Annotated in this window: 239 protein-coding genes, 4 tRNA genes, 2 pseudogenes and 1 riboswitch (2 of these 246 running past the window's edge); of the genes and pseudogenes, 164 read left to right on the top strand and 81 right to left on the bottom strand. The window is 38.2% G+C overall.

Annotation, left to right across the window (positions count from 1 at the left end; translation table 11 throughout):
• The 5 genes in view from W908_RS05570 to W908_RS05550 are tightly spaced (at most 12 nt apart) and all read left to right on the top strand, a layout consistent with a single transcriptional unit that may run on beyond the window.
• Positions 1-539: the final stretch of an NAD(P)/FAD-dependent oxidoreductase gene (locus W908_RS05570; RefSeq protein WP_053820286.1), read on the top strand. It extends 808 nt beyond the left edge of the window; the window shows 539 of its 1,347 coding nt (coding positions 809-1,347); its start codon lies off the left edge, out of view; the stop codon is at positions 537-539.
• Between the two features lie 3 nt (positions 540-542).
• Positions 543-1,805 (top strand): sarcosine oxidase subunit beta family protein, encoded by a 1,263-nt coding sequence (locus tag W908_RS05565; RefSeq protein ID WP_053820285.1) that lies wholly within the window; start codon positions 543-545, stop codon positions 1,803-1,805.
• 12 nt (positions 1,806-1,817) lie between these two features.
• Positions 1,818-2,108: a sarcosine oxidase subunit delta gene (locus W908_RS05560; RefSeq protein ID WP_020025834.1), complete on the top strand. Its 291-nt coding sequence runs from the start codon at positions 1,818-1,820 to the stop codon at positions 2,106-2,108.
• Positions 2,105-5,068, top strand: a complete 2,964-nt coding sequence (locus W908_RS05555) for a sarcosine oxidase subunit alpha family protein (protein WP_053820284.1) — start codon at positions 2,105-2,107, stop codon at positions 5,066-5,068. The genes W908_RS05560 and W908_RS05555 overlap by 4 nt, the downstream gene beginning before the upstream one ends.
• Positions 5,061-5,630 (top strand): sarcosine oxidase subunit gamma, encoded by a 570-nt coding sequence (locus W908_RS05550; protein ID WP_053820283.1) that lies wholly within the window; start codon positions 5,061-5,063, stop codon positions 5,628-5,630. The genes W908_RS05555 and W908_RS05550 overlap by 8 nt, the downstream gene beginning before the upstream one ends.
• 196 nt (positions 5,631-5,826) lie before the next feature.
• On the opposite strand, the gene W908_RS05545 is transcribed toward W908_RS05550, so the two are convergent.
• From W908_RS05545 to W908_RS05525, 5 genes are all read right to left on the bottom strand, one after another.
• Positions 5,827-6,231 (bottom strand): hypothetical protein, encoded by a 405-nt coding sequence (locus tag W908_RS05545; protein WP_053820282.1) that lies wholly within the window; start codon positions 6,229-6,231, stop codon positions 5,827-5,829.
• A gap of 160 nt (positions 6,232-6,391) precedes the next feature.
• Positions 6,392-8,827, bottom strand: a complete 2,436-nt coding sequence (locus W908_RS05540; protein ID WP_053820281.1) for a GcvT family protein — start codon at positions 8,825-8,827, stop codon at positions 6,392-6,394.
• Positions 8,828-9,095: 268 nt separating this feature from the next.
• Positions 9,096-9,494, bottom strand: a complete 399-nt coding sequence (locus tag W908_RS05535) for a toxin-antitoxin system YwqK family antitoxin (protein ID WP_053820280.1) — start codon at positions 9,492-9,494, stop codon at positions 9,096-9,098.
• Positions 9,494-9,685, bottom strand: coding sequence for a hypothetical protein (locus W908_RS05530; protein WP_020026855.1), 192 nt, complete (start codon positions 9,683-9,685; stop codon positions 9,494-9,496). The genes W908_RS05535 and W908_RS05530 overlap by 1 nt, the downstream gene beginning before the upstream one ends.
• Positions 9,686-9,777: 92 nt before the next feature.
• Positions 9,778-10,161, bottom strand: coding sequence for a toxin-antitoxin system YwqK family antitoxin (locus tag W908_RS05525; RefSeq protein ID WP_053820279.1), 384 nt, complete (start codon positions 10,159-10,161; stop codon positions 9,778-9,780).
• 56 nt (positions 10,162-10,217) lie between these two features.
• On the opposite strand from W908_RS05525, the gene W908_RS05520 reads away from it, so the two are divergent.
• On the top strand, positions 10,218-11,849 hold the full coding sequence (locus W908_RS05520; RefSeq protein ID WP_053820278.1) for a GMC family oxidoreductase: 1,632 nt from the start codon (positions 10,218-10,220) through the stop codon (positions 11,847-11,849).
• A gap of 31 nt (positions 11,850-11,880) precedes the next feature.
• Here the strand turns inward: W908_RS05520 and W908_RS05515 are convergent, their stop codons facing one another.
• The 3 genes from W908_RS05515 to W908_RS05505 all read right to left on the bottom strand — a co-directional run bounded on the left by W908_RS05515 (position 11,881) and on the right by W908_RS05505 (position 14,680).
• Positions 11,881-13,416 carry an AMP-binding protein gene (locus tag W908_RS05515; RefSeq protein ID WP_053820277.1) on the bottom strand — a complete coding sequence of 512 codons (1,536 nt, stop codon included), beginning with the start codon at positions 13,414-13,416 and terminating at the stop codon, positions 11,881-11,883.
• Positions 13,417-13,529: 113 nt separating this feature from the next.
• Positions 13,530-14,234, bottom strand: a complete 705-nt coding sequence (ubiG, locus tag W908_RS05510) for a bifunctional 2-polyprenyl-6-hydroxyphenol methylase/3-demethylubiquinol 3-O-methyltransferase UbiG (protein WP_053820276.1) — start codon at positions 14,232-14,234, stop codon at positions 13,530-13,532.
• Positions 14,231-14,680, bottom strand: a complete 450-nt coding sequence (locus tag W908_RS05505; RefSeq protein ID WP_053820275.1) for a peroxiredoxin — start codon at positions 14,678-14,680, stop codon at positions 14,231-14,233. The genes ubiG and W908_RS05505 overlap by 4 nt, the downstream gene beginning before the upstream one ends.
• Positions 14,681-14,730: 50 nt before the next feature.
• Between W908_RS05505 and lepA the strand changes: the two genes are divergently transcribed.
• Positions 14,731-16,518, top strand: a complete 1,788-nt coding sequence (gene lepA, locus W908_RS05500) for a translation elongation factor 4 (RefSeq protein ID WP_053820274.1) — start codon at positions 14,731-14,733, stop codon at positions 16,516-16,518.
• On the opposite strand, the gene W908_RS05495 is transcribed toward lepA, so the two are convergent.
• Complete coding sequence (locus tag W908_RS05495) at positions 16,515-16,907, bottom strand: GFA family protein (RefSeq protein WP_053820273.1); 393 nt, start codon at positions 16,905-16,907, stop codon at positions 16,515-16,517. The two genes, lepA and W908_RS05495, sit on opposite strands and share 4 nt — an antisense overlap.
• A 10-nt stretch (positions 16,908-16,917) precedes the next feature.
• A complete protein-coding gene (locus W908_RS05490) occupies positions 16,918-17,706 on the bottom strand; it encodes a cytochrome C assembly family protein (RefSeq protein ID WP_053820272.1) in 789 nt (262 codons plus the stop codon).
• A 59-nt stretch (positions 17,707-17,765) separates the two neighbouring features.
• Between W908_RS05490 and ffh the strand changes: the two genes are divergently transcribed.
• From ffh to W908_RS05450, 8 genes are all read left to right on the top strand, one after another.
• Complete coding sequence (ffh, locus tag W908_RS05485; RefSeq protein WP_053820271.1) at positions 17,766-19,169, top strand: signal recognition particle protein; 1,404 nt, start codon at positions 17,766-17,768, stop codon at positions 19,167-19,169.
• A 42-nt stretch (positions 19,170-19,211) separates the two neighbouring features.
• Positions 19,212-19,580: a nuclear transport factor 2 family protein gene (locus W908_RS05480; RefSeq protein WP_053820270.1), complete on the top strand. Its 369-nt coding sequence runs from the start codon at positions 19,212-19,214 to the stop codon at positions 19,578-19,580.
• A gap of 119 nt (positions 19,581-19,699) precedes the next feature.
• Positions 19,700-20,074, top strand: coding sequence for a DUF4430 domain-containing protein (locus W908_RS05475; RefSeq protein WP_053820269.1), 375 nt, complete (start codon positions 19,700-19,702; stop codon positions 20,072-20,074).
• 34 nt (positions 20,075-20,108) lie between these two features.
• On the top strand, positions 20,109-20,696 hold the full coding sequence (locus tag W908_RS05470; RefSeq protein ID WP_053820268.1) for a DUF6580 family putative transport protein: 588 nt from the start codon (positions 20,109-20,111) through the stop codon (positions 20,694-20,696).
• Positions 20,697-20,744: 48 nt separating this feature from the next.
• Positions 20,745-21,626, top strand: coding sequence for a DMT family transporter (locus W908_RS05465; protein ID WP_053820267.1), 882 nt, complete (start codon positions 20,745-20,747; stop codon positions 21,624-21,626).
• Between the two features lie 10 nt (positions 21,627-21,636).
• Positions 21,637-22,491, top strand: a complete 855-nt coding sequence (locus W908_RS05460; RefSeq protein WP_053820266.1) for a DMT family transporter — start codon at positions 21,637-21,639, stop codon at positions 22,489-22,491.
• A 78-nt stretch (positions 22,492-22,569) separates the two neighbouring features.
• A complete protein-coding gene (locus W908_RS05455; RefSeq protein WP_082345017.1) occupies positions 22,570-23,469 on the top strand; it encodes a DMT family transporter in 900 nt (299 codons plus the stop codon).
• A 69-nt stretch (positions 23,470-23,538) separates the two neighbouring features.
• Positions 23,539-24,318: an ABC transporter ATP-binding protein gene (locus W908_RS05450; protein WP_053820265.1), complete on the top strand. Its 780-nt coding sequence runs from the start codon at positions 23,539-23,541 to the stop codon at positions 24,316-24,318.
• Here the strand turns inward: W908_RS05450 and hisD are convergent, their stop codons facing one another.
• From hisD to W908_RS05430, 4 genes are read right to left on the bottom strand one after another with little or no spacing between them, the layout of a single operon-like run.
• Entirely contained in the window at positions 24,319-25,644 is a 1,326-nt protein-coding gene (gene hisD / locus W908_RS05445; protein ID WP_053820264.1) for a histidinol dehydrogenase, read from the bottom strand.
• The gene (hisG, locus tag W908_RS05440; protein WP_053820263.1) at positions 25,614-26,231 is read right to left on the bottom strand and encodes an ATP phosphoribosyltransferase; all 618 of its coding nucleotides are present in this window, start codon (positions 26,229-26,231) and stop codon (positions 25,614-25,616) included. Before hisG ends, hisD begins: the two co-directional genes overlap by 31 nt.
• A gap of 26 nt (positions 26,232-26,257) precedes the next feature.
• Positions 26,258-27,517: a UDP-N-acetylglucosamine 1-carboxyvinyltransferase gene (gene murA / locus W908_RS05435; RefSeq protein WP_053820262.1), complete on the bottom strand. Its 1,260-nt coding sequence runs from the start codon at positions 27,515-27,517 to the stop codon at positions 26,258-26,260.
• Between the two features lie 4 nt (positions 27,518-27,521).
• Positions 27,522-28,160 carry an MlaC/ttg2D family ABC transporter substrate-binding protein gene (locus tag W908_RS05430; protein WP_053820261.1) on the bottom strand — a complete coding sequence of 213 codons (639 nt, stop codon included), beginning with the start codon at positions 28,158-28,160 and terminating at the stop codon, positions 27,522-27,524.
• A 38-nt stretch (positions 28,161-28,198) separates the two neighbouring features.
• Between W908_RS05430 and uvrC the strand changes: the two genes are divergently transcribed.
• Complete coding sequence (gene uvrC, locus W908_RS05425; protein WP_053820260.1) at positions 28,199-29,992, top strand: excinuclease ABC subunit UvrC; 1,794 nt, start codon at positions 28,199-28,201, stop codon at positions 29,990-29,992.
• A 9-nt stretch (positions 29,993-30,001) separates the two neighbouring features.
• The gene (locus W908_RS05420) at positions 30,002-30,181 is read left to right on the top strand and encodes a hypothetical protein (RefSeq protein ID WP_053820259.1); all 180 of its coding nucleotides are present in this window, start codon (positions 30,002-30,004) and stop codon (positions 30,179-30,181) included.
• Here the strand turns inward: W908_RS05420 and W908_RS05415 are convergent.
• On the bottom strand, positions 30,178-30,723 hold the full coding sequence (locus tag W908_RS05415) for a haloacid dehalogenase-like hydrolase (RefSeq protein ID WP_053820258.1): 546 nt from the start codon (positions 30,721-30,723) through the stop codon (positions 30,178-30,180). The two genes, W908_RS05420 and W908_RS05415, sit on opposite strands and share 4 nt — an antisense overlap.
• Positions 30,716-32,566 carry an ATP-binding cassette domain-containing protein gene (locus W908_RS05410; protein ID WP_053820257.1) on the bottom strand — a complete coding sequence of 617 codons (1,851 nt, stop codon included), beginning with the start codon at positions 32,564-32,566 and terminating at the stop codon, positions 30,716-30,718. The genes W908_RS05415 and W908_RS05410 overlap by 8 nt, the downstream gene beginning before the upstream one ends.
• Positions 32,567-32,602: 36 nt before the next feature.
• On the opposite strand from W908_RS05410, the gene W908_RS05405 reads away from it, so the two are divergent.
• The 12 genes from W908_RS05405 to oppF all read left to right on the top strand — a co-directional run bounded on the left by W908_RS05405 (position 32,603) and on the right by oppF (position 43,828).
• Positions 32,603-33,046 carry a cytochrome c-type biogenesis protein gene (locus tag W908_RS05405; RefSeq protein WP_053820256.1) on the top strand — a complete coding sequence of 148 codons (444 nt, stop codon included), beginning with the start codon at positions 32,603-32,605 and terminating at the stop codon, positions 33,044-33,046.
• A 19-nt stretch (positions 33,047-33,065) separates the two neighbouring features.
• Positions 33,066-33,728, top strand: coding sequence for a tetratricopeptide repeat protein (locus W908_RS05400; RefSeq protein WP_053820255.1), 663 nt, complete (start codon positions 33,066-33,068; stop codon positions 33,726-33,728).
• Between the two features lie 7 nt (positions 33,729-33,735).
• On the top strand, positions 33,736-35,229 hold the full coding sequence (gene lysS / locus W908_RS05395; RefSeq protein WP_053820790.1) for a lysine--tRNA ligase: 1,494 nt from the start codon (positions 33,736-33,738) through the stop codon (positions 35,227-35,229).
• Between the two features lie 27 nt (positions 35,230-35,256).
• Complete coding sequence (gene cmk, locus W908_RS05390; RefSeq protein ID WP_053820254.1) at positions 35,257-35,922, top strand: (d)CMP kinase; 666 nt, start codon at positions 35,257-35,259, stop codon at positions 35,920-35,922.
• A gap of 86 nt (positions 35,923-36,008) precedes the next feature.
• Positions 36,009-37,682: a 30S ribosomal protein S1 gene (rpsA, locus tag W908_RS05385; RefSeq protein ID WP_053820253.1), complete on the top strand. Its 1,674-nt coding sequence runs from the start codon at positions 36,009-36,011 to the stop codon at positions 37,680-37,682.
• Between the two features lie 28 nt (positions 37,683-37,710).
• Positions 37,711-38,007 carry an HU family DNA-binding protein gene (locus W908_RS05380; protein WP_053820252.1) on the top strand — a complete coding sequence of 99 codons (297 nt, stop codon included), beginning with the start codon at positions 37,711-37,713 and terminating at the stop codon, positions 38,005-38,007.
• A 51-nt stretch (positions 38,008-38,058) separates the two neighbouring features.
• Positions 38,059-38,134 (top strand) — tRNA-Lys (locus tag W908_RS05375).
• A gap of 148 nt (positions 38,135-38,282) precedes the next feature.
• Positions 38,283-39,908 (top strand): peptide ABC transporter substrate-binding protein, encoded by a 1,626-nt coding sequence (locus tag W908_RS05370; protein ID WP_020024136.1) that lies wholly within the window; start codon positions 38,283-38,285, stop codon positions 39,906-39,908.
• Between the two features lie 104 nt (positions 39,909-40,012).
• Positions 40,013-40,936 (top strand): oligopeptide ABC transporter permease OppB, encoded by a 924-nt coding sequence (gene oppB, locus W908_RS05365; RefSeq protein ID WP_053820251.1) that lies wholly within the window; start codon positions 40,013-40,015, stop codon positions 40,934-40,936.
• 4 nt (positions 40,937-40,940) lie between these two features.
• Positions 40,941-41,867 carry an ABC transporter permease subunit gene (locus W908_RS05360; RefSeq protein ID WP_053820250.1) on the top strand — a complete coding sequence of 309 codons (927 nt, stop codon included), beginning with the start codon at positions 40,941-40,943 and terminating at the stop codon, positions 41,865-41,867.
• A gap of 6 nt (positions 41,868-41,873) precedes the next feature.
• Entirely contained in the window at positions 41,874-42,845 is a 972-nt protein-coding gene (locus W908_RS05355) for an oligopeptide/dipeptide ABC transporter ATP-binding protein (RefSeq protein WP_053820249.1), read from the top strand.
• Positions 42,842-43,828 (top strand): murein tripeptide/oligopeptide ABC transporter ATP binding protein OppF, encoded by a 987-nt coding sequence (gene oppF / locus W908_RS05350; protein WP_053820248.1) that lies wholly within the window; start codon positions 42,842-42,844, stop codon positions 43,826-43,828. Before W908_RS05355 ends, oppF begins: the two co-directional genes overlap by 4 nt.
• Positions 43,829-43,968: 140 nt before the next feature.
• Here the strand turns inward: oppF and W908_RS05345 are convergent, their stop codons facing one another.
• The 12 genes from W908_RS05345 to W908_RS05290 form a co-directional block, all read right to left on the bottom strand.
• A complete protein-coding gene (locus W908_RS05345; RefSeq protein WP_053820247.1) occupies positions 43,969-44,532 on the bottom strand; it encodes a phosphoribosyltransferase in 564 nt (187 codons plus the stop codon).
• Positions 44,533-44,600: 68 nt separating this feature from the next.
• A complete protein-coding gene (add, locus tag W908_RS05340) occupies positions 44,601-45,593 on the bottom strand; it encodes an adenosine deaminase (protein ID WP_053820246.1) in 993 nt (330 codons plus the stop codon).
• Positions 45,594-46,808: a phosphopentomutase gene (locus tag W908_RS05335; protein WP_053820245.1), complete on the bottom strand. Its 1,215-nt coding sequence runs from the start codon at positions 46,806-46,808 to the stop codon at positions 45,594-45,596.
• A complete protein-coding gene (gene deoA / locus W908_RS05330; protein WP_053820244.1) occupies positions 46,801-48,156 on the bottom strand; it encodes a thymidine phosphorylase in 1,356 nt (451 codons plus the stop codon). The genes W908_RS05335 and deoA overlap by 8 nt, the downstream gene beginning before the upstream one ends.
• A gap of 10 nt (positions 48,157-48,166) precedes the next feature.
• Positions 48,167-50,530, bottom strand: a complete 2,364-nt coding sequence (locus W908_RS05325) for an aldehyde dehydrogenase family protein (protein ID WP_053820243.1) — start codon at positions 50,528-50,530, stop codon at positions 48,167-48,169.
• Positions 50,531-50,539: 9 nt separating this feature from the next.
• Positions 50,540-51,586, bottom strand: coding sequence for a deoxyribose-phosphate aldolase (gene deoC, locus W908_RS05320; protein WP_053820242.1), 1,047 nt, complete (start codon positions 51,584-51,586; stop codon positions 50,540-50,542).
• A 21-nt stretch (positions 51,587-51,607) separates the two neighbouring features.
• Positions 51,608-52,411 carry a purine-nucleoside phosphorylase gene (locus W908_RS05315; RefSeq protein ID WP_053820241.1) on the bottom strand — a complete coding sequence of 268 codons (804 nt, stop codon included), beginning with the start codon at positions 52,409-52,411 and terminating at the stop codon, positions 51,608-51,610.
• Entirely contained in the window at positions 52,411-52,803 is a 393-nt protein-coding gene (cdd, locus tag W908_RS05310) for a cytidine deaminase (protein WP_053820240.1), read from the bottom strand. Before cdd ends, W908_RS05315 begins: the two co-directional genes overlap by 1 nt.
• 2 nt (positions 52,804-52,805) lie before the next feature.
• A complete protein-coding gene (locus W908_RS05305; protein WP_020024123.1) occupies positions 52,806-53,780 on the bottom strand; it encodes an ABC transporter permease in 975 nt (324 codons plus the stop codon).
• The gene (locus W908_RS05300; RefSeq protein ID WP_020025781.1) at positions 53,777-54,877 is read right to left on the bottom strand and encodes an ABC transporter permease; all 1,101 of its coding nucleotides are present in this window, start codon (positions 54,875-54,877) and stop codon (positions 53,777-53,779) included. Before W908_RS05300 ends, W908_RS05305 begins: the two co-directional genes overlap by 4 nt.
• Complete coding sequence (locus W908_RS05295) at positions 54,874-56,430, bottom strand: ABC transporter ATP-binding protein (protein WP_053820239.1); 1,557 nt, start codon at positions 56,428-56,430, stop codon at positions 54,874-54,876. The genes W908_RS05300 and W908_RS05295 overlap by 4 nt, the downstream gene beginning before the upstream one ends.
• 146 nt (positions 56,431-56,576) lie before the next feature.
• Entirely contained in the window at positions 56,577-57,599 is a 1,023-nt protein-coding gene (locus W908_RS05290; RefSeq protein ID WP_053820238.1) for a BMP family lipoprotein, read from the bottom strand.
• A gap of 348 nt (positions 57,600-57,947) precedes the next feature.
• Here W908_RS05290 and puuE point away from each other — a divergent pair, with 348 nt between their 5' ends.
• The 16 genes from puuE to W908_RS05210 all read left to right on the top strand — a co-directional run bounded on the left by puuE (position 57,948) and on the right by W908_RS05210 (position 75,571).
• Positions 57,948-58,874: an allantoinase PuuE gene (gene puuE, locus W908_RS05285; RefSeq protein ID WP_053820237.1), complete on the top strand. Its 927-nt coding sequence runs from the start codon at positions 57,948-57,950 to the stop codon at positions 58,872-58,874.
• Positions 58,875-58,884: 10 nt separating this feature from the next.
• On the top strand, positions 58,885-59,406 hold the full coding sequence (gene uraD / locus W908_RS05280; protein ID WP_236849122.1) for a 2-oxo-4-hydroxy-4-carboxy-5-ureidoimidazoline decarboxylase: 522 nt from the start codon (positions 58,885-58,887) through the stop codon (positions 59,404-59,406).
• The gene (gene alc, locus W908_RS05275) at positions 59,396-60,394 is read left to right on the top strand and encodes an allantoicase (protein ID WP_053820235.1); all 999 of its coding nucleotides are present in this window, start codon (positions 59,396-59,398) and stop codon (positions 60,392-60,394) included. Before uraD ends, alc begins: the two co-directional genes overlap by 11 nt.
• Positions 60,395-60,396: 2 nt before the next feature.
• Positions 60,397-60,918 carry an ureidoglycolate lyase gene (locus tag W908_RS05270; protein WP_053820234.1) on the top strand — a complete coding sequence of 174 codons (522 nt, stop codon included), beginning with the start codon at positions 60,397-60,399 and terminating at the stop codon, positions 60,916-60,918.
• Positions 60,915-62,090, top strand: a complete 1,176-nt coding sequence (locus W908_RS05265) for a urate hydroxylase PuuD (protein WP_053820233.1) — start codon at positions 60,915-60,917, stop codon at positions 62,088-62,090. The genes W908_RS05270 and W908_RS05265 overlap by 4 nt, the downstream gene beginning before the upstream one ends.
• Positions 62,090-63,412, top strand: coding sequence for a guanine deaminase (guaD, locus tag W908_RS05260; protein WP_053820232.1), 1,323 nt, complete (start codon positions 62,090-62,092; stop codon positions 63,410-63,412). The genes W908_RS05265 and guaD overlap by 1 nt, the downstream gene beginning before the upstream one ends.
• Complete coding sequence (gene uraH / locus W908_RS05255) at positions 63,412-63,756, top strand: hydroxyisourate hydrolase (RefSeq protein ID WP_053820231.1); 345 nt, start codon at positions 63,412-63,414, stop codon at positions 63,754-63,756. The genes guaD and uraH overlap by 1 nt, the downstream gene beginning before the upstream one ends.
• Positions 63,756-65,234: a xanthine dehydrogenase small subunit gene (gene xdhA, locus W908_RS05250; RefSeq protein ID WP_053820230.1), complete on the top strand. Its 1,479-nt coding sequence runs from the start codon at positions 63,756-63,758 to the stop codon at positions 65,232-65,234. The genes uraH and xdhA overlap by 1 nt, the downstream gene beginning before the upstream one ends.
• Positions 65,235-65,252: 18 nt before the next feature.
• Positions 65,253-67,565 (top strand): xanthine dehydrogenase molybdopterin binding subunit, encoded by a 2,313-nt coding sequence (gene xdhB, locus W908_RS05245; protein ID WP_257720184.1) that lies wholly within the window; start codon positions 65,253-65,255, stop codon positions 67,563-67,565.
• Between the two features lie 10 nt (positions 67,566-67,575).
• Positions 67,576-68,670, top strand: a complete 1,095-nt coding sequence (locus W908_RS05240; protein ID WP_053820228.1) for an XdhC family protein — start codon at positions 67,576-67,578, stop codon at positions 68,668-68,670.
• Complete coding sequence (locus tag W908_RS05235; protein ID WP_053820227.1) at positions 68,667-70,166, top strand: ABC transporter ATP-binding protein; 1,500 nt, start codon at positions 68,667-68,669, stop codon at positions 70,164-70,166. Before W908_RS05240 ends, W908_RS05235 begins: the two co-directional genes overlap by 4 nt.
• Positions 70,163-71,233: an ABC transporter permease gene (locus W908_RS05230; RefSeq protein WP_053820226.1), complete on the top strand. Its 1,071-nt coding sequence runs from the start codon at positions 70,163-70,165 to the stop codon at positions 71,231-71,233. Before W908_RS05235 ends, W908_RS05230 begins: the two co-directional genes overlap by 4 nt.
• Before the next feature lie 5 nt (positions 71,234-71,238).
• Positions 71,239-72,168 carry an ABC transporter permease gene (locus W908_RS05225; RefSeq protein ID WP_020025794.1) on the top strand — a complete coding sequence of 310 codons (930 nt, stop codon included), beginning with the start codon at positions 71,239-71,241 and terminating at the stop codon, positions 72,166-72,168.
• A 72-nt stretch (positions 72,169-72,240) separates the two neighbouring features.
• Positions 72,241-73,323, top strand: a complete 1,083-nt coding sequence (locus W908_RS05220) for a BMP family ABC transporter substrate-binding protein (RefSeq protein ID WP_053820225.1) — start codon at positions 72,241-72,243, stop codon at positions 73,321-73,323.
• A 143-nt stretch (positions 73,324-73,466) separates the two neighbouring features.
• A complete protein-coding gene (locus tag W908_RS05215) occupies positions 73,467-74,492 on the top strand; it encodes a BMP family ABC transporter substrate-binding protein (protein WP_053820789.1) in 1,026 nt (341 codons plus the stop codon).
• Between the two features lie 65 nt (positions 74,493-74,557).
• Positions 74,558-75,571, top strand: coding sequence for an adenosine deaminase (locus W908_RS05210; protein WP_053820224.1), 1,014 nt, complete (start codon positions 74,558-74,560; stop codon positions 75,569-75,571).
• 16 nt (positions 75,572-75,587) lie between these two features.
• Here the strand turns inward: W908_RS05210 and tatC are convergent, their stop codons facing one another.
• From tatC to tatA, 3 genes are read right to left on the bottom strand one after another with little or no spacing between them, the layout of a single operon-like run.
• Positions 75,588-76,448 (bottom strand): twin-arginine translocase subunit TatC, encoded by an 861-nt coding sequence (gene tatC / locus W908_RS05205; protein WP_053820223.1) that lies wholly within the window; start codon positions 76,446-76,448, stop codon positions 75,588-75,590.
• Positions 76,449-76,748, bottom strand: a complete 300-nt coding sequence (gene tatB, locus W908_RS05200) for a Sec-independent protein translocase protein TatB (protein ID WP_053820222.1) — start codon at positions 76,746-76,748, stop codon at positions 76,449-76,451.
• Between the two features lie 24 nt (positions 76,749-76,772).
• Positions 76,773-76,982 carry a twin-arginine translocase TatA/TatE family subunit gene (gene tatA / locus W908_RS05195; RefSeq protein ID WP_053820221.1) on the bottom strand — a complete coding sequence of 70 codons (210 nt, stop codon included), beginning with the start codon at positions 76,980-76,982 and terminating at the stop codon, positions 76,773-76,775.
• 262 nt (positions 76,983-77,244) lie between these two features.
• Between tatA and W908_RS05190 the strand changes: the two genes are divergently transcribed.
• The 10 genes from W908_RS05190 (at position 77,245) to W908_RS05145 (ending at position 89,176) form a co-directional block, all read left to right on the top strand.
• Positions 77,245-78,483 carry an ABC transporter substrate-binding protein gene (locus W908_RS05190; RefSeq protein ID WP_053820220.1) on the top strand — a complete coding sequence of 413 codons (1,239 nt, stop codon included), beginning with the start codon at positions 77,245-77,247 and terminating at the stop codon, positions 78,481-78,483.
• 81 nt (positions 78,484-78,564) lie between these two features.
• Positions 78,565-79,452 carry a carbohydrate ABC transporter permease gene (locus tag W908_RS05185; RefSeq protein ID WP_020028265.1) on the top strand — a complete coding sequence of 296 codons (888 nt, stop codon included), beginning with the start codon at positions 78,565-78,567 and terminating at the stop codon, positions 79,450-79,452.
• Positions 79,453-79,454: 2 nt separating this feature from the next.
• Entirely contained in the window at positions 79,455-80,303 is an 849-nt protein-coding gene (locus tag W908_RS05180; protein WP_020028264.1) for a carbohydrate ABC transporter permease, read from the top strand.
• Positions 80,303-82,384 carry an alpha-galactosidase gene (locus W908_RS05175; RefSeq protein WP_053820218.1) on the top strand — a complete coding sequence of 694 codons (2,082 nt, stop codon included), beginning with the start codon at positions 80,303-80,305 and terminating at the stop codon, positions 82,382-82,384. Before W908_RS05180 ends, W908_RS05175 begins: the two co-directional genes overlap by 1 nt.
• A complete protein-coding gene (locus tag W908_RS05170) occupies positions 82,381-84,096 on the top strand; it encodes an IlvD/Edd family dehydratase (RefSeq protein ID WP_053820217.1) in 1,716 nt (571 codons plus the stop codon). Before W908_RS05175 ends, W908_RS05170 begins: the two co-directional genes overlap by 4 nt.
• Positions 84,096-84,866 (top strand): SDR family NAD(P)-dependent oxidoreductase, encoded by a 771-nt coding sequence (locus W908_RS05165; RefSeq protein WP_053820216.1) that lies wholly within the window; start codon positions 84,096-84,098, stop codon positions 84,864-84,866. Before W908_RS05170 ends, W908_RS05165 begins: the two co-directional genes overlap by 1 nt.
• A gap of 6 nt (positions 84,867-84,872) precedes the next feature.
• Positions 84,873-85,793 (top strand): 2-dehydro-3-deoxygalactonokinase, encoded by a 921-nt coding sequence (locus W908_RS05160; RefSeq protein WP_053820215.1) that lies wholly within the window; start codon positions 84,873-84,875, stop codon positions 85,791-85,793.
• Positions 85,793-86,398, top strand: a complete 606-nt coding sequence (locus W908_RS05155) for a 2-dehydro-3-deoxy-6-phosphogalactonate aldolase (protein ID WP_053820214.1) — start codon at positions 85,793-85,795, stop codon at positions 86,396-86,398. Before W908_RS05160 ends, W908_RS05155 begins: the two co-directional genes overlap by 1 nt.
• Positions 86,398-87,261, top strand: coding sequence for an SMP-30/gluconolactonase/LRE family protein (locus W908_RS05150; protein WP_020024093.1), 864 nt, complete (start codon positions 86,398-86,400; stop codon positions 87,259-87,261). The genes W908_RS05155 and W908_RS05150 overlap by 1 nt, the downstream gene beginning before the upstream one ends.
• Positions 87,262-87,268: 7 nt before the next feature.
• Positions 87,269-89,176: a beta-galactosidase gene (locus W908_RS05145; protein WP_053820213.1), complete on the top strand. Its 1,908-nt coding sequence runs from the start codon at positions 87,269-87,271 to the stop codon at positions 89,174-89,176.
• 2 nt (positions 89,177-89,178) lie between these two features.
• On the opposite strand, the gene W908_RS05140 is transcribed toward W908_RS05145, so the two are convergent.
• Together W908_RS05140 and W908_RS05135 are read right to left on the bottom strand one after the other, a co-directional pair.
• Positions 89,179-90,237 carry an ABC transporter ATP-binding protein gene (locus tag W908_RS05140; RefSeq protein WP_053820212.1) on the bottom strand — a complete coding sequence of 353 codons (1,059 nt, stop codon included), beginning with the start codon at positions 90,235-90,237 and terminating at the stop codon, positions 89,179-89,181.
• Positions 90,238-90,248: 11 nt separating this feature from the next.
• The gene (locus W908_RS05135; protein WP_053820211.1) at positions 90,249-91,040 is read right to left on the bottom strand and encodes an IclR family transcriptional regulator; all 792 of its coding nucleotides are present in this window, start codon (positions 91,038-91,040) and stop codon (positions 90,249-90,251) included.
• A 122-nt stretch (positions 91,041-91,162) separates the two neighbouring features.
• Here W908_RS05135 and glpK point away from each other — a divergent pair, with 122 nt between their 5' ends.
• Positions 91,163-92,662, top strand: coding sequence for a glycerol kinase GlpK (gene glpK, locus W908_RS05130; protein WP_053820210.1), 1,500 nt, complete (start codon positions 91,163-91,165; stop codon positions 92,660-92,662).
• Here the strand turns inward: glpK and W908_RS05125 are convergent.
• The 5 genes from W908_RS05125 to W908_RS05105 are packed head-to-tail and all read right to left on the bottom strand — an operon-like array spanning position 92,659 to position 98,009.
• On the bottom strand, positions 92,659-93,585 hold the full coding sequence (locus tag W908_RS05125) for an NAD(P)-dependent oxidoreductase (RefSeq protein ID WP_082345016.1): 927 nt from the start codon (positions 93,583-93,585) through the stop codon (positions 92,659-92,661). The two genes, glpK and W908_RS05125, sit on opposite strands and share 4 nt — an antisense overlap.
• Before the next feature lies 1 nt (position 93,586).
• Positions 93,587-94,492 carry a carbohydrate kinase family protein gene (locus W908_RS05120; RefSeq protein WP_053820209.1) on the bottom strand — a complete coding sequence of 302 codons (906 nt, stop codon included), beginning with the start codon at positions 94,490-94,492 and terminating at the stop codon, positions 93,587-93,589.
• Positions 94,493-94,528: 36 nt separating this feature from the next.
• Complete coding sequence (locus W908_RS05115) at positions 94,529-95,617, bottom strand: Gfo/Idh/MocA family protein (RefSeq protein WP_053820208.1); 1,089 nt, start codon at positions 95,615-95,617, stop codon at positions 94,529-94,531.
• Positions 95,614-96,990 carry a hypothetical protein gene (locus W908_RS05110; protein ID WP_053820207.1) on the bottom strand — a complete coding sequence of 459 codons (1,377 nt, stop codon included), beginning with the start codon at positions 96,988-96,990 and terminating at the stop codon, positions 95,614-95,616. The genes W908_RS05115 and W908_RS05110 overlap by 4 nt, the downstream gene beginning before the upstream one ends.
• Entirely contained in the window at positions 96,987-98,009 is a 1,023-nt protein-coding gene (locus W908_RS05105; RefSeq protein ID WP_053820206.1) for a tagatose 1,6-diphosphate aldolase, read from the bottom strand. Before W908_RS05105 ends, W908_RS05110 begins: the two co-directional genes overlap by 4 nt.
• 229 nt (positions 98,010-98,238) lie before the next feature.
• Here W908_RS05105 and W908_RS05100 point away from each other — a divergent pair, with 229 nt between their 5' ends.
• The 12 genes and pseudogenes from W908_RS05100 to W908_RS05045 all read left to right on the top strand — a co-directional run bounded on the left by W908_RS05100 (position 98,239) and on the right by W908_RS05045 (position 110,696).
• The gene (locus W908_RS05100) at positions 98,239-99,489 is read left to right on the top strand and encodes an ABC transporter substrate-binding protein (RefSeq protein ID WP_053820205.1); all 1,251 of its coding nucleotides are present in this window, start codon (positions 98,239-98,241) and stop codon (positions 99,487-99,489) included.
• An 84-nt stretch (positions 99,490-99,573) separates the two neighbouring features.
• On the top strand, positions 99,574-100,629 hold the full coding sequence (locus W908_RS05095) for a carbohydrate ABC transporter permease (protein ID WP_053820204.1): 1,056 nt from the start codon (positions 99,574-99,576) through the stop codon (positions 100,627-100,629).
• A 755-nt stretch (positions 100,630-101,384) separates the two neighbouring features.
• Positions 101,385-102,059: pseudogene (locus tag W908_RS08960) on the top strand (carbohydrate ABC transporter permease); the annotation flags it as partial.
• 3 nt (positions 102,060-102,062) lie between these two features.
• Positions 102,063-103,079 (top strand): ABC transporter ATP-binding protein, encoded by a 1,017-nt coding sequence (locus W908_RS05085; protein WP_053820203.1) that lies wholly within the window; start codon positions 102,063-102,065, stop codon positions 103,077-103,079.
• A 45-nt stretch (positions 103,080-103,124) separates the two neighbouring features.
• Entirely contained in the window at positions 103,125-104,489 is a 1,365-nt protein-coding gene (locus W908_RS05080) for an 8-oxoguanine deaminase (protein WP_053820202.1), read from the top strand.
• Between the two features lie 82 nt (positions 104,490-104,571).
• Positions 104,572-105,153 (top strand): LexA family protein, encoded by a 582-nt coding sequence (locus W908_RS05075; RefSeq protein ID WP_053820201.1) that lies wholly within the window; start codon positions 104,572-104,574, stop codon positions 105,151-105,153.
• Positions 105,146-106,426 (top strand): Y-family DNA polymerase, encoded by a 1,281-nt coding sequence (locus W908_RS05070; protein WP_053820200.1) that lies wholly within the window; start codon positions 105,146-105,148, stop codon positions 106,424-106,426. The genes W908_RS05075 and W908_RS05070 overlap by 8 nt, the downstream gene beginning before the upstream one ends.
• A gap of 74 nt (positions 106,427-106,500) precedes the next feature.
• On the top strand, positions 106,501-106,785 hold the full coding sequence (locus W908_RS05065; RefSeq protein ID WP_236849121.1) for a hypothetical protein: 285 nt from the start codon (positions 106,501-106,503) through the stop codon (positions 106,783-106,785).
• Positions 106,786-106,900: 115 nt separating this feature from the next.
• Positions 106,901-107,566 carry a response regulator transcription factor gene (locus W908_RS05060; protein ID WP_053820198.1) on the top strand — a complete coding sequence of 222 codons (666 nt, stop codon included), beginning with the start codon at positions 106,901-106,903 and terminating at the stop codon, positions 107,564-107,566.
• A 53-nt stretch (positions 107,567-107,619) separates the two neighbouring features.
• Positions 107,620-109,062 (top strand): ATP-binding protein, encoded by a 1,443-nt coding sequence (locus tag W908_RS05055; protein WP_236849120.1) that lies wholly within the window; start codon positions 107,620-107,622, stop codon positions 109,060-109,062.
• Positions 109,062-110,252: an AGE family epimerase/isomerase gene (locus W908_RS05050; protein ID WP_053820196.1), complete on the top strand. Its 1,191-nt coding sequence runs from the start codon at positions 109,062-109,064 to the stop codon at positions 110,250-110,252. Before W908_RS05055 ends, W908_RS05050 begins: the two co-directional genes overlap by 1 nt.
• Positions 110,253-110,309: 57 nt before the next feature.
• Positions 110,310-110,696, top strand: a complete 387-nt coding sequence (locus W908_RS05045) for a hypothetical protein (protein WP_020027508.1) — start codon at positions 110,310-110,312, stop codon at positions 110,694-110,696.
• Here the strand turns inward: W908_RS05045 and W908_RS05040 are convergent.
• Positions 110,662-111,897 carry a YbiU family protein gene (locus tag W908_RS05040; RefSeq protein ID WP_053820195.1) on the bottom strand — a complete coding sequence of 412 codons (1,236 nt, stop codon included), beginning with the start codon at positions 111,895-111,897 and terminating at the stop codon, positions 110,662-110,664. The two genes, W908_RS05045 and W908_RS05040, sit on opposite strands and share 35 nt — an antisense overlap.
• A gap of 205 nt (positions 111,898-112,102) precedes the next feature.
• Between W908_RS05040 and W908_RS05035 the strand changes: the two genes are divergently transcribed.
• The 10 genes from W908_RS05035 to glk all read left to right on the top strand — a co-directional run bounded on the left by W908_RS05035 (position 112,103) and on the right by glk (position 122,231).
• Positions 112,103-113,350 carry an ABC transporter substrate-binding protein gene (locus tag W908_RS05035; protein WP_053820194.1) on the top strand — a complete coding sequence of 416 codons (1,248 nt, stop codon included), beginning with the start codon at positions 112,103-112,105 and terminating at the stop codon, positions 113,348-113,350.
• Positions 113,351-113,453: 103 nt separating this feature from the next.
• A complete protein-coding gene (locus tag W908_RS05030) occupies positions 113,454-114,329 on the top strand; it encodes a carbohydrate ABC transporter permease (RefSeq protein ID WP_053820193.1) in 876 nt (291 codons plus the stop codon).
• The gene (locus W908_RS05025; RefSeq protein ID WP_053820192.1) at positions 114,326-115,198 is read left to right on the top strand and encodes a carbohydrate ABC transporter permease; all 873 of its coding nucleotides are present in this window, start codon (positions 114,326-114,328) and stop codon (positions 115,196-115,198) included. Before W908_RS05030 ends, W908_RS05025 begins: the two co-directional genes overlap by 4 nt.
• 33 nt (positions 115,199-115,231) lie before the next feature.
• Positions 115,232-116,347, top strand: a complete 1,116-nt coding sequence (locus W908_RS05020) for an ABC transporter ATP-binding protein (protein ID WP_053820191.1) — start codon at positions 115,232-115,234, stop codon at positions 116,345-116,347.
• 4 nt (positions 116,348-116,351) lie between these two features.
• The gene (locus tag W908_RS05015) at positions 116,352-117,212 is read left to right on the top strand and encodes an aldo/keto reductase (RefSeq protein ID WP_053820190.1); all 861 of its coding nucleotides are present in this window, start codon (positions 116,352-116,354) and stop codon (positions 117,210-117,212) included.
• A gap of 31 nt (positions 117,213-117,243) precedes the next feature.
• Positions 117,244-118,674: a decarboxylating NADP(+)-dependent phosphogluconate dehydrogenase gene (gene gnd, locus W908_RS05010; RefSeq protein ID WP_053820189.1), complete on the top strand. Its 1,431-nt coding sequence runs from the start codon at positions 117,244-117,246 to the stop codon at positions 118,672-118,674.
• A 14-nt stretch (positions 118,675-118,688) separates the two neighbouring features.
• A complete protein-coding gene (gene zwf, locus W908_RS05005; protein ID WP_053820188.1) occupies positions 118,689-120,161 on the top strand; it encodes a glucose-6-phosphate dehydrogenase in 1,473 nt (490 codons plus the stop codon).
• The gene (gene pgl / locus W908_RS05000; RefSeq protein ID WP_053820187.1) at positions 120,151-120,870 is read left to right on the top strand and encodes a 6-phosphogluconolactonase; all 720 of its coding nucleotides are present in this window, start codon (positions 120,151-120,153) and stop codon (positions 120,868-120,870) included. The genes zwf and pgl overlap by 11 nt, the downstream gene beginning before the upstream one ends.
• A 79-nt stretch (positions 120,871-120,949) precedes the next feature.
• Positions 120,950-121,273 carry a cupin domain-containing protein gene (locus W908_RS04995; RefSeq protein WP_053820186.1) on the top strand — a complete coding sequence of 108 codons (324 nt, stop codon included), beginning with the start codon at positions 120,950-120,952 and terminating at the stop codon, positions 121,271-121,273.
• A gap of 16 nt (positions 121,274-121,289) precedes the next feature.
• Positions 121,290-122,231 carry a glucokinase gene (glk, locus tag W908_RS04990; protein WP_236849119.1) on the top strand — a complete coding sequence of 314 codons (942 nt, stop codon included), beginning with the start codon at positions 121,290-121,292 and terminating at the stop codon, positions 122,229-122,231.
• A gap of 5 nt (positions 122,232-122,236) precedes the next feature.
• Here the strand turns inward: glk and W908_RS04985 are convergent, their stop codons facing one another.
• Positions 122,237-122,605 (bottom strand): sirohydrochlorin chelatase, encoded by a 369-nt coding sequence (locus tag W908_RS04985; protein WP_053820184.1) that lies wholly within the window; start codon positions 122,603-122,605, stop codon positions 122,237-122,239.
• A gap of 78 nt (positions 122,606-122,683) precedes the next feature.
• Here W908_RS04985 and hemH point away from each other — a divergent pair, with 78 nt between their 5' ends.
• From hemH to W908_RS04965, 4 genes are all read left to right on the top strand, one after another.
• Entirely contained in the window at positions 122,684-123,724 is a 1,041-nt protein-coding gene (hemH, locus tag W908_RS04980; protein ID WP_053820183.1) for a ferrochelatase, read from the top strand.
• 1 nt (position 123,725) lies between these two features.
• A complete protein-coding gene (locus W908_RS04975) occupies positions 123,726-124,571 on the top strand; it encodes a TIGR01777 family oxidoreductase (RefSeq protein WP_053820182.1) in 846 nt (281 codons plus the stop codon).
• Between the two features lie 129 nt (positions 124,572-124,700).
• Entirely contained in the window at positions 124,701-125,186 is a 486-nt protein-coding gene (locus W908_RS04970) for an FKBP-type peptidyl-prolyl cis-trans isomerase (RefSeq protein ID WP_053820181.1), read from the top strand.
• A gap of 23 nt (positions 125,187-125,209) precedes the next feature.
• A complete protein-coding gene (locus tag W908_RS04965; RefSeq protein WP_053820180.1) occupies positions 125,210-125,857 on the top strand; it encodes a class I SAM-dependent methyltransferase in 648 nt (215 codons plus the stop codon).
• Here W908_RS04965 and rsgA read toward each other — a convergent pair.
• Together rsgA and W908_RS04955 are read right to left on the bottom strand one after the other, a co-directional pair.
• Complete coding sequence (gene rsgA, locus W908_RS04960) at positions 125,849-126,811, bottom strand: ribosome small subunit-dependent GTPase A (RefSeq protein WP_053820179.1); 963 nt, start codon at positions 126,809-126,811, stop codon at positions 125,849-125,851. The genes W908_RS04965 and rsgA overlap by 9 nt on opposite strands.
• Before the next feature lie 12 nt (positions 126,812-126,823).
• Positions 126,824-128,068, bottom strand: coding sequence for a M48 family metallopeptidase (locus W908_RS04955; RefSeq protein WP_053820178.1), 1,245 nt, complete (start codon positions 128,066-128,068; stop codon positions 126,824-126,826).
• Between the two features lie 220 nt (positions 128,069-128,288).
• On the opposite strand from W908_RS04955, the gene W908_RS04950 reads away from it, so the two are divergent.
• The 13 genes from W908_RS04950 (at position 128,289) to fdx (ending at position 138,283) form a co-directional block, all read left to right on the top strand.
• The gene (locus W908_RS04950; protein WP_053820177.1) at positions 128,289-129,218 is read left to right on the top strand and encodes a branched-chain amino acid transaminase; all 930 of its coding nucleotides are present in this window, start codon (positions 128,289-128,291) and stop codon (positions 129,216-129,218) included.
• A complete protein-coding gene (locus tag W908_RS04945; protein ID WP_417903550.1) occupies positions 129,209-129,397 on the top strand; it encodes a zinc-finger domain-containing protein in 189 nt (62 codons plus the stop codon). Before W908_RS04950 ends, W908_RS04945 begins: the two co-directional genes overlap by 10 nt.
• A 16-nt stretch (positions 129,398-129,413) precedes the next feature.
• Entirely contained in the window at positions 129,414-129,935 is a 522-nt protein-coding gene (gene aroK, locus W908_RS04940; RefSeq protein WP_053820175.1) for a shikimate kinase AroK, read from the top strand.
• Between the two features lie 108 nt (positions 129,936-130,043).
• Positions 130,044-131,420, top strand: coding sequence for a TolC family protein (locus W908_RS04935; RefSeq protein ID WP_053820174.1), 1,377 nt, complete (start codon positions 130,044-130,046; stop codon positions 131,418-131,420).
• A 2-nt stretch (positions 131,421-131,422) separates the two neighbouring features.
• Positions 131,423-132,265 carry a lysophospholipid acyltransferase family protein gene (locus W908_RS04930; protein WP_053820173.1) on the top strand — a complete coding sequence of 281 codons (843 nt, stop codon included), beginning with the start codon at positions 131,423-131,425 and terminating at the stop codon, positions 132,263-132,265.
• 65 nt (positions 132,266-132,330) lie between these two features.
• On the top strand, positions 132,331-133,005 hold the full coding sequence (gene cysE / locus W908_RS04925; RefSeq protein ID WP_053820172.1) for a serine O-acetyltransferase: 675 nt from the start codon (positions 132,331-132,333) through the stop codon (positions 133,003-133,005).
• A gap of 77 nt (positions 133,006-133,082) precedes the next feature.
• Positions 133,083-133,511, top strand: coding sequence for an Rrf2 family transcriptional regulator (locus tag W908_RS04920; protein WP_053820171.1), 429 nt, complete (start codon positions 133,083-133,085; stop codon positions 133,509-133,511).
• A gap of 19 nt (positions 133,512-133,530) precedes the next feature.
• Positions 133,531-134,745 (top strand): IscS subfamily cysteine desulfurase, encoded by a 1,215-nt coding sequence (locus tag W908_RS04915; protein ID WP_053820170.1) that lies wholly within the window; start codon positions 133,531-133,533, stop codon positions 134,743-134,745.
• A 68-nt stretch (positions 134,746-134,813) separates the two neighbouring features.
• Entirely contained in the window at positions 134,814-135,194 is a 381-nt protein-coding gene (gene iscU / locus W908_RS04910; RefSeq protein WP_020024863.1) for a Fe-S cluster assembly scaffold IscU, read from the top strand.
• 3 nt (positions 135,195-135,197) lie between these two features.
• Complete coding sequence (gene iscA / locus W908_RS04905) at positions 135,198-135,521, top strand: iron-sulfur cluster assembly protein IscA (RefSeq protein ID WP_020028205.1); 324 nt, start codon at positions 135,198-135,200, stop codon at positions 135,519-135,521.
• Between the two features lie 33 nt (positions 135,522-135,554).
• The gene (gene hscB / locus W908_RS04900) at positions 135,555-136,070 is read left to right on the top strand and encodes a Fe-S protein assembly co-chaperone HscB (protein WP_053820169.1); all 516 of its coding nucleotides are present in this window, start codon (positions 135,555-135,557) and stop codon (positions 136,068-136,070) included.
• Between the two features lie 11 nt (positions 136,071-136,081).
• Positions 136,082-137,935, top strand: coding sequence for a Fe-S protein assembly chaperone HscA (hscA, locus tag W908_RS04895; RefSeq protein ID WP_053820168.1), 1,854 nt, complete (start codon positions 136,082-136,084; stop codon positions 137,933-137,935).
• Positions 137,936-137,944: 9 nt separating this feature from the next.
• A complete protein-coding gene (gene fdx, locus W908_RS04890) occupies positions 137,945-138,283 on the top strand; it encodes an ISC system 2Fe-2S type ferredoxin (protein ID WP_020024859.1) in 339 nt (112 codons plus the stop codon).
• A gap of 4 nt (positions 138,284-138,287) precedes the next feature.
• Here fdx and apbC read toward each other — a convergent pair whose 3' ends face one another.
• The gene (gene apbC, locus W908_RS04885) at positions 138,288-139,367 is read right to left on the bottom strand and encodes an iron-sulfur cluster carrier protein ApbC (protein WP_053820167.1); all 1,080 of its coding nucleotides are present in this window, start codon (positions 139,365-139,367) and stop codon (positions 138,288-138,290) included.
• Between the two features lie 90 nt (positions 139,368-139,457).
• Between apbC and metG the strand changes: the two are divergent.
• Both metG and W908_RS04875 read left to right on the top strand, forming a co-directional pair.
• Positions 139,458-141,099 (top strand): annotated as a pseudogene (gene metG / locus W908_RS04880) (methionine--tRNA ligase).
• Positions 141,100-141,114: 15 nt separating this feature from the next.
• A tRNA-Ser gene (locus tag W908_RS04875) sits at positions 141,115-141,202 on the top strand.
• Between the two features lie 125 nt (positions 141,203-141,327).
• On the opposite strand, the gene W908_RS04870 is transcribed toward W908_RS04875, so the two are convergent.
• Complete coding sequence (locus tag W908_RS04870; RefSeq protein ID WP_053820166.1) at positions 141,328-142,059, bottom strand: phytanoyl-CoA dioxygenase family protein; 732 nt, start codon at positions 142,057-142,059, stop codon at positions 141,328-141,330.
• Between the two features lie 120 nt (positions 142,060-142,179).
• Between W908_RS04870 and W908_RS04865 the strand changes: the two genes are divergently transcribed.
• The gene (locus tag W908_RS04865) at positions 142,180-145,356 is read left to right on the top strand and encodes an autotransporter family protein (protein WP_053820165.1); all 3,177 of its coding nucleotides are present in this window, start codon (positions 142,180-142,182) and stop codon (positions 145,354-145,356) included.
• 29 nt (positions 145,357-145,385) lie between these two features.
• On the opposite strand, the gene W908_RS04860 is transcribed toward W908_RS04865, so the two are convergent.
• From W908_RS04860 to W908_RS04835, 6 genes are all read right to left on the bottom strand, one after another.
• Positions 145,386-145,601, bottom strand: a complete 216-nt coding sequence (locus W908_RS04860) for a DUF6552 family protein (protein ID WP_053820164.1) — start codon at positions 145,599-145,601, stop codon at positions 145,386-145,388.
• A 202-nt stretch (positions 145,602-145,803) separates the two neighbouring features.
• Positions 145,804-147,237 carry an NAD(P)(+) transhydrogenase (Re/Si-specific) subunit beta gene (locus tag W908_RS04855; protein ID WP_053820163.1) on the bottom strand — a complete coding sequence of 478 codons (1,434 nt, stop codon included), beginning with the start codon at positions 147,235-147,237 and terminating at the stop codon, positions 145,804-145,806.
• Between the two features lie 9 nt (positions 147,238-147,246).
• The gene (locus W908_RS04850) at positions 147,247-148,818 is read right to left on the bottom strand and encodes a Re/Si-specific NAD(P)(+) transhydrogenase subunit alpha (protein ID WP_053820162.1); all 1,572 of its coding nucleotides are present in this window, start codon (positions 148,816-148,818) and stop codon (positions 147,247-147,249) included.
• A gap of 199 nt (positions 148,819-149,017) precedes the next feature.
• A complete protein-coding gene (locus W908_RS04845) occupies positions 149,018-149,206 on the bottom strand; it encodes a hypothetical protein (protein WP_053820161.1) in 189 nt (62 codons plus the stop codon).
• 327 nt (positions 149,207-149,533) lie between these two features.
• Entirely contained in the window at positions 149,534-150,310 is a 777-nt protein-coding gene (gene djlA, locus W908_RS04840) for a co-chaperone DjlA (RefSeq protein WP_053820160.1), read from the bottom strand.
• 127 nt (positions 150,311-150,437) lie between these two features.
• Complete coding sequence (locus W908_RS04835) at positions 150,438-150,632, bottom strand: hypothetical protein (protein ID WP_053820159.1); 195 nt, start codon at positions 150,630-150,632, stop codon at positions 150,438-150,440.
• A gap of 106 nt (positions 150,633-150,738) precedes the next feature.
• On the opposite strand from W908_RS04835, the gene W908_RS04830 reads away from it, so the two are divergent.
• Positions 150,739-151,362, top strand: a complete 624-nt coding sequence (locus W908_RS04830) for an aspartyl/asparaginyl beta-hydroxylase domain-containing protein (RefSeq protein WP_053820158.1) — start codon at positions 150,739-150,741, stop codon at positions 151,360-151,362.
• On the opposite strand, the gene W908_RS04825 is transcribed toward W908_RS04830, so the two are convergent.
• The 4 genes from W908_RS04825 to W908_RS04815 are packed head-to-tail and all read right to left on the bottom strand — an operon-like array spanning position 151,359 to position 152,615.
• Positions 151,359-151,799, bottom strand: coding sequence for a gamma-glutamylcyclotransferase family protein (locus W908_RS04825; protein ID WP_053820157.1), 441 nt, complete (start codon positions 151,797-151,799; stop codon positions 151,359-151,361). The two genes, W908_RS04830 and W908_RS04825, sit on opposite strands and share 4 nt — an antisense overlap.
• 8 nt (positions 151,800-151,807) lie before the next feature.
• Positions 151,808-151,975, bottom strand: a complete 168-nt coding sequence (locus W908_RS08820) for a hypothetical protein (RefSeq protein WP_197503556.1) — start codon at positions 151,973-151,975, stop codon at positions 151,808-151,810.
• Complete coding sequence (locus W908_RS04820) at positions 151,968-152,357, bottom strand: toxin-antitoxin system YwqK family antitoxin (protein ID WP_053820156.1); 390 nt, start codon at positions 152,355-152,357, stop codon at positions 151,968-151,970. The genes W908_RS08820 and W908_RS04820 overlap by 8 nt, the downstream gene beginning before the upstream one ends.
• 42 nt (positions 152,358-152,399) lie before the next feature.
• Complete coding sequence (locus W908_RS04815; protein WP_053820155.1) at positions 152,400-152,615, bottom strand: TIGR02450 family Trp-rich protein; 216 nt, start codon at positions 152,613-152,615, stop codon at positions 152,400-152,402.
• A gap of 168 nt (positions 152,616-152,783) precedes the next feature.
• Between W908_RS04815 and W908_RS04810 the strand changes: the two genes are divergently transcribed.
• Both W908_RS04810 and W908_RS08815 read left to right on the top strand, forming a co-directional pair.
• Positions 152,784-152,972, top strand: coding sequence for a hypothetical protein (locus tag W908_RS04810; protein ID WP_020025535.1), 189 nt, complete (start codon positions 152,784-152,786; stop codon positions 152,970-152,972).
• Between the two features lie 20 nt (positions 152,973-152,992).
• Positions 152,993-153,169, top strand: a complete 177-nt coding sequence (locus tag W908_RS08815) for a hypothetical protein (RefSeq protein WP_200908873.1) — start codon at positions 152,993-152,995, stop codon at positions 153,167-153,169.
• Positions 153,170-153,360: 191 nt separating this feature from the next.
• On the opposite strand, the gene W908_RS04805 is transcribed toward W908_RS08815, so the two are convergent.
• Both W908_RS04805 and W908_RS04800 read right to left on the bottom strand, forming a co-directional pair.
• On the bottom strand, positions 153,361-153,789 hold the full coding sequence (locus W908_RS04805) for a hypothetical protein (RefSeq protein ID WP_053820154.1): 429 nt from the start codon (positions 153,787-153,789) through the stop codon (positions 153,361-153,363).
• Complete coding sequence (locus W908_RS04800) at positions 153,776-154,702, bottom strand: nucleoside phosphorylase (protein ID WP_053820153.1); 927 nt, start codon at positions 154,700-154,702, stop codon at positions 153,776-153,778. Before W908_RS04800 ends, W908_RS04805 begins: the two co-directional genes overlap by 14 nt.
• Positions 154,703-154,861: 159 nt before the next feature.
• On the opposite strand from W908_RS04800, the gene W908_RS04795 reads away from it, so the two are divergent.
• Positions 154,862-157,906, top strand: coding sequence for an efflux RND transporter permease subunit (locus tag W908_RS04795; RefSeq protein ID WP_053820152.1), 3,045 nt, complete (start codon positions 154,862-154,864; stop codon positions 157,904-157,906).
• 2 nt (positions 157,907-157,908) lie between these two features.
• Here the strand turns inward: W908_RS04795 and W908_RS04790 are convergent, their stop codons facing one another.
• Complete coding sequence (locus W908_RS04790) at positions 157,909-158,094, bottom strand: hypothetical protein (protein WP_020024818.1); 186 nt, start codon at positions 158,092-158,094, stop codon at positions 157,909-157,911.
• Between the two features lie 188 nt (positions 158,095-158,282).
• Between W908_RS04790 and W908_RS04785 the strand changes: the two genes are divergently transcribed.
• Positions 158,283-159,920, top strand: a complete 1,638-nt coding sequence (locus W908_RS04785) for a bifunctional metallophosphatase/5'-nucleotidase (RefSeq protein ID WP_053820151.1) — start codon at positions 158,283-158,285, stop codon at positions 159,918-159,920.
• Positions 159,921-159,971: 51 nt separating this feature from the next.
• On the opposite strand, the gene W908_RS04780 is transcribed toward W908_RS04785, so the two are convergent.
• Complete coding sequence (locus W908_RS04780; RefSeq protein ID WP_053820150.1) at positions 159,972-161,462, bottom strand: cryptochrome/photolyase family protein; 1,491 nt, start codon at positions 161,460-161,462, stop codon at positions 159,972-159,974.
• A 141-nt stretch (positions 161,463-161,603) separates the two neighbouring features.
• Here W908_RS04780 and W908_RS04775 point away from each other — a divergent pair, with 141 nt between their 5' ends.
• The gene (locus W908_RS04775) at positions 161,604-162,542 is read left to right on the top strand and encodes a carbohydrate kinase family protein (protein ID WP_053820149.1); all 939 of its coding nucleotides are present in this window, start codon (positions 161,604-161,606) and stop codon (positions 162,540-162,542) included.
• A complete protein-coding gene (locus tag W908_RS04770; protein WP_053820148.1) occupies positions 162,542-163,462 on the top strand; it encodes a pseudouridine-5'-phosphate glycosidase in 921 nt (306 codons plus the stop codon). Before W908_RS04775 ends, W908_RS04770 begins: the two co-directional genes overlap by 1 nt.
• Here the strand turns inward: W908_RS04770 and W908_RS04765 are convergent, their stop codons facing one another.
• Positions 163,463-163,873, bottom strand: a complete 411-nt coding sequence (locus W908_RS04765; protein ID WP_053820147.1) for a hypothetical protein — start codon at positions 163,871-163,873, stop codon at positions 163,463-163,465.
• 114 nt (positions 163,874-163,987) lie between these two features.
• Between W908_RS04765 and W908_RS04760 the strand changes: the two genes are divergently transcribed.
• The gene (locus W908_RS04760; protein WP_020024812.1) at positions 163,988-164,179 is read left to right on the top strand and encodes a hypothetical protein; all 192 of its coding nucleotides are present in this window, start codon (positions 163,988-163,990) and stop codon (positions 164,177-164,179) included.
• 12 nt (positions 164,180-164,191) lie between these two features.
• On the top strand, positions 164,192-165,025 hold the full coding sequence (locus tag W908_RS04755) for a phytanoyl-CoA dioxygenase family protein (RefSeq protein WP_053820146.1): 834 nt from the start codon (positions 164,192-164,194) through the stop codon (positions 165,023-165,025).
• 13 nt (positions 165,026-165,038) lie between these two features.
• Here the strand turns inward: W908_RS04755 and W908_RS04750 are convergent, their stop codons facing one another.
• A complete protein-coding gene (locus W908_RS04750) occupies positions 165,039-165,914 on the bottom strand; it encodes a LysR family transcriptional regulator (RefSeq protein ID WP_020024810.1) in 876 nt (291 codons plus the stop codon).
• Between the two features lie 163 nt (positions 165,915-166,077).
• On the opposite strand from W908_RS04750, the gene W908_RS08795 reads away from it, so the two are divergent.
• The 3 genes from W908_RS08795 (at position 166,078) to W908_RS04740 (ending at position 166,985) form a co-directional block, all read left to right on the top strand.
• A complete protein-coding gene (locus W908_RS08795) occupies positions 166,078-166,230 on the top strand; it encodes a hypothetical protein (protein ID WP_020026592.1) in 153 nt (50 codons plus the stop codon).
• A gap of 57 nt (positions 166,231-166,287) precedes the next feature.
• A complete protein-coding gene (locus tag W908_RS04745; protein WP_053820145.1) occupies positions 166,288-166,551 on the top strand; it encodes a hypothetical protein in 264 nt (87 codons plus the stop codon).
• A 68-nt stretch (positions 166,552-166,619) separates the two neighbouring features.
• Positions 166,620-166,985, top strand: coding sequence for a DoxX family protein (locus W908_RS04740; RefSeq protein ID WP_020024807.1), 366 nt, complete (start codon positions 166,620-166,622; stop codon positions 166,983-166,985).
• A gap of 49 nt (positions 166,986-167,034) precedes the next feature.
• Here the strand turns inward: W908_RS04740 and W908_RS04735 are convergent, their stop codons facing one another.
• From W908_RS04735 to W908_RS04725, 3 genes are read right to left on the bottom strand one after another with little or no spacing between them, the layout of a single operon-like run.
• Positions 167,035-168,270 (bottom strand): aminotransferase class V-fold PLP-dependent enzyme, encoded by a 1,236-nt coding sequence (locus W908_RS04735; protein WP_020024806.1) that lies wholly within the window; start codon positions 168,268-168,270, stop codon positions 167,035-167,037.
• A gap of 22 nt (positions 168,271-168,292) precedes the next feature.
• Complete coding sequence (locus tag W908_RS04730; RefSeq protein ID WP_053820144.1) at positions 168,293-169,018, bottom strand: class II aldolase and adducin N-terminal domain-containing protein; 726 nt, start codon at positions 169,016-169,018, stop codon at positions 168,293-168,295.
• Between the two features lie 49 nt (positions 169,019-169,067).
• Positions 169,068-169,790 (bottom strand): GntR family transcriptional regulator, encoded by a 723-nt coding sequence (locus W908_RS04725; protein ID WP_053820143.1) that lies wholly within the window; start codon positions 169,788-169,790, stop codon positions 169,068-169,070.
• 219 nt (positions 169,791-170,009) lie between these two features.
• Here W908_RS04725 and W908_RS04720 point away from each other — a divergent pair, with 219 nt between their 5' ends.
• The 5 genes from W908_RS04720 to pta all read left to right on the top strand — a co-directional run bounded on the left by W908_RS04720 (position 170,010) and on the right by pta (position 176,941).
• Positions 170,010-171,497 carry a tripartite tricarboxylate transporter permease gene (locus W908_RS04720; RefSeq protein ID WP_020024803.1) on the top strand — a complete coding sequence of 496 codons (1,488 nt, stop codon included), beginning with the start codon at positions 170,010-170,012 and terminating at the stop codon, positions 171,495-171,497.
• 3 nt (positions 171,498-171,500) lie between these two features.
• On the top strand, positions 171,501-171,932 hold the full coding sequence (locus tag W908_RS04715) for a tripartite tricarboxylate transporter TctB family protein (protein ID WP_053820142.1): 432 nt from the start codon (positions 171,501-171,503) through the stop codon (positions 171,930-171,932).
• A gap of 21 nt (positions 171,933-171,953) precedes the next feature.
• Positions 171,954-172,913: a tripartite tricarboxylate transporter substrate binding protein gene (locus W908_RS04710; protein WP_053820141.1), complete on the top strand. Its 960-nt coding sequence runs from the start codon at positions 171,954-171,956 to the stop codon at positions 172,911-172,913.
• A gap of 73 nt (positions 172,914-172,986) precedes the next feature.
• Positions 172,987-175,896: an acylating sulfoacetaldehyde dehydrogenase gene (gene sauS / locus W908_RS04705; RefSeq protein ID WP_053820140.1), complete on the top strand. Its 2,910-nt coding sequence runs from the start codon at positions 172,987-172,989 to the stop codon at positions 175,894-175,896.
• Between the two features lie 82 nt (positions 175,897-175,978).
• Entirely contained in the window at positions 175,979-176,941 is a 963-nt protein-coding gene (pta, locus tag W908_RS04700) for a phosphate acetyltransferase (protein ID WP_053820139.1), read from the top strand.
• Between the two features lie 2 nt (positions 176,942-176,943).
• On the opposite strand, the gene W908_RS04695 is transcribed toward pta, so the two are convergent.
• The 5 genes from W908_RS04695 to W908_RS04675 form a co-directional block, all read right to left on the bottom strand.
• Entirely contained in the window at positions 176,944-178,563 is a 1,620-nt protein-coding gene (locus tag W908_RS04695; RefSeq protein ID WP_053820138.1) for an electron transfer flavoprotein-ubiquinone oxidoreductase, read from the bottom strand.
• Between the two features lie 11 nt (positions 178,564-178,574).
• Positions 178,575-179,501 carry an electron transfer flavoprotein subunit alpha/FixB family protein gene (locus W908_RS04690; RefSeq protein WP_053820137.1) on the bottom strand — a complete coding sequence of 309 codons (927 nt, stop codon included), beginning with the start codon at positions 179,499-179,501 and terminating at the stop codon, positions 178,575-178,577.
• Positions 179,502-180,263: an electron transfer flavoprotein subunit beta/FixA family protein gene (locus W908_RS04685; RefSeq protein WP_053820136.1), complete on the bottom strand. Its 762-nt coding sequence runs from the start codon at positions 180,261-180,263 to the stop codon at positions 179,502-179,504.
• A 123-nt stretch (positions 180,264-180,386) separates the two neighbouring features.
• Positions 180,387-181,847, bottom strand: coding sequence for an ATP-binding protein (locus tag W908_RS04680; protein ID WP_053820135.1), 1,461 nt, complete (start codon positions 181,845-181,847; stop codon positions 180,387-180,389).
• Positions 181,844-182,512, bottom strand: coding sequence for a response regulator (locus W908_RS04675; RefSeq protein WP_053820134.1), 669 nt, complete (start codon positions 182,510-182,512; stop codon positions 181,844-181,846). The genes W908_RS04680 and W908_RS04675 overlap by 4 nt, the downstream gene beginning before the upstream one ends.
• Positions 182,513-182,943: 431 nt before the next feature.
• On the opposite strand from W908_RS04675, the gene W908_RS08805 reads away from it, so the two are divergent.
• Both W908_RS08805 and W908_RS04670 read left to right on the top strand, forming a co-directional pair.
• Positions 182,944-183,096 (top strand): hypothetical protein, encoded by a 153-nt coding sequence (locus W908_RS08805; protein WP_162490001.1) that lies wholly within the window; start codon positions 182,944-182,946, stop codon positions 183,094-183,096.
• A 23-nt stretch (positions 183,097-183,119) separates the two neighbouring features.
• Entirely contained in the window at positions 183,120-183,644 is a 525-nt protein-coding gene (locus tag W908_RS04670; protein ID WP_053820133.1) for a peroxiredoxin, read from the top strand.
• Here W908_RS04670 and W908_RS04665 read toward each other — a convergent pair.
• A complete protein-coding gene (locus tag W908_RS04665) occupies positions 183,641-183,919 on the bottom strand; it encodes a GIY-YIG nuclease family protein (protein ID WP_053820132.1) in 279 nt (92 codons plus the stop codon). The two genes, W908_RS04670 and W908_RS04665, sit on opposite strands and share 4 nt — an antisense overlap.
• 89 nt (positions 183,920-184,008) lie before the next feature.
• On the opposite strand from W908_RS04665, the gene W908_RS04660 reads away from it, so the two are divergent.
• Positions 184,009-185,259, top strand: a complete 1,251-nt coding sequence (locus W908_RS04660) for an MFS transporter (RefSeq protein WP_053820131.1) — start codon at positions 184,009-184,011, stop codon at positions 185,257-185,259.
• Here the strand turns inward: W908_RS04660 and W908_RS04655 are convergent.
• Genes W908_RS04655 through W908_RS04635 form a run of 5 tightly spaced genes read right to left on the bottom strand, consistent with a single transcriptional unit; the run spans position 185,256 to position 189,488 of the window.
• Complete coding sequence (locus W908_RS04655) at positions 185,256-185,870, bottom strand: amino acid synthesis family protein (RefSeq protein WP_053820130.1); 615 nt, start codon at positions 185,868-185,870, stop codon at positions 185,256-185,258. The genes W908_RS04660 and W908_RS04655 overlap by 4 nt on opposite strands.
• A gap of 15 nt (positions 185,871-185,885) precedes the next feature.
• A complete protein-coding gene (locus W908_RS04650) occupies positions 185,886-186,239 on the bottom strand; it encodes a cupin domain-containing protein (RefSeq protein ID WP_026364839.1) in 354 nt (117 codons plus the stop codon).
• 24 nt (positions 186,240-186,263) lie between these two features.
• On the bottom strand, positions 186,264-187,079 hold the full coding sequence (locus W908_RS04645) for a phytanoyl-CoA dioxygenase family protein (protein ID WP_053820129.1): 816 nt from the start codon (positions 187,077-187,079) through the stop codon (positions 186,264-186,266).
• 50 nt (positions 187,080-187,129) lie between these two features.
• The gene (gene alr / locus W908_RS04640) at positions 187,130-188,209 is read right to left on the bottom strand and encodes an alanine racemase (RefSeq protein WP_053820128.1); all 1,080 of its coding nucleotides are present in this window, start codon (positions 188,207-188,209) and stop codon (positions 187,130-187,132) included.
• Positions 188,202-189,488: a D-amino acid dehydrogenase gene (locus W908_RS04635; protein ID WP_053820127.1), complete on the bottom strand. Its 1,287-nt coding sequence runs from the start codon at positions 189,486-189,488 to the stop codon at positions 188,202-188,204. The genes alr and W908_RS04635 overlap by 8 nt, the downstream gene beginning before the upstream one ends.
• Before the next feature lie 223 nt (positions 189,489-189,711).
• On the opposite strand from W908_RS04635, the gene glyA reads away from it, so the two are divergent.
• Genes glyA through radA form a run of 3 tightly spaced genes read left to right on the top strand, consistent with a single transcriptional unit; the run spans position 189,712 to position 192,789 of the window.
• The gene (gene glyA, locus W908_RS04630; protein WP_053820126.1) at positions 189,712-190,965 is read left to right on the top strand and encodes a serine hydroxymethyltransferase; all 1,254 of its coding nucleotides are present in this window, start codon (positions 189,712-189,714) and stop codon (positions 190,963-190,965) included.
• A 5-nt stretch (positions 190,966-190,970) separates the two neighbouring features.
• Positions 190,971-191,423: a transcriptional regulator NrdR gene (gene nrdR, locus W908_RS04625; protein ID WP_053820125.1), complete on the top strand. Its 453-nt coding sequence runs from the start codon at positions 190,971-190,973 to the stop codon at positions 191,421-191,423.
• A 4-nt stretch (positions 191,424-191,427) separates the two neighbouring features.
• Positions 191,428-192,789 carry a DNA repair protein RadA gene (gene radA / locus W908_RS04620; RefSeq protein WP_053820124.1) on the top strand — a complete coding sequence of 454 codons (1,362 nt, stop codon included), beginning with the start codon at positions 191,428-191,430 and terminating at the stop codon, positions 192,787-192,789.
• 4 nt (positions 192,790-192,793) lie between these two features.
• Here the strand turns inward: radA and cobO are convergent, their stop codons facing one another.
• Together cobO and W908_RS04610 are read right to left on the bottom strand one after the other, a co-directional pair.
• A complete protein-coding gene (gene cobO, locus W908_RS04615) occupies positions 192,794-193,387 on the bottom strand; it encodes a cob(I)yrinic acid a,c-diamide adenosyltransferase (RefSeq protein WP_144417909.1) in 594 nt (197 codons plus the stop codon).
• A gap of 25 nt (positions 193,388-193,412) precedes the next feature.
• Positions 193,413-195,182 carry a TonB-dependent receptor domain-containing protein gene (locus W908_RS04610; RefSeq protein ID WP_053820122.1) on the bottom strand — a complete coding sequence of 590 codons (1,770 nt, stop codon included), beginning with the start codon at positions 195,180-195,182 and terminating at the stop codon, positions 193,413-193,415.
• Positions 195,183-195,272: 90 nt separating this feature from the next.
• Positions 195,273-195,394: riboswitch (cobalamin riboswitch) on the bottom strand.
• 108 nt (positions 195,395-195,502) lie between these two features.
• Between W908_RS04610 and pheA the strand changes: the two genes are divergently transcribed.
• The 5 genes from pheA (at position 195,503) to lepB (ending at position 200,783) form a co-directional block, all read left to right on the top strand.
• The gene (gene pheA, locus W908_RS04605; protein ID WP_053820121.1) at positions 195,503-196,582 is read left to right on the top strand and encodes a prephenate dehydratase; all 1,080 of its coding nucleotides are present in this window, start codon (positions 195,503-195,505) and stop codon (positions 196,580-196,582) included.
• Positions 196,579-197,646, top strand: a complete 1,068-nt coding sequence (gene hisC, locus W908_RS04600; protein WP_053820120.1) for a histidinol-phosphate transaminase — start codon at positions 196,579-196,581, stop codon at positions 197,644-197,646. Before pheA ends, hisC begins: the two co-directional genes overlap by 4 nt.
• Complete coding sequence (locus tag W908_RS04595; RefSeq protein WP_053820119.1) at positions 197,640-198,491, top strand: prephenate dehydrogenase; 852 nt, start codon at positions 197,640-197,642, stop codon at positions 198,489-198,491. Before hisC ends, W908_RS04595 begins: the two co-directional genes overlap by 7 nt.
• Before the next feature lie 8 nt (positions 198,492-198,499).
• Entirely contained in the window at positions 198,500-199,804 is a 1,305-nt protein-coding gene (aroA, locus tag W908_RS04590) for a 3-phosphoshikimate 1-carboxyvinyltransferase (protein ID WP_053820118.1), read from the top strand.
• A gap of 64 nt (positions 199,805-199,868) precedes the next feature.
• On the top strand, positions 199,869-200,783 hold the full coding sequence (lepB, locus tag W908_RS04585; protein ID WP_053820117.1) for a signal peptidase I: 915 nt from the start codon (positions 199,869-199,871) through the stop codon (positions 200,781-200,783).
• 44 nt (positions 200,784-200,827) lie between these two features.
• Here the strand turns inward: lepB and W908_RS04580 are convergent, their stop codons facing one another.
• Positions 200,828-202,249, bottom strand: coding sequence for a S41 family peptidase (locus W908_RS04580; RefSeq protein WP_053820116.1), 1,422 nt, complete (start codon positions 202,247-202,249; stop codon positions 200,828-200,830).
• A 176-nt stretch (positions 202,250-202,425) separates the two neighbouring features.
• On the opposite strand from W908_RS04580, the gene W908_RS04575 reads away from it, so the two are divergent.
• The 4 genes from W908_RS04575 (at position 202,426) to W908_RS04560 (ending at position 205,323) form a co-directional block, all read left to right on the top strand.
• Positions 202,426-202,884 carry an acyl-CoA thioesterase gene (locus W908_RS04575; RefSeq protein WP_053820115.1) on the top strand — a complete coding sequence of 153 codons (459 nt, stop codon included), beginning with the start codon at positions 202,426-202,428 and terminating at the stop codon, positions 202,882-202,884.
• A 16-nt stretch (positions 202,885-202,900) separates the two neighbouring features.
• Positions 202,901-204,118, top strand: coding sequence for an MFS transporter (locus W908_RS04570; protein WP_053820787.1), 1,218 nt, complete (start codon positions 202,901-202,903; stop codon positions 204,116-204,118).
• A gap of 135 nt (positions 204,119-204,253) precedes the next feature.
• Positions 204,254-204,496 carry a hypothetical protein gene (locus W908_RS04565; protein ID WP_053820114.1) on the top strand — a complete coding sequence of 81 codons (243 nt, stop codon included), beginning with the start codon at positions 204,254-204,256 and terminating at the stop codon, positions 204,494-204,496.
• Between the two features lie 2 nt (positions 204,497-204,498).
• The gene (locus W908_RS04560) at positions 204,499-205,323 is read left to right on the top strand and encodes an XAC2610-related protein (protein WP_053820113.1); all 825 of its coding nucleotides are present in this window, start codon (positions 204,499-204,501) and stop codon (positions 205,321-205,323) included.
• Positions 205,324-205,355: 32 nt separating this feature from the next.
• Here the strand turns inward: W908_RS04560 and W908_RS04555 are convergent, their stop codons facing one another.
• On the bottom strand, positions 205,356-205,547 hold the full coding sequence (locus tag W908_RS04555; protein ID WP_020024312.1) for a zinc ribbon domain-containing protein: 192 nt from the start codon (positions 205,545-205,547) through the stop codon (positions 205,356-205,358).
• A 236-nt stretch (positions 205,548-205,783) separates the two neighbouring features.
• On the opposite strand from W908_RS04555, the gene W908_RS04550 reads away from it, so the two are divergent.
• The 20 genes from W908_RS04550 to W908_RS04470 all read left to right on the top strand — a co-directional run bounded on the left by W908_RS04550 (position 205,784) and on the right by W908_RS04470 (position 218,235).
• A tRNA-Arg gene (locus tag W908_RS04550) sits at positions 205,784-205,860 on the top strand.
• Positions 205,861-205,967: 107 nt separating this feature from the next.
• Positions 205,968-206,969 (top strand): tyrosine-type recombinase/integrase, encoded by a 1,002-nt coding sequence (locus W908_RS04545; protein WP_053820112.1) that lies wholly within the window; start codon positions 205,968-205,970, stop codon positions 206,967-206,969.
• A gap of 45 nt (positions 206,970-207,014) precedes the next feature.
• The gene (locus W908_RS04540) at positions 207,015-207,506 is read left to right on the top strand and encodes a type IV pilin protein (protein ID WP_053820111.1); all 492 of its coding nucleotides are present in this window, start codon (positions 207,015-207,017) and stop codon (positions 207,504-207,506) included.
• Positions 207,507-207,752: 246 nt separating this feature from the next.
• Positions 207,753-208,247, top strand: coding sequence for a hypothetical protein (locus tag W908_RS04535; RefSeq protein ID WP_144417908.1), 495 nt, complete (start codon positions 207,753-207,755; stop codon positions 208,245-208,247).
• A gap of 1 nt (position 208,248) precedes the next feature.
• Positions 208,249-209,910 (top strand): TonB C-terminal domain-containing protein, encoded by a 1,662-nt coding sequence (locus W908_RS04530; RefSeq protein WP_053820109.1) that lies wholly within the window; start codon positions 208,249-208,251, stop codon positions 209,908-209,910.
• Positions 209,911-210,138: 228 nt separating this feature from the next.
• Positions 210,139-211,044 carry an endonuclease NucS domain-containing protein gene (locus tag W908_RS04525; protein WP_082345015.1) on the top strand — a complete coding sequence of 302 codons (906 nt, stop codon included), beginning with the start codon at positions 210,139-210,141 and terminating at the stop codon, positions 211,042-211,044.
• Between the two features lie 189 nt (positions 211,045-211,233).
• Positions 211,234-211,503 (top strand): hypothetical protein, encoded by a 270-nt coding sequence (locus W908_RS04520; protein ID WP_144417907.1) that lies wholly within the window; start codon positions 211,234-211,236, stop codon positions 211,501-211,503.
• 12 nt (positions 211,504-211,515) lie between these two features.
• The gene (locus W908_RS04515) at positions 211,516-212,121 is read left to right on the top strand and encodes a macro domain-containing protein (protein WP_053820107.1); all 606 of its coding nucleotides are present in this window, start codon (positions 211,516-211,518) and stop codon (positions 212,119-212,121) included.
• Positions 212,122-212,184: 63 nt separating this feature from the next.
• Entirely contained in the window at positions 212,185-212,403 is a 219-nt protein-coding gene (locus tag W908_RS04510; RefSeq protein WP_053820106.1) for a hypothetical protein, read from the top strand.
• 2 nt (positions 212,404-212,405) lie between these two features.
• The gene (locus W908_RS04505; RefSeq protein WP_053820105.1) at positions 212,406-212,705 is read left to right on the top strand and encodes a hypothetical protein; all 300 of its coding nucleotides are present in this window, start codon (positions 212,406-212,408) and stop codon (positions 212,703-212,705) included.
• A complete protein-coding gene (locus tag W908_RS04500) occupies positions 212,702-213,328 on the top strand; it encodes a hypothetical protein (RefSeq protein ID WP_053820104.1) in 627 nt (208 codons plus the stop codon). Before W908_RS04505 ends, W908_RS04500 begins: the two co-directional genes overlap by 4 nt.
• Positions 213,329-213,357: 29 nt before the next feature.
• Positions 213,358-214,041 (top strand): toxin-antitoxin system YwqK family antitoxin, encoded by a 684-nt coding sequence (locus W908_RS04495; RefSeq protein ID WP_144417906.1) that lies wholly within the window; start codon positions 213,358-213,360, stop codon positions 214,039-214,041.
• Between the two features lie 2 nt (positions 214,042-214,043).
• The gene (locus tag W908_RS04490; RefSeq protein ID WP_053820102.1) at positions 214,044-214,523 is read left to right on the top strand and encodes a GIY-YIG nuclease family protein; all 480 of its coding nucleotides are present in this window, start codon (positions 214,044-214,046) and stop codon (positions 214,521-214,523) included.
• 141 nt (positions 214,524-214,664) lie between these two features.
• Positions 214,665-214,814: a hypothetical protein gene (locus W908_RS08790; RefSeq protein WP_158404002.1), complete on the top strand. Its 150-nt coding sequence runs from the start codon at positions 214,665-214,667 to the stop codon at positions 214,812-214,814.
• A complete protein-coding gene (locus W908_RS04485) occupies positions 214,811-215,389 on the top strand; it encodes a tetratricopeptide repeat protein (protein WP_053820101.1) in 579 nt (192 codons plus the stop codon). Before W908_RS08790 ends, W908_RS04485 begins: the two co-directional genes overlap by 4 nt.
• Before the next feature lie 194 nt (positions 215,390-215,583).
• Positions 215,584-215,775 (top strand): hypothetical protein, encoded by a 192-nt coding sequence (locus tag W908_RS08775; RefSeq protein ID WP_144417905.1) that lies wholly within the window; start codon positions 215,584-215,586, stop codon positions 215,773-215,775.
• Between the two features lie 71 nt (positions 215,776-215,846).
• Entirely contained in the window at positions 215,847-216,377 is a 531-nt protein-coding gene (locus tag W908_RS04480; RefSeq protein ID WP_236849117.1) for a tetratricopeptide repeat protein, read from the top strand.
• A gap of 44 nt (positions 216,378-216,421) precedes the next feature.
• The gene (locus W908_RS08770) at positions 216,422-216,646 is read left to right on the top strand and encodes a hypothetical protein (protein ID WP_144417904.1); all 225 of its coding nucleotides are present in this window, start codon (positions 216,422-216,424) and stop codon (positions 216,644-216,646) included.
• Complete coding sequence (locus W908_RS04475) at positions 216,643-216,879, top strand: hypothetical protein (RefSeq protein WP_053820099.1); 237 nt, start codon at positions 216,643-216,645, stop codon at positions 216,877-216,879. The genes W908_RS08770 and W908_RS04475 overlap by 4 nt, the downstream gene beginning before the upstream one ends.
• A 60-nt stretch (positions 216,880-216,939) precedes the next feature.
• On the top strand, positions 216,940-218,235 hold the full coding sequence (locus W908_RS04470; protein ID WP_144417903.1) for a hypothetical protein: 1,296 nt from the start codon (positions 216,940-216,942) through the stop codon (positions 218,233-218,235).
• Positions 218,236-218,399: 164 nt separating this feature from the next.
• Here W908_RS04470 and W908_RS04465 read toward each other — a convergent pair whose 3' ends face one another.
• Together W908_RS04465 and W908_RS04460 are read right to left on the bottom strand one after the other, a co-directional pair.
• Complete coding sequence (locus W908_RS04465; protein WP_053820097.1) at positions 218,400-218,795, bottom strand: hypothetical protein; 396 nt, start codon at positions 218,793-218,795, stop codon at positions 218,400-218,402.
• Positions 218,796-218,804: 9 nt separating this feature from the next.
• Positions 218,805-219,179: a hypothetical protein gene (locus tag W908_RS04460; RefSeq protein ID WP_053820096.1), complete on the bottom strand. Its 375-nt coding sequence runs from the start codon at positions 219,177-219,179 to the stop codon at positions 218,805-218,807.
• A gap of 240 nt (positions 219,180-219,419) precedes the next feature.
• On the opposite strand from W908_RS04460, the gene W908_RS04455 reads away from it, so the two are divergent.
• The 8 genes from W908_RS04455 (at position 219,420) to W908_RS04425 (ending at position 225,736) form a co-directional block, all read left to right on the top strand.
• Positions 219,420-219,496 (top strand) — tRNA-Arg (locus W908_RS04455).
• 13 nt (positions 219,497-219,509) lie between these two features.
• Complete coding sequence (locus W908_RS08700; protein WP_144417902.1) at positions 219,510-219,938, top strand: thermonuclease family protein; 429 nt, start codon at positions 219,510-219,512, stop codon at positions 219,936-219,938.
• A 92-nt stretch (positions 219,939-220,030) separates the two neighbouring features.
• Positions 220,031-220,804, top strand: a complete 774-nt coding sequence (locus tag W908_RS04450) for a surface-adhesin E family protein (protein WP_053820095.1) — start codon at positions 220,031-220,033, stop codon at positions 220,802-220,804.
• Between the two features lie 37 nt (positions 220,805-220,841).
• Positions 220,842-221,219, top strand: coding sequence for a (deoxy)nucleoside triphosphate pyrophosphohydrolase (locus W908_RS04445; protein WP_053820094.1), 378 nt, complete (start codon positions 220,842-220,844; stop codon positions 221,217-221,219).
• Between the two features lie 34 nt (positions 221,220-221,253).
• A complete protein-coding gene (locus W908_RS04440) occupies positions 221,254-222,003 on the top strand; it encodes an alpha/beta fold hydrolase (RefSeq protein WP_053820093.1) in 750 nt (249 codons plus the stop codon).
• A gap of 151 nt (positions 222,004-222,154) precedes the next feature.
• The gene (locus W908_RS04435) at positions 222,155-223,117 is read left to right on the top strand and encodes an ABC transporter substrate-binding protein (protein ID WP_020024322.1); all 963 of its coding nucleotides are present in this window, start codon (positions 222,155-222,157) and stop codon (positions 223,115-223,117) included.
• 65 nt (positions 223,118-223,182) lie between these two features.
• On the top strand, positions 223,183-224,247 hold the full coding sequence (locus W908_RS04430) for a quaternary amine ABC transporter ATP-binding protein (RefSeq protein WP_053820092.1): 1,065 nt from the start codon (positions 223,183-223,185) through the stop codon (positions 224,245-224,247).
• Complete coding sequence (locus W908_RS04425) at positions 224,240-225,736, top strand: ABC transporter permease (RefSeq protein WP_053820091.1); 1,497 nt, start codon at positions 224,240-224,242, stop codon at positions 225,734-225,736. The genes W908_RS04430 and W908_RS04425 overlap by 8 nt, the downstream gene beginning before the upstream one ends.
• Positions 225,737-225,745: 9 nt before the next feature.
• Here the strand turns inward: W908_RS04425 and W908_RS04420 are convergent, their stop codons facing one another.
• Entirely contained in the window at positions 225,746-226,729 is a 984-nt protein-coding gene (locus W908_RS04420; RefSeq protein ID WP_053820090.1) for a D-cysteine desulfhydrase family protein, read from the bottom strand.
• A gap of 77 nt (positions 226,730-226,806) precedes the next feature.
• On the opposite strand from W908_RS04420, the gene W908_RS04415 reads away from it, so the two are divergent.
• The 6 genes from W908_RS04415 to recO all read left to right on the top strand — a co-directional run.
• Positions 226,807-227,283 carry a DUF1643 domain-containing protein gene (locus tag W908_RS04415; protein ID WP_053820089.1) on the top strand — a complete coding sequence of 159 codons (477 nt, stop codon included), beginning with the start codon at positions 226,807-226,809 and terminating at the stop codon, positions 227,281-227,283.
• A gap of 131 nt (positions 227,284-227,414) precedes the next feature.
• The gene (gene lgt, locus W908_RS04410; RefSeq protein WP_053820088.1) at positions 227,415-228,203 is read left to right on the top strand and encodes a prolipoprotein diacylglyceryl transferase; all 789 of its coding nucleotides are present in this window, start codon (positions 227,415-227,417) and stop codon (positions 228,201-228,203) included.
• A complete protein-coding gene (locus W908_RS04405; RefSeq protein WP_053820087.1) occupies positions 228,200-228,994 on the top strand; it encodes a thymidylate synthase in 795 nt (264 codons plus the stop codon). Before lgt ends, W908_RS04405 begins: the two co-directional genes overlap by 4 nt.
• Positions 228,995-228,997: 3 nt before the next feature.
• Entirely contained in the window at positions 228,998-229,660 is a 663-nt protein-coding gene (rnc, locus tag W908_RS04400; protein WP_053820086.1) for a ribonuclease III, read from the top strand.
• On the top strand, positions 229,660-230,544 hold the full coding sequence (era, locus tag W908_RS04395) for a GTPase Era (RefSeq protein WP_053820085.1): 885 nt from the start codon (positions 229,660-229,662) through the stop codon (positions 230,542-230,544). The genes rnc and era overlap by 1 nt, the downstream gene beginning before the upstream one ends.
• Positions 230,537-230,686, top strand: partial view of a DNA repair protein RecO gene (gene recO, locus W908_RS04390; protein ID WP_053820084.1) — the beginning only. The gene runs 537 nt beyond the window's last position; the window shows 150 of its 687 coding nt (coding positions 1-150); the start codon lies at positions 230,537-230,539; the stop codon falls past the right edge of the window. The genes era and recO overlap by 8 nt, the downstream gene beginning before the upstream one ends.

Here is a 230,686-nt window from a genome sequence, read left to right as displayed (position 1 = left end):
GAAAGATTCCACCCGTTCTTCACGTTGATACAGATGCGCCTTTATATTCAACGGTAGATGGTTCACTCATCACCGATCAAATGTGGGGTATTTATTATAAACCTGACTGGGGTTTTGGTGGTATCCAGGGCGGAGCTTCACCTTACACTGTTGATACGCCAGTAAATGAAGTGGCTATTGACCCTTATGGACCAGAAAGCAAAGAGTTCACTGCCAGTAAAGATTTCCCTGAAATGTGGGTCTCAGCTCTTGCACACTGTCACAAAAGATTTGAAGGCATGATGCCTCACTATCACAAGGAGCCTTCAGGCGGCATTGGATGCTTTACGCCAGACAGTTTCCCAGTTATTGATACCTTTAATAATAACGTCACGATCATTGCGGACAGTAACCACGGTTACAAGATGTTGGGCGTTGGATGCCTAGTTGCTGAAGAGCTATTAGGAGAAAAGCAAGAGCTTCTAGAGCCATTTAGATTTAGCCGCTTCAAAGAAGGTAAACTTCACCCAGTATCGAATAGTCCTTATCCTTGGAGTTAAACTGTGAGCAAGACAAAATATTCTGCCTTCAAAGTATTAAAAGAAGCATTAACGGGCCATAAAGGCTGGGAGCCGACCTGGCGAGATGCTGAACCAAAGGCTGAAGGCTATGACGTTGTTATTGTTGGCGGAGGTGGCCATGGATTGGCGACTGCCTATTATCTTGCAAAAAATCACGGAATAACTAACGTAGCTGTCATTGAGAAGGGCTGGATTGGTGGCGGTAATGTTGGAAGAAATACAACCATTATTCGCTCAAATTATTTGCTTCCAGGTAACGAACCCTTTTATGAATTGTCTATGCAGCTCTGGGAAAACCTAGAACAAGACTTGAACTACAACGCGATGGTCTCTCAGCGTGGCATCATGAACCTTATTCACTCTGACGCTCAGAGAGACGCTTTCATTAGGAGGGGTAACGCGATGCTTTTTGCAGATGCGGGCTGTGAATTTATTGAAGCGAAAGAAGTTAAAGAGAGATACCCATTCTTAGATATGGATAACCCTAGATTCCCAATTAAAGCAGCACTTGCTCAGCCTCGCGGCGGAACAGTAAGGCATGATGCGGTTGCATGGGGATACGCGAGAGGGGCGAGCGACCTTGGTGTTGATATTATTCAAAACTGTGAGGTCACAGGCTTTAATATTGAGAATGGAAAGTGTTTAGGTGTTAAGACGACTAAAGGTGACATTAAAGCTGGCAGAGTTGGCGTTTGTGTTGCAGGCTCATCTGGAAGAGTGATGGCAAAAGCAGGTATTAAATTGCCGATTGAAAGTCACGTACTTCAGGCATTTGTAACAGAGGGCTTAAAGCCAGTTATGGATAACGTCATCACTTTTGGTGCAGGTCACTTCTACTGCTCACAGTCTGACAAGGGAGGTCTTGTATTCGGCGGCGATATAGATGGCTACAACACCTATGCGCAGAGAGGAAATTTACCGGTTGTTGAGGATGTCTGTTCTGGCGGTATGGCGATTATGCCATCGATTGGTCGAGCCAGGCTTCTTAGAATGTGGGGCGGAATCATGGACATGTCTATGGATGGATCTCCATTCATTGATAACACAGAGGTTGAAGAGTTGTTTTTTAATGGCGGCTGGTGTTATGGCGGCTTTAAGGCGACACCTGCGAGCGGATTCTGTTATGCCCACTTATTGGCAACGAACGAGTCACACGAGGTTGCTACAGCTTACAAACTGGATCGATTTAGGCGCGGCGCTATTATCGATGAGAAGGGTGTTGGCGCTCAACCAAACTTACACTAAGGGGGACGTAACATGATCATTAATCATCCATTACTAGGTCCTCGAGATTCAGAAGAATTTGTCTACCTGGGGTCGACTGACCTTATTAATAGGCCCACTAATTGGGAAGACGAAGCCTCAGCTGAGGACTTCTATCAGTATCAGTACATCAGAGAAAATATCGCTGGTGATCATCAAGAGCTTTGGTATCACGAGCAGGGCGATCAGTCTTGGCTGGTTGTAACTAGGAACACTTTATCACATGAGATCACAAAGGTTGAGCTTGCTCAAGATGTCTCAAGATCAATGGGACGCGGAAAATGAGTCAAACACATAGACAAGACGGCGGTCTCATAGACCAAAAGAAAACGCTAACCTTTACCTTTAACGGTCAAATCTTAAGAGGCTACGAGGGAGACACTCTAGCATCCGCACTGCTTGCTAATAACAAGCACTTGGTTGGAAGGTCCTTTAAGTATCACCGTCCACGCGGAATCGTGACGGTTGGCTCTGAAGAGCCGAATGCTATCATGGAGATCGGAAGCGGTGCTCACAAGGAGCCCAACACGCGCGCAACTGTGACTCAGCTTTATAACGGTTTAGAGGCGAATAGCCAAAATCATAGAGGACCTCTCGGTTTCGATTTAATGGCGATCACCGACTTTTTATCGCCGCTGCTTGGAGCTGGCTTCTACTACAAAACATTTATGTGGCCTAAGGCTTTTTGGGAAAAGATCTATGAGCCAGCTATTCGTAATTCAGCCGGTCTCGGAACGCTTTCTAAAGAGCCAGATCCTGACACCTATGACAAAGGGTTTCGTTACTGCGATATATTAATTATTGGAGCCGGTGCAACTGGCCTGTCTGCTGCTCTGACAGCTGCAAGCTCAGGCGCTAAAGTAATACTGGCTGATGAGGACTTCCTGATGGGAGGCCGCTTAAATACTGAAACAGCTAAGATTGATAATATCAAAGGTAGCGAGTGGGCAAAAAGCGCCGTTGAAAAACTCAGCGCGATGGAGAACGTCACCTTGATGTCAGATACGACCATCTTTGGTGTCTACGACCACGGAATATACGGTGCACTAGAAAACAGATCGTCAGAGTCTAGAGCGGATAGCAATAAACCGAGACAGGTCAACTGGCGAATTTATGCGAAAAAATCAATTCTATGTGCGGGCGCCATTGAGCGCTCAATCGCCTTTGGAAACAATGATCGCCCAGGCATTATGCTTGCAGGTGCGGTGAGGGCTTATATGAATCGATTTGCGGTTGCAACGGGGAATAAAGTCACGGTCTACACAAACAATGATGACGGCTGGCAAACAGCTAAAGATTTAAGGTCTAAGGGTGTTAATATTGTTGCGGTCATTGATTCGCGCTCTATCAGCCCAGTGATGCCGATTCAAGGCGCTGAAATCTTTATGGGTACGGATGTTGTCGATACTAAAGGCAGAAGGGCACTGAAGTCCATTACGCTTTCAAATGGCAAGACTCTTGACACCGACTCACTAGCTGTTTCGGGTGGCTGGAATCCCAACCTACATTTAACCTGTCACCACAGAGGGATTCCGAAATGGAATGAAGAGATTGCCTCTTTTATTCCAGATGAGGCGACGCCTCCTGGGATGAGCGTTGCGGGTAGAGCAAAAGGAACCATGGTTCTCTCTGATGCAATGAAAGAGGGTCACGATTTAGGTTCTAGTGTTGCCTTAGAATTAGGCTACAAATCTGCAGACCTTAAGGCTGCATCAACGCCAGCGGTTGCCTACAATGTGGTCGCTAACTGGGGCGTTGAAAGTGGCAAAAATCGCGCTTGGGTTGACTTCCAGAATGATGTCACCGCGAAAGATGTTCGCTTAGCGAACCAAGAAGGATTTAAGTCGGTTGAGCACGTCAAGCGCTACACAACGCTAGGCATGGCAACGGACCAAGGCAAAACCGCTAACGTTTTAGGTATCGGCATCATGGCTGAGAACATGGGTCAGACTATGGAGGAGACTGGAACAACCATTTTCAGGCCGCCATACTCTCCTGTTGCAGTTGGTGCATTTGCTGGAAGAAGAAGAGGGATGGAGTTCTATCCAACAAGGTACACGCCGAGCCACAAGTGGTCTGAAGAGCAGGGCGCTGTGTTCGTTGAGGTTGGGATGTGGTATCGCTCGCAGTGGTTCCCTCAGCCGGGTGAGACGCACTGGCGTCAGTCCGTTGATCGTGAGGTCATTAAGACGCGCGCTTCTGTCGGCATCTGTGATGTCACAACACTTGGAAAAATTGATATTAAAGGATCAGACGTCTCTGAATTCTTGAACAAGGTTTACGTCAACGCTTTTGCGAAGCTGCCGGTCGGAAAGACACGGTACGGCCTGATGCTTAGAGAAGACAGCATGGCGATGGATGATGGTACAACGGCAAGACTCGCTGAAGATCACTTCGTGATGACAACGACGACTGCTAACGCGGTCAGCGTTTATCGTCACCTTCAGTTCTGTCACCAGGTGCTATGGCCTGATCTCGATGTCCACATGATTTCAGTGACCGAGCAGTACGCTCAGTACGCAGTCGCAGGACCTAACTCTCGTAACCTATTGCAAAAGATTGTTGATCCTGAACACGACATTTCAAATGAAGCGTTCCCTTTCATGGGGGCAGGCGCAATCACAGTTTGTGGCGGCATCCCTGCAAGACTTTTTAGGATCTCTTTCTCGGGCGAACTGGCCTACGAAATTGCGGTTCCAACGCGTTACGGTGATGCTCTCATGAGAGCAATGATGCATGCAGGTGAAGAGTTCGATGTCGTTCCTTATGGAACTGAGGCGCTTGGCGTTATGAGAATTGAAAAGGGGCACGCAGCGGGACCAGAACTCAACGGTCAGACGAGTGCTTATGATCTTGGAATGGGCGGTATGGTCTCAGGCAAAAAAGACTTTATCGGTTACAAGTTAGGTCAAAGAGAAGAGCTACTCAGGAATGATCGTATGCAGATGGTTGGTTTCAAGCCGGTGAACAAAAATGCTTTAGTTGATAAAGGCCACTCAATGGCTGGTGCGCATCTCCTCGGACTCAGAGAAGAGGCGACAACGCATAATGACCAGGGCTGGATTTCTTCGTCGATCTACTCCCCGATGCTGGGCTGTTATATTGGCCTCGGATTTATTAAAGATGGACTGAATAGAAAGGGTGAGTTCGTTCGTGCCGTTGATTTAGTTAGAAATAGTGATATAGAGGTTGAGATTTGTAGTCCACACTTCTATGATCCTGAAGGAGGGCGTCTACGTGTCTGATTACGAATTATTGCCAGAGTCACCGCTAGGTGGCGTCGAGATAGAGATGGATGGCTTCAATATTACTGAGGTGACTGACAAGTCTCTCGTGATGGTTGCACTTCCAAGAGAAAATTTTAGTGAGGTTGAGTCTTCAATCGATAAGTCTTGCGGTCTTAAGCTCCCAGAAATGGAGCGATCAACCCTTTCAAAGGATTCTTCGATTATGCTCTGGCGTCTGCAAAAGAACCAAGTTTTAGCGTACTTTACTTATGAGGGTAATGACGCAGAAGCTCACTTATCTAGACGGTTATCTGCGCCAGCATACTATACGGATCAGTCCGATACCTGGGCTATGATTAGGGTTAGTGGTCAGAGAAGTAGGGATGTGCTCGAGAGAATCTGCCCAGTCGATATAAGTGTAGAAGCGTTTCCTGTAGGCAGCGTATCTAGGACAATCATGGAGCATATAGGAACCATCATCTTTAGGGATGGCGATGACTCCTATGTTCTTTTAACAATGCGTTCATTTGGCCGCTCTATGCTTCACGCGATTGAAGTGTCTGCAGAGAACGTTCTTTAAATAAAAGTCTGTATAACCTCTTTATTATGGTAGATTTTTCATAATATCGATTGTATATCAACTTGAGCTAAAGTCCAAATTTCCTTTGATGTGTAAGCGAGGGTTAAAAAAAATAAAACCCTGTATAAGGGCTTTATTTTTTAGATTCTTTATGAATATTATATTTCTATCTAACAATTAAAAAGATTACCTTAAACTAGTTCCACTCCCAAATGTCCCAAGTAGCGTTTCCTTCTGCATCAACATCAAAATGGTAAACACAACAAACACCATTAAGACTCGAAAGTGATGGTGCAGTTGCTTGAAAATAACACGCCCCTCTAAAGTTTGACCCTCCATCAGCTGTAAAAGTACCCATTCCTGTTGCCCTGAATGTGGCTACTCCATCCTGTGTCATTATTACACCTTGATTAGGGCACTCGCCATAAAGTGTGCCATCTGCTCTCATACTGGAACTATAAGTTGCCATACTTTGGACTTCTGCTCCAGCAAGTGTTCCAACACCTTCTGTAGAGGTGCTGAACTTAGGTAAAGAACCTTCAGCTGACAACACTTTATTTGTTGCAGGTCCAGAAATTGAACCAATCTTTTCTCCCAACATATCATTTTCTCCTTTGATTTTGATAATATTTATTAATGCCTTAGATTAAACTTTGGCAGATTTTATATACAGTCATAAGCTATAAGACTGTAAATTAATTATATGTCAATTAGAACTAAAGTTTAAATTTCTTTTGATGTATGAGGGAGGACCTCCTTCTTTATGCTAATAATCTACTATAGCTTCTATCATAGGCTCCAAATGGAATCACTTGTACTGAAATCATTTCTCCCAGTAAATCCATCATCAACTTAGTTCCTTCTTTAGATTTGTCTGGATTTACGAATGCATATGCTAAGTTTTGATTCACTCTATGTCCCCATTCACCAGAAGTTATTGTCCCTACAACTTTACCATTTTCAATTAAAGAGGCTCCACTATGAGAAGGCGCATGTTTACAATCAACATCAAGGCAAACAAGCCTCTGTTTTGGGCCATCTTTAACGCGTTTTTGTAACGCAGTTTTACCAATAAAGTTATCTTTTTTTAGATTTACAAAACGATCAAGACCAGTTTCAAAAGGATCAAATTCAGTTAATAAATCAGACTTCCATGACAAAAATCCTTTCTCCATTCTCATGGATTCGACAGCCCTGGATCCGAAGAGCTTCATTCCAAATTCTTTACCAGCTTCTGAGAGGGTAAGGTAGGCTGCATAGAGTGAAGAGTTTGGAACATGAACTTCATAGGCAAGTTCTCCTGAAAAACTGACTGACATTACAGTAGCAGCTGTGAATCCAATAAAGCACTCTCTTACGCTCAGCCATGGAAATACCTCTTTACTCCAGTCGTCACGACTACATGCTGACAAGACTTTTCGAGCTTTTGGACCAGCAATAATGAGAATAGTTTGATCATTCGTTAGGCTTTTAATGTGAACATCTTCATCAGCATTAATGTGTTGTGTTAGCCAATCCATATCATGGAACTCTGATGCCGCAGCTGAGCCATACCAAATTCTAGTAGAACCCCTATCTGAGGCTGGGATATTAGCAATAGTCGCTTCACTTTTTACCATTCCAAAATCATTAAGAAGATAACCTAATCCTACGCGACCAGGTTTATGTGTGATGTTCCCACAAAACATACGATCTATAAAATTCTCAGCGTCTAAGCCAGTTATTTCAAAGCGATTAAAGCCATTAACCTCACAAAGACCAACGTTATCACGAATATTTATAATTTCTTTAGCAACTATGTCAAATGTTTCATCAAAATGAAATGAAAGCGAAGGATAGAAGTCCTCAGAAGGCTTAATATATTCAACACGCTCCCACCCGTTAATAACTGTAAATGCCGCATTTTCTGCAGCCATGATAGGAGTAAGTGAAGTGGTTTTTGCTTTACGAGCAGCTGGGCGATGTTCATGGGGAAAATGAAATCGAAACTCGTTTTGATAGTCCTCAATAGCTTTTAAAGAGGTCATCTCAACATTAGCATGTGCGGTAAATCTTCGAGGGTCAAGACACCAAGTATCATAACATGCCTCGCCATTAACAATCTGTTGAGCAAGAAGCCAACCATGTCCTCCACCCTCACCTAATCCTGCGCGTAAACCGATAATACAAAAAGCGTTTTCCTTGCCTGGGATTTTTCCAACTAGTGGCGCCCCATCAATTGTGTATGTAATTGGGCCATTAACAATACTCCGAATTCCAGCATTCATGAGTGCTGGCATCCGCTCAAATGCTCCATCCAAAACATCAGCTACTCTCTCTAAATCATCAGGGCAGAGCGCGTTAACAAAGTTTGGATCAATCCCGTCCATCCCCCATGTCTTACAATTTTGCTCATAAAAACCAATCAAAAGCCCACCCTTATCTTGTCGGCAATAATAGTCAGATATTGGACAGCGAAGTAGAGGCATACGGTGACCTGCCTGTGCAATTTCAGGAATATCTTCAGTTAAAAAATATTGATGCTCCATTGACGCTACAGGGTGGTGAACACCCATCATTGCTCCAACTTCATTAACCCTGTAGCCACAAGCATTAACAATAATCTCACAGTCAATATCACCATGTTCAGTGGATACCTTCCAGGTGTTATCTTTATATTGCTCGAGAGCAGTTACAGGCGTATCTGTATAAACTTTCGCACCAGCTTCACGCGCTTTTCGAACCAAGGAATGACACAATTGATATGGGTCAATGTCTCCATCATGAGGGTCCCAGAGACCACCAATTAAATTTTTAGTTGATATTAATGGATGGCGTCGTTGGCACTCTTTAGCATCTATTACCTCAAAATCAACACCCATACCTTTAGCCATCGAGGCAAAGTGTCGATAACCCTGCATTTGTTCTTCAGTATTTGCTAGGCGTATTCCACCATCTGAATGGTTATAGTTGATTGGGTGATCAGGGTCATTAGCTAATTCTTTGTATAGGTTTATTGAATGAGTCTTTAGACCAACCATTGTTTGGTTCATACCAAAATTAGTTACCTGAGCCGCTGAGTGCCATGTTGTTCCGCTCGTAAGATCATTGCGCTCTAAAAGAACAACATCGGACCAGCCTTCTTGAGTTAGATGATACAAGGTAGAACACCCGGCAATGCCTCCACCTATAACTACAACACGTGCATTTTTTTTCATTTTAATATTATAAGTTAATCAAAACCTAGTCAAAGTCCAAACTTCGTTTGATGTGTGAGGGAAGGTGTATATATCTATCTATGATGTCGAGAGGGGCTCCCCCTGTACCTTCAAAGTCAAAATAAATATGCGAGGGATAGTTATTTATTTCCTATTAAATAACTACTTATTTGTGAGTAGAAATATGAGTAGAATTTTAATGATAATTTATTAAATCCTATGATATATGGGGTTACAGAGCTTTATGCGAATCCCATTCTCGTATTCGTTAATTAACAGTTTCGTTATCAAAGTTGTAGGGTGAGTCATCGTTACTGTAATCTGCAACTCCTTCTTTGACTTTAACACCATTCTCATAGAAGGTAAATTTTCCTGAAGGCTTTCCATGCTTGAACATAATTTCTGATTCAAGTTGTCCCTCCTCATTCCAAACTCTAGATAGCCCATGAAGTAGACCACTCTTGTAATTGTCCTGTTGAATCACGAGCCCAAACTCAGTCCAAGCAGTCAGTTCACCTTCAAGTTTGTTATCTATATAGAAGCATTCTGAGGCTTTCTGCCCTATCGGATACCAATACGTTTCCTTACCATGCTTTTTGCCGTCTCTATAGGTTGTCACCTGCTTCATGTCATTGAAGAGCTTCTGTGTGTGTTCTACGTCTTTCATCAGGTTACTATACTCCATTCTTTCTTTTGACAGAGCTCGACTCCAGCATCAGCATTGTCGCAATAAAGCTGCTGTCCATTTTCAGTTCCAAACATAGATGACATTGTGATTGTCCAGAGCATTACTATCCAAAGAAAGAAACTAAAAACAGTTGTGACAATAGAGTCCACTATTGATAAAAGCCAGACCATTAGTTATGCACAAAGGCTAGAAAGATCACACTTGCTAAGATATTAAAGAGTATCCAAATGACAAATTTTTTATTGATCTTCATTTTGTAAGTCTAGACTAGCTTTCCATCCTTGAAGTTTTCTTGAGCAATAATCTGACCATTTTCATCCCACTTCGTCCAGAGGCCTTCTTTCTTCTCTTTTCTATAGTTGCCTTCTTCCCATTTCTGACCATTTTCATGCCAAGTAACCCATAGGCCCTCATATAGGCCATTTATATCAATACTCTCTTTCATCTTCTGACCATTCTCGTACCAGTAATTATGTTTTCCGTGCCATATATTCTCTTTGTATGACTCCTGGCTTTTAATCTGACCGTTCTCATGCCACTCCGTCCAGACGCCTTCCTTCTTGCCATTCATCCAAAGGCCTTCAGATAGCTTCTGTCCGGACTCATAGCGGTGCGTTTCTATTTCATTTTTTATATCAATTTTCATAATCAAATTATATTTCAATATAAACTAATGCTTAATGAATATTGAGTGTTAGTTTTATGGACAGTTATGATTATGTCATCGTTGGCGCTGGCTCTGCAGGGTGCGTTCTTGCCAATAAGCTTGGCGAAGACAAGGGGCATCGAATCTTAGTCTTGGAAGCAGGACCAATGGACTCCAACCTAATGATCCATATACCCGCTGGCGTCTATAAGGCTTATCGAAACCCAAAGACCAACTGGAACTACTTAACGGAGAATGAGCCAGAGCTCTTTAATCGAAAGGTTCCAATGCCAAGAGGTAAGGTGGTTGGCGGGTCATCCTCAATCAACTCAATGGTTTACATGCGCGGTCACCCGCTCGATTATGACCGATGGCAATCGGAGTGCGGATTAAAAGAGTGGTCTTATGATCAGTGCCTTCCTTATTTCAAAGAGGGCGAGAGTTCGGATCGTGGTGAAGATCAGTGGCGAGGGGGTAGCGGTAATCTTGGCGTCTCGAAGGGCTCTTTTGAAAACCCACTATTTGAGGCGTTTGAGGAGGCTGGGCGTCAGTCTGGACAGGGCTACTCTGAGGACCTTAATGGTTATAACCCTGAGGGCATCGCAAGGCTTGACGCCACAAGAAAGCACGGAAGAAGATGCAGCGCTGCTGTGGCGCATCTCAGGCCTGCCCTTGCAAGGGGGAACGTAACGCTTCTTACCAAATCTCAGGTTCTCAAAATTAATATGACCAATAACTCAGTAAGCGGAGTGACCTTTAAGCACAGAGGAGAGACACGCTCAATTAAGGCCAATAAAGAGGTCATACTCTCGGGCGGCGCTATTAACTCACCTCACCTACTGATGCTCTCTGGTATTGGTCCAGAAAAACACCTCAAAGAGCACGGTATTGATGTCAATGTTGATCTGCCTGGTGTCGGTCAAAACCTCCAAGACCATTCTTGCGTCATACTTCAATACGCCTGTAAAAAAAGTTTTCCAATTCACAAGGTCAATCAGCCGCATCGAAAGTTAGCAACAGGAATTAAGTGGGTCTTTACGAAAAAGGGGATTGGAGCTTCAAATATATGGGAGGCTGGCGGACTTATCAGAAGTAGCTCAAAGGTGGCATACCCCGATATTCAGTATCACTTTGGCCCAGTAGGCTTTGAATATGAAGACAATAAAATCTCTTTATTACAAGCCTTTGCCATTCATGTTGATCAGCTCAGGCCGAGGAGTAGGGGAGAGGTCACTCTGAAATCGGCAGACCCGCTCGAAAAACCATTAATGACCTTTAATTACTTGCAACATCCAGAAGACTTGGCCGAAATGTTATGCGGCGTCAAAAAGGCGCGTGAGCTTATCTCGCAGCAGGCATTTGATGAGTATCGGGGAGAGGAGTTAATACCTGGCCCTGAGGTTGAATCAGATGATGACTTGGTGAAGTTTATTAGAGATGTTGCGGAGACAGACTATCACCCAAGCTGCTCATGTGTGATGGGAAATAGCAAGATGGCGGTGGTTGATGAGCAGATGAAGGTTCATGGAGTTAAGAATCTTCGTGTGGTTGATGCGTCAGTGATGCCTCAAATTATATCAGGCAATTTAAATGCACCTACCCAAATGATAGCTGCTCGCGCTGCAGATATGATTTTAGGGAAGGAGCAACTTAGTCCTATAAAAGCGTCTTTTGCTTTTAATGACTAGCCTGTTATTTTTCATACTAAGATTGAACTGTCTAAAAATTTAGCGTTGCTAGTTTGCCTTTTTCTGGTTTTCCAGTTGATGTTCTTGGTATTTCATCAAGGAAGACGATATGCTTTGGAACCATAAAGCGTGCCATACGCTCTTTGCAATGCATAATTAAATCTTCACTTGTAAGCTGGGCATTATCTTTTTTAATGACAAATAATTTAATATCTTCCTCAGTCATTTCACCTGCTACTCCAATAACAGCACAGTCCTTTACATCTGGGTGCAACAACACGCCTTCTTCGATCTCATAAGCTGAAACCATTTCACCTTTGACGCGTATACGCTCACTGATTCTATGCATGAAATAGAACCTACCCTCATCATCCATTCGTCCAATATCGCCTGTATGAAACCAAAGATTCCTCCAACTTTTAAGAGTTCTCTCTGGCATGCCAAAATACCCGCTACTCATGACTCCAGGCTCTAAAGGTCGAACTACCATTTCTCCTGGCGTATTGGGAGGTAATGGGTCATCATTTTCATCGTGAATGGCCACTTCAAAATGAGGTAAAACTATCCCACCAGGGTGATCCCATTGAGGTGCAACTACCCATCCAGCATCTGTAGATCCGTAACCACCACCAGGAACTAAATGCAAATTAAACCGCGCATCAAAATCTTTTTTTGGAACGGGTGCTGGAGTACCCCAGCACCGAGTTACTTTGTGATCTTTTTCCTCTGGGCAGCTTGGATGTGCCCATAAAAGCTGCTGAACAGAGCCTAGCATCATGAACCAAGTAGCTCCATATTTTTTGGCTTCTAACCAAAAATTTGAAACACTAAAACGCTGACGCAGTATTACTCGACCCCCCGTCATAATGGTTGGAAGAATGTCATAGTAGGCAGGACCAATATGAGACAAAGGATAAAATGTATATACAGAATCTTTTATTGTAATCTTATTGGGTTCAATTAAGTTTTCTGCAGTTCTAACAGCGTATCGATGAGATAACAGGCATCCTTTTGACACTCCAGTCGTGCCTGATGTAAAAAGAATTGTTGCAATGTCGGTATCTTTTGCAAGTGAATCAATATGGTCTTGGCAATTTGAAAGTAAATCTTCAAAAAAAATGATTTGAAGTTCTGGGAATAATTTTTGCGCCTGATCAACTGAATCCAACATAATTAAACTTTCAATGTTTGTTATTGAGTCTCGAATTTGATCTAAAGCTTCAAGTTGAATTCCTGAGGTAAATAATAATTTTGACCCTGTTTGATTAATCATTCTAGCAAGAGATTCACCACGCATAGCTGGGTTTATCGATACCTCTATCGCGTTCGCTTTTTTTAGAGCATAAGTTAATGCGAGATATTGAGAGCTATTTTCAAGAAAAATATTAACATATTTTATTTTTTCAGGGAATTGTTCCAACAAACCGTTAGTAATTCGATTGGTAAGAACTTCAAACTCATTGTAAGTCAATGACTCACCAGTTTCAGCAATGACTAAGAATTGTCGTTCGGCAAATTTTTCAGCACATTCATGTAAAAGGTTTCCTAGTGTAATTCTGAGTGGCATAGGTGAGCCTTTAGATAGCCAGTGTATTTTGATACACAATAAATGTAATTATAAGTCAACTTAGAGCAAAGTCAAAACTTCATTTGATCTGGGAGTGCACGACTGATTGATGACTATTTTTTTTCGTAGTGGACCATATAATTCACACTGACATCGTCACCCAACTTATACTTTTTTGTAATTGGGTTGTAGGTCATTCCAATCATCGAGCTGATGGATAACTCAGATGACCTAGCCCACTCATCAATCTCGCTTGGACGAATAAACTTCTCATAGTTGTGGGTCCCTTTCGGCAGGAGATTCAGGACATATTCAGCGCCAACAATGGCAAAGAAGTATGACTTGGGGTTCCTGTTAATCGTTGAGAAGAAGACTTGGCCTTGTGGCTTCACTAATTTTGAGCAGGCCTCGATCACCAGTGATGGGTCAGGAACATGCTCTAACATTTCAAGGCACGCGATGACATCAAAAGATTCAGTTTCTTTTTCAGTTAAATCCTCGGCTGATATGGACTGGTAATCAATATCCAGACCAGACTCGAGGAGGTGAAGTTTAGCCACTTCAAGTCCTGCTTCAGCGAGATCAATTCCAACAACAGTAGCGCCTTCGAGTGCTAGAGACTCACTGAGTATTCCGCCGCCGCAACCGACATCTAGAATGCGCTTACCTTCGAGAGTGCCCCCGCACTGCTCTTTAATATAGTTAAGTCGAAGCGGATTAATATCATGAAGCGGTTTAAACTCTGAATTTCTATCCCACCAGCGCGCTGCTAGGGCTGCAAATTTATTTACCTCTTCGTGGTCAACGTTTGAATTCATAGCGCCTTTATAAAGTCGAGTACTTCTTCAGCGTGGCCATCCACCTTGACTTTATCCCACTGCTTGAGAATGTCTCCATCTGGACTAATAACGAAAGTCGATCTGACAATACCGATGTGCTCTTTTCCGTACATTTTTTTAAGCTTTAAAACATCAAACTGCTTACACAAAGACTCATCCTCGTCTGAGATTAGGTCGATTGTGTAGTTGAACTTCTTGATGAATTTATCGTGCGATGCAATTGAGTCTCTAGAGACGCCATAGATCACTGAATTATTTGCAGCAAAGTCTTCATTCAGCCTTGTAAAGTCGTTGCCTTCAATGGTGCACCCAGGGGTGTCATCCTTCGGATAAAAGTAGAGAACAATATTTCTTCCTTGGTCATCAGGAATGTTTACATTTAGATCACTTGTTGCGACACATGTAGTAGGGTTTACTTTATTCATATACGATATAATCTCATGGTTTTAATAAAAGCAGTCATTTTATCATTGATATGCAAAAAATCCGAAATTTTTCTATCATTGCGCACATCGATCATGGCAAGTCAACCATTGCCGATCGCTTCATTCAATTTTGCGGCGGACTTAGTGATCGGGAGATGTCTTCTCAGGTTCTTGATTCTATGGATATTGAGAAAGAGAGAGGCATCACGATTAAGTCACAGAGTGTATCCCTTGACTTTAACTCAAAGGATGGAGAAACCTATCATCTTAACTTTATTGATACTCCGGGGCACGTTGATTTTTCTTACGAGGTTTCAAGGTCGTTATCTGCCTGTGAGGGTGCTTTACTCATCGTCGATGCCTCTCAGGGGGTAGAAGCGCAAACCGTTGCCAATTGTTATACGGCGATGGATCAGGGCTTAGAAGTATTGGCCGTTCTCAATAAGATTGATCTTCCTGCTGCTGAGCCAGAGAGAGTGGTTGATGAGATTGAAGATGTGGTCGGCGTTGAGGCGCACGACGCGGTTCACGCGAGCGCCAAATCTGGCATCGGTATAGAGGAAATCCTTGAGCAGATAGTAGAGAAAATTCCTGCGCCAGAGGGTGATCTAGATGCCCCAATTAAGGCGCTCATTATTGATTCATGGTTTGATAATTATCTTGGCGTTGTCTCCTTAGTAAGAGTCATTGACGGAGAGATAAAACCCAAAACAAAAATTAAAATCTTCTCAAACAAGAACGAGCATCTCGTAGACGAAGTTGGTATTTTTACCCCTAAGAGAACAAAAACGGAAAGCTTAAAGGCTGGTGAAGTTGGCTTCTTAATTGCGAGCATCAAAAACATTGATGGCGCTCCAGTAGGCGATACAATAACAGGAAGCAAGAATCCTGTTGATGTTCCTCTTGAGGGATTTAAACCGGTTCAACCAAGAGTCTTTGCCGGCTTATTTCCGACCTCGGGTGAGGACTATGAAAAATTCAGAGATGCGCTAGCAAAACTGCGATTGAATGACGCAGCACTTCAGTACGAGCCAGAAAACTCTGATGCCCTCGGATTTGGATTTAGAATTGGTTTCTTGGGCCTTCTTCATATGGAGATTGTTCAAGAGAGACTTGAACGTGAATATGACCTCGATCTAATTACGACTGCTCCGACTGTAATCTATGAGATTCTAGATACCAAGGGGAACGTTTCTAGAATTGATAGTCCTTCAAAGCTGCCACCACCGCAAACCATTGCTGAGTTCAGGGAGCCAATCATCACAGCAAATATACTGGTAACGAATGAGTATGTTGGGCCTGTCATCAGTCTCTGTGTAGAAAAAAGAGGCGTACAAAAGAGCATCAACTATATGGGAAGGCAAGTCTCGATTGTCTATGAGTTACCTCTGAATGAGGTCGTTCTAGATTTTTTTGATAAGCTGAAATCAGTCTCACGCGGATTTGCCTCGATGGACTACCAATTTGAGCGCTACCAAGCCTCTGACTTAATTCGCCTTGATATTCTTATTAATAATGAAGGCGTTGACGCCTTAGCGCTCATTATCCACAGAGACAACTCGGTCTATAAAGGCCGTGAGATTGCTGAAAAAATGAAAGAGCTTATTCCAAGACAGATGTTTGACGTCGCCATTCAGGCTTGTATTGGTGTTAAGATCATCTCTAGAACCAATGTCAAAGCGCTCAGAAAAAATGTGACTGCTAAGTGTTACGGCGGTGACATCACCCGAAAAAGAAAGCTACTTGAAAAGCAGAAGAAAGGTAAGAAGAGAATGCGCTCAATTGGAAGGGTAGATATTCCGCAAGAAGCGTTTCTTGCCGTCCTTCATATCGACTAAAGAATCTCCTCCAGCTTTTTGAACCAGTCAGTGTGATTTTTTGCGCAGACGAGTGTTGGCTCGATTTCAGGAGTTTCCATAGTGCTTCCAAGAGGCGCCATCATCCAGCCCCTTGCAGGAGAGAATCTTGGCGACCTTGAGCCACACTTTTTACAAAAGGCGTTTCCAAAAGTATTGGGCTTTTCCATCACATACTCATGCACCATCTCTTTGCCCGAAAGCCATTTAAACTGCTCAGCCTTCACAAACAAATTGGTCGCAAATGCTGCGCCAGTTGCCTTTCTGCAGCGTGAGCACTGACACATGCCAAAAAATTCGTAGGGACCTGATAGCTGCCAGGAGACCTCACCACATAGACACTCACCCTTTAATGTTTTGTGCGTTTTCATAAGGCTAACATTATGCTGCTAAAAACTCTATAAAGAACTTCGTACCAAAATAAGATAAGACGAGAACCGCGAAGGCAACCTGGGTCGATAAGACAATGAGCTTTCCTCTCCATCCAAAGATCATGTGGCCAAATAAAATGACAGCAAAACCGATCCAAGCCATGACTGATAAGATTGTTTTGTAGGTCAGCTGCTGGGTGAAGAAATCAGAAATATAAAGGTAACCCGATATTAATGAGAGTGTAAGCAGTAAAAAACCCATCTTTAGCGTCTGATAGAGAAAGTCTTCCATGGTTTGAAGTGCTGGAAGTTTGTCTACAAAGGTGTTGAAGTTATGTTCGTGCAGCAGGCGCTCCTGAATACTCAAAAGGATTGATTGACCAACCGCAAGAGCTAGAAGGGCATAGGCTCCGATTGATAAAAAAACATGCGCAGCAATCGAAATAGAAAGGAGCTTTCCTTCACTTCCAGGAAGCAAAAAGGAGACAATCACAGCTATAGCGCTGAGTGGGTATACCAGCATTCCCAAAGAGTGAATCGGTTTTGTGAAGGATGTTAGAAACAATAACGTTGCTACAACCCATGCTACAAAAGAAACACTCACAGTGAGCCCAAAAAAAACGCCGTTATGTTGCCACATTTCAAACAGTATGTATCCGTGCGAGGAGACAGCGACTAAGAGCATTAAATTGACGACTAATCGATGTTGGCTTGTCACTGTGTCTAGCAGAAAATAGCGAGTCAGAAGAAGCCCAGCGAGCAAATAAGCAATAAATGGTAGAGTGTGTAGTAAAGGCATCTCTAGCTTTGTCTTTGCAAAAGATTATATAATACGATATTTCAAAGAGCTAGAAAGCAATGTTTGATAATTTAACAGATCGTCTATCCAATAGTTTTAAGGCCCTTCAAGGCAAAAATAAATTATCTGAAGGCAACATTAAAGAGGCTATTCGTGAAGTCAGACGATCCCTTCTTGAGGCCGATGTAGCGCTTGATGTCATTAAGTATTTCATTGAACGTGTTCAAACCAAAGCGGTGGGTCTTAAGGTAGGTGAAGGACTCAGCCCATCCCAAGCCTTTGTCAAGCTAGTCGAGTCGGAGTTAACTGATGTTATTGGTGGTCAAACCGAATCCTTAAACCTCTCAACTCAGCCACCAGCCGTAGTCATGGTTGCGGGTCTTCAGGGTTCTGGTAAGACAACGTCCATTGCAAAGCTTGCTAGGTTCCTTAAAGAGGAGCAAAAAAAGAAAGTACTTGTTGTAAGTGCAGATGTCTACAGGCCTGCAGCGATAGAACAGTTGAAAGTTCTTGCAGAGCAGATCGATGTTGATTTTTTCCCATCAACGATTGATGACAAGCCTGAAAAAATAGTCAGTGATGCTAAAAAGCAAGCCCAATCTCAGTTTCACGATGTACTCTTAGTCGATACCGCAGGCAGACTTGCGATTGATGAGCAGATGATGTCAGAGATCCAATTACTTCAAAAGAAAGTCAATCCGATTGAAACACTATTCGTTGTTGATTCAATGACCGGTCAAGATGCTGCTCATACTGCAAAAGCATTCTCAGATAAACTCCCATTGACGGGCGTCATCCTCACGAAGACGGATGGTGATGCCAGAGGTGGTGCGGCGCTTTCAGTGAGACACATCACCGGCAAGCCTATTAAATTTATGGGTGTGGGTGAGAAAACGGATGCTCTAGAACCTTTTCATCCAGATAGGATTGTTTCTCGAATACTTGGAATGGGAGATGTCCTTTCTCTTGTTGATGAAATTTCTAAGAAGGTTGATCACAAGAAAGCCCAAAAAAATGTCCAAAAAATGGCAAAAGGCCGATTTGATCTTGATGATATGAGAGATCAGTTGATGCAGATGCAGGAGATGGGCGGAATGGGCGCTTTGATGGATAAACTTCCTGGAATGGGGCAAATTCCGCAAAGCGTTAAAAATCAGGTGATTGGTGACTCTGAGAGCTCCAGAATGATTGCTATTATTAATTCAATGACGCCTAAAGAAAGAAACCACGTCAATTTAATTAAAGGTTCCCGCAAAAAGAGAATTGCGAATGGCTCTGGGACCGATGTTCAGCATGTCAATAAATTATTGAAGCAGTTCGAAAAGATGCAAAAAACAATGAAAAAGATGAAGGGCGGTAAGATGAAAAAGATGATGCAGCAGATGGGCGATATGCAGGGGCAGGGCGGTATGCCTGATATGTCAAAGATGCCTGGCTTTGGTAATAAGAAATTTCCTTTCTAGCTCAAATTTATTCTGAAAATAAGAGCGCATAGAGAATAGAAAATGAAAGATTTATTAGAAGCAGTTCATTTGTATTTTGAAGGAATTCATGAGTGTGATGTATCTAAATTGAAAGAAGTTTTTCACCCTGAATCAAGTCTTTTTGATGCAGATAATGGAAATATTTTTGTAGAAACAATTGATAGTTTTTTAGAAGATCTTTCAATGAGAACTTCGCCGGCAAGTGTTGGACAAATCATGAAATCAGAAGTACTAATGATTGATTACTTATCTCCTATTAGTTCTTCAGTGAAAATTAGAATCCAAACACACAAGAATGTTTTTGTTGATCATTTAGCATTTGTTAAAGGTCAGAATGGCTGGAAGATTGTTTCAAAGGTTTGGCATTTAGAAAAAGAAGAAAAAGAATAGAAAACAAATACTGAACTATTAAGAAATCAAGGGTAAGGCTAGAATTATTTTTGTTGATGCATCTTGTAGTTTATCGTTTTTGATATAAAATTCGACAAATTGTTTAGCCTAGTGAATCGATGAAACTAAATCTCAGAATCTTAACATTTCTATTGATAGGCCTCTTTTCAATGTTCTCTTCGGTATCTTATGCCGACGAGTCGCCTGAATCGGTCCAGCTTACCTTGGCAGTTACTGCAGATGACAGGATCAATTTAACAGCTGTCAAGATGGTTGAAAAAGGTTTGAATGCTTATGAAGCTATTAAGCAGTTAGTTGTTGTAGGAGTGAAAGATACAAGCTATGGTCCACAAATCATGTCTATGGGCGGAGTTGAGGCTATTGAAAATACCTATTGGGCTTTATATGTGAACGGCTCGATGTCGATGGTTGGAGCGCAAGATGTGATTCTTTTAGACGACACATTTATTCGCTTGAATATGGAAGACTTTTAAGATATTATTGTTTCAAATTTAATGGAGAGAAATGATGGACAATCAAGATTATAAACTTAACTCAGGTTTTAGTTATTTAGTTATTTTGGCAGTCTTAATTGCCCTAGGTGTTGCAGGAAGACTGCTTCCGCATCCACCAAACTTTACGCCAATGGCGGCGATTGCACTTTTTGCAGGCTTCATTTTCGTTAAGAGATATATGGCCGTTGTTGCTGTAGTGGTAACAATGCTTCTATGTGATTACTTTGCCTTTGGAACATTGTCTGCAGAATGGTTTGGCTCTAAGTCCATGTTTGTTGTTTATTTGGCATTACTGTTTCCAATTGTATTTAAGAGCTTTCTTCAAAAAAAGCTAGGTGTCTTAAGAATAGCGGGTGCGGCTCTTGCGAGCTCAAGCGTGTTCTTTATAGCAACCAATTTTGCAGTTTGGGCGTTCTCTCCGATGTACGCAAAAACATTTGAAGGCTTAGTTCTTTGCTATACGATGGCGATTCCTTTTTTCCAAAACACAATTGCTGGAGATCTCATCTGGTCAGGCGCAATTTTTGGATCTTACTTGGCTTTGCGTAACTACTCAAATTTGCAAATTTTCAATCAGAAAGATTCTTTAATTTTTAATTAAAGTTTTTTGTTTTGATCAATTATTTTTTAAATTGATCAAATTGATGCTATGAGTAATCATTTAAAAGGACTCTTAATGACTATCTTTGCGGTAGTCATCCTCAGCCCTGATTCAGTTTTAATTAGATTAGTCGAGGATGCATCCCCTGATGTTGATAGTTGGACGGTGCTTTTTTGGAGAGGCGCTTTATATGCAGTTGGAGTCTCGACACTGGTCTTTTTAAAGTATCGCTCCAAGACCATATCAGAATTCAAAAATATTGGAAAGGGTGGCTTGTTAATTGGTTTCTTTTCAGGCATTAGTACAGGAACCTTTGTCTTTGCTATTGTCTACACATCGATTGCAAATGCTCTCGTTATTATCAGTACGGGCCCCATCATGATTGCAATTGTGGCGTGGGTCTTGCTTAGAGAGAAGTCAAGCCTGGTGACCTGGATTGCAATGGTTATTGTTTTTATTGGAATTTATATTGTGATGAGTGGCAGTGTTGGTGGTAAGAGCCTTGTGGGTGACTTTTTCGCTCTTATCACTGCTGTGATGATGGGCTTTACCTTTACGCTGACTAGAAAATATAAAGACATCAATATGGTTCCTGTGAATGCCATTGGCGGTCTCATTGCAGCAATAATAGCTGTTTTTATGGCCAATACAATAGCGATCCCCAAAGAAGTAGTTTCTTACATTATTGCAATGGGCGTAATACTTTCAATCTCCTTTAGTTTAATTACCATTGCGCCAAGGTATATGCCTGCTGCTGAAGTTGGAATGATTATGCCTTTAGAGACTGTTCTGGGTTCGTTGATTGCTTGGTATATCATTAAAGAGGAGCCAACAATGAATGCTCTCATTGGAGGCTCTATCGTTATTGTTACCTTATTCTTGCATTCCTGGTATAGCACTAAGCAAGCTCATAAACTTGAAAAAATCTAGGGACTGTTAGATGTCTGCTCACTTAAAAGGCATGTTGATGGCTTTTCTTGGTGTTTTTATATTAACACCTGATGGCGTCTTAATTCGTTTAGCTGATGCAGACAGCTGGTCAATTATTTTTTGGCGTGGCTTTTTTTTCGCAATTGGCGTTCTTATTATTCTTTTGATGACTTCAGGCTCCAAAGCTGTTGATGAATTTAAGCAAATAGGTAAAGACGGCATATTCATTGGCATCCTTACAGGCCTTGGAAGTGTGACATTTGTGTTTTCAATTCAACACACTACAATAGCCAGTACGCTCATTATTGTGAGCATCATGCCAATGATGATTGCGGTTATTTCATGGCTCATTCTAAGAGAAAAGTCAGGAATTTTTACTTGGATTTCAATGGTTATTGTTGTCATTGGAATTTATATTGTGATGAGCGGAGAGACTAAGGGTTCAAATCTCTATGGAAATCTACTGGCATTTCTTTCTGTAACTTTAGGTGCGACTGGTTTTACTCTTATAAGAAAAAATAAAAATATAAGTATGATTCCTGCTATGGGTATTAATGGGCTCGTTCAGTCGGTGGTTGCCTTGGTTTTTATTGAAGCAGTGATATTGAGCTTTGATGCTATGATCTATATTTTTGCAATGGGCGTAATGCAGGCTTTATCATTTAGTTTGATTACAAGTGCGGGCAGGTATATCCCGGCAACCGAAGTAGGAATGTTTATGCCGTTAGGGGCAATTTTTGGAATTGTAGCTGGATGGTTAATCATTAGTGAAGAGCCTTCAAGTAGTGCATTAATTGGTGGCTTTATAGTGCTATTAACATTATTTATACATTCTTGGTATTCCAATAATCTGGATAAAGGTTAGTAATAAATAGAATGATAGGTCATTTATTTTTGACTAAAATGCATGACTGCTTAACATTCAATTCTTTAACTAAGACTAATGATAAAAAATAAAGTAATTAGGGCCGATCTCATTATGCTTCTTGCAGCAGCAATATGGGGATTTGCATTTGTTGCGCAGCGAGAAGGCATGGAGACGATGGGTCCATTTCTTTTTAATGCTGCTAGATTCTTTATAGGCTCAGCTGTTTTATTTCCATTGGTCTGGTATCTGTCAAAGAAAAATAAGACTCCTACAAACAAGGAAACATCAACTAAGAAATTATTAATTGCAGGCACAATTGCTGGATTATTTTTATTTTTAGCTTCAAGTTTTCAGCAAGTTGGAATTCAGTATACAACTGCTGGAAAAGCCGGTTTTATAACTGGTTTGTACATTTTTTTTGTACCACTGATTGGCATCTTTTTTGGTCAAAGAACTGGCTCTGGAACTTGGTTGGGTGCATTTATAGCAGTCATAGGGCTCTATCTTCTAAGTATCAATGATGACTTTAGTATTGCACGCGGTGATTTGCTTCAGCTTATATGCGCTGTTTTCTTTGCTGCACATATTTTAGTCGTGGGCTATGTTGCTAAAAGAATGGATCCTTTAAAGCTTTCCCTGATTCAATATGTTGTTTCGGGCGTTTTGAGTTTCTTTATTGCAATTGCTATCGAAGTGATCACTTGGCAGATGATTGTCGATACTGCAATTCCACTGCTTTATGCTGGAGTTATGTCAATTGGGGTTGGATATACGCTTCAGGTTGTTGCTCAGCAGCACGCTAAATCATCTCACGCCGCTATCATATTGGGATTAGAGGGAGCTTTTGCAGTTCTTGGTGGCTGGCTCATATTAGATGAAAACCTATCAATGAAAGGTCTTATCGGTTGTGGATTAATGCTTTCTGGAATGTTCTTATCTCAGTTATTGCCTCGTTTAAGCCTTAAAAAAAGCTAATCTAAGAAAAACTATTTCTCATGGTATGATTAGCCAGCTTCTTTGTGTTTAATACAATAGTGGAAATTGATGAATATTATCGATCTTCAAAACATAACGGTATTTCAAGGAAGAAATAAGGTCCTTGATAATTTCTCTTTAACGATTGACGAAAGTCAAAGCACTGTCATTCTAGGTCCAAATGGCTCTGGCAAAACAACCCTCCTTAAGCTCTTAAATCGAGAACTTTACATCGTTGAAGATCCAAAGAGCAGTCTTAAGATTTTTGAAAAAGACAAGTGGAATGTTGACGACCTGAGATCAAACCTTGGCGTCGTCTCCCAGCACCTTCAGCATGGTTATTCTGAGTGTGCAATTGGTTTGTATGTTGTTCTCTCTGGTTTTTATTCGAGCGACGGGATATGGCAGCACCAAAAATTTGAAGATGAGAAATTAAATCGAGCCCAAGAGGTGATGGATCTATTGTCTATATTTGATTTGCAAGATAGAGCATTCTCTTCGATGTCTACAGGAGAGCAACGAAAATTCTTGCTTGCAAGATCTCTAGTCAATGATCCTGCCGTATTAGTGTTCGATGAGCCTACAAGTGGCCTAGATATGAGTACCTGTTTTCAGTATCTTGAAATCATAAGAGAGCTCATCAGTATGGGCAAAAAAGTGGTCTTGGTAACGCATCATGTTCATGAAATACCGCCCGAGGTAACCAGAGTCATTCTTTTAAAAGAGGGTGAAATTATCGACGATGGCAACAAGGATGAAATTTTAACGAATGCTAACCTGACCAACCTTTTTGACTGGCCAATCAAGGTCATTAAAGAAAACGGTTATTACCAAGCAATGCCTGGCTAGCTACTCTTTGTCTGTTCGATAAAGAGCCGATAGCGCATGCGCCTGAAGGCCTTCACCATAAGCCAGCGTTGAAGCAGTCTTACCAAGTTTATTAGCACCATCTTTTGAAACCATAATGATGCTAGACCTCTTTGTAAAGTCATAGACTCCAAGCGGCGATGAAAATCTTGCAGTACTTGATGTTGGAAGAACATGGTTTGTTCCGGCGCAATAATCTCCGAGTGCTTCAGAAGAGTACTGGCCCATAAAGATTGCACCAGCATGTTTGATTTGATCAACAATACCCTCAGGGTCCTCGACTGAAAGCTCAAGGTGCTCTGGCGCTATGCTATTGGAGATTTGTATCGCCTCAGCAATGTCTTTAGTAAGAATGAGAGCACCTCTATTCTTCAGTGAAGATCTAATGATTTCTGCTCGATCCATTGAAGGAAGAAGCTTTTTAATACTCTCTTCAACCTGACTTATAAAATCTTTGTCTGGACATAGAAGGATTGCCTGAGCATCCTCATCATGCTCAGCCTGCGAGAAAAGGTCCATTGCAATCCAGTCTGGGTTCGTTGAACCATCACAAATAATCAGTATTTCTGAAGGGCCCGCGATCATATCAATGCCGACCTGACCAAAAACGTGTCTCTTTGCTGAGGCCACATAGATATTTCCCGGGCCAACAATCTTATCTACTTTGGGTACTGTCTCAGTTCCATAAGCGAGTGCTGCGATGGCTTGAGCGCCTCCAATTGTAAATACAAGGTCAACCTCAGCGACATAAGCGGCAGCTAAAACAAGCTCATTAATAATCCCTTTGGGTGTTGGAACAACCATGACGAGCTCTTTAACGCCGGCTACTTTTGCCGGTATAGCGTTCATAAGGACAGAAGATGGATAGGCAGCTTTTCCTCCAGGAACGTAGAGACCAGCTCGCTCTAATGGAATAATTTTTTGACCTAAAACGGTTCCATCCTCTTCAGTATAGCTCCATGACTCTTGAATTTGCTTTTGGTGATAAGACCTGATGCGATCAGCTGCTAAAGAGAGTGCTGTTTTTTGCTCCTCATCTAAATTATCAAAGGACTCTTTAAGTCTCTCTTTTGAGATAACGAGCTCAGAAATAGATCCCGCATAGACAGAGTCAAACTTTTGAGTGTAATCTAAAACAGATTGGTCACCATTTTTGATAACGTCACCAATAATTGTTTTAACTGTGCTGTTTATCTCTTCATTGGAAGATTGATCCCAAGACGTTAATGCTTTGAGCTGAGCAGTGAAATTTTGATCCTTAGAGGACAACTTATTAATCATAAGTTTTGCTTTATTTTTTGGATCCATAGCTTAATTTCTTTGTGTTTTGTGTTGAAAGCAGCAGAGTTCACAATGAGTCTAGAGCTGATTTTTTGTATTAATGCAATCGGAACTAAATTATTTGCCTTTAAAGTGTTTCCAGTATCTACAAGATCAACGATGCAGTCTGATAGTCCAACAATAGGCGCAAGCTCCATAGCACCGTATAGCTTAATGACTTCAACCTGTTTGCCTTGCCTATAAAAATACTCTTTTGCTGATTTGACATACTTTGTCGCAACCTTCAGAGTGCTCTTATTTAAGTCTTGATCTTTTTTAGAGGCAACCATGAGTCTGCATTTAGAGATATTTAAATCTAGCAACTCAAAAATTCCATTTGCACCATGCTCTAACAAGACATCTTTTCCAGCAATACCAAAGTCAGCAGCCCCGTGCTGAACAAAAACAGGGACATCACTCGCCCTAATCACAATCACTTTAACGTCATTAAGATTAGTATCTAGAATTAATTTTCTACTCTCCAGCTCACTCTTTGAAATGCTGATTCCAGCCTTCTCAAGAAGAGGCAGAGTTTGGTCTAATATACGACCTTTCGATAGTGCAATCGTTAACATAGTTATTATCTAGTTGTTTTGTTATTCTAGTGCTGAACGCGTTCAATATCTGCACCTAGCATTTTAAATTTTTCTTCAATCATCTCATAGCCACGATCAAGATGATAGACGCGCTCGATTGTTGTAGACCCTTGAGCAGCTAGTCCAGCCAATACTAGACTGGCAGAAGCTCTAAGGTCTGTAGCCATCAAATTTGCGCCAGACAAAGATTTTACCCCTTTACAAACCACTGTGTTGCCTTCTAGTTTGAGGTTGGCTCCCATACGACTTAGCTCAGGAACGTGCATAAAGCGATTTTCAAAGATCGTTTCTGTAATGGTGCTGCTTCCCTCAGCAATTGAATTAAGCGCCATGAATTGGGCCTGCATATCGGTTGGAAAGTTGGGATACGCGCTCGTTCGAATATTGACAGGATAAGGCCTTTTTCCTTTCATATCAAGCTTAATAGAGTTTTGATTGGTTTGAATATCTGCACCAGTTTCAATCAGTTTACCTATAACAGCGCGCATGGCATCTGGTTCAATATTGTTGACCGTAATTTTACCGCCTGTTATAGCCGCTGCAACGAGGTAAGTGCCAGCTTCGATTCGATCTGGGCAAATAGCATATTCTACGCCGCTTAAAATATCAACACCTTCAATCACAAGAGTCGAGGTATTCTCACCTGAAATTTTTGCGCCCATTTTTTTAAGGCAGCGAATAAGATCGGTTACCTCAGGTTCTTGCGCAGCATTATTAATTGTAGTAATGCCTTTAGCAAGAGAGGCCGCCATAACTATATTTTCAGTAGCTGTTACAGATATTAGATCAAAATTTATTTGAGCGCCAACGAGACCTTTAGTAGAAGCATAAATATAGCCATTTTTAACCTCAATCGTTGCACCCATTTTTTCTAAAGCATCAAGGTGAAGGTTGACTGGACGCGTTCCAATAGCGCAGCCTCCAGGGAGAGATATCTTCGCTTTCTTGTATTTTGCAAGCATGGGTCCAAGAGTTAAAATTGATGCTCTCATGGTTTTAACGAGTGAGTATTCAGCGGTCAAATTAGTGAGTGCTGAAGAGTCAATAAATATCGATCCATCCTCTTCCAAAACAAAGTTTGACCCCATATCCATGAGCAGCCTCAGAGTAGTTGAAACATCACTAAGCTGAGGAGTGTTAGAAAGTTTTAGTGGTTCATCAGCAAGAATCGATGAAAAAAAGATAGGTAATGTTGCATTTTTTGAGCCAGAGGTTTTAATACTACCCTTTAAGGGAGTGCCTCCATTGATAACTAATTTATACATTTCTTTAGGAATTAGAGAGCATTTTATTAACTAGTCTTTCGATACCTTGACGTTTAATTTTGGAGTCATAACCAATCTTAAAAATGTCAATAAGACTGACTGATTGAATGTCTAAATCATAAATCTTCCATCTATTAGATTTCTTAAGTTTTAAAATAATAGTTAAAGGGTAGCTATTATCTTCAATAGATACTAGAAGTTTAACATTAGCAAAATTCTCTCTTTGACTAAAGTTTTCATTTACAACAATATTGATATTTTCCCAATCTGGGTAATCAACAAGATAGGGCACATAGTCTTGAATTAATGAGTTCTTAATATCCCTTTCAAATATTTTCTTTTGTTTTTTATCAAGCAGACTCCAGTGTTTGTCAAGAGCAAGTTCAGTACTATATTCAAGATCAATATATGGGATGATTTTCTTTTTAGTTAAATTTAAGGTTGATGTTAATGTCTCGTTGTCTTGATTGTGAAGTTCAATAAAAGAGCAGACAACATCATTCAGAATAGCCTCAACCTGTTCTGTTGGACCATCACCAGCTAATTTTGGAGAAATTGAGGGGCAGTTAGTTGCGGCATGTGTTACCCCGATAAAGAGAAAACTGATCAGGAATGCCTTTAAAATATTAAGGACAAATTTCATGTAGTTATTGTACTATAACTGTGAAATAAATTATTGAAATGAAAAACGAAAATTTAAAAATTAAATTAGAAAACCTTTCAAAAAAATCTGGCGTCTATAAGATGCTTGATAAATCAGGAAAAGTTATCTATGTTGGCAAAGCAAAAAACCTAAAAAATCGTGTTTCAAATTATTTTGCAAAGTCAAACCAAGACGAAAAAACACAGTTACTCCAAAAAAATATTGATGATTTTTCAATCATCATTACCAAAACTGAAACTCAAGCACTTCTTTTAGAGAATGATCTTATTAAACAGTTTAAGCCAAAGTACAACATTCTTCTTAAGGACTCAAAGAGCTACCCTTATATTTATATTAGTAACGACAAGCATCCCCGTTTAGGGATGTTTAGAGGCAAGAAAAATAAAGACTACCACTACTTTGGCCCTTATCCATCTAAATATGCAGCAAGAGATGCTCTAGTTCTTTTAAAAAAAATATTTAAGGTAAGGCAATGCAGTAACAGTTTTTACAGGGCAAGGTCGCGCCCCTGTCTCGAGTACCAAATTGGATTATGCAGCGCCCCATGTGTTGGAAAAATCTCTGACGAAAGGTATGACCAGGATGTTGAATTGGTCTCTTTATTTTTAAATGGCAAGTCAACAAAGCTTCTCAATCAGGTATCCAAAAAAATGAAGTCTGCCTCTACTGATCTTGATTTTGAAGCCGCTGCAAAATACAGAGATCAGCTTATCAGCCTCAGAACAATTCAAGAAAAGCACAGCTCACAATTTACATCCGATATGGACGTTGTCAGCATCTTAAAAGATGCTGAGGTGCACTGCATTGAGATTGTTTTTGTTCGTTCAGGAAAACAAATTGGTAACGAGACATTCTTTCCAAAAAATGCAAAAAAAGATTCTTGTGAAAGAGTCCTAAGCGCTTTTTTACCGCTCTATTATTTAGGTAAAAATACGCCAAAGGAGATTGTCATAAGCCACAAGCTGGGGGATAAAATTCTTTTAGAGTCTGGGCTATCGACAAAGCTTATCCATAAGCCAAAGATTGATAAAAAACTTTTTTTGGAAACGGCAACTCTAAACGCTAAAGAAAATTTAAAGCAGCGCCTTTTACTTAAGTATACAAAAAAGAAGCAGCTTGAGGGGATTCAAAAAACCTTAGCACTAGATTCACTACCTGAGGTGATGGAATGTTTTGACATCAGTCACACCATGGGAGAGGCGACGACTGCCTCCTGTGTTGTGTTTGAAAAAGGATTACCCAAGACTAGTGAGTACAGACAGTTCAACATCAAAGATATAACCCCTGGCGATGACTATGCAGCGATTAATCAGGCTGTCTTTAGAAGGTATTCTCGTCTACTAGATTCTAAAAAGGAGATGCCAGATATTGTTTTTATTGATGGCGGGCTGGGTCAGCTTAACCAAGCCATCATGGTTATGAATTCTATTGGAATTGACTCAGTTCTGCTGGTCGGTGTTGCTAAGGGCGAGGGCAGAAAAGCAGGGCTAGAGACTTTAATCACCGTTGAAAATGACAAAGTAAAAAGAATTTCTCTTCCGCCATTTGATCCCGCTCTCCTTTTAATCAACCATATCAGAGATGAGTCACATCGGTTTGCAATCAAAAATCATCGCAAGAAAAGAGCTAAAAAAAGAACTCAGTCTTCTTTGGAGTCCATCAAGGGGGTTGGTGTAAATAAAAGAAGTGCACTATTAAATCACTTTGGCGGTATTCAAGAAATAGAAAATGCAAGCTTAGATGAGCTTCAAAAAGTAGTTGGCATTAATTATAAATTAGCGACTAAAATACTAGAATCTTTAAAGAAATAAATTGAATTTATGTTTATACTCCGACTTTTAATCGCTGCTCTCGTTGTTAGTTATTTGATTTGGTTATTCAACACGCGCGTCATGGGAAAAAATGTTTCATTATCAAAAATTGCAACTTATGTTCTTGGCGCTACCTTTGTGATTTTTTTGGTTCTATCAGGACTATCTTATTTGGTAGAAGGGTCTTAAGCTTTACTGGATAACACAAAGGTTTTAAGATGCATTGTGCTTGTAATGATTCGGTTTGTCGCATTCACAATAATGGATAGTCTGGACACTTCCCATACTGGAAGGTCCCTCATATGATCTCCCATGTAGTCAAAGTTTTTCTCACCAAATCGATTAACTAACGTATCTGCCTTGTTTTGACTTGAGAGATTGAAGTCTTTGTTAGTAGCCATAACATCATCGAAAAATTTGAGATGTTTAGCAACAGCAAAGGCATAATTTTTGTGTGAGGCAGTTGCCAAAAAAATTTTAGAGCCCTCTTTTTTGCGTTCCATAATGTAGCTTATAACGCTCTCGTTATAAGGCAGTTCAGGAATGTTAATTTCAAATCGTCTAACAAGCTGATCTTTTAAGAAACCTTTCCCTTTAAATAACCAGAATAAGTAATGACCAATCAGCCAGGGCCTCTTTGATAGGACACCCAATGACGATAAAAACAATAAATCGGTGTCAATTAGTGTGTGATCAAGATCAACAATGAGTGGCACATTGCTATTATCCATTATCTAATTCACTCCATTTATCATAAAGCTGACCTATTTCTTTTTCCATACTGCTGAGTTTAATTGTCAAATTTTGAGCATCTGGGTTTTGATAAAAATCTGGATCTGACAACATTTTTTGCGCCATCGTGATCTCATTTTCCAAGTCTTCAATTTTCTCAGGTAAAGATTTTAATAGTTGCTGATCATTATAGGAGAGCTTTTGAGAAGATTTTTTGGATTTAGATTTGGTAATAGACTGTTTAGGAGCTTTATCATTTAATCTTTCATTTTTTTGAAGTATGTAGTCATCATAGCCCCCAGAATACTGCTCAATAACAGCGTTACCTTCCATCACGATGGTGGAGCTGACGATGTTATTTAAGAAGGTTCTGTCATGTGATATTAGGATCAGTGTGCCTGCATAATCAACCAGCATCTCCTCTAAAAGTTCAAGCGTTTCCACATCCAAGTCATTGGTAGGCTCATCAAGCACTAAAAGGTTGGCTGGTTGAGACAGAATTTTCGCGAGCATTAACCGATTTTTCTCACCACCAGAGAACATTTTGATAGGCGCCATTGCTTGTTTACCTGTAAATAGGAATTGTCTGAGATAGCCAATGACATGTTTACTTTTTCCGTTAATATCAATATAGTCTTTACCACCAGAGACAAAATCCATAGCCTTTATGTTAGGATCAAGCGACTCTCTCATTTGATCAAAGTAGGCAAGCTGAATCGTTTTTGAGCGCCTTATGCTTCCTTCACTAGGAAGAAGCTCTCCAAGAAGCAACTTTATTAAGGTCGATTTACCGGACCCATTGCCTCCAATAATTCCAATTTTTTCACCTTTTAAAACGAGAAGAGAAAAATGCTTTACAAGCTCAAGCTCTTCCATTGAGAAGTCAATATTTTTAACTTCAAAAACTATTTTAGAAACGCGCCTCTCATCTTCTAGCGCATGTATTTTGACGTTTCCTTGCTGTTTTCGTTTACTGAAAAATTGTTTACGCATAGCCTCAAGCGCCCTAACTCTTCCTTCATTACGAGTTCTTCGTGCTTTGATTCCTTGACGAATCCAAGCTTCTTCTTGAGCGAGCTTTTTATTAAACCTTGCATTTTCAAGCTCCTCACTATTAAGCAAATTTTCTTTGCGTTTAAGGTAATCTTGGTAGCCACAGTCAAATATAGATAGATTGCCACGATCTAAATCAAAGATCTTATTGACAATTCCCTTAACAAATGAGCGATCATGACTGATCAAAATTAAAGTTCCATGAAAATCTTTGAGCATTTTTTCCAAATCAAGAATCGCCGTTATGTCCATATGGTTAGTGGGCTCATCCAGCAAAAGAATATCTGGTTCCTGGACAATCGCTTTTGCAAGCATTACTCTTCTCTTCCATCCCCCTGAGAGAGTTGATAGGGATGAATCTGCACTAAGCTTAAATCGATTTAAGACAGTTTCAATTTTATGTAAATAAGGCCACAAATCTTGACTCTCAATTTGCTCTTGTAGTTGAGAACTTTCAGAAATATTTCCATCTTTTAAAGCATTATGATACTTTGAAATAATTTTTCCACTCTCTCCAAGCCCATGTGCAACAATATTGAAAAGTGTATTGTCGTTATCTTCAGGCGGCTGCTGCTCTAAATAGCTAATTCTTGTACTATTTTGAATCTTAAGATCGCCATCATCAGCTGCCACTATTCCAGCTAGGACTTTTAAAAAAGTAGACTTGCCTTCGCCATTACGACCAATGAGACCAATCTTGTCACCTTTATGAATGGTTGCATTGATTTCATCAAGGATCACTTTTTCAGAAAATCTAAGAGAAATATTGTCTAAGGTTATAAGTGGCATAAGTTAAAATTGAAACTTTAAATAACAGCTTTACTAATGCGTTATTTTATTCATTTTGTAATTGGACTTTTACTTATTCAAGCGCCTTTCGCTGAAAGTATTGAAGTCAGTGACTTTGAAACCACTAAACAGGAAAGTCGATACACTGAGTTGATTGAAAATATTCGCTGCCCAGTATGCCAAGGCCAGAGCATTGGGGGTTCAAACTCAGACCTTGCGAAAGATTTGAGGGGGAAGGTGCGTGAGATGATATTAGACAATCAATCTGATTCTGAAATCTATTCTTTCATGGTCGAGCGATACGGAGAGTTTGTTGTCTATAAACCTCCAGTCAGTCCAAAGACCTATCTATTATGGTTTGCACCTCTTATAGCTTTGCTTCTCTCTTTATTCTACTTGTTTCGATCAACTCGACAAAAGTCTAATAAAGAAGCCATCAGCGAGAGTGACATTGAAAAAGCTAAAAAATTATTAAAGTAGTTTAATAAGTGAATCTTATATGAGTGAAAATGAAATCAGTGATTTAATTATAAAGGCCTATTCAAATCAAAAGGATGGGCAACTCTCTCTTGCAATTCAATCTTGGAATGAGCTTTTAAATCATCCCTTAGTTACACAAGAGTTATCAGCCAATGCGCAACTCAATCTTGGTAATTTGCATCTTCAACAAGGTAATAATGATCTTGCCTATGAGAGTATGGCTAAAGCCATAAAGGCAAACCCTAATAGCTCTGAAGCATTCTTTTGTTTGGCTTATATGGAGCAAGAGAAGGAAAATTTTAATGAAGCGATTAGTTTTTTTGAATCTGCACTCAAAATTAAGCCTGAGGATGCAGGCGCCCTTAACAACTTAGGAAACTGTTATGATCGTCTCAATAAGAGTTTTGATTCAATTGAAATCTACTCTAAGGCAATTGCTTTGGATTCAGAATATATTGCAGCTTACTATAATAGGGGTAATGCTTACTCTAAAATAGCAAAAGATGAATTGGCACTTAAGGATTTAACGTTTGCAATTGATTTAGATAATAATTTTTATCAGGCATACTATAATCGTGGGTCAGTATATAAGCGACTAGGTAAAAGTAAATTATCTGAAAAAGATTTTGCTAAAGCAAAAAAACTGGCCCAAGAAGAAATTGAACAATCAAAAAAACAATAGGATAAATGTGAGCGATCTAGACGAAAACAAATTGATAGCTGAAAGAAAATCAAAATTAGCTTTGCTGAGAGAAGCTGGTAACCCCTATGTCAATGACTTCAAGCCGCTCAACTTAGCTTTAGATATTCACTCTAAGTTTGATGAAAATTCTAATGAAGAGCTTCAAGATATTAAAGAATCAGTGACAATTGCTGGACGCATCATGCTGAAGAGGATCATGGGCAAAGCAAGCTTTGTGCAGCTTCAAGATACCTCTGGTCAAATTCAACTCTTCGTTACACGAGATGAGCTTGAAGATGGTTTTTATAATGAACAGTTTAAGAAGTGGGATATTGGCGATATTGTTGGCGCCTCTGGTACTCTCTTTAAAACGCAGACAGGCGAACTCTCTGTCAGAGTCAACGACATAAGATTGCTAACGAAGTCTCTAAGGCCCTTACCAGAGAAATTTCATGGCTTATCTGACCAAGAAACAATTTACCGTCAGCGATACGTTGACTTAATTATGAATGAGGACTCAAGAAGGGTTTTTAAGCTTAGATCTCAAATCATCTCTTATATCAGGCAGTTCTTTATTGAGCATGATTATCTGGAGGTTGAGACGCCAATGATGCAGGTCATTCCTGGCGGCGCTGCGGCCAAACCATTTATCACACATCACAATGCTTTGGATATGGATTTATATCTAAGAATTGCGCCTGAGCTTTATCTTAAGAGACTCGTGGTAGGCGGTTTAGATCGAGTGTTTGAGATTAATCGTAACTTCAGGAATGAAGGGCTCTCACCAAGACATAATCCTGAATTTACAATGGCTGAATTCTATCAAGCTTACGCTACCTATCATGACTATATGGATTTGACTGAAAAGTTATTAAGGGGTATTGCTTCAGATGTTTGTAAGTCGAATATTATTAATTACCAAGGTTATGAGTTTGATTTCTCAAAGCCTTTTGATCGTCTTAGTGTGGTTGACTCAATACTGAAATATAATCCAACCATGTCAATCTCTGACTTATCAGAAGATAATGTTAAAATGACTGCAAAATCTCTCGGTATTCACATTAATGATAGTTGGGGTCTGGGTAAGATTCAAATAGAAATTTTTGAGGCCACAGTTGAAGAAAAATTGATTCAGCCTACCTTTGTTACTGAATACCCAACTGAAGTTTCCCCACTAGCTCGCCGGAACGATGACAACCCTTTTATAACGGATCGTTTTGAATTGTTTATTGGTGGTCGTGAAATTGCAAATGGGTTCTCAGAGCTCAACGATTCAGAGGATCAAGCCCAAAGGTTCAGAGACCAAGTGAGTGAGAAGGATGCGGGTGATGACGAAGCTATGCATTATGACGCTGACTATATTAGAGCGCTAGAGTATGGAATGCCTCCAACAGCGGGAGAGGGGATAGGCATTGATCGCCTTGTTATGTTGTTTACTAATTCAGCATCGATCAGAGATGTCTTGCTATTTCCTCATATGAGGCCTGAGTATGAAAAGTGATTTAGGCGCGAGTGTTAATTTGTAATTATGATTCCAGTCTTAACTATAGATGGACCGAGTGGCGTAGGAAAGGGGACAGTTGCAAACATTGTTGCCTCAACGTTGAACTGGAATCTTTTAGATTCAGGAGCAATCTATAGGGCATTCGCTTTAGCAGCCTCTAAAAGAAACATCACAATTAAGGATACTAAGGCGTTATTGAGTTTGGCATCTAATTTAAATCTTAAGTTTGTATCTGATCCAGAAAATAAGAAGCTCAGTGTTTATCTAGATAATGTCGAAGTTTCATCCGAACTGCGAACAGAGAAAACTGCTGAACTGGCCTCAAAATTTGCCTTGATTGGCTCTCTTAGAGAGTCACTTCTAATCAGACAACAAAGGTTCAAAGAACTGCCTGGGTTAGTTGCTGATGGAAGGGATATGGGCACCGTTGTATTTAAAGACGCACCCTTTAAGGTCTTTTTAACGGCAAATGTTGAGGAAAGAGCTAAAAGACGACTAAAACAGTTGCAAGACAAAGGCATTGCTGGTAACATTTCGCACACTTTAGATGAGGTTAAGAAAAGAGATGAAAGAGACGCAAGTCGCAAACACTCTCCTCTTAAGCCAGCTAAAGATGCATTAATCATAGATACATCAAATCTGACGATTAATGAAGTCGTTACAAAAGTAATGACACTAGTTAAGGTTTGAGCGGTCAAACCTTTTTTTAATTAACCCGATAAGAGTTAAGTTTAAACCGATATAACTTAATATTTACCGGTCAACATCGAGAACATATGTCAGAATCATTTTCAGAGCTATTTGAGAATAGCGAAATACAACAAAACGTAAAACCGGGCGCCCTATTAATGGGAACAGTCGTCAGCATGAATCGCGAAAAAGCGATTATCAATGTTGGTTTGAAGTCTGAAGGTTTTATTTCATTAAATGAATTTAAAGATGCCAAAGGCGAACTTGAAATCACTGAAGGTGATGTGGTTGAAGTTGCCCTTGACTCTATTGATGATGGTTTAGGCCATACGCTTCTATCACGCGAGAAAGCAAAACGCATTAAGATGTGGCAAGAGCTTGAAGCTGCAATGAACTCAAAAGAAGTCGTCAAAGGAATTGTTACAGGATCAGTAAAAGGTGGAATGACAGTAGATATTGGTGTCATCAAAGCTTTCTTACCTGGCTCACTCGTGGATGTGCGTCCTGTTAAAGATTTCGACTTCCTATTAGGGCAAGAAATTGAAGCTTTAGTTATTAAAATGGACGAAGTTAGAAATAATATCGTCATTTCTAGAAAAGCAGTTATGCAAGAAGTTAACTCTGCAGATAGGGAGGCTCTTATTGAGAATCTTGATACTGGTAAAGAGGTTGAGGGAATTGTTAAGAACCTTGCTGACTATGGTGCTTTTGTGGATCTAGGCGGTGTTGATGGCCTACTTCATATCACTGATATTTCTTGGCAGAGAGTTAACCATCCATCTGAAAAACTTTCCATCGGTGACAAGATTACTGTCAAAGTTCTAAGTTACGATAAAGAGAAAATGAGAGTATCGCTTGGACTCAAGCAGTTAACGCCAAGTCCTTGGGATAATATTTCTGAGCGTCTACCTATGGGTAAGAAAGTTTCAGGTGTTGTTTCTAATCTTACTGACTATGGTGCTTTCGTAAGAATCGAAGAGGGCGTTGAAGGATTGGTTCATGTGAGTGAGATGGATTGGACTAATGCAAATGCTAGACCTTCTAAGTTTGTGAAGCTTGGACAAGAGGTTGACGTTGTTGTTCTTGATGTTCAAGAGTCAAAGCATAGAATTTCATTAAGTATGAAACAAGCTAAAGAGAACCCTTGGGAGGCTTTTGAGTCTTCTCACAATAAGGGCGATATGATTAATGTTACTGTTAAATCTATTACTGACTTTGGTCTGTTTGTTGGACTTCCTGGTGGAATTGATGGACTTATCCATTTAGCTGATATCTCTTGGGAGAAGCAATCTGCTGACCAAGTCGTTTCAACATACTCAAAAGGTCAAGAACTTGATGTCGTTATTCTTAATATAGATGCTGAGAAAGAAAGAATCTCACTAGGAATTAAGCAATTAACGTCAGATAACTTTTCACAATATGCAACTGCAAATTCTAAGGGATCGATTGTAAAAGGAACGATTCAAGAAGTCGATGCAAGGGGCGCTGTTATTGTTTTAGCTGAGGGTATTACAGGCTATCTAAAGGCCTCTGAAATTTCACAAGACAGAGTTGAGGATGCTTCTACAGTTCTTAAGCAAGGAGAGGAAGTAGAAGTTGCTATTACTTTAATTGATAAGAGAACAAGAAAAGTAAACCTAAGTATGAAGGCTAAGGACTCCGTTGAAGAGAAAGCTGCTATGGAAGACTACAATAGTCAATCATCACAATCTTCTGGCTCAACACTTGGTGATTTATTAAAAGAAGCCAAAGATAAATAAAAAAACACGATAGCTGCTATGTTAAGGCATGGCAGCAACTTTTTATATGAAAAAAATCGATCTCATTGAAGCTATTTCAAAAGAAGTTAAAATTACTCGTTCTGAAGCTAAACAATCCGTTGAAATTATTTTAGAAGAAATAAGCTCTGCAATTGTCTCAGGTAAGGGTGTTGAAGTACGAGGATTTGGTGGTTTCCAAAAAAGACACAGAAAAGGTAGACTTGGTATTAATCCAAAGACTGGCCAAAAGACGGAAGTTGCTGAAAAATTTGTACCATTTTTTAAGCCTGGAAAGTTACTTAAAGAAGCAGTTAATAAAGGCTAATTTACGATTGATTAATGAACTTTAGTTCAGTATAATTTCTCGTTTTTATATGGGGCGTTAGCTCAGTTGGTAGAGCATCGGACTTTTAATCCGCTGGTCGAGCGTTCAAGTCGCTCACGCCCCACCATATTATTTAAAGGCCTGAACTAATTCAGGCTTTTTTGTCTCTGAAATTCTTCAAAAAATAACCTTAGTCTATAAAAAAAGTATAAACTTCTTTTATCCTCATTTAAATATGAAGGGTTTTTGTTTTTTTTAATATTAAGGAGAGAAATATGAACTATTTGCCAAAATCTTTGGCTACGGGTTTCGTATTGGCTTTGTTTGCTTCATCAGCAGTATTTGCAGCGACACATCCAGTAACAGGAGAAACTCTTGCCGAAGACCAGACATTTACTTATAGTTTGTTGGACGAATTTACTTCGGTAGACCCACAAATTGTTGAAGACGTGTCAGGTGCTGACATTGTTCGTGACCTTTTTGAAGGTCTAATGAATCAAGACGCTGATGGAAATCTTGTTCCGGGTGTTGCTACTGGTTATTCAACTAATGATGCAAAGGATGTTTATACATTTACACTTCGTGATAACGCGATGTGGTCAGATGGTAACCCTGTAACTGCACATGACTTTGTTTATGCTTGGAGACGTCTTGCTGATCCTGCTACCGCTTCACCATATTCATGGTTTGCAGAAATTATGGCACTTGAAAATGTTGGTGACGTAATGTCGGGCGATGCTGCACCTGAGACTCTAGGTGTTACTGCATTAGATAATCACACGCTTGAGGTAAGATTGACTTCATCATTGCCATATTTTGCAGCAATGACGACTCACTCTTCTACCTTTCCTTCACCTGAATGGATAGTTAGAACTTCAGGAAATGACTGGACTAAGCCAGAAAATATTGTGTCTAATGGTGCTTACGTTTTAACAGAGCATATTCCTAATGAACGTTCAGTTCGTGAGCGTAATCCAATGTATTGGAATAATGATGATACAATTCTAGAAAAGGTTGTCGCTCTTGTGATTAATGACGAAAATGTTGACTTTACTCGTTATTTAGCTAATGAACTTGACAAAGGTACAGTGCCTTCAGGTCAATACATTCGCTTGAAGCAGGACTATCCTGATGAAGCAACATCATTCCCAAGACTTTGTAACTACTACATGACTTTTAACTTGTCTGATAGTGGTCCAGAGGCTTTTAAAGATGTTAGAGTTCGTCAAGCTCTTGCACATGCAATTGATCGTTCAGTAATTACTGAAAAAATCTTGCAAGCAGGGCAAATTAATGCGTTCACATTCACACCTGGTGCAACTGCTGGTTTTGAAGTTCCTCCTGTAGCATTTGGCCAAATGTCTCAAGATGAGCGTGAAGCTAAAGCAAAAGAGCTTCTTGCCGAAGCAGGCTATGGTGCTGATAATCCACTGAGCTTTGAGTACATCTACAATACTTCTGAAGGACATAAGAAGATCGCAATTGCAGCTCAACAAATGTGGAAGGAAGTGCTTGGTGCTCAAGTTACTTTGGCGAATCAAGAATGGAAAACATTCTTGAAAACACGTGGTGCTCAAGGTTTTGAGTTAGCTCGTGGCGCATGGTGTGGTGACTATAACGAAGCTTCAACATTCCTAGATCTACTAACTTCACCATCTGGCTACAATGATGGTAAATTCAGTAATGCTGAAGTAGACGCTCTAATGTTAGATGCTAGAACTATGGATGATGCATCATCTAATTACACTCGTGTTGAAGAGATCTTGGCAAATGAAATGCCAGTGATTCCAATTTATCACTATGCAGGTGTATTTATGCTTAAGACTGATGTTAAAGGTTGGCCTTATAACAACGTAGAACAGAACGTATACTCTCGTAACCTTTATAAAGTTGCGAAGTAACCTTTAGTTCTAAAAAAATAAAGCACCACACAGTTATTGTGTGGTGCTTTTTTTTGTTTGTACGGTACAATAATTCTTTAAATATTTACTGGTCTATTTCTGAAATGATCAACTACATAATAAAGCGGATTGGAATTGCAATACCCACACTTCTAATCTTAATTGCAGTGAGTTTTTATCTGATGCACGCTGCACCAGGAGGCCCCTTTACATCCGAGAGGCCACTTCCCGCTCAAGTTCTTGCTAATATTGAAGCCAAGTATGGCCTAGACCAGCCCATCTGGCGTCAAATGATTAATTATTTGTGGGGTGTTGTCACTGAATTTGACTTCGGACCGTCCTACAAATACCATGACAGAACTGTTAATGAGATTATTGGACATGGTTTTCCAATTACTTTAAAGTACGGTTTTTGGTCATTTATTGCCGCTGTTGGTGTTGGAATCCCTTTGGGGGCTATCGCAGCTATTCGAAAAAATACTTGGATAGATTACCTGGCTGTAGGAGTCTCAATTGGAGCGCAAGTTTTACCAAATTTTGTAATGGCGCCTCTTTTGATTATTGTTTTTACACTCTGGTTAGATTGGCTTCCTGGGGGTGGCTGGAATGGAGGGTCATGGGAGTACCTGGTTATGCCAGTGATTGCACTCTCTACAAGCTATATGGCCTCAATAGCTCGTATAACAAGATCATCTATGCTCGAAGTATTACACACTAACTATATTAGAACAGCTAAATCTAAAGGTCTCCCAACTAAGGTGATTTTCTTTAGACATGTTCTCAAACCATCCCTTCTTCCAGTTATTTCTTATTTAGGTCCAGCATTCGTTGGACTGATTACGGGTTCAGTTATTATTGATATTTATTTTTCAACAGGGGGAATGGGTTACTTTTTTGTTAATGCTGCTTTTAATCGTGACTACTCAGTCATGATGGGAATTACTATTGTTGTGGGTGGACTTACTATTTTATTTAGCTTGATTGCAGATCTGCTATATGCCTGGATAGACCCAAAAATAAGGTATTAATTCAATGGTAGTAGCCAATAAAAATAAAATTAAAAATATGGCACAGAATCTTTCTGAGTCTGGAGCTGGTCGCTCTCTCTGGAAAGATGCCAGGTTGCGCTTTATTCAAAATAAGGCTGCAACTTTGAGTCTATTTGTATTAATCCTAATTGTTTCTTTTTCCTTTGTAGGTCCTTACTTTGCTGTCTGGAGCTATGAACAGATCGATTGGAATGCGATGGGCTCTGCTGCTAGAGTTGGAATGCCCTCTATTGAGAGTGGCCATTATTTTGGAACGGATGACTTAGGACGTGATCTCTATTCAAGAGTTATTCAGGGCACACAGATTTCATTAATGGTAGGAGTTTTAGGTGCAACAGTCGCAGTGATTGTTGGAACGTTATATGGCGCCACATCAGGATATTTAGGAGGCAAGACAGATCAAATCATGATGCGAATTGTCGATATATTAATGTCAATTCCCTATATGTTTGTTTTAATTCTTCTACTTGTGGTATTCGGCCGATCAATTGGGATGCTGTTTATTGGAATTGGACTTTTATCTTGGCTTGATATGAGCAGGATTGTTCGAGGTCAAACACTTAACCTAAAGAATAAAGAGTTTATTGAGGCAGCTAAGGTTACCGGAGTGAGTGATTTTAAGATTATAACGCGTCATATTGTTCCTAATCTTTTGGGTATTGTAGCAGTCTACGCAACCTTATTGGTCCCTGGAATTATTCTTGCGGAGAGTTTTATTTCGTTCCTAGGTTTGGGAGTTCAGGAGCCTTCAACCAGTTGGGGCGCTTTAATCAAGGAAGGGGCAGGAACGATCAGTTATGACACCGAGTGGCAACTACTCTTTCCACTAGCTTTTTTTGTTGTCAGTCTTTTTTGTTTTTATTTTATTGGGGATGGTCTTCGCGATGCGCTCGATCCAAAGGAAAGGTAGTTCTAAATGAGTTTATTAGAAGTCAGCAATCTAAAGGTCAGGTTTGAAACTGCTGATGGTGAAGTCAACGCTGTTAATAATGTCAACTTTTCATTAGATGAAGGGAAGATTTTAGCTATTGTTGGTGAGTCAGGTAGTGGCAAAAGTCAAACTGTATTTGCTATGACTGGTCTTTTGGATCACAATGGAAGCGCAACTGGAAGTGTTAAATTTCAAGGCGAAGAGATTCTTAATCTTTCTAACAGGCAACTAAACAAGATTCGAGCAGAAAAAATCGCCATGATTTTTCAAGACCCGATGACGAGCCTTAATCCCTATGTTAGAGTCTCTGACCAAATGACTGAAGTACTAGTTCACCATCAAGGACTCTCAAAATCAGACGCACTTAAACAGTCAATTAGCATGCTGGATGCTGTAAGGATTCCTGATCCAAGTAACCGGATCAGAATGTATCCGCATGAATTCTCAGGAGGGATGAGGCAGCGCGTAATGATTGCTATTTCTCTATTATGCCGACCAAAGCTACTGATCGCTGATGAGCCTACTACTGCGCTTGACGTTACAGTTCAGGCACAAATAATGCAGCTTCTGGCTGACCTTCAGAAAGACTTTGGGATGTCTATTATTTTAATTACTCATGATCTAGGCGTTGTTGCAGGTAACAGTGATGATATGCTGGTTATGTATGGCGGTGAAATCATGGAAATTGGGAAAACAGAAAGCCTATATTCAAAGCCAACACATCCATACACTCAGGGTTTAATGAGCGCTGTTCCTAGACTGAATGATTCAGAGGAGAGATTAATCACAATTCCGGGCAACCCTCCGAACATGATGAAGCCCCCTGAAGGCTGTCCATTTTCACCACGATGTAATTACTCTAATGATAAATGCACAAAGGTATCTCCAATTTTGTCTAGTGTAGACAAGAGTCGTCATTACAGGGCTTGTCACGTCGAGGTTGAGAGAATAGTATGAGTAAACAAACAATTCTTCAGGTAGAAAACTTAAAGGTAAACTTTGATGTTAGTTCTGAAGGTGATATGCCCTGGACGAAGCCAAAAAAACTTCAAGCAGTTAATGATATTTCGTTCACTTTAAATTCAGGAGAGACATTAGGCATTGTTGGGGAGTCAGGCTGCGGTAAATCTACCTTGGCAAGGGCCATTGTTAAAATGGTTCCAGCTGAAGCTGGCAAGGTTCTATGGCTTGGAAATGATCTTCTAAGCCTCAGTAATTCTGAAACAAGGCAATATCGCAAACAAATCCAAATGATTTTTCAAGACCCTTTGGCAAGCCTAAATCCAAGAATGAATATTGGAGAAATTATTGCTGAACCTTTAAGAACGCACTATCCCAAAACGGCTGAATCTGATGTGCAAGCAAGAGTGAGTGATGTAATGAATAAAGTAGGACTTCTTGATAATCTAGTTAATAGATATCCTCATGAATTCTCAGGGGGGCAATGCCAAAGAATCGGTATAGCTCGCGCTTTAATATTAAAACCAAAGCTGATTATTTGTGATGAGCCAGTTTCAGCTCTAGATGTTTCGATACAGGCGCAAGTTGTCAATTTGCTGATGGATTTACAGAAAGAGATGGATTTGGCGCTGATATTTATTGCCCACGATTTAAGTGTTGTGAAACATATCAGTACAAAAATTATGGTACTCTATTTGGGAAATATAGTGGAACTTGCAAACAGTAATGAGATTTATCAAAATCCAAGTCACCCCTATACTCAAGCGCTGATTTCTGCAGTCCCGATTCCTGACCCTAGTATTGAAAAAAACAAGAAATTAATTTTAATAGAGGGCGACTTACCCTCACCAATCAATCCACCTTCAGGCTGTGTATTTAGGACGAGATGCCATAAAGCGCAAGAGGTTTGTTCAATTGAAAAGCCAGAGTTTAGCGAATCCTCATCAAGCCATAGCGTAGCCTGCCACTTTAGTGATTAAATTCCTTAAAAAGCGCATTAAAAATAAATGGCTATTGATTGGCCTGCCTTTTCTTTTTTTTCTCATAAAAGGGCTGATTTGGCTCGCTATTTTTTATGGTCTTTGGGACGTAATTAAAGGTTCAGTGAGTTAGTGCCTTACTATTTAACCTGAGATAAAATTTCCTTCATTCCTTCTTTATTTTTGAAGATTTCTTTTTCAGAAAGTCCATCCATTTCGTGAGGAAAAACTAGCCAATCATCAGTCTCATGAACAAAATAATCAGGCTCTACATCTATAATATTTCTCTCAGGCTTATACCATGGCATTGCCATACGAATGTCATGTGGAATGTTTTTTCGTGATTTATCATGAAGAGTATCGAGTATTGCTTTTATGCTTCTGCCAGAGTCAAATACATCATCAACAATGAGTAATTTATCTTCAGCATTCATGTGGCTAATCAGATAATCTATACCGTGAACTCTAACCTCTTTAGATTGTTGATTAATGCCGAAGTAGGAAGAAGTTCTTATTGCGATGTGATCTGAATCATTTCCTAGGTAGGCAAGTATCTCTTGGATAGCTATTCCTACAGGGGTTCCACCTCTCCAGACACCGACAATAAAGTCAGGCTTGAAGCCACTATTATGAATTTGAACACCGAGCTTAAAAGAGTCATGAAGAAGCTCATCTGCTGTTATATATTTTTTTGCAATAGACATTTTAAGATTCCGAAAATTAATACATAAATTTTATAGGGTTTTTAACTTTTGATTTATAAAATTGCTATTTAGAATTCAATAATTTTGTTCATTAGGCGTGATTTTGTATCAGCGTCAGCAAATGAAGCATCCATCGCCATTAGAGAGATATTTTTTAGTTTTTCAAGACTAATGTTCATATGTTTGGCACTATTGATATACTCTAATCCTACAGAGGTATGAAAAAAGGGTGGATCGTCAGAATTAAGGCTAACACTGATTCCCTTAGAAATAAAAGATGGGAGAGGGTGACTATCCCAGTCTGCAAAAATGGACAAAGATAAATTACTTCCCGGACAAATCTCTAAATGAATATTGCGTTTGACAAGTTCATCAAGTAATTTTGCATCCAGAATACTATTGACGCCATGCCCTATGCGTCGAATAGGTAGGAAATTAATTGCATCCCAAACGCTCTCTGGGCCGCATAGCTCTCCAGCATGAACAGTGCAAGGATATCCAGCCTCTGCAGCAATATTAAATGCTGGGGCATAGTCTTCAAGAGTGAAGGCATTTTCATCACCACCCATTCCGAAGCCAACAATATATGGGTGAGGATTGTCTACCATCTGTTTGGCGACATTAACTCCTTGCTGAGGTCCTAGATGCCTAACGCAAGTAACAATAATGCGACCAATAATCCCAAAATCCCTCTTAGCATCGTCAATTCCTTGAACACATCCATAAATCATGTCATCGTAAGTAATTCCGCAATCAGCAGCGTGATCCGGAGAGATAAATGTTTCAGCATAGATGACGTTTTCTGAGGCACAAGACTTAAAGTATTCGTAAGTAATGTCCCTATAGTCATTACCATTTTTTAGACAAGAGCTTGCCGCATCATAGGCAGAAAGAAAGCTAGCAAAATCTGTCCAGGCATACTCACCTTGACTATTGAAAAGATTTTGGTCAACATGAATACCATTTCTTTTAGCAATGACATTAACAAGTTCTGGTTTGAGAGTACCTTCAAGATGACTATGAAGTTCGATTTTTGGAAGTTGTGATATCTGGCTTAACATTTACTGAAGATTGCAAGCTGTTCCATTTTTAAGTGACTTAATTTGAAGGTGATGAGCAATGGTCTGGCCCATGTCTGCAAAAGTATCTCTTTTGCCTAGGTTGTTATTTTTGATTGTCTTTCCATAGAATACTACTGGAACATGCTCACGTGTATGGTCACTCCCAGGCCATGATGGGTCACAGCCATGATCAGCAGTAATGAGAACAAGATCATTTTTTTGAAGATTGGACTCAATTTCAGGAATTCTATTGTCAAACTCTTCAAGCGCCGATGCATATCCTGAAAGATCTCTGCGGTGGCCAAAATTAGTATCAAAGTCTACAAGATTAACAAAGATTAAGCCTTCATTAACTTTTTTCATTTCTGAGAGGAGCTGATCTACTAGACCCATGTTATTAGGGGCTTTGACAGTATAGCTGACGCCTTGATTGGAGAAAATATCACCAATCTTGCCTACTGAGACAACCTGCCCTTTAGCCTCAATAATGTTATCAAGTAATGTCAAGTCACTTGGTGGTGTTGTTATATCTCTTCGATTAGAAGTTCTTTTAAATCCATCTTTTGAATTTCCAATAAAAGGTCTTGCAATAACTCGAGTAATGTTAAGAGGGTCGACGAGTCGTTTAGCAACTTCACATAATTCGTAAAGTCTCTCAAGACCAAAGTGCTCTTCGTGAGCTGCAATTTGAAATACTGAGTCTGCAGAGGTATAGCAGATTGGCAATCCAGAGCGGATATGCTCTTCACCAAATTCTTCGATAACTTTAGTGCCTGAGGCGTGCTTATTGGCTAAGGTGCCAAGAATATCACCTTCCTTCATAAGTTCATTAATCAGTGTTTCCGGGAAGCAGTTTTTGGTCTTTGGAAATACGCCCCATTCAAATGGAACGGGCAGTCCACAAATTTCCCAATGCCCACTAGGCGTATCTTTCCCTGCACTAACTTCTTTAGCATATCCAAAAGAACCTTCTGGGGTTACTCTATCAATTGGAAGGGTTGCTTTTCGGCTTGCTATAGCCGCTTCTCCAAGCCCCCATCTAATTAAATTTGGAATGACTAGGGGTCCAGTTCGTTTATCACTATTCGCATTTCCAGAAGCACATTCTTCGATAATATGTCCTAATGTATCAGATCCCTCATCACCATAAAGATGCGCGTCATCACTAGAGCCGAGTCCAAGCGAGTCCAATACTAGGATGATTGCTCTATTCATGAGAAGAGTCCGTTGTTGAGCTGAGCACTTCGTGGATTAAAACAAGACTTTCATTTTGATTCTCATTCAGAGTGATTAAGGATGGAAGCGTTTTTTCAAGATAGCTCAATTGATCTTTATCTCTACAATGCGCCATTGCAAGAGTGTCTCCCTTGTTAACCCATTGCCCGATACTGACAATTTCGCTCAGTCCAACACCATGGTCTATTGGATCAGTAGACTTCGTTCTTCCAGCTTTTAAATGAATCATACTAAGGCCAACCGCACGAACATCAATCTCTGAGATATAACCTGAAGATGGAGACTTTACTGAGCTAATCACTGGCATTGAGGGTAGGTGTTTTAATGGATTTTCTAATAAATCTATTGGCCCACCAAGTTCAAATATCATTTTTCCAAATACAGAGGCAGCCTTGCCAGAATTAAGCGCCTCTAGGGATTTCTGTCTGGCCGCAACTAAATCTTTTTCTAGACCACTTAATTGAAGCATATAGGCAGCCAATTCAATTGTTAGATTTAATAGCCTAGTATTTGCTTCATTAGGGTTAATTAAAAAATCAAGACACTCACTGACTTCGGTAGCATTTCCTACACTATGTCCAAGAACTTGATTCATATCTGTAATCAAACAACTAGTAGGAACCCCAGATTGACTTGATACATTCGCAATGCTTTGGGCTAGCTCTTGAGCCATCTTGAAGTCTGCTGCGAAAGCACCATTACCTGTCTTGATATCCATAACTAATGCATCGAGTCCAGAAGCAAGCTTCTTAGATAAAATTGATGCAGTAATTAAATCAATCGATTCAACAGTCGCCGTAACGTCTCTGGTTGCATAAAAGCGCTGATCCGCTGGCGCTAAATTGGCAGTTTGTCCAATAATAGCGCAACCCACCTCCTTAACAAGAGATTGAAACTTAGAATTATTAGGTGTTCCATCATAACCAGGAATGCTCTCGAGTTTATCTAATGTCCCACCTGTATGTCCCAGTCCACGACCTGAAATCATAGGAACATAACCTCCGCAAGAAGCAACAATTGGCGCAAGCATTAAGCTTATTTTGTCTCCAACACCTCCCGTTGAATGTTTGTCAACGACTGGACCATCCAGCTCAAGCTGACCCCATTGAAGTGTTTCGCCTGAGTTCATCATATGTCGAGTCAAATCAACACGCTCATCCAAAGACATGCCGCACTTAAATACAGCCATTGCAAATGCACCAAGCTGCGCATCAGTCAAACTTCCATCACTAATGCCCTGAACAAGAAAGCCGATTTCAGGATCAGTTAGAGTAATACCGTCACGTTTTTTTCTGATTAACTCTTGGGGTAGGAATAATTCGCTCATTGGTCTAGTCTTAGTCGCCGTATGGTGTCCAAATATTTTTCACTTCTGTTGCGTTTCTAAGAAATTCTGAGCTTTCACCTTGTTCTGGATCTAGCCAGTCTCTATCTCCATCATGATGGACCCATAGCCTTTTTAGGTCTGTTGCACTAATAGTCTCTATTGACGTGACTGTTTCTTGATTAGCCCAACACCACATAGCGTCGACTTCAGCATGACCTGCAAGCTGCTCTGCGAGTTCTCGTTTGTTGCCACTGACAATATTGATGACACCGCCAGGGACATCTGAGGTTTCAAACACTTGCACCAACTCTAGGGCAACGCTAGCAAACCTCTCACTAGGAATAAGTACAACTCTATTGCCCATGGCTATTGCGGGAGCAATCAATGAAATTGTTGAAAGAAGAGGTGTTTCCTCTGGAGCAATTTGAGAAAGAACTCCAATTGGCTCAGGAAGCGCCATAGTAACGCCTCGATATGGCGCACTATGGACAGCACCATCATATTTATCAGCCCAAGCTGCGTAGCTAAATAGTCTACTAATACTCTGATCAAATTCTGCTTTAGCTTGTTTTTTTGAAACGCCACACAAAGTCACCAATCGTTGAATCCATTCAGACTCTCTAACCGATAAGTTTTCTGCAATGAAATAAATGATTTGAGCTCTTGCATGGCCACTTTGGGAGCCCCAAGATGAAGCCTTGGAGGCGGCACTGACCGCATTCCGTATATCTTTTCTATTGCCAGATCCTACATAAACAGCATGAGTTCCATCTGCATTGAAATTAGCAAGGCTATGGCCACCATCAGGCCTAACTTGCTTGCCGCCAATGTAAAACTTCAGAGTGCGATCAATAACATTGTCTTTTGGTTTGAGTGATGCGGAGATTAGAGATGTTTTGTCTGGTAACTCCAGTCCAATGGGCTTAAGGTATTCATACAGACCCTCTTTTCCACCTTCTCTTCCAAATCCTGACTCTCTTACACCGCCAAAACCACATGATGCATCAAACTGGTTGTGACAATTAATCCAGATAACCCCAGCTTTGACTTTAGGGGCTACGTCCATAGCCCGGTTTATATTTTCGCTCCAGACACTGGCTGCTAGACCATACCGACTATTATTTGCTAGCTCTACTGCTTCAGATTGAGTTCTGAATGTCATAGAGACAAGTACAGGACCAAAAATTTCCTCCTGAACTAGAGGGTGACTTGAGTCTACGTCGGTAATGAGAGTGGGGGGATAATAATTTCCTTTTGCATCAATATCACAAGCTTGATAGATTTCACCACCATGATTCAAACCCTCTTGAACCATTTCACTAACTCTATTAAATTGAGTTTTACTTACAAGGCTTCCTAAATCTGTCGACTTATCTAAAGGTTTACCCAGCCTTAATTGTTTAATTCTTCTCTTAATTTTTAGGTGAAGCTCTTTAGCCACTTCAGCCTGAACGAGTAACCTTGAGCCAGCACAACAAACCTCACCCTGATTAAACCAAATGGAGTCAACTAAACCTTCAACTGCAGCATCAAGATCTGCATCTTCGAAGACAATGAAAGCTGACTTTCCACCCAGCTCCAGAGTAAGTTTTTTTCCTTGGCCAGCAGTGCTCTTTCTGATGGACTGACCCACAGCAGTTGAACCGGTAAATGCAACTTTATCTACACCCTTATGTGCAGCAAGTTCCGCGCCAATGACCCCATCTCCATTGATCATATTAATGACGCCAGGAGGAATCCCAGCCTCGTTGCATAGCTGTGCAAAGAACATCGCAGTAATCGGGGTTTGTTCTGCCGCCTTAAAGACAATTGTATTCCCCATGGCAAGGGCAGGCGCAATCTTCCAAGAGAGCATTAATAATGGAAAATTCCAGGGTACGATTTGTGCAACAACTCCAATCGACTGATAACTAGAAAAATCTTTTTCTTGAAGCTGGGCCCATCCGGCATGGTGATAAAAATGTCGAATAGCAAGAGGAATATCGATATCTCGACTTTCTCGAATGGGTTTACCATTATCGAGTGTTTCGAGAACAGATATGATTCTAGCATGTTTTTGCATTAACCTCGCTAGGGCGTAAAGAGCTTTTGCACGTCCATGTCCTCCAAGTTTTTCCCAAGAGGGCTGAGCTTTTCTAGCTGACTTTACTGCAGATTCTAGCTGCTCAGAGTTTGCAATTTCTATATGAGCCAATAATTCACTAGTGGATGGGTTTAGACTCTCAATTAACTTAGCATTTTTAACGGTGACAAATTTGCCATTAATTAGTTGACCAAATCTGCGATTATTACTTTCAAGCCAATCCTGTGCCTCCTTATTGCTTTCAAGCGCTTCACTATAATCAAGGTCTTCAAAAGATTTTAAAAGTGTCATATATAAGTCCTATGCGATTGGATGACGATAAGGGGCTGAATAGAATCCTGACGAAAAGTGATCTAACTGACGTTCAATATCTCCCAAAAGACTAGATGCACCAAATCTAAATAAATCAGGCTCCAACCAACGTCGACCTAATTCTTCTCTAATCATTGTCATATACAAAAGTGCAGTCTTGGTATCACTAATTCCACCAGCAGCTTTAAAGCCAATTTTAATGCCAGTCTCAGTATAAAAATCTCTAATCATTCTAGTCATTACAAGACTGACAGGAAGAGTTGCATTAGTAGGCTCTTTTCCAGTCGATGTTTTTATAAAGTCCGCACCAGCCATCATACAAATTTGCGAAGCTTTTGCAATGTTTGTAAGGTTTCCTAGCTCACCAGTAGCTATTATTGTTTTCATATGGGCATCACCACACTTTTCTCTAAAAAGCTTAACTTCTTCATATAATGCTTCCCAGTTTCCATCTAAGACATGTCTTCTGCTGATAACGATATCAATTTCATTAGCACCAGAATCTACCGAGTATTGAATTTCTTGAAGTCTGAGAGGAAGTGGAGAAAGGCCTGCAGGAAAGCCAGTAGAAACTGCAGCAAGATGAATATTGGTGTCCTTTATTATATTTTTAGCTGCACTAAGCATATCGTGATAAACGCAGACGGCAGCGACACTTAAGTTTAAGGATTGAACACCTAGCTGCTTTTCAAGATTCGAACTAATAGGCTGCTTTGCTTTGCGACAAAGGCGCTTAACACGGGCATCTGTATCGTCACCAGAAAGTGTAGTTAAGTCCATTAAACTGATCGCCTTAAGAAGCCAAGCAGCTTGCTTGTCTTTTTTAATACTTCGACGAGTCCCATAATTACTACAACGCCTCTCTACAGCACTTTTGTTAATTGATATGCTGGAGATTTCATCAAGTCTGAAATCTATACCAGGGTTTCTTATATTATCTTTATACTCTTCAATTGGGTGCGAATCGACCAAATTAATGATTTTGTTATCCTCTAAAGAATCAAGATTATTAGTTGAGTTTTTTTTAGTATTCATAGTCTTTATGCTCAATTCATATTACTGATTTTTTAGATAAGAAATTAATATTTTTTCAACTGTCTCTGCAGCTTTATTTGCAAAAGCAATTGTTTGTTCGTGGCTTATTTTAGTATCACCCATTCCTGCTGCATAATTTGTTATCACTGAGAGAGCACATAGCCGAATACCCTGATGGCGAGCTAAAATGACTTCTGGAACAGTTGACATCCCTACAGCATGGGCACCTAGCACTTTAACTGCATTAATTTCAGCAGGAGTTTCAAATTGAGGTCCACTAAACCAAGCATATACGCCTTCATGTAAACTTATGTTATTTTGAGCTGCTGATAAGCGCATATCATCATTTAATTTTGGATCATATGCGTTAACCATATCAACAAACCGCTCATTTCCTTCAGCTCCAAAAAGTGGGGAAACGCCTGTCATGTTAATATGGTCCGTTATTAGCATAACACTTCCAGGTGAGGCTTCCTTGACTGTGCTTCCTGCAGCATTAGTTAAAACTAAGCTTTCACAGCCGATTGCACATAAAGTTTGAATAGCTACTGCCATAATACTGGCCTGACCCTGTTCATAATAATGAGCGCGGCCCTGCATGATAACAACCTTAGTCTCTTTAATTTCACCAAACAAAAGCTTCCCAGCATGACCCCCAACACCAGCCATAGGAAAGCCTGGCAAGTCCTTAAAGTCAAGGCTAGACTCTGTTTTCATGTTGTCACAAAATTGCCCTAATCCTGAACCTAGGATAAGTCCAATTTGAGGCTTAAAGCCCTTAGTATGTTGATGAATAACATCAACACAATCTTGCACTTGACTCATTAGAGGTGCTCCGGTCCAAATGATTGAGGGAGAAGCTCAGATAGATTCATTCGATTTTGAATTCCGTCTGGCGAGCACATAATAATCTGCGTAGTCGAATCTGAGAACTCTCTAATTCTTTGTCTACAGCCACCACAAGGTATTCCACCTTCGTCATTTTTTGTCATTACATAAATTTGATTTATTTTTCTCTCTCCACCCATAACCATTGCTGCAATAGCAGACGCTTCTGCACAATTTCCAAGGGGATAGCTTGCATTTTCAACATTACATCCAGTGAACTTATTGCCTTTGTCTGTAATAATTAAGACACCAACTGGATAGTTTGAATAGGGAACGTATGCTTTGCTCATAGCTTCCTTAGTAGCTTTGATGTTGCTCTCTTCATTCATTTCTATAACTCCTTAATGTAAGGCTGTGCAGAAGCTTTAGGTGGGACAGCTTTTCCAATAAACCCAGCTAGCAGAATAATTGTTAGAATATAAGGTGTTGCTTCAATGAGTTGAACAGGAATTTCGCCAACACCAGGGATAGCTATACCCTGAAGCCTTATCGAGATAGCATCTAAAAAAGCAAATAGAAAGCACGCTGCGAGTACTTTATAGGGGTGCCATTTTCCAAAAATAAGGGCAGCAAGAGCAATAAACCCACTACCAGCAGTCATGTCTTTGACAAACTGTGCATTATAGGCTGTAGCAAGATATACACCCCCAATTCCACATAAAATTCCGCCTATTAAAAGTGCTTTATATCTAAGAGCTTCAACAGAAATTCCGGCAGTATCAACCGCCTTTGGGTTCTCTCCTACAGCTCGAAGTCGAAGACCAAATCGAGTGCGAAACACAACCCACCAAACCATAGGAACAATTGCAAAAGCAAGGTAAACCAAAATGTTATGTCCACTGATAAGCTCTCTATAAATAACTCCTAAAACGGGTATATGATCGACTAGTTCAAGACCTGGCAAGTCAATCGATAGAAACCTTTGGTCATTTTTAAGGGTTGGAGTAATTCCAGCTTTCTTAAACCATGCCAGGCTTAGGATCATTGTGAGTCCAGCCGCCAAGATATTAATTGCAACTCCACTCACAATCTGATTTCCTTTGTAGGTAATGGATGCGAAGCCATGAATCATTGCTAGAGCAGCGGATGCGAAAATACCAGCTAGCAACCCAATCCATGGAGAGCCAAAAATTGCAGCGGCACTTGCAGCAATAAAGGCAGACATTAAGAGCTTACCCTCAAGTCCAATATCAACGACACCTGATCGTTCAGCAAAAAGACCAGCCATGGATGCAAAAATTAGGGGAACACAAACTCGAACAGATGCATCTAATGTCAATACAGTGCTTAAGAAAAAATCACTCATTCTGTTACCTCAATAGGGGCTAAAAAGCGAATTAAAACAGGTCGATAAAGATATTCTAGGCCACCACAAAACAAAATAACAAGACCCTGCATGACCACAACAATATCCCTAGAAACGTTTTGAAGTTCAAAGTCAAGTTCCGCACCACCTTGATAAAGGATCCCAAACAAGAATGCAGCAATAAGTATTCCAATAGGATGGTTGCGACCCATAAGTGCAACTGCAATTCCACCAAAACCATAGCCATAATTAAAGTTCAAGAACAACCGATGCTGAACACCCATAAGTTCATTGATTCCAACTAAGCCAGCTAGGGCCCCGGAGATGCACATTGTTACAATAATTATTTTCTTTGGGTTTATACCGCCATAGATCGCCGCATCATTACTTTTGCCGACAGCACGAATTGCAAAACCCCAGCGAGTATGCCAAAGAAAAAACCAAACCAACCCTGAGAAAAATAAAGCAACAAGAATCGATAAATTAAGGGGGGATTTAGCAATCTTGTAACCAAAACTAGCAAAAATATCATGAACAAAAGGGAGCCATGAAGCTTTAATAAAGTCACCACTTTCAGGTGACATTTCTCCAACTTCTCTTAAAACATTGACAAGAACATAGACCATCAACGCTGAAGCTAAAAAGTTAAACATAATTGTTGTAATAACAATATGACTACCACGATACGCCTGCAAATAAGCTGGAATAATAGCCCATAGGGCGCCAAATAATAAGCCACCAGATATCGCTAAAGGGATGACAATCCAGGCACTTAAGGCTGGATTAAGATAAAGCGCTACTAAAGCAGTTCCAAGACCTCCAACATAGGCTTGGCCCTCACCACCAATATTAAACAATCCAGCATGAAAAGCAACAGCAACAGCTAAACCAGTAAAAACAAAATTGGTAGCATAATAAAGCGTATAACCTAAACCTTCATCGTAGCCAAGCGCTCCATAAATTAATATCTTAGTTGCCTCGATTGGATCAACTCCGATTAAAAGAAATACCACGGCAGTTGCTAAAAAGGCCGTCAAGACATTGAGTAGTGGCAGTAGGAGGCCATTAATCCATGACAGGCGTCTCTCACGATTCATAGCTGAGCTCCTTTCATTTCTTCTTCAGTTTCAAGGGCATTAGCCATCATCATGCCTAGCGTCGCTTCATCAGCATCTGCACCGTTAACTGTCCCAGTAATTTCTCCATCACACATCACAATAATTCGATCACTGAGCGACATGATTTCTTCTAACTCAACAGAGATTAAGATAATAGCTTTTCCAGCATCTCTCATTTCGATGATTCGTTTTCTAATAAATTCAATGGCACCAATGTCAACACCCCTCGTAGGTTGACCAATAATTAGAACTTCAGGGTCTCTCTCAAACTCTCTGGCTAAAATGAGTTTTTGCTGGTTTCCACCTGAGAAATTTGAAGACATAAGGTTTGGATTGCTCGGTCTCACATCAAAGGCCTTCATCAAGGATTCGCAGTTTGCTTTAACTGAGGCTCGTTTCAACCAAACTCCCTGGTTAATATTTTTGTCATTATGGTAGCCCAAAAGAGCAGTTTCACTTGCAGTGAATTCAGATATCATTCCCATTCTTTGACGATCTTCAGGAACATGCGCAACACCTAAATTTCGAAGTTGTTCAGGGTTTAGTTTATTACTAGAGGAGATCGTCTCCCCCATAATTTCAATTGAACCTTTAGAGATCGGAAGAATTCCCGCTAAAGCTTTTAAAAGTGTTCCCTGGCCGTTGCCAGTAACACCAGCAATGCCTAATATTTCACCGGAACGAGCTTCAAAGCTAATATTGGATACACGTTTTAAGCCTTGCTCATTTTTAATTTCAAGGTTCTTTGCTGTGAGGACAGGGCTGCCTATTTTGGCTTTAGATTTCTCAATATTAAGTAAAACTTTTCTGCCAATCATTAGCTCTGCAAGTTCTTCAGGGTTGGTTTTATTTGTTTCGCGATGTGCAACCATTTTTCCTGCACGCATGACTGAAACGTGATCAGTAATGCTCATTATTTCACGCAACTTATGAGTGATCAATATGATAGTGACGCCTTGATTTTTGAGTGCCTCAAATATTCGGAATAATTCATCAGACTCTTGAGGCGTTAAAACACCAGTCGGCTCATCCAAAATGAGTACTTTAGCACCCTTATAAAGCCCTTTAAGTATTTCAACTCGTTGCTGCATTCCAACTGAGAGCTCTTCTACAGCAATATCAAGTTCAACTTCCAATCCATATTCCTTAGCTAGCCTAGTCAACTCAATTCTAGCATTGGAGAGACTTTCAGTTATTAGGGCGCCACCTTCACTACCAAGAACTACATTCTCTAGTACCGTAAAGTTATCCACAAGCATAAAGTGCTGATGGACCATCCCAATTCCTGCTTCGATAGATTGCTTTGAGCTTGTAGCTCTAAAGTCTTTGTCAAAGACTTTAATTTGGCCAGAGTCTGCCTGATAGAAACCATATAGGATGCTCATCAGTGTAGATTTACCGGCACCGTTCTCTCCCACAATTCCATGAATTGAGCCAGATTCAACGCTCAAGTTAACCTTATCGTTAGCGTGAACAGCTCCGAAATGTTTATCTACATTTATAAGTTCAATAGCAATATTTGACTTAGCCATAGATATTTTTTAACCGATAAATAGATTCATTATAGTTGTAAGCGTTTAAAACTTTAATATATAGTCTTACAAAAATCACATATTAAAGTTAAAAAAAAACATCCGGCCTTTTGGGCCGGATGTTTATAGGATAAAAAAGCTACTCTTTATAGAGGGCAGCTATTATCACTCATGTAGTCATGAACTACGATGTCACCAGAAATAATTGCGGCTCTAGCAGCATCAACAGCAGCAAGCATATCAGCAGAAACTAGGTCTGCGTTATACTCGTCCATTGCAGCACCAACACCGTTTACACTAAAACCAGCTTCCCAGTTACCAGCAACAGCAGCTGCAAAACTGTTATAAGCAGCTAATCCTACCTTCTTATACATAGAAGTAAGCATAGTTCCTGGTTGCATATAGTTTTGGTTTGAGTCAACACCAATCGCTAAAACACCCATATCTGCAGCAGTTTGATATACACCAATACCAGTTCCACCAGCAGCAGCATAAACTACGTCAGCGCCATTTTCAACTTGGCTACGAGTAATTTCACCACCCTTAGTTGGGTTACCCCAAGCAGCAGGTGTAGAGCCAGTCATCTGAGCTAAAACATTCATTGAGCTGTCAGCATGTGCAACACCTTGCTTATAGCCACACTCAAAACGACTAATTAATGGAATGTCCATTCCACCAACAAATCCAACAGTTCCTGAGTTTGAAGCCATAGCAGCCATAACACCAACTAGGAAAGAGCCTTCGTGTTCTTTATAGATAACGTTTTGAACATTTGGAGCATCAACGACACCATCAATAATAGTGAACTGAGTATCCGGATATTCAGCAGCTGCAGCAGCAACCGCATTAGCCATAGTAAAACCTACAGCAACAACTGGTGAATAACCACGTTGAGCAAATTTCTTAAGACTTTGCTCCATCATGGCTTCGTTAGTTGGCTCAAGTTCAGTAACAGCAATACCAGTATCATTCATGAATCTAGTAATACCATTAAAAACAGCCTCGTTAAAAGACTTGTCATTCTTACCGGCAGTATCATAAACAACCGCTGGTTTAACATGTCCATCAGCTTGAGCTATCGGTGCTGCTAAAAGAAACGTAGAAGCAATGACCGCTAAGCCAGTTTTTTTGATCAATCCACTAAAATGTGAACGTTTCATGTTTTTCATTGTGTACTCTCCTTAGTTATTAATCTCATTTATAAATAGAAAGAAAAACCGTCATTAAAAAAAAGACAGCTAAGACATCTTTAATATTTAACTCAAGTTTAGTTTAAAGTATATAGAAAATAAATTCCCGAGTTGTCAATATTCTATTCTGGAAGGAGGTCTTTGTCAAAAAAAAATTGATATATTTTTTATTCTTTGATCTTTAGTATCTTTCAGCCATGTTTGTTAATTATTTTTTATCAATTATTTGAATTCTAATAAATGAATGTTTACAATAATCGATATCAAATTTAGGCATATAATTAATGCATTTTGAAGCTTATATAGTCATTTATAGTTAAAATTATTATGAATAAAAAGATCATTCAGAGTCTTAATAGTTATCCACGCGATATGACTGGATATGGGCAAAACTCTATCAACCCAAAGTGGCCTAATAATGCAAAAGTAGCCGTTCAGTTTGTTCTTAACTATGAGGAGGGTGGTGAAAATTGCATACTTCATGGTGATAATGCTTCCGAAGCCTTTCTCTCTGAAATCGTTGGCGCAAAGCCATATGAAGGTGTGAGACATATGAGTATGGAATCGATCTATGAATACGGATCAAGGGTGGGAGTTTGGAGGATACTTCGTCTTTTTAAAGAGTTTGATATCCCAATTACTGTTTTTGCTGTGGCTATTGCGATAGCTAGAAATAAAGAATTAGCTAATTATTTAGTTGAGCATAATTATGATATTTGTGCTCATGGTTTTCGCTGGATAGACTACCAGTATGTTGATGAAAATACTGAACGAGATCACATCAAAGATTGTATTTCAATGCTGACAGAGTTCTTAGGAAAGAGACCCGAAGGATGGTATACAGGAAGAAATAGCCCAAATACAAGGAGGCTAATTATTGAAGAGGGTGGATTTCTCTATGACAGCGACTCTTATGACGATGATTTACCTTATTGGGCAAATAGCTTTGACACTGAAAAGAAGCACTTAATCATTCCATATACCTTAGATGTAAATGATATGAGGTTTGCTTCGCCCCAAGGCTTTAATTCAGGTGATCAATTTTTTAATTATTTGAAAGATAGCTTTGATGCTTTATATAAAGAAGGAGAGACTAGCCCTAAAATGATGTCGGTTGGGATGCATGCAAGAATACTGGGAAGGCCTGGGAGGATTATGGCCATGAGAAGATTTTTAGAATATATTAAAACTTTTGATAATGTTTGGTTATGCTCTAGAAGAGATATTGCAGACCATTGGTATAACAATTTTTAGATTTAAGATTATGAAACTACCATCTGATTTAGCGTCATACTCCTCAGAAAAGTACCTAAAGACTTTTAAAAACCTTTACGAGCATTCGCCTTGGTTTGTAGAGCAGTCTTTAGAGCTCGTAGCTTTGAATGAGAAATATAACAACCTTGAAAAATTTCATGCTACATTGTCTGAAATTATGCTCTCATCGGATAACAATATGCAGGACGAACTTATTGCTGCACATCCACTATTGGCCGGTAAAAAAGCGCAAAACAATGAGCTGACAGATTTCTCTACAACTGAGCAAAAATCTGCAGGACTCAGTGACTGCACTGATGATGAAATTAAACTTTTTGAAAAGCTCAATGAGGAGTATTTTTCAAAGTTCGACTTTCCTTTTATTATGGCTGTTAAAGAAAAAAATAAATCCGAAATTATCTCGACCTTTTTGGGGCGCAAGAATAACTCTAGAGATGAAGAAAGGACAAATGCTTTAGTTGAAATTAATAAGATAGCTTGGCTTAGAATTAAGGAGATTTATGGAATATAAAGAACTCATCGATGTTGCTTGCTCAGATACTGGGGCTAAAGTCATTTATTGTAGTGATGAATTCTTTGCTGACTCTTCTCGCATGCTCCAACCGAGCGACCCAGTTTGGATTGATGATAAGTATGATGACAATGGCAAATGGATGGACGGATGGGAAAGTCGAAGAAGAAGGGATGGTAAGGATGACTTTTGCTTTATTCGTTTAGGTAAGAAAGCATCTGTCAAAGGTTTTAATGTTGATACAACCCACTTCACGGGAAATTTTGCTCCAGGAATTTCAATTCAGGGATGCTCTGTTCCTGGCGGTACAACCGATGATCTCGTTGTAGACAGTAGTGCAGTCACAGAATGGTTTGATCTTCTAGGCAAAAAAGAAATTAAGGGTGATTCTCATAACCGTTTTGAATGTGCAGCAAGTAATCCAATTACCCATTTAAAAATTACACTTCACCCTGATGGAGGTATTGCAAGACTCAGAGTTTATGGTGAGTTCTGGGAGGATGAGAGAGACTCAAATTTTGAGGGTATTAACGTTCTGTCTAAAGAGAGTGGTGCTAAAGCTTTATATGCAAACGATGAGCACTTTGGCTGCTTAAGCAATGTATTAGAAAAACATGAGCCATTAAGCATGGCTGATGGCTGGGAAACTAGAAGGAGAAGAAAGCCAGGTAACGACTGGGGTGTTCTCGCACTTTCAAAGCCTGCTCAGGTCGAGGAAATCATTGTAGACACTAAATTTTTTAAGGGTAACTTTCCACATACATTTTCTCTTTCCACAGCGAATATTTCTGATCAAGAAGACGCTAGCATTATAGAAAGTAGTAAGTCTTGGACCAAGCTACTTGAAAGAAAAAAACTAGGGATGAATCAAATCCATACTTTTGGTATGAAAGACATTTTGCACAACGAACCCTTTACACATGTCCGAGTTGATATCTATCCGGATGGTGGAATCGCTCGATTAAAATTTATTGGTAAATTTATTTAACTATGCAAAATATAAAACTTATTCCAGAAAAATTAACTTCTGAAAATTTTTCCGATTTTGGAGAGGTCGTTTCAATTGAAAGTAAAGAGTCCAGAACAATCAATGATGGCTTTGCTCAAAAATTTTCAGATATCGCAACTCTTGATACTTTAGAGGAAAAAGGTCAAACGAGTGTTCATATATTTGTCGCAAAGAGTAGGAGATTTCCGCTGCATATTTCAATGTTAGAAAAACATCCTTACTTTAGCCAAACTTTCATACCTAGGCACTCTTCTCCTTTTATAGTAGTTGTTGCGCCACCTTCGCAGAGCCCTATCATTGAAAACTTGAGGGCCTTTATTACGAATGGGCAGCAAGGAATAAATTATTCACGAGGTGTTTGGCATTTTCCACTCATAAGTATTAATGATAATTCACAATTTATTGTGATTGACAGAAAACATAATGAGGAATTTGATACTATTGAGCAGTGCGAAGAAGTCTCTATTGATGACATTAATGTGGTGTTGGAGTTTAACTTATGATGCAAATATATCTAATGGATTGGCTTAATTTAGCTTTAAAACTTCTCCATGTAATTGCTGGTATAGCTTGGATTGGGGCGTCATTCTATTTTAACTGGCTTGAAAATAAACTTGATCGATTAAATAATAGAGATGAAATAGCTGGAAATCTATGGGCAGTTCATGGTGGTGGCTTTTATCATCTAGAAAAATACAAGAAATATCCTCAAACCCTTCCAGAGCCATTGCATTGGTTTAAGTGGGAAGCGTACGTTACTTGGCTATCAGGAATTTCGCTTCTCTCAGTTATATATTATTTTAATGCTAGTACCTATTTATTAGCTACTGATAGCTCAATATCTGCAATAAATGGCATTGGGTTGAGCTTATTAGGCTTGTTACTTTTTTGGCTTATATATGACATCTTATGTAAGTCAAGATTGGTTAATAAGTCAGCAATTTTTATAGCAATCATATTTATAGTGATTTCATTTTTTTCATATTTCTACAGTAATATTTTTAATCCCAGAGCGGTTTACATGCAAATTGGCGCTATGGTTGGAACGGTTATGGTCGCAAATGTTTTTTTTGTGATTATTCCAGTTCAAAAAAAGCTGGTTGATGCTTGTGAAAACGCCACAGAAGTTAGTTTAGAGCTTGGAAAAACAGGATATCTTCGCTCTCGACATAATAACTATTTCACCTTGCCAGTTTTATTTATGATGATTAGTGGACATTATCCAACGATTTATAGTGGTGATTATGGTTGGTTGGTATTAATCGCTGTCATTGGGATTTTAGTGATGGTACGTCATTACTTTAATTTAAGGGGAGTTGGTAAAGCAAAAAATAGCTTAATTGCCATAATTGTATTATCAACATTAGCTTTAATTTATGTTTTGGCTCCATCACAAAGTAAAGATCAAAAGCAAAATAAAGAAATAGTAACTATTGCTGAAGCTCAAATCATTATTGAAAAACACTGCGTAAGTTGTCACGCTGCAGAACCTTCAAACAAGGCATTTGCAATTGCGCCAAATGGCATAATGCTTGATACTCAAGAAAATATTATTACCCATAAGAATCAGATATATAAGCAAGCAGTTTTATCTAAAGCTATGCCAATAATTAACACTACAAATATGACCGATGAAGAGAGAGAGAAATTAGGGATTTGGATTGAGGCAAATTAATGATTGAATACAATCACTATCGAGGGTCAATTTACCACTGTTTTGAGAGTGGGGGAGAGGTAGAGCCAATCTATATAGAGGATGGCCTAATGGTTGTTGATGTTGATTCGGGAAAAATTGTTGAAGTTGGTGCCTTTAATGAACTTTTTTCTAAGTGGCCAAATGCAAATTCATCAAATCATTTTAAGGATAGTTTAATAATGCCTGGCTTCATTGATACTCATGTGCATTACCCTCAGTACAAAGTCATAGCTTCATATGGAACGAGTCTTTTAGACTGGCTTAATAAATACACTTTCATTGAAGAACAAAAATTTTGTGATGAGGCTTATGCGTCTAAAGTTGCAGATTTATTTCTTGATGAACTCATTAAAAATGGTACCACTACAGCAATGACTTTCTGTACTTCATACAAGCAATCTGTAGACATTTTTTTTACTGCTGCTGAAAAGAAAAATCTCAGAATGATTGCTGGTAAAGTGATGATGGATAGAAATGCTCCAGAAGGCCTTTGCGACAATTCAGATGATAGTTATTTTGATTCAAAAGAGCTTATTGAAAAATGGCACAATAAGGGACGAATGAGTTATGCAGTTACCCCTAGATTTGCTCCTACATCTTCTTCTGAACAACTTAAGCAGGCAGCTAAATTGTTAGATGAGTATTCAGATACTAATGGAAATAAAGGTTTGCTCATGCAAACACATTTGAATGAAAATATTGACGAAATTGAGTGGGTAAAAGAACTCTTCCCAGATTCAAAAAACTATTTTGATGTCTACGACAGCTTTAATTTATCTGGCACTAATTCAGTTTTTGGTCATTGTATTTATAATACTGATGAAGAATATAAACGTATTGCTGATTCGGGTTCTAAAGTTTCGCTATGCCCAAGATCCAATTTATTTCTTGGGAGTGGTTTATTTGAGGTTGATAAATTAGAAGCCTTTGGAATAGATTTTGCACTCGCTTCAGATGTTGGAGGGGGTGATAGCTTTTCAATGTTTCAGGTTATGAATGAAGCTTACAAAATATGTCGGTTAAATGACTATAACTTAGATCCTGTTAAAGCCTTTTATCTGACAACACTAGCTGCTGCTAAAGTACTTAATATGGAAGATCATATTGGTAATTTTGATTCTAATAAGGAGGCAGATTTTATTGTCATTGATTTAAAGGCCACAGAATTAATAAAGAACAAACTTGAAACCTCAAATAATATTAGCGATATATTGTTTAATTTGATGACCCTTGGAGATGATAGACTAATCAAAGAGGTCTATATTCTGGGTCAAAATATTTACAAAAAAAAGGAAGCATAATGGGACAACTAACAACTCATATATTAGATACTTCGGCAGGCATCCCTGCAAGTGATGTGGTTATAAATTTATATCGAAGAGATGGCACAAGCTCAACCCATATTAAATCAACAAAAACTAATACAGATGGTCGATGTGACAAACCCTTGCTGTCAGAAGAAGAGTTTGATGAGGGCTGTTATGAGCTTGAATTTATAGTTAATGATTATTTTGAAGCAAAAAATATAAATTGTCCTTTTTTAAAAGATGTCATTATTCGTTTTAGTATTAGTGAAAAAAGTGAAAATTACCATGTGCCACTTTTAATTTCTCCTTATAGTTATTCAACATATCGAGGAAGCTAATGTATTTTTTGCTTAATCAAAACTCTTCACCAACTGATCTTGGTGTAATTAATCCCAATACAACTGTTCTGGAGTGGTTAAGAGCTAATCAGCTTGTAGGCACAAAGGAAGGCTGTGGTTCAGGAGATTGTGGGGCTTGTACTGCTGTTATTGGTGAAATTGTTACAAATAATAAGACTAACAAGATCGAGTACAAGAGTATAAACACATGTATGGCGCTAGCCTATGGTTTGGTTGGTAAGCATTTAGTTACTGTTGAGGGCTTAATGGAGGATGATAAGCTCCACCCCTCTCAAAAGGCTATGGTTCTAGAAAATGGTTCACAGTGCGGTTTTTGTACACCTGGATTTGTCATGTCCTTATTTGCTTTATATCAAAATAAAAATTCTGTAAATCTTCATCAAATAAACGAAGCACTATCAGGCAATTTGTGCAGATGTACAGGCTACAAGCCAATAATTGCAGCAGCATTTTCAATGTTTGAAAACAAAAATGATGAGCCTCTAGACTACTATAAAAAAAATAAGAAGAAAATTACTGATATCTTAGGGAAATTAAATAATCCTGAGCATTTAAGTCTAAGTTTTAAAAAGAGCAATAAAACAATTAAATATGATGCTCCTTCAACAATAGATGAGCTCTCTAATATCCTTATTAATAATACATCGACTAATATTATTGCTGCTGGAACTGACCTTAGCCTTGAAATTACCCAGTCAATGAAAGAATTCTCTCATATTGTAAGCGTTAACAAGGTTATTGAATTGAAAGAGATTAAAGATGGTGCAAATGAGATAGAAATTGGAGCTGCAGTTAGTTATGAAGATGCCGCTTCTTGTCTCATAAGTAATTGGCCTGACTTAGCCGCTTTTTTGCAGCGTTTTGCTTCGTTACCAATTAAGAATTGGGCCACTATTGGAGGTAATATAGCTAATGCTTCACCTATTGGAGATATGCCTCCAGTTTTGATTGCTTTAGATGCAAAATTAAAGCTTAGAAAGGGTGCTGATAGCCGAATAATTAATCTAGAAGATTTTTTTATTACATATAAAAAAACAGTTATTCAACAAGGTGAATTTATTGAAAGTATTATCATTCCTAAGCCAAATGGTAATCAGCAACTCATAACTCATAAAATGTCGAAAAGATATGAGGATGATATTTCAGCTGTATGTATGGCAATCAATATTTCATCTAAGAACAATAAGCCAGAATCATTTAAGATAGCCTTTGGCGGTATGTCAGGTATCCCTCAAAGATCAAAAAAACTTGAAGATTTTTTATTAAAGCATTGGCAAAATGACGATATAGCTTCATTATCTTATAAGGTTTTAAATGAAGAATTTTCTCCTTTTACTGATGTAAGGGCGTCTTCAGAATATCGATTGCAAGTTTCTGCAAACTTAGTTAAAAAAACTATTTTGATGTATTTAGGTGAGTCAATCGAAAATCTTGCTGAATATACTCATTTAAATTAATTTAGGGAGTAAGGACAAATTAATAAAAGCACCAAAAATTCTTCTCAGCTTAAAAGCTCAATAATTGGCGAATCTATTGCTCATGATAGTGCTCATATGCATGTCCAAGGAAGTGCGGCTTATATTGATGATATGCCAGCTCCAAAAGGTACTCTTCATGTCGCCTTTGCATTAAGTGAGGTCGCTCATGGAAAAATAAATAAGATTGATATTTCAAGCGCTAAGGAGGCTGAGGGCGTTCATAGTATTCTCTTGGCAAAAGACATAGAAAATCTTTACATAGGGGCAATTAAACATGATGAGCCTATTTTAGCTGATGAAGAGGTTTTATTTTATGGTCAAGCAATCGCTGCTGTCTTGGCTGATAGTCATGAAAATGCAAGAGCAGCGGCACTGCTAATTACCACAGATGTAAAAGAGCTTGAGGCAGTTGTGACTATTGATCAGGCAATGGCTAAAAAAAGCTTTCTTGATGAGCCAATAATTGTCTCTACAGGAGACTCAAATAAAGCTATTGACTCATCAAAAAATAAGCTAGATGGCAGCATTTCTATTGGAGGCCAAGAGCATTATTACCTTGAGGGGCAGGTCGCCTTTGCAATTCCAACAGAGGATAATGAAATGGTAGTTCACTCTTCTACTCAAAATCCAACTGAAGTTCAGCATTTAGTAGCACATGTTCTGGATGTTCCACAGAATGCAATTGAAGTAGTTACTCGAAGAATGGGAGGTGGCTTTGGTGGTAAAGAGACTGATTCATCTCAGCTAGCATGCGTTTGTGCAATTTTTGCAAACCAGACTAAGCTCCCAATAAAGGCTAGGCTTTCAAGGAAAGATGATATTTTGATGACTGGAAAGAGACATGATTTCAAAGCGAACTATAAAGTTGGCTATGATGATGATGGTAGGATTTTAGGAATTGAAGTTGATCTTGCTGCAAGATGTGGATACTCACTCGATCTCTCAAAAGCAATAGTCTCTAGAGCCCTATTCCATGCTGATAATGCATATTTCTTACCAAATGCTACTTTTAGGGGCTTCCTATGCAAAACAAATACTGCTTCAAATACCGCATTTAGAGGATTTGGTGGACCTCAAGGCATGCTTGCTATAGAAAATATTATTGAAGAAATAGCTATGAATATTGGTGTCGATCCACTTGAGATTAGACAATTAAACTATTATCAAAAGGAAACAAATAATGTAACGCCATATGATCAAGTTGTTGAAGATAATATTGTTAACGAGATTACAAGTGAACTCATAGATGATAGTCAGTATTTGGCTAGAAGAGAGAGTATTAAGAATTTTAATAAGAATAATACATATCTCAAAAAGGGATTGGCTTTCTCTCCTGTTAAATTTGGTATTTCTTTTACTACTCAGTTATTGAATCAAGCAGGGGCATTGGTAAATATCTATAAAGATGGCAGTATATATATAAATCATGGCGGAACTGAAATGGGTCAAGGTCTATTTATTAAGGTTGCTCAGGTTGTTGCTAATGAGTTTGGAGTTAATTTAGAACGTGTAAAGGTTTCAGCAACCTCGACTGCAAAGGTACCCAATACATCTCCAACAGCTGCTTCTTCAGGTTCAGATTTAAATGGAATGGCCGCTAGAGAGGCTTGCCTTCGTATTAAGAAAAATTTAACTGTCTTTGCCCAAGATTTCTATGGTGAAGGTAATGATGACATTGAGTTTAAAGACTCTTTTGTTACTGTTGGTAAGAAAAGGATAGCATTTGACGAATTTGTATTAACAGCATATTTAAATAGAGTTGAGCTATTTAGTAATGGCTTCTATAAAACCCCAAAGATTTATTTCGATGCTATTAAACAAAAAGGTCGTCCTTTTTTTTATTATTCATATGGTGCATGCGTTAGCGAGGTTATAGTCGACTGTTTGACTGGTGAATACAAACTTTTAGCAGTAGATATTTTGCATGATGTTGGTGCCTCGCTTAATCCTGCAATTGATATGGGACAAATAGTTGGAGGGTTTATTCAAGGCATGGGCTGGCTTTGCTCTGAGGAACTGAAATGGAATGATTCCGGAGCATTGCTAACAATGGGCGCCTCAACTTATAAAATACCTGCAATAGGAGATACTCCTGAACACTTTGAGGTCAAAATTAAACCAAATATTTCAAATCATGAAAATACAATTCATAAATCAAAAGCAGTTGGTGAGCCCCCACTTATGCTTGCTATCTCAACCTGGCTTGCGTTAAAAAATGCTATTTATAATGCAGATGAAACAAATAAAACAGGGCTAAATGCACCTGCAAATTTTGAGGAAGTATTTTTTAGTCTGAATAAGCGGTCATAAGTAGAAAGATATGGATAGTTGGCTTGACCCTGTAAAAACAGAAATTTCATTGAATAATGGGTTTGTTTTATTGACCATTATTGCTACAAAAGGTTCAACGCCATGTAGGAATGGAGACAAGATTGTTTTCACGAAGAATGAGAATTCATTTGGGAGTATTGGTGGTGGCAATCTAGAGTTTAAATCGCTTGCATTTGCTAAAGAGATGTTAGGTCAAAAAATGAATACTCGGCAACTCGTCAAGTATCCACTAGGCGCAACATTGGGGCAATGTTGTGGCGGCTATGTTAAGGTGTTATTTGAAAGCTTTATAGACGATGATGAAGGCTTAAGTCATAATAATTCGTGGATTGAACAAGTATCAGCTCTCTATAAAAAGGGCGAAGATTTTATTTTGGCAACAATCATTGATATTGATAAAAAAAATCACTCAAGTACTCAAAAGTGTATTTACACAAACAACAATTTTTACTCCTCTCTTGGTAATAAAAAATTATCAAACTTTATAGAGGAAAGCGCTTCAAATTTGATGCAGAGCGCTCAAAGCCCAACTATCGTTGAATTTGAGGATGACTCAGAGACTAAGGCTCAAGTTTTACTTGAGAAAGTTAACTCGAGCGAGGTTTTGCCCGTGGTAGTCTTTGGGGCGGGTCATATCTCTAGAGCGTTGATGCCCATAATAATCAACCTTCCAATTAAGCTGTATTGGATCGATGATAGACAGGAGCAGTTTGATCAATATGTTGGTGATACCTCTCAAATTAATATTATTTGTGATGACTTTCTGACTAGTATGGCGGATTTACCAAATGAGATTTATACTTTGGTTATTACTTATAGCCATCAAATTGATTTTGAAATTTGTGAGAAGATGATTATTCAAAATAACTTTAGTTATTTGGGTATGATTGGTTCATCGATTAAGGGGAGAAAATTTAGAGATCGCTTTGCTCAAAAAAATTATTCAAAGGATGTAATTGATAAATTTACTTGTCCGATTGGTGAAAAACAGAAACTTTTAAAATCACCCACCTCTATTGCCATAACAATAGCAATGGATTTGATTAATTTTATTGAAAATAAAAAACAATCTGAATTATCATGAAGTATCAATTAGAAATTTCAAATATCACTAAATCTTATGGAGACCTTAAGGCGAATGACGATGTCTCTTTAAGTATTAAGAGTTCATCCATTCACGCACTGCTTGGGGAGAATGGTGCAGGCAAATCCACCCTAGTAAAGATTATCTATGGCTCCTTGATGCCAGATGCAGGTCAGATGAAATGGGCTGGTGAGAAGTACAGTCCAAAGAGTCCTTTTGAGGCCAGAGAGAATGGTATTGCAATGGTGTTCCAGCATTTCTCTTTATTTGAGTCTCTGACGGTTGAAGAAAACATTATCTTGGGCCTTGATAAAGTCGGTCTAAATGAAAACTTTACAGATGAGATCTTAAAATACTCAAAGCAATATGGCCTCGATGTTAATCCCCAACAAGTTGTTGGAGACCTCTCTGTAGGTGAGCGCCAGAGAGTAGAAATTATTCGATGTTTAATTCAAAATCCGAAGCTTCTTATTATGGATGAACCCACTTCTGTTTTAACCCCACAGGAAGTTTCCGATCTCTTTTTGACACTTAATAAACTTGCTGACGATGGCTGTGCTATTTTATATATTTCTCACAAACTTGAAGAGGTTCGCGAGATCTGTATTGAAGCTACAATCTTAAGAGGAGGAAAGTTAGTCCAAAGCTGCATTCCACAAGAGCACACTCAAAAAGAGCTCGCTGAAATGATGATTGGAAAAAAACTAACAGAATTGGCCAGAACTAATATTAATATTGGTTCAGATATCTTCTCAATTAAAAATTTAAGTCGTAAAAGTGACGACATGTATGGCGTTCACTTGCATGATATCTCTTTAACAATGAAACAAGGAAGTATCGTTGGAATTGCAGGAGTTGCGGGAAATGGGCAAGACGAATTAATGGAGCTTCTCATAGGTGAAAAGTCATCTGCAGATAATGTTTTGACTTTTGATGGTGAAGACATTGGTTCACTAAACTCGCACGAAAGAAGACAACTTTCGATGTTTTTTGTTCCTGAGGAGCGACTAGGTCATGGCGCCGTTCCAGATATGACACTTGATGAGAATATGTTATTGAGTCGACCAGAGTCTGAAGGAATGACATCGAATGGTGTTATTGATTGGAAGGCTGTTACGCGTTTTTCAGATCAAGTGATAAGTGACTTTGATGTCCAAACTCCCTCAAGTAGAATGCTTGCCAAATCCTTATCTGGGGGAAATTTACAGAAATTTATGGTGGGAAGGGAGCTCATTAGAAAACCAAAACTAATAATAGTTGCTCAGCCAACATGGGGCGTTGACGCAGGGTCAGCCAACAACATTCATCAATCTTTAATATCCCTGGCAGATCAAGGGTCTGCAGTTTTAATTATCTCCCAAGATTTGGATGAAATTTTAAGTCTATGTGAACAAATTCATGTTCTTTCAGAGGGTAGTCTTTCAGAAGCAGTCGATATGAAAAAAGGTGGCTTAGAGAAAATTTCACAGCTGATGGTAGGAGGTCATAAATCATGATCAAACTAATTCCAAGAGCAGAAAACTCAAAAGCGATGATCATATTATCACCAATCATTGCGCTTACACTTACTGCACTCTCTGCATTAGTCATCTTCCTTTTTATCTTAGAAGATATTCCAGTTTCTAGCGTATTTTTCACATTATTTGCTGAGCCCCTTCTGGATTCATACTATTTCTCTGAGCTCCTAGTCAAAGCAACTCCATTGATGATTATTGGACTTGGTTTGTCGATCGGCTTTAGAGCCGGAATTTGGAATATTGGAGCAGAAGGTCAATTTGTAATGGGCGGTATTGCGGGTGGCACCGTTGGACTGTATTTCTATAATGTTGAAGGCTTTTGGCTTTTACCATTGATGGCTATAGCTGGCATTCTTGGTGGAATGCTTTATGCAAGTATCGCTGCTTTCCTTCGTATCAAATATCAGGTTAATGAAATTCTTGTAACCTTAATGTTGACTTATGTTGCTGTATTGTTTTTACAAGCTATGCTCCAAGGACCCTTAAGAAATCCATCAGGTTTTAATTTTCCAGAAAGTCGAATGTTTCATGATAGCGCAATGCTGCCTATCATCTGGGAAAGCACCCGCTTACATATTGGCTTGATTGTTGCAATTCTTCTCTCATTCTTAGCATGGTTTGGAATAAAGAAGCATATGTTTGGAATGCAAATTAAAATCTCTGGAAGTGCACCTCGAGCAGCTAAATTTGCAGGTTTTGATGATAATAAGACTGTATGGTACTCCTTATTGATCTCTGGAGGTTTGGCGGGACTCGCTGGCTTATTTGAAGCATCAGGTCCAGCAGGGCAGCTCACTCCGGGTCTGCCTCAATTTTATGGCTTCACTGCAATTATTGTAGCCTTTCTAGCACGGCTTCATCCCGTTGGGATATTGTTTTCAGCACTACTTATTGCACTGAGCTATGTGGGAGGTGAAAATGTTCAAATAGATTACAATTTACCGAGCTCAATAACTCAAATTTTTCAAGGCATGCTTCTTTTTTATTTTCTAGCATGCGACATATTAATTAAATACAAAGTTGTCCTTTTTAAAAAAAATAATTAAAGACTATGATTGAAAACTTGTTAATTGAAATATTTATTGGAATAATGGTTGCTTCAGCGCCCCTTATTTTTGCGGCTATAGGAGCACTATTGGTTGAGCGTTCAGGAGTTTTAAACCTAGGTGTTGAGGGTATGATGATTGTCGGAGCTCTTCTTGGTTTCGTTGTTATATCTCATACTAATAATGCTTATTTAGCTGTTCTTGCAGCACTTGTAGCTGGAATGGTAATTGCCTCAATTTTCGCTTTTTTAACTCAATTTTTACTAACCAACCAGGTAGCAACTGGACTAGCACTAACCCTTTTTGGATTAGGTTTTGCTGCATTTGCCGGAAGAGAGTACACCGAGGTAACAATCGACCTTATTGGTCCAATCTATATTCCAATACTGTCTGAAATACCGTATATAGGGCCATCGCTTTTTTCGCTTAATCCACTTATTTACCTTGCATTTTTTATGGTTTATATAGTTTGGTGGTTTTTATTTAAAACTAAACAAGGTTTAATTTTGCGTGCGATAGGTGATAACCATGATGCTGCTCATGCTATTGGCCATAATGTTGTTCTTTATCGTTTTATGGCGATTTTATTTGGAGGTGCAATGGCTGGACTTGGTGGAGCTTTCTTGTCCCTTGTTCAGGTACCTATTTGGGGTGAAGGGATGACTGCTGGAAGAGGTTGGATTGCAATAGGATTGGTTGTTTTTGCTTCATGGCAGCCGTTTAGAGTAATCTTAGGTGCAGTATTATTTGGTGGAATTACAGTTCTTCAGCTTCATGCACAGGGTTTTGATATTAGGATTAGTGCCCAATACTTATCGATGCTACCTTACCTGGCTACCATTGTTATTCTGGTTAGTTTAAGAATGAGGTTAAAAAATAAAACAAATCGCACAGTTCCTAATTGTTTGGGTAGAATATTTCATTCAACAACTTAGTTTGCTGAATTTATTTGTAAAAAAGTAAGAAGAAGTAAGAAAATTTGTTAAATAACTAAAAGGAGAAAAAGTATGTCTAATCGAAGATTTTCGAGTGTCTTAAAGCTCTCGATTTTAAGCGTGGTTCTCGCATTCACTGGGAGTGTCTCTGCTGATCCTGTTAAAGCCGCTTTTGTATATATTGGTCCAACAGGAGATCATGGATGGACTTTTGCACATGACCAAGGTGCAAAATATGTAAAAGAAAAGATGGGTGATGATGTAATCATAACAACAGTGGAGAGTGTTGAAGAGAACTCTGACTCTGAGCGTGTTATTACTAGCCTTGCACGTAAAAATGATATTATTTTTACAACGTCATTTGGTTACATGAATCCAACTATTAAAGTTGCTAAACGCTATCCAAATGTAAAGTTTGAGCATGCAACAGGATATATGCGTGAAGATAACGTTTCAGTTTACTCAGCAAGATTTTATGAGGGTAGACATGTTATTGGCAAGATTGCTGGAAGAATGACAAAGAATAATGTAATTGGTTACATTGCTTCTTTCCCAATTCCTGAAGTAATTAGAGGTATTAATTCAGCATATTTAGCGGCTAAATCTGTTAACCCTGATGTAACAATGAAAATCGTTTGGGTATACACTTGGTACGATCCAGGCAAAGAGGCGGACGCAGCAAATGCTCTAATCGCACAAGGCGCTGATATCTTAATGCAGCATACTGACTCTACTGCTCCAATGACGGTTGCTGAGGAGAAAGGTATTCATGCATTTGGTCAAGCATCTGATATGCGTGAATGGGGTATGAACGCTCAGTTAACTGGAATCATTGATGACTGGGGTCCTTACTACCTTGATAGAGTTCAAGCTGTAAAAGATGGGACTTGGGAGTCAGTTGACGTATTTGATGGCGTGAAGCAAGGTATGGTTAAATTTGCTCCAATGAACCAAAATATGCCTATTGATGTTAAAAATGAAGCTATGAAAACAATTATTGACTTGTCTATGGGTGCTATTCATCCATTTACAGGACCAATTAATAAGCAAGATGGTTCTCCATGGTTAGCTGAAGGTGAAACTCCTCCAAACTACCCAGATCTACTAACTATGGATTTCTATGTAGAAGGTATTGACAGTAAGTACCCGAACTAAGAAAAAGTCCATTTAATTAAAATAAAAATCGCGTCTCAAGGGTATACTTGAGGCGCGATTTTTTTTATCAATAACGTAACAAAAAAATTTATATGTCTAAAATAATAATTAGAACTTTGATGTTTTCTCTATTAACCTCCCTCATGTCAATTTCAACAAATATCTTCGCAACTCCGGTCAAGGCAGCTTTTGTCTACGTAACCCCAATTGGTGATCATGGATGGACATATGCTCATCACAATGGAGTTATCCACTTAAAAAAAGTTTTGGGTGATGATGTGATCATAACTGAAGTAGAGAATGTTCCTGAAGATTCAGACTCTGAACGCGTTATTACAAGTCTTGCTCGAAAAAATGACATAGTTTTTACAACATCATTCGGTTACATGAATCCTACTGCAAATGTTGCAAAGCGTTATCCTAATGTTAAGTTTGAGCATGCAACTGGTTATATGCCTTCTAAGAATGTGGCGAACTACCAAGCTAAATTTTATGAAGGAAGGCACGTTCTAGGGAGAATTGCGGGTGGGATGACAAAGAATAATATTATTGGATGGGTTGCATCATTTCCAATTCCAGAGGTAATTCGAGATATTAATTCTGCTTTTCTAGCTGCTAAGTCCGTTAATCCTAATATTGAGATGAAGATTATATGGGTCTATACATGGTTTGACCCAGGTAAGGAATCAAATGCTGCAAATGCTCTCATTGCTCAAGGCGCAGATGTACTTTTTCAGCATACCGCTTCGACTGCTGTAATGACAACTGCAGAAGATAAGGGAGTATTTGCATTTGGCCAGGCTTCTGATATGCGTAAATGGGGCCCAAATGCACAACTGACAGGCATTATTAATGATTGGGGTCCTTATTATGTTGAGCGAGTAAAGGCTGTTAGGGATGGTACTTGGACTTCAGCAGATTCTTTTGAAGGGATTAAACAAGGGATGGTTAAGTTTGCACCGATGAATCAAAAAATACCTACTGACATTAAGAATGACGCAATGAAAGCAATCATTGATTTTGCTATGGAAAAAGTTGATCCATTTACTGGGCCAATTAATAAACAAGATGGAACGCCATGGCTAGGAGCAGGTGAGACTGCTCCAATTGCTGACTTAATGGGAATGCAGTTTTATGTTGAAGGTATTGAAAGCCAATTCCCAAATTAAAAATATTTTTGTTAGTATTAATCCTTTATAGTAATATCTATAGAATTATTTTTATTTGAGTTCCTATGTCTGAAATCTCCCACAGTTGGCTAAACGAGTTACCTAAAATTGAGCTTCATGTTCATTTAGAAGGAACGCTTGAGCCAGAGTTAATGTTTGAGTTAGCTAAAAGAAATTCTATTCCATTAAATTTTAGTGGTGTCAATGAAGTTAAAGAGGCGTATCAATTTTCTAATCTTCAAGATTTTCTTGATATCTACTATCAGGGTGCTCAAGTGCTTCTTCATGAGCAGGACTTTTATGACTTGACTTGGGCATACTTATTAAAGTGTAAAGAGCAAAATGTTCTTCATGTTGAGCCTTTCTTTGATCCTCAAACACACACAGATAGAGGCGTTCCATTTAAAGTTGTAATTAATGGCATTTCAGACGCTCTTGCGGATGCTGAAGAGCGACTTGGAATTTCATCTAAGCTCATTATGTGCTTCTTGAGGCATTTGGATGAGACGAGTGCAATTGAAACTTTAAAAAATTCAGCAGAATATACTGACTATATATATGGTGTTGGTCTAGATAGCTCTGAAAAAGGCAACCCACCTGAAAAATTTTCAAATGTTTTTAGTGCTGCTAAAGATATGGGCTACAAGTTAGTAGCGCATGCAGGTGAAGAAGGGCCAGCAAGCTATATATGGAGATCATTGGATATTCTTAATATTGAAAGAATTGACCATGGAATAAGAGCTATTGATGACCCAGAGCTAATGCTGCGATTAATTAATAATCAAATACCACTGACTGTTTGCCCGCTATCGAATGTCAAATTAAAGGTCTTTGAGGAGATGGCAAGCCATACTATTCTGGAGATGTTAGAACAAGGAGTATGCGTAACCGTTAATTCAGACGACCCTTCCTATTTTGGTGGCTATATGACTGAAAATTTTGTTTCGCTTTATGACAATCTTGGCCTTTCAAAAGACCAGGCATTAAGGCTTGTCAAAAATAGTATTGATGCCAGTTTTGCGCCAAAGAAAAGAAAGAAAGGGCTCTATAGCATATTGGATGAATTTGCAGCTGAGTAGCTAAAAAAATTTCTATTTATTTTTTATCCTGTTTCCCAACAACACTTTCGTTCATTTCATCTTCTATTTGGTCCATCATTTCATTGTGAGATTTACTCCCCCAGTCTTTTGGTTTGTCAAAAGGGGTCTGAGATACAGGTTTTTGGTTATTACGAATCTTAAAGAAACCAGAAAAGACTAGGCCAGCTTCAAATAGAAGCCAGATAGGAATAGCGATAAGGAATTGTGATATGACGTCTGGAGGCGTTAATATCATTCCAAGAACAAACGAACCAATAATAATATACGAGCGATTCTTTTTAAGTTTTTCAGCTGTGGTAATGCCAAAGATAATAAGAAGAATTGTTACAACTGGAACCTCGAAGGCGACACCAAAAGCGAAAGACACTTTAAGAATAAAATCTAAATAATATTGAATATCAGGCGCAAAATTAACAGACTCAGGGCCGACTCCAGCTAAAAAACCAAAGATGACTGGGAAAACAACATAGAAAGAGAATACCAGCCCCACATAAAATAGGATTGTTGAAGAAATGACAAGCGGCAATATCAGCCTCTTTTCATGACGATAAAGTGCTGGCGCCACAAACATCCAGAGTTGATAAAGCAGGAAGGGCATTGCAATATAGATGGCTAATATCAAGGACATTTTTAAAGGCGTTAAAAAGGGGGAGATAACCCCAATTGCAATCAAATTAGAGCCAGGTATTGCTTGGACAATAGGCGCAGCAATAAAGTTATAGATTTCATCTGCAAAAGGAAATAGTATCAAAAAGAAAATAGCAATCGCTATTACCGATCTAAGTAGTGATCTTCTAAGCTCAATCAGATGCTGAACAAGTGGAAGTTTTTCAGAAGGATTTTTTTGCTGAGACATTTATTTTTTTAAGTCTTCTTTCGAGAGAAAATTATCTTCTTCAAGAGAATGAATGCTGGAACGCACTTCCTCCGCCACTTCTGAAAGCGATATTTTTTCTTGATCCATTGAGACTTGCTCTTTGAACTCATCCACTTTTAGCTCTTCATTGATGTCAGATTTAATTTTATTTAAAAATTTATTAAATTTACCAAAGTAGAGACCTGCTTTTCGAGCAAGTGAGGGCATTTTCTCTGGACCTACAACAATTAGAGTGATGATCCCAATTATTGCAATTTCCCAGAAGCCAAAATCAAACATCCTAGTTTATACTTTAGAAAATGTTTATTTTTTATCAGACGAGTCATCTTCAGCTTCTACCTTTGCTTCAATGATGTCTTCTTTGTCATCTTTTTCAGATTCTTTCATAGATGATTTGAAGCCTTTAATAGCGCCTCCAAGTTCGTTACCGATATTTTTTAGCCTTTTACCACCAAAAATAAGAAGCACAATGACTAGAATAATAATGAGTTCGAATGGTCCTGGCATGCCCATGATATTTATCTCCTATAAATCAATATTGCCATTTTACACTTTAATCGATTATTTTTTTTAGAAGGTGATATTGTTGAATTTACTATGTTTTTTTTGATAAGTTTCATATAATGGAACAAGGTACTAATAGTTGGACAAATATATTCACATGTATTCATATTTATGTATACTAACTATTGATTTGTCATATTTAGGTGAATTTCATCACAACAAGTATGTAATCAATAAGAAGTTTACTTTTTTAAATAATAGGAGATAAAAAGTGAAAAAAATTTTTAAAAATCAAATAGCTTTAGCGCTAGCTGGAATCCTGGCTGGTACTTCTGCTGTTGCTGGAACACTCGTCATCAATGGTGACACGTCAGATCCAGCACCAAAAGCTGCTTTCCAGGCTGTTATTGATGGATTTGAAGCTGAAAACCCGGACGTAGATGTTGTTTATAACCTTTTTGATCATGAAGGTTACAAGGCTGCAATACGTAACTTCCTTAGTGCTGATGCACCTGATATTGCTTTCTGGTATGCAGGAAATAGAATGGCTCCATTTGTTGAAGCTGGTCTTTTTGCTCCAATTGATGATGTATGGGCTGACCAAGGTCTATATTCATTGATGGCTTCTTCAGCTCCAGGTATGACTATGGATGGCCAGAAATGGGGTATCCCTTACACTTACTACAACTGGGGAGTCTACTACCGTCAAGATATCTTCGAAAACCTAGGTATTGCTGTTCCTACTAATTGGGATGAGTTTATGGCTGCTGGTGAAACTTTAAAAGCTAACGGCATTACCCCAATTACTATTGGAACCAAGTATCTTTGGACTGCGGGTGGAGTATTTGACTACTTAAACCTTCGTACAAACGGTTATGAATTTCATATGGCATTAACGAGTGGTGACATTGCTTGGACTGATGATAGAGTGCGCGCAACAATGGCAAACTATCAACAGCTAATTGATGGTGGTTTCTTCCTTGAGAATCATGCTGCACTTAGCTGGCAGGAAGCTTTAGCTCCAATGGCTAATGGTGAGGCCGCTATGTATGTAATGGGTAACTTTGCTGTTGCTCCATTAAAAGAGTTAGGTCTAGATGACAGCTCTCTAGGTTTATTCCAGTTCCCTGCAATTACTCCGGGAGTTCCAATGGCTGAGGAAGCACCTACTGATACGATTCATCTAACTGCTGGCGCTAAAAACCCAGTTGATGCTAAGCGTTTCCTAGCATATGCTGCACGTCCTGATGTTCAGACGGCTTGGAATAAAGCGTTAGGTCAGCTGCCTACAAATTCTGGCGCAGGTGTGACTGATGACAAGTTCCTAAACCAAGCGTTCAATATGCTTAATAATGACGCACCTGGTGGTGTTGCTCAGTTCTATGATCGTGACACAAAAGCAGAAATGGCTTCAATTGGTATGGAAGCTTTTCAAGAGTTCATGGTTAAGCCAGAGCGTTTAGAGAAAATTCTAGAGCGTCTAGAAAAAGCTCGTCAAAAACTTTATTAATCAATAAGGTTTTACTATGTCCCGTGTTCAAGTATTCTTGACACGGGACTTTTTTTTTAATATTTTTAATATTGAATCTGCATGTATTCTTACTGGAAAAATAACCAACTGAAGATAGCGCCTTGGATTTTTTTAGCTCCAGGGATATTCATGTTTTCTCTGTATGTTATTTTCCCAATTTTCCAATCAATCAGTTTAAGCTTCTATCAATGGAATGGCCTTGGAACAAAGACCTATATTGGTGTTGAAAACTATATTGAGTTGATGGATGATGAGTACTTTTTTGTTTCATTAAAAAATAACGTTATTTGGCTTGTTTTATACTTATTAGCGGTTCCTGCAGGCCTTTTTGCAGCCTTATTTCTTAATCAAACAGTCAGAGGCATTAGAATCTATAAATCTATATTCTTCTTTCCATTTGTTATTTCTCAGGTAGTTGTTGGATTAGTTTTTAGTTGGTTTTATGACCCTTCAAATGGCCTTTTAAATATTATCTTAGAATTTTTTGGTTTTGACACCATCGCTATTCTTGCTGAAGAGGATTATGTGACTTACGGCATTATTGCTGCCGGTTTATGGCCTCAAACAGCATATTGTATGATTCTCTACTTAACGGGTCTAAACTCTGTTGATCCAGAACAAATTGAGGCCGGTCGAATCGATAACGCGAGAGGCTGGAGAATGTTGTGGTACGTCATATTACCGCAGCTCAAACCTGCAACCTTTATTGCAGTTGTTGTAACAATAATAGGCGCATTAAGGTCATTTGATTTAATTGATATTATGACTGGTGGTGGCCCGTGGGGATCCAGTAGGGTTCTTGCTTACTATATGTATGAGAAGGCTTTCTCAGAATATGGATTTCGAATGGGATATGGCGCTGCTATTGCCGTTGTTTTGTTGTTAATTATGATGATTTATATTGCCATGATACTTTACAGACTCTATAAAGATGAGAAGGGCGGTTAGTTATGTTTCCAACACCCATTGAGAGAACCAAGCCATCAACTCAACTGATCTACAAGATAGCACTTCCTCTATCTATTATTATTTGGCTTCTTCCGCTCATAGCTGTCGCTTTAACTTCGATACGCTCTGGAGCAGATATTAATTCAGGAAACTACTGGGGAATGCCAACTTCAATTAACTTTATTGAAAACTACACCGCTGTTTTTACAGATTCTCCCCTTGGTTACTACATTTTAAATAGTTTTAAAATAACTATTCCAACCGTGATTGGCGCATTAGTTTTATCAAGCCTTACAGGTTTTGCACTGGGTGTTTACCGTTTCAAACTGAACCTATTTGTCTTTTTTATGTTTGTTGCTGGCAACTTTATTCCTTTTCAAATACTCATGGTTCCCGTAAGAGACCTATCACTCTCTCTTGGATTGTATAACTCAGTTTGGGGGCTGGTTGTTTTTCATATTGCATTTCAGACTGGCTTTTGTACCTTTTTCATGCGCAACTTTATTCGCGCTCTTCCATTTGAGCTAATTGAGGCAGCTAGGGTTGAAGGCGTGTCGGAGTTTAAAATTTTTTGGTATGTCGTTCTTCCATTGATGCGACCAGCCATGGCGGCTTTGTCAGTTCTTATTTTTACATTTATTTGGAATGATTATTTTTGGGCTCTTGTGTTAACTCAGGGTGCAGATGCAATGCCTGTTACAGCAGGCTTAAACTCTCTTAATGGACAATGGGTTTATAATCAGCATCTTGTATCGGCTGGCTCGATAATAGCAGCCCTACCTCCAGTACTAATGTTCTTTTTAATGCAGAAGCATTTTATTGCTGGTTTAACTTTAGGAGCTGTGAAGTAATGAAACACTGGCGCCTAGATACTGATAACCAAACGCTAGTATTGTCATCTTTGGACAATAGGGTTCCGTGCCTAATTTATTGGGGTCAGAAATTACCGGGCGATGAAAGTTTAGAAGATCTAATTGAAGCCTCCAAAAAAGATTGGGGTGATAACTTATTAGATAAGGTTCCTGATCTATCAATCCTTCCTGAACAGTCTGCTAACTTTACTGGACAGCTTGGATGCAAGATAAGAGATATTAATGGTCAAATCCTATCGCCTCATTTTATTTTTCAAAGTGAAGTGGTTAATAATAACCTACTAGCTTTGACCTATATTGACAAAGCACTAGGCTTAACCTATATAGCTTCAATAACTGCCTATTCAAGTAATGATATTTTTGCTTTGAGTGCCAAGATTGAAAGTGACAATCCAATCAATATGGAGTGGTTGTCTACCCCTGTTATTGCTGCTTCTCAGAGCAGTAATGAGATGATTGATTATGGAGGACAGTGGGGCGGAGAATTCAGAAAACAATTAACACCGTGGGTCACAGGAGTGCACATGAGGGAGTCAAGATCTGGCACAACGAGCCACGCTAATTTCCCTGGTTTAATCATTCCTTCTAAGGCTTGCTCAGAAAATTTAGGTTCTTGCTATGGTTTTCATTATGGCTGGTCTGGCGGGCATCGAATGATAGCAGAGCAGCTTCCAGATGGACGAAGACAGATTCAATTTGGTAATACTGAAAATAGTGAGCTTAGTCCGGGTAAGAGTTTTGAAACGGCAGAATTATTTATTAGTCACTCTTCAGAGGGATTAAGTGGAATTGGTAAGGCATTTAGATCGCATGTAGCAGAATCTATTGTTAATTTTTCTAAGGATAAATTGAGACCTGTCCATTACAATTGCTGGGAGGCTATCTATTTTGACCATAATGTTGACCAATTAAAAGAAATAGCAAGCCTCGCTTTTGATATTGGAGCTGAGAGATTTGTACTGGATGATGGATGGTTTAAGGGTCGCCATAATGCCCATTCTAGCCTTGGCGACTGGACTGTTGATGAAATTAAATATCCACATGGGCTAAGCCCATTGGTTAATCATATTCAGTCTCTGGGTATGACTTTTGGGTTATGGTTTGAGCCAGAAATGGTGAGTCCTGATAGCGACTTGTATCGTCAGCATCCAAATTGGATCATGGGAGATGAGGATCAATTGCTTGGAAGAGGCCAGTTAGTTCTTGATATCTCATTGAAAGAGGTTCAAGATTATCTCTTTGAGAGGGTCAGCGCTTTGCTTGAAGTTTATCCAATTGAATATATTAAGTGGGATCATAATCGAGTTTTGCCCTATCCAGATGCGTCCCAAACACGATCTCTTTACCTGCTTCTGAACCGGATTCGTGACTCACACCCAGAGGTTGAGATTGAGTCTTGTTCCTCAGGCGGTGGCCGCATTGATTATGGTATTTTGAGATATGCTCAAAGGGTTTGGCTGTCAGACAGTAATGATGCTCTAGAAAGGCTACGTATTCAACATGAAGCTTTGTTGTGGCTTCCTATATCTGTAACTGGAAGTCATGTAGGTCCTAAGATTTGCCACACCTCTGGACGCGAATTATCTATGTCATTTAGGGCTTGGGTTGCCGCCCAAAGACACATGGGTTTTGAAATGGATCCTCGTGAATTGAACTCACAAGACAAAGACTTACTTAAATCAGTAACTACCTGGTGGAAGGCCAACCGCCAATGGATGGTAGAGGCGAGTATTTTCCGTTTACCCAGTATTGATGAAAGTGTGATGGCTGAAATTCAAGTTAACGCTAGCCTAGATCATTTTGTAGTTTTTGTGGGCCAAAGTATTTCATCAAAATTTAGCTCTCCAACTCCTTTGTTGCTTGAGGGGTTAAACCCAATGACGATGTATAATGTTTCTCTTGTTAACAAAAAAGAAATTAATTCGTTGAGTAAATTGGAAGAGGGTCTTTTAACCAAAACATTAAAGCTAAGTGGTCAATTTTTGATGACTCAAGGTATACAACTTCCTAAAGTTTTTCCTGCAAATATGTTGGTCATTGAGGGAGATATAGCTGCATGAGTAAAACTAACAAACGACGCTCATCAAACTGGTACGGAAAAATGGATAAAGATGGCTTTATTCATCGCAGCTGGATGAAGAGTCAAGGCCTTCCAGACCATGTTTTCGACGGTCGACCAATTATCGGAATATGTAATACCTGGTCAGAGCTTACCCCTTGCAATGCTGGCTTAAGAAAACTAGCAGAAGGAGTAAAGCGAGGTGTTTGGGAGGCAGGGGGTGTGCCTCTAGAGTTTCCAGTGATGTCTTTAGGTGAGACTCAAATGAAACCTACCGCTATGTTATTTAGAAATCTTTTATCGATGGATGTAGAGGAGAGTATTAGAGCATATGGAATAGATGGGGTTGTTCTATTGGGCGGCTGTGATAAAACGACACCTGGGCAACTGATGGGTGCGGCAAGTGTCGATTTGCCAACTATTGTTGTTTCTTCAGGCCCCATGCTTAATGGCAAATATAAAGGACAAGATATTGGCTCTGGTACCGATGTATGGCGTTTTTCAGAAGAGGTAAGAGCTGGAGATATGACATTAAAAGAATTTATGGCTGCTGAAACTGGGATGAGCCGCTCGTCTGGAGTTTGTATGACAATGGGAACAGCTTCTACGATGGCCAGTCTTGTTGAAGGAATGGGCCTTAGTTTGCCAACTAATGCCACACTTCCAGCAGTTGACGCAAGGAGAATGACGCTTGCTCATTTATCTGGAAAAAGAATTGTAGAGATGGTTGAAGAGGAGCTCAACTTGTCAAAAGTTTTAACCAAAGAAAGCTTCCAAAACGCAATCACCCTTAACAGTGCGATTGGTGGATCTACAAATTCAGTTATTCACTTATTGGCGTTAGCAGGAAGGGCAGAAATTGAGCTTAACTTAGCAGACTTCGAAAAGGCTGAAGATATTCCATTGCTAGTCAATCTGATGCCTTCAGGCAAATATCTTATGGAAGATTTTTGTTATGCAGGTGGTATCCCAGCTGTTATGGATCAGATCAGAAGCCATATTAAGCCAGCAAATACAATTCTCAATAAAGACATTACTCATTATTTTGATGAGGCTGAAATATTAAATAAAGATGTCATTAAAACTTTTAACGCCCCTCTTAAAGCATCTGCTGGCTTAAAGGTTCTTAGAGGAAACTTAGCGCCAGATGGTGCAATCATTAAGCCAGCAGCTGCAACAGAAGATTTGCTTAAGCATGAAGGCTTGGCGTATGTATTTGAAGATATTGAGGATATGAAAGCTAATATTGATAGGCCTGATCTTCCTGTTACAAAAAATACAATTCTAGTTCTAAAAGGGTGTGGCCCCAAGGGCTATCCTGGAATGCCAGAAGTTGGCAATATGCCAATCCCTAAGGTACTTGTTGAGCAGGGCGTGAGGGATATGATTCGTATTTCAGATGCACGAATGTCAGGCACAGCATTTGGAACCATAGTTCTTCATGTTGCTCCTGAGGCAAATGTGGGTGGACCGATTTCAATTGTTGAGACTGGCGATCGAATTCAAATTAATGTGAGTCAAGGCTTGCTTGAGCTTCTCGTTCCAGAATCTGAAATTGAAAAGCGCTTAAAATCTAGAAAGCAGCCAAAAGAGAACTACACTCGCGGCTATGCAAAGCTTTATATTGATAACGTCATGCAGGCTGACAAAGGTGCAGACTTAGACTTTCTGGTGGGAAAAGATACCCGCCTACCATCGCGAGAATCACACTAATGCAAAATTATGCAACCTTTAAAGATTTAGAAGATACTTCTGTTTTTATAACTGGAGGAGGCTCTGGGATTGGCGCCTCCATTACTGAAGGATTTTTATCTCAAGGAGCCAAAGTAGCCTTTGTTCAAAGGTCTGATTGTGATGAATTTTTAAGCAAAGTTTCTTCACAGTATAAGTACAAGCCATTATTTATAAAATGCGATATTACTCGAACAGATGATCTAAAGAACGCAATAGCTCATGCAAGCAAAGTCAACGGTGGAATAAATGTGCTCATTAATAATGCGGCAAATGATACTCGTCACACGCTTGAGGAGATGACCTCAGCAGAATGGGATGAGGCAATCAATATTAATTTAAAGCCACATTTCTTTTCAGCTCAAGCTGTAGCTCCAATGATGAAGTCTCAGGGTGGTGGTAGCATCATTAATTTTTCATCTAACTCCTATTTAACAGGAAATGCTGGGCTACCTGCTTATGTTACTTCTAAAGCTGGAATTACAGGCCTTACCAGGAGTTTAGCGAGAGAGCTTGGTCCTGATGGAATTAGAGTGAATACGCTGATTCCTGGATGGGTTCTAACTGAGAGACAGTTAAAGCTTTGGGCCAATGAAAAAGATTTGGCAGTTACTATGGAAAAACAATGCATTAAGGAGCACCTAATGCCTAATGATTTAATTGACTCAGCATTATTCTTGGCTTCCAATGCATCTCGAATGATGACTGGACAGGCATTAGTGGTAGATGGCGGCGTTGCAGTTACAGGATAAAAAAGAATGATGATGGACATAAAAGCGAAATGGATTGCTGCTGATTGGGGAACAACTCATATGCGCGCTTGGGCAATTGGAGATAATGACAGTGTTTTGGCATATAGGGAGTCAAATGAAGGAATGAAAGACCTTCAACAAAATGAATTTGAGCCCGTACTATTGAGACTCATCGAAAACTGGCTCGATGACAATAAAGTGACAAATGTGATGGCATGCGGCATGGTTGGGGCCAAACAGGGCTGGGTGGAAACGCCGTATTTAAAAGTGCCTTGTGTCCCAATCGACAATAGCCAGTTAACTATTGCAAGTACCAAGAATACGCACATTAAGGTCTATTTAGTTCCTGGTGTAATGCAGCACCAACCTGCTGACATTATGAGAGGTGAAGAAACTCAAATTGCAGGATTTATTAATGAAAATCCAAACTTTAATGGCGTTGTTTGCCTTCCTGGGACACATGCAAAATGGGTAAGCATTAAAGATAGACATATAACAAGCTTTAAAACTTATATGACTGGAGAACTTTTTGGTGTAATTTCAAATCACACACTGATTAGACATTCCACCTCAATAAAGGGATGGAATCAAGCCAGCTTTGAAATAGGTATCCATGAAGGCTTTGAAAACCCAGGCTCAATTGGCTCTGATCTTTTTTCGTTACGATCTGAGTCTATTGTTAATGATTTAGATAGAGATGAAGCCAGATCACGGTTATCAGGTCTTCTATTAGGGCTAGAGCTTAATGGCGCTCAAAGCTATTGGAAAAACAACAACGTTACACTCATTGGATCTGAACTTCTGTCGAATAATTACCATCAAGGACTCAAGATTCTTGGAGGAGAGAGTCAATTATTTAGCCTTGAAGCAGCTACCCTTTCTGGGTTAAGTTCAGCATACAAAGAGCTTAACTCTGAGTCAGAATAATGAAAAGAGAGATAATTGCTATTCTTCGAGGAATTAAGCCGAATGAAGTCTTGGCTGTAGCTCATTCAATTGCGGATTCAGGAATCACTCAAATCGAAGTCCCTATGAACTCACCTGATGTTTTTGACAGCATCAAATTGCTTTGTGATGAGTTTAGGGACGATATTCAGATTGGTGCTGGAACAGTAACCAATACAAAACAAGTAGAAACTCTCTCTGACATTGGGGGGGTTCGCTTTATTGTTTCCCCAAATTTTGACTCAGAGGTGGTAGAGGCAACTAAAAAAATGGGAATGATGAGCTTTCCAGGTGTCATTTCACCGACAGAGTGTTTTTCAGCTTTGAAATCTGGTGCTGATGGCTTAAAGTTTTTTCCAGCTACCCTTTTAGGGGAGGCTAATTTAAGTGCATTGAGAGCAGTTTTACCGCAAGGCATTCCTTTGTATATGGTTGGAGGAGTCGGTCCAGAAAACTTTTTATCATGGTTTGATGCTGGTGCAACTGGTTTTGGAATTGGCTCTGGACTATACAAAGCTGGTGATAGCGCTGAAATTGTTTATGAAAAAGCAAAGGCTATTGTTTTATCCTATGATAAAGCTAAATAATGATCACTGAGTCCTTACCAATAGAGCCTTGCAGTCTGGGAGAGGGGCCTCTTTGGCACCCAGGGCTAGAGTCTCTGTTCTGGTTTGATATCAACTCTCACAAGATGTTTAACTGGAAGAATGCCATACTGAAGACTTGGACATTTTCTGAGCCAGTTTCAGCGGCAGGCTGGATTGATGATGACCATCTCATTATTGCAAGTGCATCCGCATTGATAAAGTTCTCGATTTCAAAGGACACCAGGGAGACTTTAATTGATTTAGAGGCTGACATGCCCCATACTCGCTCAAATGATGGCCGAGCTGATCCATGGGGCGGTTTTTGGATAGGAACAATGGGCCTTAAGGCAGAGCAAGGTGCTGGTTCGATTTATCGGTTTCATCAAGGTCAGCTAAAAAAATTACATGAAGGTATTACTATTCCAAATAGTATTTGTTTTTCACCTGATAGGAAGTTTGTTTATTTTACTGATACATCTCAAAAAAAAATCTTAAAGCAGGATCTAGACCAATTGACTGGTTGGCCCCTCAATGAGCCCTCAATATTAATCAATCTTAAAGCTCAAGGGCTTCATCCAGATGGCTCTATCTGCGATAGCCAGGGTTATATTTGGAATGCTCAGTATGGCGCTTCTAGAGTTGCGAGATATAGTCCTGAAGGGTGGCTGGATCGAGTTGAAGAGGTTCCAGTATCTCAAGTTACATGCCCATCTCTTGGCGGGAAGTTTTTTGATACCTTGTATATCACTTCTGCATCTCAAGGATTAAATAATAATGATTTGAAAACTGAGCCTATGGCTGGTAAAGTATTTCACTTTAAAACTGATATAGCTGGTCTAGCTGAATATCAGGTAAAGATCTGAGGCTGTCATGAAACCTAAACTAGGAAGTTGTTATTATCCTGAGCACTGGCCAGAAGAACGCTGGCAAAAGGATGCTGAAGAAATGGTTGCTGCTGGCTTATCCTGGGTTCGAATCGGTGAATTTGCATGGAGCCGTTTAGAGCCAGAACAAGGCGTTCAAAACTTTGATTGGCTAGATCGCGCTATCTCTATTCTTGGAAATGTGGGTCTTAATATAGTGATGAGCACGCCAACAGCTGCTCCTCCAAGATGGGTTGTTGATAAATGTCCTGACATGCTTCTTGTTGATGTAGAAGGAAGGTCTCGTCAGTTTGGATCAAGGAGGCATTACTGTTTCTCTCATGAAGGCTACCTTGAAGAATCTCTCAGGATTTCAAAAGCCGTTGCAGAACGTTATGGGAATAACCCCTTCATCAAAGCCTGGCAGTTAGATAATGAATATGGCTGTCACGACACTACTCTATCATATAGTCCATCAGCACTAAAAGCCTTCAGGAATTGGATTGCCAAGAAATATGAATCAATTGACCAGCTTAATAAAGCGTGGAAAAACGTTTTTTGGTCCATGGAGTACAATAGTTTCGATCAGGTTGGGCTTCCAAATTTGACCGTCACAGACCCTAACCCAATCCATGAACTTGACTTTAAAAGGTTTAGTTCTGACCAAGTTGTCAACTTCAATCGAAGTCAGGCGTCAGTTATGAGACAGTATACAAAAATGCCTCTCATTCATAATTACATGGGTCGAATTACAGACTTTAATCACTACGATGTTGGTAAAGATCTAGATATAGCTAGCTGGGATAGCTATCCATTGGGTTTTCTAGAGGACCGTTCAACTCAAGATGACGAATTTAAACTCAGATTTATGCGCCATGGAGATCCTGATTTTCAGGCCTTTCATCATGATTTATATAGGACCGTTGGACAAGGTCGATGGTGGGTAATGGAGCAACAGCCTGGCCCAGTGAATTGGGCGCCATATAACCCTGAACCAGCCCCTGGTGCTGTTAGGCTTTGGTCATGGGAGGCAATTGCACATGGCGCAGAGGTGGTCAGTTACTTTCGATGGCGCCAAGCACCTTTTGCTCAAGAGCAGATGCATGCTGGCCTTCAAAGACCTGATGGCGAAAATGCCCCAGGAATCACTCAAGCCTCTCAAGTGTCTTCTGAATTAAAAGAGTTTAAAGATATTGAGCAAGTTCAATCTAAGATCGCACTTATTTTTGACTACGAAAGTTGTTGGGCATGGGAGATTCAACCTCAAGGCAAAGGCTTTGATTATTTTGAACTAGTTTATGACAATTACAGGGCCCTGAGAAGTCTTGGCCTTTCGGTGGATATTTTGCCTCCAAATCAGAGTGATCTCAAAGGCTATAAAGTTGTTCTTATGCCAGGTTTAATGCGTGTTAGTAGAGAATTAGAAGACGCCATTGAGTCATTTGAAGGTGTCCTTATATCGGGTCCAAGGGCTGGCTCTAAAACTACTAATATGTCTATTCCTTCTCAACTTCCACCCATCGTTCCAGGAGTCAAGGCTACTGTTGCTAGCGCTGAAACACTTCGACCGAATGCTTTTATTTCAATTAAAGGTCTTGGAAGCTTTAAAACTTGGATGGAGACATTAATCGATTACGATAACATCATTGAAGAGACTGAAGATGGAAGGGCTGCTGTTGTTGGGCATGAAAAAAATATCTATATTGCTGGATGGGCAGACCAGATGACATTAAAAATGATTTTTTCTAGAGTTTGCGAATCAAAAGATATTTCAACAACAAAATTAGAGGACTGTGTCAGGGTTCGCGAAACCTTAACGCATCGGTTCTGGTTTAACTACAGTAATCAAGAGTGTAATGTGGGCTCAGTCTGTATTCCGCCATCTGGTGTTATATGGGAGTCAATCAAAGGTTAGTTTTATCTGACTCTGAGTTCAGTTTTAGGGTCAAACAATAAAGCTCTTGAAGTGTCGACCTTGATACCAACTTTTGCAGCTGTTTTAGGCAATTTATCGTCCCTTGATTCGACAACAATTCTTTCTCCATTTGGAGTTTTAAGATATAAGTAAGAGACGTCACCTAGAGCCTCAGTAAATTCAACTTCAAGATCACCCGAACCTGAAATCTGAATGTGTTGAGGTCTTAATCCAATTAATAGCTCTGATTGATTTGAATCTATATCTTTAGGGGCATTCAGTTTGAGCGACTCTAGACTAGGAACTATAATTTTTGCGCCGTTTACTCTGCCCTGGACGAAGTTAATAGTTGGCGAACCAATAAACCCTGCAACAAAAACATTTTCTGGGTCATCATACAGAGACAAGGGTGAACCTACTTGTTGGATGAGTCCATCCTTAAGGATGACTATTTTGTCTGCTAATGTCATCGCCTCAACCTGATCATGGGTGACATAAATGATGGTCGTTCCAAGCTCACGATGCAGTCGTGAAATTTCAACACGCATTTCTACTCTGAGCTCTGCATCAAGGTTCGATAAAGGTTCATCAAATAAAAACACTTCAGGGCCTCTAACAATTGATCTGCCAATGGCAACTCTTTGTCTTTGACCACCTGACAAGGTTTTAGGTTTTCTGTCTAGGTACTCTTCTAGATGAAGAATACTTGCAGCCTCATTAACTTTTTGATCAATTTCATTTGAAGGCACCTTGGACATCTTAAGCCCAAATCCCATATTTTCTCTGACTGTCATGTGAGGATAAAGTGCGTAAGACTGAAACACCATGGCAATCCCTCTATCGGCAGGGTGCATCGAGGTGACATCATTTTCACCAATATGAATTGCACCACTAGTTACATCCTCTAGTCCAGATATCATTCTCAGTAAGGTAGACTTACCACAACCTGATGGTCCAACAAAAACACAAAATTCACCATCCTGAATATCTAAATCGATGCCATGAATAACCTCTAAATCATCATATTTCTTTGTTGCGTTTTTTATCTTTAATGATGCCATAGTAATTTATATTAATTGATTGATTTTTCTGGGAAACTCCAGGCGCCTGCCTCTTTGCCAATTTGCTCTGAAGTTGCCAGTAATTCAGGTTTATATTTTTCAAGACTTTCTAAACTATGAATATCAGTTGAGCTTGTGATAGAGAGGCCCCCAATTACTCTTCCATTGGATGTAAGGATAGGAGAGGAGATACAGATAATTTTTTCCTCATGCTCCTGACGATCAAATGATATCCCTTCTTTTTTGATCATAGTCAACTCCTTTCTAAGGGCTTTCTCTGAGGTAATTGTGTGATCTGTATACTTAAAGAAAGCTTGCTTAGAAATAACTTTGCTAAGTTCAGACTCCTCTAAAAAGGCCATCATTGCCTTACCTACACCCGTACAGTAAGCAGGACCAACTTTGCCTGCCTGTGAGTACATTTCAATAGGTGAAGCAGGGTTTCGTTTATCTACATATAAGACTTGACCGTTGTCGAGTTCAGCTAGGTGAACGGTTTCACCCACTTTGGCCGAGAGTTCATCAATAAATGGCACCGCAACTGGTGCTAGCGAGCTTTGCAGCCAGGCAGAATGAGCCATTCTGACAAGCTTTAGACCTAATTTATAGGTTTGCTCTTCTTCATTGTAGCTGAGCATGTCCTGGTTAAGAAGCGTTTGGAGAAGTCTGTAAAGGGTTGCTTTTGGATATTTGCTAGTTTTAAGTAGGCTAGAAAATCTAACGGGAGAGCCGATCTCAGCCACTTCACTTAAAACATCTAGTGCCTTACCAACCGTTCCATCTCCTCTCTTTTCAATAGTCATAATATAATCTTTTGATTAATTTTTAAATGCTCATTATTGAGTTAAATTTTATCAGATAATGTATACTGTTTTTGATTAAGTTTACAATAGTAAAACCTAGTTCCATTATATGGAAAAGTAGAATGAGCGAGCCTAAAAAATATATCTTATCTATTGATCAAGGAACAACTTCATCTAGGGGAGTGCTGTTTGACAGTAACTATGAAATAGCTGGAATTGGTCAGAAAGAATTTACACAAATTTTTCCTGATTCAGGATGGGTTGAGCATGATCCTGAAGAGATTTGGGAATCAACGCTTGAGAGCTGTAAAAGTGCTATTAAAAAAGCAAAAATTGACCCCGCTCAGATTGCAGCAATAGGCATCACTAACCAAAGAGAGACCACAGTCGTATGGGATAAGAAGACAGGCAAAGCGATCTATAATGCCATTGTATGGCAAGATCGTAGGACGTCAGATCAGTGCCAGAAGTTACGGGACCTTGGACACGAGGATCTTGTCACTAATAAAACGGGTCTTCTGCTTGACCCTTATTTTTGTGGCACTAAAATAGCCTGGATTTTAGATAACGTTGAGGGAGCCAGAAGAAAAGCGAATGATGGGGAATTACTTTTTGGAACAATTGACAGTTTTCTGCTTTGGCGATTAAGTAATCAAGAGGTCCATTCAACTGACGCGACCAATGCCTGTCGAACGCTTTTATACAATATTCATGAAGGCTGTTGGGATAAGGATATGCTAGAACTTTTTAATATCCCTATCACAATGCTTCCCCAAGTAAAAGATAATGCAGCAAGCTTTGCTATGGCCCATAAATCAATTTTTGGAACTGAAATTCCTATTTCAGCTATGATAGGTGATCAGCCCTCTGCTCTTGTGGGCCAGGCATGTTTTGAGCCTGGAATGGTCAAGTCTACGTATGGAACGGGTTGCTTTGTATTAATAAATACAGGGAATCAGCCGATAAAATCTAATAATAAGTTGCTGACTACCCTAGCTTTCCAAGTTAATAGCAAAACCTGCTACGCTCTAGAGGGTTCAATATTTGTAGCTGGCGCTGCTGTTCAATGGCTTCGAGATGGACTCCAAATCATAGAATCAGCTGATCAGTCTGACTCATTAGCAATGCAAGCAGATTTATCTCAAGACGTTTATCTTGTACCAGCTTTCGTGGGACTTGGGGCGCCTTATTGGGATCCAGATTGTCGCGGAGCACTTTATGGCATTACGAGAGGTACGGGTCCAGCTGAAATTACAAAGGCTACACTTGAGTCTGTTTGCTACCAAACCTCAGATCTGCTTAATGCAATTTCCAAAGATCTAGGCGATCATAAGCTGAGTGCGATTAGAGTGGATGGCGGTATGGCAGCTTCAAACTGGACAATGCAAACGCTTTCAGATTTGCTTCAGCTCCCAGTTGATAGACCAAAGAACCTAGAGACAACAGCACTTGGAGCTGCTTATTTGGCAGGTATGCAAATCGGTTTTTACCCAACCATGGAAGATTTTGCTAAATCATGGAAATCTGAGAGTCAGTTTAATTCAAAGATGTCAGACAACGAAAGAGATAAAAAACTCGCTGGATGGAAGAATGCTGTCAAGCGAACTTTGTCTAATCATTAATTTCCTAGAAAACTAATCGTCTTTTCAGCAATAAATTGACTGACTCTCACGTTGGACTCAGATGTAACTCCCGAAGTGTGAGGAGTAAGGATGCAGTTCATTGAGTTAGAGATTTCATCATAGAATTCGGCTTTAACTGGTTCTGAGCTATAAACATCGAGCGCAAAGCCACTAATTACATTTTCATGATAGGCCGCTAGTAAGTCATTCTCGTTGACAATTGTTCCTCTAGATGAATTAATAATGATTGGATTTTTTCTCATTAAATTAAAAGTATTTTCATTAATTAAATCGCTTGTCTCATCAGTCAGTGGGAGATGAATCGAAATGACATCCGAAAGACTATAAAGCTCTTCCTGCTTAACTAATGAAACTTGATGCTCATTAGCATCCGCTTGAGAAACAAAAGGGTCATAGGCAATCACCTCTGCTCCAAAAATTTGAGCTAATTTAGAAACTTTTTTACCGATTACACCAAAGCCGAGTAACCCAAGAGTTTTTCCACCTAACTCCCTTGACTCGATCGAGGTTCTAGGCCATTGACCCGACGAGGTTCCATTGTGTGCAATTGGGATATTTTTTAATAGAGAAAGGGCGCATGTAATGACGTATTCAGCAACAGAATCTGCATTCATACCTGAAGCTGGCTGCACTAAGATATTGTTATTAGAGCAGAACTCAGTGTCAATATTATCTAAACCAACGCCAAGCCTTCCAACAAACCTCAAGTTTTTTGCATTAGCAAGTAGGGCTTCATTAAGCTGAGTCTTATTTCGAACAATGACAGCATCTGTATCCACTATTAGAGAACTTAAATTATCAAGATTCTCGTGAAGGTTTGTATCATAAGTGACCTCAAAATGTTTAGACATTTTGTCAACACTGTCCTGTTCCATGAATTCTGTTATGAGTACTTTTTTCATTTTAAATTTTTCTAGAAGGTTGTAATTTGTTTGAAAACTCTGCCACGTCGTTAGAGTTGGGCAGATTATTAATGCCGCCTATCATTGTGCACTTTAGCGATGCTGTGGCTGTTGCAAGTTCGATTGCCTCTTGTATGGGTTTAGTAGTAATGAAATGAGCAAAAGCGCCATGAAAAACATCTCCAGCACCATTCGTTTCTTTTACTTCAACGAGGGGTGAGTCACAATGAAAAATTTCTCCATTGTCGATCCAATAAACGCCTTTAGATCCTTGGGTTACCGCATAAAATTTTGGGTTACTTTGATAGAGACTTTTTAGTGCTTCTATGATAGGTGTGTTGTTTGTGTATCGATTCAAGCCAATTTCAGAAAAAATTGGATGGGACGAGAGATTGACTACCTCTTCAAGAAGAGTGCTATTAGAGAAATTATCAAGATCAACAACACAATTGAGCTTATTATTTTGACAATGAACTGCAACGTAATGGGCTGCTTCAATCCAGTTGGTGTCCACAAGATAAGACTGTCCAATAGAAAAATCAAAAATAGGCATTGTCTTTTCATTGATGAGCTTATCCTCATTGAAGACTGCCAGCATTCTTTCACCTTTTTTATCTTCAAAGATGTGGCTTTGTGACGTTTGAGCATCTTGAACGGTGATGGATTTAAGAGTTGGGATGCCAGATTTAATAAACTCTGACTTTAAAAAATCAGCGGCATCATCACTCCCAAATCTGCCAATAAATTCTACATTACCGCCAAGAGAACTAATGGCAAAGCTCGCAACAGGAGCAGGCCCACCGAGGCGCTTCTCTAGTCCATTTGCTACCATTTTGATTGGCTTTTCAGGAAAGCGATCAATTTTGACAACTCTGTCTAGAAAAATAGGGCCAACGCAAGTAATCATGGGGTCAATTGTAATGAAAATAGGTGGCGGGTGTTGCTAGAGGTTAAATTCACTCATCTGGACAACCCTTCCTTCTTTGATAGAGATTTCTGCGGCCTCACCAATTGCAACTGCAATGAGGCCATCGTTGAGCGAGACTTCTGGTTTGGTGTTGTTGCGAATAGCGCTGATGAACGAGGTGTGTTCATAGTATGTTGAGCCATGATGGTGTCCTGCCTGATGGATTTTAGCATCAACAGTTATGTTTTCTTTGAGTGCAGTTTGATTTTCTCTGAGTCCAATTCTGATGTCCGAGTTTGTAATTCCGGAGGAATTTGATGGCACTTCAGTTTCTACTTTTCCTACAGAACCTACTGCGCACAACTCCTCTTGATAGTCGGAGTTTTCTGCAAACATACACAAGTCTAGGAATGCTCTGACTCCATTCTCAAAGTCAACAATGACAAACGCATTATCAAGAATATCAGGTGTTTCTCCGTCATAGGACTCGTCTAGATGGTTAACGTCTTGATTGCCACTCGCATAAACTTTTAGAGGTTCACTTTGAGCAATCAGTCTCATTAGGTCAAAAAAGTGGCAACACTTTTCAACCAGAGTGCCTCCAGTCTTTATAGCGAAGCGGTTCCAGTCATCAACTTTATGAAGAAATGGAAAGCGGTGCTCACGAATAGAGAGCATTTTTAAATCACCGATAGTTTTGTTATGAATCTCTTTAATCATTCTTTGGACAGGTGGCATATAGCGATATTCCATCGCAGTCCAAATAACACCCGGATAGTCTACTGCCAATTTTTCAAATTCTTGACAGTCCTTAACAGTTGTACAGAGCGGCTTTTCTATCAGCAGATGAGCTTCTGATTTCATTACTTCTTTCAAAACTTCAATGTGCGTAAAGTTGGGTGTTGCAATGATAAATGCATCTGCAATGTTGGCCTCTACAAGGTCAATGTAATTATCAAAAATAGCAACATCATTATTAAGTAAGTCAAGAGATTCCTTGATAGATTTTTCACTAGTATCGCACAATGCAACAACCTCAGCATCATCAATAATATCTATATTAAGTATGTGCTCTTGGCCCATACACCCTGCACCAATAATGGCATATTTTAGTTTTTCTGTCATAGCGTATATGTGGGTATATTCATTTGCTGACCAAAATGAATTAATTGATCAGATATATCACCATAAGTAAATGCAACATGGTGCTCAAGTCCACCTTTAAACATTTCCTCTAATTTTTGTGGACTATTCTCACCCAGACTAATTACTCCAGAGGTTCCAGAAAAAGAGTTTGGTCTATCAATGACCTTGCCCTTCATAATGAAAAATTGAAGTGTGTTTCGAGCTTTTGAAACTCTAAATATAGTTATTTCACCCTCCTTAAGACTGAAATCATGAAGCAGGGGTTTTCTTCTATTAGAGTGAATTCCAGATTTAGCAGTACCTTTTTTTGCCATACTGATTGGGGCTAAACCACAATGCCAAAATACCAAGGAATTGTCAGCTTTGTCAACGTCAACAATATCTACGAGAAGGGAAGGGCTGTCATTCATTTGGTTAAGTATGTTGCAGCTAATTCCTCCAAGTACGTCTGCCTCGCAAGCGCAGCTTACTTTTTTTTCATTCATCATTGCCATCGGTCCACATGAAGCGCATCCATACTCTGTGAAAGTCTCTGGCCAGCATCGTATCGCAAAGGCGTCAAGATTGTGCTTATCTTTTAAACTCTCAAGACCATGATAGATTGAAAGGCTTTTATCAAATTCTTCTTGAACGAGATCCTCGGTTCCTTGAAGATAACTTGAAACAGTGCTCTTGGTTTTAAGAATAGTATCTGCTTCAACTTCTTTGGCTTCATCAAAAAGGTCTTCAAGCTCGAGATCTATCAGGGACACATTGAGCTTACTCGTTACCTCGTTGGAGTCATAGTCACAGGTATCAAAGCCTTCAGGCCTAGTTCCAATAATTCCTATAGTTTGCTTGTCAATAGTGTAATCAAAATCAGCGTGATTGTTACTAATCGTTGCTTCTTTCCAAGACAGTTGATCAACTTCAGCTGTGCCGCTTATAAAACCTAGAAATGAGGACTCATTGACTTTTTCATCAGACTCCATGATGACAAATTCTGGAGTAATGCTGTTCTTTATTAATGAGTGCATACCCAGGTTGAGGCCACAAATCGAGTTGAGCCTTAATCTTCCACCCGTTCTTGGCTCTGGAAATGAGACGATGCAAATGGGTTTGTTGATTTCTTGAGCAAAATTTAAGAGAAATTTAGCGTCTGTAAAGGTTGTTTGAAAGAGAAAAATTTTGTCACAGGGGTTACTTTTAAAAAATGTTAAAGCTTTACTGGCATCTTCATCATTCGTAATGAGCTCATTAAAGCCAATTGCACTCGGAGATAGCGACAATAAAAGTGACTTGGCGTTACTGAATTTTGACTCAGCAAACTCAACATCAAAGGTTTCCCTTGCAAGTGCTAAATATCCAATCATTCAAAACCTCCAAATTCTTTTGTAAATTGTTCAGGGCTTTCAATTTTAAATCCATTATTAAAATAAGTTTCAAGAGATTGAGCATTTGAGGCAGTTAATTCATTTAACTTATTAACATAGCTTCTAGAGTCTTTTTTTAAACCTTCTTCGACTTGCTTAATATTTGGATATTGGTTGAAGGCATCAAGCCAGATAGTTCTCCCTGCAAGATATCCTGAGGCCCCATTTTTGTAGGCAAGCTCTAAACACTTATAGAATGAATCCTTGCCCATTCCAGAGGAAAGCACAACCCATGGTTTATTATTAGTTGCTAAAGAGAGGTCTTTGAATGCTGCTTTTGTATCTTGACTTATTTCGCCTTCAAGTTGACTGCTATCGACAGGACTCTCTAATTTAAAAATATCAACTTTATATTCGTCTTTAGCGAATTCTTTAACACTATCAATAACGTGTTGGGTTTTTTTCTGTTTTTGTTCTTGGTATTCAGTCGTATGATTTTCATCATCTTGAAACGGATATACAAGAAGCTCAAGTAAAAAAGGGATACTATACTTTTCACACTCTTGACCGATTTCTCTAACGTAGTTTTTTTGGTGTTCAATTGATTTAGACTCTGCATCTGGTCTATACCAAGCAAGTACTTTTACTGCATCTCCTCCAGCTCTTTTAATTTTTTCAACACTCCAATTAGGGATATTTTTAGAGTATCTTCCTTTCTTAGTTTCTGTAAAACTGTGCTCCTCTAAAGTAATCACAAGGCCTTTTGACTTATTGAACGAAAGAAGATTAGACAAAGAATAGTGAGGATCCATTAGAATGGCTGTAGCAAACTCTGACATATGAGAGGTTATGAGCTTTTTACATTCAACTACTTGTGAGTATGTATGCTTTTTTCCTGTTGCTTGAGATATGATGTTAAAGATTGGTGGTCTTTGATCTACAGCAAGCATTTGAAAGTGATTATTTTCAGTGCAAAGTTTCTTTAGATGGATCAGTTTTCCTAAATTTTGAGTATTCATTATTGATATATAAGATTAGAATAAAGTGTTAAAGAATACAGAGTTTCATATATTGGAACAGTGTACCAAAAACGATAGGATTATTTTACTGCTATATATGAATTCATGTATACTCCAATTTGAATAATTTTATATATTTTTAACTTTTCCTTTTTTATATATGAGATTAATCAAACAAACAAATTACAAATATTGTAATTTTTGTCTATATAAATAATTGGAGAGAGATATGAAAAAAAGTATTTTGTTGGTATCGTTTCTTGCCGTCTCCTCGTTTAGTGTTAACGCAGCAGAAATTAAGTTTCTTTGCTATCAGGACGCTAATGAGTGTGACGTTTTGGAAGAGATGTCTTCTGTTTGGGAAAACTCAACTGGAAATACAGTTAACTTTGAAAAAGTGGGCTATGATGTAGTTAGAGATCAGCTTGAGAATCAACTTGAAGCTGGCTCTGCTCCAGACGTTGCTCGTGTTACTAATTTAGGTGGATTGAATCAGTATTACCTTGATCTTACGCCTTATGTTGATGCTGGAAAATGGGAAACAAACTATGGTGCAACGTTGCCATGGTATAGAAAACCATCTGGCGATAACGGAATTTATGGCTGGCAAGCACAGCTCACAGTTACGGGTCCTTATGTAAACGTAACGATGTTTGAAGATGCTGGTGTTGATATGCCTGAAGAAGGCGCTACCTGGGATGACTGGGCTGACGCTCTAAGAGTTGTCAAGTCTGAACTAGGCCTAACAGCTGGACTTGCAATGGATAGAACAGCACACAGATGGGCTGGACCAGCTTTTTCTTATGGCGCTAAATTCCATGAGAATGGCGTTCCTATTTTAGTTGATGATGGATTCAAAGCTTTTGCTGAAACGTTTGTTGGATGGCATGAGGAAGGCTTAATGCCTGCTGAAGGCTGGCCTGCTGGTGGCGGTACTGCTTATAAAAATGCAGCACCTCTTTTCCTAGATGGTACGGTAGCTATGCACATGTCAGGATCTTGGATGCTTGGTAACTATGATGCAAACATCACTGACTTTGAGTGGAAAGTTGTTCCTATTCCATGTGGATCAGGTGGTTGTGGAGCAATGCCAGGAGGTTCTGGAGTTGTTGCATTTAAATCAACTAAGGAGCCTGAAGTTTCAGCTTCGTTCATTGACTTCTTGTCACAAGCTGGAAGAGCGGGTTACTTTGCATCTAATACTTCAAACATTACTGCACACCAAGGTCTTCAAAAAGCTGGAATTGATTACTCAGGCGTAAGCCAGAGAGTTTCAGCTGGACTGTCTACTTTTGCAGCAAATGCAGGTAAAGCGGCAGAATCTACTCCGCAAGCCTATTGGTTCCAAGGTTACAATAAGAACTTTGCCATTTACGGTATTGTTCCTGACTACATAACTAAAGCGATCACTGGTGAAATGAGCCTTGATGACGCTTTGGCAGCGATTGATGCTGACGTAGCAGCAAAGATAGCTGAATAGTTATTATTCAGTTATACTGAAGTTCTAAACTTTAAGGCCGTCTCTTGAGGCGGCCTTAATTTTATTTAAAATTCAATCCTTATAATGTTTGACGCTGTTTTAAATCTTAATAGTTGGTTTCTATTTTTTGCTCTCTATCTTTTGGTGGGTTTTATATTAGCAAAGGATGTCTATGGCTTTATTCCAAAGCTTATGTCAAGTATTGGCTGGCCCATCGAGTTTACTCAAAAACTGTTTGGAACTAAATCTCTTCCTTACTTATTTTTATTTCCAAATATCCTCATATTTGGACTCTTTACGTTTCTTCCATTGTTCATGAACTTTGGCTTTTCTGTGACCGATGGAACAAGTATCAACTTTGAGAATAGAGCGTTTTCAGGGCTTGATAACCTGGCAAGAATTACTCAGGAAATTCAAATTGATACTGGCGGTATTAACGTTGAGAATGCCAAATTCAAATCAGCGCTGTATGACACATTTGTGTTTGTGATACTTCAAGTGCCTATTATGATACTCATAGCTCTTTTTACTGCAATTGTTCTCAATAGGGAGGTTATTGGAAGGGGTTTTTGGAGGGCTGTATTTTTTTATCCAGTCATGCTGAGCCCTGTGGTTGTTGCATTTTTATGGACTCTTATACTGAAGAGGCAAGGCATGTTGTCTCAAACACTAATAGACTGGAACTGGATTAGTGAGCCGATCCAGTGGCTAATGGATCCAAACTGGACAATGTTCTGGTCAATCTTTGTCTATACATGGGCTCATATGGGTTTTTATATGCTCATCTTGTTGGCTGGACTTCAGTCAATTCCTAGAGACCTTTATGAGGCTGCTCAAATGGACGGGACTTCAGAGAGGCGAGTTTTTTGGCGCATTACACTGCCCTTATTAATGCCAATCTTACTAGTTGTAACAGTACTGTCACTCATTAAAGCGGTTCAGGCATTTGAGGAGCTTTATGCGCTTCAAGTTGGGTGGATCTCACTTGTTTCTTATATTGTTGAAAATGCCGGAATACGTGGCCAAAAAACATTCTTTGGCCTAGGCATTGCGGCAATGGCTTCTCTAATTGTTGCGCTGATATTAATCGTTCTTTCTTTGCTTCAATTCTACTTAACTAGGAGACAAGTCAAGCTATGACAGATGTCATTAAATTTTTTACTCGTAGACAGGGCAAAAAGAAAGCTAGTCTGACCGACTGGATCTCTTATGGTTTTTTATTTCTTGGCTTTTTGATCATCTTTTTGCCAGTTTTGTGGCTAGTAATGAACTCAGTTAAGTCACAATTCTTACTTCAAAAGTATGATACTAATTTTCTACCAATGGACTATGAGCGTATTGCAAGAGCCACAACCTATGGGCCAGATGGTAAAGATATTCTTATTATGAAAGACCTCGAGCCATGGGTCATGTTTTGGAAAAATTTGAGTGATGACGAAAGAGCTGAAAAGGACGTTGTCAACTATATCAAAAATTTTAGTGGAAATGAATACTACGCTTTAAGATCGCACTTTGGACTGGTATCCGTAATGGCTAAGGATTTAATTCTTAGCCAAAACCTACCTGACTGGCTCATCAAGTACCCAAGCATGTTTCCGAGTGCTAAGAAGGAATATGATCCTCAAGCAATAGTGGACAGCCTTGTTGACGAGGATGCGAGGTTGTTATCTGAATATTTAGGACTCAAGCCCTATAAACCGAATGGATTTACAGCGCAAATTTTGGTGTCCATGATGGATCCTCAAACGGGAGAATTAGTTGAGTACTCTGTGAGCCGAATTAACCCAACCAAAGACACTGTCAATGCAAGGCTTGTCTCCAATCCCAAAGGAGGCATAACCAAGCTTCCTCAAAATGAAATTATTATTAACAAAAATTTAAAGCCTTCTTGGATCAACTATACGGATCCTTTAACTAAAAAAGCCCTAAAAAGCTTTGATGCGGTTAGGTGTCTCAATAATTCGGTCTTCGTTACAATAGTAGCAACCTTGATAACACTGCTGATTAACTCTATGGCAGCTTTCGCCTTATCTAAGTATCGATTTAATGGACAGGTCATCTTTTTTGTTATCATTTTGGCAACTTTAATGGTTCCTGCATCGGTACTCATTGTGGGTATTTTTAAAATGGTAACAATGACAGGTCTCTCTGGCTCTCTTTGGGGGGTAATCATTCCGGGAGCAGCGACACCTACTGGGGTCTTTATGCTCAGGCAATATATGCTTACGATTCCAGATGAACTCTTGGAGGCTGCAAGAATGGATGCAGCTAGTGAGTGGACAATTTATTGGCGAATTATATTTCCATTGGCACTGCCTGCAATAGCTGTGCTTGGAATTCTTTCTATTATATGGCGTTGGAATGATCTCATCCTCCCTATGATAGCTGTTTCAACAACAAAAGCCGCTTACACTATTCAGCTTTGTTTGCTTGACTTTAATGGAGAGTATCTTGCGAGGGAGCATTATGCTCTTGCAATGACGGTGGTAAGCTTGGTACCAACAACACTGGTCTTTGTTTTTCTTCAAAAATATATTACAACAGGAATTGCCTCAACAGGCATGAAATAAATTATGGCAAATCTTAAATTACGTGACATTAAAAAATCTTACGGAAAGACAGAGGTTATTCATGGGCTTGATCTGGAGGTTTTAGATGGTGAGTTTTGTGTCCTTGTGGGACCCTCTGGTTGCGGTAAGTCAACACTCTTAAGAATGATTGCTGGTCTAGAGGCAATTACTGAGGGGTCAATCCTCATTAATGATGAAAGGGTCAACGATGTCTCTGCAGCAAAAAGAGGGCTTGCTATGGTTTTTCAGTCATACGCACTTTACCCTCATATGACGGTTCGTCAAAACCTTGCATTTGGACTTGAAAATCTTAAGCTAGATAAAGATGACATTGAGCAAAGGATCAACAAAGCGGCCAACCAGCTAAGAATGGAAGATTACCTTAAAAGAAGACCAGGGCAACTTTCTGGAGGTCAAAGACAACGTGTTGCAATTGGAAGAGCTATTGTCAGAGAACCATCGATTTATCTTTTCGATGAGCCATTATCTAACCTTGATGCTGAGCTTCGTGTTGCCACACGCGTTGAACTCAAAGCGCTTCATGCAAGACTCGGCAATACAATGATTTATGTGACTCATGACCAAGTTGAAGCGATGACAATGGCGGATAAAATTGTGGTCATGCATGATGGCATTATTGAACAGACTGGCTCCCCTTTAGATTTATATAATAAACCAGCCAATCTATTTGTAGCAGGCTTTATTGGCTCGCCAAAAATGAATTTTCTAGATTGCTCATCTCTGCCTGAAGAGATTAAAAAGCTTTCACCAAAGGGTGCTACTACTTTTGGTATTAGGCCTGAGCATCTGAGAATTCAAGATGAAAATACTCTTTCTCTTCAGGTTAAGACTGTTGAACAGTTAGGGTCTGATAGTTACCTTTATGGTGAAACGATTGACAAGCAAGAAATCTCAATAAAATTAAACAGTCAAACCACGATTAAGGGTGGTGAGTCTGTCAAAGTCGGATTCAGCCAAAGCGACACCCACTGGTTCAATGAAAAAGGTGCTTCTCTTTAGTTCTTGATTGTGTATTATCGCTTTATTTAGTTTTCAATAAATTATATGGTCAAGAGTGATCAACCTATTATTTGGATTAAAAATCCTTTAGACGTCTTTGCTGAGAACTGTGAAGGTGGAGTTGTTGTTCAAGGCCAAAAAATTATCGAATTAGTACAAATGGGTCAGACCCCCAAGGCGACTATTGATGAAACTTATGATGCAAGTACAAGCGTCTTATTGCCTGGATTGATCAATACTCATCATCACTTCTACCAAACTCTAACAAGAGCTTATCCTGAGGCTTTGAATAAGGAGCTTTTTCCATGGCTCAAGAGCCTATATAAGGTTTGGGCAAACATTCAGCCTGAAATGCTATCTGTTTCAACTGAGTTAGCACTGTCTGAATTGCTTTTGTCTGGATGCACTACTGCAAGTGATCATCATTACCTTTTTCCAGATCAGCTTGAAAATGCTATAGATATTCAAGTAGAAGAAGCTCAAAAGCTAGGAATGCGCGTCGTTCTGACTAGAGGCTCGATGAGTCTTGGAGAAAAAGATGGCGGTCTACCGCCGCAATCTGTCGTTCAGACTAAAGAACAGATACTATCTGACAGTGAGCGACTCATCAAATCTTACCATGATGCAAACGAGGGATCAATGACTCAAATTGCGCTTGCTCCATGCTCTCCCTTCTCAGTAAGCACTGATTTAATGATTGAGACTGCTGAGCTTGCTGAGCAGCAGAATGTTCGTCTTCATACTCATTTAGCAGAAACGATAGATGAAGAAAATTTTTGTTTAGAAAAATTTGGTTTTCGGACTGTTGACTATCTTGAGAGTGTCGGCTGGTTGTCTGGGCGAACTTGGCTTGCTCATGGCATACACTTTAATCAAGAAGAGGTTAAAAAGTTAGGTGAGAATAATGTTGGTATTTGTCACTGTCCAACTTCAAATATGATGCTAGCTTCTGGTATTTGTCATAGTCTTGAGCTTGAAAATGCAGGATCTATTATTGGCCTTGGTGTTGATGGTTCAGCCTCCAATGATGGCTCTAATATGATTGCTGAGTTGAGGCAGGCAATGTATTTGCAACGCTTGCGTTATGGCGCCTCAAAGATTACACATCAAAAGACTTATAACTGGGCTACCAAAGGTTCAGCTGCACTTCTAGGAAGGTCAGATATTGGTGAAATTGCGGTTGGAAAGCAGGCAGACCTAGCCTTATTTAAGCTCGATGAGCTCAGATTCTCTGGTAGCCATGACTCTTTGGCTGCTTTACTACTGTGCGGAGCACAAAAAGCTGATAGGGTTATGGTAGCCGGAAAATGGAAAGTTGTTGATGGTGGTATTGTTGGAAAAGATGAATCTGAATTGATCAATCGCCATAGCACTGCAGCAAAAAAATTACGTCAATTATCTGACGCATAGTTTTATCTTAAATCAACTATTGACCTTCGATATAGGTTAATTTATAATCCCAACTTGAATATTGTTACATAAATCAAGTTGAATGAATAAAAGTACTCATGGAGGCTCTCGAAAGGGCGCTGGTCGTAAAAAAAATTCAGGTAGTTTCAAAGAAGAAACGAAAGTCATTAGAGTGCCTGTTAGTCTTGTAGATTCTATTAATCCTGTTATTGAAATATACAAATCTCAAATTAAATCAGATGTCGAAGTTCTTGGAGTTATGGACAATCCTACTGAGCTATCAATTCCAATTTTTACTTCTCGCGTTCAGGCAGGTTTTCCCTCTCCAGCAGATGATCACTTGGAAGATGCTCTCGACCTAAATACACATCTTATTCACCATAAAGAGGCTACATTTTTTGTTAAAGCTCAGGGTGATTCGATGATAGGAGCCGGCATTCAGCAGGGCGATATCCTCATAGTTGATAAATCTTTAGGGGCCAAAAGTGGAAAAATAGTAATCGCAGTTGTTGACGGTGAATTTACTGTGAAGCGTCTACATAAATACAAGGGAAACATAACCCTTAAGGCTGAAAATCCTGACTTTGAAGATATTAAAATTAGTGGTGACGACGAACTCATTATATGGGGTGTTGTGACATCTGTAATACACCAATATGAATAATCGAACCAAGTTTGCACTGGTTGATTGTAATAACTTTTATGCTTCCTGTGAAAGAGTCTTTGAACCCAAGTTAGAGGGTAGGCCTATTGTTGTTCTCTCTAATAATGATGGCTGCATCATTGCACGCTCTAATGAGGCAAAAGCATTAGGTATCAAAATGGGGGTGCCTTACTTCAAACTCAAAAACTTAATTACTCAAAACGGCGTAGTGGTGAAGTCTTCAAACTATCCTTTATATGGAGACATGTCCTCCAGAGTGATGAAGGTTATTGGAGAGTACTCACCTGTTCAAGAGGTTTACTCTATCGATGAAAGCTTTATAGATCTCATGAGGCTTCCACTTAACTTGATGGATCACATGCACTCTCTAAGAAGGCGCGTTAAGAGCTGGACGGGAATCCCGGTATGTGTTGGTGTTGGGAGTACTAAAGTTTTGGCAAAGCTTGCTAATCGTATTGCTAAGAAGTACCCACGATTTGATGGTGTTTTTGATATCGATGATTTATCCTATGAAAGATATTGCAAGCTGTTGAAGTCAGTTGAGGTTGGAGATTTATGGGGTATAGGCAGGCAAAGTGCTAAAAAATTAAATCGTATTGGTATTCATACTAGCCATGACTTTTATCAATCTGACGTTGGTGTAATTGAAACTCTTTTGGGAGTCAATGGGAAAAAGATTTATAAGGAGCTTTATGGTAGCTCGTGTATTCCTATTGAGGCTATTCCTCCAGCCAGACAACAGATTGTCTCTTCACGCTCCTTTGGCTGTGATTTGAAGGATTTTGATGAGCTAAACCAAGCCTTGACTAACCTGACCAGAAAGGCCGTGAATAAGCTCAATAATCATCAGTTAGCAACGACAACTATTACGGTTTTCATCTATACCAATCCTCATAAGAAAGATAAGCCTTGTTTTCACCTATCAAAAACAGTAGGAATGACAACAGCTATTCAAGACCAGTCTCAAATTATTCCTTTAGTAGCCCAAATACTAAGACTGATTTATAAACCTGGACATTCCTTTTATAAGGGCGGTTTAGTGCTAGGAAACCTCACTAAAAATTATCAGCAGCAAGATCTATTTTCAATAACTCAAAATAGTCAGATTCAGACCATGGCACGCCAAAAATCGAATACGATAAGAAGTGTCAATAAAAGATTCAATGAATCAATTAAATACGCCAGTGAGCTAGGTAACAATAGATGGCTACCAAGGGCTGACTTCAAGTCAAATAGATACACGACAAGCTGGACTGAATTATTGGTAATTTAAGTCACGGCATGACACTGAAAAAAATCAAAAAATATACTACAATGTAATTTTAATAAGCAATAAGGAGAAATCAAATGATACGTATGTTGGTAACGATAAATATTTCTAAAGGCTGGAAAACTTGGTCAGAGATGGCAAAAGGCCTGGAGCCTCAAATGAATGAGCAAGGTGCAAAGATGATTTGGGCAGGAGCAAACCCTGATGAAACGGCTGTTTTTGTATTGGCTGAAGCGAAGGACCCGTCATTTGTAAAAACATTTGGTGAGCGGGCTGATATTGTTGAAATTAGAGAGGCGGGAGGTGCAGATGTTTCATCCACAACAGTTATGACCCAAATAGATGAATATTTCTTAGCGTAAAGCTTTTTATATGAAACAAAAAAATGACCTCAGTTGAGGTCATTTTTTTTCTCAAAATTGCATAAATATTTTCTATGCCTATAATAAATCTTTTTTTACTGGATAATATTTAAGAATGAAGCAACTCGCAATCATTGATGATGATCCAGAAATTCTTAAATTGTTGGATCAATATCTAACAAAAAATAGCTTTGAGGTTGATGCCTTTACTGATGGCGAATCCTTTTTAAAAGAAGGCGAAAGTAAATATAGTTTAATTATTTTAGACATTGGTCTTCCTGGAATAGACGGCCTTGAAGTTTGTAAAAGGGTTCGCCAAAACTCAAATATACCCATTATTATGTTGACAGCTGCCAGTGATGATCTTGATCGTATCTTGGGCTTAGAGTTAGGTTCTGATGATTATATGGGTAAGCCATTCAATCCAAGAGAGCTACTTGCAAGAATAAAGGCGCTCTTGAGACGTTCAGAGATAAAAGAGGAGGATGTTGATAATAATATTGTTATGAATTATGCCGCAAGAAGTGCATTTATTGATGGAAAAGAACTTGAGCTAACAGGCACAGAGTTTGACTTGCTTTGCGTTTTTCACAAACAAATTGGAAAGGTACTTAGTAGAGATGAAATTGGTGAATTGCTTCATGGAAGAAGGGTGGATCCATTGGATCGCTCTATTGATACAATTGTGAGTCGTCTGCGTCATAAGCTGAGTAGTCATTTTGATGGTGAAATTATCCAAAGTGTAAGAGGCAAGGGGTACGTCCTCTTGATGAAGAATTGAGAAATAATTTATTTTTTCTATCGGCACTAATACCTAAAACTATTGTTGCCCGAATGACTTCAGTGTTGTTCATCGGAATTCTTGTAGCACAACTTTTGGGAACTTGGCTTTGGGTTGAACAACTAAAATCCTCTGAAAAAGAAAGAATGGCTGAAATTTCTCAAGAGCTAGGTTACAACATTGCCCAAGCTGTGGGTTTCTTTGAAAAACTCCCTAATCAATATAGACAGGAGACTCTTAGTCAGCTTAGACAAAATGGTGGAACATTCTTGGACTTCGGTGCTGAGTTTTTTGTTTCATTTAATAAAGACTATATAAATTCAAAACCTATTGCAAATAATGAATTTACAGCGTTAGTAAGTAATAATCTAGAAAAAACTTTATTCTCACAAATAGGCCAAGTAGATGATTTAAATATTCAATTCGTAAAATTTAGTGACACAAAAATTATGACTCCTAATGCTCCACAAGAAGGACTAACGAATAGCTTTATAATGTCACCCTTAGTGCCAATTTGGAATGCTCTAGGCCTTCAACAAACTAACTTAGATAATCCACTTGCTGTCATCCAGTTTAGATTAGAAAATCAAAATGAATGGATGTATTTGGCAACAATAATACCAAAAGGCGAATTATTGCTCAGTTTTGACTGGATTAATGGTGAGCGAATTTTTACTTCCTCATTGGTTTCACTAACAATGCTTTTGATTACGTTCTTATTTGTTCGTTGGCTGGTTTCACCACTTCAATCACTAGCCCATCAAGCCGACTTGCTAGGTAAAGGACGATTTCCAAGACAATTAGATGAAACAGGATCAAAGGAAATGGTTGCTACAATTAGTGCATTTAATTCAATGGCTCGTCGTATTCAAAAATTTGTAGCTGATCGAGAGCGATCCTTTGCTGCTATATCTCATGACCTTAAAACTCCTCTAACAAGAGCTAGACTAAGAGTTGAAGGAATTAATGATACTTCTATAAAAGAAGACTTGATTGGTGACTTAGACTACCTTGAAACAATGGTTAAAAGTAGTCTTCAAATAATGACAGATGGAGTTGAGCATGAAAATACTTCAAATGTCGATTTAACTGAAATGTTAGAGGCAATTTTAAAAAAAGAAGAGATTCTTGGTCTGCCTATTAAAATAAATATTGATGGAAAAATTAACATGAGGGGCCGCGCAGTTGCGCTAGAACGTCTTTTTTCAAACCTTATAAATAATGCCCTTACTTATGGTCAAGGAGTTGAGGTAACTGGTCAAAAAAAGAAGACAGGAATCTTTATTCAAATTAAAGATAAGGGGCCTGGGCTAAGTGATACTAATAAGGAAAAAGTTTTCAAGCCTTATTATCGTCTTGAGACTAAATTGAGTGATAATCACTCAGGACTCGGGATGGGTATTGCTCGAAACATTGCTAATGTTCATGGAGGCGAACTTGAGCTAAAAGATAGAAAGGGTGGTGGACTAATTGTTGAGGTTTACTTTCCTGTCTAATGTCAAATCCGAGTCTTCCTAAATTTAAAAGTAAAGGGTTTTTAATTGAGCATGTTAAATCTATTATGGCTTTTTATCATCCGCACTGCATAGATAACAATGATGGCGGCTTTTTTCAACATTTTCGAGATGATGGCAGTATTTATGATTTTGAAACAAGGCACCTAGTAAGTAGTACACGTTTTATATTTAATTACTCAATGGCAGCCATTCACTTTGATAATAATGATTATCTTGATGCTGCACTCCATGGAATAGAGTATCTAAGAAATTCGCATCTGAATAAAGAAACAGGTGGCTACGCATGGACTATGAAAGGGAATGAGGCGGATGATTCAACCAATTACTGTTATGGTCTAGCATTTGTTTTATTAGCCTATTCGACTGCATACAAAGCGGGTATTGAAAAATCTAAAGATTATATTGATGAAACCTTTGAGTTGATGGAGAAACATTTTTGGTCAAAGGAACATGAGCTTTATTCTGATGAAATATCTGCTGACTGGTCAAACGTTTCTAAATATCGTGGGCAAAACGCTAATATGCATTCTTGTGAGGCTCTTATTTCGGCATTTGAGGCAACCAATGAGCAAAAGTACTTGGACCGTGCACATCTTATTGCAAATAATATCTGTAATAAACAAGCCAGTCTAGCTGATGAATTAATATGGGAGCATTATGACTCAAATTGGCAAATTGATTGGACTTACAATAAGGATCGGCCCGATGACTTATTTCGTCCTTGGGGCTTTCAGGTAGGGCACCTAACTGAATGGGCTAAGTTGTTAGTTATCCTTGAAAGGTATATTGATGAAGAGTGGTTAATTCCCAGAGCTGTAAAATTATTTGACGATGCTGTAGAAATGGGATGGGATGAAAAATCAGGCGGCTTAGTTTATGGCTTTGCACCGAATGGTGATGTTTGCGATTCAGATAAATATTTTTGGGTTCAGGCTGAATCACTTGCAGCTGCGGCTTTGTTAGCCCAGCGAATGAATGATGAGTATTATTGGAAGTGGTATGATCGAATTTGGACATATAGCTGGAATCATATGATTGATCAAAAGTATGGTGCCTGGTTTCGGATATTAGATTCAAGTAATCAAAAGTATGATGACCTTAAAAGTCCTGCTGGAAAAACCGATTACCATACAATGGGGGCTTGTTACGAATCTTTGAATGCTATTTGAATTTAGAAAGGACTTCCTAGTTTAAAATACTCAAATAATTTTTATAATTTTTTATTTATGACACCTGAGAATGTAATTGAGAAATGGGCTGATTATTTCAATGCTGGAGATTTAGAGGGGATTACTAGCTTGTATCATAGAGATAGTACTCTATTGCCAACCTTTCTTCCTAAATTACTCTCATCGAAAGAGCAAATATCTGGTTACTTTGTTGCTGCGATAGAGGGTAAAGCTTCTATTGAAGTCAATGTTGGTCAATCCATTAAAAAAGTTATATCTGAAGACGCCTATCTTATGACTGGATCTTATGTTTTTTGTCTTCCAAGCAAGGGTGAAGAAAAATACGAGTCTTGGTACAGTTTTTTAATTGATTTGTCTGTTGACTCACCAATTAGACACCATCACTCATCTAGAGTGCCATTTGATTTTGACCTAAGTCACTAAGCTCCTCAATAGTAAATCTCCCGTTAAAGTCAACCTCGTAATCCTCAGCTGCAAAGTCAGGGGGGCTCTTACCTAGAATAAAGTTTTGAGTTTGGCGTTTTGCATAGTCTAGATTTTTTTTACATTGTGGAGATGAGCCAATAAACATTACATTAGAGTAATCTTTACCAGTGTGTTTATCAGCAACCGCATGAGTTAAATCAGGATGCCACCATACAGTATCTCCGGGATTGACATCTTGTATTGTAACTATTCCATCAAGAAGATCTTGGTGATAATCAGAAGAGATTAATAAAGGTCTACCAGGTGTTGCATCACAAAGACTATCTGGCGCAATATCATCCTGCAGTGCACGAAGAAGAAGGTAGCTCATGCTGTTTGCAATTGGAATAAGGGAGAGTGTTCCATCTGAAGGGCCTTGTGCTGTTAATGCTGTCCAACCTTGAAATGTTCGAAACATTGAACAAACAGCTGGTGATTTGTATTCTTTTGTGTGGGTTCTATGGGCCGCATTCCATGGGTCGTATGATTTTAAGTCGCCATTAAAGACAGAGCCATAGACTTTTTGAAAGGCAGGATCAGTCCAGCGCTCAAAAGACCCTCCATCAATGTGTGGCGATAGTCCAAGCGTCTCATCACCTGGCTCTCTTCGACGAATTCTATCTGCATAAATGAAATCATTGTTAGGATCAAACTCATCACCATGTGGGCTTGAAACGTTCCACATTGAGTTTAAAAATCTCTTGGTATTAGCCATCGACTGAGATTGTCTTGCAAGCATTTGAGGTCTTGACCAATATATTCCAAAAATTTGAGGAGCGCCAGATTTTAATTGAGAAAAATACTGATCCATACCCTCTCTCTCAACTGATTTAGTAAAGTAGTCATTACTTAAAATATAATCACCAACTTCATCATTCCATTCGCTAGCTTGCTGGTCATCAAATACATTTCTTATAATTAAAGCGCCTCTTCTTTTTATATTGGCAATTTCATCAAAAGAAACCTTGCCGTTAACTATTGATTTGTAATCAATTTCTGGAATTACTGGAATTTCTTTATGTTGCATTTCAAGAATATTATCGACTTCTTTTTTTGTGTTTGATTGGGCAAGATCAAAGCTTTTTTTAACATTAAAGTGAGTCCTAAGAAGCTCTTTAGAAGTAATTATTGACTGTTGAATTTGTTGAAGTTTTTCCATAATGTTAAATAGTATATCTAAATTTTTTGCAAACTCTCAATTTAAAGTTGTTACAAAGTATTACAAATTGTGTCAATCGATTGACACCTAAATTATTGTTAATTATGATGCATTTCTAGTTCTAAAGTTTATTTAGCAACTATGGTTTATTTATTGTATTAAATCAATACTTTAAGTAGTTTTTATTAATTAAGGAGATAAAAAAATGGTAAACAAATACTTTGTAAAAAGTGTAGCAGCCAGTTTAGTTCTTTCTTTTAGTGCATCTCAAGCATTTGCTGACGACGTTGACTTCCTCCATTGGTGGACTTCAGGTGGTGAAGCTGCTGCTGTTGGCGTATTAAAGGATGATCTAGAAGGCAAAGGAATTGGTTGGAAAGATATGCCTATAGCTGGTGGTGGCGGTGATGCTGCTATGACTACGCTTAAGGCTCGTGTTACTGCTGGTAATGCGCCAACTGCTGTTCAAATGCTTGGATACGCAATACAAGATTGGGGCGATCAAGGCAAACTAGCTAACCTAAATGACCTAGCTGCATCAGAAGGTTGGGACGCAGTAGTTCCTTCAGCACTTCAAGCTTTTTCTAAGCATAATGGTGACTGGGTAGCGGCTCCAGTAAATGTTCACTCTACTAACTGGGTTTGGATTAGTAAATCTGCTCTAGATGCTACTGGTGGAAATGCGCCAAGCACTTGGGAAGAGTTAGTTTCTGTTCTTGATGCAATGAAAGCAAATGGTATTACTCCATTAGCTCACGGTGGTCAAGCATGGCAAGATGCAACAATCTTTGATGGTGTTGCGCTAAGTCTTGGAAATGGCTTCTATAAATCAGCTTTGATTGATTTAAATGAAGACGCTCTTGGTGGTCCATTAATGGTAGAAGCTTTCAACAGAATGGCAACATTGCGTTCATATGTTGACGATAACTTCTCAGGTCGCGACTGGAACCTAGCTTCAGCTATGGTTATTAATGGCGAAGCTGGTATGCAAATGATGGGTGACTGGGCTAAAGGTGAATTCCTTAAGGCTGGACAAAAACCTGGTTCTGATTTCGTATGTGTTCGTTTCCCAGGAACTCAAGGTTCTGTAACTTTCAACTCTGACCAGTTTGCTATGTTCAGTGGTTCTGGAAGTTCAGCTGCACAAGAGGCTATGGCTTCTTCTGTTATGAATCCTGTTTTCCAATCAGCGTTCAACGTTGTTAAAGGTTCAGTTCCTGCACGTACAGACGTTCCTGACATGATGTTTGATCATTGTGGTAAGAAAGGAATGGCAGATCTAGCAGCAGCTAATGCAGCTGGAAGCTTGTTCGGTTCAATGGCTCATGGCCATACTGTTCGACCTGCAATCCAATCAGCTATTGTTGATGTAGTTTCAGCTCACTTTAATGGTGAGTTCTCAGCTGAAGAAGCTGCAGAAGAAATGGTTGCAGCAGTCGCAGCAGCAAGATAAATTTAAATATTATCTAAATTTACTATAGATTTTATTAAGTTTGTTTTTTATAGTTGGCGAATTAATAGTTCGCCAACTATTTTTTTAATTAGAATTGTAATAAATGAAAAATTACCTTCAGCTTTTACTTCCTAGAATTGTTCTAGCGCCAAGTTTCTTTCTTATTCTTGTCTTTGTGTATGGTTTCATTATCTACACAGGTTACTTATCTCTTACAGACTCCCGCATGCTTCCAACATATGAATTTATGGGCTGGGGGAACTACACAAAACTTTTTGGCTTAAGGCACTGGAAGATTGCAGTTAATAATTTAGCAATTTTTGCAATTTTATATATTTTATTTTGTACAGTAATTGGTCTGCTTTTGGCAATTTTACTGGACCAAAAAATTCGAGCTGAGGGCTTTCTTAGGCCAATTTTTCTTTATCCGATGGCGCTCTCTTTTATTGTCACCGGAACAGCATGGAAATGGTTTTTAGATCCTGGTATTGGGCTTGAACATATTATGCATCAATGGGGCTGGGAAAGTTTTGAATTTGGCTGGATAAAAGACCGAACCTTTGCAATCTACACTGTAGTTATTGCTGCTGTATGGCAAAGCTCTGGTTTTGTTATGGCGATGTTTCTTGCTGGTCTTCGTGGAATTGATGGTGAAATTATGAAGGCAGCACAAATTGATGGTGCATCAGGTTTTCGAATCTATAGAAGGATAATTATCCCAATGTTGAGGCCAGCTTTTCTGTCTGCATTTGTGATTTTAGCACACCTCTCAATTAAGGCTTATGACCTAGTTATTGCATTAACAAATGGAGGCCCTGGAAGAGCTACTGAAGTTCCAGCAACCTTTATGTATTCATACACATTTTCCAGGAATCAAATGGGGGTTGGTGCTACCTCAGCAATTATTATGCTACTTATGATTTTTTCAATCATTATTCCTTACTTATATAGCGAGTTAAGAAGTGAGAAGCAATCATGAGTAGAAATTTTGTGACTAATAATATTAAGTTTTCGCGCATCTTGATTTACATTGTGTTAATTATTTTTGCAATTTATTACTTGCTCCCTTTGTATGTGATGCTCGTAAATTCTTTAAAACCTTTAGAGGAGATAAGAGGGGGTGGAATGTTGTATCTTCCTTCAGTGTGGACTTTGGATCCTTGGAGAGCCGCTTGGTCAAGCGCTCAAATTGGTGTAGATCCAAGTGGGCTGAGGCCTTATTTTTGGAATTCAATTAGCATGGTTGTGCCTGCAGTATTGCTGTCTACAGTGCTTGGCTCACTAAACGGTTATGTTCTTACTAAGTGGCAGTTTAAAGGCCACGGCGTTGTTTTTGGATTGTTATTATTGTCATGTTTTATTCCTTTTCAGATTGTATTAATACCCATGGCAAAATTATTAGGCGTATTTGGTTTGGCTGGAACCACCTCTGGATTAGTTTTAGTTCATTTAGTGTATGGAGTTGGCTTTACCACTTTATTTTTTAGAAATTACTATGCCGCTTTTCCAACAGAGATTATTAAAGCAGCACAAATCGATGGAGCTGGCTTCTTCAGAATTTTTTGGCGTGTTTTACTACCGAGCTCTGGTCCAATTATTGTGGTCAGTGTGATATGGCAATTTACTAATATCTGGAATGATTTTTTATTTGGCGCTTCATTCGCTGATTTTGATTCCACACCAATTACTGTAGCGCTCAATAATCTTGTTAATTCGTCAACTGGTGTGAAGGAATACAATGTGCATTTTGCAGGGGCAATTCTTGCTGCGCTCCCAACACTGGTTGTTTATATCGTTTCTGGACGATATTTTGTAAGAGGCTTGATGGCTGGCGCTGTCAAAGGTTAATTTTATTTATAATTATTGCTTGAAGGAAAGGAAATGGCAAAAGTAACAATTTCTGATTTATATAAAAGTTATGGTTCTGTTGAAGTCTTAAAAGGGATAAATCTTCATATAGAGGATGGTGGCTTTTTAGTTTTAGTTGGGCCATCAGGTTGTGGAAAGTCCACCTTGCTTAATACAATTGCAGGGCTGGAAGAGATTACAAGTGGCGATATAGAAATAGGAAAAAATTCTGTTGCTGGGCTTCACCCCTCAAAACGAAACATTGCCATGGTGTTTCAATCTTATGCTTTATATCCAAATATGACCGTATCTCAGAATATAGGCTTTGGAATGGAGATGAAAGGAATTGATAAAAATGAACGCGAAATTTCAATAAATAAGGTTGCTGAGACTCTTCAAATTAGTGAATTATTGAACCGTAAGCCTGGTCAATTGTCAGGCGGTCAAAGGCAAAGAGTTGCGATGGGTCGAGCTATTGTCCGTGAGCCAGAAGTTTTTTTATTTGATGAGCCCTTATCAAACTTAGATGCGAAACTTCGTATTGATATGAGAACCGAAATAAAGCGCCTTCATCAAAGACTCGGCTCAACAATTATTTATGTTACTCATGATCAAGTTGAGGCCATGACTTTGGCAACTAAGATTGCGGTACTTAAAGATGGCTGCATTCAACAATTTGATACTCCTTATGAAATATATAACAACCCTAGCAATATGTTTGTTGCAAATTTTATGGGCGCACCTGCAATGAACCTTATTGAAGGTAATGTGGTTATGAAGAATAAAGATATTGAGTTTGAAATGAAAAACAATAAAGGTGATGTTATTTCATTACCTATTGACGACGTCAAAGGTTTAGAGAATTATATTAATAAAACTGTTGTATTTGGAATTCGACCTGAGTCTATTAATGACCTCGAGTTATCAGGTAAAAAAACAAATAAAAAGTTGGTTGAAAAGGAAGTTGAAATTGATGTTGTGGAGCCAGCTGGCTCAGATACATATGCTATAGTTGAATTTGGAGGAAAGCAAGTTGTTACAAGGCTTAATGGAAACTCTATTGTAGCTGCTGGTGAAAAAGTTAAATTAACATTTAATTTATCTCAGGCGGTCTTTTTTAATATTGATACTGAGGAGCGAATTAGATAACGATATGAGCATCAGCTTTACTAAATCAGGTTCAACAATTCCTTCAATTGGTCTTGGTACGTGGGAATTAAATGGGAGCGACTGTTTAAGAGTCGTGACTGAAGCGTTAGAGATTGGTTACCGCCATATAGATGGTGCGGCTATGTATGAAAATGAATCTGAAGTTGGTTCTGCAATTATTAATTCTGGAGTAAGAAGAGAAGATATTTTTTTAGCTACTAAAATTAATACTATAGGTTGGACGCCATCAAAACGAAAAGTTACCACTTTAAAAAATAAAGATATTTCTAAAAGTCTTGAAAATAGCCTGAAGAATTTGCAAACTGATTATGTAGATCTTCTGCTTATTCATTGGCCAAGGTTTGAAACTAACTTAGGAGATATGTTAGAAATTTTGTACAAGCTTAAAGATGCAAAGAAAGTTAAAGAGGTGGGTGTTGCAAACTTCAACTCAAAACTGCTAAATGAATGTATTAATCTTGGCTTTAAAGACATCTTTTGCAATCAGGTTGAATATCATCCTTTTTTGTCTCAAGCCAAATTGTTAGAAGTTATGCAAGACTTGGATATTATTCCTGTGGCTTATTGTCCAATTTGTAGAGGTGATGTTGCAAGACATGACGTCATTATTGATTTGGCTGAAAAGTACTCAAAAACACCAGCGCAAATTACGCTAAGATGGATGTATCAACAAAATTCAGTATCTATTCCCAAAACTGCTAATTCATATAGATTAAGAGAAAATATTGATATTTTTGATTTTGAGATTGAGAGCAAAGATATGCTTAAAATATATAACCTTGCTAGAAACCAACGACTCGTTCCTAATCTAGAAGTTAATGAGCTTGAGTATCCTTTTGATTAGACTTTTTAAGCTATTGTAGATAAAGAAAATTATGGAAAATATTGATACAGATATTGGCTTAATTGGCCTTGGTGTAATGGGATCAAGTCTCGCTTTAAATATCGAAAGCAATGGCTTTTCTGTGTCTATTCATAACCGAACATCGCCTCAAATACATAAACTAGTCAAAAATAGATCATTAAACAATAAGCTCTATGGTTTTGAGAATCTTGATGAGTTTGTAAAATCTATCAAAAAACCTAGAAAGATTATGTTGATGGTTGTTGCTGGAACTGTCGTTGATGAATACATTCAAAAGCTAGTCCCCTTGTTAGATCAGGGTGACATTATTATTGATGGAGGTAACTCTCACTATCCAGATACATCCAGGAGGACTGAGGAGTTAGAGGCCAAAGGTTTTCATTTTATTGGTGCTGGAGTGTCTGGCGGTGAAGAGGGTGCACTAAAAGGGCCCTCTATTATGCCAGGAGGCTCAATTTCTGCGTGGCCCGAGGTCAAGCGTATCTTTCAAGAAATTTCTGCAAAAGCAGGTGATAACGAGCCTTGCTGCAAATGGATTGGTGAAGGCGGCTCAGGGCACTTTGTGAAAATGGTGCATAACGGCATTGAGTATGGAGATATGCAGCTCATTTGTGAAGCCTATCAACTTATGAAAGATGTATTAGGAATGAGCAATGATGAAATGCATCAAACCTTTAAAGAGTGGAATGAGGGAGAGCTTAATAGCTACCTCATCGAAATTACAGCGGACATACTTAAATTTAAAGAAGAGGATGGCAGTTATTTAGTAGACAACATTCTTGATACGGCTGGTCAAAAGGGGACGGGTAAATGGACAGCGTCAGTTGCCTTAGATCTTGGCTCACCCTTAACTCTTATTGGTGAGGCAGTTTTTTCACGATACTTGTCTTCAATTAAAGAGGAGAGGGTAGAGGCATCAAGCCAGCTAAGCGGTCCAAGAGTTTGCTTTAGTGGAGATAAAGCCCAAGCATTAAAAGATATTCATGATGCTTTGTATGCCTCAAAAATGGTTTCATATGCTCAGGGCTATACGCTCCTTTCAGATGCAGCTAAAGCGTTCAATTGGAATTTGAATTATGGTGCAATTGCAATGGTGTGGAGAGGTGGATGCATTATCAGATCGGTATTCCTAACAAAAATTAAAGATGCATACGATAACAATCCTGATCTTAAGAATTTATTGCTTGACCCATTCTTTAAGGACAAAATTAATCAATCTCAGGATGGTTGGAGAAGAATCATTGCTGTTGCCATTTCTAATGGGGTTCCTGTTCCAGCAATGAGCTCGTCACTCTCTTATTTTGATGGCTATAGAAGTGAAAGACTTCCTGCAAACCTTCTTCAGGCGCAAAGAGACTATTTTGGGGCTCACACCTATGAACGTTTAGATGGTAAAAATGGTGAGTTTTTTCATACAGAGTGGATTCAAAACACTGATTAAGGGCTAGCTTTAGGATGATAGAATCTTTAAAAATAATTGATAGCTTTGTCCTTTATGGAGTCCTTGGAGACTTATCAGTTCGTAAATTAATACCTGCCTGGTACTACCTTGAAAGAGACAGTATGCTCAGTGATTCATTGCAAATTTTGGGTGTTGGTAGGAAAGAAATCTCTGACTCTGAATTAAAAAATACTCTTAAAAAGTCACTAGAAACCTATGTCCCTTCAGAGTATCTAGATCAAAAAATTGTTTCAACTCTAATAGATCGTTTTAGCTATTGCAGCTGTGACCTTCAAAACCCAAACAGCTATCAAAAATTAAAGCTTAAAGTTCAGGATTGGAATATGCCAATGGCGCACTATTTGGCTATATCTCCACGTCTCTTTGAATCAGTTTGTGACGGCCTATCAGGTGCAGGTCTTGTCACTAAAGAGTGCCGCATCGTCGTAGAAAAGCCTATTGGATATGATCTTGAGTCATCACAGGAGATTAATGAGAAGCTTATTAAGCATTTCGATGAGTCTCAAATCTATCGAATAGATCATTATTTAGGTAAGGAGACAGTCCAAAATTTAATTACACTGAGGTTCGCAAACTCACTATTCTCTAGTCAATGGAATAGTAAAGGGGTTGAGTATGTAGAAATAACTTCAGCAGAATCAGTTGGCATTGAGGATCGTTGGGGGTATTTCGATGGCATGGGTCAGTTAAGGGATATGGTTCAGAGTCACCTGTTGCAGCTGCTTTGTTTGATCGCGATGGAGCCACCGAATAGGCTCGATGACCAGAGTATTCGTTCTGAAAAGGTTAAGGTTTTAGAGGCGCTAAAATCACTCGATGAGGAAAGTATTGCCTCTAGCTTCGTCTCTGGCCAATACACTGATGGTGAGGTTGATGGCGTTTACAAACCTGGATACGTCAATGAAGAAGGGGCCAGACCAGATAGCAAAACAGAAACCTTTGTTTCTATTAAAACTGAGATACAAAACTGGCGCTGGTCAGGCGTCCCTTTCTATCTAAGGACTGGTAAAAGGATGGAAACAAAGACGACCCAGATTGTCATCCACTTTAAGTCAGATGGGCACTACATTTTTAATGAGAATAAAGAGAGCCTCAATGGTAATACTTTAATTATTAGTCTTCATCCAACTGAAAGTATCTCTCTCCAAGTTTTTACTAAGCCGCATGGCGTTGACAAGCATTCGATTATTAGGTCAGATCCAATGAGTTTAGATTTTATTAAAACGCAACAATTGCTTAATATTCCGAGCGGATACCAGAGTCTTCTAATGGACATTTTGAATGGTAATCAAAGCTTATTTCTTTGTCGAGAAGAGGTGGAGCTTGCATGGAAGTGGTGTGATGAAACCTTAGATGCTTTCAAAAATTCAAACCAAGAGCTCTTCTATTACAAGGCAGGAAGTAATGGCCCAAGGGAGAGTGAAGCGCTCATAACAAATAACGGATATCAATGGTATGAGGAGTAGCAAAACATATTATCTGCCTGAGCATGTGGGCTTTTACAGTACAAATAACAGTGAATCTCTGGCTATTGATTTAAGTCAAAATATCAGAGAGGTTTTGCTTGAAACCATTAAAAAAAGAGGTAGAGCTAGTATGGCGGTTTCTGGTGGAAGTACCCCAATACCGCTATTTGAGGCGCTCTCCCATCTAGACTTAGATTGGAGCAAGGTTGATTTAACTTTAGTGGATGATCGCTGGGTTGAATCAGATCATAAAGATAGCAACGAGCTATTAGTAAAATCACACCTAATCAAAAATAAAGCGGTCAATGTTAATTTTGTTCCTTTAAAAAATAATGCTTCAACTGCTAAAGAGGGCCAAATATCCAGTGAAGAGGCGCTAAAAAGTTTTACATTGCCCTTTGATATCGTGGTTCTTGGTTTGGGTACAGATGGCCACACAGCCTCTTTATTTCCATGCTCAGAGGAGATCAGATCTGCAATGGATTTAGATAATAATGACTGTTTAGTGGCAACGACGCCAACATCGGCCCCATATGAGCGTCTAGGAATGACTGCAAGAGCTATTATGGATGCAAAAAAAGTTTTTCTTCATCTGAATGGATCTACGAAGCTCCATGCGCTTGAAAAGGCGATGGATTTAAAGGATGTTTACAAAATGCCAATCTACGTATTCCTTGATGACGGACTTGATATTTACTGGAGTCCATAAATCAATTAATAATTATTTGATGTAAAGTTTTCAAAGCTAGGGATAATATTGTCTTAAATTATTCAAAATTAAAGAACATATGAAGATTAGTAATATTGATGGTGAAATTGTTAAAGATAACGAAACATACTTACTTAAGGATAACACTTCACTTAAGAACCTTGTTGTAAGCTCCACAACGCTGCATCCTGGCAAATCAACCCGAGGCCATAGTCATCCTGGTAAAGAGGAGGTCTATATGATTATGAGTGGCACTGGAAGAATGCAGTTAGATGATAATGAGTTTAATATTTCTGGTGGAGAAATGATCTTAATTGAGGACGGGGTTTTTCATCGCGTTCACAATACTGGAGAAGAAGACCTTTATATGGTTTGTATATTTGATGGAGACCGAAGTCATTAAAACCCAAGGATATAATTTGGTAGGTGATATAGGAGGTACAAATGCGAGATTTGCGCTTTTGGTTCCCGGTGAATCAGAATTAACTAATATCAAAACGCTTTCATGTACTGAATTTGAAACAGTTCAGGAGGCAATGACATCTTATCTCTCTTCAATTCAAAATGTAGAAATCAATTCATCCTGTATAGCCTCAGCTGGAACCACACACTTGGATATCTTTAAACCAGCAAATAATGATTGGGTCATTAATAAGGCTGATGTCTCATCTGCACTTCATAACGTTGAAGTTAATTGGATTAATGACTTCTCAGCTCAAGCTCTAGCAACGTCGACATTGAGTGAAGATGATATTGTTGTTGTCAATCAAGGCAATGCTCAAATTGATAGAGTTAGGTTAGTCATTGGTCCAGGAACAGGTCTAGGCACTTGTGGATTAATTGAATCATCAAATAGATGGATTCCTTTGCCTGCTCAGGGTGGTCATACAGACTTTGCACCCAACTCTGATCTAGAGATTGAAATATTAAAAATATTAAAAAAACAATTTGGACACGTTTCGGTTGAGAGAATTTTGTCTGGGCCGGGCATTGTTAACTTGTACAAGGCTATATGTCAAATTAATGGAAGAGATATTATTTTTCAGAGTCCTTCTGAGGTCACATCTGCTGCAATTAAAGCAAATTCAGATTTAACAGCAAAAGAGACGCTTAACCTCTTTTGTAAAATTTTTGGCTCTGTCACTGGAACGATTGCACTGACAACAGGCTGTCTTGGTGGGATCTATATTACAAGCGACCTAGTAAGAAATTTTTTAGATTTCTTTCTTGAAAGTGACTTCTTGGAGAGTTTTCAAGATAAGGGAAGGCTTGATTATTACATGACAGATATCCCAATCTGCATATCAAAAAAACAAAACATGGGCCTTATAGGAAGCGCCTACAAGATCAATAATTTATAAGTAATTCATTTAATATCTAACGCAGTCTTCATGAGAAGTCCTGCAATCTCGTCTCTTGATCCAAAATAATTTGAAATAGTGATATTTAGATTTGGAAAATCTATAGAAGCATTTTTAACTTCACCTGGAATATCTCTTTTTATATGGACACCTGCAGAAAGAAAATAGGGCAAAACAGTAACGTTTAAGGCTCCTAATTCACTGCATTTTTCAATAGCCTCTGGAATTGAGGGGGAGGCAAATTCTAAAAAGGCCGGTATAATCTGATCAAAATTGTTTATATTATATTCAATCATTTTTTTGGATAAAGCTTCAACCTCAAGGTTTGATTCTTCTCTTCGGCTTCCATGAGCAACCAATAGTAATATATTCATCCCAGTTCGATAATACGTTAAATTAAATAATTGATTATTTTAGGGTATCTTATCACGTTGAAAAAATAAATTAGAGGCATACTTTTGTACCAAAGTTCGTCAATTCATGAATCAGCTGGTGAAACTAAGATTGGATTACTTTTATCCAATTTAGGAACGCCTGACGCGCCAACCAAGAAAGCAGTCAAACCCTATCTTAGGCAGTTTCTTTCAGACACCAGGGTCATAGAGCCCCCACCTCCACGCTGGGTTTGGAAAATCATTCTGAATGCTGTGATCCTTAATCTTAGACCTAGAAAATCAGCCAAGGCCTATCAAACTGTTTGGAATACACATGGAGAGGGCTCGCCACTTTTGTCGATTGCGAAGCTTCAAAAAACTGAAATTGCCTCGCTACTCGAAAAAAAAGCGCCAGGACAGTTCGAGGTTGCTCTAGGCATGTGTTACGGCAACCCATCAATGAATTCTGCTCTCGCCGAGTTAGAGTCTAAGGGCTGTAAAAAAATTATTGTGTTACCTCTTTACCCTCAGTACGCCGCCTCTTCAACAGGCTCTGTATTTGACGCCGTTGCGAAAGAGTTTTTAACTTGGAGAAATGTTCCTGATCTGAGATTCATTAGCAGCTATAACGAGGAAGAGAAATACATTGATGCTCTAGCTAACAGCGTCAAGGAGTATCAAAAAACCCATGGCAAACCTGATTTCTTGCTGATGTCTTATCACGGCATCCCTAAACGATATTTTGATAAAGGCGATAACTATCCTTGCCAATGCTGCAAAACCACATTCCGTTTAGCTCAAAAACTTGATTTGAAGCCGAGTGAATACCAAATGACATTTCAGTCTAGATTGGGGGTTGCTGAATGGATGAAAGAGTACACCGATAAAACACTGAAGTTGCTTCCCAGTAAAGGTATCAAAAATGTGCAAGTTATTTGCCCAGGTTTCTCAGCCGATTGCTTGGAGACGATTGAGGAAATAAGCGAAGAAAACAAGGATTACTTCATGGAGTCAGGTGGTCAAAAGTTTGGATATATTCCAGCGCTTAATGACAGACCTGATCATATTGAATTCTTGACTCAGATCGTACTTGATAACACATCAGGCTGGAACAAGTAGTATGAAAATTGTTATTCTGGGTGGAACTGGATTAATTGGCAGTGCGCTCCAAAAAAGCTTTTCAAAGACACACCAAGTAGAAGTATTCAATAGAACCGTTTTTAAGTCTGCTGAGTATCTATCCTCAATTATTGATGGTAGTGACTTTGTTATTCAGCTTGCTGGATCCACTATTTCAAAGAGGTGGAGTAAAAAAATTATTGCTGAGATGTGGCAAAGCAGGGTCAATACTAATCAAATGCTCTCAGATGCGACTAAGCTCATTACTAAGACGCCTAAAGTGATTTGCTCTTCAGGGATTAGTTTTTATGCAGAATCTGACTGTAATGACCCCAAGACTGAAGATGATATTCAGGGCGAGGGTTATTTGACTGATCTCAATATTGCCGTTGAGAGTGCTGCAAAGTCCATTTCGGATGATGTTACTATTTTAAGGTTTGGTGTTGTTCTTTCAAGAAAGGGCGGAGCATTAGCAAAATTATACTGGCCTTATTACTTTGGTATAGGTGGCCCTATTATGAGTGGAAATCAATGTTTCTCTTGGATACATATTGATGATCTCGTTAAAGCATTTCATTATCTAATCAATGATCCTCAGAGTAAAGGCATTTATAACATTACATCACCTGAGCCTGTTCCTCAAAAGGTCTTTGGAAGAGTTCTTGCTAAGTCTTTAAAAAGACCTTTTTTTATTCCTGTATGGGAGTGGCAATTGAAAATCCTCCTTGGTAAAGGATCCCAAGTCTTAACTTTAAGTGCATCTGTTATTCCGATGAGATTAATCCAAGCTGGCTTTGTTTTTGACTATCCTGACATCGACACTGCAATGAGAGATCTAATAGGGTAAAGCCGCTCAATCCTCATAATGTAAAAGCATTTGCCTATGGTAAAATATGTTTAAGTTTCACACTGTTACATAAGATTGAATGAGGCTTTCCGTTTTGGGGAGTTTTTTTTGTTTATTTTTGGAGAAAATATGAAAGTTAGTAAGGATAAAGTCGTATCAATGCACTACACTCTTAAAAATGATGCTGGTGAGGTTATTGATTCATCTGACGGCAAAGAGACTCTTGACTTTTTACAAGGGCATGGAAACATTATTCCTGGTCTTGAGTCGGCGCTTGAAGGCGCCAGTAAGGGTGACAAGATGGATGTATCTGTGGAGCCTGAAGAGGGTTATGGGCTTCGAATGCAGGATGCGATTCAAGAGATCCCTCGCACAGCACTTCAAGGCATTGACGAAGTAACAATTGGTATGCAGCTTCAATCTCAGGACCAAGATGGCAACCCTTTTGTTGTGACAGTTACAAAGCAGGACGATGAGAAAATTACAGTTGACGCAAACCACCCTTTAGCTGGTGAGACCCTTCATTTTTCAGTTAGCATTGAAGATGTCAGAGATGCTGAGGCTGAAGAGTTATCTCACGGTCACGTCCACTCAGCAGGTGGCCACTCTCACTAATCATAAATCTATAGCGGGCTATAGTGATAAAAATTATTACTTGCCCGCTGTGTCAATCAAAGAATCATTCACTGATTCATAAAGATAGACATAGAGAGTATCTAAGTTGCTCAGATTGTAGATTTGTCTTTGTACCTAAATCCTTTCATCTTTCAGAGGCTGATGAAAAATTAAGGTATGACACTCACAATAACGATCCTTCGGATAATCGCTATCGTCAATTTTTATCTCAGTTAGCAGAGCCTCTTTTACAAAAAATTCCCGAGAAGTCTTATGGCCTTGATTTTGGCTCTGGACCAGGACCAACCTTGTCCTTAATGCTTGAAGAGAAGAAGCATCATGTTGAGCTATATGACAAGTTTTATGCCTCAAATCAAGGTGTTTTTATTAAGAAGTTTGACTTTATCACAGCAACTGAAGTTGTTGAGCATCTAAGAAGCCCAATGCTTGAATTTAAGCGCTTAACTTCAACTCTTAGGGCGGGTGGGTATATCGCATTAATGACGCATTTGTTGACTGAAGAGACAGATTTTAGCAATTGGTATTACAAAAATGACCCTTCTCATATAGGATTTTTTAATAAACAATCTTTAGCATACCTTGCAAAAGAACTGAAGTTAGAACTTGACATTTACTCAGAGCGAGTAATTTTTTTGAAAAAACTAGGCTAATATATTCAAATAGCTCTCATAACGATTGCTATTAATTTCACCATTCTCTAAGGCCATTTTAATCGCACAGTCTGGCTCATTAATGTGCTTGCAGTTTCTAAATCGACATTGATGTGAAAGCGCTTTGAATTCTCTGAATCCTCTGACTATCTGCTCTTCAGAAAGGTTGTCTAATTGAAACTCACGGACACCAGGTGAATCAATTAAATCACCACCGCTTGGAATGTGATAGATTGTTGTGTTTGTTGTTGTGTGCTTGCCCAGCTTACTTTTAATTGAAATTTCATTGACTCTTAGCTCTAAATCAGGAATTAACGCATTAATGAGTGAGGATTTTCCAACGCCAGACTGACCCAGAAATATATGAGATTTATTGACTAGTTTTTCCTTAAATGAGATCACATTTAAATCACTCTTAACACTCATTATGTGAACATCATAGCCAATATTTCTATAGTGTTCAAAGTCGTCATTAAGCTGACTTTTATTTTTTAATAGCTCAATTTTATTGATTACTATACCTATAGGAAGGTTTGAGTTTTCAGCCATAATAAGGTAACGGTCAATTAGATCAAACTCATAGTGCGGCTCAATTGCTACGACTAGCCATAACTGATCAATATTGGCTGCAATTAATTTATCTTTTCTTTGGAGCTCAGTTCTTCTTGGGTAGATGGCAGTGACAATTGCCTCGCCTTGTTTTGTTTTTTTAAACAGGACTTCATCACCTGCAACAGAAAAGCCAATATTTTGTCGGCTTACACATTGAAAAATTTCACCATTTTTTGCCTCGACAAGTTGACGCTGACCATACCTTGTAATCACCTTACCGGAATATTCTTTATCTTTCACGTTTAGCTCAGATTCGGCTTTGATTGAAGCTTTATCAGCGCGAGCAATCTTTTCAGATTGAACTTTATCAATGCGCCATTTTTGTTTTCTAGTAAGTGGCACTAGGCAGTTAAATTATAGTAATTTTTCAATTCTAAGGACCGCACTTGGATGAGAGTCATGGAAAGCTGAATAGTATCTATCTGGGGATAAGGATGATGAGTTTTCTTTGTAAAGTTTAATGAGAGAAGATATTAAATCTTTTGCGTCAGTATGGCTTGCTGCAAAGGCGTCTGCCTGGAATTCGTGTTTTCTTGAGACTAAATTACTAATTGGAGTAATAAAAAAACTAAAGACTGGAAGGGCTAGACTAAAAAGAACCAATGCTGCGTGTGATGATGGCTCTGAAATTCCTAGTCCATTAAAGAACCAAGTTTGATTAATCAGATAGCCTAGTAGGGCAAGACTAATAAAACTGAAGATAAAAGAGCTGATCATTCTTTGACGCGTGTGCTTGTGATGAAAGTGTCCGAGCTCATGCGCAAGAATTGCCTCAATCTCTTTGTCCTCCATTCCATTAAGAAGGGTATCAAAGAACACAATTCTTTTGTTCTTGCCTATTCCAGTAAAGTACGCGTTTCCATGTGAGGATCTTTTTGATCCATCCATGACATATATGCCATCGCTACCAAAGCCGGTTCTTTCTAGGAGACTAGTAATTCTTGTTTTAAGACTTTCATTGACTAGCGGGTTAAATTTGTTAAAGATGGGTGCAATGAAAGAGGGATAGACCCACATCATGATTAAGGAAAAAAGACTGATAATAACCCAAACATAGATCCACCAATAGTTACCTATTGATTCAATATTCATAAGATAGAGAATAGCGTAAATTAGAGGCAAAACAAGAACGAGACTCAGTATTATTTCCTTAATTAAGTCTCCAGCAAAAGTGCCAACTGTCATGCGATTAAATCCAAATTTTTGCTCCAAAACAAAATTCCTATAAATACTGAAAGGAAGGTCAATAAAGCTAGCAATGAGCATGATGCTCAGTACAAAGAAAGTACCCATTAGTACTGGGTCATTAACTCTTTGAGACCAGTAGCCATCGATCCAGTTCATAGCGCCACCTAGTGTCCAAACTAGCAGTACCATTGTTGAAAAGATTATCTCAAAATGATTTAATAAAAGCTTAGCTTTCGTATATTTTCCAGCTTTTTGATGATCTTCAAGCTTTATCGTTTCACTGAAGCCATCAGGAACTGCATCAAATGAGTTATCAATCGCCTTGTCTTGTCTAAAATTTAGATAAAGTAAAGCTAGGACCGAAGTCAAAATTGCGAATAAAAAAATAAATGTAAAAAAATTAAATTCCATTTTTATGTATAAATGATCTTAAAAAGTTACAACAAATTATACCCGCTCATTTATTAGATATTACAAATTGAAATACCGGTAAATTAAATGAAAATAATATTCAAAAATAATTATATAAATAAATAATAAAAGCCTAAATGAAATCATAGATATATGAGATGAATTCTATATGGAGATGGGTATAATTTCGTAATTAAAGTTTTATTAATGAGATTTTGTAATGACAATGGAAGATAGAGATGGCTTCATCTGGATGGATGGAGAATGGTTGGATTGGCGCGAAGCAAAGGTTCATGTTTTAACTCACACCCTGCATTACGGCATGGGGGCTTTTGAGGGTGTTAGGGCTTATGAAACTGACAAGGGGCCAGCAATTTTTAAGCTTGAAGAGCATACTGAGAGACTATTTAATTCAACTCGAATTTTGGGGATGGAAATTCCTTATGATGCTAAGACGCTTAATCAAGCTCAGAGAGAAGTTGTTACTAAGAATAATCTTAATTCTGCCTACATTAGACCAATGTGTTTCTATGGCTCTGAGGGTATGGGTCTTAGGGCGGATAACTTAAAAGTCCACACAATGATTGCTGCATGGGAATGGGGAGCTTACTTGGGCGAAGATAATATGAAAAACGGGATAAGAATTAGAACGTCTTCTTATGTCAGGCATCCGGCTCATCCTTCTCTGAGTGGTGCTAAAACAAATGGAAATTATGTTAACTCTATGATGGCCCTAAAGGAGGCACTTGATCATGGATTTGATGAGGCTTTAATGTTAGATATTGATGGTTATGTTTCTGAAGGGAGCGGTGAGAATATTTTTGTCATTAAAGACGATGTAATTTATACTCCTCATTTGACATCAGCCTTGCCTGGTATTACGAGAGATACGATTTTTACTTTGGCAAAGTCATTAGGCTATAACATTATTGAAAAGAAACTATCTTGTGATGAAATATACGCCTCAGAGGAGGCTTTCTTTACTGGAACTGCGGCTGAGGTAACCCCCATTAGAGATCTTGATGGAAATCAGATTGGTCAGGGGGCTCGTGGACCAGTCACTGAAAAGCTACAGTCACTCTACTTTGATTGTGTTCATGGGCGAAACAGTGACTTTAATCACTGGATAGATAGTGGAAGGTGTTTGTGAGTTCTGCCGACTCATATGAAGGTGTAACAAAGATAGTTTCAAATAAAGATCTACCTGCTCACTGTCCACCCAAAGATTCTTCAAAGTGGAATATGCATCCAAAAGTTTTTTTATCATTTGATGATCATGGCAAAGTGAGTTGTCCATATTGTGGAGCAAAATATAAACTGGACTCATAGTTTAGTATTTTAAAAAATGCAAACAAATTTAAATAATGTTGTTTTAGTTGGTCCAATGGGATCAGGCAAAACAACCGTTGGAAGAAGGCTATCTGAAAAGTTAGGCGTTAATTTTTATGATGCAGATCATGAAATTATTGACAAGACTGGTGTGAGTATTGACCACATATTTGATGTTGAGGGAGAAGAGGGGTTTCGAAAAAGAGAGTCTGATGTTTTAAAGGAGTTATGCAGCAAAGATAACATTGTCTTGGCTACTGGAGGTGGCGCAGTAATATCAAAAGAAAATAGGTTTGAAATTTCAAAAACTGGTTCGGTTATTTACCTTCTATCCTCCGTTGATCAAATTTTAAGAAGAACAGCAAAATCTAAAACAAGACCTTTACTAGAAAATAGCTCTAATAAAAGAAAAACAATTACTGATATTATCGAGGCAAGAGATCCACTCTATAGGGAAATAGCAACCATTATTATTGATACAAATGAAAAGAAACTAAATGAAGTTATCCATGAAATATTAACACATTTACAAAGATAATTTTTTTTAACCTCTTTTTTCCTAAACTTCATCAAAACTTCACTAAAATGTTAATTTAATGCTCTAAACTGATATTTATTAATTGAATTTAGACCAAAGGGGTAAATAATGTTCAAAAATTTTTTTCTATCTGCATTTGTACTTTCATCTTTCAATGTCAGTGCGATAACTTTAGATGATTTTAGTACTCAGCTTGTAGAAAGCCATCCTTATTTTGTTCAGTTATCCCTTTCAGAAAAAACGAGTTTAATCAATCAGAAGTCTCTATCTATTTACACAGATTGGAATATTAATGCTGGTGCAAGTGAAACTTATACTGGGGGTGATGATGTGGCATCAAGACTTTACGAGGACCTTTTCTCAACTAAATACGAGATTGGTGCAATCAGAAAAGTTTCACATTCAGGTGCAACTGTCAATTTAAAGCATTCACTGACTCGAAACGACAAGGACAGTAATGCGACGCATTCAAACCTTTTTTCAATTACTTACGCAAGACCTTTACTTCAGAATAAGGATGGCCTTAATGATAAACTTAATCTGGATCTTGCTTCTATTGATTTGATAGCTATAAAGGTAAGTCTTGAAGAGCAGGCAGAAAATTTCCTAGCATCCAAGCTTTCTAAATTTGTTGATTTGGCATTAAAGCAAGAAGTGGTCAAAAATCACAAAATTGCGCTTGAATTATCAAGGGAGCAGCTCAATCTCGCAGAAGATAAATTTAAAAACTCCCTCATAGACATTACAGTCCTTATTCAAGAAAAAGACAACTATGTTAAAGCAAGGCAACAATCACTTCAATCTAACAAAGAGCTCATCATTGAGAGGCGTGAGCTTGCTGATTTAATAGGCGCTAAAGAGTCTGACATGGTTGTTGAGATGGATTTATTTAAAGAGCAAACTTTTAGCGATGTCAATCCTAAAGAATTTGTTAAAAATTCCAGAGCCATTCAAAAATTTGATTTTGATAAAGTAAAGCTTCAAAGAGAGCTTCAGTCATTAGATAATAAAACAATGCCAAATGTTAATCTAAATTTAGGTCTTTCATCTCTCAGTGAAAACGACAAGGTCTTTGATAGCTTTGGTAACAGAGATTATTCATGGAATGTTGGGGTAGATATCTCTTATGCGCTTGGCTCACGAAAAGAACTTCTCGCAGTTGAAAATACTGAAATAAAGATGTCGGATATTGATGCAAAAAAACGTGAAGCTGAAATTAACAGTATTCAACAAATTAACTATCTCCTAGCTCAGGTTGACTTATTAACTGAGCTTGTAGCTCTTTATCTAGAGCAGGGCGCACTGGCTGAAGAAAAGGTTATTGAAGAGCAAATCAAATTTAGTGAGGCTAGAGGCCAGAAGTCTTTAGTTCTTGCTGCAAAGAGTAGCGCAAATCTTGCAAACCTTACTTACCTTCAGGCGGCAGGAACATATCAAAAAATAGTTATTGATTACAAGGCAGCGGTTGATCAACTTTACAATTAAAAATGATTCGCCTATTTCTAACCTTTACATCTTTATTGCCACTAAAGGTTAACCACTCATTTGGTTCTTTTATAGGATATCTTCTTTATTTATTTAATTCAGAAGCAAAAAGTGTTTCAAAACAAAACTTAGAAATTTGTTTTCCAGGTTTGAGTGAATTGGAACTTAAGTTACTTTTAAAAAGAGTACTGTCTGAAACAGGTAAAGGATTGACTGAGTCTGGTCTAATATGGAATCAAAACTTTACAGATAATGCAAAGCTTATTAGAAATATCAATGGTGAGCACTATCTTGATAGTTCAAAAAAAATAATTCTGTTGGTTCCTCATATGGGTTGTTGGGAAATAACAGGTAGAGTTCTTGCAGAAAAAAGAAAGGTGACCTTTATGTATAGGCCTCTGAGAAGCAATAAGCAGAATGACTACTTGTTCTCTAGGAGAAACCAAGGTAATCTAACAATGGCTAGTGCGGATAAGCTTGGAATTTTAAAAATTCAAAGGGCGCTTAATAATGGTGATTTAGTTGGGATGCTTCCTGATCAAGACCCTGGTAAAGAGGGTGGCTTAATGACCCCTTTTTTTGGAAAGAAGGTTAATACAATGACTTTGCTTGCAAGAATAGCAAAAAAACAGAATGCACAGGTCTTAATGTTTTGGGCTGAGAGGCTTGATGATGGTCAAGGTTATGATTTGAATATAGAGCCAGTTGATCTTGATGCTAAGGGCGATAATTTAGAAGAAAGGGTAGGCCAAATGAATCAGTCTATTGAGTCTCTTATAAGGAGACAGCCTGAGCAGTACATGTGGAGCTACAGAAGATTTAAATCGTCACACTCTTATATCTAATTTTTGTAATTGTTATTTCTATGCAGTAAAATCTCACTTGTAGCAATAATGGTATAATCAACTGCATGAAAATTATCGAAGATGTGCGCAGTGTATTTGCTCGAGATCCTGCTGCAAGAAATGTATTTGAAGTATTAACTTGTTATTCAGGTGTACAGGCAGTTTTATTCTATCGATTAACTCACTTTTTATGGCGTTATAGACTTTATTGGCTAGCGCGTTTTATATCTACATTTGCACGCTGGGTAACGGGTATTGAAATTCATCCAGGCGCAGTTATTGGAAGGCGTTTTTTTATCGACCATGGTATGGGTGTTGTGATTGGGGAGACAGCAATCATTGGAGATGATTGTATGCTTTATCACGGTGTAACTTTAGGAGGCACCACTTGGGACAAAGTAAAGCGACATCCCACGTTAAAAAATGGCGTTGTTATAGGTGCGGGTGCAAAGATACTTGGACCTATAATACTTGGAGAAAATGTACGTGTTGGCTCTAACTCTGTTGTAGTCAGGTCGATAGATGATAACGAAACAGTTGTTGGAATACCAGGTAGGATTGTAAGAAAGAAGGCGGAAGATGGAGGCTCTTTTGATTCTTATGCAGCCAACTCCTCAGGGACTTCTAATGACCCTACAATTCAGGCTATTAATTCACTTATTGAGCGCCTCGCTGAGATGGAGGAAAAGTTAGAAAATGCAAGCCCTAAAACGAGCTCTGTTAATATTGAAAATAAGTAAGTTTTAATTGAATTAAATACTTGACTAATTTAGTTGGTTAATAGTATAATTTGTTTTTTTGAGATAGAGATTTTTTTATGCAATTAACCACTAAAGGAAGGTATGCGGTTACAGCAATGTTGGATTTAGCGTCTAACGAATCTTCAAGGCCTGTAACCCTTGATATGATTTCACAAAGACAAAATATTTCGCTCTCTTATCTTGAGCAACTTTTTGCTAAACTTAGAAAAGCATCACTCGTTAAAAGTGTCAGAGGCCCAGGGGGAGGCTATTTACTCAATGTCAATGCAGAAGAGGTTACTCTAACTCAAATTATTGAGGCTGTTGATGAGAATATTGATTTGAGGCGCTGTCATGGCTCAAAAGACTGCAATAGAGGTAAGCAGTGTCTTTCTCACCATTTATGGTGCGAAGTGAGTGATCAAATTAGAGGTTTTTTGAGTACTCGAAATCTTCAGCAAGTGATGGATGACTATCAACTCACCCAATCACTCAATGTCAATTAATTTTTAAAGGAATAAATACATGCTTACACCAACATACATGGACTATTCATCAACAACTCCAGTTGATGCTCGTGTTGCCAAGAAAATGGCCAAATACCTAACTATGGAAGGAGATTTTGGAAATGCTGCTTCTCGTTCTCATTATTTCGGCTGGCAGGCAGAAAAGGCTGTCGATGAGGCTCGCTCTCAGGTCGCTGATCTAGTAGGCGCTGATCCAAGAGAAATTGTTTGGACTTCAGGCGCTACAGAGTCTAATAACTTAGCGCTGAAAGGTATCGCTCACTTCTATCAGAAACGTGGTAAACATATCATTACTCTTAAAACTGAGCATAAGGCCATTCTTGATACATGTCGTCAACTTGAAAGAGAAGGTTTTGAGGTTACTTATTTAGATCCTTTGCCTAATGGGTTATTAGATATAGATCTCTTTAAGAAAACGATTAGAGAAGACACAATTCTTGCATCATTTATGCATGTCAATAACGAAATTGGTGTCATCCAAGATCTTCAGACTATTGGTGATATTTGTAGAGAAAATAAAGTTTTCTTCCATGTCGATGCTGCACAGTCGGTTGGTAAGATTGAAATTGATTTGACAGCACTTCCTGTTGATTTGATGAGTTTTTCAGCACACAAAATTTATGGCCCAAAGGGCATGGGAGCCCTCTATGTCTCTAGAAAACCTAGAGTTCGTCTTGAGGCTCAAATTCATGGCGGCGGTCATGAGCGTGGAATGCGCTCTGGAACATTGGCTACCCATCAAATAGTTGGAATGGGTGAGGCCTTTGCAATTGCTAAAGCTGAAATGAAAGAGGAGAACGCCAGAACACTTAAACTCAGACAAAGGCTCTACGCGGGTTTTTCAGATATGGAAGAAGTTGTTGTTAATGGTGACCTTGATCAAAGGATTGCGGGCAATCTAAATATTAGCTTTAATTACGTTGAAGGAGAGTCCCTAATGATGGCTATTTCTGACGTTGCAGTATCATCTGGTTCTGCTTGTACATCTTCTAGCCTAGAGCCTTCATATGTTCTTCGAGCTCTTGGTCTGAGTGATGAATTAGCACATAGCTCAATTCGCTTCAGTGTCGGAAGATACACAACAGAAAAAGATGTCGATGATGCAATTATACTTGTAAGAGAGAAAGTTGAAAAATTAAGAGATTTATCTCCTTTGTGGGATATGTTTAAGGATGGTATTGATTTAAATTCAGTAGAGTGGGCTGCTCACTAAATAGAGAGATATTTAAAATCTACATTAAACTGTAGAGTAAAATTGATAGCTTAAATTCGGAGTAACTTATGGCATATGGTAAAAAAGTTTTGGATCACTATGAAAACCCTAGAAATGTAGGAGTTCTTGATAAAGATGCAAATAATGTAGGAACTGGTATGGTTGGTGCGCCAGCGTGTGGTGATGTAATGCGTCTTCAGATTCAGGTTAATGATGATGGTGTTATTGAAGAGGCTAAGTTTAAAACCTATGGTTGTGGTTCGGCAATCGCCTCGTCTTCTCTTTTAACTGAATGGGTTAAAGGAAAGACTTTGGACGAAGCTTCACAAATTAAAAATACAGAAATTGTTGAAGAATTAGAGTTGCCACCGGTAAAAATTCATTGTTCGGTGTTGGCTGAAGATGCAATCAAAGCTGCAATAAATGATTTAAAGAGTAAGGCTAACTAATTAATGGCAATAACATTAACAAGTAAAGCAGCAGAGCGCATGAACGACTATCTTGCTAATCGCGGCTCAGGTGTCGGTGTCAGACTCTCTGTTCAAACAACAGGATGCTCAGGCCTTGGTTATAACATGGAGTTTGTTGATGCTGTTAATGAAGACGATACAACCTTTGATGACAAGGGTGTTAAAGTCATTGTAGATGCGAAAAGCCTGATTTACATCGATGGCACTGAAGTTGATTATCAAAAAGAAGGCCTCAATGAAGGCTTTGAATTTAACAATCCAAACTCAAAAGCAGAGTGTGGCTGTGGTGAGTCCTTTACCGTTTAAATAGCTTTATTGGGTCACTAGGACATTGACTTTATGCAAAATTACTTTGAGTTATTTGACCTCGAGACATCCTTCTTTATTAGTGATTCCAGTCTAAAGGATTCTTATCGCAGAGAGATTGCGCGCTTTCATCCGGACAAATATGCTTTAAAAACAGACTCTGAAAAATTACAGGCACTTCAAAACACCTCGCTTTTAAATACTGCTTTTGATTCGATTAAATCTCCACTGAATAGAGCAAGCTATCTACTTAAGCTTGATGGAATCGATCCTTTTGATGAAAATGATACCTCTATGGCTCATGACTTTCTTATATCCCAGATTGAGTTACGTGAAGAGCTTGAGGTGATTGAATCAAAGACAGATTCAGATCAATTAGAAGATTTTATATTGAGAATAGAGTCTCATATTCATTCTAAGGTAGAGTCAATTTCTAATGCGTTTCATGTTAATAGAGATAGCTTGCAGATTAAAAAAGATGTCAGAGAACTCAAGTTCTATGAGCAGCTAGCAAAAGAGACTGGAAAGCTTCTTGATGAATGGTTATAAGGACTAAATAGATGGCACTGTTACAAATTTCTGAACCGGGACAATCAACGGCTCCCCATCGCCATAATTTAGCCTGCGGCATTGACTTGGGAACTACAAATTCATTGGTTGCAAGTGTGATGAGTGGTGAAACAAAGCTTTTGCCTGATACTAATGGTGATTCAATGCTGCCATCTGTAGTCCATTGCGGCATTAATGGAATGAGCGCTGGAGTTGAGGCTCTTGCTTTTGCAACAAGTGATCCGGTGAATACGATTTCTTCGATTAAGCGTTTTATGGGTATTAGTTTTAATGAGGCCCAGTCGATCAAAAATCTCCCTTACGATTTAGTTGATCAAGACGGAGGCGCTGTATTTAAAACAGCAATGGGTGAGCTTTCTGCAATTGAGATTTCAGCGAGAATTCTCTCAAGTCTTAAGAGAAGAGCTGAAGATGCCCTTGGTGATGAACTTAAAGGCGCAGTCATTACTGTTCCTGCCTACTTTAACGATGCACAAAGGCAATCTACAAAGGATGCTGCTAAGCTTGCTGGAATCAATGTCTTAAGACTTCTTAATGAGCCAACAGCCGCGGCAATTGCTTATGGTTTAGAGTCAAAAGAAGAGGGAATACATGCGGTTTATGATTTAGGGGGTGGGACCTTTGATATTTCAATCTTAAGTTTTAATAGAGGTGTTTTTGAAGTCTTGTCTACAGGTGGGGATTCCAGCTTAGGGGGTGATGATTTTGATAACTTAATTTTTGAAGATTGCGTCAAATCACTAAACCTTAAAGATTTGAGTGCATCACAAATTCAAGTCATCAGGCAGCTTTCAAAATCTGCAAAAGAGAGGCTTTCAGTGAGTGATAGCGCTGAATTTAAACTAGTTGATCAACACTATAAAATAACGCAATCTCAATTTGAGGTCTTGTCTGAACAGCTTGTTAAGAGAACCATTCAAATCACAAAAAGAGCTCTCAGAGATGCTGAGATTAATGCTTCTGATGTTAAAGAAGTCATTATGGTTGGTGGCTCAACCCGAATGAACATCATTAGAGAGCGCGCTAGTGATGTGTTTGGAAAACCAGTGCTCTGTTCGATTAATCCCGATGAGGTAGTCGCGAAGGGTGCCGCAATCCAGGCTAATATTTTGGCTGGCAACAAAAGCAAAGATGATGTCTTGCTGCTCGATGTACTTCCGTTATCCTTGGGGCTCGAGACAATGGGCGGTCTCGTTGAGAAAGTCATTCATAGAAATACAACAATTCCAATCACAAGGGCTCAAGAATTTACGACCTATAAAGATGGCCAGACTGGTATGGGTATTCATGTATATCAGGGTGAAAGAGAGCTTACAAAGGATTGCCGCTCACTTGGACGCTTTGAACTTAAAGGGATTCCTCCTATGGTTGCTGGGCGTGCAAGAATCTTAGTTGAGTTTCAGGTGGATGCAGATGGTCTATTATCGGTCTCCGCCCAAGAGGAGAGCTCAGGCGTTAAATCGGAGATCGAAATTAAGCCTTCCTTTGGTCTGAGTAATAAGGGTATGGAAAAAATGCTCAAAGACTCTGTCGTCTTTGCCCAGGAAGATATTGTATTAAGACAGCTCCAAGAGCAAAGAGTTGATGCAACAAGGACAATTGAGGCTATAGATGCAGCGCTTGAAGCTGATCAATCACTGCTCGATGAAGAAATGTTAGCCTCTATTAAGGGTGCGAGACAAAGCTTGTTCTTGCTTGTTGACTCTGAAGATGCAGCAATTATCAAAGAGGCTACACTAGAACTTGAAAATGTCAGTGCTAAATTCGTTGAAATGAGAATGAACAAATCAATCATGAGCGCAATGAAAGGCCACAGAATTGATGAATTTAATGAACAACTATAAAATACTAATATGCCGCAACTAATTATCCTTCCCAACGATGAATTTTGCCCTGAAGGGATTGTTATTGAAACGAATCCCGGAACCAGTGTCTGCAGAGCGCTTCTTGATAATGGAATCGAAATAGAGCATGCATGCGAGATGTCGAATGCTTGTACGACTTGCCATGTCTATGTTCGTGAAGGCTTTGACACTATTGAAGAGTCAGACGAGATTGAGGATGATCTCTTAGATAAAGCGTGGGGATTAGACCCAGACTCAAGGCTTTCTTGTCAGGCCATTGTCTCAGAGGATGATTTAGTTATTGAGATACCTAAGTACACTATTAATCAGGTCTCAGAGAACCACTAAACCTTTACTCAATCGTAATCTTTGGAAAAGCGCCAACTGACTCGTTTTTGAGTGACAGTATTCCAGCGACTTTTCTAGCAATCTCTTGGTACATATCTGTAACCTGACTATCAGGATCTTTAGCAACGCTTGGCGTGCCTTCATCCACATCCGTTCTAATGTCTAACTGAAGTGGCAGAGCACCTAAAAAATTAGTTTTGGAGTCAACAGCCATATCCTTTCCACCGCCATGACCAAAGATCTCTTCAGCATGACCACACTTTGAGCAGATATGAATTGACATATTTTCAACAATACCTAGTATAGGTATATTGACCTTTTCAAACATCGCAAGACCTTTCTGAGCATCAATGAGCGCAATGTCTTGAGGCGTAGTTACAATCACCGCACCACTTACTGGAATTTTTTGAGAAAGAGTTAGCTGGGTGTCACCCGTCCCAGGCGGCATATCAATGATCATATAGTCAACATCTTCCCATTCAGTATTCTTTAGAAGCTGTTCTAATGCCTGGGTAACCATAGGGCCACGCCAAACCATAGGTGAGGCTTCATCAACCAAAAAACCAATCGACATAGATTGTAAACCATGAGCCATAACAGGCTTCATATTGCCACCTTCAGACTCTTGGGGCCTAAGATCTTTGACGCCTAGCATGCGCGGCTGAGAGGGTCCATAAATGTCCGCATCGAGTATCGCAACATTTGCACCTTCAGACTTGAGGGCTAGTGCCAGGTTGACCGCTGTGGTTGATTTACCAACGCCGCCTTTGCCTGAAGCTACAGCAATAATATTCTTGACACCAGGAAGGGCTTCGACGCCTTGCGTTTCATGCGATGGGATTTTAGAGTTAATTGAAATATTCGAATAGTTGACGCCTTCTTTAGACAGAGCCTCCTCTACAACTCCTTTAAGTTCTTCATGAAAGTTGGCAGCAGGGTATTTAAGTAGAAGTTCAACGTTAACAATTTCATCATCGACCGAAATATTCTTTATATTATCAGAGGACACAAGATCTTTTCCAGTGTTCTCGTCGATTACATTGCTTAGTATAGATTGAATTTTATCTTCAGTTAAAGTTGTCAATTTGATGACCTCGGTCGGTAAAATAGCGATATTTTATCGTACAACTATCCCACAAATCCCTATTTATATTGGGATTATTGATGACTATTTATGGCTAAACGTAGAATCTTAGTTACTTCAGCGCTCCCTTATGCTAATGGAGACCTTCATTTGGGGTATATGCTGGAAGTGATCCAGACTGATATCTGGGTTCGCTTTCAAAAGATGCAAGGCAACGAGTGCTATTACGTTTGCGCAGACGACACCCATGGAACCCCTATCATGCTTAAAGCTGATGAAATGGGAATTACACCCGAAGAGCTTATTGCTTCGGTCAGCGAGCGGCATCAAGAAGATTTGAGTGATTTTCATATTGACTTTAGTCAATATCACTCAACCCATTCAGAGGAGAATCGCGAAATCTCTGAATTGATCTATAATCGCCTTAATGAGTCTGGCTATATTAAGAAAAGGGTCATTTCACAGTCTTTCGATCCTGAGAAGGAGATGTTCTTACCAGATCGCTATATAAAGGGGGATTGCCCTAAGTGCGGTGCAGAAGATCAGTATGGAGACAACTGTGAAGTATGCGGTGCTACCTACTCAACCACTGAGATAAAAAATGCAAGATCAGTAATATCTGGAGCAAAGCCAATTGAGAAGGATTCAGAGCACTACTTTTTTGATTTGCCACAGTTTGAAAAGGAGCTGAAAAATTGGACTCAGGCTGGACATCTTCAGGAACAGGTAAGTAACAAGTTGGCAGAATGGTTTGAACAAGGTCTTCAGCAGTGGGATATTTCAAGAGATAAACCTTATTTTGGTTTTAAGATTCCTGGAACTGAAGACAAGTACTTTTATGTCTGGTTAGATGCTCCAATAGGCTATATGGCAAGCTTTAAAAAGTTATGTGACAACTCTGAACTGGAGTTTGATGACTTTTTTGCAAAGGGTTCTGATACCGAGCTTTATCATTTCATTGGTAAAGACATTGTCTATTTTCATGCTCTATTCTGGCCTGCAACATTAATGGGCTCCAACTTCAGAACCCCTAACGCTATCTTTGCACATGGATTCTTGTCCGTAAATGGACAAAAGATGAGTAAGTCACGCGGTACCTTTATCTTAGCAAGAACCTACCTTGAAGCACTTAATCCAGAATGTCTTCGTTACTACTATGCCTACAAGCTCTCATCTAGAATTGATGATATTGATCTTAATCTAGAAGACTTTAAGCAGCGTGTTAACTCTGATCTTGTTGGAAAGGTAGTCAATATCGCATCGCAGAAGCGCTTCTTTTGTTGTGAAAAAGTTTGATAAAGTGCTTTCTAGTCATTGCATTGAGCAGGGTCTTTATGATGAGTTTGTTGCTGCTAATACTGAGATAGCAGGGCACTATGAAGATAGAAACTATGGGCAGGCTATGCGATCGATTATGAAGCTTGCAGACAAAGCCAATCAGTATATTGATGAGAAAAAGCCATGGCAGCTTGCTAAAGAAGAAGGTAAGTCGCAAGAGGTGCTTGAAATTACTTCACTGGCGATTAATCTCTTTAGAGTGCTCATGACCTATTTGAAGCCTGTGCTTCCAGAGATGGCAGAAAAATCAGAGGAGTTTTTGAATATTGATTCTTTGAACTGGAATGATATTAATAGCCCATTACTAGGCCATCAAATCAATAAATTTAAACCATTAATGACGCGCGTTGAGGATGAACAAATAGAAGCAATGATAGAGTCCTCAAAAGGGTAAAAATTCAAAAGTATTGGAGGGATGGCAGAGTGGTCGATCGCGCACGCTTGGAAAGCGTGTAAACCTCACGGTTTCATGGGTTCGAATCCCATTCCCTCCACCACAATATTCATGCCGTTAATAATAATTGATATAATTTGTGGATTTCTCCAAAGCTAGAAATCCTTGAAGGCTCATTGATCAGTTTATAAGCTGATTAGAAAAAGATTGGGTGAATTAGTAATTAATTTAAATTGGAATCGCTTGATTTCTATTTAAACCTGTATTTGGGTCGATAATTGGCTCTGATGAATATTGAGCTAGATAAGCTGACCTTGGGCTGGGTGATTGATTTGCTCCAGAGGAATGAGGCGTAAGGCTAGAAAATACCACGAGAGATCCTACAGAAACATGCAAAGTCTTTGCTTTAGCCTCATCAACCTCAATAAATAGATCTTTTGATTTGTCTGACCATTGGTGAGTTAAAACTTTTGCCTCGGTCTCTAAATTTGTAGGGATGATTGACAAAGGTCCGTTCAATGAATGAGTATCATCTAGCGCCAGCCAAGTTGTCAAATAGGGTTTGTGTACAAAATTTATATATCCTGAATCCTGGTGCCAATTAAAACTCGATGGCGTATTAGGCTCTTTCACTACGAATTGTTCATTAAAAATAAATGCATCACCATCAAGTAACTTGGTAACAACTTCCTTTAGAGGATTGCTTTTAAGGTAATTCTGAATCGCAGGATAATACCTACTTTGATTTTGAATAAATTTTCGACCCACTTTTGAAATATCGCCATAATGCTTATTGTCATATGATTGTTCTAAGCGATTCGACTCTTTGTCAATTTCTTCATAGATGCTATTGAGTGACTCTTGAAGCTCTAACAATACTTCAGAGCTAACAAAATTTTCTAAGATGAGAAAGCCTTGAGATTTAAATTCATTGACTTTTTGTTGGGTTAATTTTTGCATAATTATGATATATTTTAGCTTGAGTCAAATTTCTTAGTACTAGGATTTTAAGTACAACTTTAAGTCATTGTTTTCAATATCCTTTTTATGTATTATGAATCTAGGGAGCTGTATTGATCTATGATTACTGTTGCAAGAGTTTCACTAAATTTTAAAAAAATATTTATTATCTTATTTATTTTTTTATGTATCTTTTTTTCAAATCATGCTTATGGCACTGATTATACGATAAGTAATGGAACAACTCAGACCTCGAGAGTCACTCTAACTAATAACGATACATTAACAGTAGATAATGGAGGTGAAATTGATTACACTTGGCCTGCTGTTGATGCTGATAATAGAACTTTTCCTGCTGGAACAACTACCATAACAAACAACGGAATAATTGAAGGCAACTGTTGTGTAATTGATATTAGAAGCTCAACAAATCCAAAGTTAATTAATAATGGAACTATCAATGGAAAATCTAGTAGTAGAACCATTTATGCAAATAATTCCGTGAATGCTACAATTATAAACAATGGAAATATCACAATTTTAGGATCCAGCAATTATGAAACAATTGATGGAGATAGCTCTTCAGGTTTGACTATAACTAATAATTCAGGAGCTACGATTAGTAGTGAAGGAGATGACGCTATTGATATTGAAAATGCTTCAAATGTTACGATAACTAATGCAGGTACAATTTCAGCTGGAGATGATTGGGGTATTCAAGCAGATTATGCCGATGGTTTAACTATAAACAATTCAGGAACTATTTCTGCAGTAGATGATTATGCAATATATCTTCGAAATGCTGATAACGTCTCTATCACAAACTCAGGTACGATTACTTCAGCTGAAGACCCTATAAATATGCAATCATCTACAGGCACTGTATCAATTACTAATTCAGGAACAATAAGCCAAACTGGAGGTGGATATAATGATGGACTGACTCTGCAAGATAACGCTACTTTTACAAATACAGGTACTTTAAGCGCAAGTCGTTATGCAATTGGGGGGAGTTCGTCTGGAGTGACGATTGTCAATAAAGGCACAATTACGGGCGGGACTTATGATTTTTATGTTCCCTCTATGACAATTACCACTTTAACAAATGGGCAAGGAGGTAGTGATGCCCTTGTTTATAGAGGAAAGATGCCAACAAACTATAAATTATTTGTTGCAAGCACCTCATCCTATGGAAAATTTGCAAAAGAGTGGGGAACGAGTGGCACAACTACTTTTAGTATAGATACTGCGTCTACATTAGCTGCAAATACATATACAGATATATTTACTAATACAACTTCTGCTCGGTTTGCTGGAGGCTTAACAGGAACTTGCGTATGCTCAAATGGAGTCTTTACCTGGACCCTTAGTGATTCAAACAGTGATAATAAATGGGATTTAGCTATAGCAGCTGATACTACCAAACCAACCACCACTTTTAGCCCAGTAAATGGCGCAACATCCGTAGCAGTTGCTTCAGACATTACGCTTACTTTTAATGAGGCAGTTAGGCTAACTAATGACTCTGCACTTGATGATTCTAATGTCGATGCACTCATTACACTCAAGGAAAATAACTCTAGTGGCTCTGATATCTCCTTTGATGCAACGATTAATAATGGCAAAACAGTCATTACTATCAATCCATCAAGCAATTTTTCTAGTGAACAGGTGGTTTATGTTGCAATTGGAGCTACCGTTGAAGATGCATCTAATAATGCTATTAATTCAGCTAATGCAAGCTTTACCGCTGTTGATACTTCAGCGCCAACGATGGTAATCACCTCATCCACCGTCTCTGACGGTGATACCTCTGATGATGCATCGCTATCAATGACTTTTACTTCAAGTGAGGCAACCACTGACTTTGCTGTCGGAGATATAACAGTTACAGGGGGCTCTCTTTCGAGTTTCGCCTCAACCTCATCTACTATTTATACTGCCACCTTCACACCAACGGATGACGGCGCAACTACAATTGATGTCGCTAGTAGTAAATTTACTGATGCTACTGGTAATAATAATGTTGCAGCTACTCAGTTTAACTGGACTTATGAATCACAGTTACCTAGTCCACTTGATAAAACAGATGTTACTAGCTCTGTTGAGGCATCCAAAGATATTGCAGCCGAATGGGCTGATATGATTGTTGATATTTCTTATAACAGAATTGCTTGGTTAGGTCGAAATCAGGGTTCAATTCGAACTTCGCATCAAGGTATCAGGCTTCGCTTTCAAGATGAGATGATTGATATACTTATGAACAGTTCTCCAAATTCTCAAATTTATGATGAGATCTATTTTGCTAATAAAATGTCTAATGCAATTGAAAATACAAATGGTTCATTGCTTGCTGTCAGTGATCACATTAAATCTGACGCCGCAACTATTGCTATTAATGAGGGTGTAAAGCTTAGAGCTCTTGCAATAGAGACCCTCAATCCAACTTTTGAGCCAATCTTTGGAGATTGGTCGATTTGGACAAAGGGAGAGCTAATAATTGGCAAAACAAAAGCATCATCAACAACCTCTAAGCAAGATACAAAGTCAAAAATACTTTCTCTTGGGTTTGATAAGCCTCTTGATAACGAGGGCATTGTGGGATTTGTGTTTGATGTGGGACGTGATAATTCCGATATAGGATCAGGTGCAACAAATGTGAAATCAAAAAATTATAGCTTATCTAACTATAGCGCCTTAAAATTAGACTCAAATACCAAAATAGAAACTGTAGTTGGTATAAGTCGTATTAATTTTGATATGACTCGAACAGATGGGTCTGAGACTTTGTTAGGAGAAAGGAGGGGAAACCAATTATTTTTGTCAAATATTCTAAGGCACGAGTATAAAAAGAAACAGTTTGAAATCTCTCCTTATCTCACACATTCTATAACACTTACTAATTTGGACGCTTTTAGTGAGAGTAGTGGCTCATTAGCATTAACTTTTAATAAACAAGAGATTCGAGACTATGAGATAGGAATGGGTATGGACGTAAACTCTGAAATCATATTAAAAAATAGTGGCAGACTTAAACCATTTACAAGGATTGAATACAACAAATCAAATTCTAAAACGTCAACATCAATGTTCTATACGAGCGAAGGCGCAAGTAATACTTATGTGAAGAATTTTGATATTAAAAATAACAACTGGAAACTAAGAGTTGGAATTGATCATATTGCTAGATCAGGCTGGAGAAGTTCTGCAAGCTACACCAGGAAACAAGCAGTCGGTGCAAACTCTGAATCTAAATATAGCAACAGTTTTACCTTGAGATCCGATCTTAGGTTTTAGCTGTATTTCTAATTTAGGTTTTAAAAAGATTATGCACTTAAATAGCCTATAAGTAAAGAAATAAAGGCTCCAACATGAACAACCATTATTGCTCTATCTTTCCATAAATAACCCACAGCAAAACACAAACCAATTCCTATAAAAAAGAAGAATACATTGTAAGGCGCTAGATTTAGCCCTGTAAGTCCATAACCTATTAACTGAATGACTGTCGCTATCCATTTAACAATATCAGCTGTCTCCATTTTGAATCTCCCAATATGATGTTTCTATCTTTGTGCTCTTGTAGCACTGATAAAAAATATCAAAGTATAGTTAAAAGATTTTAATTAGGAAGGGCCAGAAAAGTCTTATTACTGCTCCACTGCTGACTTGAGCTAAAGATGAAAAATTGTGATAACAAGATAAAGAAATATTGCTAGAAGATTTAATACTTAAAGTGGTTTCTTAGTCGATCATTGGGAGGAGTTTGTCGAGTGATTCTTTCGCGTTTCCATAGAGCATTCTAGTATTCTCTTTAAAGAATAATGGGTTTTCGATTCCAGAATATCCTGTTCCTTGGCCTCTTTTAGAGACAAAGACATGTTTAGCTTTCCAGCACTCCAAGACAGGCATTCCAGCAATTGGGCTATTTGGATCGTCTTGCGCTGCAGGGTTAACAATGTCATTGGATCCAATGACAATGGCCACATCGGTATCTGAAAAATCAGCATTAATCTCATCCATCTCCATAACAATATCATAGGGCACTCGAGCCTCAGCCAGAAGTACATTCATATGACCGGGCAAACGTCCAGCAACTGGATGAATGGCAAAGCGTACATTTTTACCTTGTGCCCTTAACTTGCGAGCTAATTCAGAAACTGATTGTTGCGCTTGAGCAACAGCCATGCCGTAGCCTGGAATAATGATAATACTGTCAGCATCATTTAGGACAGAAGCAACACCATCTGCCTCAATAGATACTTGCTCACCATGAAACTCCATTTGTGGACCAGATGAGCCGCCAAAGCCACCTAGAATAACACTCACAAAAGATCGATTCATGGCGTTACACATGATATAAGACAAGATAGCGCCTGACGATCCAACGAGTGATCCAACAACAATTAAAACATCATTGCCAAGACTAAATCCAATCGCCGCCGCAGCCCATCCCGAATAAGAATTGAGCATTGATACTACAACAGGCATATCAGCCCCGCCAATACCCATGATTAAGTGATATCCGATGAACAATGCTAGAAATGTCAATACAATCATTGACAATAACTCACCGCTATTTAAATACCAAACTGCTGATAATATTGATAACAGGGCTGCAGCCGCATTAAGAAAGTGACCTCCAGGTAATTTAAACGCTGTTGAGGTTACTTTGCCTGCCAACTTACCATATGCAATGATGGAGCCGGTAAATGTGACAGCACCGATCCAAATACCTAGTGAGGTTTCAACGCGAAGTATATTTATTTCAACAGCAGATTTTTTAGCGAGCAACGCCGAAAAACCTTCCAGCGATTTCATGGCAGCCAAATCCATCGATGCAATATTGACAAGTTCAAAGTGAGTATTAAAGCCCACAAATACTGCAGCAAGTCCTACTAATGCATGCATACCTGCAACTAATTCTGGCATTTGAGTCATAGCAACTTTCGATGCTAACTGGTAACCAACTAGTCCGCCAGCAGCAATCAATACAAGTGATAGCCACCATAGTCCATTTCCCGGTCCAAGTAAGGTCGCGGAAACAGCCAAAGCCATACCAGCAATACCATACCAAACTGCGCGCTTTGCACTTTCTTGACCAGACAGTCCGCCAAGTGATAGTATAAACAATACGGCAGCAAGAACATAGACAGCGGAAGTAAAACCCATTTCCATAATAAGCCCTTAAGATTTCTGAAACATGGCGAGCATGCGTCTTGTTACAAGGAAGCCACCAAATATATTGATGCCAGCAAAAAATACTGAAATCGCAGCAAGTATCACTACTAGAAAGCTGGTTGAACTTATCTGAAGTATTGCCCCTAAAATGATGATTGACGAAATAGCATTGGTGACAGCCATCAATGGAGTATGAAGAGAGTGGCTAACATTCCAAATTACTTGAAAACCAACAAAAACAGACAGGATGAAGACAATAAAGTGCTGCATGAAGCTAACAGGTGCATAGCTTCCAACCAAGAACAATAAAACACCACCAACAGTTAGCAATATAATTTGATTTTTAGTTTGCTTTTTAAACGCTGTAACTTCATCAGCACGAATTTCTTCTGGGGTTTTATCTGGGATTCTTTCCTTGTGGGTAACCGCTATAGCTTGAACTTTGGGAGGGGGCGGTGGGAACGTAATCTCACCCGCATGAATGATTGTTGCCCCACGAATAACATCGTCCTCCATGTCATGAACGATTACTCCATCTTTGCTAGGTGTTAAATCTGAAATCATGTGACGAATATTACTGGCATAGAGCGAACTTGCCTGAGCAGCCATGCGACTTGGAAAGTCTGTATAACCAATAATAATAACTCCATTCTCTGTCACAATACGATCATCAATAACAGTCAACTTGCAATTTCCACCCTTTTCTGCAGCCAAATCGACTATGACCGAACCCGGCTTCATGGAAGCAACCATATCTGCAGTCCAAAGTTCAGGAGCTTCTCGGTTAGGAATTAAAGCAGTTGTAATAACAATATCCATTTCTGGCGCAATCTCACGAAACTTGTCCAATTGAGCAGCTGCAAATTCAGGGGAAGATACTGAAGCATAGCCGCCAGTTGAGGCATCGTTGACCTGTTCATCTGCAAAATCTAAAAAAACAAATTTAGCGCCCATAGATTCGACCTGTTCGGCCACCTCAGGGCGAACATCAAATGCATAGGTGATTGCACCAAGAGAGGTAGAGGTACCAATAGCAGCAAGCCCAGCAACGCCAGCTCCAACAACCAAAACCTTTGCTGGAGGAACCTTGCCAGCAGCAGTCATTTGACCAGTAAAAAAACGACCAAAGTTATTACCAGCTTCAATCACAGCTCGGTAACCAGAGATATTTGCCATAGAAGATAGGACGTCCATTTTTTGAGCGCGGCTGATCCGAGGTACCATATCCATAGCAATAACGTTAGACTCAGAAGATTTAGCCAACAACAATAGCGCTTCATTGCTACCAGGGTAGAAGAGGGAGATTAGCGTCTTGGATGAGGTTAGTTCTTTGAGTTCAGATTCACTCGGAGGAAGAACCTTGACAATTACATCACAAGCCTCAGTAAGCTCATTAGGGGTATCTACAATTTCAACACCTACAGATTTGTATTGCTCATCACTAAAGCCAGCAGCCAGCCCAGAATTCTTCTCGACCAGGCAATCATAACCCAGCTTCTGAAGCTGAACAGCACTGTCAGGAGTTAGAGCAACGCGGCGTTCACCTAATAATGTTTCTTTGAGCGCTCCAATTTTCATAATTTTCGTCCTGTATGACGCGGCCTTTCACCGTCTTAAAATTTTATATTTAACTATATTTTAGCATACTATCAATAAAAGATATATATGTTTAGATATATATGATAATAATATCACAATTAAATTTAATTAAAAATTTGTTACACCCACATAAAGAAATAGAGCAAGTAAAGAGTAACCTAAAATTGCAAATGTATATTTAAAGAGCTTCATTTCCTCTTAACTCTTCTTGAAGAAATGTTAAGTTGTTTAAATAAGCGTCTTTTAAGTCATTATCCATAGACGACTCCATGTTTCTAATTTCTTGGAATTCTCTCTCTAATGCTCTTTTAGTCTTGCGACGATCATTGGGAGAGCCATTTTTTGTATTATATTTTGCAAGTGTCATAATCTTATTAAATCTCCTAGAGTGGCTAGTTAACAAAACTACTAATGATGCTAACCATTGTGTACATAAAACTGAGCATGAAAACCATGCACAGCGTAGTCCAGATAACTAATTTTGTTTCCATCGTTAATCAAAATTATTAAAAAAAAACATATTCTAATAAATTGATATAAAGATTAGATGAAGATTTTGAGTTATTTAGATAAAGAGCCAGAGTTCAAATACTCAAAGGCTTGAGTGATGGCATTGATATCAAAATGAAGGAGTTATCTCAGTTGAGACGCGCGTTGGCTCTAGAGCCATTCTAATTAAAATAGAAATATCCAGTTAGCGCATACCTCGATGCTTTTTAATGATTTCATAGGCACTAATAATTTCTTGTGTCTTTTCGTTTGCTAACTTTTGCATCTCCTCAGGAAGCCCTTTGGCAACAAGCTTGTCTGGATGGTGCTGAGCTAAAAGGCGTCTGTAGGCACGCTTAATTTCTTTGTCGCCGTATGATTTGTCAATTCCTAATACTTTATATGCATCATCAACAGAGATGCCCTTAGTGCCGCTCTTAGTGGCTGAAAACTGTTGAATAAGGTTTTCTAGCTCATGAAGCGGAAAGTGAAGCTTTTGAGCGATATCTCTGAGCGCATTATGTTCACTACTGTCAAAGACTCCGTCTGCGTAGGCTGCTTGGATTTGAATTTCTAAAAACATTCGAATGAGGTGGGTCCTTCTGTGCGTTTCAACACGGAATTGTTCGAGCACCTCACTTAAGTTAAAGTCTGATTGCTTTCCTTGATTGAAGAGGTCTTTGGCAACTTTACTCATTTCCTCGGATAATTGCATATGCTGCATCACCTGTTGAGCTAGAATAATCTCTGATTTTGAAACCTTTCCATCAACTTTTGAGATGTATCCCATGACAGAGAATACGCCACTAAAGAAGGCTGCCTGAACACGCTGTTGATTCCCTGGGCCAAAGTTATTAGAGAAACCAGAGCTAGATCTTCTTTTTGAAAAATTACTTGCAAAGGCTACCCCTAGCATAGCGCCTAGAGGACCTCCAATCATGAAGCCTACTGCACCGCCAATAACTGATGACCACCAACTCATATTAAATTTTTCATTTAAAAAATAACCATTATATCTTTATTAAATAAGACCATAGTTTTAGTATTCAAGAGGAGATTGCATTTATTTAGATCATTAATCAATAATGATAAACTCTTCAATGAATGAATTAATTGTAGAAAGTTTCGTAATGGCTTTCTCTATCATCCTTTAGCATTCCAGCAGTTTCATCCAAAAATCTATTTCTATCTTCTCTTTTTTTAAATATCCAAATACAGACACTGTTTTTACTGTGATAGATAGCCTTGAGTTCATCATCAATCTCACAAATTTCTTGAGGTATTTCTGTTTGGATACAATACATTTTGACTCCTTATAATATTGCTTTAGTATACAGAAAGCTTAAATTTTCATTTGTCCTTAAACGAGAGTATAAAATGTATTTTTATGATTGACTGAGAGACCAAAAAATGCCATACATAAACCGATCTGCAAATGATTATGAGATTTCAATCCATCCATACAAGAATGATTTGTCAGGGGTTGCTAATTATCTTGATAGGCTCAAATTTCAACTATTGACACAAATAGAGCCATTTAAAAATAATCATATATGGACAGCACTCTCACTTCATGGTTTTGGCCCAAATCCTTCTGATATATTTAAGCCAGGATTTGTTAATAACAATATTAAGATTGATTCAAATTTGCAATGGACCACTTTATGTAATGATCCAGTTATGAGGCCAATCTGTGAGATGATTTGTAAGTTGCCATGTGAATTTGAGAGAATTCGATTCATGAAGCTTGCTGCTGGTAAATCACTTCGAAAACATACTGATAATATTGATGTAGATATTGAAAAGAAAAAGATTGTCAGGCTTCATGTTCCGATAAGAACAAATGACCAAGTAGTTTTTACTATTTATGAAAATGATGCTGATGAGGTCGGCAAAGAGCTAAATTTAACTACTGGTCGTTACTACTACATTGATGTGACTAAGCCTCATGAAGTAATCAATAATAGTGATATTGATAGATATCATTTAGTTATTGATTGTTTTGTTAATGACGAATTGAATACTATCCTTTAACTTTCTGGAATAAATGGTCTGATTGATTTTTGAACATAAGCTGAAGGGAGGTTTGCACTTTTAATGCCATGGTTGATTCTTTCAATATACTCAGCTTGTGGTTGACCATTCTCATTATCAGTTGCAACATAAACGAGGCAATCAATATCGCCATTAAGAGTTGAAACACTCATAATAAACTTTTCATACATTCCCTCTGCTACACTCTCATAGATGTCTAATAATTCGATATCTTTACCAGTGAGTGTAAATATCTCTCCCAAAACAAAATCATTTAGATTTTGCCTTATACTGGCATATCCTCGAGTATTGATGAACCAAGAATAGTCTGAGAGTCTTCCAGAAGTCAGGTAGCTTGACTCAGGGCAGCGTACAAACATTTGATCTTTCGATAAATTAGATCCATAGCCAAAATAGTAGTTTGTTACGGAAGGCATATTTTTAATTAAAAGTTAGGAATAGAGTCAACACCTTTTTTAATAAGGTTTTGAATGTATTCAGCTTTTTGTTTGTAGAAGTTTGACTGTTGAATGTTGTCATTAAAGTCAGACTCATATTGTAAGTCACGCAGTCTTTTAAGCTCTGTGTGGCAGTCAATGAGCCTGTCATCCATTCAAATCACCAACTACATCACCATTTTTAAAGACATATTCAGCAGTTTTTACTCCATTCTCATAGAATATAGATGCGCCATTCAAAACCCCATTTTTATATTCTTGCTCAGACTCAAGTTGACCATTCTCATTCCATGCCCTTTGTATACCCTCAGGCTTATCATTTTTATAGAAGCCTTCAGAGGCTTTGGTGCCATTGTCATACCAGTAGGTAAGCGATCCCTCCAGTTTGTTTTTGAGATAAGAGCCTTCAGAGGCCTTTTGACCATTGGCATACCAATACGTTTCAATACCATTTTTAAGACCATTGTCATAGTTTGTTTGAAGCGTCATTCCATTTTCAAGTAGTTCAGTATTGAGACCATTTTTATTTTTTTTCATAGACTTATTATATTAAAAAAAAAAGAACTATTTCTTGCATATTTATTTCCAGCCTTGTTGCCACTTATTTGAGTCTTTTAATTCATTCCAGTCTATTGACTCATTATTCTTTGAAATGATTGCCTCAATTAAACAATCACTGATTAACTCATTATCATCATATTTAAGTTCAGAAATCAAAAAATGTTTTTCATTGTTAGTTGGTAATATTTTAGTCCACTTACTATTTAATAATTTTTTTGGATTAATTTGATTCATTGACTTATCTATCTTATGGTTTATCTAATTAATTATTTCATATTCAGTTAAATATTGGCTGAATTAAAAGTTATTAATCAATCTCCACTCAATATTCATTAATTCTTCATAGTCCAAAGATGTCTTCTCTCTAAACTGCTCAATTGAAGTTGAACTACAAATAATAACATGAGAAAAAAAATAGGGGTAATTGCGCTTTCATTGGCTGCATTAGCAGTGGTTTGGCTTCTACTTGGTATGGCTAATATTATCCCATTTTTAATAGAGTTACCTCAAGAAACAAGCACGCGTGCACACGCATCATTGGCTGTGATACTTCTATTGATTGGGTCTTGGGCTTTTTGGAATGAAGATTAAATTTTAATAAGGATGTAATTATGATTAAAACGTCAGATATATGTATTTTAATTTCAGTTGGGGTTGCTTTTGTAACGACAGCTTATCTGTGGTTTCAAGGGGTTGATACAAAACAAGAGGCTTTGTTTACTTCCACCTGGATCCCATCAATTCTAACATTTGCTATATATTTCAAGATAATATCGAGGAAGGACTAACTATGGATGATTCATTAATATTTATTACGGGTCTGTTTTGTTTTGTTATGGCAATTATTGGAGCAGTTTTGACTGTCCGAGAGTTTAAAAATATAGAAAATCAAAAATAGTTTTGTAGAATCAAAGTCCTAATATCTAGTGAGTTTTTTACTAGATATTGGGTCTGTGTGAAACTGTAAGTATGATGTAAATTAATCGTCCAATAAAAATGTTGGCATTTTGTAATAGATGTCAAGATTGTCATTGCTATGTTCTGTTCCTTCCCTTTTTTGTTCTATGCATTTCACTGAGGTGACCATTACGTTTTTAGATTCAGCTTGAAGCTTTGTTTCAGGCGGCGAAATAATTCCTTCAACTGTGGTTACAGGTCTCCCGTTTTTGTCATAAAGTGCGCACCTTACATTTGTAGTTGCTTTGCTTTTGATTGATATGTAAGTTGCATCATTTGATTTTAATCTCTGAAAATCAACGCTTTCAACGACAATTTTGTTAGACTCACCATCAATTGTACTCATCATGTTAAGTTCATCGCCAAAAGCTATTTGAGCTGAAATTAAAGAAATTAAAAAAAATATCTTTCTTGGAATTCTGAAGTTGAATGTTTTGTTAGCTTGATTCATATAGCTCTTTCATGGCTTTTAAACCAACCCTTATTGTATTCCCGATTGCTTTGTCATAATCAATAACAGCGGCGCTCGTTGTTGGTCCGCTGATGACTGTGCAAATTGTTCCAGCTCGGTATCCCATTTGAGAACATAAATGAAAAAATAGGCTTGACTCCATTTCCATATTAAGAACTCTTAATCCATCAATATTAATCTTTGAAAGACTTCCCTTGATGTCTGGAAATGTATTTTTTAAACCTTCGATATATCTTGAGGATGGGCCATAAAATCCTGGAGAGGATGAAGTAATACCAACTTCATATTCAACACCATTTTTTAAAGCCTGGTTTTCCAAGGCATTAGTAACTTCAATTGACGCTTTCGAAGCATAAGGGATCAGTTTTCCTTTGAATCTTGATGAGCTAGGGATAGACTTGTTTAATATTTTTTTAGCAGACTCTTCAATTCTTTCAATCACAGGGTCATTTGATGGTTCTTCAAAATAGATGCCAGTATTGTCAAGGCCAAGCGCATATGAGCCAATGGCTTGCGAACCAGGAGCGATATCTGACTGAACCCCACCTGATGTTCCAAGCCTTATTAATGTCATTGGCTCACAGTTAGTATTTCTTGTTTTACTCTCAAAATTGAATTCGTGCTCAATAAAGGCCTCTACTAAAGCAATTTCAACGTTATCTGTTCCAATCCCCGTTCCAATGACAGATACTGGTATGCCCTTATATGTGCCTGTAAATGTTAGGTACTCTCTATTTGAAATTTCACGGTCAACAGTGTCAAATTCTTTAGATACGCGTATGGCTCTTGCAGGATCTCCAACAATAAAAATGTTTTGAGCAAGATCTCCTTTTTTTATCCCCAAGTGATAAAGGCGTTCATCAATAATGACAATTTCAGACTTATCAAACATTCACTTAAACTTCATCTTTTGTAAAATATTAATCAATATTATATACATCCAAAGTTATAATTTTTTCTACTAAAGCACATTACATTAAAAAGGGGTGAGTGCCATATGTCTGCCAGTCGATTACAATCCAAATTAAAGAGCTCGAAGCGTATTTAAATTATGAATGCTTTCTTAAACTTTCTTGTTCGACAAAAAAAGTTGGCCCTCCTGTTTACTTTATCAATTGTCATACTTGGATTTATGACACTACAAAAAATACAGCGTGATACTTATCCTGTCATAGAATTTGACCGACTATCAATCAATACCTCATATCCGAGCGCCTCTCCAAGAGATGTTGAGAAGAATATTACTAATGTTATTGAGAACAAAATAAAAGGAATTTATGGAATTAAAGAGTTAACCTCAACCTCCTCAGAGGGTTCATCTCGTATCAATATAGAAATTGATGAAGAGGTAGATGATATTCAGGAGGTAAAGGATAGTATTTCTGAAGCGGTCAATGAAATCGAAGACTTGCCTGAGGATGCAAATGATCCAAGAGTGGTTGATAGAACCAGTACAGAGTGGCCAATTCTTACAATCGTTATTGGTGGCGACAGTATCAATGTTGAGACCGCTAAAGCCATTGCAAACAATATTGAGAAAAATTTATCTTTGATTGATGGTGTTTCAAGTGTGAATGTAAGTGGGGATTCAGAAAGAGAAGTTCAAATCAGAATCAATCCAGAAAAGCTCTTTCAGTATCAGCTCTCTTTTGACCAGGTAAGAAGTGTCATCGCGGACCAAAATGTTCGCTCTGCTATTGGTGATAATAATCAAGGAAGGAATCAAAAAAATATAGTTATTATCTCTGAATATGAAACCATGGAGTCTTTGGAGAATGTTGTTGTAAAGTCTAGTTTTGATGGGCCAACCATTTTATTAAAAGACATTGCAACCATCGATGAGGGTGAAATCGGTTTCAACACAGTTACTCGTATTAATGGAACTAAGGGCTACATTCTTAAAGTTACAAAAACAGAAAAAGCAGACGTTATTAGAACCATTGAAAAAGTAAGGGCGACTTTAGATACTCTTAAAGAGTCTTATCCTTCAAACCTCAATTTGATTGTTACTGATGACAGATCAAAGCCGGTATCCAATCGATTAAACATTGTAATGAATAATGCTCTAGTGGGACTGGCTCTAATTATGGTAGTTTTGGGCTTATTTTTGTCTTTAAAAACTGCATTCTGGGTTGCTGTGAGCATCCCTGTGACGCTATTAGGAACTGTAGCTTTTTTGGGCTTCGCAGGTGAAACAATTAATTTAATTTCAACGATTGGAATGGTTTTAGTGCTAGGTTTGGTTGTGGATGACAGCATCATCATAGCTGAGAGTATTCACCACTTTAAAGAGAAGGGTGGTGACGTCTATCAAAATATCGTTGATGGCCTTAAAAGAGTCATCATGCCTGTTATTACGACTATTTTAACTACTGTCCTTGCCATATCAACTGTTCTATTAGTCAGTGGTACCACAGGAAAATTTATATACATTTTGCCAATTACTGTTATCTGTGCACTAACGTTTTCATTACTTGAGGTAAGCATCGCCTTACCGGCTCATATGTCTGGTAGTGAGGCTAATAAACAAAAAACATGGTTTAAACCCGTCGAAAGGTGGTTTGAAAAAGCATTATTAGTAATTCTTAGGTGGCGCTTTATCATTTTGAGCCTGTTTATTGCTCTTCTTGCTTTTAGTGCTTATATAGGAACAAAAGAAATTTCTTATATCCAGTGGCCATCGAGCGGAACAAATTCAATAAATATCAGAGTGCAGACTCCTCTTGGGACTCCAGTTGAGACAACAGAGCAGTCCATCATCAAAATTGATGAGATTATTATGGATAAGGTTGGCTCAAATCTAGACTTTTTTACAAGCACAATTGGATCAAGAGGATCCAATCGTGCGGCTATTGCAATTACGTTGATTCCAGCTAATGACCGTGAAGTCACTGCCAAAGAGATTATAGAAATTTTAAAGGCAGAAACAGAAGGTATTGAAGGCGTTTCGAGGATTAATTTTAGGACAAATAGGGGTGGCCCTAGAGGTGCCCTTGATATTGAGTTAAGTTTAATCGGAAGCAATGACGAGCAGCGTCAAGCAGCTGTTGATCAGCTTGAAATGATTCTTAATAGCTTCGAGGGTGTAAGTGACATTGATCGTGATGATGATTTAAGCAAAAATAGAATCGAAGTTTTGTTAGATTATGAGTCAATGGCAAGATTAGGTATTCAATATCAGCAGGTTTATAGTCACTTAAGAACGATCTATTCCGGCATGGATGTTTCTGATGTTGAGTTTAATAATACTAGCTTAAACGTGAAAATGTATCTTGGCGATAGTAATTATTCTGATGATTATATTACGAAAACCTCGATCAGAAATAATCAAGGAAGAATGATTCCAATGTCTCAATTTGCAAATGTTATTGAGACTCCGGGTGATCCAAACTACAAGCATTTAAATGGTGAGCGAGTTGTTAAAGTAAGCGCTGCGGTTGAAGATTCAGTAACTACCGCACAATCTGTCTCAAAAAGAGCACTTGATGAGCTCGATTTGATAAACAATTTTCCTGAAGTTCGTGTCATAGAAGGTGGAAGTTCCTTAGAAGCAAAAGAAGCCTTGAGTGATTTTTCTTTGGCGCTTGGTTTTGCTGTATTTGGAATATATATGCTTATATCGCTTCTTTTTAATTCATACTCTCAGCCATTATTAGTTATCCTTAGCATTCCTTTTGCATTAATTGGTGTTGTTTGGGCTTTTTTCTTTCACTCTGAGACATTTAGCTTTTTCGTTTTGCTAGGCGTCTTGGCATTAGTTGGTGTTGTTGTAAATGACTCATTAGTGATGATAAGCCATCTAAATTTCATTAAGAAAAATAAAGATATGGATGGTTCGTCAATTGAGTGGATTGCAAAGGGCGCAAAAGACCGCCTAAGGGCAGTAATATTAACGACCCTTACAACGCTTGCAGGTGTTCTGCCTCTGATTTATGGCTTTGGAGGTAAAGATGCATTCTTACAGCCAATGGTTATGGCTCTTGGCTATGGGTTATTATTTGGAACTTTTGTGACTTTAATACTACTTCCTTGTTTGTACTCAATTAATCTTGATGTCTCCAACTGGTTTTCGAGGTTAAAGACTAGGTTTCTTTAAATTTATTCTCCAAAAAAGTCATTTTTTCTGCCATCTGTAAAGTCTCTAGACAAGAACTTTGTTAGTCCAATAATTGACCACCAAAATGCGCCGTACAATATTACTTTAAGGCATAGCAAAATGTCCTTATAAATGAATCCTATTGCTATAAGCGTTAGAATAAATAGCGTTATGAGAAGCTTATTCATTATCTAATTATATTTAAGTTATCTTGAAAGTTTGTCAAACTTATATTCTAAATATTGTCTTAAAAATCAAAAATATTATGAGCAATCTTTTTTTTAAGCTCAGTAAAAAGGTCTACAATAATTTATTCAAATTTGAAAGAGTTTGAATAAATTTATTAATTACATACTAAACAAAAGGAGGGGTAGCGATGAAGTTATTTAAGAGATTTCATTTTATTAGATTAAGTAAAGTAAGATCAATGCCTTTAGTGATTGGTCTGAGCTGTTTTTTATCATTAGGCCTGTCTTCACAACCTGTATTTGCTGATGGTCATAAATCATTTGAAATAACCATTCTTCATACAAATGACTTTCATGCCAGATTTAGACCAATAAGTAAGTATGACAACAACTGTTCAGCAGAAAATAATGCCGAAGGTAAATGCTTTGGAGGTTCTGCTCGCTTAATTTCAGCGATTGAAGATGCACGCTCTAGACATAAGAACACAATCTTGCTAGACGGTGGTGATCAGTTCCAGGGAACCCTTTTCTACACCATGTATAAAGGGAAAGTAGCAGCAGAAATGATGAATAAGATGCAATACGATGGTATGGCAGTTGGTAATCATGAGTTTGATGATGGGCCAGTAACATTAAGGGCTTTTATGGATACTGTGAACTTTCCAGTGTTGATGGCGAATGCTAATGTAGATCTCGAGCCTGAGCTCAAAGACAAGTTACAAAAATCAACCATTATTGTTAAAGATAACCGAAAGATTGGACTTATTGGTGTCGTGACTGAGGATGTAGTTGATATTTCTAGTCCTGGCGATAACATTATCTTTACTGACGCTATTACTGCAGTTCAGACTGAAGTCGATGCGCTAACTCAGCAAGGCGTTAACATCATTATCCTTTTATCTCACTCTTCATATGCAATTGATAAGGAGATTGCAGCTAATACAACCGGTGTTGATGTGATTGTAGGTGGACATGATAATACTTACTTGTCTAATGTTAGTGACAGGGCAAAGGGTCCTTATCCAACCGTTGTAAATGATACTCAGATTATCCAGGCTTATGCGTATGGAAAGTTTCTTGGTGAGCTTTCAGTTGTCTTTGATGACAAAGGAGAGGTCGTATCTGCAACTGGTGAGCCAATCACAATTGATAAATTAATTAGTGAAAATAGTGACGTTGTTGCTCGCTTAGATGAGCTTGAAGTGCCAATTAACGAACTCAAAGAAAGAGAGGTCGGTAGTGTCTCGAGTGAGTTAAATGGAAACAGGGCAGTTTGTAGAGTTCAGGAGTGTGATATGGGCAATATGATTGCAGATGCAATGAGGCATGCTGTAATGGATAAAGGCTATACAATAGCACTTATGAATTCAGGTGGCATTAGAGCTTCGCTTGATTCTGGTCAAGTCACTCTTGGAGAGGTTATGACGATTTTGCCCTTCCAGAATACTTTGGCAACCTTTAAGGTTACAGGCAAACAGCTGCTAACTGCTATTGAGAATGGAGTTAGTGAGGTTGAGGATGTTGCTGGAAGATTCCCTCAAGTCTCAGGAATGCGCTTTACTTTTGATGCAACTAGACCTGCTGGAGATAGGGTGACTTCAATTGAGACTCAGGATGAGTATGGCTGGAGCAACTTAAATCTTTATGGAACCTACGGTATGGTATCAAACAACTTTATCCGTGGTGGTGGCGATGGATACAAGGTATTCCGCTCTGCTTCTGATATTTATGACTTTGGTCCTGACTTAGCAGACGTGGTTGCTGCCTATATTGATGCAAACCCAGGTTATTCTGGTTATACCGATGGTCGCATTAATCAAGAGTAGCTAAAAATCAATTAACTAGATGAAAAGGGCCAACACCATGTTGGTCCTTTTTTATTGGGTGTGCTCTGAGATAAAAGTTTCTGCTCTATCAAAGATTAACTCTTTACGTTCTGGGGAAAGTCTGTCAAGAAATGTAGCCTGAAGGGAAAGTCTAGGATTAGACTGATAGAAGCTTCTATTTTTTTCGATAAAACGCCAATAGAGTCCATCAACAGTATCACACCAATCACCCCTCTTATAATTACTCATTTTTAAGAAATAATTTGATCCACAGGTATAAGGCTTAGTAGACATGAGCCCGCCATCTGAATAGGTTGCCATGCCAAAAACATTGGGCACCATAACCGAATCTGAAGAGTCAATATACATCTCCATGAACCAACGGTAAATCTCTTTAGGGTCAATTTCACAAAGATTCATAAGATTGCTGATTACCATAAGTCTTGGTATGTGATGATTGTAGCCATCCTGAAGTGCGGTTTTAATGGAGTCATCAAGAGGCACAATGCCCGTTGAGGCTTCGTACCAGCTGTCAGTTAATTTGCCAGTGTGGCCCCAGTAATTGCTGTTAAGCTGGAAATCACCTTTTTCTTGATAAATACCTCGGATGAATTCTCTCCATCCCAAAACTTGCCTAATGAAGCCCTCAAGAGAGTTCATAGGGATTTGAAATTCATCAGCACTTTCAAGCAGTATTTCAAGTATATTTTTTGGTGAAAGAAGTCCAATATTCATAGATGCACTAATACAGCTATGAAACAAAAAGTTTTGACCCTCTAACATGGCATCTTCATAGACACCAAAGTTAATCATCCTATTTCTAATAAAGTCCAAAAATTGTTCATTAGCTTCTTTGCGAGTGACAGGGAACCACGGATTATCAAGAAATCCAGGATGTTCATCAAAATGCTTATTGATGAGAGTGCAGATTTCATCGTGGTACTTAGAAAGGTTTGGTTTAGGTAGCTCTGGAATGACTGTCTTTGCAGGGATTTTCTTTCTATTTTCTTGATCAAAGGACCATTTACCTCCAGCAGGCTTTTGGTTTTCATCAAGCAATATATTAAATTTTTTCCTTCCTTGCTGATAAAAGTTAGCCATCCTAAATACTTTTTTATCTTTATGTAGTGAGTGAAATTCTTCTCTAGAAAAGAGGAAGTTAGGAGATTGGTGAGAGACTATCTGGATATTAGATTTATTTATACCTTCTAGAAGTTCTTTTTCAAAATCTTTGTCTTCAATTTCAAAGTGATTGATTTCCTGAATATTGTTATCAATTATGAATTTTGTAAGGTGATCTGAATATGATTGACCCTCCTGACGATCATCAAGCTGAGTGTAGTGAATTGAAATATTATGAGACTCTAATTCGTCTTTATACTCCCGCATTGAACAAAGAAAGAGGTATAGCTTAAGTTTATGATGTTTTTCATAGGTACAAAGGTGGAAATCTTCTGACATGAAGACGTCGCTACAACCCAGGTTTTTTAGGATTTCAGGCTCAAAAAGCTGATTACCAAGAATTACAAATACTTTGTTCATTGGTTGATAATTTTAGTTAATTCAAAATAAATTAGAATAGTAATTTATAAATCTTTTTTTGCAATAAGTATCCACTTCAAATAATGAGATAATATCTCTAAATTATATGATTTAACTTCACTCACACGCTGAAAAATCTAAATGCAAAACAATACATCAAAACCCTATGTTTGTGTCATTGGCGGCTTAAATATTGATCTTCAGGGCTCATCAAATTCACCCCTAGTATTTAACGATTCAAACCCAGGTGAGATCGAAATGTCGGCAGGTGGAGTCGGCAGGAATATTGCAGAAAATATGGCGAGAATTTCAATTCATTCAAAGATTCTTTCTTATGTGGGAGCGGATGCTCTGGGTGACTTTGTAATTAACAAGACAACGACAGCAAATGTTGATACTTCTCTATTAATTAAGCATAGCACTCTTCCAACTAGCCAATACTTGTCATTGCTTGATGACAACAACGATATGTTGGTTTCTATCTCTGATATGCGAATTATTGATGAAATGACAATTCAAGACATTAATAACTGGAAAGATACCTTAGACCATTGTGGTGCAATTGTCATCGATACAAATATTCCAGTTGAAGTAATTGAGTATATTGTTGAAAAATATAACCATATACCGTTATTTTTAGATCCAGTTTCCTTTGCTAAAACCTCCAAAGTTCTTCATATTATCGGAAAATTTCACACTATTAAGCCTAATAAATTAGAGGCTGAGCTTATCTCTGGTATTTCCATCAAGGACGACGAGAGCATGTTGGATGCTGCTCAAAAAATATTTGAAAAAGGCTGTAAGCAAATTTTTATTACGCTGGGAAAGGATGGTGTTTTTTATTTTGATGGAGAGGAGTATGGACATTATTTGCATGAAGGGGTCAATGTAAAAAGTGCTAATGGTGCTGGAGATGCTTTTACAGCGGGGGTTATTTATGGTTTTTTATATCTTAATAGTGTTAAAGAAACAGCAAAGTTTGCCTCTGCGGCTGCAGTAATTGCTTTACAAAGCAAAAATACGATAAGTGAGAACTTATCGGAGCATAATATTAAATTACTATTAAAGGACGAAATGTAATGAAATTCAGTGACTATCTTGATTTTCACCCAGATGTAGAAGAGGCAATTAAAAATGGAGAGCCAATTGTCGCACTCGAGTCGACTATTATTTCTCATGGAATGCCTTACCCTAAGAATATTGAAACTGCCATGATGGTTGAAGAGACAGTTCGATCTAACAAAGCTGTGCCAGCAACAATTGCAATTATTAATGGCAGGCTGAAGGTTGGCCTTACTCACGAAGAGATTGAGTTTTTAGCGACTAATGATGAGGTTAGAAAAGTATCTCGAAGAGATCTTGCAATCACAGTCTCTCAAAAGCAGTCTGGCTCAACGACCGTTGCAGCGACAATGATCATCGCAAAGCTTGCTGAGATAGCAGTATTTGCTACTGGTGGAATTGGAGGTGTTCATAGAGGCGCTGAAAAAACATTAGATATTTCAGCTGACCTTGAAGAGCTGGCCAATACAAACGTTTGTGTAGTGTGTGCTGGCGCTAAAGCAATTTTAGACATAGGTCTCACACTTGAGTATCTTGAAACTAAAGGCGTTCCTGTTATTGGATATAAAACGACTGAATTGCCTGCTTTTTATTCATCAGAGTCAGGCTTTGATGTTGATTATAAGATTGACTCTGCTCTTGAGATTGCTGAAATATTAAGGACTAAATGGAGCCTGGGTATTGATGGTGGGGTTCTTGTAACTAATCCTATTCCAGTTGGCTACGAGCTTGAATCAAGCATCATGAATGAGGCTATAAATCAGGCTATTATTGAGGCAGAAAAAGAACATATAACAGGAAAAAAGATTACACCGTTCCTTCTTTCAAAAGTTAGTGAAATTACTGAGGGTAAGAGTTTGGATGCCAACATTAAATTAATTCAAAATAACGCTAATTTAGCTGCCAAAATAGCGCTCCATTACTCGAAACAAGATTAGTTACTTCTCTCTAACGAAAAAATTAAACATTAATATCAGTCCAATCACGAAAAGGATTAGCATGATCAGAATGCCTTGGTCAGATTTAACGTACTGATTAACAAATAACTGTGTTTTCGTTTTTAAGTTTGACTCATCATTATTAATGCCGTCATCGCCATTTGAAACATCAGAATCTGGAGAGGCGAGTTTGGTTTGAATGAGTTCTTCAATTTCTTCCTGAGCCTTTTGAGTGGCCTCATCCTGCACGATGACCTCATCCTCATCCAAAAAGCGAGGCGTCTCATCCTCATTAATTTGCTCAGTATTCAATGAATTAAGGGGTAACTGTTGATCCCTATCATCACCGCCTGCAAAGGCTAAAGAGTTTATCCCTAGTAAAAGAATTGAGATTAATAAAGCATTTTTCATGAGTCATATAATGATATACCTTTACTGAAAAATTATCACGATATCTGATTTAGATATTGGAGAAATATTGGTCTAATTCTGTTACTATATTAATACATTAATCGGAGAATACTTATGGCAACTTATGAATGTGATAATTGTGGAATGGGTGTAAATGCGACCTGCGCTAAGTGTGATGAACCCCTCAAGGATGATTCACTCAAACTTGATGATGGAAGTTCAGTCCAAATCTCAAAATGTCCAAATGGCCACGGGAAAATCAAATCGCCAATGTGTTGTGGAAGTGACATGCGCTGCGCTATTTAAAATTTATTCAATATGAGTAGACTTCTTAAGGCTCATCAGATTGATCAGTATAAGAAAGATGGTGCCGTCTTAATTAAAGGAAAGTTCGATAGAGCCTGGATTGAAAACCTCAGAAAGGGCATTTCTAAGGATTTTCAAAACCCTAGTCCACGATTTGTTAGACACACCAAGGATGATGACGTGCCTGGTTACTTCGAAGATTTTTGGACTTGGGATCTTTTTGATGAGTTCACAGACTTCGTTCACAACTCTCCAACAGCTCAAATTGCCTCAGAGCTGATGGGTGCAAGTCAAGTCAATCTAGTCATGGATAATTGGTTTCTTAGGGAAGCAGGATCTAAATCTGGGGCACCATTTCATCATGACATTTCATACTTTGACTTTGAAGGCTCGATGTGTGTTTTATGGCTTCCACTTGAGCCAGTCCCAAAAGAGGAGGCAATTGCGTGGATTAAGGGTTCACACCTTTGGAATAAGCTTTATATTCGTACTCGATTTCAAGAGGGACATCCCGACGATGGAAAAGCTGGAGTGGTAAATGAAAAAAGCTACGACATCACCCCTGATATTCTTAATAACAAAGAGGACTATGACTTCCTTCAGTGGGACTTAGAAGTTGGTGATTGCGTTTTTTTTGATATTCGAACACTGCACGGAAGCTTAAGCCAGTCTATACCAAAGAGTACTATACATCGATATACCCTTAGAATGGCTAAAGAAGGCTCTAAGATTGAATATCGAGGGGATTGGGCCCAAGCTGAAAGAACCATAATGGAGTCGAATGGCTATAAAAATGGAGACGATTTATCTGGAAAAATGTTTCCAACCTTATATCAAGAAGTTTAGTTTTTTAATTGTTTTAGTCTTTAAAGGTATCTCTTAAATAATCAACCATCACTTTGACCTTTGTTGGGGTAAACCTTCGAGACAATCTAACGGCATATAATGTTTCAGGTTTAACTTGATTGTCGATTATCGTTACTAATTTTCCATTTTTTAAATCGTCTTCAATCAAGAATAATGGTAGTGCAGTAATACCAAAACCATTAATTGCAGCCTCTCTTATGACGTCACCATTGTTTGCCACAAAGCCAATTCGAGGATCAGAATTTGAACCAAGTCGAGTTTTAAGGTTATTCGAAGCTAAGCTATATCCAAGAAAATTATACTTTTGAATATCATTTATAGATTTAGGTTTGCCATGTTTATTGATATAGTCTGGTGAGGCGCAAATTACAATGGGAATTGAGCATAAGGGAGTTGCAATAAGGGATGAATCCTTAATATTTTGAGTAACCCGAAGCGCTATATCTATTCCTTCAGCTTGAAGATCAGTCTGGCTGTCTTCTAGTTTTAAGTTGATGATTATATTTGGATGACTCTTCATGAATGAGGGTAGTACTGGGGATAAGTGTTTTATGCCAAAACTAAGCGGGGCTGCAATTCGTAACTCACCCTTTGCTTCTGCTTTACCTTCCCCAATTCTTTCTTCTGAGATCTCTACGCTTTCTAAGATATTTTTAACATCATCAAGATATTGCTCACCAGCTTCTGTTAGATTTATATTTCTAGTCGTACGATTCAGCAATCTAACACCTAAAGCTGATTCTAGGGTGCTTATGCGACGACTCACAGTTGCAGCGCTTGTGCTCAATCTGTCGGCAGCTAGGTTAAAGCTTCCGGCTTCAACAACAGCCTGATAAGTTTCTAATTCGATTAAAGAGTATTGTTTCATAATATGTAATAGTAATTTGTTTAATAGTGACTTTATTGCAAATTATAAATGATTATAATTTTATTTCAATGACTAAACGCTAATAATCTGCAGAGGCGTTATTTAATCAGTCGCCAGCACTGAAGTCAAAAGCTGGCAATAATCTAACAACTCAAAGGAAAAAATGATGGATAACGTTAAAAAAGAAAATGGTACATGTGGTTGTGGTAGATCACCTACTGGAGATTGTATTGGATGGCATATGTTAACGGAAGAAGAGTATGCGGCAAAAACTGATGCTGACAAAGCGGCGATGTTTGAAAAAAGTGAAAATTAAAGTCTTTATACATGCAGCTCCTATTCAAGGAGCTGCTATTCAAAATAAAGGAGAAAAATGATAGTAATATCAAATTTTGAAGTTACTAAAGGTTACGAGGTCTGGAAGAAAGCATTCGAATCTAATGAGGCTATGAGACAAAAAAATAACGTTAAAGTTATAGCCTATGGCCATGAAAAGGGTAACGAAAGTAATGTATATACAGTTGTCGAAATGAATTCAATCGAGGATAAGAAATTAAAAGAGCCTAATATGATTGAAAGTAGAGAGAATGCCGGGGTTAATCACGCTTCGTTAAAAATCACATCACTGTCTGAATAAAGGCGCTAATCAATAATAACACTGCTCTCTTTTTAGAGAGTTTTTTCTATAAATCATAGGAGTAAATTATGAATAAACTAAATAAATATTTAATACCGCTTGTAAAAATTCTTTTGTCGCTGGCTTTTTTAAGTGCAGGCGCTTTCAAAATTATAGGCGCTGAGCAAATGGTTGGCATGTATGAGCTGATCGGGTGGGGTCAATGGTTCAGGTATGTAACAGGTTTAATCGAAGTTACTGCAGTTGTATTGATATGGCTGCCAAATAAACAAGTTTTTGGATCAGTACTTCTTGTATGTACCATGATAGGAGGTTTTATTACTCACATTGCGTTAAGCATGCCTGGAGCATTTGCACCTGTCGTGCTTGGGGTTTTAGCTGCCTATATTCTTTATTTTTATAGAGATCAGTTAGGCGACTCTGCAAAGATTTAATTAGTTTTTTTTATTAGCCTTCCATTACTTTAAGGAAGGCTTTTTCAATCTAAATCTGTTTTAAAGCTTTAATTAGATTACTGACATCATCATGAGTGTTGTAGTGAACCATGCTGGTTCTTACCACACCATCATCCACATCTATGCCAAGGGACATTAGGCATCTCCAGGCATAGAAATTATCATTCCTTGTTGCAATCCCATGCTTTACAAGCTCACTACTTAAATCTTTGGATGACTTGTTTTTCATGGTAAATGCAATTGTTGGCGCTCTGTCTTTGTCAGTGATTGTTTTCTTGCCGATGAGTCTTATGTCACTTCTATTACTCAAGTAATCAAGAAGTGGATTTGCAATCTCCTTTTCATGTTCTGCAATTAATTCATTTACCTTATGAATTTTCTCTCTAATAGGAAGGTTTTCACCAGGATAGTGGTGCTCAAAGAGGTTCATAAAGTATTCATAAACTCCAACTAAGCATGAGAGCTCCTCATGATTTGGACCACCTGGATTAAGAGTGTAGGGCACATCACCCTCTAAAAACTCATGATTTTGATTAGGTAGTTGATTAAGAATCTCTTTTTTTCCATACAAAAGACCTAAATGAGGTCCATACGTCTTATAAAGACTAAAAGCATAAAAATCAACGTCTAGGCTCTTTACATCTGGGAATCCATGGGGAGCATAAGAGACTCCATCTCCAACAATGTATGCATCGTATTGATGGACAAGCTCAGCAATCGATTTTAGGTCGTTGATAGATCCAACAATATTTGAGCAGTGAGTCACAGCAACAATTTTTGTTTTTTCAGATAAAAGTGCTTTTAAGTCATCTATTTCAAGTTCAGCAGTATCATTATTGATTTGCCACTCCTTGACTATCATTCCATGATCAGCAAGCCTTCTCCAGGCGCCTACATTTGCTTCATGGTCCTGGTTAGTGACAATTACTTCATCACCTGGCTTTAAAAGGCTTTTCATAGCATTCGAGAGAACATACATGTTCATTGTGGTTGAGCCACCAATTATGATTTCATCATTATCAGCATTAATCATCTCAGCAAAAAAATTGGTCGCCTTATCCATGTTATCGCCGGCTATAGCTGAGGTATCAAACTCTGCATAAGGCTGAACCTTAGTAGAGGTCATGAAGTGATTTAAGCGTTCAATCACATTTGATGGGACATAACTACCACCTGCATTCTCAAAGAACGACCATTTAGAGCTTAGCGGGTCACTAAAAGCTGGGAATTGTTCTCTTACATAATCAGTGTCAAGTTTTGGCATGATATCTCCTTTATTAGGTAGTTTAGTTTTTGTAATCTGGCTCTTCTTTATCTAGGATCCGCTTTAAGGCTTCAAAATGCATTTCAGAGGCATCATAATCTATCCACTGCTGAGCAGTCTTTTTAGCAACTTTATGACTTACAACATGAAGTTTTTTTCCTGTTTGGTATGCTCCAATTAGAGTTTGGCATGATCTCTCGAAGTAATACAATTCATCAAAGGCACTTGCTACCGTTTTAGCAGCAGTCAAAACGCCATGGTTACCCATTAGCAGAACTGGGTTATTCCCCAAAAGAGTACTCAATCTTTCTGCCTCTTTACCTAGCCCCATTCCGCTAAAGTCCCTGTCTATTGAAACCCTCTCATAGAAACGCATTGTATTTTGATCAATAGGCTTCATCTCTTTGTCATCAAGAGAGGATAAGATGGTGGCATATTTTGGATGAACATGAAGAATGCATCTAGCTTGGGGATTGTTACGATGTAGGGCGCTGTGAATAGCCCAAGCGGTTGGGTCGGGTGCATTATGCTGTAACATCGTTTCTGTGTCATTCGCGTCAATTAGAATTAAGTCGCTCGCACAAATCTCTGAAAAATGCATACCAATTGGGTTTAAAAGGAACTTGGACCCACTCTCATTAACCGCTAAACTGAAATGATTGGCGACTGCCTCATGCATATTCAGCCTTGCAGTCCACCTAAAAGCGGCGGCTAGATCTTCGCGTTCTTGATTATATTGAGTGTTCATATTCACTAAGTTTAACCTCTACAATTAACGAAGGCAAAATAAATATGAACTAGGCGTCAGGATTTCCGATGGTGGTTGTGTAGCTAAACATATCAGCCCTTCCCGTTGTAATTCTAAATTCAACTAAGCCTTTACCTTTTGCGTAAGAATGTCTATTTAAGATTACAACAGGATCACCCTTATTGATATGAAGTTTTTCAGCAATCTCAGCGTTCGTAATACCTGCTGTTAGAACCTCCTGAGAAGAAGTGATTTGAGTGTTAAACTGTTTAAAGATGACAGCATACAAGAGATCTGGTATATGAACTGAAGGGTCTTGAAGGCCTTCTACAGCTTCAGCAACCCACCATGATTTTTCAACAATGATTGGGCTTTTTTTATCAATGTATCCAAGTCTTTCAAGATATATAACATCATCACCTTGATTAATTCCTAGTTGAAAAGCAATTTCCGCAGAAGCTTTCTCTTTGAGCCTAATGGGTGTTGTTTTGTATATACGAATAGAAGAGCCGTCTTGTTTTCCATAGCTAAAGAAATTAAAGATACTATTGTCAAAACCATGATCAGATACATAGGTGCCTTTACCATGGTGCCTATAGAGCACTTTTCTATTTTCAAGTTTATCAATAGCCTTTCTAACGGTTCCGATACTCACATTAAGCTTTTTTGAGAGTTGTGATTCTGAAGGAATTAAATCTCCAATAATAAGCTCACCACTATTAATTTGATTGTTGATAAGGTCGATTACTTTTTGATAGAGTTTTTGTGTCATAAATCTTTTGGATTTAACTATTAGGTATTTATTTTAAATATTATTTTGTTTAATTAAGTATTGATTTAGCAAGTGCTTAATCAAAATGTAACTTATTTTTTTCTGATAGGTAAATTTTATTTATTGACAATTAAATAATGCAAGTGTAGCATGCTTTACTCATATACATGAGTTTTTATATTCATATATATGAATTAATATTAGTGAGTAGGGGTCACAATGGAATTTTTAAACTATTTTGATAACGTATTTACCGTTTATCATATCGCGCTTCTCGTTGGCGGGACATTTGCAGGGATAATACTAGGGGCACTTCCTGGGCTGAGCCCAACGATGTCAGTCGCACTCCTTATTCCTTTTACTTTTCATATGAAGCCTGAAAGTGGCTTGATACTTCTTGGCGCTATGTATACCGCAACAGTTGCTGGCGGCGCTATTAGTGCAATTCTTGTCAACGTGCCCGGTGCACCAGCCAATATTGCAACAGCAATGGATGGCCACAAAATGGCACAAAGTGGTAAAGCCAAAGATGCACTTCACTACTGTTTCATGAGTTCCTTTGTTGGCGGTATATTTGGCGTTCTAATTCTGATTTTCTTCACTCCACCCTTGGCAGCACTTTCACTCAAATTTATGTCAACTGAACTCTTCTGGGTTGCGATTTTGGGAATTACAATAATAGCAACCTTAGACTCTAAGTCCGTTATCAAAGGTTTGATGTCAGGTCTATTTGGACTCATGCTTGCAACCATTGGTGAGCACCCAACCAGTGCGATGGAGCGCTTCGTATTTACTGATCATTTGGAAGGCGGTGTTCATATTGTTGTTGGCCTTATTGGGCTTTTTGCGATGCCCCAAGTCTGGAATCTTTTAGAGAATTTTTATGGCAAGAAGAATGAAGTGTTTTCAGCAACGGGGGACTCAACCCTGATGCAATCATTTAGACTTGTTTCTAGCAAAGTCAAGGCATTATCAGTTGGCTCTTTGATTGGTTCAATCATTGGAATTATTCCTGGAGCAGGCGGTCAAATAGCAGGCATCGTTGCCTACGACCAGTCTAAAAAAATTAGCTCTAACCGAGCGAACTATGGAAAGGGAGAGCCTGAAGCGATTATTGCAGCTGAGAGTGCTAATAACTCAATGGTTGGGCCTTCATTAATACCACTTTTAACGCTCAGTATTCCTGGGAGTCCTACGGCTGCTGTCTTGTTGGGCGGTCTGCTAATTCATGGCATTTTTCCAGGCCATGATATCTTTACTAAAAACACTGAAGTGGTTTGGACCTTTATTGACTCTCTCATCATTGCTCAAGTTTTGATGCTCATTATTGGACTCTTTTTGAGTCGCCATAGTAAATGGATTATGAAGGTTCCAGATAACTATATGGCTGCAGGCATTTTGTTGCTTGCTGTTTTTGGAACCTACAGCATTCAAAATGATTACTCTGATGTGCTCATTATGTTTACGCTAGGTACTTTAATGTACTTTGGAAGTAAAGCTGGTTTTAGCCCAGTTCCAGTCGTTTTAGGTTTGATTTTAGGAACGATGACGGAAGAAAAGTTCCTTCTTGGAAATATGATTGGTAATGCAAAGGGTAGCTCTTTTCAGCACTTTACCTCTGGAACAATCAACATTGTGTTAATTACCTTGTGCTTTGTTTCTATCGCATATGGTATTTACTCAAGCCGAAAATCTAAACAGAGCTAATATATGAACAAACAAATCAAAATTTCTACTGTCCTTGTTACTCTCGTAAGTGCATTTCTGGTTTATGCTTCATTTGTTCTTGGGAACTCGGAAGACTATCTATTCCCAAGACTCATTTCATCGATGATTGCAGTGTTATCTCTGATGCTGTGGTTTGAGAAAGGGGATGCCGACAAATCCACTAATTTCAAAGACTTAATGCCTGGCATTGCGATTGCCACAGCATTTATCTTATTACTCAAAATACTAGGCTTTTATTTGGCCTCAATGATCGTATTCTTTTCGCTTGTGATGTATTACAGCAAGCCTTCAGAATCAAAAGACTTTTGGCGTGTGTTGCTCATAAAACTGGGTATCACTATTGTGTTCACTATGACGCTTTATGGGTTATTTACACTACTTTTACAGGTTCGCACTCCAGAAGGTTTGTTTTAATAATAAAAAAAAGGAGAAGTAATGAAAATTATAAATATAACAAAAGTAGCCCTGCTTGCTATAGCATCATTGATGCTAATGCCAGCTCAGGCTGACTACCCTGATAAGCCTATTGGCGTCATGGTAGCTTATGGCCCTGGTGGTGCCACAGACTTCCAAGCTAGAATCGCAACACTTGCGTCTGGCAAAGAGGATCTTATTGGTCAGCCGATCTATATTCTTAATAAGCCTGGTGCTGGTGGTAGAAAGGGTTGGAACTGGTTTGCCAGTGAAGCCTCACAGGATGGATATATGCTAGGTGCATATAATGTCCCTCACTTTATAGCTCAGTCAATTGTATTTGATACAAAATACAATATTAACAACCTAGAGCCAATCGGAAACTGGGGTGCAGATCCTGCGGTATTAATTGTTGGCAAGGACAGCCCATTCAATACAGTTGGAGAGCTATTAGCTCACGCAGAAGCAAATCCTGGTGCTGTCACAATAAGTGGTGCTGGAAAGTTTGTTGGTCACCATATTGCATTTTTGCAGTTTGCTAAGGCTTCAGGTGCTAACTTAACTTATATCCCAGCTTCGGGTGGTGTAGACGCATTAAGAATGGTCAAGGCTGGAGAAACAGTAGCTGGATTTAATAACCTTTCTGACTCGGCTAGAAGTGCAGCTGATCTTAAGATATTAGCAGTTGCAGACCTATCAAGACATGAGTACTTGCCTGACGTACCTACACTTCAGGAGAGCGGTGTTGACGTTGATGATTCAAGTGTTAACTTCCGTGGATTGATGGTTCCAGCAGGGACTCCACAGGATGTTATAGACTATCTTGCAAGTAAAGTGCCAAATATGTTTGGTGAAAATAAGACTGTAGGAAAAATGAAGTCAACTAACTCGCCTGCAAGAATAATGAATAGAGATGAGGTTATAAGCATGTGGAATGAAAGACAGGCTTATTTAACAGATCTTTTAGCTGGTCTTCAATAAAGTAAAATCTATTGAAAATTAATTTTGCTAGGGAGTTTTGCTCCCTAGCAAATCTTATTAACAATAATTCAAAATGACGATCCAACACAACACATTAATTGAAAAGCTAGTCGCTAATGCGAAAAAAGCTCAAGAAACAATCAATAACTACTCCCAAGAGCAAGTTGATGAATTAATATTAGCGGTAGCCTGGGAGATTATTCAGCCAGAAAATAACCAAGAACTCTCCGAGATGGCAGTTAAAGATACGGGTCTTGGGAATATTGAAGATAAAAAACGCAAAAATCGACGTAAAACACTGGGACTTTTAAGAGATTTAAAGGGCGTTAAAACGGTTGGCATTATTGATCAAAATGTTCAAAAAGGCATCATTGAAATAGCAAGGCCTGTTGGCGTTATTGGGGCAGTTGTGCCCTCTACAAACCCAGTTGCAACTCCCCTTAATAAAGTCATCAATGCTTTAAAGTGTAGAAATGCAATTATTCTTGCGCCATCACCAAAAGGTGCTAAAGTTTGTACGCGTGTTGTCGAGCTTATCCAAATAGCACTTACTCGAACTGGAGCTCCAAAAAACATTGTTCAGTCCCTGCCTGAGCCGATCAGCAAGGAAGACACCAATGAGCTATCTAGACTTGTAGATTTAATTGTCGCAACAGGTTCTCAAAACAATATTCAAAGGGCTCTTCAGAGTGGGACTCCAACGCTTGGAGTAGGAGTTGGCAATGTCCCCTCCATTATTGATGAGAGCGCTAATCTTAATGATGCGTCTCACAAAATTATGACTTCAAAAACGTTTGATAATGCAACTAGCTGCTCCTCTGAGAATAGCATCATAGTTCTAAAGAGTGTTTATGAAGAACTAATTAATTCTCTAGAGGAAGAGGGTGGCTCCCTCTTAGACATCCAAGAGAAAAAAATACTCCAGCAAGGCATGTGGAGTGATAATGGCATTATCAATAGAGACATCATAGCTAAGAAGTCAAACGAAATAGCTACACTTGTTGGCCTTAAAGGTAAGCATTTGAGCTCAAAATTCCTCATGGTAGAGGAGCAAAATGTAGGTCTAGACTATCCATTTTCAATGGAAAAGCTGTCCCCTGTTTTGGCAGTATATAAAGCAAAAGACTTTAGTCATGCAGTTGAAATTGCAACACTGATTTTAAAAAATCAAGGTAAAGGACACTCGTGCGGCATTCATAGCCAAAACGAAGACAACATAGAAAGGCTTGGAATGGAGCTTCCAGTGTGTAGAGTTATTGTCAACCAAGCTCACTGCTTTGCGACTGGCGGTAATTTTGATAATGCACTTCCATTTTCTTTATCAATGGGCTGCGGAACCTGGGGCAACAATGTCACTGATGAAAATTTAAATTACAAGCACTATCTAAACATTACCAAAATTGTCAAAACTATTGAACCTGATGAGCCATCTGAAAAAGATATTTTCTCGGATTACTGGGAAAAGTACTCCTTGAAAAGCTCAACAGTGACAAAGTTAGTTGATCAGTATGCTTCTGATACACCTGAGAAAAATTACCTAATTGATGCAGATCTAAATCTTCAGGTGTCATACAGTCAGCTTCAAAAAGATATACTCGCTTTAGGCGCTTACTTTAAAGCAAACAACATTCATTCAAATGACAAGGTTGGATTTATGCTTGATAATGGTTACGCCTCAACACTGCTTTTTGTTGGTGCAATGTACCATGGCGTTGTCATCGTTCCTTTGAACGTCTTAGCAGGCTCTAAACAAATCAAATATACAATTGATCACTCAGAGTGCAAAATCATCTTTGCATCACGCTTCTACACTGATAAGTTCAAAGATATTTTGAGTGCTTCAGATGCAAGTGTTGTAGAGTATAGTCAAATTGATAGTCTAAAGATTGCTGATGAAGATTCATTAGATGAGGCAATGACCTTAACTCATCCAGATACACCAGCAGTTTTAATTTATACATCTGGGACAACAGGCGTTCCAAAAGGCGCTCTTTTATCTCATAAAAATGTAATTGCTGGGGGTAGGAACACGGTCATCGCTCACGAGATCAGTTCGAGTGATATTTCGTTTTGTGTATTACCGCTCTATCATATTAATGCTGAAATGGTATCCATTGCAAGTGCACTAGTTAGTAATAGCTGCGTGGTGACGGTTGGCAAGTTCAGCGTTAAGAATTTTTGGCAAATAATTGAAAAATATGAATGCAGCTGGTTTAGTGTTGTTCCAACGATTATTAATTACTTATTAAATGATAATTTTAATGTTAAAGCATTAGAACTGAAAAATTTGCGATTTGGTCGCTCTGCTTCAGCACCTCTTTCACCAGAGGTTCACAAGAAGTTTGAAAAAACGTTTGGTGTGAAGATTATTGAAACGATGGGACTAACTGAGACAGCCGCTCAAATACTATCCAACCCACCTACCAACGGAAAGCATGGTTCTGCTGGAAAACCTTACGGCAATGAAGTCAGAGTCATTGCAGATAACGGTAGTTACCTTTCTCATGGAAATACAGGAGAGTTAGTCATTAAAGGTGACAACGTTTTATTAGAATATTTTAAGAATGAAGAGGCAACTTCTGGAGCCTTCAATGAGGATGGCTATTTTTTAACAGGCGACCTTGGTGTTGAAGATGAAGATGGGTTCTTCTTCATAACAGGAAGAAAGAAAGAGCTTATCATAAAGGGTGGTGAAAACATCTCACCAAGAGAGATTGATGATACTTTATATAAGCATAACGCTGTATTAGAAGCGTGCACCTTTGGGATTAAGGATGACAATTATGGTGAAGAAATATCAGCCTGTGTCTTTTTAAAGGACGATCTTGTTGCGAATGAGAAGGAACTTCTTGACCTATGTAAGGCTGACCTTGGCGAATATAAAACTCCCAGACAGATTATTTTTGTAGATGAGCCTTTACCCAAAGGTCCTTCAGGAAAAATTCAAAGACTTAAAATTGCAAGTCAATACAGCAGGGCTTAAATTAGAATTGAGTTTAATTCTCAAGATATAAAAAATTTACCATTTTCGGGTAAACTATGTCTATCCTTAAAGAGACTCATTTATGGCATTACTTGATGATTTAACCAGCAAGGCTAAAAGCAAATATCCTCGAATTTTATTACCTGAATCGACTGACTCCAGAATCATTGCGGCAGCCAAGTCAATTAAAGATCAAAAAATAGCTCAAATAGTCCTTTTTGATGAAGAGCCTGCATCTTCTTTGGGGCTAGAGTCAATCAACCCAAAAAACGAAGATTTGAAAGCACAATATGCGCAGACATTATTTGAGCTTCGAAAACATAAAGGTGTGACAATCGAATCTGCATTAGAGATGCTTTCAAATAAAAGTGTCTTTGCTATGATGGCTCTTCAAAGGGGAGATGTTGATGGGGTTGTTACTGGCGCAATAACACCGAGCCAAGAAGTACTGAGCAGCGCGCTAAGGCTTATAGGAGTTGCAGAAGGCAGTAAGCTGGTTTCAAGCTTGTTCTTAATGGTTTTTGACGATAATCATAGTATGTATGGTGACAACTTGATTTTTTCTGACTGCGCAATGAATATTAATCCAAATTCTGAAGAGTTGGCTGAGATTGCTAAAAGTGCTTACGAGACGGCGCAATCTTTTCTAACACAGAGCCCTAAACTCGCTATGCTTTCATTTTCTACTAATCAGAGTGCTAAGCATGCTGAGGTGGATAAGGTAAGAGTGGCAACTGAGCTTCTAAGATCATCACTTCCAGATATTAATGTTATCGGTAATGTTCAGCTGGATGCTGCACTAGATCCAAATGTATTAAAAATCAAAGATCCAGATTCCTCTTTCTTGCCACCTGCTAATGTGTTTATCTTCCCGAATCTAGATGCTGGGAATATAGGCTATAAATTAGTCCAGCGATTCTCTGGCGCTAGAGCGATTGGCCCAATCCTTCAAGGGCTCTCAAAGCCAGTCAATGACTTATCTAGAGGTTGCAGCGTTGATGAAATCATTAATACGGTGGTTGTAACAGCAAATCAGTGTAAGTAGCTCTACATTCCTATGTAGTTTGGTCCGCCTCCGCCTTCTGGCGGTACCCAATTAATGTTTTGTGATGGATCTTTTATGTCACAGGTCTTACAGTGAAGACAATTTTGTGCGTTGATTTGAAAATAGTCCTCACCTTCTTTGTCAACAATCTCATAGACGCCAGCAGGGCAGTACCTTTGTGCTGGTTCATCAAACAGCTCTTTATTACGATTCAACGGGATAGAAGGGTCAGTTAATTTAAGGTGAACGGGCTGATCTTCCTCGTGATTTGTACCTGAGAGAAATAGTGATGAAGTGATATCAAAACTTAAAACATTGTCTGGGGCAGGGTACTCTTTGGAATAGAGTGGATTATTTAAGTTTAGCGAGTCGCAATCCCTTTGCTCATCTTTGATAGTGACTGGCAATGAATTTCTAAAGATATTTGACTCTATAAAGTTATAGGCAGCACCTATATAAAAGCCAAACTTATGCATTGCTGCACTGAAGTTTCGTGACTTGTAAAGCTCATTATAGAGTGCACTACTTTTAAATAAATCATCAAATTCACATATCTCTTCTGAAAGTATTTTGTTAATATATTCAGCAGCTAAAATGCCTGACTGCAGCGCGCAATGGCTTCCCTTAATCTTACTTGGATTAAGAGTCCCAGCGTCACAACCAATAATCATTCCACCATTAAAGTCCATCTTCACAAGTGAATTTATACCGCCTTTAGTGATCGCTCTAGCGCCGTATGAAACACGCTTACCTGACTCTAAAAATTGTTTAATTTTTGGGTGTTTTTTAAACTGTTGAAATTCTTGGAAAGGGCTGTGACTTGGATTAGTATAGTTGAGGTCAACAATCAGGCCTACAGCAATACGATTGTTATCAAAATGGTAAAGGAAGCCGCCTCCGGTTGTTCCTTCGTTGAGCGGCCAACCCATTGTATGGACAACATCTCCAGCACTATACATGTCGTTCTCAACTTCCCAGACTTCTTTAAATCCAATTGCAAAGTGTTGCGGCGTTTTGCCTTCATCGAGATTGAACTCTTTGATAAGCTGCTTACCTAGGTGACCCCGTGCGCCTTCAGCAAAAATGGTCTGTTTTGCAAGAATGTCCATGCCAGGTGTGTAGGTACCTTTTTGGTTGCCTTCTTTATCAATCCCCATGTCACCGGTTGAAATACCAATAACTCTTCCGCTTTCATCTTTAATGTAGCTTTGAGCTGGAAAGCCTGGAAAGATATCTACACCAAGCTCCATAGCCTTTTCAGAGATCCACTGACAGAGTTCACCCAAAGAAATAATGTAGTTGCCCTTGTTATGAAGACTCTTTGGCATTAACCAAGAGGGTACTTTAATACTCTTATTTTCTCCTGTTAACCAGAACAGCTCATCTTTGGCAACCTTGGTTTTGAGTGTTGGACAATCTTTAGCATCCTCAGGAAACAAATCAAAGAGCGTTTTAGGCTCAAAAACTGCACCTGAGAGAATATGGGAGCCTATTTCAGATCCTTTTTCTAGGAGACAGACAGAGAGGTTTGGATTGAGCTGCTTGAGTTTGCAAGCGGAAGCGAGCCCTGATGGACCGCCACCCACTATTACAACATCATATTCAATCGATTCTCTATCCATTAATTACTATTTTATACCTGATAAGCGTTTAATTCATTAAGTGCATCAAATAAGTCGACCTGCCAGACTATATCAGCCATCCTTGACATTGGTGCGTCTGGATCGTTGTTTATCACGACAATAACTTGAGAATCTTTCATTCCAGCAAGATGCTGAATCGCTCCAGAAATTCCAACAGCAAGGTAAAGCTTAGGCGCAACAACCTTTCCAGTTTGTCCAACTTGATAGTCATTAGAAATAAACCCGGCGTCAACTGCTGCCCTTGAGGCACCAACTGCGGCGTCTAATTTATCTGCTAACTGCTCAATCATTGCAAAGTTATCTTTAGACCCAAGCCCTCTACCGCCAGATACAATGCGCTCTGCAGTAGTTAGTTCTGGACGCTCTGATTGTGACTCTTGAAGAGAGATAAACGTGGAGTTTGATTCTGGCATTGCAGGAGACAAGGCTTCTAAAGCAGCAGAACCGCCATCTTCAGCATGCTCAAAGGCAGTTGCTCTGACCGTCATGACAATCGTATCATCAGAAGTCTCAACAGTTGCCATAACATTGCCAGCATACAAAGGTCTGACAAATGTGTTTGATGATTTAATCTCACAGACATCCGAGATAGGCTGAACATCAAGGAGGGCACCAACGCGCGGCAATATATTTTTACTGTAAGTAGATGAGCCTGAAACCAAGAATTTGTAATCAGACATGACATCAGCAATCAGTTTGCTTGCAACTTCTACATTGGCATGCTCAAGTGAATCATCAACGATTGTTTTGACAGTGTTAATTCCACTCATCGAAGCGGCTGAGCTTGCGTTAGCTGAATCGTTAGTAAGAACTAGTGCATCAACACTATCAGAAAGCTGAAGGGCTGCAGTTAATGCTGCTCTGCTATTTGCGCTAACCTCTGAACCATTTAGTTCGATTAATATAAGTGCTGACATTTATAGAACTCCCATTTGATTTAACTCAGTGAATAGCTCTTCAGCAGAACTAATCTGCTTTGAGGCTCTATCTTTAGTGCCTGACTCCTCTACACTGACGACCTTAATACGAGGAGATGTGTCAATTCCAAGACTCGATAATTCAATCGTCTCTAATGGCTTAGATCTTGCCTTCATAATGTTTGGAAGTGAGGCATATCTTGGCTCGTTTAATCTAAGATCAACGGTTACGATGGCAGGCAAGTTAAGTTTTCGAGTTTCAATACCTGAGTCAATTTCACGGCTGACTTCTACACTATTAGAGTCAGAACTTAAATCAAATTTAGAGATAAATGTGCCCAGTGAATAATTTAATAAACCAGATAATATTTGACCAGTCTGGTTATTGTCATTGTCAACAGCTTGCTTACCCATAATGATAAGCTGCGCTTCCTCACGCTGAATGATATTAGCTAGAATTTTGCCAACATGAAGCGGCTGAAGATCAAGCTCTGAATCAGTCTTAATAAATATAGCGCGATCAACGCCCATAGCCAGAGCAGTTCTGAGCGTGTCAACCGTTTTATCGGTACCTATACTCACAGCAATGGTCTCAGTAGCAGCGCCACCTTCTTTTAAAGTTAACGCCTCCTCAACTGCAATCTCACAAAAAGGATTCATCGCCATTTTTGCATTCGATAAATCGACCTGCTGAGTCTGCTTATTTACTCGAGCTTGCGTGTAAGGATCGAGAACTCTTTTAACTGGAATAATTATTTTCATATTAGATTAAAAAATTCATTAAAAACTCGCGAATAATACCATATAAATAAGATTTGTCTATCATTACAAATTACAATTTTTTAGACGCAATAAAATCAACTTTTATAGACATTTCAATATCCACTATTTAACGTTGAGTGGAAATCTTAGTCTCGCTTCAGCGCCCTGCTGAATAAAGCGATTTTGCAAGCTAATTTCTCCTCCATGGAGCTTCATTATTTTTCTAACAAACCTCAACCCTAAACCATTCCCCCTAACGCCTGTATCTGGCCTTGTCACTGAGAAAAACCGTGTAAACAGTTTATTGATAACTTGAGGAGGTATTCCGGGCCCATCATCAAGAACAATGATAGAAATAGCAGAGTTCGTTTGAGAGGCTTTAATAGTAATTTTTCCAGAAGCAGGTGTGAAATCTAACGCGTTATTGACGATATTTCCAATGGCCTGAACTAAAAGTATTTTTTCAGCCTTAAGTGTTGCATTACTACTGATTTGAATATCGATGTTGAGGTCCTTATCTAGTATTTTTTTAACTCGACTGGGCTCCTTTAAAACCGTATTAACAGCCTCTTTAATGCTCAGCGATTCGACGTTTTTAAGTGCTTCACGCCTTTCAATTCTTGATAAGTCAAGTAATCTATTGACCAGAAGATCCATATGCTTGTTCGACTCTAGGATATTCTTTACAAAGCGCTTTCTTTGAGCATCACTCATCGGACTTAAAAGGTTTTCAGCAGTCAGTTGTATACCTGTTATAGGTGTTCTGAGCTCATGAGCGAGAGTGTCTATATATTGCTCAACATCATCTTTCAGTTCAACGTCTGCTCTAGCATCTTTAATTGTTGTTGCAAGCTTATTGAACTGATTATTAAGGTCAGGCATCAAAACATCTTCACCGCTAAAGAGGTTGGCCGTATATTTTTGAACGCGGTTAATATTTCTAGATATACGATAACTTCCCAAAAAGCCAAAGAGTAAGGAGATAACAAAAATATAAAAGATAAATCTTAGGAGATAGCTCTCACCCATTAATTCAATGAGCGGAGCAACCACCACAACGGTTCCAATTATTTCCCCATTATTTCCATAAATAGGATTTGAGGCATTTAAAAATCTTGATTTCAGAAAGTATTCTATGACCATGCCTCTGGCTTTTTGAGTTCCAGCTACTTTTTCTGTTACCACACTTGTTGAATCTATCATGCCGCTCAGAGCAGATTCAACCTCATTTGCATCTCGCATGTCTGTGCCTAGAGTAAGTCCTCTTGAATCCAGAACTAAAAGACCATCTTTGTCAGTGACATAAATCGCTAAGTTTTCAAGTTTTTGGGGGCTGTTAGTATTAATCGTATTTCTTTGAGATCGAAGGTAATTAACAATCAAAGTTTCAAAGGTTTCTAGATCAATTTCACCATCCTTGTTGTTTTGAGAGGCAACACGGCTCATAAGGCTTGAAACCTCAACCATAATCGATTTTGCAGACTCAAAGGTTGTTCTTTGAGCAAATAACCATAAAAGGCTTGAACTTACAATAAAGTAAAGAAGAAAGAGTTTTGTGCCAATATTAAGCTTGAATCGCTTCATTCAATAAGGCTGTATCCAATACCTCTATGAGTTTCAATGTATTCATTAGTTTCATCCATCTCATGAAGACGTTTGCGTATTGATTTGATGTGCGTGTTAATAGTTTTAATATCTGAGCCATGAGGACGATCCCAAATAATACTCATTAAGTACTCCCTTGAGTGGACCCTGTTAGGGTTTTTAACTAAATGCGAGAGTATCTTGAATTCAGCGGGTGTCAGTGTAAGGTCCTGATCCATGAACACGACTCTTTGCATAGCGTGATTAATACTAAATTTAGAGTCACCACTTTTAACCTCAGGTTTAACCATTCTAAGTTGGGCGCGAACATGTGCGACAACCAGTCTTGGGCTTAGCGGTTTTGTAACGTAGGCGTTGGCACCTAGTCCCTCGAGGCCCAGAACCTGGTCTGATTCATCATCCCTTGCAGAGATAATAATCACTGGCAAGTTAGACTTCTCACGAACTTTTCTTAGTAAATCAAATCCACTCATGTCAGGCAAGCCGACATCGAGTAAGATTAAATCAACCTCATTGTCTTTATGAAACTCGAGTGCTTCCTTTCCATTGTCAAACCATTTGCAATTAAAAGAATCTTTTTCTAAAATAAAACAGATACTTTCAGCGATTGTTTTATCATCTTCAACTATTAAAATTGTTTCCATATTTAAGTCATTAATTATTTAAGAAAAGTGGCATTGTAAATTAAAACCAAACAAAAGAAAGAATCTTCATAAAGTCTTCATCAAAACTCCATATATTCAACATTTGACAACAAGTGTTGGAGACTATTATGTATACATTGTTTTTAGTTTATTAGAGATTTTTCTGTAACTACTACCCCTTTAAGTTACAGATTAAACAAATCGTTAATACTCTAATCTTTAGGTTAGATTATACATACCATTTTGTAAGTCTCTAATAGCTAAAAACAATATTTAGATATTTAGTTTATGTATCAGTTTTTAAAGAACCTCGAATACCTATGTCATTCTCTCTCCGTTTGACAACTGAGGTACCCGCTTTAGTTGGCAGGTTACTCCTACCGGCCAACTAAAGTACTTTTCTTAACTAACAATATTAAATGCAAAAAACAATGCCTAACAATTCGCTTAAAAGATCTACTGTTTCATATTGCAAAAGAAATAACATTGATGAAAAGCAGCTTATCAAAGCTATGAATTGGTATCTTAGTGCTAAACGTGGTGCGAAAGACTACTCAAATATTGATTCCTTTTTAAAGCCTTAGATACTATTTCTTAATTTTTGTAAATGACTAGATTATTCAAACAATTCATATTTGTTGCACTACTATTGCCTATTTCATTAGCTTCGCTAGCACAGATCAAGGTTGGCAGTAAAGCTCCAAATTTTACTCTTAGTGATCAAAACAGTATTCAGCACCAACTCAGTGATTATGAAGGAAGCTGGGTTATATTGTACTTCTATCCAAAGGATGACACCCCAGGTTGTACAACTCAGGCCTGTGACTTTAGAGATGCAGTCAAAAGAATTATTGCAAGCAAGTCAAATGTCTTTGGTGTTAGTCTTGATAGTGTTGAGTCTCATAAGCGTTTTGCTGATAAAAATAACCTCCCATTTTCACTACTCTCTGATGAGTCCGGAGAGGTCTCTGAGGCTTACGACTCTCTTAATAATTTTATGAGTTTTAAGAGTGCTAAAAGAAACACGTTTATTATCGATCCAGATGGAAAAGTTGCAAAGATTTATCTTTCTGTCAAGCCAAGCACTCACTCTCAGATGGTGCTCAATGATTTGAATCAACTTCAAAATTAAAGTGATTGAAAACTATTAACTAAACTCAGTTTAGTTTCTCTGCTCATTTTCTTAATAATGAGTTCCCTTTTAAGGGCATCACTTCTTGATCTAACTTTTTCCTGATAGACTAATTTTAATGGCCTACGAGCTCTTGTATATTTGGCGCCTCCAGTCAATTCTCCTGCATGCTGTTTAAGGCGATTTTCTAGGTCATTCGTGATTCCACAATAGAGCGTTTTATCTCTACACTCAAGGAGATATACTGTCCAAATTTTTGTAGGGATATCAATCATTAAAAACTTTTTACCATATTTATCAAATACAATATTAAATTACACTATAATTCGCGCTTTTTTAAGATTATTTGATTATATAAACGATTATGTTGACAATTGTCATGCGCTCTATATGGCCTATATTTTTAGGCATATTATTTATCAGCCTAGGAAACGGCCTACAGGGAACCCTCAGTAGCTGGAGAGCAGACTATGAGGGCTTTTCAGTCATTACGACTGGATTAGTCATGTCTGGTTATTTTTTAGGGGCATTTGCAAGCTCAATGCTTTCACCAGCTCAAATCAAAAAAACGGGCCAAATCAGAACTTATGCCGCATATGCGTCGATCGCTTCAACGGCGATATTAATACAAATATTGTTTATCGAGCCGCCTGTCTGGTTTATTTCCAGATTTCTGTCTGGTTTTTGTATTGCAGGCATAATGATTATTGTAGAGGGGTGGCTTAATTCCATCTCCTCTAACGAGAATAGGGGGCAACTATTCTCAATCCATATGGTCGTGGTTTGGGGAGGACTAGCAATGGGGCAGGGGCTTTTTGTTGTAGATAATCCTGCAGGCGTCAGTTTATTTTTGTTGGCATCGATCCTATTGTCTGTTTCACTCATACCCATTCTACTGACTGAAATTAAAGCGCCCGATACCGAAATACAAGAATCTTTGGGCATCAAGGCGCTATGGAAGTCATCTCCATCGGGCGTTATAACATTAGGAGTTTCTGGATTGGCTTCTGCTGGTTTTTTTGGAGTAGGCACTATTTATGCGATTAAGTCTGGGCTAAGTGTTTCTGAAACCGCCTTATTTATGACCCTCTTTATTGGTTTTGGCGCAGCCTCTCAGTGGCCATTAGGATGGTTATCAGATAAGATTGATCGACGTAAGGTTATTCTGTTGTGTTGTCTAGTGGTAACTAGTATTTGCGTCTTGCTGTCATTGTTTGAATTTTCAAAAACAGTCTTTTTAGTATTAAATGGCTTGATTGGAGCATTTACTCTACCGCTATACTCTCTGGGCGTTGCTCAAACGAATGATCGTTTAAAGCCCAGCCAAATGGTTAGTGCCAGTGGAACCATTATTTTTGTATATAGTCTTTTTGCTGCATTAGGTCCATTTTCGATGAGTTACTTTATTAACTTATTTGATGAGTTTGGATTCTTGCTTTATTTGGCAGGTGTTCATGTGCTCATTGCAATCATTGTGTTTGGCATGATGTTTATTACTGATGACGTTGATGAGTCTGACCAAGCAAACTTCCAGGTCATGGCTCAAAGACCAAGCGTTGTTGGAATGGAGGTTATTGCTGAGGAAGCATTAGAGTCTCAGCTAGATTCAGACTAAACGCTAGCAGGATTGTCTAAATCATGCCCCAGATCTTTGAGGTCCTGGTATCGATCACCAATTCGATGGTGAGGTCTGCCTCCAATTGAGGCGCCCAACGCCACTACAATTTCGTCATCAGCTGGAGCGTCAGGGATAGAGAGCTGAATGGTTAGATAATGAGATCGACGCCCTGCATCATTTTTGTCCATGAGTGGAATCATGATAGGCGCATTTGCGCCTCCTCGTATATTACAAAAAGAGAGATAGGATTTAGCACCCACTGCTTCTCGGTAAAAGTTACCAAAACGAAGGGTGTGAATGATCCCTGAAGCGTGTTCAATTTCACCTTTTAGGCCGACAATTGCTGATTTGCCATAGCCTTCCACATTTTCACCCGAACCAGCCTCATTAATGATCATCTCGGTTAGTTTCTCACCGAGGCCTGGAGCCACATCAAGAATACCAGGCTTCAGATCGTCTATAAATTGATCACCTTTTTGTAAGTCAATCCAAGGGTTTTTAATGACTGCAACTGCCGCTATAAGGGTAAGGGGTTTTGGGGCTTCTTTGTTTCCCTCAATATAGGTTTTTTCAACGTGTAACAAAGTTTTTCTTATTTGTGCTGACATATTAATTTCCTTACTTCATTCTGAATTAGAGGCTTTATTAAGGCCTCTTTGAAAAACAATAATTAAAGCGCCAGTCTCAGAAAATGATGAGTGCTCACTACCAGGCTCAAAAGAAACAAATTCTCCTTTTCGAAATACAGTGCCATCTGAATCAATGAGTTCGCCTTCTATCATAATAAATTCTTCAAAGCCCATGTGCATATGGGGAACGGTTTGGGCGCCTGGATCCATTTTTAAGACGTAGCTTCCTTGTCCTGATATTTGGTCATAACTGATAATATGCCAACTCATCTTTGGGACGGGCGATCCGTATCGATCAAAGGGCATGAACTCGATGTTGTGTATATCAACGACGTGTCTATCGTGCATAGTTATATTGATAAATAAGTACGGTCAGATGGATGATTGTAACCAATTGTCTTCAGCATAATGACAATTATCATCAACTAAATGAATGCTAAAAGCTTGCCTCGATTTGTTAGATGTATTTTCTGCGCTATAGTGAGGAAGCTGACCATGCAGAATAATGAGGGTTCCAGCCTTCACTTCCAAAAGATCAAGAGCAGTATTAGGCCAGGGGGATTCGTCTAAAATTTCAAACTCTGTGCCACCAGACTTAGCCAACTTAAAACGCTTTTTTAACGGTATTGTATGACCACCTGTAATCGCTTGAAGGCAACCATTTTCAATATTAGCATCCTCTAGTGCTACCCAAAATCCAATACAGCTCTTTGGAGAAGTATACAAAAAGGTTGAGTCCTGATGAAGACCGACTTCACCCCCAATATTAGGCTGTTTAAAGATATGCATTGATTGAAGTTTTCGAGGTTTTTGAATTCCTAATTGCTTACCAATCTCCGGAATATCAAGCGAATTAATCACCTTTTTATAAATTGGATCTAATTCATGCTGTGCGTGACCTATTTTATTAATTGATTTTTGCTTTGGAACAGTAAAGTTACCCTTGCTATCAATCGCCTTTTCTTCAAAGAAGAATCGAATTTGGTCTCCTGAGCTTAAAAAGTAATCATCACTTGACCTTTCTTGTTCGTTGGTTGTAAAAATTGAATGCGATGAGGAGGGATCAAAATCATCAATTAACACTTCAGCACGTTCCATTAGAAGTTTTCTTTGGGTGTCACTAAGAAAGTCTTTGACAACGAGGTAGCCATTTTTATTGTAGGATGAAATTTGAGTTGAGGTTAACATGATTAAAGAATGTTAAAAATATAGATTGGAGATTATATTAGCTTTAAAGTTTAAGAGATATAAGTTTTGTAAACCCTATTTGTAATTTTTGTGAATATCTCATAAGAAATTGTATTGGAGTTTTCAGCAACCACGTCAATAGGGATATTATCTCCAAAAAGCTCCACGCGATCGCCTATTTGAGGATTTAGAACCCCATCCAAGTCAATTGTGATCATATCCATAGAGACTTTGCCTGCTAGTTTGGCAACAGAGCCATTAATAAAAACAGGTGTACCATCTCTAGCGCTTCTGGGGTATCCATCGCCGTAACCAATTGCAACTACGCCAATAGTAGTATCTTTTTTGCAGGAAAATCTATCGCCATAGCCAATAGTTTGTCCTTTTTTAAAGCGTTTAATAGAAATAACTGTCGAAGAGAGTGTCATGACTGGCAGCAGGTCCTTGAAATTCTCACTGAATGGAAAAGGAGAAGAGCCATAAAGCATAATTCCTGGTCTTATAAAGTCTCTATGTGAATCTCCATGAGCAATTATTGCAGCTGAATTTGCGAGCGAAGTTTGTTTTTTGTTATAACCTAGTAGACTATTAAATTTAGATAATTGTTTGTCTGTTGAGTTACTTTCTAGGTTATCTGCGCTGGAAAAGTGTGACATTAATGTTATGCTCTCAACATTTTTACTATTTTCAAGCAGTTGAGAAACTTTTATAAATTCATCCTCTTGGAACCCTAAGCGTCCCATACCAGAGTCAATTTTAATAAAAATATTAAATTTGAAGTTTGACTTATTATTAAGCACCCATTGCACTTGAAGGGAATTACAGACAACCAGCCAAAGGTTTAATTGGCTTACCAGTTCTATCTCAGACTCTTCAAAAATTCCCTCCATAAGAAGTATAGGTGTGGAGAGAATTCCTGAATTTCTAAGCTCCTGGGCTTCTTCAGAGCAAGCAACACCATAACAGTCAGCATCTCCCTCAAGTTGGTGGGCAACCTTTATAGCGCCGTGGCCATAGGCATTTGCCTTAACAACAGCTATCACCTGGGATTGAGGCGCTAATGATTTAGCATAGAGATAGTTTTTTTTAATTGCACTAAGATTGATCGAGGCAATGCATTTTCTAGCCATAATTTTGGGGTGTTCTATTAGCAAAGCTATAACGGCTCATATCTATTCCTTCTAAAGATATTTCAGGCTCACTTCCAGAAATTAAATTAGCTAATAGTTTGCCAGAACCTGCTGACATTGTCCATCCAAGGGTCCCATGCCCTGTATTTAGATATAAATTACTGTATGGTGTAGGCCCAATGATCGGAGTGCTATCCGGCGTACTTGGTCTAAAGCCCGTCCAAAAATTTAAATCATTTGTCTGTTCATATGAGTTGGGAAATAATCTATCTATACCTTGCTTTAGAGACTCGAGTGATTTGGCTCTTAATTCCTTATTAAAGTCAGTTAAGTGAGCAATTCCAGCAACACGTATTGTATCTCCTAGCCTGGTGATTGCAATTTTATTCCTCTCATCCATTATTGTAGATTGAGGGGCATCTTTATCAGCCAAAACAGGGAGAGTGATGGAGTATCCCTTGACAGGATAAATAGGAGTTTGAATGCCAATTTGAGAGAGGATATTATTGGAGTGACTACCAAGAGAAACAGAATAGCAATCCGCTTTAAATTCCCCTTTACTGGTTAAAACTGCAGAAACTGCATTATTGTGTGTTTCAATGGCATTAATTTCAGTCTTGAACTCAAAATTAACGCCCATTTCTAAACATTTTTTATAGATCTCATTTGAAAATAAATAACAATTTCCGGTAAAGTCATCTGTAAATTGAATCCCCCCAGCAATTTGATTTTTTACATATCTAAGGCCGGGCTCAATCTTTAAACAACCCTCAGGATCAAGTAGCTCAGATTTAATATTAAATTTTTCTAAAATTGAAATATCTTTCTTTGCTTTATCAATCTCCTTGGAATCCCAAAAAAGTTGAAGAGAGCCTTGTTTTCTCTGCACATAATTGATATCAAAATCTGCCTCAATTTGAAGTAGTGCTTTTTGAGAGTAATTAGCAATTCTAAGCATACGACTTTTATTAACTTCATAGCTTTTTGAATTACAGTTTTTATACAATCGATACATGAACTTAATAGTCTCAATGCTCATGTTTGGGTTAACAACAAGAGGTGATCGCCCTGACAAAGCCCATTTTAAAATATTAAAGGGAAGTCCAGGAGACGCTAAAGGGGATGTAAAGCCATAGGATAAGCAACCAGCATTCGCATGGCTAGCCTCCATAGCAACACTTTCTTGCCTGTCAATGACAGTAACATCATGCCCTTGTTTAGCAAGGAAATAGGCTGAAGTTGTACCAATTACTCCAGCACCTAAAACGAGAACTTTCATTCTTTTATGGGAATTAAAAATGTTAATTTTACCACTTTGAAATATGGATTATTTGTTCTTGAAATTGAGTAATTTATTGAAGGATATATTTTTAATATTTTTAAATAACAACCATATAAAAATCATACTATAAATGCTTGTAAAAAAAGAATAATTATCTCTATGCTTTTTGAAATAAAGCGTTTAAAATCATCATATTAATTATCTATTTTTGGAGCCAGTTATGTTTGATAAAAATCTTACATTAAATGATGTTGATCCCGATATCGCTAAGGTCATAAGTGCTGAGGAAGCTAGGCAAGAGGCTCATATTGAATTAATTGCATCTGAGAACTATACTTCACCTGCTGTTATGTACGCTCAAGGCTGTCAAATGACTAATAAATATGCAGAAGGTTATCCTGGTAAGCGTTACTATGGCGGTTGTGAGCATGTTGATGTTGCAGAAACTCTTGCTATCAGCAGAGCAAAAAAGCTTTTTGGAGCGGCCTTTGCCAATGTTCAGCCACATTCAGGCTCAACGGCTAATGCAGCAGTCTTTCAAGCGCTGTTAGTTCCGGGTGATACAATATTAGGCATGAGTCTTGCTCATGGTGGGCACTTGACTCATGGCGCGGGGCCATCATTTTCGGGAAAGCATTACAAAGCTTTTCAGTATGGGCTTGATGAGTCTACTGGTGAAATTGATTATGATGAGGTTGAGAGACTTGCTCTAGAGCACAAACCAAAAATGGTTATTGCTGGATTCTCAGCTTACTCAAGAATTATTGATTGGCAGCGTTTCAGGGATATTGCGGATATGGTTGATGCCTACCTACTCGTAGATATGGCTCATGTCGCAGGTCTAGTTGCCACAGGTGACTATCCTTCACCAATAAATATAGCTGACGTCTGTACGACAACAACTCATAAAACTTTAAGGGGGCCTCGTGGCGGTTTAATTGTTGCCAGAGCCAACGAAGAAATAGAAAAAAAACTTAATTCTGCCATTTTTCCTGGAATCCAGGGTGGCCCATTAATGCATATTATTGCAGCTAAAGCTATTGCCTTTAAAGAGGCGATGAGTGAGGACTTTAAGTCTTATCAGAAGCAAGTCGTTAAAAATTCAAGAGCGATGGCTGGTGTCTTTATGGAAAGAGGTTATGATGTTGTTTCAGGCGGAACTGATAACCATGTATTTCTAGTTAGCTTTATTGAGCAAGGATTGACTGGAAAGCTGGTTGATGCAACTCTCGGTTCAGCACATATTACTGTTAATAAGAATTCGGTACCAAATGACCCTCAATCTCCATTTGTAACTAGCGGAATTAGAATTGGAACTCCCGCCGCTACGACGCGTGGTTTTGGTGAATCCGAGTGTAGAGATATCACTAACTGGATTTGTGACATCTGTGATGATATTGAAAACAATGAAGTCATAAATGAAGTTAGGGCAAAGGTTGAAGAGCTTTGCTCTAGATTTCCAGTTTATAAGTAACTCAGATGCGCTGCCCTTTTTGTCAATCAGATGACACCAAGGTTTTAGATACTCGACTACTGGATGATGGCTCACAAGTTCGCCGGAGAAGGGAATGTATTGCATGCGGAGAGAGACACTCAACTCGAGAGACTGTTGACCTTAACCTTCCAAGGTTAATTAAAAGTGATGACTCTAGGCAGAGCTTCAGTGAAAATAAGTTACGTTCAGGTTTGCTAAAGGCGCTTGAAAAAAGGCCTGTTGAGACTTCAAAAATTGAAATGGCCATTCAAAAAATTCAAAGAAAATTGATGGCGCAAAATGATAGAGAGGTTCCTTCTTCGATGTTAGGTGAGTGGGTTATGGAGGAGCTTAGAGCGCTTGATGAGGTCGCCTATATTCGTTTTGCCTCTGTTTATAGGCAGTTCCAAGATATTGAAGAATTCAAGAGTGAAATTGACAAGTTAATCAATAAGTAATCTTATGGCTAAGACAAAAGTAGAGTTTGTATGCCGAGAGTGTGGGGCGTCTCACCATCAATGGGCTGGCCAGTGTTTAGACTGCAAAGAATGGAATACACTTGAAGAAATTGTCATATCGCAAGCAACATCATCCAAGCCAGAGAGTTTAAAGGACCTTCCAGCTTCAAAAGTTCAAAATCTGACTGAGATTAAAGCACAAAATAAAGATCGCCTTTCAACTGGCCTATCGGAGCTAGATCGAACACTTGGTGGCGGTCTTGTTGATGGATCAGTAGTTCTGATAGGGGGTGACCCTGGAATTGGCAAATCTACTCTAATTCTTCAAGCTTTGGCTAAACTCAATAGTGACAATACAACTTTGTATGTCAGCGGGGAGGAGTCTGCTGAGCAGGTTAGTGAAAGGGCAATAAGATTGGGCATCAAGGAAGATATCCTTTTTATAGGTGAAACTCACTTAGAGAAAATAATCAAGCTATCAAAAGACATAAAACCAAAAGTAATTGTTATTGACTCTATTCAAACGATGGTTACTGATCTTTCAGCGTCAGCACCTGGGTCTGTAACTCAGGTCAGAGACTGCGCAGCTCAGCTTACTCAGTACGCTAAGCAAACTAATACTATTTTACTGATGATTGGCCATGTAACAAAGGGTGGAGCGCTTGCGGGACCAAGAATTCTTGAACATATGGTGGATGCAGTCCTATATTTTGAGGGGGATGCTGGGGGTCGTTATCGAATTATTAGGGCTGTAAAAAATCGTTTTGGTGCAGTGAATGAGATAAGCGTATTCGCGATGGGTGAAAAGGGGCTTCAACAAGTCAGCAATCCATCCTCTATATTCCTTTCTAATCAAGAGAATCCTTCATCTGGATCAATGGTCATGGTTACTAGAGAAGCCACCAGACCGCTTTTGGTCGAAATACAAGCACTGGTTGATCAATCGAATGGAACACCAAAAAGAGTCAGCGTAGGGCTAGATCAGAATCGACTCGCTCTTCAGCTTGCTATTCTTCATAAACATTCAGGAATTGCAACGTTTGATCAAGATGTCTTTATCAATGTAGTTGGTGGTATTAAAGTGAGCGAAACTGCATCAGATTTAGTAGTGATGCTCTCAATTGTCTCAAGTCTTAGAGATAAAGTAATCCCAAGTAAATGGATTGCGTTTGGCGAGGTTGGATTAACTGGTGAAGTAAGGCCAGTATACAATGCCCAGGAAAGGCTATCTGAGGCTCAAAAACAAGGATTTGAGCTAGCTATCATCCCGAAAGGTAATGAGCCTAAAAAGTCCATTAAGGGTATGCAAGTGATTCCTGTTGGGTATTTATACCAAGCGATTCAATACCTTTTAGAAAACAGTTAATTATTTATAAGTCAATCCCTTTTTGAGCTCTAATATTAGCTCTAAAAGCGTGTTTTACATCCTCAACCTCGCTCACAGTGTCCGAAGCATCTATTAAGCCTTTACTAGCAGCTCTCCCAGTTATAACGACATGTTGATTCTCAGGTCTGTTTGATAGTGTATTCAAAATTTCAGCTTCATCAAGATAGTTGTAATTGATCATGTAAGTAATTTCATCTAAAACAACTACGGAAATCTTAGAGTCAGAAAGAAATTTTTTTGCCTCAAGCCAAGTTTCCATGGCTCTTTTCTTATCCAGTTCTTGATCTTGAGTGTTCCATGTAAAACCACTTTCCATATGGGCAGAAAAAATATTTGAGTGATTATCTAAAAAAAGATCCTCTCCAGTCTGCTGTTCACCCTTTAAAAAACGAACTAAACCAACTTTCATATCATAACCAAGTGCACGACAAATCATTCCCATGGCTGAGGATGATTTACCTTTACCATTGCCAGTCAAAAGGACAATGATTCCAGTATCAATATTAGCTTCATCAATACGGGAATCAATATATTCCTTTTTACGCTGCATGCGTTTTTTATAGGTCGTGCTCATAATCTATTAAACCCCTTTAAGCAAATTACTAGAAATTATATGTTAAACCTAAAGTAGTTGTTTTTCCAAGAGTATCATAACCTTTAGCCATCTCATAGTTTTTGTCTAATACATTATTGCGGTTTAAATAAGCACTCAGATTTTCAGTAAAATCATAGCTCGTACTCAAATTAAGTAAACCATACCCACCATTCTTTCCATTAGAGTGATTATCTTTATCCCAAACCCAAGAATGAGCGGTCCAGTTAATATTTCGTTTCCACTTTTCAGAAGACTTATTAAGATTTAATGAAATAGATCGATTAGGTCTTCTACCTTTTTGAAGGTCAGTTGAAGCTGCAATAGCCTTATTGAAGTCAATACTTGAATCTAATTCCCAGCCAAATAACTCTGTTCCAATTGACAGTTCAGCACCTTGAATGTTTACAGTGCCATCATTTATATAGTATGCAGGACTTCCAGATTGCCATTTAAAAGCGTCAGCCACTCTACTTTTATATAACTTAATACCAGCATCTCCCCATTTGAAATTATTAGTAAAACCTAATTCAATATTCTTTGATCTCTCAGGATTGAGGCTAGTTTTGCCTGCAACAATATTTGCATTGTTTTTATAGTGATCAGGCAAATTAGTTGCACTTCCAAAAGAGGCATTTACTCTAGTAGTTAAAGTTAAATCTTTTGCCCAATTCAGGTTATAAGTAATATGAGAATTAAACTTATCATGATCAATAAGCCTTGCACCCACTGATATTTCATTATCAGCAACTAAACCTTGCCACTGCCCAAATAAATCAGTATGTTTAATTTTCTTAGCAACTGACGGAGTAGAAAGGTTGTTAAGGTCTTTGTCCACAGAATTTGATAAACCAAGGGATAATTTACTGTTATCGAGATCTATTTCATTAATAACAGTAATTGTATTTAACTCATATTTTGCCGTCCTTCTTTGGATATCTTGGTTCATTATGTCAAAAGAAACCTTTGATCTTTTGCCATAATTATGAGTAATTCCAAGGTTCATTTGTTTTAAGTTATTATCTGGCAAAACTGGAGAACCATAGGGATCATCATATTGGATAATAGCTTTTGTATCAAGAAGATTTACACTAATAGAGGTATTTTCAGTAATTTGACCACCCAGATTCAAGCCATAAGTTGTCCTATCAATTGGGTCCAAGTCGCCATTTCCTAAAGCATCAATACCGTCGGTATGAAAATCAGTTGCAGCAAAGTCAAAATAGCTATTTTCATTTTTAAAATAGGTATTAAGGTTTACTTTAACAGTTCCTTTAGAGCCTGATGAAACATCAATCTTGCTGCTTGTAATTGAATTAATATCTTTATCAGTAAAAACATGTATTACTCCTCCTATAGCTCCTGGACCATATAAAGAAGAAAATGGTCCTTTAGAAATTTCAATTCGCTCAATTTGATCAAGAGGAATCACATCTAAATTTGGCTGTGAACCAGTAATTGTGACTTTGTGACCATCAAGTAATAATAATGTATGACTAGCTTCATTTCCTCTCAATCTAAGGGCTCTTAGGTTCCCTTGTCCACCTTCAAAAGAGACGGAAGGGATACTTTGAAGAAGTCCTGTAAATGTTCTTGCACCAGTAGCTCTAATTTCCGATTTATCAAGCTTAATGGTAGTTGCAATATCTCCAATGACTGGATTAGATGTTCTGTATTCTGTATTGAGAGTAATTTTAATTGGTCCAATAACAGCATATGCTGCTTGAGACACTAGAATTGCTGATAGAGAAGCAGCAAGAATTAATTTTTTAGTAAACATAATAACCCCTTAATAAAATATTATTAAAGAGGGATTTAGAGGTAAATAATTGCAGAAACACAATACATTAACTCACCACCCATCGTAGCTTTAAGTAAAAAAAAATTGAGATGTATCGGACTAATCAAAGAAATACCGTTGCGAGGGCAGTGTTGGATTCTCACCAACTTCCATAACCAATTTTGAGGAAATTATATCTTTTTTTAATACAGGTGTAATAGATATTAAAAAATAAAAAGAATACATAATTTAACAATACTTTGAAGAGCTATAAGTCTTAGGTAAAATACTTCAAAAGATTGATTTATAACTATATCTAAATGAAGAGCAATTCTCTCGAAAATTTAAGATCAGAAATTGATAGCCTGGATCAAAAAATTCAGCTTTTAATCTCTGAACGCGCTGATCTTGCAGCTAAGGTCGCTTTAGTCAAGCAAGAGTCTAAGACGCAGACTGCCTTCTATCGCCCTGAAAGAGAGGCTGAGGTTCTTAGTAAAGTGATTAAAAGGAACAAAAGCTTACTCAAAGATAAGGACATCGCTCTCATTTTTAGAGAGATTATGTCGGCCTGTCTTGCACTTGAACAGCCCTTAAAAATTGCTTTTTTAGGACCAGAAGGTACGTTCACTCAGGAAGCAGCGCTCAAGCATTTTGGTCATGGAGTCTCTCCACTTGACTGCGGAACAGTGGATGAAATCTTTCATCAAGTTGAAACTGATAATGCACAATATGGCGTTGTTCCTATTGAAAACTCCTCAAATGGTGTCATTGGAACGTCTCTTGATATGCTTTATAGTCATGACTTAAATATTTGTGGAGAGGTTGAAATTGCTGTTGCTCATCACCTCATGATGCAGGATCAATCTCAAGAAATTAAGGTAATTTATGCGCACCAACAAGCACTTGATCAGTGCCATAGATGGCTAGCTAACCATTATCCAAATACAGAGTTAAGGCCAGTAGCTTCAAATGCTTTAGGTGCTAGAATGGTTAAAGACGAGCCTAATGCTGCTGCAATTGCCTCAAAGGTTGCTTTAAATATTTATGGCCTTCAAAGAGTAGCTAAAAATATCGAAGATAATGCTGGAAATGTCACTCGCTTCATAGTTATTGGAAAGGATGAAGTGCCAATGGGAATGAATGACAAAACCTCACTATTGGTTGTGACAAAGCATGAATCTGGTGCTCTTTTTGATCTATTAGAGCCTTTTAAAGATAACAACATTAATATGCTCCAGTTAGCAAGACATCCCATACCTGGTATAAAGTGGGAATATCTGTTTTTTATTGATATAGATGGGCATCAAAATAATGATAATGTTAAAGATGCGATCTCCAAGATCAAATCTAAAGTCTCTAAGTTGGAAATTCTTGGCTCATACCCAATAGCAGTCTTATGAACGCCTGTGAATCAATCCTTGGCTTGAGTCCATATCAAGGAGGAAAGCCAATTGAAGAGCTTGCGAGAGAGCTTTGCTTAACTAAAATTTCTAAGCTTGCCTCCAATGAGAACCCTTTGGGGATTAGCATTAAGGTTAAAAAGGCAATTAATGACTCACTTTCGAGTATCAATCGTTACCCAGATGGTAATTGCTTCGAACTTAAAAAGGCTATCGCAACCAAACACAATGTGACCTCTGAGATGATCTCATTGGGTAATGGGTCGAATGAGCTATTAGAGTTAATCGCAAGGGTTTTTGTCTCAAAACAAACTGATGAAGTTATTTTTTCACAGTATGCATTTGTAGTTTATCCACTTGTCACTCAGGCTTTAGGGGCAACTGCTGTTGTCTCACCTGCAAAAAACTTTGGCCACGACTTAGATTCAATGCTGAGTATGATTACAACGTATACTAAACTTATTTTTGTTGCTAATCCCAACAATCCAACTGGCACACTTCTTACTGATAAAGAGGTTTATAACTTTTTAAAACAAGTTCCTGAAGGCCTTCCAGTGGTTCTTGATCAAGCCTATTTTGAATATTTAAATATTGATGACTCTGCCATTCAATGGCTGAGTGAATTTAGCAACCTTATCATTACTCGTACTTTCTCTAAGGCATATGGACTAGCTGGTCTTCGAGTTGGATATTCACTTTGTAGTCCTCTAGTTGCTGATTTCATTAATCGCGTCAGAGAGCCATTCAATGTGAACTTCACGGCGCAAGTTGCGGCTATTGCTGCCTTGAAAGATGATGACTACTTGTCAGAATCTATCAAGGTCAATTCTGATGGATACGAGCAGTTGGTCGAATGTTTTAAATCGCTTCATTTAAACTTTATACCATCGCATGCAAATTTTATTGCTGTTGAGTTTGATGATGCAATGGACATATATAACGCTCTTCTTAAAGAAGGAGTCATTGTTAGGCCTGTTGAGATGAGTGGATATCTTAGAATTTCAATTGGCACTTTCGAAGAAAATGCACATCTCATAGCTGCTCTTAATAAAATCCTATGCTAAATAAAATTACAATCATAGGTGTGGGACTTATTGGAGGTTCTCTTGCAAAAGCCATAAAGGCTACCAAATTAGCTAATATAGTATGCGGATATGGTAGAGATCAATCTCGACTAGAGAAGGCTAAAAAAGGCAATATCATTGATGAGCTATCAACTGATATGGCTGAGGCAATTAAAGACGCTGATATCGTTGTTATTGCTACTCCAGTTGGAACTTTTAATCAAATTCTTAAAGAAATAGAGCCATTCATCTCTGATCAAGTTATTATTACTGATGTTGGAAGCACTAAAACCAATATCGTAAAAATTGTGAACGAAGTTTTAGTTAAAAAATCTAAATGCTTTGTACCTGCTCACCCCATAGCTGGAAAGGAAAAGAGTGGCTTTGAGGTCAGCGTTCCGGATCTATTTGAAGACAAGAAAGTCATCATTACCCCTTTAGAGAATAATGCACCTGAGTCCACTAAAATCATTCACGACATGTGGAGTGCGGTTGGTGCTGATGTAGACTTTATGAGTCCTGAGTCTCACGATGAGCTACTTGGTATGACCTCCCACTTGCCCCATATGCTTGCTTTCTCTCTTGTCAATTATCTAGTGAGTCAAAACCCAACGGCTTCAATCTATGCAGGTGGAGGGTTTAAAGACTTCTCAAGGATTGCCTCAGGCGATGCTGTCATGTGGAGAGATATTTGCCTACAAAACAAAGATCAAATCACTGATCATATAAATGGCTATCAAGCAACTCTTAGTGAGCTTAAAGATGCTATCAATAGCGATAACAGTGAAAAACTTGAGCTGCTATTCAGGACTGCGAAAAATACAAGAGATTCATGGGTAGGTTAAGATAATCGATGGCTAGCTTTGTAACATCCCACTCTAAATCATTATCAGGATCAATCAGGGTACCTGGAGATAAATCAATTTCCCACAGATCTATCATGCTCGGTTCAATTGCAACGGGAACAACTAGGGTCTCAGGATTCCTTCAGGGAGAGGATAGTTTGGCGACCTTGAACGCATTCAAGGAAATGGGAGTTTCTATTGAGCGAAAAGGCTCTGATGTGATCATTCAGGGTGTTGGAATGTACGGCTTAAAAATGCCAACAAACTCTTTAAATCTTGGAAATTCAGGTACCTCAATTCGACTGATGTCGGGCCTTCTGAGTGCGCAATCATTTAACTCAGAGCTTTGCGGAGACAAATCACTATCCAAAAGGCCAATGGGAAGAGTCATTGAGCCTCTTCGTCAAATGGGTGCAGACATCTCAGGTCCAAACTCAATGCCACCTCTTTCGATTAACGGCGGAAAGACTTTGTCGGCTATCGAATATACTTTGCCTGTTGCATCAGCCCAGATTAAATCCTGTATCTTATTAGCAGGCCTCTATAGCAAAGGCTCTACAACAGTTATTGAGAACGGCATTTCAAGAGACCACACAGAGCGTATGCTCAGAGGCTTTGGTTATGAAGTTCAAACCTCACCTAATAAAATATCGATTGAGGGTGGAGGTTCCTTAAAGGCTTGCAATATTGAAGTGCCCAGTGATATCTCTTCAGCCGCCTTTTTTATGGTTGCAGCATGCATATCAGATGATGCTGACATTATTTTAGAAGCGGTCAACATCAATCCTACTCGAACAGGCGTTATTGATATTCTTAAGTTAATGGGTGGCAATGTAGAGCTCTCAAATGAAAGAGTTGATGCTGGAGAATTAATTGCAGATATTAGAGTGCGCTCTTCAAACCTTAAAGGGATTCAAATTCCAAAAAAACTAGTCCCACTTGCCATTGATGAGTTTCCTGCAATATTTATAGCTGCCAGTTGTGCTAATGGTGAAACCCTTCTGACAGGCGCTAAAGAGCTTAGAGTGAAAGAGTCAGACCGGATACAAGTGATGGCTGATGGATTGACATCGCTGGGTATTATAAATCATGTGCTAGAAGATGGCATTAGGATAGTAGGCGGCAAATTTAAAGAACAAACCGCACCCATTGAGTCTCACCATGACCATCGCATCTCTATGGCATTTGCCATTGCATCGGTCAGCTCAGATTCAGATATAAAGATTGAAGGGGTTGATAATGTAAAAACATCTTTCCCTAATTTTATTGCACTAGCCAACTCAATCGGAATGAGTATTACTGAAAGCGCTTAGATACTAAGTTAAGCAAAAAGCCATCAGGTTGTTATAATACGCCCTTTAAAAAAAACTCTATTCTATGTCTATATACGAAGCAGTATTAAAAAACGCTGAACCATTCTTTGCTTGGGATGTTCTCTCATGGCTATTTGTTGCAATGATACTTGCAATTGTTATTGTTTTGATTGATCTAGCTCTGTCTAAGGGTGATCAAGAGCCTGCATCAGATGCCATGGTAGAAAAATCAAAATTTAGCAAAATTGCCTATTTTTTAATTTTTTTAAAGTTCTCAAAATCTGAAAAATATAGCCACAGGCCTAAACTTGTTCAGTGGTCAATCGAGTTGTTCCCTGTTTTACTTCTAGTGTTAGTCTTTAGGGGGTTTATATTTGAACCTTTTCGTGTTCCATCAAACTCAATGATGCCGACGCTTTTAACGGGTGACTTTATTCTAGTCAATAAATTTGATTATGGCTTCAGACTCCCTATATCAAACTCCAAACTGGTTGAATTCTCAAAACCAAATAGGGGTGATGTCATTGTATTTAGGTATCCAAATTATGAAAAAAACCCTGGCTATTCAGGGGTTGATTTTATTAAACGAATTGTTGCTGGTCCTGGAGATGTAATTTCATATAAAAATGATCAATTGACTATCAACGATAATTCAATGGATATTAAGATAATTGGGCCTTATATCGGTGTCGACTCAGGCAAACCCATGAATAACTACAAACTTGTTCAAGAGTTCATAGACTCAATGCCTCATGAGATCCTTTTAAATCCCAAAGGGCACTCAAAAGAGCTTCCTGAAATTACGATCCCTGAGGGACACTATTTTGTAATGGGGGATAATCGTGCACACAGTAGTGATTCAAGGTTTTGGGGTTTCGTCCCAGAGGATTACATTATAGGGCGTGCAATTGGAATCTGGATGCACTGGGACTGGAACTTTAATACCATGCAATTTAGTAGGATCGGTGGGTTTGACTAAAGATTGAAAGTGCTCTCAATTCAATAATTGAGAGCACCTTGGTTTTATTTATTGTAAATCTTTAAAGCTTTAAGAACGTTCACAGCTTCGTGGACATAGTAGTCTTCGAGTAAAAGGTCTATGTATTCCTGATCACGCTCAGCAGCAATCTTATCTTGTGACTCTAGGATTTCCTCTGCAGTTAGCTCAGTCGGATTAACTTCATCTTGCGAATCTGAAGTGTCAACTTCAGTAGAGTCTGAGTCTGACATATCATCAGTATTAGTTTCATCTTCATCCTGCGCTGATAGGGCATTCTTAAGATCTTTTTCCTGCGAACTAAAGTCTATTGACTCTTCTTCCTCATCTTCATCTTTCAATGAAATGTTATCAAGTGCAATATCTGGAGATATTCCCTTCGCTTGAATAGATCTTCCTGAGGGAGTGAAATATCTAGCAGTTGTGAGCTTAAGACCGTAACCATCCTGAAGACTCATCATGGACTGGACGGAGCCTTTACCAAAGGATTCTTCACCCATAATGATGGCGCGTTTGTGATCTTGCAGAGCGCCAGCAACAATCTCAGAGGCTGATGCAGAGCCCACATTCATGAGGACAACAATTGGCGCACCATTCAAGATATCACCCGGTTTAGTTGGAAAAGACATATTTGAAGTAGGAGTTCTGCCTTCCGTGTAAACAACGATTCCTGGCTCGTCAATAAATAAATTAGAAATATCAATTGAAGAGTCAAGGAGTCCGCCAGGATTATTTCTTAAATCGATAATCAGGGAATCAAGATCACCTTCATTTTTCCTCACTAAGTTAGCAATAATTTTTTCTACAACCTCAGCTGTTGGCCTTTGAAACTGTGCGATTCTAAGGTAACCAATACCATCAGAGACAATCAGACCTTTAGCCGAAGTTATTGTGATAACTTCTCTGGTGATTTCGACTACAAAAGGGGCAATTTCAGGCCTACCAATTGTTAGTTTAATGGTTGTTCCAGGAGCACCCCTCATAAGCTTGACACCCTCCTCGAGATTTATTTGACTTACATTTTGGTCACCGATTTGCAAAATAATATCTCCTGCTTTGAGTCCAGCCCTGTAAGCAGGGGTATCATCAATTGGAGATACTACCTCTATAAAGTCACCTTTAGTACCAATGACTATCCCAAGACCTCCAAATTTACCCATAGTGCTCTCGCTGACCTTAGACTGAGCAACTGGCTCTAAGAAACTCGAATGAGGGTCTAGTCCTTCAATGAGCCCCCTTATAGCATTATTAAAAAGTGTTTCATCATCAATGTCATCAACATACATCTGTTTGATTTGAGAGAATACAGCAGTAAAGGTATTTAGCCCCTCGAAGAATGATGGGGAGTCAAGGGGTGAGTAATTGTCATCATCTGCAACAGTTGAGGTTGCAAATAAAATAAAAACTGAAAGCGCAAAAGATTTAAAAAAAGTCTTTAAGTTAATCATAAGGATACCTGAAGGTCTCAAAAAAAATTAAATTGTACTAATAAACAAACAATATAGCATGAAGAAATAATATAGTTTTTATGAAGAACATTTTAACTTTTAATTTATAAAGATGTATGCTGAACTAAAATTGTCAGCTTAAATCTAAAAATGAAAATGGATTAAGGGTATTTCATATGGACAAAATTTTAAAAGACTTTAATTTTATTATTGACATTAAAGTTGACTGGGGAGATATGGATGCACTCCAGCATGTCAATAATATTGAGTATTTCAAATATTTTCAAACGGCTCGAATTGCATACTTTGAAAATATAAACTCTGGTGACCTATTTGCAGAGTCGAGAATTTCAACGATATTGGGCTCCACCCAGTGCAAGTTTATTTATCCACTGTTTTATCCAGATAGTATCTCAGTGGGTGTGAGAGTCGAATCTATGGCAGATCAGTATTTCACTATGAAATATGAAGTAAAGAGTCATAATCATCAAAGGCTTGTCGCTATTGGTGATGCAAAAGTGGTTGCATTTGATTACGTCAATAATGTAAAAACTTCAATACCTGATGAGGTAAGAAATACAATCATTGGCTTTGAAAAAACTAAAGTTCAAATTCTTGGTAAAAGTTCTTCCTGATGACTCAAAGTTAACAATGGATAATTATATTCTTCCAAAAAAACAAGCTATTATTGTTTTTTTTGTTTTTGCTTTTGGCTATTTTTTATCGTGCTTGCTAAGGGCTATCACAGCTACACTTTCTCCAGTATTAACACTTGAATTTGATTTAATGGCTGCAGATTTGGGGCTGCTTGCTGGTGGATATTTTTTAGGTTTTGCATCCATGCAAATACCTCTTGGGTATTTGTTAGATAAGTTTGGACCTAAAAAAATTGTATCTTCATTTACATTAATCGCATTAATTGGAACTGTCTCTTTTGCCCTTGCTCAAAGCTTCTCAGGTCTACTAATTTCTAGGATATTAATTGGAGTTGGGGTGAGTGCTTGCCTAATGGCACCATTAACAGGATACAGAATTTGGTTTGCTAAAAACCAACAGCAAAGAGCCCACTCATGGATGTTAATGATTGCTTCGTTAGGATTTTTATCATCGACATTACCTGTTCAACTTTTATTGCCTACGTTAGGATGGAGATGGATATTTGGAGGAGTTGCGACATTGATATTATTTAGCATAATTTTGATGTTATCCTTTATTCCAAAGTGGGGCCATCAAAAGGATAGGTCTTTAGATGGCTCATTTGCTGATGTATGGAAAAATAAATTCTTTATCAGTGTTATTCCGCTAGGTTTGTTTAATTATGGCGGCTTAATGGCAATCCAAACTTTGTGGGCAGGGCCCTGGATGATTAGAGTAGCAGGGTACTCTCCACTTGAAAGCGCTACAGGATTATTTTGGATAAATATTACAATGCTGGTTTCATTTTTCTTATGGGGTTATTTTTTACCTAGGATTATAAATCTAGGTTTTAGTGCATTAAAAATAATAAAATTTGGCTTACCATTAAGTTTTTTGGTAATGTTAACTATTATCCTTTTAGGGCCAAAAGCGGGTGCATTTTATATAACATTATTTATCCTAACTTCAATCTTCTTATCTGTAATACAGCCAGCTGTAGGCTTGACTTTTCAAAGCCACCTGGCAGGTAAAGCGCTTACGTCATTTAATTTGTTAATTTTTTTAGGAGCTTTTATAATGCAATGGTTTATTGGCCTAGTAATCGACTTAGTTAAAAGTTTTGGCTATAGTGAAATTATAGGATTTAAAACGTCCTTTTCAGCTTTCTTATTATTAAGTTTGATGTCTTACATTTTCTTTTTAATTATCAACAAAAAACCTCAATCAATTTAAAATGAAAAAACCACTCAAAATTATTGGTTTATTAATCTTGATTTGGGGCCTCATAGAGGGGGCTTTATTTTTTTATAATATGAATTATATAATCTGTACTGCAGGGATTGAGAACCAGCAATCTGTTGCAGAACAATGCTCTCACTTAAACAAACTATGATAGATTTTCTGGTTCCTACTCCCCTTACCATTGGATTTTTATTAGTCCCTTTTTGTGGGCTATTCTTTTTAAAGCGAACTAAGTATCGTAAATTAGGTATTGGTTTAATCATAGTGTTTGTAGGTTTTCTACTTTATACCGTTTTGGGATTTCTTCTATTATGGTTATCAGTTTCAGTATTGGGCGCTCATCCTGGGGCTGAATCCCTCATAAATTGATTATGAAAAAACTACTCCTTTTTTTATTTATCTCTATAAGCTTCAATGCCTCTGCTGCTGATGATTTAGTAGAGTATATGGATAATGGCTTACCAAAGCATTATGAGTTATTAGATGGCAAAACACCCATTTATATTGAGTTCACTGATGTTATTCAAGGGCGTTATATAGTTGATGTGGAATGGTTTCCAGACTGGGGGTTAGTGCCTATGTTTAATGGTCCTGCTAATATCAATTTCAAGCTGGTTGACAGAGACGTCAAATTCACCATTAAAACAGACTTTTTCAATATTGGGAATAGGATGTTCAGTTTTCCAAAGTATAGGATAAACGCCAATACTATAGCTAATAAAGAGGTCATCAAGATGAAGTATAGTGATATAGCTAATGAACCCTTTGCTTTTGGTGATATGAACTTTGATGGGGTTAAAGAGTTAGTCATAGCTAATAGGAGACAAGGTCAAAGACATCACGATGCTTATGAGGTCTATTTGATTCAGGAAATTAAAGATACTAGCTACTTTAATATCATGGATTTAACCGATACATTGCCATATAGCAACATAGATGCAACGACAGAGTTTGATTCAGATAATAAGACAATCCAGCTGTATTATTCTGGTGGTGCTTGTAGCTCCTCCTATGAGACTTATAAAAGGGTTTTTAGTGACTATCCTTTGAGAGACTATAATTTCGAATTAATCCATAAAATTGACTATGAGACCTGGGATGAAGATGGGAATGACATGCCTTGCACTAAGTATGTTTATGATGTTGTAGATGGTAAAGAAATTCTAGATGAAGCCAAGTCTGGAACTGTAGATTAAGTACAAAAGTGCCTCGAACATTGTGAAAAAATTTACTCATTTCCATTACCAACATTATTGATGTTTATCTCTCCATCATAAACTTCATAATCAATTTTATTTGGATTACAACACACCTCACAATCATAAATCTCACTGATGTTCCCAACAAAAGAGGATCCAACCTCCAACGAAACTTCAAACTGCTCAAAACAAAAAAAACAAGTGATTGCTTTATATTCCATTTTTATTTTTCATCAATAAATAAATTCTCTGTAAATTTATTAACATAGCTAACAAAAGCGCAATAACTACAATTTCAATCCAAAAACCCATAATTGATCTCCTATTATCTATTCAAATAAAAATGTCCCTGATTATAATTAACATATAATCATACTTGCACTTAATGCGAGATTTATATGAGCAAAAAGCATAAAACCTTTAGTATCACTGAACTGCGGCGTATCAACTAAATATTGCGCTCGTAGCTCAGCTGGATAGAGTGTCGGCCTCCGAAGCCGAATGTCGGGTGTTCGAATCACCTCGAGCGCACCAAACACTTTACCAGTTAGCATAAGGCTTTCAGCGGTAACCGCCAACCTCTCTTTTTAAGCATCTCTTTAAATTTAATGCAAATTTAATGCATTAAATGGAGATTTGCGATGGCAACAATACAAAAACTAATGAACAAGAAGGGCGTCTCTTACCGCGTCCAGATACGCAGGAAAGGACTTCCCAACATCTTTAAAACCTTTACCCATAAGCAAGACGCAAGACGCTTTGCTCTTAGGATAGAAGAGAGTAAGAGTGCTCATAGAGCCTATAGCTCTAAGCTAACCTTTAGTACTCTTGTAGAAATGTATCTAAGTAAAGAGTACCTAGGGACTAAGCCGCAGATGCAAAGAAGTAGACTGAAGTACTGGCTTAATCATATGGGAGAGATGCCCATCAATGATATTGGTAAAGATGATATTAACTCAGGTTTAGACAAACTGCCAAATGAGCTCAGTAACGCAACCATTAATAAATACAAGAAGCTCGCATCGGTTGTCTTTAACTATGGAATCAGAGAGCTGGGTCTAACTGAGAATCCAACGCGATATATACGCTCTCTGCCTGAAAAGAAGGGAAGGACAAGATATCTATCAGATAATGAGAGAAAACGCCTATTTAGAGCTTGTAGAGCTTCAAAATGGGAGATGCTCTATTTACTTGCCTTAATGGCAATTACAACAGGAGCGAGAAGGGGAGAGCTACTGAATTTAAGATGGAATGACATAGACTTTGAGAAACAAGTGGCATATATCAATAATACTAAAAATGGAGAGGCTAAAGTTCTGCCTCTAACAATTGATGTGATTAATGAGCTTCAATTATTTAATCAGAATGATAGCTCTCTAATATTTGCATCCAAGATTACCCCGTCAAAACCTTATGTCTTTTATAAACCTTGGAAAAGGGCAGTTAAAGATGCAGAACTCGAAGACTTTAGATTCCACGATTTAAGACACACTACAGCATCCTATTTAGCTCAGAACGGTGCAACTCTTCTTGAGATAGCAGATGTCTTAGGTCATAAGCAAATAGAGGTGACTAAGCGTTATGCTCATCTATGTATAGAGCATAAGTCAACACTTATTAATCGAGTTATGGGTGGCATTTAGTATCATAATAAACTACAATAAATTAAACATCTACAGGAAGTAAAAATGAAAAAGGGATTCACCCTCATCGAGTTACTTATCGTAGTTGCCATCATTGGTATTCTCGCTGGTGTAGGGGTGCCTATGTACAACGGGTATATGATACAAGCGAAAATAAATACTTCTGAAGCAAACCATAAGCAGATTGCAAATCTTATATCAAGAACTTTTCTTGAATGCTCCATAAATCCATCAAAAAAAATGAGATTACACCCAAAAATGAGCACTGTCCCTTGTGATTCTAATCAAATGGGAGTTTGGTATGGGTATTTTTCAGACTATGTTGATTGGTTTGGAGGTTATGAGAATGCTTATGATGACTCACTAACATTTTGCTATAAGTCATCAAATGCAGGAAACGTTAGAAATCCTGATATTGGAAGATGTGTAATAAAGTATAAAAGTCAATCAGGTAAGACAGGAATTTTACTTAAGACGAATATTGGTAATGAATCTGGACAACCAGATTACCTCGAAGAGTTCATAATTAAAGAGTAGATATGCTTAAAATAAAAAAGGGGATTCACCCTCATCGAGTTACTAAGAGTTATGCTCATCTATGTATAGAGCATAAGTCGACACTTATTAATCAAGTGATAGGCGGTATTTCGTTTCAATTTGACCTAAGACCATATAGGTCGTATACTAAGTTTCACTTCAGTAATAGCTCTATTATGAAACAACACTCTTTGTTCAAATGAAATTATAGCTGTGTACTTCTGGATAATAATCATTTGGATTTTTTTGATAGGTGTATTTATTGGTATACCCTATTTTATTTATCGTGCAATTAGGGAAAAGAATCGATGGGTAACATTAATTTTAATTTTGATTTATGCTTTTGCTATTCTTTTTGCTTGGGTTGCTATCGACTTTAATAAAGGGTCTTCTTTGGTAGAAGTTCAGATTAAAGTCACAAACTCAAACCACACTAAAAATAAGAGCTTTATTGCTGCTTCGCTTACAAAGTGTTCTTCAGGTTCAGCAAAGGTATCTATCAACAATGTTGATGTAGATTGTAAAGATGATAAATTAAAGCCCGCATTTATAGCCTACTTTAAAGACATAAATAAAAATCCTTATGACGTTACTCTAGCCTCGATGTTAGAAGGTGGAGGCACTCCAGCTTTAGGCCAATCTTTTCTTGCTGTCGATGGAAAAAAATACACTCTAAAAACAAATGTTGGTGATGAAGATGGTGGTGATGTCGTTTTAAATGACATCATAGTCAAGGAATAATATGAAAAAACTATTACTAATTTTATCTTTTTCATTTTGCTTTCCATCTTTTGCTAATGATCACATTAAATCTTTAGAGGGTGGATTTTGTTACCAGGCAAATACAGCTCAAATTAGAAATAACCGTTATTTTTTGCCGAATGAGTCTAAACCATTTTCTGGAGAAAACTTATGTATTTACGCTAAGAATGGACAATATCACTCTAAAGGAGAATTAATTGATGGGCTACAAGACGGCTGGTGGACTTGGTGGAAAGTGAATGGTGAGCTAAGCAGAACAGAGGAATATGAGGACGGAGAAAAGATAGGTTATAAGAGGATTGCTTTAAATGAAAATGGATACATAGAAAGAGAGAGAATCTACCAGAATAATAATTTAATTGCTGAAAGTAAATACGAATATTACCCAAATGGTCGGATACAAAAGGAGGCATTATTCCAGCTCGAGGAGAAAGTTAGTGAAATTGAATACACATATTATTCAAACGGACAGATAAAGAAAAAGGTTAATCACATTCAGGAAAATGCTACTGAGTGGTATGACAATGGTCAGCTAAAGACTGAGGTTGATCGCTTAAAGGGTAAATTTAATGAATGGTATGAAAGTGGTCAGATAAAGTCAGAAGGAGTTTACAAAGATGACTTTAAAGAAGGTAAGTTAACTGTTTGGTATGAGAATGGTCAGATAAGAGCGGAGGGTAATCATAAGAATGGTGTAAGTAATGGGAAATACACTAATTGGTTTGAGAGCGGTCAAATTAAAGAAACAGGAAATTATATAAAAGGTGAGCTAGATGGAAAGGTAACTAACTGGTATGAAAATGGCAACAAACATACAGAGGGATATTTTAAAAAAGGCATTAAAGATGGTCATTGGATTTATTGGTATGAGAGTGGCCAAGTACACAAAGAAGAAGATTTAAATTCAGGTGAGGCTTTAACATCTGCAGAAAAAGAAGCTCTCAAAAAGAAAGCTCAAAAAGTTTTCGCTGAGGTGAAGAGAAAAGCTGAAGAAGATAAAACGAAAGAAGAAAAATTAAATTCAGATGAGGTTTCAAAATCTGCTGAACAAGAAGCTCTTTTAAAGAAGGCTCAAACAGTTTTCGCAGAGGTAAAAAGGAAGGCTGAAGAGGAAAGAGCGAGAGAAGCTGAAAAAAGGCGTAGGCAAGAGGAAGCTAAAACAAAAGAAGCTGAAAAAAGAAAAAGGCAGGTAGAAGATGATGCTGAAAAGGCTCGAATACTTCTAGATCAATTAGAAGCGGAGAGAGCTAAGCAACAATTAGCCTTTGAAAATGAACAATACAACCGTCTTTTAACTCAAGAAGTACAAGCTGAGCAAGATCAAGAAAGACTAATAGTTATTGAAGATCAAAGATCAACCTTGGTAACTGCCTGGGTTAATAATATTGCTGCATTAATTAAATCTAACTGGCGTTATCAAGGTGCTGATGATAGTTGGACAGCTGAAGTCTATGTTGTTCAAGATAGAGATGGAACTGTTGTAGCAGCAGATGTTCGCAATGCCAATGTTGGAGATAGTACTAGAGCCAAAGCATTTAAAGACTCTATTAGAAGAGCAGTATATAAGTCATCACCACTTCCATCTGCTCCCAGTGAAGAGATATTTAACAAAGAGTTAATCTTGATTTTTAGTGTGAATTGATTGTGAAAAAAATACTCATTATTTGCTCAATCCTTTTCCTTGTTTATCTTGCATTTTTTTCGTATTCTCGATGGACTATTGAGAAAGAGTATTGCTATGAAAATGATGCTTGGATTTGTTAATGGACTATGAGTACCTTAACTGTATGCTCAATGGCTCATCAGATATGATGGATACTTGCTAAGTATTATGAAAAAACTACTTCTACCCTAATAAATAAGGATAAATATGTCAATAGATTTCTTAGATGATTTTGTAAAACAAACCAAAACTGGTGGTCAAAAAGTGAAACATTACCCCAAAGAATATTCTAACTTAAGGTTAAGGGTTTCTTTTGGTCAGGGAACTCTATCTAAAATCCCTTGGGTACAGGTTGTTGCTCCAGATGTTGGCACATCAAATGGCTATTACCCAGTTTATTTATTTTATAAGCAAGAAAACATATTGATACTTGCATATGGGATAGGTGAGAGTGTTGAAGCTGACAGCTGGAACTCTGAAATTCATTCATCTAAGCAAAGAATAGATGAGTTTATAGATAATCCTTTCAGATACGGAAACTCATATGTTTGTGAGCATTATGAGCCGATTGTTAATGGAGAGGAAGTTAATTATCTTCGAGATGGGAAGGAGGTCTCTAAGAAGCAAATGACAGAAGAATTAGATTCTTTGGTTGATTATTACAAAGAGTGTATGGATATAGATTTAAAAGATGAAACATCAGTCATTAGCACTGGACTTTTTTATATGGAGCAGCAATTAGAGGATTTTATTATTCGAAATTGGGAGGAAACAGAATTAGGAAAAAAATATGACCTTATCTATGAAGAAGGTGAATTAATAAGTCAGCAGTATCGTACAGATATTGGAATAATGGATATTCTTGCTAAAGATAAGAAAGATGGAAGTTATGTAGTTATTGAGTTAAAAAGAAAACAAACAAGTGATGAGACTATTGGTCAGGTAACCAGATATATGGGTTGGATAAAGAAAAAACTGGGTGACCCTGAAGTCAAAGGAATAATTGTTGCTGGTAAATTCGATGAGAAACTTGATTATGCGCAAGAAATGACTCCTAATATCGAAGTATTTCTTTATCAAGTTGATTTCAAATTAAATGAACACAAGCGTTAAAACTGGTCTTAATAAACCATACTCTATTTGTATTTAAATAGTCATTAAAAAGGGGTGTCCTACAGCCCAATCTAAGCCATTTTAATTGGCATAAATAAAATCCATTTTTCGCTCTGCAGCCCCCTCTTTAAAGGGGTTTATAGAGTTATGCGGATGTATAGAAGAAAATTTAATATAAATGGAGGATTTATGCATTACTTAGATATAGATTTCATTAAAGATTTAATAACAGCAAAAATAAAAGGAAGAGTCATTAGAAAAAGTATGTTCTTGCATTTATTGGCGAATATAAATCTCGATTATCAGACTATAGACTATGAGCTGGTTATCAACCGATTAATCAGGGATGGAGAGTTGAAAGAATCAGATGGATTTATCCGACATAAAGATTCAGAAGATTTAACTAAATTATTTGTCGAACATAATGGTGTTCGTGGCATTTGGGCCTCTAAAACATAAGGAGAATAACAATTGATAAATACAAAATTAGAGAAGCTATATTTAATTGATTCAAAACTAGAATTGTGCGATAAGTGGAGGCAAGTATTCTCTGGCTTTCCTGAGGTAGAAGTTCTTACAGGTGACTACTTTCAACAAAGTGCAGATGCGATTGTGAGCCCTGCAAACAGCTTTGGAATAATGGATGGTGGGCTTGATTTAGCCATCAGAAATGAATTAGGTTTTCAAGTTGAGAAAGACATTCAAGAAGTTATTCTTAAGAAATACCACGGTGAGATGCCAATTGGTTCAGCTGAGATTATAAATACTAACCATAACAAATGGAGCTACTTGATTGCAGCACCGACTATGAGAATACCTGAGAATGTTGCTTATACTCTAAATGCGTATATCGCCTTTAGAGCTATTCTGATTGCTATAAATAGCTTTAATGAGTCTAAGCCCAAAAGACCAATAAAGTCTCTTATATGCTCTGGTTTAGGGACTGGTATAGGTTCTATGGAGCCTGTTAAATGTGCAGCACAGATGAGGGCTGCTTACAAGCTAATCAAAGAGCCTGCAAGGATTTCCAGCTTTGAAGAAATATATCAATCACATCAAAGTTTATTAACAGCATAAGTCGAGTCTTATTAATCTAGTTAAGGGTGGTATTTAGTTTCAGAATAAACTACAATTGTTAATATGGAATTAATTGAAATACTTGAAAAAATACAAAAGCTCAAGTCTGAATCTCAAATATATTTAAACAGGCTCAATTCAGCTGAGGCAGAATTTGAACGCTTAAAGAAAGAAATATATGATTACAATTTAAAAGACAAGAAAATGTTTGATGAGCATTCAGTCAAAATTTCTAAATACAGAGAAAAAGTATTAAGTTTGTCAGAGAGGTTTAAAGATTAAAAATGTCTGAAAATATCATTTTAATTCTTCTCTTATTGATTGCCTTTTTTTTATACTCATCTTGGCGAAAGAAAAACGATTCAGATACTATGAGTATTGAGCTATCAAATCTTGAAGAAGGCCTTAAAAGCTTAAAGAATTGGGTTGAGATAACTGAAAAGTCAAATAAAACAATAGCAAAAAAGCTTGCTGAAGCAAAAAGATATAACAAATACCTTTACCTCTCAAGAGAACATCATATGTTTGATGTTTTGGATGAATTTTTAAAGCAAGCTCCCAATCTCGAAAAGGATGAGCAATGATAAGTCAATATAGTAATCTTTCATCTGCAAGAAAAGAATTAGATGACTTAAGAAAAAAAGTAAGCCAAATATCTGAAAAAAATGATAATTTATTGGATAAGCAAGCTGCTCTTGAAGAAAGTGATATTTATTTTCTAGATTTGTCTTTATATAAAGAATATGAAGAATATTGTTTTCCAGAGAATATTGTTTGGGATGAATTTACAAATAAAGACTCCAAGCCCGAAGAGCCTAAGAATGTATGTGCAATTTTTAAAAGAAGAGCCGAATGGGAAAAGAAAGAGAATATACCCTCTACCTGGCTACCTTTTGGAAAATCAAGAGGTGATAGAATTGGGGAAAGTAAATTTAGAAATACAGCCCTAGGAAAACTCTATTTAAAGTTAAGGTGGGAGTCATCTGAACTGTTTCCATATCCAAAATGGGCTGCAGATTATCTTAGCAAGTCATATCCTAATCCTTATGACATTTTTGACTCTGATGAAGAAAAAAAGGAAGAGGAGGAAAGTGCACTTGAACAAGAAAATGAAAGAGTTTTAATGTTGCAGAAAGAGCTTATAAAGGCTAATAAAAATCAAAACTATGAGCTAGCTAATAAAATTAAAAAAGAATTAGAAAGTTGAAAAAACTACTGCTACTACTCTTCTCTCTAGTGCTTTCTTTTAATTCTTATGGAAGCTCACATTTAGATTTTTCTTTAAGTGACTTTTGTTATGAGCAACCAAATGTCCAAACAAGAATTGAAAAAATAGATGAATATAACTCTGTCAATGTTTATTTTTTTCCTAATCAAGAAGTAGGAATTACAGCCACTAGTATCTGTGTTTATAAAGATGCATATGGTCAATATGCAACCAAAGTAAATCTTAAAAATGGTAAGTTAGATGGTAAATCAACTTGGTGGTATAGGAATGGACAACTTGATACAATAGAGTATCTTAAGGATGGAAAGTTATTTGGAACATCAACTAGCTGGTATCCAGATGGCCAAATGAAAATGAAAGGAAATTGGCCAAACGGTATTAAAGATGGAAAATATATAACTTGGTTTAAAAATGGCCAGATTTGGCGAGAAGAGCATTGGAAGAATGGTAATTTAGATGGGAAAAGTACTTTGTGGCGTGAAAATGGTAATAAAGCATATGAGTTCAATTACAAAAATAGTCTCTCTATTGGTAAAGAAACTAATTGGTATGAGAATGGCCAAAAGCAAAGTGAGATAAATAGAAATGATGAGGGCAAATTTACAGGAAAGTATATTGAATGGAATGAGAAAGGAGAGATAACATCTGAGTATATGTGCGAAGATGGTAAATGTACTTCAATTAAAGGTTAATTATGATTGGCTTTATCTACGTTATGTCAAACCCTGCTCACCCTGGTCTTGTAAAGATTGGTCAATCAAGCAAAGACCCAGAGAAAAGAAGGCGTGACCTTAGCACAACTGGAGTTCTTGAAGATTTTGTTCTTGAATACAGGGCTTTAACAGAAGATTATGAGGATGTTGAATTAGAAGTGCATAGGCAATTAATAGGCTCTAGATATAGAGAAGACAGGGAATTTTTTAAAATTTCACCCTCTGAGGCAATTAGTAAAATTAGAGAAGTTGCAGGTGAGAGGATTGAATCTGAGAAAAATTACTCAAAGTTTGTTTCTGCAGCACAAAGTCAGAGTGGCGATGGATTCAAGGTTATTTTAATTATTCTTGCAATATTTTTTCTCATAATGATGTTTGATGCTTTGGGACCAGTCATTGCGGGATTACTTATGAGTATTGTTATTGCTGGCATACTCATATACAGAACAAAAGAAAAATAATAGCATTACTGTTAAATATTACAATAGAAAATAGGTATATAATTCTTCTTAATTAAAGGAATAGTTCACCTCACGAACTGGGCATTTGTTCCTATTGTCGCCCTAGGATTTTCCTTAAAGTACTAAAACGGAGGTAGTCAAATGGGTAAAGTAATATATCGCGAGTTACCTGAGGACCACCCTCTTTTTAAGAGTGGATGGTTAATCGCAACGGTCAAAAGACCAGTCAAAAAAGATAAAAACTCAAGCAAAAATAAAAATGTTGTCCTTTCAAACAAGGAGGGCAAATGAAGATTCAACAAAAAATAAAAGATGCTGAAGCAGGTGATTTAAAAGCTCAGTGGGATTTAAGCAATATGTATTATGAAGGTGATGGTGTCACCCAAGATGATGATAAAGCTTTTTATTGGACTTCCAAGGCGGCTTTCCAAGGACATATTACTAGTCAATTCAATCTAGGTTTCTTGCATTCGAGTGGCAAAGGCACTTCCGAAGATTCTGAAAAAGCTATTTTTTGGTTTCGTAAAGCAGCTGAGCAAGGCTACGATTCTGCACAGAATAACTTGGGAGTGATATATCTCAAAGGGCTTGGAGTTGATATAGATTATGAAGAGGCTTTTATGTGGTTTCTAATGGCTTCAAACTCTTCATTAAGTATTTGTAGTGACTCCAGAAAAGGACCAGGCAATGCTAATGCCCAATGTAATTTAGGAATAATGCATTATAAAGGTCAAGGCGTTCCAAAATCGAATTTAGAGGCGGCACATTGGATTAATTTAGCTCATAGGCAAGGCAGTGAGCGTGCAACTGAATTACTTGATGAATATGGGTTATGGGATGATATTCAAAAATATTATTTTATTTAGTGATAAGAAATTATGGGTTAATCTACACCATAAATTCATCATTTCAACACAAAGCAATTGCATTCTGTAAATAGAATGATGAATGTTGTTCTCCTAAAAACACTAAAGTGAGATTAGATGGAATAGCGTGCATTCTCACATCAAAGGTGCCTCTCCTAATTTCCTTTGACTGTTCGCTATAAATTTTCTAATAGATGAAACGACTATTACTACTATTATTCTGCATCACTTCCTTAAGCGTATCCGCTAGTCAGGAGCAGATGATGTCTATTATCAACAAAAAAGCTGAAATGACAGCAGCGGATTATTTGGAAGAAAAAATTCAAGGCACTATATGCAAGTGGGTGCTAACTGAAGAGGAAAGATTATTTATAGAAAACTATTAATATTATTTGTTCTTTGTTCTCAAGCCGTCTTCGCTGAGGACGACAGCTATCTTATCGATGATAGTCTTGCAATGGCTAGACAGGGTGAATTTGTTCGCGCAGCAGACCTAATTGTTGATTTAGCTAATAATGGTGACTCCACAGCACAGTATGTGCTCTCAATGTACTTCAGAGACCCTAACGCTTTAAACATTCCAGAAGTAGGTGAAATGTGGTTAATGAGGGCTGCTGAAAATAATAATGCCAAGGCTCAATATGATTTAGGTTGGAGACTGGCTGCTGGTTGGAAGAATGACACAGTAGAAGATATTGTGGAAATGATATATTGGTTTGAAAGAGCGACCTTTAATGGAAGTGATGACGCTTATGCTAATTTAGCGACACTCTATGAAAATGAGCATAGAGATGTATTAGCTGAGATGGAAGTTGCTGCTAATAATGGTAATGCTATGGCGCAGTTTAATCTTGGATGGATTAACGCAAGAGGGCTTATGAGTTCTGAAGGCTTAATGCAAGATATCGATGTTGCTGAGGCTTGGTTTGAGAAGTCAGCAAATCTAGGATTTAAAGATGCAATTGAGGTGCTTGAGAAGAACTTTTGAAATGAAAATAATACTCAATACGCTGGTGGTGAGGTATACACTCCTTGATTAACTTTCTCAATTCAGTTCCACTTTATCCAGGATGGTTATTTGTTCCTTTCTATGGAATGCTTCTACATTACTTTACCAATTATAAGAAGACAGGTATTACGCTGATAATTCTATTTTTTGTTCCATTTATTGTAGTGACTGCTTCTCTTGCCTTTTGGCTTACTTCGTGCTCTGATATGTGGGTATGTCTTCAAGATAGTTTCTGGGATACACCTTGATTAACTTCCTCAATTCAGTTCCACTTTACCCAGGATGGTTATTTCTCTTCTTCTTTGGGCTATTTTTCATAAAGCTCACAAAATATCGTAAGTTAGGAAAAGTTATCCTAATCCTATTCTCTATCCCTGTTTTGTTTATTGTTGCCTCAACGATTTTTGGGATATGGCTAATGGAGACTAATCCCGGAGTATTTCCGGGTGGGGAGGCATACACACCTGGACAAGTGGATTAAGTCTTAATTTATGAATAAAAGTGAATGTGATTATCAATACAGTACTAAATATCTAGAATAATGGCTCATATACCTAAAATAGACCTCTTTCTAGACGTCAATATGCCTCATTTAGAGGAGTTATCAAGCCAACTAGGCAAAGACCTTGGAATGAGGCAAAAGAGTCAATTTAAGGCTCTAAAACTGCTGTTATGTAATCTATTCATACAAGGTCAAAGAAAGGTTATGGTCTCTCGTAAAAAGCAACCCTTAGGAGGCAAAAGATACAATCCATTGGGGATTGGTTATAGTTCAATCATTTCGTCACTAGATGCTCTTGAGAGCAATGGCTATATCGTTCAAGAATTAGGGGATTTTGACGAGAATAAACGAACCACTATGATGCCTACTGACAAGCTATTGCAGTGGTTTGAAAACACTGAATGGTCAGACGAGGGCATAGACAAAAGAGTTGGGACTTATATCACCCTCAGAAAAGCTAAAAAAGATAATGGAAAGCAATCTTATATCGATTATGAAGACACTGACTACTCCAAGTGGCTAAGTGAAGAAATTAAACAGTATGACCAACTTCTTAGCAATAGTAGGATTGTTCTTTTAAATGATGATGGTACTGAAGATAGAGAGTTCAAGAAGTTCACCATTCAGAGGAAATTTATTAGGCATAAACATCAAGGTGAGAATACTGAGTTTGCCTATGGCGGAAGGATGCCCGGTCCTTGGGTTAATCTATCATCAGAGCTCAGAAAGAATATAACTATTGATGGTCAGCCAACAATTGAGCTAGACCGAGATGCATCACATCTAAATGCTATGTATCAAGTGATCACTGGAGCACCATATCCTTATGACGATGACCCTTACTATATTATTGTTGATGGTTATCCAGTACCAAGGCATATCGCTAAGAATTTCTCCACATTTATGCAGGGTAGTAATTCAGTTTTAGGAACTGCTCATTCAGTCATTAATCATTATAAATATGAAGCCCTTAAAGTTAAAAATCCTAAAGCTAAAGACATTAAAAAGCACGAAGAATATATTGAATTTAAGAAGAAAGTAAAGTCTACTGACATAGCTAAAGCAATCTTAAGTAAACACCCAAAGATTGCTAAGTACTATAACAACGGAAAAATCTATGGCGACTTCATAAGCTGCTGGGAATCTGACATAGTCTTCGAAGTTGTAATGGAGCTTACTAAGAGAGAAATACCTTGTCTCACTATTTATGATTCTTTTATAGTGCCAATTCAGTATAAAGAGTTAGTAGACAATATGAAGGATGTAACACCTTATATAAATAGAAGAGTGTTATCTGAAGAGGTATTCAATATAGATAACTATAATGATAACTAATAAGGATATATCTTAAGTCCTTAGCTCTTTAGGTCTTTGGGAGACCCAAGAAACCTATAGGGGGTCAACTCGTTTTAAGAAATTCTATCTCTCAAAAGAGTTAATTGTACTTCTAATGTTGTCAATGAATTTTTTTAAAGTTAATAGTATTTTTTTCATAATGATTAATCTCTATCTACTAATTTACAAACTAGGATTTCATTCCCTATAATGTGTGTTTCTTTAAGGTCACAATATCTTGCCATATAAAGTGATAGATTAAATTTTTCTGAACTATTATTAAGTTCTCTTTCTGTAATTTTTTCCCATTCTGGGAAGTCAAGAGCGTCAAGAATATCTGTATATTCTGGTGTGTCATAAAACCTAAACCCACTCAGATTCAAAATATCTCCCTCCTCACAAACAGAAAATAACTCAGAACCTTCAATAATATTACTGGCACCAAGAAGTTGTATTCCACCTTCACGAACATTAGCGACACAAGTGCCTGTCACAATGTTATCAGCAAGAGCACTATAACTAAGTGTCAGTGAGAAGAGCAGTAGGAGTAGTTTTTTCATATACCATACCTATAATGAAGACAAAATAGCAGACACTATAAATATCCCGCCTATCCCACCAATTATCATCGCTATTATATTAAAAAATTTACTCAACCAATCTTCTTCTGGAGGAAGACTTGCTTCATATTCTTCCCGCTCTTTCTGTTTTAAAACCTCTATTGCTCCTTCATCAGCAATCGATTGAACTCTATACTTAAGATAAAGCGATTGAGTTTTAGCATCATCTCCCGAAGATTCAGCTAGTGCTTTAGCGTAAACACCTTTATTGACTTTACCTGATTCTAATTCAGTTAGTGCTTGGTGGTAGTATGCTTCTTCTCCTTTCCTTTTAAAAGCATTACTATCATCTTTAGATTTGTTAAATAATCCCATAACAAACATTGTAGTTTATTCTGAAACCAAAGTCCAAATTTCGTTTGATGTGTGAGTGAGTGAATATTAATATTTAGACAGTCTATTTGGGGGTCCCCGGGGGTCTAAATTTAGTGCAAATTTAATGCAATTAGGTCAAAAAGTGCACTAATATTACTTATAATCAGTTTTGCATTAAATATAAATATGATATTTAAAAAGAGAGAAACACTTGCTAACACTGAACTTGCGGCGTATCAACTAAATATTGCGCTCGTAGCTCAGCTGGATAGAGTGTCGGCCTCCGAAGCCGAATGTCGGGTGTTCGAATCACCTCGAGCGCACCAAGATCAAATTATTATGAAAAAAATATTTCTAGTTATTGCTCTTTGCCTTGGAGCTTTTATCGTTCAAGCCGCCACTGTATATGGCACAGTAACAGTATCAAAAGTGATCAGCGTCTATGATGGAGATACTTTTAGAGTAAATATAGACTCCCTGCCCCCTTTAGTAGGCAAAAACATACCTATTCGGCTAAAGGGTGTAGATACTCCTGAAATACAAGGAAAGTGTCAATATGAGAGAGATTTAGCCCTCAAGGCGAGAGATTTCGTCAGAAGTAAACTCGCGAATGCAAAAGAGATTAGACTGCAGGAGCTTCATAGAGGCAAGTACTTTAGAATTGTTGCTGATGTAATAGTAGATGGAATGAGCCTAGAAAAAGAACTTCTTGAAAATGAATTAGCTTATAAATACAGTGGTGGTAAAAAATCAAGCTGGTGTAATTGATTTTTAAACTTTGAAAATAGGCTTAAATAATCTACATCTAAACAACTTACAATCTTCACCTTCTGTTTATGCACATTAAATAGAATATGCTCATGAAAAAAATATCACTATTATTAATCTCTCTTTTCGTCTCTCTTGGTGCCCATTCTGAGTGGACAAATGTCTTACCAGGAAATAATGCTTCTTTGTATATAGATTTTGAAACGTTAGAGGAGAAGGATGGTTTTATCTATTGGTGGTATATGGACACATGGAGCACTGGAAGTGAGAAGACTTATGCACAAGGCGATTGCAACTTAAAGGGATTTAAAGTCAATAAGCGCTCCAGATTTCCTTTTCCTATGGGTGAAGGAGAAGGGGTTGAGAAAGAAGTAGTGAGCGCCTGGGAATATTACGCACCTAACAGTGGCTTTGATGTTTTATTGAGTTTCATTTGTGAAATGTCTAGGCTGTCTTCAGAAGAAAAAGCAGAGCGTATAGAGGTTTTAAATAAAAGAAATGAAGAGTTTGAAAGGCAAAGAAAAGAGGCTCTGAATATGAAAAATTCCACTCAAGTCACTAATAGCAATTCTTCCTATGTCAAAGCAATTACTACAAAAATAAAATCCTCTTGGAAGTACGATAAGGCCGATACGAATTGGAGTTGTAACGTCCAAATAAACCAAGCAATGAACGGCGCAATAGAGGGTGTCAAAATTTTAGGGTGTGATGTTGGCAGTATTGAGGACTCCTCAGCGGCAAAAAGTAAATCGCAAGCCTTTGGTAACTCTATCAGAAGAGCGGTTTTTAAATCTTCCCCGCTCCCACTTCCTCAAAATCAAGCAGATTTCAAAAAAAAACTCATTATCAAATTTAGTGCCAACTAGTATAATTAGAATCATTATTTAATGATGTGATGCTCCAATGAAAGCTACTCATGTTGTTGCTGCAATAATTAAAAAAAACAACCATTACCTTATAGCTAAAAGAAATCGAGACAAATATATGGGTCTCATGTGGGAGTTCCCTGGTGGTAAGGTTGAAGGGTCTGAAACCTTTGAAGAGGCTCTGTCTAGGGAAATTCTTGAAGAGCTCAATGTCTCTATCACTATTCACAACAAAATAGCTGAAGAAAAATATAAAGATGACGAAATTGACATTGTCTTGCATTACTTTGTCTGCACTATAAATCAAGGGGAATTGATACTCTCTGAACACGAAGCAATCGAATGGGTCGTAAAAGAAGATTTTGATCAATACGACTTTGTTGCAGGAGATGGGAATATTACTTCACAACTATAATTAAAGTCTTTTAAATACTTTATCATTCTCAATCATGAAACTTTTATCTTATAAAAAAATTGGAAAGGGTAAGCCATTAGTATTAGTTCATGGCTATTTAGGTGGTCAGGATATGTGGAAGTTTCAAGAAGAGCTAAAGGATCACTTTGAGCTAATCATGCCTTCACTCCCTGGTTATGGAGAGAGTGCATTTATGAGAGCACCTTCAACAATCCGTGATAATGCAGTCAAAGTTTTCGAATTATTAGATTTATTAGGAGTAGAAACTTTTTACCTATTGGGTCACTCTATGGGCGGAATGATAGTTCAGGAGATGGCCGCATTATTCCCAGAGAGAGTTAAAAAATTGATCTGCTTTGGAACTGGCTCAATTGGCGTCTTGCCAAATCGATTTGAAACGATCGAGGAATCCAGAAACAAAATCAAAGAAAAGGGAATTAAAGAGACTAGAGAAAATATCGCAAAGACATGGTTTGTTGATTATTTACTAGGTGACGGCTATCAATTGTGTTTGGATGAAGGTGCTAAGGCCACTACTCAGGCAGCTTTGGCAAGCCTTGATGCTTGGGATTCTTGGGATGGGAGAGGGCAGCTAGATAAGATTCAATCACCAACACTAATTCTATGGTCGGACAAGGACCGTTCATATGACTTGAATCAGCAAGAAATACTTAAACGTGGCATTCACAACTCTAAGCTAGAAATTATAAAGGGTTGCGCTCACAACTCTCATATGGAGAAACCTGAGCTAGTTAATAAAATTATTAAAGAGTTCCTCTCTTAAGGTCAAGTTAGTTTCATTATGAAACATAAGTTTTCATAATATGAAAATATGCTTAAAAGATATATATTAATTGATGTATACTAAATTTTTCAAACAAAAAAGTTAATATCAAAATCGTTTGAAAAAAATCTAAATATTTGAGGAGAAAATAATGAAAATGATGAAGAAAACAGCTATAGCAGCTGTTGTAGCGTTGTCTGCTTCTATGACAACATACGCTGAAAAAGTGAATATTGGCGATCCGGGTTGGACAGGTGCAACAGCTATTGCAAACCTTTTATCTGCAGTTATTACTGACAAAATGGGTGGAGAAGTTGAGCTGGTCCCAGGCAACAATACTGCCATTTATGGAGCAATTGATAGAAGCAAGGGTGAGATTGAAGTTCATCCAGATGTCTGGTTACCTAACCAGCAAGCATATACAAATGATCTAGTTCCTAAGGGCACTCTTAAATTAAGCTCTAAGAGTTACGAAGGAAACCAAGGTTATTGCGTGTCGCAGGCATTCGCTGCAGAAATGGATATTACATCTATTTTTGACTTAGGGCGTCCTGAGGTTGTTGCTGCAATGGATAGTGACGGTAATGGTAAAGGTGAATTTTGGATTGGTGCTGATGGCTGGGCCTCTGCTAATGTAAACGAAGTTAAGGTTAGAGACTATAAGCTTCTTGATGCAGGTATTGAGCCAGTTAGAGCTGCTGAAGCAGTTAAAAATGCACGTGTTCTAGACTCAATTAAAAAGGGTGAAGGTTATGCATTCTATTGCTATAAGCCACACGCTATTTGGGGAATGGCTGATGTAGTAATGCTTACTGAGCCAACTCATGACCCAGCTGCATATAAAATGGTTCAACCTAAAGAAGATGCAGATTGGTATAAAAACTCTTATGTAGCTTCTAAAGATGCTTTAAAGAATATTCAAATTGGTTGGGGAACTTCATTAGAAGGCAAGTCACCAGCAATTGTTGAGTTCTTTAATAATTTCCAACTAACGTCTGATGATGTCTCTTGGTTAGCTTATGAAGTGTCAGTAATGAAAAGAGATCCAGCTGATGTTGCAAGAGACTGGATGTCACAAAATGAAGATACAGTTGATGGCTGGTTAGGTCTATAATCTAGCTAGTTCGTCTTAAAACCGGCGTTTTATACGCCGGTTTTTTTTAATTAATTCTATAAGTTATGCCTCAACAAAACTCAGGAAGCTTTATTGAAATTAAGAATATCTCTAAGATATTCGGTAATACCTCAAAAGAAGCATTAGATGCAATTACTAAACAACATATTTCAAAGCAAGTTGCTTTAGAAGAATATAACTCAGTAATTGGCGTGTCAGATGTATCCTTTAATATTAATCCAGGAGAGATATTCTGCGTAATGGGCCTTTCTGGAAGTGGAAAATCTACTCTTGTAAGGCATATCAATCGATTATTAGAGCCTACCATGGGTCAAATACTAATTGATGGCCAAGATGTCATGGCTCTTGAAAAACAAGAACTTCAAGATTTTAGAAATAAAAAAATAGGTATGGTTTTTCAAAACTTTGCCTTGATGCCTCATCGATCAGTTATCGACAATATTGCAATGCCCCTAGAGATTAGAGGTGTCAACAAGAATAAGAGATATGGCAAAGCAAATGAAATATTAAACATCGTTGAGTTGCAAGGATGGGGAAATAAGTATGCCCATGAACTCTCTGGTGGAATGCAGCAAAGGGTTGGACTGGCAAGAGCATTAGCAGCTGATCCAGAGATACTTCTAATGGATGAGCCCTTTAGTGCACTGGACCCTCTTATTAGGAGACAACTCCAAAAAGAATTTATAAAATTATCAAAACAGTTAAAGAAGACGACAGTATTTATTACTCATGACCTAGATGAAGCCGTTAAAGTGGGTCATCGTATTGCAATCATGAGAGATGGTATGGTTATCCAGATTGGCACCCCTGAAGAAATAGTTATGAATCCAGAGGATGATTACGTAGCTGATTTCGTCAAAGGGATATCTAGACTAGAAGTCGTAAAAGCTAAATCAATTATGAAGCCAGTTGATGCCTTTAAAAAGGAATACGGGGCAGTTCCTAAGGGCGCTCTAAATATGAATGAAAATGATGACTTAAGTAGCCTGATTGAGACTTCAGTTTCAAGCGACATGCCAATCATAATCAATAATTCGAACAATGAAGAAATAGGTATTGTCTCTCAAAAAGACTTGCTGGTCGCCATTGTAGAGGGCCAAGATGAGTAAAGATAACTATATCAATACAGATCAAATCAAGGATTTTGTAAAGACAAGCCCTGATTACTATATTCACGAATTTGAAAAGATAAACAATACATCTAAGTTTGTATTATCGTTCAATTTATTTGCCTTCTTATTTGGCTCAATGTGGTTTGGCATAAGGAACATATGGAATTGGTCACTGACATTCCTAATTATTGAAACCTTTGCTATTGTCCAAATCATTCGAGGTTTTTTTGGAAACATTAGTGCAGAGGCCTATACCAAGATTGATAAAATTCAGTCGACCATCGACTTTAGACAAAAACAGCTTCAATCAGCCATAGAAAGCAACTCTGATAAAGTTGAAATGTTTAAAAGAACTATTAAGTCTTTAGAGGACTCGATAGCGGGATACCTTCAAGAGGCGCAAAATATTGAAGCGTCAGGGATTTGGATTGCCATCAGTGGCATCATTCTTTTTCTCTTGATCAGACTTATACAAGGCGTATTAGCAAACTCAATTCTAGAAAGACGATTCTCAGAATGGCTATCAAATAAGCTTATTAGCCCTGGAATGGAGTTTAAGAACTATCTACTGAGTATATCTTTTGCATTAATCATCATTGTCTTCTCTTCAGTACACTACAGCTTCCCATACCTTGTAGAGCTGTTTGCAGACTTCCCAACACACCCAGATATAAGACTTGCATCAATCGATGGCGTTGAAAGAACCTTTGACTATGCTGTAATTAAAGGAGATGTCCTCTTTAGTGCTATTACTATCGGAATTCGCTCGGTTCTTGACTCTCTTGAAATGCTCTTTGTAACCACACCTTGGATTGTTGTTATTAGTGCGATCGTTCTAATGACAGGGCTTTCAGCAGGACCAAGGGCAGCACTATATTCACTCTCATTTTTAGCTTACATGGGATTACTAGGGTTTTGGATTAAAGCGATGACAACTCTAGCTCTTCTTGGCACTGCTGCAATTCTTAGCATTTCCATTGGCATACCTTTGGGCATTTATTGCTCGACAAGACCGAGATTCTATGCCTTTATTAGGCCCATTATGGATTTCATGCAGACCATGCCAGCGTTTGTATTTATGATTCCTGTGATCGCTTTTTTTGGCACTGGAAAGGTATCAGCAGTTATTATTACTATGATTTTTGGTGGAACCCCAGTTGTTAGACTAACCGTCCTTGGCTTAAAAGGAGTTCCTGAGTCAATCAGGGAGGCCGCTATAGCCTATGGCGCTTCGAAGTGGTACCTATTGACCAAGGTTGATCTACCTTTAGCGATGCCAACAATACTGGCAGGTGTTAACCAAACTGTGATGCTGAGTCTTGCGATGGTTGTAGTTGCCTCACTTATTGGCGCAAAAGGCTTAGGCCAAGATGTCTTAGAGGCCCTTCAATATGCCAATGTTGGCCAAGGAATCCTAGCTGGAATTGCAATCTTGTTCTGCGCTCTAATCCTTGACAGAGTGATACAAGGCAAAAAAAGGGACTAAGCTATGGGTTTAGCTAAAAGCCCACTCAAAAGCCGGAAGTGCAGCTGACCCGCCAGTATGAATAAACAGCACCCTGTCTGAAGAGTTGAAGTAGTTCTTTTTGACTAAATTGATGAGCCCATCAAATGCTTTTCCGGTGTAGACTGGATCGAGCAAAATAGCCTCTTTCGTTGCCATCAAAGATAGCGCATATCTCATTCCATCTGTTGGCATTGCATACCCTGGACCAACATAATCATCAAAAACGATAACATCTTTCTCCTTGGGTGGATTACAACTTATGTGCTCACAGGAGTTTTGAGTTAATTTAAGAACTCTTTTCTCTTGTTTGGGCTTAGTATCTTTAATGCTTATCCCAATAATTTTAGTGTTGCTTTTATAAAGGACTTTTCCCGCAACAAGGCCAGCGTGTGTTCCTCCACTCCCAGTAGCTACAACAATATGGCTAAATGAGTCCTTATTAGGGTTTTCGAGAATCTCACGCATACATTCTATATAACCTAACTCTCCTAGACGATTGCTGCCTCCAACTGGAATAAAATAGGGATTATAGCCATCCCTTTTTCGATCTTCCATAATTTCTTCAGCAAACACTTTTACATCTCTATCTTTGGGACACAAAATCATCTCAGCACCGAATACTTTATTCAAGAAAACATTTCCTGAATTCATATAGCTTTCAGGTGCATTTTCAAGTCTTTGCTCTAAAACTATGAGACACTTAATTCCGAGTTTAGCGCATGCAGCAGCAGTTTGCCTGGCATGATTTGATTGAATAGCGCCAACAGTAATGATAAGATCGGCATTATTATTTATAGCATCTGGAAGGATAAACTCAAGCTTTCTTGTCTTATTTCCTCCGGTTGCCAGACCGGTACAGTCATCTCTTTTAATAAATATTTGAGGACCCTTTAGCATATCAGAGATATTTTTAAGGTATTCAATGCGTGTTGGGAAATGACCAAGATCAATTCGTTCAAATTTGTCAAACATAAAAAGAGAGGTAGTTGTTTTAGTAAATGATTTAAATATTTATTTAAAATGATTTTATAGTTAAAGTTTTAATTCAAATGAAAATTATAAAAAAAAGTGCTATTTTCTCACCCTGTAATCAATATAGATACTCTCTTTCAAGGGTATGGAGTCTAAACCAAAAGCCTGCATTAATTATCGGGCTAAACCCCTCTACTGCTAATGAAACAGAGGACGATCCAACGATTAGAAGGTCTATGCATTATGCTTATCGATGGGGTTTTGGAGGACTCATAATGGTTAATCTCTTTGCTTTTAAAGCAACCTTACCTAGTGACTTAAGAAAAGCAAATCATCCAATCGGGAAGGACAATAATAAATTCATAATAGAGCATCAGAGAGAGTCTGGAATCGTTCTCGTTGCTTGGGGTAATGATGGAGCGCTGCATAATAGAGATAAAGAAGTATTAGACTTCATTAATAACCCTATGTGTCTTAAGATTAACAAAACAGGGCAACCAGCTCATCCTCTTTACCAAAATAAAGGTCTTTCTCCCATCCAATATCCAAGTTAATTATTTGACTCATCCATAAGGACTTAAATACATTCATCTTTCAATAATGCATATAATTTGTCTTTAAATAATATGTATAAATTCTTAACTAAAATTTCCAATAAATCTCCACAAAAGGCATGGTCTAATCTATGAAGTACATTGTCATTGATCCTGTTTTAGCAGACCTTGGATTTGTCAAAATTTACTGGTACGGTGTTATGTATCTTTTGGCTTTTTTATCAGCCTATTTCTTAGCTAAGTATCGCGCAAAATTGAGTACTTTATGGAATATAAAGCATGTTGATGACCTTATTTTTTATGGCGCCCTAGGCGCTGTCCTAGGCGGTAGGCTGGGGTATCTAATCTTCTATAACTTCTCAATATTTATTTCAAACCCACTCACATTCTTTAATTTCCAGAATGGAGGGATGTCATTTCATGGAGGATTTATCGGGGTACTTATTGCCATGCTGGTTTTTAATAGAAAATATGAGTTCTCGTTTTTTCAAACAACAGACTTCATTGCGCCACTTGTTCCTCTGGGCTTAGGATTTGGGAGGCTAGGAAACTACATTAATGGCGAGCTTTGGGGTAGGGTAACTGAAAGCTCTTGGGGGGTTTTGGCGCCTGATCAGAGCGGACTCTGGGAACAAAGATTTCCAACGCAGCTATATGAGGCTCTTTTAGAAGGACTCTTGTTATTCATAATACTTTGGATCTTTAGTAAAAAGAATCCGCCATTATTTGCAACCTCGGCCTTATTCCTTATTTTTTATGGCTTTTTTAGATTTATAATTGAATTTATTAGGGCCCCAGATTCACATATTGGTTATCTAGCATTTGACTGGCTGACTATGGGACAATTGCTCAGCTTTCCAATGATACTAATTGGACTCTATTTTTTAAATAAGTCATACAATTTAAAGGGTCAAACATGAAACAATACTTAGATTTTTTGAACCTTGTTAGAGATAAAGGCGCTGAAAAAACAGATAGAACTGGAACAGGCACTAAAAGCATATTTGGCCACCAGATGCGCTTTAACCTTGCTGATGGCTTTCCAATTGTAACCACCAAACGAGTTCATGTTCCCTCAGTTATTCATGAGTTACTCTGGTTTTTAAAGGGCGACACCAACATTAAATACTTGAAAGATAATAAAGTCAATATTTGGAATGAATGGGCTGATAAAAATGGAGATCTTGGCCCTGTATACGGCGCTCAATGGCGAAAATGGAAAAATGCTAACGGCCATGAAATTGATCAAATTCAGCAAGCAATTAATCTGATTAATAACGCGCAAGACTCAAGACGGATTATTGTTTCAAGCTGGAATGTTGGAGAACTTGAAAGCATGGCCCTTCAGCCTTGCCATGCTCTTTTTCAGTTTTATGTTGCAGAAGGAAAGCTATCTTGTCAGCTCTATCAAAGAAGTGCAGACATATTTTTAGGGGTGCCATTTAATATCGCCTCATATGCATTACTGACCCATATGGTTGCTCAGCAATCTGATTTAGAGGTAGGTGACTTTGTTTGGAGTGGAGGTGACTGCCATATATATACAAACCACTTTAACCAAGTTGATACTCAGCTTCAAAGAACGCCAAAAAAACTGCCAACTATTCAAATTAATAGAAAACCTGAGAGCATATTTGATTATGCTTACGAAGACTTTGAGCTCATTGATTACGAGCATGATGATCCCATTAAAGCCCCAGTAGCGGTTTAATTAATGGAAAAACTTCAAAAAAAATTCACTTATAAATTTAACGATATTGCTCTTCTGAAGCAAGCGCTTACGCATCGAAGTGTCAGCAAGAGTAATAATGAGCGACTTGAATTTTTAGGTGATAGTGTTCTAGGGTGCGTTATTTCGGAAGAACTATACTTACGCTATCCTTTAATTGATGAAGGTCAACTATCAAGACTTCGCTCTCATCTTGTGAGAGGACAAACTCTTGCAAATTTAGCCAAAAATCTAAATATTTCTGAAAGTCTAACGTTGGGTCATGGAGAACTTAAAAGTGGGGGTTTTAGACGTGAATCAATCCTTGCTGACGCATTTGAGGCAATACTGGGCGCTATCTTTCTTGATTCTGACTATGTAACTGTAAAAAATATAATCCTAAACCTCTTTAATGACTTACTTAATCAGGCGAAACCAGAGGATTCATTAAAAGATTTTAAAACTCAACTTCAAGAGCTACTTCAAAAGAAAGGGCATTCTCTGCCAAGCTATGAGCTGATTCAGACCAAAGGAAAAGACCATAATGCAATTTTTTATGTGAGCTGTACTGTCTCAGAACTCAATCTTACTTCTGAAAAAAATGCTAAAAGCATCAAAAGGGCAGAGCAGGCTTGTGCTCAGTCAATTTTAGAGGAAATTTTAAAATAATGGGTTTTCAATCAGGCTCCATTGCAGTTGTTGGTAAGCCCAATGTCGGCAAATCTACTCTTGTCAATGAGTTGATTGGACAAAAATTATCGATTACTTCTCATCGTCCACAAACAACAAGACACCGCATAAATGCAATTGATACTCAAGCCAATTACCAGATGGTATTTGTGGATACTCCCGGCATACATATTGGCAACAATAAAGCTATTAATTCATATATGAATCGGGCTGCTAGCTCTAGTTTTAACGATGTAGACATGATCATTTGGATTGTTGAAATTTTTAAATGGACTAAAGAGGATGCTAGAGTAATGGAGCACCTTAATAAGGTAGATATCCCAGTCATACTCTGCATTAATAAGATAGATAAATTAGAGTCAGCCGATAAAATGTTCCCCTTTCTCGAAACCTTAAATGAAAAATTTAAAGCCACAGAGGTCTTTCCATTGTCAGCATTTGAAAGAAAAGACACTCAAAAACTACGAAAGTTAATCTTAAAATATCTTCCAGAACAGGATGCGATCTATGATGAGGATTACATCACAGATCGATCTCAAAAGTTTGTGATCTCTGAATTTATTCGCGAAAAGCTGATGAGAAATCTATCGAATGAACTGCCTTACGACATTACTGTTGAGATTGAAAAGCTAGAGCTTGACGGCAAAATGTATCGAATAGCAGCACGTATTTTTGTTGACAAAGCCTCACAAAAAAGCATTGTCATTGGTCAAAATGGCGGTATGCTTAAAAAAATTGGAATGGAGTCTAGACTATCAATTGAAGGCTTTCTAGATGCAAAAGTATTCCTCGAGTTATGGGTTAAGGTTAGGCAAGGCTGGTCAGACGACAAAAGAGCATTAGCATCTTTGGGTTATGACTAGAGTCGAAAATTCACCCGCTTTTTTAATTCATAGAAGAATGTATCAAGGAAACTCTCTCCTACTGGACTTTTTTACAAAAGATCATGGAAAGTTAAGGCTCATTGCTCGAGGTGCAAGAAGCAGCAAAACCTCTCTTCAAATG

Origin of the sequence: Candidatus Pseudothioglobus singularis PS1 (assembly GCF_001281385.1) — a bacterium.
Taxonomy (GTDB): domain Bacteria; phylum Pseudomonadota; class Gammaproteobacteria; order PS1; family Pseudothioglobaceae; genus Pseudothioglobus; species Pseudothioglobus singularis.
This window is presented reverse-complemented; position numbering and strand designations above follow the sequence as displayed.

Coding starts and splice junctions, on each gene's coding strand:
- W908_RS05560 (WP_020025834.1), top strand. CDS start 1,818: ATGATCATTAATCATCCATTACTAGGTCCTCGAGATTCAGAAGAATTT.
- W908_RS05555 (WP_053820284.1), top strand. CDS start 2,105: ATGAGTCAAACACATAGACAAGACGGCGGTCTCATAGACCAAAAGAAA.
- W908_RS05545 (WP_053820282.1), bottom strand. CDS start 6,231: ATGTTGGGAGAAAAGATTGGTTCAATTTCTGGACCTGCAACAAATAAA.
- W908_RS05540 (WP_053820281.1), bottom strand. CDS start 8,827: ATGAAAAAAAATGCACGTGTTGTAGTTATAGGTGGAGGCATTGCCGGG.
- W908_RS05535 (WP_053820280.1), bottom strand. CDS start 9,494: ATGAAAGACGTAGAACACACACAGAAGCTCTTCAATGACATGAAGCAG.
- W908_RS05530 (WP_020026855.1), bottom strand. CDS start 9,685: ATGGTCTGGCTTTTATCAATAGTGGACTCTATTGTCACAACTGTTTTT.
- W908_RS05525 (WP_053820279.1), bottom strand. CDS start 10,161: ATGAAAATTGATATAAAAAATGAAATAGAAACGCACCGCTATGAGTCC.
- W908_RS05520 (WP_053820278.1), top strand. CDS start 10,218: ATGGACAGTTATGATTATGTCATCGTTGGCGCTGGCTCTGCAGGGTGC.
- W908_RS05515 (WP_053820277.1), bottom strand. CDS start 13,416: ATGCCACTCAGAATTACACTAGGAAACCTTTTACATGAATGTGCTGAA.
- ubiG (WP_053820276.1), bottom strand. CDS start 14,234: ATGAATTCAAACGTTGACCACGAAGAGGTAAATAAATTTGCAGCCCTA.
- W908_RS05505 (WP_053820275.1), bottom strand. CDS start 14,680: ATGAATAAAGTAAACCCTACTACATGTGTCGCAACAAGTGATCTAAAT.
- lepA (WP_053820274.1), top strand. CDS start 14,731: ATGCAAAAAATCCGAAATTTTTCTATCATTGCGCACATCGATCATGGC.
- W908_RS05495 (WP_053820273.1), bottom strand. CDS start 16,907: ATGAAAACGCACAAAACATTAAAGGGTGAGTGTCTATGTGGTGAGGTC.
- W908_RS05490 (WP_053820272.1), bottom strand. CDS start 17,706: ATGCCTTTACTACACACTCTACCATTTATTGCTTATTTGCTCGCTGGG.
- ffh (WP_053820271.1), top strand. CDS start 17,766: ATGTTTGATAATTTAACAGATCGTCTATCCAATAGTTTTAAGGCCCTT.
- W908_RS05480 (WP_053820270.1), top strand. CDS start 19,212: ATGAAAGATTTATTAGAAGCAGTTCATTTGTATTTTGAAGGAATTCAT.
- W908_RS05475 (WP_053820269.1), top strand. CDS start 19,700: ATGAAACTAAATCTCAGAATCTTAACATTTCTATTGATAGGCCTCTTT.
- W908_RS05470 (WP_053820268.1), top strand. CDS start 20,109: ATGGACAATCAAGATTATAAACTTAACTCAGGTTTTAGTTATTTAGTT.
- W908_RS05465 (WP_053820267.1), top strand. CDS start 20,745: ATGAGTAATCATTTAAAAGGACTCTTAATGACTATCTTTGCGGTAGTC.
- W908_RS05460 (WP_053820266.1), top strand. CDS start 21,637: ATGTCTGCTCACTTAAAAGGCATGTTGATGGCTTTTCTTGGTGTTTTT.
- W908_RS05455 (WP_082345017.1), top strand. CDS start 22,570: ATGATAAAAAATAAAGTAATTAGGGCCGATCTCATTATGCTTCTTGCA.
- W908_RS05450 (WP_053820265.1), top strand. CDS start 23,539: ATGAATATTATCGATCTTCAAAACATAACGGTATTTCAAGGAAGAAAT.
- hisD (WP_053820264.1), bottom strand. CDS start 25,644: ATGGATCCAAAAAATAAAGCAAAACTTATGATTAATAAGTTGTCCTCT.
- hisG (WP_053820263.1), bottom strand. CDS start 26,231: ATGTTAACGATTGCACTATCGAAAGGTCGTATATTAGACCAAACTCTG.
- murA (WP_053820262.1), bottom strand. CDS start 27,517: ATGTATAAATTAGTTATCAATGGAGGCACTCCCTTAAAGGGTAGTATT.
- W908_RS05430 (WP_053820261.1), bottom strand. CDS start 28,160: ATGAAATTTGTCCTTAATATTTTAAAGGCATTCCTGATCAGTTTTCTC.
- uvrC (WP_053820260.1), top strand. CDS start 28,199: ATGAAAAACGAAAATTTAAAAATTAAATTAGAAAACCTTTCAAAAAAA.
- W908_RS05420 (WP_053820259.1), top strand. CDS start 30,002: ATGTTTATACTCCGACTTTTAATCGCTGCTCTCGTTGTTAGTTATTTG.
- W908_RS05415 (WP_053820258.1), bottom strand. CDS start 30,723: ATGGATAATAGCAATGTGCCACTCATTGTTGATCTTGATCACACACTA.
- W908_RS05410 (WP_053820257.1), bottom strand. CDS start 32,566: ATGCCACTTATAACCTTAGACAATATTTCTCTTAGATTTTCTGAAAAA.
- W908_RS05405 (WP_053820256.1), top strand. CDS start 32,603: ATGCGTTATTTTATTCATTTTGTAATTGGACTTTTACTTATTCAAGCG.
- W908_RS05400 (WP_053820255.1), top strand. CDS start 33,066: ATGAGTGAAAATGAAATCAGTGATTTAATTATAAAGGCCTATTCAAAT.
- cmk (WP_053820254.1), top strand. CDS start 35,257: ATGATTCCAGTCTTAACTATAGATGGACCGAGTGGCGTAGGAAAGGGG.
- rpsA (WP_053820253.1), top strand. CDS start 36,009: ATGTCAGAATCATTTTCAGAGCTATTTGAGAATAGCGAAATACAACAA.
- W908_RS05380 (WP_053820252.1), top strand. CDS start 37,711: ATGGCAGCAACTTTTTATATGAAAAAAATCGATCTCATTGAAGCTATT.
- W908_RS05370 (WP_020024136.1), top strand. CDS start 38,283: ATGAACTATTTGCCAAAATCTTTGGCTACGGGTTTCGTATTGGCTTTG.
- oppB (WP_053820251.1), top strand. CDS start 40,013: ATGATCAACTACATAATAAAGCGGATTGGAATTGCAATACCCACACTT.
- W908_RS05360 (WP_053820250.1), top strand. CDS start 40,941: ATGGTAGTAGCCAATAAAAATAAAATTAAAAATATGGCACAGAATCTT.
- W908_RS05355 (WP_053820249.1), top strand. CDS start 41,874: ATGAGTTTATTAGAAGTCAGCAATCTAAAGGTCAGGTTTGAAACTGCT.
- oppF (WP_053820248.1), top strand. CDS start 42,842: ATGAGTAAACAAACAATTCTTCAGGTAGAAAACTTAAAGGTAAACTTT.
- W908_RS05345 (WP_053820247.1), bottom strand. CDS start 44,532: ATGTCTATTGCAAAAAAATATATAACAGCAGATGAGCTTCTTCATGAC.
- add (WP_053820246.1), bottom strand. CDS start 45,593: ATGTTAAGCCAGATATCACAACTTCCAAAAATCGAACTTCATAGTCAT.
- W908_RS05335 (WP_053820245.1), bottom strand. CDS start 46,808: ATGAATAGAGCAATCATCCTAGTATTGGACTCGCTTGGACTCGGCTCT.
- deoA (WP_053820244.1), bottom strand. CDS start 48,156: ATGAGCGAATTATTCCTACCCCAAGAGTTAATCAGAAAAAAACGTGAC.
- W908_RS05325 (WP_053820243.1), bottom strand. CDS start 50,530: ATGACACTTTTAAAATCTTTTGAAGACCTTGATTATAGTGAAGCGCTT.
- deoC (WP_053820242.1), bottom strand. CDS start 51,586: ATGAATACTAAAAAAAACTCAACTAATAATCTTGATTCTTTAGAGGAT.
- W908_RS05315 (WP_053820241.1), bottom strand. CDS start 52,411: ATGAGTCAAGTGCAAGATTGTGTTGATGTTATTCATCAACATACTAAG.
- cdd (WP_053820240.1), bottom strand. CDS start 52,803: ATGAATGAAGAGAGCAACATCAAAGCTACTAAGGAAGCTATGAGCAAA.
- W908_RS05305 (WP_020024123.1), bottom strand. CDS start 53,780: ATGAGTGATTTTTTCTTAAGCACTGTATTGACATTAGATGCATCTGTT.
- W908_RS05300 (WP_020025781.1), bottom strand. CDS start 54,877: ATGAATCGTGAGAGACGCCTGTCATGGATTAATGGCCTCCTACTGCCA.
- W908_RS05295 (WP_053820239.1), bottom strand. CDS start 56,430: ATGGCTAAGTCAAATATTGCTATTGAACTTATAAATGTAGATAAACAT.
- W908_RS05290 (WP_053820238.1), bottom strand. CDS start 57,599: ATGAAAAACATGAAACGTTCACATTTTAGTGGATTGATCAAAAAAACT.
- puuE (WP_053820237.1), top strand. CDS start 57,948: ATGAATAAAAAGATCATTCAGAGTCTTAATAGTTATCCACGCGATATG.
- uraD (WP_236849122.1), top strand. CDS start 58,885: ATGAAACTACCATCTGATTTAGCGTCATACTCCTCAGAAAAGTACCTA.
- alc (WP_053820235.1), top strand. CDS start 59,396: ATGGAATATAAAGAACTCATCGATGTTGCTTGCTCAGATACTGGGGCT.
- W908_RS05270 (WP_053820234.1), top strand. CDS start 60,397: ATGCAAAATATAAAACTTATTCCAGAAAAATTAACTTCTGAAAATTTT.
- W908_RS05265 (WP_053820233.1), top strand. CDS start 60,915: ATGATGCAAATATATCTAATGGATTGGCTTAATTTAGCTTTAAAACTT.
- guaD (WP_053820232.1), top strand. CDS start 62,090: ATGATTGAATACAATCACTATCGAGGGTCAATTTACCACTGTTTTGAG.
- uraH (WP_053820231.1), top strand. CDS start 63,412: ATGGGACAACTAACAACTCATATATTAGATACTTCGGCAGGCATCCCT.
- xdhA (WP_053820230.1), top strand. CDS start 63,756: ATGTATTTTTTGCTTAATCAAAACTCTTCACCAACTGATCTTGGTGTA.
- W908_RS05240 (WP_053820228.1), top strand. CDS start 67,576: ATGGATAGTTGGCTTGACCCTGTAAAAACAGAAATTTCATTGAATAAT.
- W908_RS05235 (WP_053820227.1), top strand. CDS start 68,667: ATGAAGTATCAATTAGAAATTTCAAATATCACTAAATCTTATGGAGAC.
- W908_RS05230 (WP_053820226.1), top strand. CDS start 70,163: ATGATCAAACTAATTCCAAGAGCAGAAAACTCAAAAGCGATGATCATA.
- W908_RS05225 (WP_020025794.1), top strand. CDS start 71,239: ATGATTGAAAACTTGTTAATTGAAATATTTATTGGAATAATGGTTGCT.
- W908_RS05220 (WP_053820225.1), top strand. CDS start 72,241: ATGTCTAATCGAAGATTTTCGAGTGTCTTAAAGCTCTCGATTTTAAGC.
- W908_RS05215 (WP_053820789.1), top strand. CDS start 73,467: ATGTCAATTTCAACAAATATCTTCGCAACTCCGGTCAAGGCAGCTTTT.
- W908_RS05210 (WP_053820224.1), top strand. CDS start 74,558: ATGTCTGAAATCTCCCACAGTTGGCTAAACGAGTTACCTAAAATTGAG.
- tatC (WP_053820223.1), bottom strand. CDS start 76,448: ATGTCTCAGCAAAAAAATCCTTCTGAAAAACTTCCACTTGTTCAGCAT.
- tatB (WP_053820222.1), bottom strand. CDS start 76,748: ATGTTTGATTTTGGCTTCTGGGAAATTGCAATAATTGGGATCATCACT.
- tatA (WP_053820221.1), bottom strand. CDS start 76,982: ATGGGCATGCCAGGACCATTCGAACTCATTATTATTCTAGTCATTGTG.
- W908_RS05185 (WP_020028265.1), top strand. CDS start 78,565: ATGTATTCTTACTGGAAAAATAACCAACTGAAGATAGCGCCTTGGATT.
- W908_RS05180 (WP_020028264.1), top strand. CDS start 79,455: ATGTTTCCAACACCCATTGAGAGAACCAAGCCATCAACTCAACTGATC.
- W908_RS05175 (WP_053820218.1), top strand. CDS start 80,303: ATGAAACACTGGCGCCTAGATACTGATAACCAAACGCTAGTATTGTCA.
- W908_RS05170 (WP_053820217.1), top strand. CDS start 82,381: ATGAGTAAAACTAACAAACGACGCTCATCAAACTGGTACGGAAAAATG.
- W908_RS05165 (WP_053820216.1), top strand. CDS start 84,096: ATGCAAAATTATGCAACCTTTAAAGATTTAGAAGATACTTCTGTTTTT.
- W908_RS05160 (WP_053820215.1), top strand. CDS start 84,873: ATGATGATGGACATAAAAGCGAAATGGATTGCTGCTGATTGGGGAACA.
- W908_RS05155 (WP_053820214.1), top strand. CDS start 85,793: ATGAAAAGAGAGATAATTGCTATTCTTCGAGGAATTAAGCCGAATGAA.
- W908_RS05150 (WP_020024093.1), top strand. CDS start 86,398: ATGATCACTGAGTCCTTACCAATAGAGCCTTGCAGTCTGGGAGAGGGG.
- W908_RS05145 (WP_053820213.1), top strand. CDS start 87,269: ATGAAACCTAAACTAGGAAGTTGTTATTATCCTGAGCACTGGCCAGAA.
- W908_RS05140 (WP_053820212.1), bottom strand. CDS start 90,237: ATGGCATCATTAAAGATAAAAAACGCAACAAAGAAATATGATGATTTA.
- W908_RS05135 (WP_053820211.1), bottom strand. CDS start 91,040: ATGACTATTGAAAAGAGAGGAGATGGAACGGTTGGTAAGGCACTAGAT.
- glpK (WP_053820210.1), top strand. CDS start 91,163: ATGAGCGAGCCTAAAAAATATATCTTATCTATTGATCAAGGAACAACT.
- W908_RS05125 (WP_082345016.1), bottom strand. CDS start 93,585: ATGAAAAAAGTACTCATAACAGAATTCATGGAACAGGACAGTGTTGAC.
- W908_RS05120 (WP_053820209.1), bottom strand. CDS start 94,492: ATGATTACTTGCGTTGGCCCTATTTTTCTAGACAGAGTTGTCAAAATT.
- W908_RS05115 (WP_053820208.1), bottom strand. CDS start 95,617: ATGACAGAAAAACTAAAATATGCCATTATTGGTGCAGGGTGTATGGGC.
- W908_RS05110 (WP_053820207.1), bottom strand. CDS start 96,990: ATGATTGGATATTTAGCACTTGCAAGGGAAACCTTTGATGTTGAGTTT.
- W908_RS05105 (WP_053820206.1), bottom strand. CDS start 98,009: ATGAATACTCAAAATTTAGGAAAACTGATCCATCTAAAGAAACTTTGC.
- W908_RS05100 (WP_053820205.1), top strand. CDS start 98,239: ATGAAAAAAAGTATTTTGTTGGTATCGTTTCTTGCCGTCTCCTCGTTT.
- W908_RS05095 (WP_053820204.1), top strand. CDS start 99,574: ATGTTTGACGCTGTTTTAAATCTTAATAGTTGGTTTCTATTTTTTGCT.
- W908_RS05085 (WP_053820203.1), top strand. CDS start 102,063: ATGGCAAATCTTAAATTACGTGACATTAAAAAATCTTACGGAAAGACA.
- W908_RS05080 (WP_053820202.1), top strand. CDS start 103,125: ATGGTCAAGAGTGATCAACCTATTATTTGGATTAAAAATCCTTTAGAC.
- W908_RS05075 (WP_053820201.1), top strand. CDS start 104,572: ATGAATAAAAGTACTCATGGAGGCTCTCGAAAGGGCGCTGGTCGTAAA.
- W908_RS05070 (WP_053820200.1), top strand. CDS start 105,146: ATGAATAATCGAACCAAGTTTGCACTGGTTGATTGTAATAACTTTTAT.
- W908_RS05065 (WP_236849121.1), top strand. CDS start 106,501: ATGATACGTATGTTGGTAACGATAAATATTTCTAAAGGCTGGAAAACT.
- W908_RS05060 (WP_053820198.1), top strand. CDS start 106,901: ATGAAGCAACTCGCAATCATTGATGATGATCCAGAAATTCTTAAATTG.
- W908_RS05055 (WP_236849120.1), top strand. CDS start 107,620: ATGACTTCAGTGTTGTTCATCGGAATTCTTGTAGCACAACTTTTGGGA.
- W908_RS05050 (WP_053820196.1), top strand. CDS start 109,062: ATGTCAAATCCGAGTCTTCCTAAATTTAAAAGTAAAGGGTTTTTAATT.
- W908_RS05045 (WP_020027508.1), top strand. CDS start 110,310: ATGACACCTGAGAATGTAATTGAGAAATGGGCTGATTATTTCAATGCT.
- W908_RS05040 (WP_053820195.1), bottom strand. CDS start 111,897: ATGGAAAAACTTCAACAAATTCAACAGTCAATAATTACTTCTAAAGAG.
- W908_RS05035 (WP_053820194.1), top strand. CDS start 112,103: ATGGTAAACAAATACTTTGTAAAAAGTGTAGCAGCCAGTTTAGTTCTT.
- W908_RS05030 (WP_053820193.1), top strand. CDS start 113,454: ATGAAAAATTACCTTCAGCTTTTACTTCCTAGAATTGTTCTAGCGCCA.
- W908_RS05025 (WP_053820192.1), top strand. CDS start 114,326: ATGAGTAGAAATTTTGTGACTAATAATATTAAGTTTTCGCGCATCTTG.
- W908_RS05020 (WP_053820191.1), top strand. CDS start 115,232: ATGGCAAAAGTAACAATTTCTGATTTATATAAAAGTTATGGTTCTGTT.
- W908_RS05015 (WP_053820190.1), top strand. CDS start 116,352: ATGAGCATCAGCTTTACTAAATCAGGTTCAACAATTCCTTCAATTGGT.
- gnd (WP_053820189.1), top strand. CDS start 117,244: ATGGAAAATATTGATACAGATATTGGCTTAATTGGCCTTGGTGTAATG.
- zwf (WP_053820188.1), top strand. CDS start 118,689: ATGATAGAATCTTTAAAAATAATTGATAGCTTTGTCCTTTATGGAGTC.
- pgl (WP_053820187.1), top strand. CDS start 120,151: ATGAGGAGTAGCAAAACATATTATCTGCCTGAGCATGTGGGCTTTTAC.
- W908_RS04995 (WP_053820186.1), top strand. CDS start 120,950: ATGAAGATTAGTAATATTGATGGTGAAATTGTTAAAGATAACGAAACA.
- W908_RS04985 (WP_053820184.1), bottom strand. CDS start 122,605: ATGAATATATTACTATTGGTTGCTCATGGAAGCCGAAGAGAAGAATCA.
- W908_RS04975 (WP_053820182.1), top strand. CDS start 123,726: ATGAAAATTGTTATTCTGGGTGGAACTGGATTAATTGGCAGTGCGCTC.
- W908_RS04970 (WP_053820181.1), top strand. CDS start 124,701: ATGAAAGTTAGTAAGGATAAAGTCGTATCAATGCACTACACTCTTAAA.
- W908_RS04955 (WP_053820178.1), bottom strand. CDS start 128,068: ATGGAATTTAATTTTTTTACATTTATTTTTTTATTCGCAATTTTGACT.
- W908_RS04950 (WP_053820177.1), top strand. CDS start 128,289: ATGACAATGGAAGATAGAGATGGCTTCATCTGGATGGATGGAGAATGG.
- aroK (WP_053820175.1), top strand. CDS start 129,414: ATGCAAACAAATTTAAATAATGTTGTTTTAGTTGGTCCAATGGGATCA.
- W908_RS04935 (WP_053820174.1), top strand. CDS start 130,044: ATGTTCAAAAATTTTTTTCTATCTGCATTTGTACTTTCATCTTTCAAT.
- W908_RS04930 (WP_053820173.1), top strand. CDS start 131,423: ATGATTCGCCTATTTCTAACCTTTACATCTTTATTGCCACTAAAGGTT.
- cysE (WP_053820172.1), top strand. CDS start 132,331: ATGAAAATTATCGAAGATGTGCGCAGTGTATTTGCTCGAGATCCTGCT.
- W908_RS04920 (WP_053820171.1), top strand. CDS start 133,083: ATGCAATTAACCACTAAAGGAAGGTATGCGGTTACAGCAATGTTGGAT.
- W908_RS04915 (WP_053820170.1), top strand. CDS start 133,531: ATGCTTACACCAACATACATGGACTATTCATCAACAACTCCAGTTGAT.
- iscU (WP_020024863.1), top strand. CDS start 134,814: ATGGCATATGGTAAAAAAGTTTTGGATCACTATGAAAACCCTAGAAAT.
- iscA (WP_020028205.1), top strand. CDS start 135,198: ATGGCAATAACATTAACAAGTAAAGCAGCAGAGCGCATGAACGACTAT.
- hscB (WP_053820169.1), top strand. CDS start 135,555: ATGCAAAATTACTTTGAGTTATTTGACCTCGAGACATCCTTCTTTATT.
- hscA (WP_053820168.1), top strand. CDS start 136,082: ATGGCACTGTTACAAATTTCTGAACCGGGACAATCAACGGCTCCCCAT.
- fdx (WP_020024859.1), top strand. CDS start 137,945: ATGCCGCAACTAATTATCCTTCCCAACGATGAATTTTGCCCTGAAGGG.
- W908_RS04870 (WP_053820166.1), bottom strand. CDS start 142,059: ATGCAAAAATTAACCCAACAAAAAGTCAATGAATTTAAATCTCAAGGC.
- W908_RS04865 (WP_053820165.1), top strand. CDS start 142,180: ATGATTACTGTTGCAAGAGTTTCACTAAATTTTAAAAAAATATTTATT.
- W908_RS04860 (WP_053820164.1), bottom strand. CDS start 145,601: ATGGAGACAGCTGATATTGTTAAATGGATAGCGACAGTCATTCAGTTA.
- W908_RS04855 (WP_053820163.1), bottom strand. CDS start 147,237: ATGGAAATGGGTTTTACTTCCGCTGTCTATGTTCTTGCTGCCGTATTG.
- W908_RS04850 (WP_053820162.1), bottom strand. CDS start 148,818: ATGAAAATTGGAGCGCTCAAAGAAACATTATTAGGTGAACGCCGCGTT.
- W908_RS04845 (WP_053820161.1), bottom strand. CDS start 149,206: ATGACACTTGCAAAATATAATACAAAAAATGGCTCTCCCAATGATCGT.
- djlA (WP_053820160.1), bottom strand. CDS start 150,310: ATGAGTTGGTGGTCATCAGTTATTGGCGGTGCAGTAGGCTTCATGATT.
- W908_RS04835 (WP_053820159.1), bottom strand. CDS start 150,632: ATGTATTGTATCCAAACAGAAATACCTCAAGAAATTTGTGAGATTGAT.
- W908_RS04830 (WP_053820158.1), top strand. CDS start 150,739: ATGCCATACATAAACCGATCTGCAAATGATTATGAGATTTCAATCCAT.
- W908_RS04825 (WP_053820157.1), bottom strand. CDS start 151,799: ATGCCTTCCGTAACAAACTACTATTTTGGCTATGGATCTAATTTATCG.
- W908_RS08820 (WP_197503556.1), bottom strand. CDS start 151,975: ATGGATGACAGGCTCATTGACTGCCACACAGAGCTTAAAAGACTGCGT.
- W908_RS04820 (WP_053820156.1), bottom strand. CDS start 152,357: ATGAAAAAAAATAAAAATGGTCTCAATACTGAACTACTTGAAAATGGA.
- W908_RS04815 (WP_053820155.1), bottom strand. CDS start 152,615: ATGAATCAAATTAATCCAAAAAAATTATTAAATAGTAAGTGGACTAAA.
- W908_RS04810 (WP_020025535.1), top strand. CDS start 152,784: ATGAGAAAAAAAATAGGGGTAATTGCGCTTTCATTGGCTGCATTAGCA.
- W908_RS08815 (WP_200908873.1), top strand. CDS start 152,993: ATGATTAAAACGTCAGATATATGTATTTTAATTTCAGTTGGGGTTGCT.
- W908_RS04805 (WP_053820154.1), bottom strand. CDS start 153,789: ATGAATCAAGCTAACAAAACATTCAACTTCAGAATTCCAAGAAAGATA.
- W908_RS04800 (WP_053820153.1), bottom strand. CDS start 154,702: ATGTTTGATAAGTCTGAAATTGTCATTATTGATGAACGCCTTTATCAC.
- W908_RS04795 (WP_053820152.1), top strand. CDS start 154,862: ATGAATGCTTTCTTAAACTTTCTTGTTCGACAAAAAAAGTTGGCCCTC.
- W908_RS04790 (WP_020024818.1), bottom strand. CDS start 158,094: ATGAATAAGCTTCTCATAACGCTATTTATTCTAACGCTTATAGCAATA.
- W908_RS04785 (WP_053820151.1), top strand. CDS start 158,283: ATGAAGTTATTTAAGAGATTTCATTTTATTAGATTAAGTAAAGTAAGA.
- W908_RS04780 (WP_053820150.1), bottom strand. CDS start 161,462: ATGAACAAAGTATTTGTAATTCTTGGTAATCAGCTTTTTGAGCCTGAA.
- W908_RS04775 (WP_053820149.1), top strand. CDS start 161,604: ATGCAAAACAATACATCAAAACCCTATGTTTGTGTCATTGGCGGCTTA.
- W908_RS04770 (WP_053820148.1), top strand. CDS start 162,542: ATGAAATTCAGTGACTATCTTGATTTTCACCCAGATGTAGAAGAGGCA.
- W908_RS04765 (WP_053820147.1), bottom strand. CDS start 163,873: ATGAAAAATGCTTTATTAATCTCAATTCTTTTACTAGGGATAAACTCT.
- W908_RS04760 (WP_020024812.1), top strand. CDS start 163,988: ATGGCAACTTATGAATGTGATAATTGTGGAATGGGTGTAAATGCGACC.
- W908_RS04755 (WP_053820146.1), top strand. CDS start 164,192: ATGAGTAGACTTCTTAAGGCTCATCAGATTGATCAGTATAAGAAAGAT.
- W908_RS04750 (WP_020024810.1), bottom strand. CDS start 165,914: ATGAAACAATACTCTTTAATCGAATTAGAAACTTATCAGGCTGTTGTT.
- W908_RS08795 (WP_020026592.1), top strand. CDS start 166,078: ATGATGGATAACGTTAAAAAAGAAAATGGTACATGTGGTTGTGGTAGA.
- W908_RS04745 (WP_053820145.1), top strand. CDS start 166,288: ATGATAGTAATATCAAATTTTGAAGTTACTAAAGGTTACGAGGTCTGG.
- W908_RS04740 (WP_020024807.1), top strand. CDS start 166,620: ATGAATAAACTAAATAAATATTTAATACCGCTTGTAAAAATTCTTTTG.
- W908_RS04735 (WP_020024806.1), bottom strand. CDS start 168,270: ATGCCAAAACTTGACACTGATTATGTAAGAGAACAATTCCCAGCTTTT.
- W908_RS04730 (WP_053820144.1), bottom strand. CDS start 169,018: ATGAACACTCAATATAATCAAGAACGCGAAGATCTAGCCGCCGCTTTT.
- W908_RS04725 (WP_053820143.1), bottom strand. CDS start 169,790: ATGACACAAAAACTCTATCAAAAAGTAATCGACCTTATCAACAATCAA.
- W908_RS04720 (WP_020024803.1), top strand. CDS start 170,010: ATGGAATTTTTAAACTATTTTGATAACGTATTTACCGTTTATCATATC.
- W908_RS04715 (WP_053820142.1), top strand. CDS start 171,501: ATGAACAAACAAATCAAAATTTCTACTGTCCTTGTTACTCTCGTAAGT.
- W908_RS04710 (WP_053820141.1), top strand. CDS start 171,954: ATGAAAATTATAAATATAACAAAAGTAGCCCTGCTTGCTATAGCATCA.
- sauS (WP_053820140.1), top strand. CDS start 172,987: ATGACGATCCAACACAACACATTAATTGAAAAGCTAGTCGCTAATGCG.
- pta (WP_053820139.1), top strand. CDS start 175,979: ATGGCATTACTTGATGATTTAACCAGCAAGGCTAAAAGCAAATATCCT.
- W908_RS04695 (WP_053820138.1), bottom strand. CDS start 178,563: ATGGATAGAGAATCGATTGAATATGATGTTGTAATAGTGGGTGGCGGT.
- W908_RS04690 (WP_053820137.1), bottom strand. CDS start 179,501: ATGTCAGCACTTATATTAATCGAACTAAATGGTTCAGAGGTTAGCGCA.
- W908_RS04685 (WP_053820136.1), bottom strand. CDS start 180,263: ATGAAAATAATTATTCCAGTTAAAAGAGTTCTCGATCCTTACACGCAA.
- W908_RS04680 (WP_053820135.1), bottom strand. CDS start 181,847: ATGAAGCGATTCAAGCTTAATATTGGCACAAAACTCTTTCTTCTTTAC.
- W908_RS04675 (WP_053820134.1), bottom strand. CDS start 182,512: ATGGAAACAATTTTAATAGTTGAAGATGATAAAACAATCGCTGAAAGT.
- W908_RS08805 (WP_162490001.1), top strand. CDS start 182,944: ATGCCTAACAATTCGCTTAAAAGATCTACTGTTTCATATTGCAAAAGA.
- W908_RS04670 (WP_053820133.1), top strand. CDS start 183,120: ATGACTAGATTATTCAAACAATTCATATTTGTTGCACTACTATTGCCT.
- W908_RS04665 (WP_053820132.1), bottom strand. CDS start 183,919: ATGATTGATATCCCTACAAAAATTTGGACAGTATATCTCCTTGAGTGT.
- W908_RS04660 (WP_053820131.1), top strand. CDS start 184,009: ATGTTGACAATTGTCATGCGCTCTATATGGCCTATATTTTTAGGCATA.
- W908_RS04655 (WP_053820130.1), bottom strand. CDS start 185,870: ATGTCAGCACAAATAAGAAAAACTTTGTTACACGTTGAAAAAACCTAT.
- W908_RS04650 (WP_026364839.1), bottom strand. CDS start 186,239: ATGCACGATAGACACGTCGTTGATATACACAACATCGAGTTCATGCCC.
- W908_RS04645 (WP_053820129.1), bottom strand. CDS start 187,079: ATGTTAACCTCAACTCAAATTTCATCCTACAATAAAAATGGCTACCTC.
- alr (WP_053820128.1), bottom strand. CDS start 188,209: ATGGCTAGAAAATGCATTGCCTCGATCAATCTTAGTGCAATTAAAAAA.
- W908_RS04635 (WP_053820127.1), bottom strand. CDS start 189,488: ATGAAAGTTCTCGTTTTAGGTGCTGGAGTAATTGGTACAACTTCAGCC.
- glyA (WP_053820126.1), top strand. CDS start 189,712: ATGTTTGATAAAAATCTTACATTAAATGATGTTGATCCCGATATCGCT.
- nrdR (WP_053820125.1), top strand. CDS start 190,971: ATGCGCTGCCCTTTTTGTCAATCAGATGACACCAAGGTTTTAGATACT.
- radA (WP_053820124.1), top strand. CDS start 191,428: ATGGCTAAGACAAAAGTAGAGTTTGTATGCCGAGAGTGTGGGGCGTCT.
- W908_RS04610 (WP_053820122.1), bottom strand. CDS start 195,182: ATGTTTACTAAAAAATTAATTCTTGCTGCTTCTCTATCAGCAATTCTA.
- pheA (WP_053820121.1), top strand. CDS start 195,503: ATGAAGAGCAATTCTCTCGAAAATTTAAGATCAGAAATTGATAGCCTG.
- hisC (WP_053820120.1), top strand. CDS start 196,579: ATGAACGCCTGTGAATCAATCCTTGGCTTGAGTCCATATCAAGGAGGA.
- W908_RS04595 (WP_053820119.1), top strand. CDS start 197,640: ATGCTAAATAAAATTACAATCATAGGTGTGGGACTTATTGGAGGTTCT.
- aroA (WP_053820118.1), top strand. CDS start 198,500: ATGGCTAGCTTTGTAACATCCCACTCTAAATCATTATCAGGATCAATC.
- lepB (WP_053820117.1), top strand. CDS start 199,869: ATGTCTATATACGAAGCAGTATTAAAAAACGCTGAACCATTCTTTGCT.
- W908_RS04580 (WP_053820116.1), bottom strand. CDS start 202,249: ATGATTAACTTAAAGACTTTTTTTAAATCTTTTGCGCTTTCAGTTTTT.
- W908_RS04575 (WP_053820115.1), top strand. CDS start 202,426: ATGGACAAAATTTTAAAAGACTTTAATTTTATTATTGACATTAAAGTT.
- W908_RS04570 (WP_053820787.1), top strand. CDS start 202,901: ATGGATAATTATATTCTTCCAAAAAAACAAGCTATTATTGTTTTTTTT.
- W908_RS04565 (WP_053820114.1), top strand. CDS start 204,254: ATGCTCTCACTTAAACAAACTATGATAGATTTTCTGGTTCCTACTCCC.
- W908_RS04560 (WP_053820113.1), top strand. CDS start 204,499: ATGAAAAAACTACTCCTTTTTTTATTTATCTCTATAAGCTTCAATGCC.
- W908_RS04555 (WP_020024312.1), bottom strand. CDS start 205,547: ATGGAATATAAAGCAATCACTTGTTTTTTTTGTTTTGAGCAGTTTGAA.
- W908_RS04545 (WP_053820112.1), top strand. CDS start 205,968: ATGGCAACAATACAAAAACTAATGAACAAGAAGGGCGTCTCTTACCGC.
- W908_RS04540 (WP_053820111.1), top strand. CDS start 207,015: ATGAAAAAGGGATTCACCCTCATCGAGTTACTTATCGTAGTTGCCATC.
- W908_RS04530 (WP_053820109.1), top strand. CDS start 208,249: ATGAAAAAACTATTACTAATTTTATCTTTTTCATTTTGCTTTCCATCT.
- W908_RS04525 (WP_082345015.1), top strand. CDS start 210,139: ATGTCAATAGATTTCTTAGATGATTTTGTAAAACAAACCAAAACTGGT.
- W908_RS04520 (WP_144417907.1), top strand. CDS start 211,234: ATGCATTACTTAGATATAGATTTCATTAAAGATTTAATAACAGCAAAA.
- W908_RS04510 (WP_053820106.1), top strand. CDS start 212,185: ATGGAATTAATTGAAATACTTGAAAAAATACAAAAGCTCAAGTCTGAA.
- W908_RS04505 (WP_053820105.1), top strand. CDS start 212,406: ATGTCTGAAAATATCATTTTAATTCTTCTCTTATTGATTGCCTTTTTT.
- W908_RS04500 (WP_053820104.1), top strand. CDS start 212,702: ATGATAAGTCAATATAGTAATCTTTCATCTGCAAGAAAAGAATTAGAT.
- W908_RS04490 (WP_053820102.1), top strand. CDS start 214,044: ATGATTGGCTTTATCTACGTTATGTCAAACCCTGCTCACCCTGGTCTT.
- W908_RS08790 (WP_158404002.1), top strand. CDS start 214,665: ATGGGTAAAGTAATATATCGCGAGTTACCTGAGGACCACCCTCTTTTT.
- W908_RS04485 (WP_053820101.1), top strand. CDS start 214,811: ATGAAGATTCAACAAAAAATAAAAGATGCTGAAGCAGGTGATTTAAAA.
- W908_RS08775 (WP_144417905.1), top strand. CDS start 215,584: ATGAAACGACTATTACTACTATTATTCTGCATCACTTCCTTAAGCGTA.
- W908_RS04480 (WP_236849117.1), top strand. CDS start 215,847: ATGGCTAGACAGGGTGAATTTGTTCGCGCAGCAGACCTAATTGTTGAT.
- W908_RS04470 (WP_144417903.1), top strand. CDS start 216,940: ATGGCTCATATACCTAAAATAGACCTCTTTCTAGACGTCAATATGCCT.
- W908_RS04465 (WP_053820097.1), bottom strand. CDS start 218,795: ATGAAAAAACTACTCCTACTGCTCTTCTCACTGACACTTAGTTATAGT.
- W908_RS04460 (WP_053820096.1), bottom strand. CDS start 219,179: ATGTTTGTTATGGGATTATTTAACAAATCTAAAGATGATAGTAATGCT.
- W908_RS08700 (WP_144417902.1), top strand. CDS start 219,510: ATGAAAAAAATATTTCTAGTTATTGCTCTTTGCCTTGGAGCTTTTATC.
- W908_RS04450 (WP_053820095.1), top strand. CDS start 220,031: ATGAAAAAAATATCACTATTATTAATCTCTCTTTTCGTCTCTCTTGGT.
- W908_RS04445 (WP_053820094.1), top strand. CDS start 220,842: ATGAAAGCTACTCATGTTGTTGCTGCAATAATTAAAAAAAACAACCAT.
- W908_RS04440 (WP_053820093.1), top strand. CDS start 221,254: ATGAAACTTTTATCTTATAAAAAAATTGGAAAGGGTAAGCCATTAGTA.
- W908_RS04435 (WP_020024322.1), top strand. CDS start 222,155: ATGAAAATGATGAAGAAAACAGCTATAGCAGCTGTTGTAGCGTTGTCT.
- W908_RS04430 (WP_053820092.1), top strand. CDS start 223,183: ATGCCTCAACAAAACTCAGGAAGCTTTATTGAAATTAAGAATATCTCT.
- W908_RS04425 (WP_053820091.1), top strand. CDS start 224,240: ATGAGTAAAGATAACTATATCAATACAGATCAAATCAAGGATTTTGTA.
- W908_RS04420 (WP_053820090.1), bottom strand. CDS start 226,729: ATGTTTGACAAATTTGAACGAATTGATCTTGGTCATTTCCCAACACGC.
- W908_RS04415 (WP_053820089.1), top strand. CDS start 226,807: ATGAAAATTATAAAAAAAAGTGCTATTTTCTCACCCTGTAATCAATAT.
- lgt (WP_053820088.1), top strand. CDS start 227,415: ATGAAGTACATTGTCATTGATCCTGTTTTAGCAGACCTTGGATTTGTC.
- W908_RS04405 (WP_053820087.1), top strand. CDS start 228,200: ATGAAACAATACTTAGATTTTTTGAACCTTGTTAGAGATAAAGGCGCT.
- rnc (WP_053820086.1), top strand. CDS start 228,998: ATGGAAAAACTTCAAAAAAAATTCACTTATAAATTTAACGATATTGCT.
- era (WP_053820085.1), top strand. CDS start 229,660: ATGGGTTTTCAATCAGGCTCCATTGCAGTTGTTGGTAAGCCCAATGTC.